General features: G+C 58.0%; 192 protein-coding genes and 1 pseudogene (1 of these 193 cut by a window edge). 104 read left to right on the forward strand and 89 right to left on the reverse strand.

The window, feature by feature from the left end; translation table 11 throughout:
- Positions 1-161: 161 nt before the first annotated feature.
- The 5 genes from HY011_09255 to HY011_09275 all read left to right on the forward strand — a co-directional run bounded on the left by HY011_09255 (position 162) and on the right by HY011_09275 (position 4,852).
- Positions 162-527, forward strand: a complete 366-nt coding sequence (locus HY011_09255) for a hypothetical protein (protein MBI3423113.1) — start codon at positions 162-164, stop codon at positions 525-527.
- A 36-nt stretch (positions 528-563) separates the two neighbouring features.
- A complete protein-coding gene (locus HY011_09260; GenBank protein ID MBI3423114.1) occupies positions 564-1,391 on the forward strand; it encodes an RHS repeat protein in 828 nt (275 codons plus the stop codon).
- A gap of 386 nt (positions 1,392-1,777) precedes the next feature.
- Positions 1,778-2,602 (forward strand): DUF1080 domain-containing protein, encoded by an 825-nt coding sequence (locus tag HY011_09265; GenBank protein ID MBI3423115.1) that lies wholly within the window; start codon positions 1,778-1,780, stop codon positions 2,600-2,602.
- Positions 2,603-2,840: 238 nt separating this feature from the next.
- Complete coding sequence (locus HY011_09270; protein MBI3423116.1) at positions 2,841-4,598, forward strand: amino acid permease; 1,758 nt, start codon at positions 2,841-2,843, stop codon at positions 4,596-4,598.
- Positions 4,599-4,615: 17 nt separating this feature from the next.
- Positions 4,616-4,852 (forward strand): YgiT-type zinc finger protein, encoded by a 237-nt coding sequence (locus tag HY011_09275; GenBank protein MBI3423117.1) that lies wholly within the window; start codon positions 4,616-4,618, stop codon positions 4,850-4,852.
- Positions 4,853-4,856: 4 nt separating this feature from the next.
- On the opposite strand, the gene HY011_09280 is transcribed toward HY011_09275, so the two are convergent.
- The 5 genes from HY011_09280 to HY011_09300 form a co-directional block, all read right to left on the reverse strand.
- On the reverse strand, positions 4,857-5,249 hold the full coding sequence (locus HY011_09280) for a PIN domain-containing protein (protein MBI3423118.1): 393 nt from the start codon (positions 5,247-5,249) through the stop codon (positions 4,857-4,859).
- The gene (locus tag HY011_09285; GenBank protein MBI3423119.1) at positions 5,233-5,451 is read right to left on the reverse strand and encodes a hypothetical protein; all 219 of its coding nucleotides are present in this window, start codon (positions 5,449-5,451) and stop codon (positions 5,233-5,235) included. The genes HY011_09280 and HY011_09285 overlap by 17 nt, the downstream gene beginning before the upstream one ends.
- 75 nt (positions 5,452-5,526) lie before the next feature.
- On the reverse strand, positions 5,527-6,525 hold the full coding sequence (gene egtD, locus HY011_09290) for an L-histidine N(alpha)-methyltransferase (GenBank protein ID MBI3423120.1): 999 nt from the start codon (positions 6,523-6,525) through the stop codon (positions 5,527-5,529).
- Between the two features lie 146 nt (positions 6,526-6,671).
- Positions 6,672-7,166 carry a dihydrofolate reductase gene (locus HY011_09295; protein MBI3423121.1) on the reverse strand — a complete coding sequence of 165 codons (495 nt, stop codon included), beginning with the start codon at positions 7,164-7,166 and terminating at the stop codon, positions 6,672-6,674.
- Positions 7,163-7,960: a thymidylate synthase gene (locus tag HY011_09300; GenBank protein ID MBI3423122.1), complete on the reverse strand. Its 798-nt coding sequence runs from the start codon at positions 7,958-7,960 to the stop codon at positions 7,163-7,165. The genes HY011_09295 and HY011_09300 overlap by 4 nt, the downstream gene beginning before the upstream one ends.
- 593 nt (positions 7,961-8,553) lie before the next feature.
- On the opposite strand from HY011_09300, the gene glgP reads away from it, so the two are divergent.
- Positions 8,554-10,707: an alpha-glucan family phosphorylase gene (glgP, locus tag HY011_09305; protein MBI3423123.1), complete on the forward strand. Its 2,154-nt coding sequence runs from the start codon at positions 8,554-8,556 to the stop codon at positions 10,705-10,707.
- A 72-nt stretch (positions 10,708-10,779) separates the two neighbouring features.
- Here the strand turns inward: glgP and HY011_09310 are convergent, their stop codons facing one another.
- The 3 genes from HY011_09310 to HY011_09320 are packed head-to-tail and all read right to left on the reverse strand — an operon-like array spanning position 10,780 to position 12,234.
- Positions 10,780-11,190 (reverse strand): very short patch repair endonuclease, encoded by a 411-nt coding sequence (locus HY011_09310; protein MBI3423124.1) that lies wholly within the window; start codon positions 11,188-11,190, stop codon positions 10,780-10,782.
- A gap of 5 nt (positions 11,191-11,195) precedes the next feature.
- On the reverse strand, positions 11,196-11,987 hold the full coding sequence (locus HY011_09315; GenBank protein MBI3423125.1) for a hypothetical protein: 792 nt from the start codon (positions 11,985-11,987) through the stop codon (positions 11,196-11,198).
- The gene (locus HY011_09320) at positions 11,959-12,234 is read right to left on the reverse strand and encodes a helix-turn-helix transcriptional regulator (protein ID MBI3423126.1); all 276 of its coding nucleotides are present in this window, start codon (positions 12,232-12,234) and stop codon (positions 11,959-11,961) included. Before HY011_09320 ends, HY011_09315 begins: the two co-directional genes overlap by 29 nt.
- 75 nt (positions 12,235-12,309) lie before the next feature.
- Here HY011_09320 and dcm point away from each other — a divergent pair, with 75 nt between their 5' ends.
- Complete coding sequence (gene dcm / locus HY011_09325; protein MBI3423127.1) at positions 12,310-13,557, forward strand: DNA (cytosine-5-)-methyltransferase; 1,248 nt, start codon at positions 12,310-12,312, stop codon at positions 13,555-13,557.
- Positions 13,558-13,619: 62 nt separating this feature from the next.
- Here dcm and HY011_09330 read toward each other — a convergent pair whose 3' ends face one another.
- The 4 genes from HY011_09330 to HY011_09345 form a co-directional block, all read right to left on the reverse strand.
- Entirely contained in the window at positions 13,620-14,048 is a 429-nt protein-coding gene (locus HY011_09330) for a VOC family protein (GenBank protein ID MBI3423128.1), read from the reverse strand.
- A 75-nt stretch (positions 14,049-14,123) separates the two neighbouring features.
- The gene (locus HY011_09335; protein MBI3423129.1) at positions 14,124-14,570 is read right to left on the reverse strand and encodes a helix-turn-helix transcriptional regulator; all 447 of its coding nucleotides are present in this window, start codon (positions 14,568-14,570) and stop codon (positions 14,124-14,126) included.
- A 230-nt stretch (positions 14,571-14,800) separates the two neighbouring features.
- Positions 14,801-15,175 carry a hypothetical protein gene (locus HY011_09340; protein MBI3423130.1) on the reverse strand — a complete coding sequence of 125 codons (375 nt, stop codon included), beginning with the start codon at positions 15,173-15,175 and terminating at the stop codon, positions 14,801-14,803.
- A 221-nt stretch (positions 15,176-15,396) separates the two neighbouring features.
- Positions 15,397-15,660, reverse strand: coding sequence for a hypothetical protein (locus HY011_09345; protein ID MBI3423131.1), 264 nt, complete (start codon positions 15,658-15,660; stop codon positions 15,397-15,399).
- A 256-nt stretch (positions 15,661-15,916) separates the two neighbouring features.
- Here HY011_09345 and HY011_09350 point away from each other — a divergent pair, with 256 nt between their 5' ends.
- Positions 15,917-16,762: a menaquinone biosynthesis protein gene (locus HY011_09350; GenBank protein MBI3423132.1), complete on the forward strand. Its 846-nt coding sequence runs from the start codon at positions 15,917-15,919 to the stop codon at positions 16,760-16,762.
- 90 nt (positions 16,763-16,852) lie between these two features.
- On the opposite strand, the gene HY011_09355 is transcribed toward HY011_09350, so the two are convergent.
- On the reverse strand, positions 16,853-17,869 hold the full coding sequence (locus tag HY011_09355; protein ID MBI3423133.1) for a metal-dependent hydrolase: 1,017 nt from the start codon (positions 17,867-17,869) through the stop codon (positions 16,853-16,855).
- Positions 17,870-18,973: 1,104 nt separating this feature from the next.
- Here HY011_09355 and HY011_09360 point away from each other — a divergent pair.
- From HY011_09360 to HY011_09420, 13 genes are all read left to right on the forward strand, one after another.
- Positions 18,974-20,200, forward strand: a complete 1,227-nt coding sequence (locus HY011_09360) for a response regulator (GenBank protein MBI3423134.1) — start codon at positions 18,974-18,976, stop codon at positions 20,198-20,200.
- A 132-nt stretch (positions 20,201-20,332) separates the two neighbouring features.
- Complete coding sequence (locus tag HY011_09365) at positions 20,333-20,695, forward strand: response regulator (GenBank protein ID MBI3423135.1); 363 nt, start codon at positions 20,333-20,335, stop codon at positions 20,693-20,695.
- Between the two features lie 78 nt (positions 20,696-20,773).
- Positions 20,774-21,676: a chemotaxis protein CheW gene (locus HY011_09370; GenBank protein ID MBI3423136.1), complete on the forward strand. Its 903-nt coding sequence runs from the start codon at positions 20,774-20,776 to the stop codon at positions 21,674-21,676.
- A 365-nt stretch (positions 21,677-22,041) separates the two neighbouring features.
- A complete protein-coding gene (locus tag HY011_09375) occupies positions 22,042-24,255 on the forward strand; it encodes a HAMP domain-containing protein (GenBank protein MBI3423137.1) in 2,214 nt (737 codons plus the stop codon).
- Between the two features lie 99 nt (positions 24,256-24,354).
- A complete protein-coding gene (locus HY011_09380; GenBank protein ID MBI3423138.1) occupies positions 24,355-26,598 on the forward strand; it encodes a HAMP domain-containing protein in 2,244 nt (747 codons plus the stop codon).
- A 60-nt stretch (positions 26,599-26,658) separates the two neighbouring features.
- Positions 26,659-28,944 (forward strand): methyl-accepting chemotaxis protein, encoded by a 2,286-nt coding sequence (locus tag HY011_09385; GenBank protein ID MBI3423139.1) that lies wholly within the window; start codon positions 26,659-26,661, stop codon positions 28,942-28,944.
- A 252-nt stretch (positions 28,945-29,196) separates the two neighbouring features.
- Entirely contained in the window at positions 29,197-29,925 is a 729-nt protein-coding gene (locus HY011_09390) for a hypothetical protein (GenBank protein MBI3423140.1), read from the forward strand.
- Between the two features lie 87 nt (positions 29,926-30,012).
- The gene (locus tag HY011_09395; protein ID MBI3423141.1) at positions 30,013-33,564 is read left to right on the forward strand and encodes an Hpt domain-containing protein; all 3,552 of its coding nucleotides are present in this window, start codon (positions 30,013-30,015) and stop codon (positions 33,562-33,564) included.
- A 423-nt stretch (positions 33,565-33,987) separates the two neighbouring features.
- Positions 33,988-36,759, forward strand: a complete 2,772-nt coding sequence (gene glnD, locus HY011_09400; protein ID MBI3423142.1) for a [protein-PII] uridylyltransferase — start codon at positions 33,988-33,990, stop codon at positions 36,757-36,759.
- Positions 36,760-36,802: 43 nt separating this feature from the next.
- A complete protein-coding gene (locus HY011_09405; GenBank protein ID MBI3423143.1) occupies positions 36,803-38,293 on the forward strand; it encodes an ammonium transporter in 1,491 nt (496 codons plus the stop codon).
- A 130-nt stretch (positions 38,294-38,423) separates the two neighbouring features.
- Positions 38,424-38,762 (forward strand): P-II family nitrogen regulator, encoded by a 339-nt coding sequence (locus HY011_09410; GenBank protein MBI3423144.1) that lies wholly within the window; start codon positions 38,424-38,426, stop codon positions 38,760-38,762.
- A 247-nt stretch (positions 38,763-39,009) separates the two neighbouring features.
- Positions 39,010-40,623, forward strand: coding sequence for an ammonium transporter (locus HY011_09415; GenBank protein ID MBI3423145.1), 1,614 nt, complete (start codon positions 39,010-39,012; stop codon positions 40,621-40,623).
- A 147-nt stretch (positions 40,624-40,770) separates the two neighbouring features.
- Positions 40,771-41,490 carry a hypothetical protein gene (locus HY011_09420; GenBank protein ID MBI3423146.1) on the forward strand — a complete coding sequence of 240 codons (720 nt, stop codon included), beginning with the start codon at positions 40,771-40,773 and terminating at the stop codon, positions 41,488-41,490.
- Between the two features lie 287 nt (positions 41,491-41,777).
- Here HY011_09420 and HY011_09425 read toward each other — a convergent pair whose 3' ends face one another.
- From HY011_09425 to HY011_09435, 3 genes are all read right to left on the reverse strand, one after another.
- A complete protein-coding gene (locus HY011_09425) occupies positions 41,778-41,921 on the reverse strand; it encodes a hypothetical protein (protein MBI3423147.1) in 144 nt (47 codons plus the stop codon).
- 131 nt (positions 41,922-42,052) lie between these two features.
- Positions 42,053-42,925, reverse strand: a complete 873-nt coding sequence (locus HY011_09430; protein ID MBI3423148.1) for a cyclase family protein — start codon at positions 42,923-42,925, stop codon at positions 42,053-42,055.
- A 13-nt stretch (positions 42,926-42,938) separates the two neighbouring features.
- Positions 42,939-43,562, reverse strand: coding sequence for a class I SAM-dependent methyltransferase (locus HY011_09435; protein ID MBI3423149.1), 624 nt, complete (start codon positions 43,560-43,562; stop codon positions 42,939-42,941).
- A gap of 287 nt (positions 43,563-43,849) precedes the next feature.
- Here HY011_09435 and HY011_09440 point away from each other — a divergent pair, with 287 nt between their 5' ends.
- The 3 genes from HY011_09440 to HY011_09450 all read left to right on the forward strand — a co-directional run bounded on the left by HY011_09440 (position 43,850) and on the right by HY011_09450 (position 48,701).
- On the forward strand, positions 43,850-44,272 hold the full coding sequence (locus tag HY011_09440) for a hypothetical protein (GenBank protein ID MBI3423150.1): 423 nt from the start codon (positions 43,850-43,852) through the stop codon (positions 44,270-44,272).
- A gap of 91 nt (positions 44,273-44,363) precedes the next feature.
- Positions 44,364-48,029, forward strand: a complete 3,666-nt coding sequence (locus HY011_09445; GenBank protein ID MBI3423151.1) for a multifunctional oxoglutarate decarboxylase/oxoglutarate dehydrogenase thiamine pyrophosphate-binding subunit/dihydrolipoyllysine-residue succinyltransferase subunit — start codon at positions 44,364-44,366, stop codon at positions 48,027-48,029.
- 159 nt (positions 48,030-48,188) lie between these two features.
- Entirely contained in the window at positions 48,189-48,701 is a 513-nt protein-coding gene (locus HY011_09450) for a hypothetical protein (protein ID MBI3423152.1), read from the forward strand.
- A gap of 73 nt (positions 48,702-48,774) precedes the next feature.
- On the opposite strand, the gene HY011_09455 is transcribed toward HY011_09450, so the two are convergent.
- Both HY011_09455 and HY011_09460 read right to left on the reverse strand, forming a co-directional pair.
- On the reverse strand, positions 48,775-49,752 hold the full coding sequence (locus HY011_09455; GenBank protein ID MBI3423153.1) for a glycosyltransferase family 2 protein: 978 nt from the start codon (positions 49,750-49,752) through the stop codon (positions 48,775-48,777).
- A 216-nt stretch (positions 49,753-49,968) separates the two neighbouring features.
- A complete protein-coding gene (locus HY011_09460; GenBank protein ID MBI3423154.1) occupies positions 49,969-52,764 on the reverse strand; it encodes an alpha/beta fold hydrolase in 2,796 nt (931 codons plus the stop codon).
- A 594-nt stretch (positions 52,765-53,358) separates the two neighbouring features.
- Between HY011_09460 and HY011_09465 the strand changes: the two genes are divergently transcribed.
- The 5 genes from HY011_09465 (at position 53,359) to HY011_09485 (ending at position 57,800) form a co-directional block, all read left to right on the forward strand.
- The gene (locus tag HY011_09465; protein MBI3423155.1) at positions 53,359-54,066 is read left to right on the forward strand and encodes a tetratricopeptide repeat protein; all 708 of its coding nucleotides are present in this window, start codon (positions 53,359-53,361) and stop codon (positions 54,064-54,066) included.
- A gap of 25 nt (positions 54,067-54,091) precedes the next feature.
- Positions 54,092-55,561 carry a HAMP domain-containing protein gene (locus HY011_09470; GenBank protein MBI3423156.1) on the forward strand — a complete coding sequence of 490 codons (1,470 nt, stop codon included), beginning with the start codon at positions 54,092-54,094 and terminating at the stop codon, positions 55,559-55,561.
- Positions 55,562-55,584: 23 nt separating this feature from the next.
- Positions 55,585-55,842, forward strand: a complete 258-nt coding sequence (locus HY011_09475; protein MBI3423157.1) for a DUF433 domain-containing protein — start codon at positions 55,585-55,587, stop codon at positions 55,840-55,842.
- Positions 55,842-56,222, forward strand: coding sequence for a DUF5615 family PIN-like protein (locus HY011_09480; GenBank protein ID MBI3423158.1), 381 nt, complete (start codon positions 55,842-55,844; stop codon positions 56,220-56,222). The genes HY011_09475 and HY011_09480 overlap by 1 nt, the downstream gene beginning before the upstream one ends.
- Positions 56,223-56,417: 195 nt before the next feature.
- Positions 56,418-57,800 carry a sigma-54-dependent Fis family transcriptional regulator gene (locus tag HY011_09485; GenBank protein MBI3423159.1) on the forward strand — a complete coding sequence of 461 codons (1,383 nt, stop codon included), beginning with the start codon at positions 56,418-56,420 and terminating at the stop codon, positions 57,798-57,800.
- Positions 57,801-57,908: 108 nt separating this feature from the next.
- Here HY011_09485 and HY011_09490 read toward each other — a convergent pair whose 3' ends face one another.
- The 5 genes from HY011_09490 to tatA all read right to left on the reverse strand — a co-directional run bounded on the left by HY011_09490 (position 57,909) and on the right by tatA (position 63,303).
- Entirely contained in the window at positions 57,909-60,965 is a 3,057-nt protein-coding gene (locus HY011_09490; GenBank protein ID MBI3423160.1) for an SMC family ATPase, read from the reverse strand.
- 81 nt (positions 60,966-61,046) lie between these two features.
- On the reverse strand, positions 61,047-61,253 hold the full coding sequence (locus HY011_09495; protein MBI3423161.1) for a hypothetical protein: 207 nt from the start codon (positions 61,251-61,253) through the stop codon (positions 61,047-61,049).
- Between the two features lie 150 nt (positions 61,254-61,403).
- Positions 61,404-61,703: a helix-hairpin-helix domain-containing protein gene (locus HY011_09500; protein MBI3423162.1), complete on the reverse strand. Its 300-nt coding sequence runs from the start codon at positions 61,701-61,703 to the stop codon at positions 61,404-61,406.
- Positions 61,690-62,988, reverse strand: coding sequence for a putative DNA binding domain-containing protein (locus HY011_09505; GenBank protein ID MBI3423163.1), 1,299 nt, complete (start codon positions 62,986-62,988; stop codon positions 61,690-61,692). The genes HY011_09500 and HY011_09505 overlap by 14 nt, the downstream gene beginning before the upstream one ends.
- A gap of 144 nt (positions 62,989-63,132) precedes the next feature.
- Positions 63,133-63,303 carry a twin-arginine translocase TatA/TatE family subunit gene (gene tatA / locus HY011_09510; GenBank protein ID MBI3423164.1) on the reverse strand — a complete coding sequence of 57 codons (171 nt, stop codon included), beginning with the start codon at positions 63,301-63,303 and terminating at the stop codon, positions 63,133-63,135.
- A 277-nt stretch (positions 63,304-63,580) separates the two neighbouring features.
- Here tatA and HY011_09515 point away from each other — a divergent pair, with 277 nt between their 5' ends.
- A complete protein-coding gene (locus HY011_09515) occupies positions 63,581-64,006 on the forward strand; it encodes a YtxH domain-containing protein (GenBank protein ID MBI3423165.1) in 426 nt (141 codons plus the stop codon).
- Positions 64,007-64,648 carry a hypothetical protein gene (locus HY011_09520; protein ID MBI3423166.1) on the forward strand — a complete coding sequence of 214 codons (642 nt, stop codon included), beginning with the start codon at positions 64,007-64,009 and terminating at the stop codon, positions 64,646-64,648.
- A 97-nt stretch (positions 64,649-64,745) separates the two neighbouring features.
- Here the strand turns inward: HY011_09520 and HY011_09525 are convergent, their stop codons facing one another.
- Positions 64,746-65,279, reverse strand: coding sequence for a hypothetical protein (locus tag HY011_09525; protein MBI3423167.1), 534 nt, complete (start codon positions 65,277-65,279; stop codon positions 64,746-64,748).
- Between the two features lie 159 nt (positions 65,280-65,438).
- Here HY011_09525 and recF point away from each other — a divergent pair, with 159 nt between their 5' ends.
- Together recF and gyrB are read left to right on the forward strand one after the other, a co-directional pair.
- Positions 65,439-66,773, forward strand: coding sequence for a DNA replication and repair protein RecF (gene recF, locus HY011_09530; protein MBI3423168.1), 1,335 nt, complete (start codon positions 65,439-65,441; stop codon positions 66,771-66,773).
- Positions 66,774-66,875: 102 nt separating this feature from the next.
- Positions 66,876-69,374 carry a DNA topoisomerase (ATP-hydrolyzing) subunit B gene (gyrB, locus tag HY011_09535; GenBank protein ID MBI3423169.1) on the forward strand — a complete coding sequence of 833 codons (2,499 nt, stop codon included), beginning with the start codon at positions 66,876-66,878 and terminating at the stop codon, positions 69,372-69,374.
- Positions 69,375-69,453: 79 nt separating this feature from the next.
- On the opposite strand, the gene HY011_09540 is transcribed toward gyrB, so the two are convergent.
- Genes HY011_09540 through HY011_09555 form a run of 4 tightly spaced genes read right to left on the reverse strand, consistent with a single transcriptional unit; the run spans position 69,454 to position 73,921 of the window.
- The gene (locus HY011_09540; protein ID MBI3423170.1) at positions 69,454-70,128 is read right to left on the reverse strand and encodes a hypothetical protein; all 675 of its coding nucleotides are present in this window, start codon (positions 70,126-70,128) and stop codon (positions 69,454-69,456) included.
- Positions 70,129-70,188: 60 nt separating this feature from the next.
- The gene (locus HY011_09545) at positions 70,189-73,269 is read right to left on the reverse strand and encodes an N-6 DNA methylase (GenBank protein MBI3423171.1); all 3,081 of its coding nucleotides are present in this window, start codon (positions 73,267-73,269) and stop codon (positions 70,189-70,191) included.
- Positions 73,270-73,310: 41 nt separating this feature from the next.
- Positions 73,311-73,640: a type II toxin-antitoxin system RelE/ParE family toxin gene (locus HY011_09550; protein ID MBI3423172.1), complete on the reverse strand. Its 330-nt coding sequence runs from the start codon at positions 73,638-73,640 to the stop codon at positions 73,311-73,313.
- Positions 73,637-73,921 carry a type II toxin-antitoxin system ParD family antitoxin gene (locus tag HY011_09555; protein MBI3423173.1) on the reverse strand — a complete coding sequence of 95 codons (285 nt, stop codon included), beginning with the start codon at positions 73,919-73,921 and terminating at the stop codon, positions 73,637-73,639. The genes HY011_09550 and HY011_09555 overlap by 4 nt, the downstream gene beginning before the upstream one ends.
- 219 nt (positions 73,922-74,140) lie before the next feature.
- On the opposite strand from HY011_09555, the gene HY011_09560 reads away from it, so the two are divergent.
- Entirely contained in the window at positions 74,141-75,379 is a 1,239-nt protein-coding gene (locus tag HY011_09560) for a Gfo/Idh/MocA family oxidoreductase (protein MBI3423174.1), read from the forward strand.
- Positions 75,380-75,526: 147 nt separating this feature from the next.
- Here the strand turns inward: HY011_09560 and HY011_09565 are convergent, their stop codons facing one another.
- From HY011_09565 to HY011_09585, 5 genes are all read right to left on the reverse strand, one after another.
- The gene (locus HY011_09565) at positions 75,527-76,612 is read right to left on the reverse strand and encodes a DUF2156 domain-containing protein (GenBank protein ID MBI3423175.1); all 1,086 of its coding nucleotides are present in this window, start codon (positions 76,610-76,612) and stop codon (positions 75,527-75,529) included.
- Between the two features lie 75 nt (positions 76,613-76,687).
- A complete protein-coding gene (locus tag HY011_09570) occupies positions 76,688-77,578 on the reverse strand; it encodes an SMP-30/gluconolactonase/LRE family protein (protein ID MBI3423176.1) in 891 nt (296 codons plus the stop codon).
- 124 nt (positions 77,579-77,702) lie between these two features.
- Entirely contained in the window at positions 77,703-80,312 is a 2,610-nt protein-coding gene (locus tag HY011_09575) for a CHAT domain-containing protein (GenBank protein ID MBI3423177.1), read from the reverse strand.
- 141 nt (positions 80,313-80,453) lie between these two features.
- Positions 80,454-81,266 carry a zf-HC2 domain-containing protein gene (locus tag HY011_09580; GenBank protein MBI3423178.1) on the reverse strand — a complete coding sequence of 271 codons (813 nt, stop codon included), beginning with the start codon at positions 81,264-81,266 and terminating at the stop codon, positions 80,454-80,456.
- Between the two features lie 38 nt (positions 81,267-81,304).
- Positions 81,305-81,880, reverse strand: a complete 576-nt coding sequence (locus tag HY011_09585; GenBank protein ID MBI3423179.1) for a sigma-70 family RNA polymerase sigma factor — start codon at positions 81,878-81,880, stop codon at positions 81,305-81,307.
- 296 nt (positions 81,881-82,176) lie between these two features.
- On the opposite strand from HY011_09585, the gene HY011_09590 reads away from it, so the two are divergent.
- From HY011_09590 to HY011_09605, 4 genes are all read left to right on the forward strand, one after another.
- A complete protein-coding gene (locus HY011_09590) occupies positions 82,177-82,419 on the forward strand; it encodes a hypothetical protein (protein ID MBI3423180.1) in 243 nt (80 codons plus the stop codon).
- Between the two features lie 119 nt (positions 82,420-82,538).
- The gene (locus tag HY011_09595; GenBank protein MBI3423181.1) at positions 82,539-82,886 is read left to right on the forward strand and encodes a hypothetical protein; all 348 of its coding nucleotides are present in this window, start codon (positions 82,539-82,541) and stop codon (positions 82,884-82,886) included.
- 450 nt (positions 82,887-83,336) lie between these two features.
- Complete coding sequence (locus tag HY011_09600; protein MBI3423182.1) at positions 83,337-83,660, forward strand: hypothetical protein; 324 nt, start codon at positions 83,337-83,339, stop codon at positions 83,658-83,660.
- Between the two features lie 82 nt (positions 83,661-83,742).
- The gene (locus HY011_09605; protein ID MBI3423183.1) at positions 83,743-84,756 is read left to right on the forward strand and encodes a dienelactone hydrolase family protein; all 1,014 of its coding nucleotides are present in this window, start codon (positions 83,743-83,745) and stop codon (positions 84,754-84,756) included.
- Between the two features lie 6 nt (positions 84,757-84,762).
- On the opposite strand, the gene HY011_09610 is transcribed toward HY011_09605, so the two are convergent.
- The 11 genes from HY011_09610 to HY011_09660 form a co-directional block, all read right to left on the reverse strand.
- On the reverse strand, positions 84,763-85,026 hold the full coding sequence (locus tag HY011_09610; protein MBI3423184.1) for a YkgJ family cysteine cluster protein: 264 nt from the start codon (positions 85,024-85,026) through the stop codon (positions 84,763-84,765).
- A gap of 168 nt (positions 85,027-85,194) precedes the next feature.
- Positions 85,195-86,082: an ROK family protein gene (locus tag HY011_09615; protein MBI3423185.1), complete on the reverse strand. Its 888-nt coding sequence runs from the start codon at positions 86,080-86,082 to the stop codon at positions 85,195-85,197.
- A 54-nt stretch (positions 86,083-86,136) separates the two neighbouring features.
- Complete coding sequence (locus HY011_09620) at positions 86,137-86,952, reverse strand: SDR family oxidoreductase (GenBank protein ID MBI3423186.1); 816 nt, start codon at positions 86,950-86,952, stop codon at positions 86,137-86,139.
- Positions 86,953-86,955: 3 nt separating this feature from the next.
- A complete protein-coding gene (locus tag HY011_09625) occupies positions 86,956-88,212 on the reverse strand; it encodes an imidazolonepropionase (protein MBI3423187.1) in 1,257 nt (418 codons plus the stop codon).
- Positions 88,213-88,227: 15 nt separating this feature from the next.
- Positions 88,228-88,671 carry a CBS domain-containing protein gene (locus HY011_09630; GenBank protein ID MBI3423188.1) on the reverse strand — a complete coding sequence of 148 codons (444 nt, stop codon included), beginning with the start codon at positions 88,669-88,671 and terminating at the stop codon, positions 88,228-88,230.
- 159 nt (positions 88,672-88,830) lie between these two features.
- Positions 88,831-89,763: an agmatinase family protein gene (locus HY011_09635; GenBank protein MBI3423189.1), complete on the reverse strand. Its 933-nt coding sequence runs from the start codon at positions 89,761-89,763 to the stop codon at positions 88,831-88,833.
- A 60-nt stretch (positions 89,764-89,823) separates the two neighbouring features.
- The gene (gene ubiE / locus HY011_09640) at positions 89,824-90,564 is read right to left on the reverse strand and encodes a bifunctional demethylmenaquinone methyltransferase/2-methoxy-6-polyprenyl-1,4-benzoquinol methylase UbiE (protein ID MBI3423190.1); all 741 of its coding nucleotides are present in this window, start codon (positions 90,562-90,564) and stop codon (positions 89,824-89,826) included.
- Positions 90,565-90,579: 15 nt separating this feature from the next.
- Positions 90,580-91,923 carry an insulinase family protein gene (locus tag HY011_09645; protein ID MBI3423191.1) on the reverse strand — a complete coding sequence of 448 codons (1,344 nt, stop codon included), beginning with the start codon at positions 91,921-91,923 and terminating at the stop codon, positions 90,580-90,582.
- A 125-nt stretch (positions 91,924-92,048) separates the two neighbouring features.
- Positions 92,049-92,873 carry an ABC transporter permease gene (locus HY011_09650; GenBank protein MBI3423192.1) on the reverse strand — a complete coding sequence of 275 codons (825 nt, stop codon included), beginning with the start codon at positions 92,871-92,873 and terminating at the stop codon, positions 92,049-92,051.
- Between the two features lie 106 nt (positions 92,874-92,979).
- The gene (locus HY011_09655; protein ID MBI3423193.1) at positions 92,980-93,912 is read right to left on the reverse strand and encodes an ABC transporter permease; all 933 of its coding nucleotides are present in this window, start codon (positions 93,910-93,912) and stop codon (positions 92,980-92,982) included.
- Positions 93,913-94,013: 101 nt separating this feature from the next.
- Entirely contained in the window at positions 94,014-94,517 is a 504-nt protein-coding gene (locus HY011_09660; GenBank protein MBI3423194.1) for an Lrp/AsnC family transcriptional regulator, read from the reverse strand.
- Positions 94,518-94,720: 203 nt separating this feature from the next.
- Between HY011_09660 and HY011_09665 the strand changes: the two genes are divergently transcribed.
- From HY011_09665 to HY011_09725, 13 genes and pseudogenes are all read left to right on the forward strand, one after another.
- Entirely contained in the window at positions 94,721-95,659 is a 939-nt protein-coding gene (locus HY011_09665; GenBank protein MBI3423195.1) for a branched-chain amino acid transaminase, read from the forward strand.
- A gap of 139 nt (positions 95,660-95,798) precedes the next feature.
- The gene (locus HY011_09670; GenBank protein MBI3423196.1) at positions 95,799-97,772 is read left to right on the forward strand and encodes an AMP-binding protein; all 1,974 of its coding nucleotides are present in this window, start codon (positions 95,799-95,801) and stop codon (positions 97,770-97,772) included.
- Between the two features lie 161 nt (positions 97,773-97,933).
- Positions 97,934-98,857 carry a phenylalanine 4-monooxygenase gene (locus HY011_09675; GenBank protein MBI3423197.1) on the forward strand — a complete coding sequence of 308 codons (924 nt, stop codon included), beginning with the start codon at positions 97,934-97,936 and terminating at the stop codon, positions 98,855-98,857.
- Between the two features lie 39 nt (positions 98,858-98,896).
- Positions 98,897-99,217, forward strand: a pseudogene (locus tag HY011_09680) (hypothetical protein).
- A gap of 458 nt (positions 99,218-99,675) precedes the next feature.
- Entirely contained in the window at positions 99,676-100,395 is a 720-nt protein-coding gene (locus HY011_09685) for a hypothetical protein (protein ID MBI3423198.1), read from the forward strand.
- 13 nt (positions 100,396-100,408) lie between these two features.
- Positions 100,409-101,503, forward strand: a complete 1,095-nt coding sequence (gene hppD / locus HY011_09690; protein MBI3423199.1) for a 4-hydroxyphenylpyruvate dioxygenase — start codon at positions 100,409-100,411, stop codon at positions 101,501-101,503.
- A 95-nt stretch (positions 101,504-101,598) separates the two neighbouring features.
- Positions 101,599-101,964, forward strand: coding sequence for a hypothetical protein (locus tag HY011_09695; GenBank protein ID MBI3423200.1), 366 nt, complete (start codon positions 101,599-101,601; stop codon positions 101,962-101,964).
- The gene (locus HY011_09700) at positions 101,961-102,557 is read left to right on the forward strand and encodes a DUF4230 domain-containing protein (protein MBI3423201.1); all 597 of its coding nucleotides are present in this window, start codon (positions 101,961-101,963) and stop codon (positions 102,555-102,557) included. The genes HY011_09695 and HY011_09700 overlap by 4 nt, the downstream gene beginning before the upstream one ends.
- A 108-nt stretch (positions 102,558-102,665) precedes the next feature.
- Positions 102,666-103,982: a homogentisate 1,2-dioxygenase gene (locus tag HY011_09705; GenBank protein ID MBI3423202.1), complete on the forward strand. Its 1,317-nt coding sequence runs from the start codon at positions 102,666-102,668 to the stop codon at positions 103,980-103,982.
- 12 nt (positions 103,983-103,994) lie between these two features.
- On the forward strand, positions 103,995-104,297 hold the full coding sequence (locus tag HY011_09710) for a S24/S26 family peptidase (protein ID MBI3423203.1): 303 nt from the start codon (positions 103,995-103,997) through the stop codon (positions 104,295-104,297).
- Positions 104,298-104,307: 10 nt separating this feature from the next.
- The gene (locus HY011_09715; protein MBI3423204.1) at positions 104,308-105,189 is read left to right on the forward strand and encodes a hypothetical protein; all 882 of its coding nucleotides are present in this window, start codon (positions 104,308-104,310) and stop codon (positions 105,187-105,189) included.
- A 131-nt stretch (positions 105,190-105,320) separates the two neighbouring features.
- Positions 105,321-106,643: a fumarylacetoacetase gene (gene fahA, locus HY011_09720; protein MBI3423205.1), complete on the forward strand. Its 1,323-nt coding sequence runs from the start codon at positions 105,321-105,323 to the stop codon at positions 106,641-106,643.
- Between the two features lie 19 nt (positions 106,644-106,662).
- A complete protein-coding gene (locus tag HY011_09725) occupies positions 106,663-107,238 on the forward strand; it encodes a sigma-70 family RNA polymerase sigma factor (protein MBI3423206.1) in 576 nt (191 codons plus the stop codon).
- Positions 107,239-107,431: 193 nt separating this feature from the next.
- Here HY011_09725 and HY011_09730 read toward each other — a convergent pair whose 3' ends face one another.
- The gene (locus tag HY011_09730; GenBank protein ID MBI3423207.1) at positions 107,432-108,013 is read right to left on the reverse strand and encodes a hypothetical protein; all 582 of its coding nucleotides are present in this window, start codon (positions 108,011-108,013) and stop codon (positions 107,432-107,434) included.
- A 99-nt stretch (positions 108,014-108,112) separates the two neighbouring features.
- Entirely contained in the window at positions 108,113-108,691 is a 579-nt protein-coding gene (locus HY011_09735) for a hypothetical protein (protein ID MBI3423208.1), read from the reverse strand.
- A gap of 229 nt (positions 108,692-108,920) precedes the next feature.
- On the opposite strand from HY011_09735, the gene HY011_09740 reads away from it, so the two are divergent.
- Complete coding sequence (locus HY011_09740) at positions 108,921-112,493, forward strand: CHAT domain-containing protein (protein MBI3423209.1); 3,573 nt, start codon at positions 108,921-108,923, stop codon at positions 112,491-112,493.
- A gap of 106 nt (positions 112,494-112,599) precedes the next feature.
- Here HY011_09740 and HY011_09745 read toward each other — a convergent pair whose 3' ends face one another.
- Positions 112,600-114,258, reverse strand: a complete 1,659-nt coding sequence (locus tag HY011_09745) for a discoidin domain-containing protein (protein MBI3423210.1) — start codon at positions 114,256-114,258, stop codon at positions 112,600-112,602.
- Between the two features lie 218 nt (positions 114,259-114,476).
- On the opposite strand from HY011_09745, the gene HY011_09750 reads away from it, so the two are divergent.
- Positions 114,477-116,234, forward strand: coding sequence for a serine/threonine protein kinase (locus HY011_09750; protein ID MBI3423211.1), 1,758 nt, complete (start codon positions 114,477-114,479; stop codon positions 116,232-116,234).
- Positions 116,235-116,245: 11 nt separating this feature from the next.
- On the opposite strand, the gene HY011_09755 is transcribed toward HY011_09750, so the two are convergent.
- On the reverse strand, positions 116,246-117,001 hold the full coding sequence (locus HY011_09755; protein MBI3423212.1) for a DUF4384 domain-containing protein: 756 nt from the start codon (positions 116,999-117,001) through the stop codon (positions 116,246-116,248).
- The gene (locus HY011_09760; protein ID MBI3423213.1) at positions 116,998-117,738 is read right to left on the reverse strand and encodes a DUF4384 domain-containing protein; all 741 of its coding nucleotides are present in this window, start codon (positions 117,736-117,738) and stop codon (positions 116,998-117,000) included. The genes HY011_09755 and HY011_09760 overlap by 4 nt, the downstream gene beginning before the upstream one ends.
- A gap of 244 nt (positions 117,739-117,982) precedes the next feature.
- On the opposite strand from HY011_09760, the gene HY011_09765 reads away from it, so the two are divergent.
- From HY011_09765 to HY011_09775, 3 genes are all read left to right on the forward strand, one after another.
- On the forward strand, positions 117,983-119,143 hold the full coding sequence (locus tag HY011_09765; protein MBI3423214.1) for a VWA domain-containing protein: 1,161 nt from the start codon (positions 117,983-117,985) through the stop codon (positions 119,141-119,143).
- Between the two features lie 132 nt (positions 119,144-119,275).
- Positions 119,276-119,758 (forward strand): YcxB family protein, encoded by a 483-nt coding sequence (locus HY011_09770; GenBank protein ID MBI3423215.1) that lies wholly within the window; start codon positions 119,276-119,278, stop codon positions 119,756-119,758.
- A 423-nt stretch (positions 119,759-120,181) separates the two neighbouring features.
- Positions 120,182-121,777 carry a hypothetical protein gene (locus tag HY011_09775; protein MBI3423216.1) on the forward strand — a complete coding sequence of 532 codons (1,596 nt, stop codon included), beginning with the start codon at positions 120,182-120,184 and terminating at the stop codon, positions 121,775-121,777.
- A 107-nt stretch (positions 121,778-121,884) separates the two neighbouring features.
- Here the strand turns inward: HY011_09775 and HY011_09780 are convergent, their stop codons facing one another.
- Positions 121,885-122,721 (reverse strand): HAD family phosphatase, encoded by an 837-nt coding sequence (locus HY011_09780; protein MBI3423217.1) that lies wholly within the window; start codon positions 122,719-122,721, stop codon positions 121,885-121,887.
- Between the two features lie 126 nt (positions 122,722-122,847).
- Here HY011_09780 and gmd point away from each other — a divergent pair, with 126 nt between their 5' ends.
- From gmd to HY011_09870, 18 genes are all read left to right on the forward strand, one after another.
- Positions 122,848-123,852, forward strand: coding sequence for a GDP-mannose 4,6-dehydratase (gene gmd, locus HY011_09785; GenBank protein MBI3423218.1), 1,005 nt, complete (start codon positions 122,848-122,850; stop codon positions 123,850-123,852).
- A 285-nt stretch (positions 123,853-124,137) separates the two neighbouring features.
- Positions 124,138-126,960, forward strand: coding sequence for an isoleucine--tRNA ligase (ileS, locus tag HY011_09790; protein ID MBI3423219.1), 2,823 nt, complete (start codon positions 124,138-124,140; stop codon positions 126,958-126,960).
- A gap of 23 nt (positions 126,961-126,983) precedes the next feature.
- Positions 126,984-127,406, forward strand: a complete 423-nt coding sequence (locus tag HY011_09795) for a hypothetical protein (protein ID MBI3423220.1) — start codon at positions 126,984-126,986, stop codon at positions 127,404-127,406.
- A gap of 4 nt (positions 127,407-127,410) precedes the next feature.
- A complete protein-coding gene (locus tag HY011_09800) occupies positions 127,411-127,758 on the forward strand; it encodes a n-acetylglutamate synthase (protein MBI3423221.1) in 348 nt (115 codons plus the stop codon).
- Between the two features lie 16 nt (positions 127,759-127,774).
- Positions 127,775-128,320, forward strand: coding sequence for a signal peptidase II (lspA, locus tag HY011_09805; protein ID MBI3423222.1), 546 nt, complete (start codon positions 127,775-127,777; stop codon positions 128,318-128,320).
- Positions 128,321-128,348: 28 nt separating this feature from the next.
- A complete protein-coding gene (lgt, locus tag HY011_09810; GenBank protein ID MBI3423223.1) occupies positions 128,349-129,224 on the forward strand; it encodes a prolipoprotein diacylglyceryl transferase in 876 nt (291 codons plus the stop codon).
- A gap of 191 nt (positions 129,225-129,415) precedes the next feature.
- A complete protein-coding gene (locus HY011_09815; GenBank protein ID MBI3423224.1) occupies positions 129,416-131,476 on the forward strand; it encodes a glycosyltransferase in 2,061 nt (686 codons plus the stop codon).
- Between the two features lie 14 nt (positions 131,477-131,490).
- On the forward strand, positions 131,491-131,781 hold the full coding sequence (locus HY011_09820; GenBank protein MBI3423225.1) for a hypothetical protein: 291 nt from the start codon (positions 131,491-131,493) through the stop codon (positions 131,779-131,781).
- A 274-nt stretch (positions 131,782-132,055) separates the two neighbouring features.
- Positions 132,056-133,354 (forward strand): ABC transporter ATP-binding protein, encoded by a 1,299-nt coding sequence (locus HY011_09825; protein MBI3423226.1) that lies wholly within the window; start codon positions 132,056-132,058, stop codon positions 133,352-133,354.
- 114 nt (positions 133,355-133,468) lie between these two features.
- On the forward strand, positions 133,469-134,215 hold the full coding sequence (locus HY011_09830; GenBank protein ID MBI3423227.1) for a Uma2 family endonuclease: 747 nt from the start codon (positions 133,469-133,471) through the stop codon (positions 134,213-134,215).
- 103 nt (positions 134,216-134,318) lie between these two features.
- Positions 134,319-136,001 carry a D-aminoacylase gene (locus HY011_09835; protein MBI3423228.1) on the forward strand — a complete coding sequence of 561 codons (1,683 nt, stop codon included), beginning with the start codon at positions 134,319-134,321 and terminating at the stop codon, positions 135,999-136,001.
- A gap of 129 nt (positions 136,002-136,130) precedes the next feature.
- A complete protein-coding gene (locus tag HY011_09840) occupies positions 136,131-136,718 on the forward strand; it encodes a hypothetical protein (GenBank protein ID MBI3423229.1) in 588 nt (195 codons plus the stop codon).
- A gap of 36 nt (positions 136,719-136,754) precedes the next feature.
- Positions 136,755-137,138 (forward strand): hypothetical protein, encoded by a 384-nt coding sequence (locus HY011_09845; GenBank protein ID MBI3423230.1) that lies wholly within the window; start codon positions 136,755-136,757, stop codon positions 137,136-137,138.
- Between the two features lie 111 nt (positions 137,139-137,249).
- Positions 137,250-139,136, forward strand: a complete 1,887-nt coding sequence (locus HY011_09850) for a tail fiber domain-containing protein (GenBank protein ID MBI3423231.1) — start codon at positions 137,250-137,252, stop codon at positions 139,134-139,136.
- 4 nt (positions 139,137-139,140) lie between these two features.
- Complete coding sequence (locus tag HY011_09855) at positions 139,141-140,628, forward strand: hypothetical protein (protein ID MBI3423232.1); 1,488 nt, start codon at positions 139,141-139,143, stop codon at positions 140,626-140,628.
- Between the two features lie 56 nt (positions 140,629-140,684).
- Entirely contained in the window at positions 140,685-141,605 is a 921-nt protein-coding gene (locus HY011_09860) for a tail fiber domain-containing protein (GenBank protein ID MBI3423233.1), read from the forward strand.
- Positions 141,606-141,698: 93 nt separating this feature from the next.
- Complete coding sequence (locus HY011_09865) at positions 141,699-143,819, forward strand: VCBS repeat-containing protein (protein MBI3423234.1); 2,121 nt, start codon at positions 141,699-141,701, stop codon at positions 143,817-143,819.
- A 466-nt stretch (positions 143,820-144,285) separates the two neighbouring features.
- On the forward strand, positions 144,286-146,442 hold the full coding sequence (locus HY011_09870; protein MBI3423235.1) for a putative Ig domain-containing protein: 2,157 nt from the start codon (positions 144,286-144,288) through the stop codon (positions 146,440-146,442).
- A gap of 433 nt (positions 146,443-146,875) precedes the next feature.
- Here the strand turns inward: HY011_09870 and HY011_09875 are convergent, their stop codons facing one another.
- The 3 genes from HY011_09875 to dut all read right to left on the reverse strand — a co-directional run bounded on the left by HY011_09875 (position 146,876) and on the right by dut (position 149,213).
- Entirely contained in the window at positions 146,876-147,439 is a 564-nt protein-coding gene (locus HY011_09875) for a hypothetical protein (GenBank protein MBI3423236.1), read from the reverse strand.
- A gap of 20 nt (positions 147,440-147,459) precedes the next feature.
- Positions 147,460-148,296 (reverse strand): hypothetical protein, encoded by an 837-nt coding sequence (locus HY011_09880; protein MBI3423237.1) that lies wholly within the window; start codon positions 148,294-148,296, stop codon positions 147,460-147,462.
- Positions 148,297-148,772: 476 nt separating this feature from the next.
- The gene (dut, locus tag HY011_09885) at positions 148,773-149,213 is read right to left on the reverse strand and encodes a dUTP diphosphatase (GenBank protein ID MBI3423238.1); all 441 of its coding nucleotides are present in this window, start codon (positions 149,211-149,213) and stop codon (positions 148,773-148,775) included.
- Positions 149,214-149,368: 155 nt separating this feature from the next.
- Here dut and HY011_09890 point away from each other — a divergent pair, with 155 nt between their 5' ends.
- Entirely contained in the window at positions 149,369-149,767 is a 399-nt protein-coding gene (locus HY011_09890; protein MBI3423239.1) for a PPOX class F420-dependent oxidoreductase, read from the forward strand.
- A gap of 115 nt (positions 149,768-149,882) precedes the next feature.
- Here the strand turns inward: HY011_09890 and HY011_09895 are convergent, their stop codons facing one another.
- Positions 149,883-150,683 carry an anti-sigma factor gene (locus HY011_09895; protein ID MBI3423240.1) on the reverse strand — a complete coding sequence of 267 codons (801 nt, stop codon included), beginning with the start codon at positions 150,681-150,683 and terminating at the stop codon, positions 149,883-149,885.
- Complete coding sequence (locus HY011_09900; protein MBI3423241.1) at positions 150,680-151,204, reverse strand: sigma-70 family RNA polymerase sigma factor; 525 nt, start codon at positions 151,202-151,204, stop codon at positions 150,680-150,682. Before HY011_09900 ends, HY011_09895 begins: the two co-directional genes overlap by 4 nt.
- Before the next feature lie 236 nt (positions 151,205-151,440).
- On the opposite strand from HY011_09900, the gene HY011_09905 reads away from it, so the two are divergent.
- From HY011_09905 to HY011_09915, 3 genes are read left to right on the forward strand one after another with little or no spacing between them, the layout of a single operon-like run.
- The gene (locus tag HY011_09905; GenBank protein ID MBI3423242.1) at positions 151,441-152,352 is read left to right on the forward strand and encodes a metallophosphoesterase; all 912 of its coding nucleotides are present in this window, start codon (positions 151,441-151,443) and stop codon (positions 152,350-152,352) included.
- Positions 152,353-152,356: 4 nt separating this feature from the next.
- Positions 152,357-152,710, forward strand: a complete 354-nt coding sequence (locus HY011_09910; GenBank protein MBI3423243.1) for a cupredoxin domain-containing protein — start codon at positions 152,357-152,359, stop codon at positions 152,708-152,710.
- A gap of 30 nt (positions 152,711-152,740) precedes the next feature.
- On the forward strand, positions 152,741-153,217 hold the full coding sequence (locus HY011_09915) for a cytochrome c (protein MBI3423244.1): 477 nt from the start codon (positions 152,741-152,743) through the stop codon (positions 153,215-153,217).
- 43 nt (positions 153,218-153,260) lie between these two features.
- Here the strand turns inward: HY011_09915 and cofC are convergent, their stop codons facing one another.
- A complete protein-coding gene (gene cofC / locus HY011_09920; GenBank protein MBI3423245.1) occupies positions 153,261-153,935 on the reverse strand; it encodes a 2-phospho-L-lactate guanylyltransferase in 675 nt (224 codons plus the stop codon).
- 102 nt (positions 153,936-154,037) lie between these two features.
- Between cofC and HY011_09925 the strand changes: the two genes are divergently transcribed.
- Positions 154,038-154,985, forward strand: coding sequence for a YafY family transcriptional regulator (locus HY011_09925; GenBank protein ID MBI3423246.1), 948 nt, complete (start codon positions 154,038-154,040; stop codon positions 154,983-154,985).
- Between the two features lie 100 nt (positions 154,986-155,085).
- Positions 155,086-155,598: a DinB family protein gene (locus tag HY011_09930; protein MBI3423247.1), complete on the forward strand. Its 513-nt coding sequence runs from the start codon at positions 155,086-155,088 to the stop codon at positions 155,596-155,598.
- 113 nt (positions 155,599-155,711) lie between these two features.
- Here HY011_09930 and HY011_09935 read toward each other — a convergent pair whose 3' ends face one another.
- Together HY011_09935 and cofE are read right to left on the reverse strand one after the other, a co-directional pair.
- Positions 155,712-156,677, reverse strand: a complete 966-nt coding sequence (locus HY011_09935; protein MBI3423248.1) for a 2-phospho-L-lactate transferase — start codon at positions 156,675-156,677, stop codon at positions 155,712-155,714.
- A gap of 44 nt (positions 156,678-156,721) precedes the next feature.
- Entirely contained in the window at positions 156,722-157,483 is a 762-nt protein-coding gene (cofE, locus tag HY011_09940; GenBank protein MBI3423249.1) for a coenzyme F420-0:L-glutamate ligase, read from the reverse strand.
- 224 nt (positions 157,484-157,707) lie between these two features.
- Between cofE and HY011_09945 the strand changes: the two genes are divergently transcribed.
- Entirely contained in the window at positions 157,708-158,565 is an 858-nt protein-coding gene (locus tag HY011_09945; protein ID MBI3423250.1) for a tetratricopeptide repeat protein, read from the forward strand.
- Positions 158,566-158,765: 200 nt separating this feature from the next.
- Here HY011_09945 and HY011_09950 read toward each other — a convergent pair whose 3' ends face one another.
- The 5 genes from HY011_09950 to HY011_09970 form a co-directional block, all read right to left on the reverse strand.
- Positions 158,766-159,689, reverse strand: coding sequence for a 4-hydroxy-tetrahydrodipicolinate synthase (locus HY011_09950; GenBank protein ID MBI3423251.1), 924 nt, complete (start codon positions 159,687-159,689; stop codon positions 158,766-158,768).
- A gap of 181 nt (positions 159,690-159,870) precedes the next feature.
- On the reverse strand, positions 159,871-160,575 hold the full coding sequence (locus HY011_09955) for a dihydrodipicolinate reductase (protein ID MBI3423252.1): 705 nt from the start codon (positions 160,573-160,575) through the stop codon (positions 159,871-159,873).
- A complete protein-coding gene (locus HY011_09960; GenBank protein MBI3423253.1) occupies positions 160,572-161,072 on the reverse strand; it encodes a GNAT family N-acetyltransferase in 501 nt (166 codons plus the stop codon). Before HY011_09960 ends, HY011_09955 begins: the two co-directional genes overlap by 4 nt.
- 4 nt (positions 161,073-161,076) lie before the next feature.
- Positions 161,077-162,477 (reverse strand): lysine-sensitive aspartokinase 3, encoded by a 1,401-nt coding sequence (lysC, locus tag HY011_09965; protein ID MBI3423254.1) that lies wholly within the window; start codon positions 162,475-162,477, stop codon positions 161,077-161,079.
- A gap of 479 nt (positions 162,478-162,956) precedes the next feature.
- Entirely contained in the window at positions 162,957-166,607 is a 3,651-nt protein-coding gene (locus tag HY011_09970) for a protein kinase (GenBank protein MBI3423255.1), read from the reverse strand.
- A gap of 210 nt (positions 166,608-166,817) precedes the next feature.
- Here HY011_09970 and HY011_09975 point away from each other — a divergent pair, with 210 nt between their 5' ends.
- Together HY011_09975 and HY011_09980 are read left to right on the forward strand one after the other, a co-directional pair.
- Positions 166,818-168,032, forward strand: coding sequence for a beta-lactamase family protein (locus HY011_09975; protein MBI3423256.1), 1,215 nt, complete (start codon positions 166,818-166,820; stop codon positions 168,030-168,032).
- 62 nt (positions 168,033-168,094) lie between these two features.
- Positions 168,095-169,561 carry an MFS transporter gene (locus HY011_09980; protein ID MBI3423257.1) on the forward strand — a complete coding sequence of 489 codons (1,467 nt, stop codon included), beginning with the start codon at positions 168,095-168,097 and terminating at the stop codon, positions 169,559-169,561.
- An 11-nt stretch (positions 169,562-169,572) separates the two neighbouring features.
- Here the strand turns inward: HY011_09980 and HY011_09985 are convergent, their stop codons facing one another.
- From HY011_09985 to HY011_09995, 3 genes are read right to left on the reverse strand one after another with little or no spacing between them, the layout of a single operon-like run.
- Positions 169,573-169,992, reverse strand: a complete 420-nt coding sequence (locus HY011_09985) for a type II toxin-antitoxin system VapC family toxin (GenBank protein ID MBI3423258.1) — start codon at positions 169,990-169,992, stop codon at positions 169,573-169,575.
- Complete coding sequence (locus HY011_09990) at positions 169,970-170,197, reverse strand: hypothetical protein (GenBank protein ID MBI3423259.1); 228 nt, start codon at positions 170,195-170,197, stop codon at positions 169,970-169,972. Before HY011_09990 ends, HY011_09985 begins: the two co-directional genes overlap by 23 nt.
- The gene (locus HY011_09995; protein MBI3423260.1) at positions 170,194-171,177 is read right to left on the reverse strand and encodes a YafY family transcriptional regulator; all 984 of its coding nucleotides are present in this window, start codon (positions 171,175-171,177) and stop codon (positions 170,194-170,196) included. Before HY011_09995 ends, HY011_09990 begins: the two co-directional genes overlap by 4 nt.
- Before the next feature lie 109 nt (positions 171,178-171,286).
- Here HY011_09995 and HY011_10000 point away from each other — a divergent pair, with 109 nt between their 5' ends.
- From HY011_10000 to HY011_10010, 3 genes are read left to right on the forward strand one after another with little or no spacing between them, the layout of a single operon-like run.
- Positions 171,287-171,814, forward strand: coding sequence for a pyridoxamine 5'-phosphate oxidase family protein (locus HY011_10000; protein MBI3423261.1), 528 nt, complete (start codon positions 171,287-171,289; stop codon positions 171,812-171,814).
- On the forward strand, positions 171,811-172,398 hold the full coding sequence (locus HY011_10005; protein MBI3423262.1) for a hypothetical protein: 588 nt from the start codon (positions 171,811-171,813) through the stop codon (positions 172,396-172,398). Before HY011_10000 ends, HY011_10005 begins: the two co-directional genes overlap by 4 nt.
- 15 nt (positions 172,399-172,413) lie before the next feature.
- Positions 172,414-172,950, forward strand: a complete 537-nt coding sequence (locus tag HY011_10010) for a pyridoxamine 5'-phosphate oxidase family protein (protein ID MBI3423263.1) — start codon at positions 172,414-172,416, stop codon at positions 172,948-172,950.
- Positions 172,951-172,990: 40 nt separating this feature from the next.
- Here HY011_10010 and HY011_10015 read toward each other — a convergent pair whose 3' ends face one another.
- The 6 genes from HY011_10015 to HY011_10040 form a co-directional block, all read right to left on the reverse strand.
- The gene (locus tag HY011_10015) at positions 172,991-175,264 is read right to left on the reverse strand and encodes a TonB-dependent receptor (GenBank protein MBI3423264.1); all 2,274 of its coding nucleotides are present in this window, start codon (positions 175,262-175,264) and stop codon (positions 172,991-172,993) included.
- Between the two features lie 183 nt (positions 175,265-175,447).
- A complete protein-coding gene (locus tag HY011_10020; protein ID MBI3423265.1) occupies positions 175,448-176,230 on the reverse strand; it encodes a response regulator in 783 nt (260 codons plus the stop codon).
- A gap of 540 nt (positions 176,231-176,770) precedes the next feature.
- The gene (locus HY011_10025) at positions 176,771-179,218 is read right to left on the reverse strand and encodes a cation-transporting P-type ATPase (protein MBI3423266.1); all 2,448 of its coding nucleotides are present in this window, start codon (positions 179,216-179,218) and stop codon (positions 176,771-176,773) included.
- 193 nt (positions 179,219-179,411) lie between these two features.
- Complete coding sequence (locus HY011_10030) at positions 179,412-180,647, reverse strand: cation:proton antiporter (protein MBI3423267.1); 1,236 nt, start codon at positions 180,645-180,647, stop codon at positions 179,412-179,414.
- Entirely contained in the window at positions 180,644-182,005 is a 1,362-nt protein-coding gene (locus tag HY011_10035) for a sigma-54-dependent Fis family transcriptional regulator (protein MBI3423268.1), read from the reverse strand. The genes HY011_10030 and HY011_10035 overlap by 4 nt, the downstream gene beginning before the upstream one ends.
- A 64-nt stretch (positions 182,006-182,069) precedes the next feature.
- Positions 182,070-183,650: a HAMP domain-containing protein gene (locus HY011_10040; protein MBI3423269.1), complete on the reverse strand. Its 1,581-nt coding sequence runs from the start codon at positions 183,648-183,650 to the stop codon at positions 182,070-182,072.
- Between the two features lie 902 nt (positions 183,651-184,552).
- Here HY011_10040 and HY011_10045 point away from each other — a divergent pair.
- The 4 genes from HY011_10045 to glpK all read left to right on the forward strand — a co-directional run bounded on the left by HY011_10045 (position 184,553) and on the right by glpK (position 192,644).
- Positions 184,553-184,744, forward strand: a complete 192-nt coding sequence (locus HY011_10045) for a hypothetical protein (protein ID MBI3423270.1) — start codon at positions 184,553-184,555, stop codon at positions 184,742-184,744.
- Between the two features lie 674 nt (positions 184,745-185,418).
- Positions 185,419-190,245 carry an NAD-glutamate dehydrogenase gene (locus tag HY011_10050; protein MBI3423271.1) on the forward strand — a complete coding sequence of 1,609 codons (4,827 nt, stop codon included), beginning with the start codon at positions 185,419-185,421 and terminating at the stop codon, positions 190,243-190,245.
- A gap of 14 nt (positions 190,246-190,259) precedes the next feature.
- Positions 190,260-191,120, forward strand: a complete 861-nt coding sequence (locus HY011_10055; protein MBI3423272.1) for an Rpn family recombination-promoting nuclease/putative transposase — start codon at positions 190,260-190,262, stop codon at positions 191,118-191,120.
- A 42-nt stretch (positions 191,121-191,162) separates the two neighbouring features.
- On the forward strand, positions 191,163-192,644 hold the full coding sequence (gene glpK / locus HY011_10060) for a glycerol kinase GlpK (protein MBI3423273.1): 1,482 nt from the start codon (positions 191,163-191,165) through the stop codon (positions 192,642-192,644).
- A gap of 258 nt (positions 192,645-192,902) precedes the next feature.
- Here glpK and HY011_10065 read toward each other — a convergent pair whose 3' ends face one another.
- From HY011_10065 to HY011_10095, 7 genes are all read right to left on the reverse strand, one after another.
- Complete coding sequence (locus HY011_10065; protein MBI3423274.1) at positions 192,903-193,331, reverse strand: hypothetical protein; 429 nt, start codon at positions 193,329-193,331, stop codon at positions 192,903-192,905.
- A gap of 127 nt (positions 193,332-193,458) precedes the next feature.
- Positions 193,459-196,416 carry a DUF11 domain-containing protein gene (locus tag HY011_10070; protein ID MBI3423275.1) on the reverse strand — a complete coding sequence of 986 codons (2,958 nt, stop codon included), beginning with the start codon at positions 196,414-196,416 and terminating at the stop codon, positions 193,459-193,461.
- Positions 196,417-196,779: 363 nt separating this feature from the next.
- Entirely contained in the window at positions 196,780-197,103 is a 324-nt protein-coding gene (locus HY011_10075; protein ID MBI3423276.1) for a hypothetical protein, read from the reverse strand.
- Positions 197,104-197,243: 140 nt separating this feature from the next.
- The gene (locus tag HY011_10080; GenBank protein ID MBI3423277.1) at positions 197,244-198,158 is read right to left on the reverse strand and encodes a hypothetical protein; all 915 of its coding nucleotides are present in this window, start codon (positions 198,156-198,158) and stop codon (positions 197,244-197,246) included.
- Positions 198,159-198,219: 61 nt separating this feature from the next.
- Positions 198,220-198,750 carry a hypothetical protein gene (locus tag HY011_10085; protein ID MBI3423278.1) on the reverse strand — a complete coding sequence of 177 codons (531 nt, stop codon included), beginning with the start codon at positions 198,748-198,750 and terminating at the stop codon, positions 198,220-198,222.
- A gap of 118 nt (positions 198,751-198,868) precedes the next feature.
- Positions 198,869-202,027, reverse strand: coding sequence for a CHAT domain-containing protein (locus tag HY011_10090; GenBank protein ID MBI3423279.1), 3,159 nt, complete (start codon positions 202,025-202,027; stop codon positions 198,869-198,871).
- 134 nt (positions 202,028-202,161) lie between these two features.
- Positions 202,162-202,611 carry an RNA 2'-phosphotransferase gene (locus tag HY011_10095; GenBank protein ID MBI3423280.1) on the reverse strand — a complete coding sequence of 150 codons (450 nt, stop codon included), beginning with the start codon at positions 202,609-202,611 and terminating at the stop codon, positions 202,162-202,164.
- A 366-nt stretch (positions 202,612-202,977) separates the two neighbouring features.
- Between HY011_10095 and HY011_10100 the strand changes: the two genes are divergently transcribed.
- The 11 genes from HY011_10100 to HY011_10150 all read left to right on the forward strand — a co-directional run bounded on the left by HY011_10100 (position 202,978) and on the right by HY011_10150 (position 216,137).
- On the forward strand, positions 202,978-204,342 hold the full coding sequence (locus HY011_10100; protein MBI3423281.1) for a hypothetical protein: 1,365 nt from the start codon (positions 202,978-202,980) through the stop codon (positions 204,340-204,342).
- 19 nt (positions 204,343-204,361) lie between these two features.
- Positions 204,362-205,312, forward strand: a complete 951-nt coding sequence (locus tag HY011_10105) for a zinc ABC transporter substrate-binding protein (GenBank protein MBI3423282.1) — start codon at positions 204,362-204,364, stop codon at positions 205,310-205,312.
- 183 nt (positions 205,313-205,495) lie between these two features.
- Complete coding sequence (locus HY011_10110) at positions 205,496-206,383, forward strand: metal ABC transporter permease (GenBank protein ID MBI3423283.1); 888 nt, start codon at positions 205,496-205,498, stop codon at positions 206,381-206,383.
- 14 nt (positions 206,384-206,397) lie between these two features.
- The gene (locus tag HY011_10115; GenBank protein MBI3423284.1) at positions 206,398-206,658 is read left to right on the forward strand and encodes a hypothetical protein; all 261 of its coding nucleotides are present in this window, start codon (positions 206,398-206,400) and stop codon (positions 206,656-206,658) included.
- Positions 206,659-207,341: 683 nt separating this feature from the next.
- Positions 207,342-208,118: a phytanoyl-CoA dioxygenase family protein gene (locus tag HY011_10120; protein ID MBI3423285.1), complete on the forward strand. Its 777-nt coding sequence runs from the start codon at positions 207,342-207,344 to the stop codon at positions 208,116-208,118.
- Between the two features lie 308 nt (positions 208,119-208,426).
- Positions 208,427-209,512, forward strand: a complete 1,086-nt coding sequence (locus HY011_10125; GenBank protein ID MBI3423286.1) for a phosphotransferase family protein — start codon at positions 208,427-208,429, stop codon at positions 209,510-209,512.
- Complete coding sequence (locus HY011_10130) at positions 209,512-209,991, forward strand: hypothetical protein (protein MBI3423287.1); 480 nt, start codon at positions 209,512-209,514, stop codon at positions 209,989-209,991. Before HY011_10125 ends, HY011_10130 begins: the two co-directional genes overlap by 1 nt.
- 186 nt (positions 209,992-210,177) lie before the next feature.
- Positions 210,178-212,769, forward strand: a complete 2,592-nt coding sequence (locus HY011_10135) for a protein kinase (GenBank protein MBI3423288.1) — start codon at positions 210,178-210,180, stop codon at positions 212,767-212,769.
- A 3-nt stretch (positions 212,770-212,772) separates the two neighbouring features.
- On the forward strand, positions 212,773-214,125 hold the full coding sequence (mgtE, locus tag HY011_10140) for a magnesium transporter (GenBank protein MBI3423289.1): 1,353 nt from the start codon (positions 212,773-212,775) through the stop codon (positions 214,123-214,125).
- A gap of 293 nt (positions 214,126-214,418) precedes the next feature.
- A complete protein-coding gene (locus tag HY011_10145; protein MBI3423290.1) occupies positions 214,419-214,952 on the forward strand; it encodes a hypothetical protein in 534 nt (177 codons plus the stop codon).
- A gap of 21 nt (positions 214,953-214,973) precedes the next feature.
- Complete coding sequence (locus HY011_10150) at positions 214,974-216,137, forward strand: cytochrome-c peroxidase (GenBank protein MBI3423291.1); 1,164 nt, start codon at positions 214,974-214,976, stop codon at positions 216,135-216,137.
- Positions 216,138-216,226: 89 nt separating this feature from the next.
- Here the strand turns inward: HY011_10150 and HY011_10155 are convergent, their stop codons facing one another.
- The 8 genes from HY011_10155 to HY011_10190 form a co-directional block, all read right to left on the reverse strand.
- The gene (locus HY011_10155) at positions 216,227-216,727 is read right to left on the reverse strand and encodes a hypothetical protein (protein MBI3423292.1); all 501 of its coding nucleotides are present in this window, start codon (positions 216,725-216,727) and stop codon (positions 216,227-216,229) included.
- A 240-nt stretch (positions 216,728-216,967) separates the two neighbouring features.
- Positions 216,968-218,251 (reverse strand): TldD/PmbA family protein, encoded by a 1,284-nt coding sequence (locus HY011_10160; protein ID MBI3423293.1) that lies wholly within the window; start codon positions 218,249-218,251, stop codon positions 216,968-216,970.
- A gap of 268 nt (positions 218,252-218,519) precedes the next feature.
- Positions 218,520-218,888 carry a DUF433 domain-containing protein gene (locus tag HY011_10165; GenBank protein MBI3423294.1) on the reverse strand — a complete coding sequence of 123 codons (369 nt, stop codon included), beginning with the start codon at positions 218,886-218,888 and terminating at the stop codon, positions 218,520-218,522.
- A 79-nt stretch (positions 218,889-218,967) separates the two neighbouring features.
- Entirely contained in the window at positions 218,968-220,374 is a 1,407-nt protein-coding gene (locus HY011_10170) for a hypothetical protein (GenBank protein MBI3423295.1), read from the reverse strand.
- 60 nt (positions 220,375-220,434) lie between these two features.
- On the reverse strand, positions 220,435-221,871 hold the full coding sequence (tldD, locus tag HY011_10175; protein MBI3423296.1) for a metalloprotease TldD: 1,437 nt from the start codon (positions 221,869-221,871) through the stop codon (positions 220,435-220,437).
- Between the two features lie 2 nt (positions 221,872-221,873).
- Positions 221,874-222,380 (reverse strand): hypothetical protein, encoded by a 507-nt coding sequence (locus HY011_10180; GenBank protein ID MBI3423297.1) that lies wholly within the window; start codon positions 222,378-222,380, stop codon positions 221,874-221,876.
- Between the two features lie 57 nt (positions 222,381-222,437).
- On the reverse strand, positions 222,438-222,653 hold the full coding sequence (locus HY011_10185) for a hypothetical protein (GenBank protein MBI3423298.1): 216 nt from the start codon (positions 222,651-222,653) through the stop codon (positions 222,438-222,440).
- Positions 222,646-223,197: a Uma2 family endonuclease gene (locus tag HY011_10190; protein ID MBI3423299.1), complete on the reverse strand. Its 552-nt coding sequence runs from the start codon at positions 223,195-223,197 to the stop codon at positions 222,646-222,648. Before HY011_10190 ends, HY011_10185 begins: the two co-directional genes overlap by 8 nt.
- Before the next feature lie 590 nt (positions 223,198-223,787).
- Here HY011_10190 and HY011_10195 point away from each other — a divergent pair.
- Positions 223,788-226,880 carry a TonB-dependent receptor gene (locus HY011_10195; GenBank protein ID MBI3423300.1) on the forward strand — a complete coding sequence of 1,031 codons (3,093 nt, stop codon included), beginning with the start codon at positions 223,788-223,790 and terminating at the stop codon, positions 226,878-226,880.
- Positions 226,881-226,984: 104 nt separating this feature from the next.
- Here the strand turns inward: HY011_10195 and HY011_10200 are convergent, their stop codons facing one another.
- A complete protein-coding gene (locus HY011_10200; protein MBI3423301.1) occupies positions 226,985-228,436 on the reverse strand; it encodes a winged helix-turn-helix domain-containing protein in 1,452 nt (483 codons plus the stop codon).
- Positions 228,437-228,635: 199 nt separating this feature from the next.
- Between HY011_10200 and HY011_10205 the strand changes: the two genes are divergently transcribed.
- Positions 228,636-228,878, forward strand: a complete 243-nt coding sequence (locus HY011_10205) for a hypothetical protein (GenBank protein ID MBI3423302.1) — start codon at positions 228,636-228,638, stop codon at positions 228,876-228,878.
- Positions 228,875-230,074, forward strand: coding sequence for a DUF418 domain-containing protein (locus HY011_10210; GenBank protein MBI3423303.1), 1,200 nt, complete (start codon positions 228,875-228,877; stop codon positions 230,072-230,074). The genes HY011_10205 and HY011_10210 overlap by 4 nt, the downstream gene beginning before the upstream one ends.
- On the opposite strand, the gene HY011_10215 is transcribed toward HY011_10210, so the two are convergent.
- Positions 230,066-230,686, reverse strand: the 3' portion of a protein-coding gene (locus HY011_10215; protein MBI3423304.1) for a hypothetical protein. It continues 1,677 nt past the right edge of the window; the window shows 621 of its 2,298 coding nt (coding positions 1,678-2,298); its start codon lies off the right edge, out of view — the gene reads right to left on this strand; its stop codon occupies positions 230,066-230,068. The genes HY011_10210 and HY011_10215 overlap by 9 nt on opposite strands.

Below are 230,686 nucleotides of genomic sequence, written 5' to 3' on the forward strand. Positions count from 1 at the left end.
TGTGCTGGAAAAACTGACCCACCTGATTGCGACCTCATTGCCACAACAGCTTGCCTCGGTAAATACGTCCTAAAGCTAAATTCAACTACCACACTCTCAACACACAATCGGCAAAATCAAAGCGAGCCGCTAATCAAGTACTTCTGCAAGATAAATGGATATTGGATTACAACGTTTCGTTTGCCTTAATAAACTCAGCAACACTCAAAGAAGATAATGTATGTACTGCCTTGCGTACTTACGGCTTGGTTTTGTTAAAGAGAAAAGAGGGCTCGCTAACCAAGGAACTGCCAAGTAGTTCGTCGTATTTCTGGATTGCTGGCTTGAAAACAGCGGAGGGGAAAAGCGAGTTCGCGGGCTTTAGGGTACTTCCGAGCAACTTAACCAAAGATTCAGAAACGATGCTATTCAAGATAGTTAGTTTTCCTGCTGGGTTTTTTAAGTCGAAAGCCATAAAAATTATCGGCGAATTAGAGCTTCGATCAGACGATCCGAGTAAATATAAAGAATGGTTTCGGCAACGATGACCCGATTGATCGCCATCACTCGCTTGGAGGCCACCTGTGCCATTCAGTTTGACGGGCTACGTCTACGACAAACTGTCGAACCTGAAGAAAGTGACCGACCCGCTGGCGCGCACAACCGATCTGGCATACGACAATCTGGATCGTTTGCATCGCGTCAACTATCCGCTGACACCCGGCAATGCGACGCGGCTGTTTGAACGGTACGAATACGACGCGGGCCATCGGCTGATTCGGCGGATTGACACGGCGGGGCGGCTGACACGGTTCTTTTACGACGTGGGCGACCGGCTGACGCGCGAGCTTGACCCGGCGGGCAATGACACGCAGTACAGCTACAACCCGCGTTCGCAGGTGTTGCAGGTGACGGACGCGCGCAATCAACACTACGAGTTCAGCTACGATGCCGTGGGCCGCGTGTTGCAAACGAAGCGGGGCGGGCGCGAGTGGAGCTTCACCTACGACGGCGACGGCAACCGCGCCACGCGCACCGACGCCAAAGGCAACACGACCACGTATGCCTACAACGAATTGAACAACCTGACGACGATCACCTATGCCAACGGCGGGACGCAGAGTTATGCCTACGACGTTTTGGGACGAATGACCGGCGCGACGAATGCGACGGGCACCGTGACGCTGGGTTATGACGCGCGTAGTCGCGTGACCGGCACGACGGACGTGTGGGGCCAGACGCTCGGCTATCAATACGACACGCGCACCTGCACCTATGACGGGTTGAACCGATTGACGGCGGCGACACGCCCGAATCAGCCAGCAAAGAGCTATGCCTGCGATACGGTGGGCAACCGGGCTTCAGCGCATTTGAGCGCGGTGTACGGCAGCCGGGATCAGCCAAAGTTTTGATGCCGCGCGCGCGGTCGGCAGCCGGTGAGGGGGGCCGCTATGAGCGTGAAAGCCTTGCGGCAGACAGCCGCGAAGGGCAATGCGGCTAGCGTCGCGGTGCCTGCCTTGGTTGGTCGGGAAACAATGTGGTTGGAGCGGCAGGCGCTTACAAGCAGCTTGGTGAACTAGCCAGAACTGCGCAGGGCCAATATGCTGTAGCAAAGCAAGCGGCAAAGACCAGGGCGTTCGCCGTGCTTCCATTTCTGTCGCCACGCAAGCTATCATCCGTCGCCACGACAACCGTGGAAGTTCCAAACGCCTCAAACCGGAGAATCAAAATGAAACGAAGCTCGTTCGCGTTACTGTTGTTATTGCTGCTGGCCGTCGCTGTCCATCTTTTCTTCCCAATGCTCGGCGCCGCGCAGGGCAAAGCGAAAAACGATCCGAACCGCGAAGAGTGGTTGCCGCTGTTCAATGGCAAAGACCTCAAGGATTGGCACGTCAAAATCAACGGCTATGCGCTGGATGACAATTTCGGCAACACCTTCCGCGTTGCGAAGGGCGTGATGCAGGTGGGCTACGAAAAATACGATGCGTTCAACAAACGCTACGGGCACATTTTCTATAAAGACAAGTTTTCGTATTACCGGTTAGTGGTTGAATACCGCTTCGTCGGCGAGCAGTGCACGGGCGGCGAGGGCTGGGCCACGCGCAACAGCGGCGCGATGTTGCATTGCCAAGACCCCAAGACGATGGGCAAGGATCAGGACTTTCCGATTTCGATTGAAGCGCAATTGCTCGGCGGCTTAGGCAAAGGGCCACGCCCGACGCTGAACCTGTGCACGCCGGGCACGAACGTCGAGATAGACGGCAAGCTGTTCACGACGCATTGCCTCAATTCAAAATCCAAAACCTACGACGGCGATCAGTGGGTGCGTGTCGAAGTGGAGGTGCGTGGCAGCGAGGGCATCAAGCACATCATTGACGGGCAGGTGGTGTTGTCTTACGAAAAGCCGCAAATCGGCGGCGGCAGCGTCAGCGGCTACGATCCGGCGGTGAAGAAGGATGGGATGTTGCTCAGCGAAGGGTATATTTCGTTGCAGAGCGAGAGCCATCCAGTCGAATTTCGCAAGGTGGAGGTGTTAAACCTGGTCGGCTGTATGGACAAGAAAGCGAAGAACTATAAAAGCTATTACGTGAAGGCGGACAACGCGAAATGTAGCTATAAGTGAGTTGGGCACAGCGCAAAGTAGGTTGAGAATACGGAACAGACGGAAGTAACGGAACATACGGAAAGCAGAACTGTCTTTAGGCTATTCCGTGTGTTCCGTATTTCCGTCTGTTCCGTATTCTCTTTTTGAATGCCCTATGGCAAACTCCGCCCCGCATTTGCGCGGAGTCCAATCAGCAACGTTCAACACGTTCACTACAACTGGCAATTCAATCCCTCTCGACAGGCAAGGACACTCTATGAACCTCGCAGGACTGTTTCGCACAAAATCCATCGAACGTATTCAGGCCGATGCGGCCGCCGGGTTGGCCGATGAAACGCATTCGCCGGGCGGACTCAAACGCGCGCTGGGCGTGACCGACCTGACGCTGCTCGGCATCGCGGCGGTCATCGGCGCGGGCATCTTTTCGACCATCGGCAATGCGGCGGCGAGCGGCGGGCCGGCCGTGGCGGGATTGTTCGTCTTCACCGCGATTGCCTGCGCGTTTGCGGCGTTTTGTTATGCAGAATTCGCTTCGACGATTCCGGTGGCGGGGTCGGCTTACACCTATGCCTACGCCTCGTTCGGCGAATTGATTGCGTGGATCATCGGCTGGGATTTGTTGATGGAATACGCCATCGGCAACATCGCGGTGGCGATTTCGTGGAGCGATTACTTCACCGGCTTGCTCGCCGGGTACGGCATCAATATGCCCGAATACCTGACGATGGATTTTCTGACGGCGCGGCGCGGGTTTACCGAAGTGAGCCAGAAAATGGCCGAGGGGTTATCGCTCGATCAAGTCGGCGCGCTTGACGGCATGGCGAGCAAAGTGGAAGCGTATCAGGCGTGGCTGCACGCGCCGGTCATCGGTGGCTGGCATTTCGTCTGCGACCTGCCGGCGCTGGGAATCGTGTTCATCATCACGGCCCTGGTTTACGTCGGCATCCGCGAATCGAAGACGGCGTCGAATGTGATGGTGGCGCTGAAACTGGCGGTGATCGTGCTGGTGATCGTGCTGGGCGCGTTTTACGTCAAACGCAGCAACTGGTCGCCCTTTGCGCCCAACGGCGTGAGCGGCGTGCTCAAAGGCGTCTCGGCGGTTTTCTTTGCCTACATCGGTTTCGACGCGATCTCGACGACGGCGGAAGAGTGCAAAGACCCGCAACGCGATCTGCCGCGCGGGATGATGAATGCGCTGATTATCTGCACGATTCTCTATGTGCTGATCTCGCTCGTGCTGACCGGCATGGTCAGTTACAAGAACCTTGCTGTGGGCGACCCGATGGCCTACGTGTTTGGCCCCGACGGCGCGAATCTGCCGTGGATCAAGGGCATCATCGCCATCAGCGCGGTGATTGCGATGGCGACGGTCTTGCTGGTGTTTCAATTGGGCCAGCCGCGCATCTGGATGGCGATGAGCCGCGACGGCCTGTTGCCGCCGATCTTTTCGTCAATCCATCCGAAGTTCAAAACGCCGTGGTTCTCGACGATTGTGACGGGGTTTCTGGTGGCGATTCCGGCGCTCTTTATGAACCTGGTCGAGGTGACCGACCTGACCAGCATCGGGACGCTGTTCGCCTTCGTGCTGGTCTGCGGCGGCGTGCTGATCATGGACAAGTCCGAACAGAAGATCGAACGCCGCTTCCGCGTGCCGTATATCAATTCCAAATTCATCGCGCCGTTGTTATTCGCTGTGATCGTAGCGTTGGTGTTCTGGTTCAACCGCGCGGGCGTCAACAGCTTCTTCAACTTCAGCGTGCCGTGGGACGAGTTCAAGCACCGCATCCCGCTGCTGATTTTCTGCGTGCTGATGGTGGTGCTGGTGGTGTATTGCTACCTCAAAGAACTCTCGCTGATCCCGGTGCTGGGGCTAGTGACCTGCGGGTATTTGATGACGGAGTTGGGGTGGACGAACTGGGTGCGGTTTTTGCTGTGGCTGGTGGTGGGGCTGGTGCTCTATTTCTTTTACGGGAATAGCCATAGCAAGCTGGCGCGGAAGGTTGAATCCGCTTAACCGAGATGGATAACAGGATGTACGGTTATCGCTGCGAATACTGCGAAGGCACGGTTCAAGTTCGCACGCTCGAACGCGAAACGTTCAAGCACGAAAAAGGCTTTGTCGTTTTAGAGAACGTCACGATTGGCGTTTGCGATGGTTGCGGGAATCGGTATTACAGCGCCGAGATTCTGCATGCCGTTCACGACATTGCCAGTGGGGCCAGATTGCCAGAGCGAACTGAATTGGTTCCCGTCGCGCATCTGGCGTGAAGGTTCAAAATATCGAAACGGCTTTGTGGTAAGCACGATACAGCGGTTTGGTTGGCTTTTCAGCAGAAACAAGCTCTGCACCCGCAAACGACGCGGCTGCCACGTGCAGCGCATCCAATGCGCCCAGCGCGTGCTGACACGCCAGTTGATAAGCATCATCGTAAATGTCCACCGGATCAACCCAACTTTGCACGCGGCGAAAGAACGCTTCGTAGAACAGTCGTTCTTTTGTCCGCCCGAAGTGAATTGCCAAAGGGATGACTTCCATCCGTAAGAAAAGGCTGGAAACAAACTGCCGGTTGGGATCGGTGATGATGGCTAAGGCGCGCAGTTGAATGGCGCGATTTGCTCCTGTTGCCGCATTCACCAGCACATTGCTGTCAAGATACGTCAGCATGGGTAGAGGCACCCCCGCGCATTAATTCAATCAAGCGGTTAATCTCTTCAGTGGTACGCGTACCTTGTTCCTGCGCAATCTCTTCCGCTAAGCGTACCATTTCCTGACCAAACTCAGTCTCAGTCATATAGCTCAAGTCGGCGGGAATCTGCGCTTGACGAACCACAAAGGTGGGTTTTTGCTCGGCAATTTGAACTGGCATTACAGCCTCCTTTCGCTGCCATCTTAGCATGACGCAGATTGAACGAGCGTTTCGTTTCTGCGCGATCAGTGCGCGCTAAACCGCCACCCACAAATTACTGCTAAACCACTCCCGCTCATCCAACCACACCTGCACGGGCGCAAAGCCTGTTGCCGCTGCCAGCGCCGCCAACTGCGCTACGTTAAATTTGTGGGAATGCTCGGTGTGAATCATCTCGCCTGCTTCAAATTCAACCGTGAGATCAAGCGCCGCCAGCCGGACGGTTTGGGCCACACGGCTGACCGCATACATTTCCATGCGCGATTGTGCTGCGTTAAAGACGGCGCGATGGGCGAATTGGCGCAGGTTGAAATCAGCGCCCAATTGCTGATTGAGGCGCAGCAGTACATTCAGATTGAATGCCGCCGTCACGCCCAGCGCGTCGTCATAGGCCGCTTCCAACACACGCGGGTCTTTCGCCAAATCCGCACCCAGCAACAAACCGTCGCCCGGTTGCATGGTTTGCCGCATGCGTTGCAATAGGGCGCGGGCTTCTTCGGGCGTGTAATTGCCGATGTTCGAGCCTAGGAATAAAACTAAAACACGGCCTCCGTGGCGGCGTTCAAGGGGAGGCATCTGCTGCAAGTAATCGCAAACGTACCCCGTGATGCTCAACCCGGCGTAACTTTCCAGTAACGCTTCGGCGCTTTGCCGCAGGATTTCAGGGGAAATATCGAGCGGCTGGTAATGCACAACATCACGTTGGGCCAGCAGGGCGGCGATCAAGTAACGGCTCTTAACCGCGCTGCCGCTGCCGAATTCAGCGATGCTCGTCAGATTGGGAATGGCCGTGACGATGGCGTTGGCGTGACGCTGGAAAATCGCGGTCTCGGCGCGCGTCAGATAGTATTCCGGCAGTTGGCAGATAGCCTCGAACAGATGCGAGCCGAGCGTGTCGTAAAAGTATTTGGGTGGTAACCGCTTTGGCCTGGCCGTCAAACCAGCGCGCGCATCGGCGGCCAGGGAATCGGCGCTGCGGTTCACGAGCAGATTATGGATTGTCAGCGGCGTGGATAGCTTCTCGACCTCCGGCATAACCTCGTTCTCCAGTGTTCGTCCAGGCAATGGTTTCGAGTCGGCTCGGCTGCCTTGCCTACATCAAAATAGATTACCGATTTGGAACCAAGAGGGAGGGCGTTCCGTGCGGCGCGTTTTATTCCTCACCAAGTACCTGCCCAACCTTAATGGTTTCGGGTCAGCGTGACAAACGTGAACGCGTATTGATGCTTTTCGTCCGCTGCGTGCGTGCTGCGTTCCACTTCCTGCCAATCATCCGCGGCAAATACTGGGAAAAAGGTGTCGGCGGCAACTTCGGCTTCCACGAACGTCAGATACAGCCGGTCAGCTTGCGCGAGGGTTTGCGCGTAAATTTCCGCGCCGCCAATCACAAAGACTTCCTGTTCGCCGCGCGTATTTGCCAGCGCCAGCGCCTCGGCTACGGAGTCCACCACCAAACACCCTTTAACCTGAACGTCGGGCTGCCGCGTCACGATGATCAGCGTGCGGCCCGGCAGCGGCTTGCCAATGGATTCATAGGTCTTGCGCCCAACGATCAGGTGATGGCCCAGCGTCAGTTCACGAAAACGTTTCATGTCCGCCGGTAAACGCCAGGGCAGTTGGTTGTCTTTGCCGATACCACGACGGCGATCCAGCGCCGCGATCAACGAGACGATCATACGGCCACCGCCGCTTTGATGTGTGGATGGAACTGGTAATTGACCAGTTCGAAGTCTTCGTACTTGAACGCAAAGATGTCTTTGATGGCGGGATTGAGTTTCATTTGCGGCAGCGGCAGTGGCGCGCGTGTGAGTTGCAGCCGCGCCTGTTCCAGATGGTTCAGATACAGGTGCGCATCGCCCAGCGTGTGGATGAATTCGCCCGGCTGCAGATCGCAAACCTGCGCGACCATCAGCGTTAGCAGCGCATACGAAGCGATGTTGAACGGCACGCCCAGAAAGATGTCGGCGGAACGTTGATACATCTGGCACGACAGCTTGTCCTCGGCGACATAAAACTGAAAGAAGGAATGACAGGGCGGCAGCGGCGTCGTGTCGGCGAACGAAGGGTTGAAGGCGACAACGAGCAAGCGGCGCGAGTTGGGATTGCGGTTGATTTGGGCGATAACCTGCGTGATTTGATCCAGCGTCGTGCCGTCCGGGTTCGGCCAGGCGCGCCACATTGAACCGTAAATGCCCTGGCCCAATTCGCCATTTGCGTCGGCCCACTCATTCCAAATTGTCACGCCGTGCTCTTTCAAATAGGCGATGTTGGTGTCGCCGCGCAAGAACCAAAGCAATTCGTGCAGGATGGATTTCAGGTGCAGCTTCTTGGTCGTGACCAGCGGGAAACCCTGCTGCAAGTCGAAGCGCATTTGATAGCCGAAGACCGAGCGCGTGCCCGTGCCGGTGCGGTCGTCTTTGGTCACGCCGTGTTCCAAGACGTGACGCATAAGGTCTAAATACTGTTGCATCGTTAATCCTTGCCGCGAAACCAACCGATAAGCTTGAAAGGGGAAACAGAGCAACTATAGCAGAGATGCCATAACCGGTGGAGCCGCGACAAAACTGTCGGTTGACGCGCGCAGACAGCTTTCAGTAGAGTGCCCAAGGTTCACGCGGCTTGGAACCAAATCCAAGCCTCCCTCATCAAAAGACCAAGTAATTGCTCAGCTTTACCAGGAGCGTAGGTGTCCCCGCCGGCGGGCGTCAAACAAGGCGCATTGCAATCGGTAGTTCATCCCCTGAAGCGTGCTGGCGAAAATGCTTGTGCGTAAGGAGCAGCAATTACGATTCAGAAAGTGGTAGCGATAAAAACGTTTGGTCTTGCCTGTCTTTGCCGCATAGCGACAGTTGAATTTAGCCGTGGGGTTCAACCCACGGTGGCGTGCCAGAAGAACCCCGCGTCGCGTCAGCGACGCTTGAATTCAAGCGTCGCTGACGCGACGCCGAAAGGCTCTCCGGCAGCTTTCCCGGCGTTGAAACGCCAGGCTAAATTCAGGTCCTCGCTAGGCGACTGCATTTTCGGCATCACTTCTTTATCGCTGCCCGGAAAGTTAAAAGGACAATGAGTACAACCATAGCGACAGGAATTACCTTGCCGGCGCGCATAAGCCGGTTGGATGAGTTGGCGCACAATTTGTGGTGGAGTTGGCGTATTGATGCCTCCGAATTGTTTCAGAGTCTGGATCGCACACTCTGGGAATTGACGCTGCACAATCCGGTGGCGATGTTGCAGCAAATGCCGCAGGCCAAACTGAATGCGGCGGCGGCTGATCCGCGCTTTTTGCGCCGCTACGACGGCATCGTGATGGCGCTGGATCGCTGCCTGACCGCCAAGGGCGCATGGTTTACCGAAAAACATGCCGATCTGGCCGGGAACACGATTGCCTATTTTTCGGCGGAATTCGGTTTGCACATCTCGCTGCCAATCTATTCGGGCGGCTTGGGCATTCTCGCCGGGGATCATTGTAAAGAAGCCAGCGACTTGGGTTTGCCGCTGGTCGGCATCGGCTTTGTGTACCCGCAAGGTTATTTCAAACAGCGCATCACCGCCGAAGGCCGTCAGGAAGCGTATTACGAGCGCTTCAATTACGACACGGCGCCGATTGAGCCGGTGATTACGCGCGAGAGCGAAGGTGGATTGTTGAAGCTCGCGCTTGATGGCCGTTCGATTCACGTCGCCGTCTGGCGCGTGTACGTAGGCGCGATTTCGCTGTACCTGATGGACACCGATGTCGAAGAAAACACGCCGTGGGATCGCGAGCTTTCCGCGCGGCTTTACGGCGGCGATCAGGAAACGCGCATTTCGCAAGAGATGGTGCTGGGCATCGGCGGCATTCGTATGATGGACCGCCTCGGTATTCGCCCGACGGCCTATCACGCCAACGAAGGCCACGCCGCCTTTATGTTGCTCGAACGCGTGCGCGTTTTTGTGCAAAGCGGCTTGAGCTTCAACGAAGCCGTCGAGCGCGTCAAAGCCACCACGATTTTCACCACGCATACGCCGGTGCCAGCGGGCCACGATGCTTTTCCCTTCTGGCTGGTCGAAAAGCATTTCGCGGAATTCTGGGGCGAGATGGGCCTGGATCGCGAACAGTTCCTGATGCTGGGCGGATATTCGGACGGTTTCGGCGGGATGAATTTCAATATGACCGCGTTGGCCTTGCGATTAAGTGGCAAGCGCAACGGCGTGAGCAAACTGCATGGCGAAGTCTCGCGCCAGATGTGGCAATCGCTGTGGCCGGAAAAGAAAACGAGCGAAGTGCCCATCACGCACGTCACCAATGGCGTGCACACGCCAACCTGGATCGCGCCGCGCCTGGATCGGCTCTTTGCCAAATATCTGGGGCCGGATTGGCTGGAACATCACGACGAACCCGCCCTGTGGGAACGCCTGCACGAGTTGCCCGACGAAGAGTTGTGGAATGTGCATACCCTATTGAAAAGCCGCCTGTTTAACTTCATGCGCGAACGCGCGCGGCGCGGTTGGATGGAAGAAGAAGCCGGGCCGGTCAAAGTGTTGACCTCGGGCACGCTGCTCAATCCGAACGCCTTGACCATCGGCTTTGCGCGGCGCTTTGCGACGTATAAACGCGCGCTACTGATCTTCCGCTCGTTGGAACGGCTCAAACATATCCTGCACGACGACTGGCGGCCCGTGCAGATCATCTTTGCGGGCAAGGCCCACCCGGCGGACAATCCGGGCAAGAACCTGATTCACGAACTGTACAACTTCGCCCGTGACCACAACATCGGCGGGCGCGTCGCCTTTATCGAAAACTACGACATCCACGTCGCCAAATACTTCTATCGTGGCGTAGACGTCTGGCTCAACAACCCGCGCCGCCCCCTGGAAGCCAGCGGCACCAGCGGTCAAAAAGCCGCCCTCAATGGCGTCCCGCACCTCAGCGTGCTGGACGGCTGGTGGTACGAAGGCTACCACGGCACCAACGGCTGGGCGATTGACCCCAAAGTCCCCGAAGGCATCACTGAAGAAGAACAGGACGAAGCCGATGCCGCCGAACTTTACCGCGTGCTCGAACAGGAAGTCGTCCCGCTCTATTTCGACCGCGACTCCGACGGCGTCCCGCGCGGCTGGGTCAAGGTGATGAAAGAAGCGATTCGCAACGCTGCTCCAACGTATAGCGCGCGCCGGATGGTGAAAGAGTATGCGGAGCGGATGTATATTCCGGCGATGAAGGCGGCGGAAGAGAAATAAGGCAGTGTGCTTGTGCGGGGTCTCTGTTACGAGGCAGGAAAGCCGTTGTTGCAAGTTCAATGTGACTGGCTTTTACCCTGGTTGCAGCGCTTTGCGAATGCGTCCGATTACCTTGGTTGAGGAATGTTTGAGTGAATGTTCCCACACGCGTAGAACGACCCATCCGGCTTGGCGCAATGCGCGTGTAATGCGCCTGTCGCGCCTCTGATTGCTGGCGATTTTGCGTTCCCAATACTCTTGGTTGCTAGCCGGAATACGGCAGTGCTTGGAGCAGCCGTGCCAAAAGCAGCCGTCCACGAATAGGGCGAGACGTTGTTTGGGCCAGACAAAATCAGGCTGCCCGTGTAGCTTCCATTTGCGTCGCCAGCCTGTCACACCAGAATCCCTGAGTAGAGTCGCAAGCGCGACTTCCGTTGACTGATTCCCGCTAGAGCGAACCGCTGCCATCACTTTTGACCGGGTTGCTTGGCTTACGTTGTCCATAGACGTCACCCGTTCGCATCATTCTCGCTCGCAGCGCCGCTGATCACAGAGATAAACGGGGCGTGTGAGAAAGAGAATTTCTCTGTGGTGGCAGTCGTGTTGCGCGTGGCGCGCCGGTAATCGGATTTTGACAGGTAAGCGAGGTAAACGTCGTAGGCGCGCCATCGTTCGCCCGCCTGATCGAAGGTCATCGCCAAGTGCAAGCCTTGATGATCGTGGTGACAGTCAACCCGGATTCTTTTCCCGCGCTGAGATTTGATTTCAATACCGTCAGGCACGGAAGTTGGGTGTTCCCTGCGCAAGGCTGGGCCTATGGCATTTCCACTTTGGCGGCGCGGAAGATGGCTGTAGTCGAATGAGGCAAAGTAGAGGTCAGGATAAGTGCTGCGATTGTTCTTATGGAGGCCAGGAAACTCGTGGCATAGGAAGTCTGAAATCAGATTGGAGACCGTTTCTCCCGTGATGACTGTGAGCAAGCTGGCTTCAAGTCCAAGCTCTGCGTCAAGCAAAGAGATGTGCTGTTCGATCTCTTTGGGAATTCGTCCTTGCCGTAGATGTTCTTTGATTTTTGACCATGTCACGCGAGCGTTATCAGGGCTGTTCAAGGTCAATTCGACTTCTTGGCGCAGGTTTGGGGCAAGCTCAGTGAGCCGGGGCACGAAGAGCTTTACGCCGGTTTCGATGCGCTGTTTCCATTTCAACTTCGGCTCAAGCGCAGACAAGTTCGCAGCGTCTCGCTCAATCTGAGCAAGGATATGCGACAGCACTTTATTTTTTAGCTTTGGTATTTTTGGCATTTTTTACCACCGTGGCGGTTGGCTCGTCAATGAATTTCAGTAGCTCATAAGGCGGCGTGGCGAGTGCGCGAGCAAGCGCGCAGATATTGAGCAGCGAAATATTATATTCGCCACGCTCGACACCGCCGACATAGCTACGGTCAAGTTCAGCGGCATAGGCCAGCGCTTCTTGGGACAGTCCCGCGTCTTGGCGAAGCTTGCGCAAACGGTTGCCGAATTGTTTTCTAGGGTCTTGCTTGCTTTTCACGGCGGCGTAGAGTGAAATATCTGCCGGTTATATGTCCACGGGTTTTAACTACCAATTTCGCTAGGTTTAGAATAGATGATGATGGCTGAGAAAACGTTTTTAGAGTTCTTCGCAGGGATTGGTTTAGTGCATCTTGGACTGCGCTCAACTGGTTGGCGCTGTGTGTATGCGAACGACATCTCAGAAAAAAAACAAGCCATGTACCTGGATGAGTTTCCAGATGCTTCCTATTTTCACCTGGAAGACATTTGGCAGACTGAAAACGTTTTAGAACTTATCCGCCAACCGGCTTTATTGGCTACGGCATCTTTCCCTTGTGTTGATTTGTCGCTGGCCGGACACATGAGGGGACTCAAGGGTGAGCACTCTTCATCGCTTTTCGGTTTTCTTGAGGTGCTGCGCCGCCTAAAAGCACAAAACAAAATGCCGCCGTTGGTAATGTTGGAAAATGTTCTCGGTCTGTTGACCGGCCAGCAGGGAAAGGATTTTGAGGAGACTTGCCTTGCGTTAGCTGAGTTAGGTTTCTGGATTGATGCTTTCGTTGTTGATGCCAAACACTTCACCTCGCAAAGCCGCCCGCGTTTGTTCATTGTCGGTGTGTTAAAGGAAGCGATCCCACCAGAGGGAATCACCAGTTTTCATCCATTGTGGAATGAACGTGTCACTGCGCGGAGTCATACTTGTCCCTCACGGCTTTCCACTGCGCTGTTAAAACTCAAACTGCCGACAGGCTGGATAGCTTTTGATTTGCCAGAACTGCCGTCCGTACAGAGAGATTTGGCAACCATGATTGACCTTGATGATAGTCAAGCCTGGTGGTCAGAAGCCGAGGTGGTGAAGCATTTTGACCGAATGAGCGATTTACACCGGCTGCGTGTTGAAAAACTGATGGCTTCAAAACAACTTTGGGTTGGGGCAATGTTCCGCCGCGTTCGTGAAGGGAAAACCAAGTCAGAGGTGCGGTTTGATGGGTTGGCAGGTTGTTTGCGAACGGCAAAAGGCGGCAGCGGCAAACAGATCGTCGTAGTGATAGACGGCGGCAAATTAATGATGCGTTGGATGACACCGGTGGAATACGCCCGCTTGCAGGGCGCGCCAGACTTCAACATTCAGAGGACTCGGAACGAAGCCTTGACCGGATTTGCAGATGCGGTTTGTGTGCCGGTGATTGATTGGGTGGCGCGACACGTGCTTGCCCCGGTGGCGGCCCACTTGGGCTACCAAACGGCGCAGGCGAAACACTCAAGCCGAGAGCAATTCCAACTTCCTTTCGACGGGCTACGACCAGCAATGCCTGTTACCGTGGCGGCTGTGCCTTCGTGAAGCCGCTATTCATTGTCAGCGGAATCAGCCTTCTTCTTGACGCGGCTTTGCCCGCTTGCCTGCTATTGCTGTGTATGCTGAGTCAAGGCAAACCAGTTGCCGGAGTTGTCTTTGAAGACAGCTTCCAAGCCATAAGGCCGCTGGATGGGCGGCGACAGAAACTCTACGCCACGGCTTTTCATTTCTTCGTAGGCGGCTTGGCAATCGTCTGTATCGAAAGCCCCAGCGCCGAGTGCGCCTTTTTCGACGAGCGCGCGGATTTGGCGGGCCGTCTCTTCATCCAGCATGCCACCGCCGCCTGCGCCGCCTTTGGGTTCCATCAAGGCGATTTCAAGATCGGGTTGTTCCTTTGGGCTGACCGTGAGCCAGCGAAAGCCGTTGCCCATCGTGACGTCGGTGCGGACTTCGAAGCCGAGCTTTTCGACGTAAAACTGGTAGGCTTCGTCCTGGTTGGTTACGTAAATCGTCGCGTGCGAGAGTCGTTTGATCATGGTTGTTTCAATGCCTCCTTGGTAGGCGGGAAGATACAACAGACGTGGGGCGATGGGCTTCTTGAAAATTGCGATTCAGCGGGCGGCGGCGGGGAGGCCGCCGAACTTCATCAGGAAGCAGGCGGGGATGGCCGCGAGTTGGGCTGGTGTGGCAAGCGGGCGCGGCTGGTCGAAGCGGGCGCGGTAATGGGCGGGCGAAACGCCCGCGACTTTGCGAAAGAGCGTGCTGAACGAACCGAGGCTGGCAAAGCCGACTTCGAAACAGACTTCGGTCACCGGCAAGCGGCTCGCATCGAGCAATTCTTTGGCGCGCTGGATGCGCTTTTCGGTCAGATATTGATGCGGCGTCTTGCCGAAGTATTGCTGAAAGAGCCGCAGGAAGTGAAAGCGGGAAAAACAGGCTTGGTGGGCGAGGCGGTCTAGGTTGAGCGGCTGTTGATAATGCTGATCCATCAAGCGGCGCGCACGGCAAAGGCGTTGCCAGGTGTCCTGATCCAACCGGTTTTTGACACGCACAACCATTGCCGCCTTTCGGGCATGACTTAGGCAAACACTGAGAAGGATTGCCACAGAGGCACGGAGTCACAGAGGGTTTTCGTCTATTGGAGAAGTTCTTGGCCTTGCTCCGTGACTCCGTGCCTCTGTGGCAATCCTTGTCGGGAAAAGAGAAGGGGCGAGATTGCCTGTTAGCCAGCCTCGCCCCTTGCCGTGATTGTCAGGTTTTGCGCCGCTGCTGGTGCAGGTTCTGACAGTTATTCAACTTCGCTGATGCTCTCGACCATCATTTTGCCATCGTGGACCATGCCCATGACTTTGAACTTCGCGCCATTGGGTTTGCTGGTCTTTTCGAGCGCTTCTTTAGCCTTGGCCGATCCCGCTTCGTCAAAGGCCGTGAATTTGCCATCAGCATAAACGCCGTAGCCGCTCTTGGAACAGCCTGGGGAAAGCGCGCAACCTTTCTTGTGATTGGCCGCTGCTTCATCCGTCGTCGCCTTGGCGGAACAGGCTACGTCGAGAATGTTGCCGGTCAACGTGACCGACTTGTGACTGTCTTGCGCCGCCGCCATGATGCTCAGGCTGAGCACCAGCGCGAACGCAAACAGCATGGTGGTGAATTTCTTGCTCATAGTTTTGCTACCTTTCTTGATCCTACTAGGGTCTGTAAACGTTGATTGTTTGGTCTGCATTGAGAGACGCTCGGGGCGTCCCGGAGGGATCACGGTTTACGGGCTGCATTATCCGAAACCGCATCCATAGAAGCAAATCGGCGAGGCTGTCCCCGGAAAAGAAAAGAGCAGCTACATTTGGTGTAGCTGCTGCCAGAGAAGCGTGAAAATTTGAAAAAAAACTAGAGCGCTCGCGGGCTGCGGTATTGCTCGTAACGGCGCGTCGGCTCGTACTTACTAGGCACAAAACCAAGTTCCTTGGTTGGCGGGCCTTCAAGCCGGATGATTTCAATCGCTTCCTGATAGACACGTTCGAGGTTTTCGGGCTGGAACCCGTTCAAACGACACGCCCGAATGTGAGCGCGTACCATTTGTTCGACCGCTTCGCGGCCAATCTCGTCCAGCTCTTGTAGGGAACGCAGAGCATGTGCGGACAGCTTCAACATAATCCAGTCCAGTCCTTTCGAGAAAGTTGTGTTTGATTCCGTATTGGAACTTTTTTGAGGAGGAAACGGGCGCAATATAACACAGTTTCAAAAGCTGTCTACAACTATTTTCCCCGGACTGCGCCCTTTAGTTGCTAGAATTTACCTCAGTTCCAGACGGCTAACAGCCGCGTGTTACAATACGTTCCACAGTTCACCGAAAGGCTCTCTGGGCCTGTTCCAGGCTGGCTGCTTCGTCGCCGTCACAAAGGACTTTATGCGTATCGCCGCTTCGACTTATCTCAATTCCGCGCCGTTGGTTTACAGCTTCGCGCAAGGCAATTTACGCACGCGTTACTCGTTTATCGGAGATGCCGCCCCGTCACGTTGCTCGGCGTTGCTGGCCGCCGGGCAAGCCGAGATTGCCTTAATCCCGGTCATTGAGTATCAACGCATCCCCGGACTGAAGATTATCCCGAATGTTGCCGTCGGCTCGAAAGGGAAGGTGCGCAGCGTCTTGTTGGCGGCGCGTGGCCCTTTGTCAGAGGTGCAAACCGTCACGCTGGATACGGCCTCGCGTAGTTCGCAAGCGCTGGTCAAAATCCTGCTGGCCAAACGCTACGGTGTGCAGCCGCGCTTTGTGGAGCGCACGCCCGATGCGGCTCTGCGCTGCGAAAACATGCTGGAAGCGAGCGATGCGGCGCTGGTGATTGGCGATCCGGCCTTACGGTTGGCGGCGACGGCCGATCAACTCGGCGTGCAAATTTATGATTTGGCTGAAGAATGGCGCGCGCTGACTGGCTGGCCCTTTATTTTTGCCGTGTGGGCCGTGCGGGCGGATGCTGTAACCGATGCGGCCACACTCGTGCGCGATTTTCAGGCGGCCAAGCAGGAAGGGCTAGGGAAGTTGGAGGAGTTAGCGGCCACGTATGCCGCTGAGTTGCGATTCCCGTATGAGGACTTGCTGGCGTACCTGCGCGAGAACGTCAATTACGATTTGGACGTGGAGAACTGCGCCGGGATGCAGCAGTATTTTGAATTCGCCTATGAAGCTGGATTGTTGACGGAATTGCGTCCGCTTGATTTTTTGGCTGATCCCGGCCTGAGCGTGAGCGCTACCTAGCAACCGAGGCCGATAGCTGGAGAGATGAGTCGTTTGTACGCTGCAATGTGGTTGCGCATAAGGTGCAAAACGTTTTGGCGAAAGCGGTTTTCATCGCTGCTCCTTCAAGGTTGTTTTCCATTCGGATAAGGGGTGATAGCGCTCGTCGCCGTGCAACAACCCGTGCAGCAAACCGCGATAATCGCGCGCTGGTTGAATGTTTTCAGCCGTTGGCACCCAGCGTTGCGCCAGCCCGTCTGCGTCAAATTGCAAGCCCCAAAGAGGCGTGAGGCTTTCTACCGCCGCTGTAATGCGCATGTCTCCAACGGCTGTGGGCTGACCGGGAACAGGCGCCAAATAGCCGCCCGCAAACCAGTCCAGGATTTTGAACTGCCGCCACGTTTCAGGTTGCGCCTGGGCTGATGCCGGCAGGTCAGTGAAGGTTATAGCAGCGGCGGACGCGCCCGGCAAAACCTTTGCCGGGCGAAACCACGGAAGCTGTATGCCGTCGGCATACAGCCGCCCGTCGGCGATATACAGCGAGCGCCAAAACACCAGCCAGCCAGGCGCGGGCAGCACACGCGCTTGAGTGGGCAGGTGTTTGCGCGAGGCCAACAACTCCTGTTGCACTGACCTACCGCGCTGATGTTGCCAGAAGCCAAACCCAACATAGAACAGTGCCAGTGCCAGGCCCCAACGCACACCGCTTAGTTTTCGTGTTTTTGCCGTGTACACCAACCCCGCGACTAGGATCAGCGAATAGATCGGATCAACAATCGGCATTGCATCCCAGGCTATGCGTGTATCAGCGAAAGGCCATAACTGCTGTGTGCCATAGTTCGTCAGGGAGTCGAGTAATGTATGTGTCGCACACCCGATGATCGCTGCCAGTACAACCGCGCCACGGTAATTGGCGTAACGTTTCAGCCATAAGAAAGGTAATGCGGCAAACAATCCGACCAGTGGAATGAGCAACAAGCTATGCGTGAAATGGCGGTGATACAACCATCCCAGGGTCGGATCAGCAGGAGAAAAAATTAAAACATCGAGATCCGGAGCCATTGCGCCGATCGCGCCAATGATTCCCACGCCGTGTGGTATGCGCCGCCACATTGTCGTCTTCGCCACAGTTGCGCCTAACAAACCATGTGTGATGGGGTCCATATTATTCGTGCGAAAGAGAAGTCATAAATCTGTGCTTATTGGTTGAGAAGAGCGAAATCGCCTCCGTCTGTCAGTAACATATCAAATAGGTGCTCAGCATTAAGTTACTTCAGTAAGATGACGAATTTGCTATGCAGATGCAAACCTTACCTTGATCGTGCCAGTAAACAAAATGATGTGCGATGAGGTAAACATAGATAATTTGAAGCGCGCCGAGCGCGCTTCGCATGAAACAAGGGCAATCAAGATTGTAGTCAATGAAGAATAAGTAGACAATTCGCAACAAAAGCAAGTGAAATAATTTGGCAACGCGCCGTGCTCCATTTAAGCGAATATGGAAGTTCATTGTATGGCCAAAAAGATCTTCCTGCCGCGTAGGAGTTAGTCTGAAGTTAGTTGTCTGACAAGCAGCAAAGCTGTTGTGAGTTCGGCAGCAAGGACGGTGTCAGATAGGGCCCGCTACTGGTGGGGCGCATACCGGGAAATTTAATGGTTGCGGCGCTTTTCAGAAATAGCTATACTCCGCGCGCTTTAGCTTTGAGTAGTCCTGCTTGTATGTCCACGCTCGTGAAGTAGGATGAACATCTTCCGCAGTTGGTGGGTTTCGATGGTAGGCGAACCCAGGTGATCTGGTAAATCTGCCCTGAGTGCAGAAAGGAAGTTGGTGTTATGGTTTGGGTCGGTTGTAGCTGAGATTCGTAGCGGACGATTTACGGTGTAGGTGAAGCGGAATTTAGAACAGCCCGCAAAAATACGCGCTTGTTACTGCGTCTCACCGGCAGTTACCCTCTGCAAAATTCAGTTACGCGGAAAGCTTCTTGCCGGTTTGGGTGTTCTGCCCTCCTGTTACCCTTGTAAGCTCCACTCAAATGATAACCCCTACTTGGCTCACTGCCTGTTTAAGCTGCTGGTCAGTGTGGCAGTTGTGCAGGTCGGCTCACTTTTGCGAGTAGAGGTTAAAGCATCTATTGCGCCGCAATTATCCCGCGAATCGTGCCCGCTTAGACCAGACTGGGTGCGTGAGTAACTGTTTATTCTTACTCAAGTAACTCAAGCTGAGGATCGTCAATGATTCAAAGTATAGTCACATTACCGGTAGAACCGGAATTCCCGGAGTTGGCGCTGGCACGCCGGGGATTTCAGATGATGAAGGCGGACGATCCCGGCGATCGGTTATTTTGGCAACAGGTGGCTGAGCGTGAACCTGCCAATGAAATCGCCTGGATGCGACTGGCGATGTTAGCTGAGAACGATCAGCAAGCGATCGGCTATTTGCGCAGGGTGCTTGAAATCAATCCGCAGAATGAGCAGGCGCTGATTCGCTTGCATCAAGCCTTACTCAATGAAGGCGCGACCCTGGCGCGCGAAGGGAATAAATCACGGGCGCGCTGGCTGCTGATGGAAGCTTCGGCGCTGAATCCGCAAAGCGAGGAAGCCTGGTTGCGGCTGGCCGAGGTGGCGGAAAAATCAGCCGACTCAATTCGTTGTTTGCAGCGGGTGCTCAAACTCAACCCGCAAAATGTCGAGGCGATTGCCAAGCTCAATCAGACCTATGCCTTGCAAGCCAACTTTGCACCGGCCGTAAAAACCTGGCAATGCCCGCTCTGCGCGGCGGCTTTTCAAGTGGAGTTGACGACCTGTGCGAGTTGCCGCGCCATTCTCAACTTGAATGATCTTGAGGCCGTGCTGGCCAATAAAGACGTTGACCGGGAAGTGCTGCTCAATGCCATCCGGCATTATCAAAACCTGACGGAAAGCGTGGATGACTTTCACGCTTACTATTATTTGGGCGTGGCTTATCTGCACCTCCAGCAACTTCCGGAAGCGGTGCAAGCGTTACGCAAAGCCAGCCTCTTGCGGGCTGATGAGTTGCACTTAAAAGCGCAACTCATCGTGTTGGAGCAGCGGCAGACCGAGGCGCAAGCCCGTGTCGTGCTGGTGATTGATGACTCGGCGACCATTCGCAAGCTGGTTTCGATAACGTTGCAAAAACAAGGGCATCGGGTGCTGGAAGCGGCCGAGATGATGGAAGCCCTGGCGAAGCTCAACGAAGCGACACCTGACATGATCCTGCTCGACATCTGCCTGCCTGGGATGGATGGTTATCAAATCTGCAAAATTATCAAAGCCTATCCTTCCACCAAAGATGTGCCAGTCGTGATGTTGAGTGGCAAAGACGGTTTTTTTGACAAAGTGCGGGCCCGGCTGGTGGGCGCGCAAGGGTATCTGACCAAACCGGTCGTGCCCAATGATTTGCTTAAAGCGGTTGAGAATTATTGCGGTGTAGAGAAATAAGTTTGAACCAGTTCGCTGGCGCGTTGGCCGGTTCGCTGAGAGGTTTGAATAAGCTGGTCCGACCACGCGGGGAGGCCAAAGAACAAATCAACTGACCACACAACTGGCCACACAACAATTGGAGGAACGTTTATGAAGCGAAAGATTCTCTTAGTGGAAGACAGCCCCACCCAGATGCACAGTGTGATGCGGACGCTCCAAAACAAAGGTTACAGCGTCATCACCGCCGAAAGCGGCGAAGAAGGCTTGGAAAAGGCGCGCCGGGAACATCCTGAATTGGTGGTTCTGGATGTGATTTTACCGGGCCGGAATGGCTTCCAGATTTGCCGTGATCTGAAGACTTCACCGGATACCGAGCAATTGCCGGTCATTCTGCTGACCAGTAAGAATCAGGAAAGCGATAAGTTTTGGGGCATGAAACAAGGGGCGGATGAATACTTAACCAAACCCTGTAAGGAAGAAGACTTGCTCGCCACCATCGCCCGGCATCTGTAACCGCACCAGTCTGGCGTGTGACGCGTCAGCGGGCGGCCTGCCGGATGGCGCCTGCTGCGATAAAGCGAAGAGGGAGTCTTGATCGCGATGATTGATGCCGAAGACATTTTGACGCTGCCCAGCGAGACGCCTTGGGAATTGCTGCCCGATTTGCTGCCGGATTTGTCGCCGGAAAATGCCGCGCCAGTCGAAAACTTGCTACAGTTCACCCCCGCCGATTTTGGCGAGGACGATGTGCTGAGCCTGGCCGATGAGCTGCCGGATTTGCAGCCCTTACCCCCGCTACAGCAAGCGCAGTTTCAGGAGCCCTTGCGGCATACTGAGCCGTTGCAACCTGAGAACTTGCTGGCGAACTTTACCAACCTTGACGAGTCTAACGTCGCGTACCACGGCGAAAGCACCGCCATGCCGGCGAGAGCATACGCCGACCCCTTTGTGTTAGAGCCGCTTGAGCGACACGAGCCGTCTGCGCTCGCCGCTGAGTTGGCCGCCAGATTGGCGGCGGTTGAATTGCCGTCCGAAACGGTGGTCGAAGCTGAAAAGCACGTCGTTTTTGCCCTGGCCGGGGCGAAATATGCTGTGCCGATGGAACAGGTGCTTGAGGTTTGCGATCTCGAACAATTCACCCCGGTGATCAATGTGCCGGACTGGGTGCTGGGGATTGCCAACCTGCGCGGCGATATTGTTTCAGTCGTGGATTTACGTCATTTCCTCGACAGTTCGACGGAGGCTTTGGCCCGGCGCCAGCCGTTGCGGAATTTGGTCGTGGTGCAAACGCAACGCGGGGATCTGACCACCTGTCTGGCGGTCGAAAGCATGCTCGGTCTGGCGCAAGCACCCACGGCGGAAATTCAAACGGTCGAACGCGTTTTCGGCGATGGTTTAACGCCACATACGCGCGGCTTTTTGGCGCAAGGCGACGAATTGTTGAGCATGCTCAATCTGGAAAGCCTGCTGCGCGCGCTCGAAATTACCGGCTAAACCCGCGTCGGCGCGAGGACACATCCCACCTCGTCACCCTCATTGATCAAGAGGCTTCTGACAAGCCTCGTCTGTTCGCGCATCCCGCACTACAAACACAATGACGGGCTTGTCCCTAACGGCCGCTGGTACCGACTGCGAAACGACGGAGTGCGGCAGGCGGCGTTATCCGCGCAGCAATGAGCGGAACGCACCGGCGACCTGAAAGTGCGGGGCGGCCTGGTCAGCCCGGGCCAGTCTGCACAGGGCCTTTCATTGATTTGCGCAAACGCAGTGGCTGGCCAGCAGTGCATTTTGAAAGCCACCAGACGTCTCACGCTCCCGCGGCGCGAGTCTGTTGCAGTGGCCAAACAGGCAGAAAAGTTATGCAACTTAAATCCATTCAATTTCGCTTCGCGCTTTGGGCGGGCATCTGTTTATTGGTGTCCGGGGCCTTGTTCATCGGGTATTCCGCGTATTCCGCCCGCACTGCGGCGGTGGCCAAGGCGCAAGAAGAAGCCGTCGGCATTGTGCAAACCGAAGCCGGCCGCGTCCGCACTGAATTGGAATATGCGCTCAATGTGACCCGGACGGTGGCCCAGACGTTGACCGCGGCCAAAGAACAGAAAGGGCTTGCGCTCACGCGCGAAGGCGTCAACACGATTATCAAAAAAGTGCTGACCGAGAACCCGCAATTTGTCGCCTTCTACTCCGATTGGGAACCGAATGCCTTTGATGGCCGCGATCAAGAGTATGGAGGGAAACCCGGTTATAACCCGGATGGCCGCTTCAACTTCACCTGGAGCCGCGGTGAAGATGGCGTCATTCGCTCGGACGTGACGCCGCCCGGCGATGAAGAGGTTTCCGATTGGTACCAAGCGCCCAAACGGGCCATGAAGGAAGCCATCATCGAACCATACCCCTACAACGTGCAGGGGAAGGAAATCCTCGAAACCACGGTTTCCGTGCCCATCATCGTCAATGGCGAATTCATTGGTATGGTCGGGGCCGACCTCAAAATTGACTTCCTGCAAAAAATGGCCGATGGCATCAGCCTTTATAACGGCACAGGTAAGTTACTGTTATTGAGCCACAAAGGCATTATTGCCGGCGCCACGAGACAGCCTGAGCTAATCAAACAGCCGGTGAACAAAGCGCACCCGGAATTAAGCGAGATGCTGCCTCAGATCCAGGCTGGCCAAGGCCAGATCGCCGTGGCTGGTGACAAGCTTAGAGTGTTAATTCCTTTGCCCGTTGGCCAAACGGGCACTCCCTGGGCGGCGCTGATGCTGATTCCGACCACGGCCGTTACGGCTGAGGCCACGCGGACAATGTGGGGGCAATTGCTCACTGGATTGCTGCTGACGGCGTTGGCGATGTTGTTATTGTGGTATCTGGCGGGCAAAGTCGCCGCGCCCATTAAAGCGGCGGCCCGCTTTGCCGAGAATCTTGCCAACGGTGAAAACGTCACCAAAGTCCCGGTGACCTCTGCCGATGAAACGGGTCGTTTGCTGACCGCGATGAACAGCATGTTGGAGAGCGCAAACTCTCTGGTCCAGACCCGCGAAGAGCGCGACAACCTGCAACGTTCGATTATCAAACTGCTCAATGAGGTCGGTTCGGTCGCCGAAGGCGACCTGACGCGGCGGGCCGAAGTCACCAATGATGCCACCGGCGCCATTGCCGATTCCTTCAACTTTATGACCGGCGAATTGCGGCGCATTGTCGGCGATGTGAAACAAGTGGCGACCGAGGTCGGTTCAACCGCCAATCAGACACAACACGCCACGCGGCAACTGGCGGAAGAAGCCAGGACGCGCGCCGACCAGATCATCCAGGCCTCACAGGATATTGACGCGATGGCCGATTCGATCCAGCGGGTTTCCGAGACCGCCGCCACCTCCAAGGATGTGGCGCATCAATCGCTGGCGACCGCCAAACGCGGAGCCGAAGTCCTGCAACATACGGTGGCCGGGATGAGCCGCTTGCGCGAACAGGTGCAGGAAACGGCGAAGCGCATCAAACGGCTGGGCGAACATTCGCAGGAAATCGGCGAGATCGTGCAATTGATCAACGATATTGCTTATCGCACCAGCGTGCTGGCCTTGAACGCTTCGATTCAAGCGGCCCGCGCGGGTGAAGCCGGGCGCGGTTTCGCCGTGGTGGCCGAAGACGTGGATCGGTTAGCCAAACGCTCCAGCGAAGCGACGAAACGCATTGCCGACCTGGTCAAGACCACGCAGATGGGCGCGAAAGAGGCTATCGCGGCAATGGAAGAAAGCACGCACAGCGTGGTGCAAGGGACGACGTTGATTCACGAGGCTGGCGAAGCCTTAAGCGAAATCGAGAGTGTCTCGGCGCAATTGGCCAAACTTGTGCAAGGCATCTCAGAGTCGGCCCAACAACAGACCCGGGAATCCGCCGCCGTCTCGCAACGCATGGTCTGGATTTCGAAGGCGACGGGCGAAACGGCCAGCGGAATTAAGCAATCGGCGTTGTGGGTGGATCAGTTGGCCGCGCTGGCCGATGACCTGAATGTGTCGGTGGCCTCCTTCAAACTACAAAGTTCTCGTCCTCAAAGCCTGGCCCAAGTTCCGTAACAGGATTTGCCGGCCTCGCTAGCGTAAGTCTAATTCTGACCTGACCCAGGTTTGGCCCAGTAACACGAAAGCCAGTAACACGAAAGAAGGAAGTGCGGAATGAAGCGTGAATCTAGCATCGGAAACTTAAAGCTCTGGCAGAAACAGGCGTTGATCGTGACCCTCCTGAGTCTGTCGGTCGTGGCGCTTCTCTCTTTGACCATCCGCGAAAAGAACGGCGGAATTGAGTTCGCACGGAACGAGGTGAATGGTGTTGTTTACCTGCGTACCTTGCGCACGTTACTGGACCATTCTGCCCAGTTCATTGGCGCCGGGAATAACAGCAAAGCCGAGCGCATAGATGACACCCTGCTGCAACTCGAAAACCTCGACCGGCAGTGGGGCGCGGAGTTGAAAACCAGCGACCAGTTGCGGGCGCTGACCGCGCAGTGGCAAGGCATGAAAAGCAAAGGCGCCGCGGCTGCGCTCAACGCAGCCTTCCTCGCCAGCATCCGTGCGCTGATGATGCAAGTGACAGATACCTCTGGGCTGTTCGTAGACCCTGATCTGGATGCCGTCTACACTATGGAAACGGTCGCCCTGGAGTTGCCGAGGCAACAGGATTTTATCGCCCAAGCCATGTGGCTGGGCACGCGTGCTTTGACGAACAAGCAGTTGCCTCTGGCCGACAGGGTCAAATTGCTGGGGCTAAGCGCGGAAATTCAGACCGTGACGGAGACAGCCAAGAGTAATGTGGAAAAAGCCGTTGGCTACAACACCTCCGGCGTGGTCAAAGCGCTTGAACCAAAGCTCCAGGAAAACCTGGCCGCCGTGCAAACCTTGTTGGAGTGGTTGAACCAAAAAATCCTCGCGCCCGCCTCCCTCGAAACAAGCACGAACAATGAAGCGCAAGAATTTGTCACTGTTAGTAACACAGCCTTGAACACCAGCTTTAATTGCTGGGATGGCGCGACCCAAACGCTGGCGGATTTGATCGGCGCGCGCAGCGCCAGTCTGGCCTGGAATCGCAATGCTTTCCTGCTTGGTGGGGTGTTGATGGCGCTGGTGGTCGGCATGACCCTGTTTATGCTGGCGCGCAAGGTGGGCCGCCAACTCAAGACGCTGACCAAGCTGGTAGATGAAATCAATGCCGGTAATACCGAGGCACGAGCCGAAGTGCTCGCCAAAGATGAACTGGGCTTACTGGCCCAGGCCTTCAATGAAATGCTCGATGCCAATCAGGGTTTGGTGCAAACACGTGGAGAGCGCGACGAAATTCAACGCTCCATTATGAAACTGCTCGATGAAGTGAGCGGCGTGGCGCGCGGCGACCTCTCGCGCGAAGCTGAAGTGACGGACGGGATGACCGGCGCTATTGCCGATGCGTTCAATTACATGATCGAGCAGTTACGCCACATCATCGGCAAGGTGCAAACAGTCGCGCGCGAGGTCAATGTCACCGCCAGCGCCACCCAGCGCAACACCCAGCATTTGGCCGAAGAAGCCAAACAACGCGCGGAACAATTGGTCAGCGCCGCCCACGAAATTGACGCGATGGCCTTCTCAATCCGCAATGTCGCGGAAACTGCCGAAGCCTCGAAACTGGTGGCCCAGAAAACGCTGGAGACGGCGAAACGCGGCTCCAAGATTTTGCAAGGCACCATCAAAGGCGTCAGCCAGGTGCGCGATCAGGTGCTGGAAAGCTCGCAGCACCTCAAACAATTGAGCGCCACCTCGCGCGAGATTGGTGAGGTGGTGCAGGTCATCGAAGAGATCGCCAAACGCACCAGCGTGCTGGCGTTACATGCTTCGATTCAGGCCGCCAGCGCGGGCGAGGCTGGGCGCGGTTTTGCCGTGGTCGTGCGCGAGGTCGAACATCTGGCGTTGCGTTCGACGGAAGCTGCCAAGTTGATTGGCGAGTTGGTCAACCGGACGAGGCAAAACGCGCAAACCGCCGCCAGCGCGATGGAAGAAAGCAGCCGTGGCGTGCACGAAGGCACAACCATGATCTGTGAGGCTGGCGACGCCTTGGTCGAGATTGAACAGGTGATGGCGCAACTCACCGATTTGATTCAATCCATTTCCCGCACCACCGAAGTGCAAACCAAAGAGTCCGCCGCCGTTTCCTCCGCGATGTTGCAGCTTTCCGAGGCGACCCGGCAAACGGCGACGGGCATTTCGCGCTCGGCCACGACAGCGACGCAATTGGCCGCGCTGGCCGATGATCTCAACGGTTCGGTCGCGTCCTTTAAGCTGGCGGCGCATGAGCGCTCGACCGGGCGGCTGGGCCGTCTGACCGGCAGCAGCCTGCGTCCCATTAGCGTTGAGGAATGGGGCAGCGGCCAATACTTCACCCAGAACTGAGCGCTGCGGCGCTGTAGAAAAACCTGCCCTGGCGGGTGTTGGCGCTGATAAGGAGTCACTATGCTGAAAAATTTGCAGTTGTTGCAACGGTTGAAAATCTGGCAGAAGCTGATCTTAATCGCCCTCTTTATGGGGTTGCCGATCCCGGTCATCACCTGGCTCTATGTCACCGAAAAAGGCAATACGATCGGCTTTGCCCAGAAAGAGCTTTACGGCACAGAGCTCCTGTTGCCCTTGCAAAAGCTGGCGAAAGAGATCGCCAATCATCGCGGCCTGGCGAGCGCCCTGTTGCGCGGCGAAACCTCGTTGCAGTCTCAATTGTCTGAAGCGGCGCGCGGTGTTGAACAGCAATTGGCCGCCGCTGAAGAGCAAGACCGCCGGGAAATTGGCCAGACCGGAAATACATACGGCGGGTTACTGCAAACTTCCGGCAAGCTGCGCGCGCTGCGGCAGAAATGGAATCTGCTCAAAAGCAAGACGGCGCAAACCGAGGCGCGCGCGAATTTCGACGAACATACGCAATTGATCGCCGAGGTCAACGACCTCATCATTTACGCGGGCGACACCTCCAACCTGATTCTCGACCCTGACCTCGATACCTATTACCTGATGGATGCGGTCATTATTCAAATCCCGCGCTTGGCCGAAGAGGCCAATCGGTTGCGTGGTTTGGGGGCGGGCCTGGCCGTGGCGAAAAAAGCCACGCCGGAAGAGTTTGCCCAACTGACTACCTTTTTCAGTCAGGTACAGGTGACGTTGCAGAACCTGGAACGCAGCTTTGGCAAGGCCTATGCCGCCAATCCTAGTTTGAAGGACCGGCACGATGGGCAGTTGGAAATTCTGGCCAAAGAGGTAAACGGGTTTATCGTCTGGGCGGATCGTCAACTCACCCGCAGCAGCGATTCCTCCATGCTGGCGACGCAATTCCTGGCCGCCGGAGCGCCCTCCATCGAACGGCTGATGCAATTGCATCAACTGGCGCTCGACGATCTGAAGACGCTCTTGCAAGCGCGTGTGGATAAAGTGAAACGCGAGCGCAACTCGGTTTTGGTGCTAACCGTGCTGGGGTTGTTATTGACGGTGCTGGCGGTGGCCGTGATTACCCGGGGGGTCAATCAACAAACCCAAGCGCTCACGCAACTGATCGCGCACATTGACAACGGCAATTTCGAGGAACGCGCCCCGGTACTTTCAAGCGACGAATTGGGGCGCACCGCGCAGGCCTTCAACAACATGCTCGACAACACGCGCGGCCTGATGCAGTCCCGCACCGAACGTGACGAAATTCAACGTTCGATCATCAAGCTGCTGGATGAAGTCAGCGGTGTGGCGGAAGGCGATCTGACGCGCGAGGCCGAAGTCACCGAAGGCATGACCGGCGCCATCGCCGACGCGTTCAACTACATGATGGACAGCCTGCGCCAACTGATCGGCAAGGTGCAGAACGTTTCCCAACAGGTCAACAGCACCGCCGCCGAAACCCAAACCAGCGCCGAACGCCTGGCCCAAGGCAGTCAGGAACAAGCCGCCCAAATTACCAATACCACCATGGCCCTGGCCGAAATGACGCGCGCCATCCAACAGGTGGCCGAGAGCGCCGAATTGTCAGCGGCCGTGGCCGACCAATCATTGAGCACGACGCACAAAGGCTCCGAGATTGTGCAACACAACATGCACGGCATGCTGCGCGTGCTCGAACAGGTGCAGGAAACGGCGCGCCAGATGCAGCAATTGAGCGAGCGTTCGCAAGAGATCGAAGAGATCGTGCATCTGATTGATGAAATCGCCGACCGTACCGGCGTGCTGGCGCTCAACGCTTCCATCCAGGCCGCCACCGCAGGCGAGGCCGGCGCGGGGTTTGCCGTGGTTGCGCGCGAAGTCGAACAACTCGCCGGGCGCTCTGCCGACGCCACCAAACGCATCAGCACGCTGATTCGCACAATTCAGGGCGGCACCCGTGACGCGCTCAGTGCGATGGAAGAAACCTCGCGCGAAGTGCTGGCGGGTTCCAAACTGGCCAATCAAGCCGGTCAATCGCTGACCGAGATCGAAGGGGTGACCAACCGGCTGGCCGAACTGGTGCGCGCCATTGCCGACGACTGTAAGTTGCAAGCCCGCAGTTCGACACAACTCTCGCAAACCATGGCCCAAATCGCCAAGATCACCAACCAGACCACCAACGGCGTCATTCAATCCGCCGTCACCGTCAAGAGCCTGGCCGAACTGGCCGACGAACTGCGCGCTTCGGTCGTGTCGTTTAAGTTGCCGGGCAACGCGCCGGGCAAGGTTGCCGGGCCGCACTTCCAGGCGGGCAAGGCGGCCTACGGCACGGCGCATTTGAATTAACCCGCTTGGCAAACGCACGCGGCCAAATAGTTGTCCGGCGGGCGCAAGTTTCATCTGGCGGGCGGCCCTGCTGCGCGCGCCGGATGCTGAACAATTTAGCAGGGCAGTGTCATCAAAGGCGCCCGCCCCACGGGCGTGACAAACACCAACAACGATCCACGAAGCCACACGAAGCGGTATCAGAGGTGGCCCACGAACCCCGTCTAAACCCATCGTGAAGCCTCTTGGTTGTATTTCCAAAGAGAGACTTCTATGCAATACAAAACCAGACTCACGCTGAGCGCCGCCGGGCTGCTCCTGACGATGATTCTTTTCAATACTGTGCCGGCGGCGGCGCAATCCTTGATCTTCAACACGCCCTCGACCGATGTGGTCGCCAAGGGCAAAACCTATGTCGAGATGGATTGGTTCGGCCATTTGGAAAGTCTCGACAACGGCGGTTATCACGGCTTTTATCCGCGTGTCGTGGTGGGGGTCGGCAAAGGCGTCGAGGTGGGCGCCAATGTTGCCTGGTCGAAATCGGTCACGCCGAATCAGCCGGTGCAAGTGATCCCCAACGTCAAGTGGCAGGTTTACAGCAATGAGAAAACGGGCGTCACCTCCACCGTCGGCGTGCTGGCTTATCTGACGGTCAAAAACCGGCAGAACGGCGGCGATAACTACGCGCTGCTTTACAGCAACGTCAGCAAAAAGTTCAAAAGCGATTTTGGGCCGCGCTTCACGGGCGGTTATTACCATCTGGTGGGCCGGGCGGCCGGTACTGGCACGACGAAAGGCGCGATGCTGGGGTACGAACAACCGCTGCATCCGAAAGTTTCGTTTGTGATGGATTGGTACAGCGGCAAAAACAGCTTGGGGTATCTCACCCCGGCGCTGGTTTTTTCGTTGCCCAAAAGCCAGTCAATTTCGGCGGGCTGGCTGATCGGCAACCAAGGGCGGAAAAACAATTACCTGTATCTGACCTACGGTTTCACGTTTTAAGGTCTTGGCGGCAGGGTCGGCGAAGAAACAATTTGCAGACCCTGCCGCGCCCTTACGTCAAGCTGGGGTGTGAGCGAGGACAAGGCGATGAATGAAAGCAGCGAGGATTTGAGCGTGAATGATTTGAATGAGACCGCCGGCGCAATGAGTTGGGCCAGCGGCGGGCCGGGTGATCAATTGCTCCCTGAATTGCTCAACGGATTTATCGCTGAAGTGAAGAGCTATCTGCCCAAGCTTCAAACGGCCTTGGACGAATATCAGCGCCGCCCGCAACAAACCGCGTTGCTGGCGGAAGCGCAACGCCACGTCCGCACGATCAAAGGCGCCGCCGCCGTGGTTGGGTTGATGCCGCTGGGTGACCTCGCCAGCAGTTTTGAAGAAGTGTTGGAAAAGCTGATTGCCAGCCAACTGCCGGTGAGCGTTGCGGCCTTAACGGCGTTCACCCGACTACTCCTGCAACTCGATCATTATCTGGATGCGGTTGTCACGGGCGCGCGCGATTTCCCCGCAGAATTAACGCAGACCTTGCGCGAATTGCGCGACCTGACCAGCCCGCCAGCGCTCAATTCATTTGACGCCGTACTCAACACCCCCTTGCGTAACACGGGGCCGCTGCGTCCGATCCTGTCCTTCATTCCGCCTGCGCCCGCAATGCCGCCGCCAGCGGCGCAAAGTGCCGGCGCGCCGCCCGCCGCAGCGGAAGCGGAAATTTCCGGCCTGCCCGATTTGTCGGCTTGGCTGGACTTGAATGACGAAGAGGGCCTGCTGCCATTGGTGGCTGAAAATCCCGCGCCAGTCGTTATGTCGCCTCCGCCGTTACCCGTGCGGCAACCCAGCCTTGCGGAATGGGAAGAAGAAAGGCGGGCGGAGGACGCCGCAGTTTTTGCCGAAGTGGCCTTCACCGCAGCCCCCGCTACAACCGAAGCGCCTGCCTTCGCTGTTGCCGCTCCGCCCGCCGAAACGCTGGCGGGGGCCGAAATCACGGCCAGCGACGCGCCCTTGGCCGCTGAACCATTTGAGGAGTTGCTCGCGCCTTTTCCACCCGCCGACACCAGCGCCAGCGCAATCGAAACACCGGTGCCGGAAACCGAGTTGGACATGCCGGATATTCCGGCGGAATTGCTCGAAGTCTTTTTGCCCGAGGCCGAAGAGCATTTGCGCGTCATGACGCTCTCACTGCCCGCGCTGGCCGCGCAACCCGGCAATAAAGCGTTGTTACAAGAGATTCGGCGCAGCGCCCATTCGCTCAAAGGCTCCGCCGCCGTCGTCGGTTTTCAGGAACTCGCCAATCTCGCCCACCGCGCCGAAGACCTGCTCGATTTGCTTTACGATGACGAGTTGAAGCTGACCTCAGAGCTGCTGCAACTGCTTTTCGCTTCCACCGAAATCCTGGAGAACCTGCTCAATCAACGGGCAGATCAGGATGTCCTGGCGGGCCTGTATGCCGCTTATGCCGAAGTGCTCGCAGCCCCGCACCCAGCGCCGGGAGCGGAATATACGTTTGAAGCACTGGAGGCCTTAGCCGATCCGCTGCCGCTCAAACGCACGACCAAGCCCTTGCCGAACGAGACGGCGGAGCCGGAGTCTGACAGCACGGCGGAAAAAGACGCCCCGGCGGTGGCGGTCGTCAATCGCGGCAAATATGTGCGCGTGCCGATTGATCAATTAGACACGGTGGTCAAATTGGTGACGGAGTTGTTGGTCAATCACGCGGCGTTTGAACAGAACATGACGACCCTCAACCGCCAGCTCGAAGAGGTGCATACCAATTCGACTCGGTTGAACCGCGTGGCCACAAAGATGGAGGTTCAATTCGAGGCCAGCACGCTCGGCGGCGGCCACCCGGCGCCTGCCCGGCCTTTTTCGGCCAATGCCTTACTCAATAGCCTTACTCAACCCCACGGCTTGGCAGCGCCCTTGCTGAACCAGAATACCTACGGCTTCGATGCGCTGGAATTTGACCGATACACCGAATTTCACTTGCTGTTGCGTGAATTGACGGAAGCGGCCAGCGACGTGCACGCGCTCGAAAGCGAACTGGTCGAAATCAAAGACGACTTCCAAAATTGCCTGCAACGGGAAGCGCGGTTGTGCAGCGACATCCAGGAAAAATTGATGCGGCTGCGCATGGTGCCGCTCTCAACCTTGTCCTCGCGCTTGCACCGCACCGTGCATACCGTGGCGGCGCGGCGCGACAAACAGGTCAATCTGGTGATCGAAGGCGACGAGACGCGGTTGGACAAAACCGTCATCGAAGAAATTGCCGACCCCTTGTTGCACATTTTGCGCAATGCCATTGACCACGGCATCGAAACGCCCAGCGCGCGTGCGGCCAATGGCAAGCCGACCAGCGGCACGATCCGCTTGCGCGCGTTTCACGACAATACCCAAACCGTGCTTCAAATCGGGGATGACGGCAGCGGTCTTAATCCCGAACGTATCCGTCAAACCGCGCTGAAAAACGGGTTGTTGAGCGCGGCTGAGGCGGCGCATTTGAGCAACGAAGAGCTTTACTCACTGATTTTTTTGCCGGGCTTCAGCACGGCCGAAGCCGTCAGTGAAATTTCCGGGCGCGGGGTCGGGATGGATGTGGTCAAATCCACCATCCACCGTTTGAAAGGCAGCATTAGCATGGATTCCCAACCCGGCCAGGGCACGCTCTTTACGCTGCGCCTGCCGCTGACCTTGGCGGTCATGCGTTCACTGCTGGTCAAGACGCAACAACAAATTTTCGCCGTGCCCCTTGCGGGCTTGTCACAGGTCGTCAAGCTCACGCCCAATCTATTGGATCGCATCGGTCACGACACGGTGGTGCGCACCGGCGGCAAGGTCTATCCGTTGTTGCAACTCAGCAAACTGCTCAATCTCAAGCGTCACGAAATCAACCATGCCACGCAAATGGCATTGATTATGAACATCGAAGGTCATCAGGTCGCCATTGCCGTGGATGAAACCCTCGAAGGCCGCGAAGTTGTGGTGAAAAACCTGGGCAATCATTTGCGCCGCGTGCACGGCTTGACCGGTGCCACGTTGCTGGGCGACGGCAGCGCCGTTTTGATTCTGAACCTGCCGGAATTATTGCGTGAGGTGTTCCGTCCGCGCGCCGCCTTTGAGCTGCGCGCGGAACCCAGATTGCCAGTGGCGGCACAGTCGGCGGCACCCCGCGCCATTGCATCACCGGTAATAACTACATCGGCGCCGAAAGCAGTGGCCGCGCCCGTGAGTGTGCCCGTGAGCGCGTCCTTGACTGTGCCTTTGACCGTGATGGTAGTGGACGATTCGCTCAGCGTGCGCCGCGTGCTGACCAACCGGCTGACCAGCGCTGGCTGGAATGCGTTGCAAGCCAAGGATGGCCTCGACGCATTGGAGCAATTACAGCAAATGACCATCCCGCCTGATTTGCTGCTGGTGGACATTGAGATGCCGCGCATGGACGGTTACGAATTTATCAACACCTTACGCAAGCAACTTGAGTACGCTGATTTGCCGGTGATCGTATTGACCTCGCGCGCAGGCCAGAAACACCGTGACCGCGCCTTTGAAGTCGGGGCGACCGAATACCTGGTAAAACCTTACCAGGATGACGTGCTGCTCAGCCTGATCCGGCGGCTGGCCAACCGACGTAGCCGCGAGAGCTAATTACTTGCTGACAAAAATGTATACTGAAAGGCACGCTGCGACGAAATTGTCGCAGCGTGCCTTTCAGTTTTTTCGGCCAGTCAACGAGGTATTGGCTTTGTGGGGGCCGCCGTGAATTTCATTATCAGGTTGGCTTGGCATCGGGGTCACCCATGCTACAGGAAGGTCGTATAGAAAGGTATCGCGAGTGAACAAAATTGTCAGACTTCTTTTGATAATAAACAACTTTGTCGGTTAAGGGTCGTCAGCCAACACGCCAGTCAGACGCGTTTATTCGAGCCAAAAGCAATCGCGGCAACCGCTTGCGAGGTTGCGGGCCACCCGCCGCCGCTTTGGCATTGAGCTTGCACTTAGGTCCAACGAATACAAACCACCGCGCTTCGTGAAAGCAAAAGAAGCAAGGGCTTGGATGATGTCACAGGAATGCAAATCAACTTTGAGACAATTCGTCAGCACGCAGGGGAAAAGCTGCGGCGCATCGAAGCCCAACCGACTCCGGCAGAGCGGCTGAGCGCGCTCAAAAAGTTTTTGAAAATCGAAACGCAACGGCTGCAATTGCGGCACCGTTTCGGCATCAGCGGTTCACAAATTGTCGCCGCGCGCAGTTTGATTGTTGATCTGGTGATCCAGCGCATCGCCCGCACCGCCGCCGAAGAGTTGCAGCACGACGCGGCCAAAGTTCCTTTTGCGGTGATTGCGTTGGGCGGTTATGGCCGCGTGGAACTCGCGCCGCATTCGGACATTGACGTGATGTTTTTGCATCAAGGCCGCAAGGAAGCGGCCGCCGCCGCGTTGCTGAGCGAAAAGATGCTCTACCTGCTCTGGGACATGGGGTTCAGCGTGGGTCACAGTAACCGCAGCGTGAGTGAGTGTCTGGCTGAAGCGAAAGACGACAATATCACGCGCAATTCGTTGATTGATGCGCGGCTGCTCTGGGGCAGCGAAACGCTGTTTGAACAATTGACCGAGCGGATCGACGATGAAATTTTCAGCAATTCGCGGGGGCAGCAGCAGGCTTTGCTGGGACAGATTTTGGCCGACCGGACAGGGCGTTATGAGAAATTCGGCAACGTCGCCTGTTTACAAGAGCCAAACGTAAAAGAGACTGCTGGCGGCTTACGTGATTTGCATACGCTGTTGTGGGCCACGCGTGTGGCCCACGGCAAAGCGAACCTGATTGATTTGGTGGCGGAGGGCGTAGTGCCCGAACGGGACGCCAAGGCCATCACGGCGGCTTATGACTTTTTGCTGCGCGTGCGCAACGAAATGCATTTCGCCACGGCACGGCGCACTGATGCCTTGACGCTGGATTTGCAACAGCAGGTTGCGCACAGCTTCGGGTACATCGACAGCGCCGAAGCGCAGGCGTCGGAAAGTTTCATGCGCGACTATTACCTGCACGCACGGCGCTTGCACAGTCTGTGCGAAGCGCATTTGCAGCGGGCGGCGAGCAAGCAGGAAAAGAAACGCTGGTTCAGCCGCGCGCGCACCATGTCGGCCCAAGGCGGGTTCGTGATGCGCGATGGCGTGCTCGATGTCGAAAAGACCGCGACCGAATTGGCCGAGACTGCGTTGGCCGAGCCTACCCTGGATGGCCACCGCATGTTGCTGGCGTTTAGCTATGCCCAAGCGACCGGCGCGCCGTTCAGCGTGAATTTGCAGGAGTTGGTGCAAGCCAACCTGGCCGCCGTCAATAAAACTTTTCGCGCTTCGACGGACGTGGCGCAGACCTTTATGAAGTTGTTGCGCGCCAAAGGCCGTGTCGCGGCGGGCTTGCGGCTGATGCACGAAGTCGGTTTCCTGGCCAAATATCTGCCGGAATTTGGCCGCGTGACCTGTCTGGTGCAACACGATCTTTATCACCGCTTCACCGTGGATGAGCATACGTTGCGCACCATCGAAGTGCTGGATGAACTCGCCAATTCGCGCAACAAACAATTGGAACGCTACCGTGCGCTGTATCAGGAGATCAGCGATCCGGCCATCCTGCACATGGGCTTGTTGATGCACGACATCGGCAAAGGCCTGGGCGGCGGCCACACCGAGAAAGGCATCAAGATTGCCGAGCGTGTCTGCGAACGGTTGCAACTGGATGCACAGGCCAGCGAACAGATCGTCTTTTTGGTGCGGCAGCACTTGCTGATGGCGCACATCGCGCAACGCCGCGATTTGAGCGACGAAAAAATCGTGCGCGATTTTGCCGCCCAGATCGGTACGCTCGACAGCTTGAATATGCTGACACTGCTCACCTATGGCGACATCAATGGCGTCGGGCCGGGCGTTTGGAGCGAGTGGAAAGACACGCTGTTGTGGGAGCTTTACAGCAAAGCGCGCGCGTTGCTGGTGCCTGAACCGGAACACGATGAGACGGCGGAACGCTTGCGCGAGCGCATCGTCAGGATGCTGGCGAGCGAGGTGGATTACGCCGAAGTGCAACAGCATTTCGCGATGTTGCCCGAAGATTACGCGCGCTTCACCGCGCCGCAGGTGATCATCGAACACATTCGGCTGGCGCATGCGCTGAATTCACGGCGCGTCAAAACCAGTTGGCGCGTCAATGCGCAATCCAAGTGCACTGACTTGCACGTGTGCGCGCGCAACCGGCGCGGTCTCTTCGCCAATCTGGCCGGAGCGCTGACGGCGCAAGGCGTCAACATTCTAAGTGTGAGTTTGAACACGCGGACGGACGGTCTGGCGGTGGATTCGTTCAAAGTCAGCGACACCGTCGGCGAACCGTTGGCCGATCCACAGCGCTGGGAACAGATTGACGACTCGATCAAGCGTGTCCTCAGCGGTGAGTTAGACATTGCGGCTGCCGTGGCAAAACGCTTGCACGCGCAAACGGCGTCGCGGTTCAGCAAGCGTAAAACGGCGCTGCCCAAAGCGGTGCAACGCGCCGCCAAGCTGAGTTGGGATAATCAATCGTCGGATAAAAGCACGATTTTGGAAGTCCAAACGGCTGATCGTTTGGGTTTGGCTTACAAGCTTGCGAGCACGCTGGCGAGCCTGTCGCTCGACATTGTGTTTGCGAAAGTGGCCACCGAAAAGCATCTGGCACTGGATGTGTTTTATGTGACCGATGCAGCGGGGCGAAAATTACCTGACAGTGAATTGGCAGAACTTGAGCGCGCGCTTCGCGCGGTGCTTGATGAGCCAATCAAACCATTGCCACAGGTTTCTGCGGGTCGCGGTTAGATCCATCAACACAAAGCAAAATTCAATCGAGGAGATACCAGCTATGAGAAGAGTAGTTCCCCTACAGCGCGTAGTGTGCGCGCTGCTAGGAATCATGGCCTTGCCGCTAATGGCATTGGCCCAAACACCATCATCGTCCCCATCGTTGGAAGAACGCCTGGCGAAGGCCGAGGCCGCCGTGGCCAGCGCCCAAACAGCAGGCGATAACGCCTGGATGCTGGTCTGTTCAGCCCTGGTTTTGCTGATGACCGGGCCGGGGCTGGCGCTGTTTTATGGCGGTCTGGTGCGGCGCAAGAATGTGCTGGGCACGATGATGCAAAGCTTCATTATGATGGCCGTGATTACGGTCGTCTGGGCGCTGTTTGGCTATAGTTTGGCCTTTGCGAAAGGCAGCGCGTTTATTGGCGGATTGGGCCATCTGTTCTTGAAAGGTGTGGGCGCTGAGCCTTCGGTTTACGCCGGGACGATCCCCGCGCAGACCTTCATGGTCTATCAGTTGATGTTTGCCATCATCACGCCCGCGCTGATCACGGGCGCGTTTGCCGAACGCATGAAGTTTTCGGCGATGTTGCTCTTTTGCACGCTGTGGGCTGTGGTCGTGTACTTCCCGCTGGCCCATATGGTTTGGGGCGATGGCGGTTATTTGAACGCCTTTCTGGGCGGCAAAATTCCGGCGCTCGATTTTGCGGGCGGTACGGTGGTGCATATTTCATCGGGTTTTTCGGCGCTGGTTTGTGCGCTCTATTTGGGCAAACGGCTGGGCTATCCGAAAACACCCTTTGCGCCGCATAACCTGGTGCTCAGCGTGATTGGCGCGTGCTTGCTGTGGGTGGGCTGGTTCGGCTTCAACGCGGGCAGTGCGGTGGCGGCGGGCAGTTTGGCTTCGAGCGCGTTTGTGGCGACGCATTTTGGCGCAGCGGCGGCGACACTTGGCTGGCTGTTAGTGGAATGGCTCAAGCAGGGCAAGCCGACGGTCTTGGGCGGCATTTCGGGCGCGGTGGCCGGCTTGGTCGGCATTACGCCGGCGGCGGGCTTCGTGACGCCGATGGGCGCGCTGGCGGTCGGTTTCATCGCCGGTGTGGTTTGCTTTTTTGCCGTGACCGAGTTGAAGAAGAAATTGGGTTATGACGATTCACTCGATGCCTTTGGCGTGCACGGCGTGGGCGGGTTCACGGGCGCGATTCTGACGGGTGTTTTTGCCAACAGCGCGGTCAACACGGTGTTCAAAGATGCGAATGGCAAGCCGCTGCCGAGTGGTTTGCTGGAAGGCAATGGCAAGCAGGTCGTCAATCAATTGGTGGCCTCGCTGATTGCGATTGTGCTGGGGATGGTTGCTTCTTACATCATCCTGAAAATCGTGGACGCAACGGTGGGCGTGCGCGTGACGGGTGAAGATGAAAGCGTCGGTCTCGATCTGTCGCAGCACGGCGAAGAGGGCTACAACTTGGATGCCGATTTGGGCACGACCATAGGGAGTGGCACGGCCTTGAGCGGTCACAGTTTTGCCGCCGCGACGGCAACGGCCAATGAATAACTCAAGTACGGTACCGCGCGCGTCAGCAAGCGGGGTTTGAGCATGCGCACGGTTAGCAGCAGCGTGAGTTTCCGCTGGCTGACGCGCGCGGTACCGTCCCGATCGATAGAAAGATAGAAAGGTTGAAACAATGAAAAAGATAGAAGCGATCATTCGCCCGCACCTGTTGGAAAGCGTGAAAGACTCCTTACAGGCCCTGGGTGTGCAAGGCATGACGATCAGCGAAGTGAAAGGCTTTGGCCGCCAGAAAGGCCACACCGAAGTGTATCGCGGCAGTGAATACAAAGTTGAATTCGTGCCGAAGCTGAAAGTCGAAGTCGTCGTGGATGACGACGTGGTCGAACAGGCCGTCGAGGCGGTCATCAAGACCGCGCGCACCGGCAAATTCGGCGACGGCAAAATCTTTGTCTTCCCAGTGGACGAAGCTGTCCGCATTCGCACCGGCGAGCACGGCATCAATGCGGTATAGGTCGTGAAAGTCTTGAGAAGTCCGGGAAAGTCTCGTGAAGTCTGGGGAAAGTCTGGCCCGGCTTTACGAGACTCTCAGGACTTCACAAGACTTTCCCAAATTTCTCAAGACTGACTGACTTATCCATCAACCAACCACCCATAGCAGGCGGAAGCAGCAAATTGACGATCACCATCAATAGCCCGACAGGGCAAAAGGGAGAAACACAATGCAGCGGATAAAAGCTATTGGGCTGGCAGTCGGCGTCATGCTGGCGCTCTTGTGCTGGGGCGGTTTTAACGCCCGCAGTAACTGGCTGGGAATGACCAACGTTCAGGCGCAGACGGCTGATCCGTCGGGCGCCAACACAGGCGCGGCGGGCGACATCACCGCCAAAGACGCGGGCAAGCCGACGCTCGATGAAGTGGCCGCGACGGTCGGTCATAACAAAATCGCGATCAACTTCATCTGGGTGTTGGTCGCCGGTTTTCTGGTGATGTTCATGCAGGCGGGCTTTGCGCTGGCCGAGACGGGTTTTTGCCGCGCCAAAAATGCCGCGCATACGATGTCTATGAACCTGATGGTTTATGCGGTCGGCATGATCGGCTTCTGGATTTCCGGCTTTGCTTTGATGATGGGTGGGATTGGTTCCATCCCGGCGTTGGGCACGGCGACGTCTGTGCTCAATCATGAATTCACGATTACGCTGGCTGGGAAGACCTTTGGCCTGTTCGGCCTCAAAGGATTTTTCCTGAGCTTCGGCACCTACGACGTGGCGGTTTTCGGGCTGTTCCTTTTCGCCATGGTCTTTATGGATACGGCGGCGACGATTCCGACGGGCGCGATGGCTGAACGCTGGAAATTTTCCGCCTTCATCATCTTCTCGTTTTTTATGGGCGCGCTGGTCTATCCCATCTTCGGCAACTGGGTGTGGGGCGGCGGCTGGCTGGCGACGCTCGGTTCAAATTTCGGCTTGGGCCACGGCTTTGTTGATTACGCCGGGTCATCGGTCGTGCACATGACGGGTGGCGTGACGGCCTTTGTCGGCGCGAAACTGCTGGGGCCGCGCATTGGGAAATTTACGCGCGAAGGCAAACCGGTGGCGTTGCCAGGGCACGATCTGCCGATGGCCTTGCTGGGGGTTTTCATTCTGGCCTTTGGCTGGTTCGGCTTTAACGCGGGCAGCAGCCTGGCGGGCGGCGACTTGCGCATCAGCGTCATTGCTACCAACACCATGCTGGCTTCGGCCACGGGTGCGTTTGCCAGTGCGCTCTATGTTTGGAAGCGGCTGGGCAAGCCCGATCCGAGCATGATCGCCAATGGGATGCTCGCCGGTTTGGTCGCCATCACCGCGCCCTGCGCGTTTGTCACCAGTTGGGCGGCGGCCTTAATCGGCGTTATCGCCGGGGTGCTGGTGGTGGAAAGCATCCTCTTCTTTGAGCAAAAGATGAAGATTGACGATCCGGTCGGCGCGATTTCGGTGCACGGCGTGAACGGCTTTTGGGGCGTGGTGAGTTTGGGGTTGTTCGCCGACGGCACGTATGGCGACGGTTACAACGCGGTGACGGGCGGCGTGAAAGGTTTGTTTTATGGCGATGCCAAGCAATTCATCGCGCAACTCATCGGGCCAGTGGTCAATATCGTTTTCGTCGGCTTGGCCTTCTATCTGATTTACAAATTGGTAGACAAACTCGTCGGTCACCGGGTGGACGCCGAAGTCGAAATCGGCGGTCTCGATCTGCCGGAGATGGGCGCGCTGGCTTATCCCGACTTCCAGGTTTTATCGGGCGGGCCTGGCAGCAGCTTTACGCCGTCATCAAATAGTGCGCTGGCGAGTAGCGAAAACGTCCCGCTCGGCGTTCCACTCACGGAAATCCGCTGAGCGCTGGCGCATGCCAGCCGCCGCGAAACAGCAAAACGCCAGGGCTTCCGCGCTTGGTTGCAGATTTATCACCGCAACCCCAAAGAGGCCCTGCAAGCATACTGAAAAAGGTGCTTAGCATACGAACTCAATTGAGGAGATGACACAATGACTATGAAACACAGTAAATTCGCGCTTCTGCTCGGCCTTTTCGGCCTCTTGCTGGCCGTTAGCCCCTCAGCGTTGGCGCAATCCACGATCTTCAACATTCCTTCGACCGATGTCGTGGCGAAAAAGAAGACTTATTTTGAATTCGATCTGATCACACACCTGGAAGGCCACAAAGACGGCGGCTTTCAAACCTATGTCCCGCGCGTCGTCGTGGGTGTGGGCAAAGGCGTCGAAGTGGGCGTGAACGTCGCCGCGACCGATTCCATCGGCTCCACGCTGCTCTATGTGCAACCCAACATTAAGTGGCAGTTTTACGCCAACGAAGACAAGGGCGTGGCGACAACGATGGGCGCGATTGCCTTCACGCCGCTCAAAGATCGCAAGTCCAATGACAGCTTCGGACTGTTTTATGGCAACGTCAGCAAGAAATTCAAAGGCGATTATGGCCCGCGCTTCACGGTCGGCGGTTATGGCCTGGCCGGTTACGACTACGCGGGGCTGGATAAAGGCGGCGCGATGGTCGGCTATGAGCAACCCGTCGGCAAGAAGGCCAGTTTTGTGGCGGATTGGTTCAGCGGCAAGAACGGCTTTGGCTATGTGACGCCGGGGTTTTCGTTCACCTTGCCGAAGAGCAGCCTGTTCAACATTGGTTACAGCATCGGCAATTATGGCCGGAAGAATAACGGGCTGTTCGTTTATTACGGCATTACGTTCTAAAGAGATTTTTCGAGTTACTTCCGTAGCTGGTGCTTAGTTGATGGACTCCTTGAGCGGCGGGCCGTCAAGGCTCGCCGCGCTTTCTGCGCGCAGGCAGACGCGATTGCACGGTATTCACTGAAATTCGTTGCGTGCGCTTGCGTGTTCCTGCGCGGAACAAGAGTTACTTCCGTAGCTGGTGCTTAGTTGATGGACTCCTTGATGCGGCGAGCCGATTGGCTCGCCGTGTTTTTTTGAGGTAGCGGACGAGTCAAAAGGGGAGTCTCGAAAAGACGGGCTGCAAATGTTTAACGCGGCGGGATGGTCATGATGACTTCTTTGGCGCTCAACGTAAGCAGCGGATGTTTGACCAGCGGTTGAAATTCATAGCGCTGCCCCGGTTCCAAGCCGCCGATTTCCGCCGTGAAGGCGCCCGTCGTTGTGCGCGTCACCAGCGGCGTTGGCTGCCACGGACGCGACGTGAATTCGGTTGCTTCGGTACGGACGCGATATTGAAAGTCGGCTTCGACCGCAGCAGTCTTGCCCAGGTCATCCAGGCGGCCTTCGACGATGACGGCTTTCTTTAGGGCAGCAGCGCCACGATGCGCACGGGGCCGCCCGTGCCGCCTTTGATTTTCATGGGCAAGGCAATAATCGTCGCACCGATGGGCGGCACGCGTTCGATAAAGGCGACGTTTTCCAAGCCATAAATGTTGGCGCCGTTCAGCACCTGATGCGCGATGAAGTCTTTGGTTTGACCGTAATCCAGACTGGCGGTGTCAATGCCGACGCCGTTGACTTTGCGCTCTTGGGCGAGGAATTCGGCGGCTTCTTTGGAGATGCCAGGGAAGTGCAGATTGGCCGTGTCGCCTTTGACAGCGGTGCCCAGATAACGTTTTTTGTCCGGCCAGAATTGGCCCCAACCCGTTTGCACCAGGACGATGTTGCCTGCGGGAAGAGGGCCGTAATCTTTTTCCCAGGCCCGGATGTCGGCCACGGTCAGCCGGTAATCGCGGTCTTGGTCGCAGGCTTTGCGGATGTCAATTTTGCTGACCGGGCCGATCAGCCGTTGCAACGGCAATTCATCCATCGAGGCTTTGCCTTCGCCGAAATGGATCGGCGCGTCCACGTGCGTGCCGCCATGTTCGCTGGCGCTGTAACGCCCCGCCGTGTACCACCAGCCAGCCGCCGATCGGCCCCAGGCTTCTTTTTCCCATTTGAAGGGTTGCGCAGTCGGCCAATAGATCGTTTGATCGTCGAAGTTGTAGGTCAGGTCAACGACTTTGGCGGTATTGAGGGCGGTCGTCGTCGCCGGTGAACTGGTGGGTTGCGCCTGGTCGGAGTCCCGTTTTTCGGGGGCTTTTGTCGGGCGGTTCCATGCAAAGAGCGCCAGACCTGTCACCAGCAGTCCGGCGATGAAGGCGAGCAAGATTTTGTGATGATGATGAATAACCATGCCATTCTCCTGTTTATGTTTGCGGCTTTGCGATTCCGCGATACATCTCGGCCAGCACGCGCGGCGCTTTGGGCAACAGGAAGCGCTCGAGTTCGGCGAGCTTGAAGCCAGCTTGTGTAATCAGCCGGTCAATGGGTCGGTTCATATTGCAACCCACACCGATGATCTTTTGCAATGGATTGAAGCGATCCTGTTTACGCGCCACTTCGGCATCGTCGCTGCGCCCGTGTTCAAAGAAAATGAATTGCCCCGCCGGTTTGAGCACGCGGCGAATTTCGGCCAGGGCGGGCGCGGTGTTGGCGATGGAACAAAGCGTCAAGGTCGAGACGACCGAATCGAATGATTGATCGGCAAACGGCAAACGGCCTTGCGCATCCAGTTGCAGCTTCGTCACGGGAATCGGACACGCGGCGAGGCGGCGCGCCACCCGCCGTTGCAGCATGTTTTCGGAATCGAAGACCGTCAATTCCGTTACGGCGGCGGGGTAGTAAGGCAGATTCAACCCCGTGCCGAAGCCGATTTCGAGCGTCTGGCCACGCGCGGACGCCAGTGCGCGCTGCCGGTATTTGCCGAATTCCGGCGTGCCCAGTGTCCAATCGAGCAGGCAGGGAAAGATGAATTTGGCGTAGATGCCCATAGGCCGCAGCGACGGATTACTTTTCCGGGGTGGAGTTGTTTTTCTTGTCGAGGTACATCTTGATGCCGCCGCCAATCATGATCAGGATTCCCAGCACAAACAGAATTACAAGCATCGGTAAGCTCCTTTTCTGTGGATGTAGCAGTGTGATTGCAGATCGTTGACTGATTGACAGGCTAGCAGAGACGACCATACTTGTCACCGCTTCACCGGATACGGGCGGCAGGGCTGCTGCCTGACGCAGATGATTGTTGAACGAGTTGTTACCCAAGAAGGAGAGCACGCCGATGACGACCGAACCTGAGGGTGGAAAATGTGTATCGTGCGGTTTTGTCACCGCCAATCCGGCTGAACGGTGTCCGCGTTGCAACCGTCCCTGGCAAACAGATCAACAAGTGCGCGGGCGTGGCCTCGCGTTGATCGTGCTGGGCGGTTTGCTGTCGGGTGGCATGACGTTGCTGCTGCTGTGGGTCAGCAGCGCCATGTACCCCGCGCTCAGCCAGACGCGCAGTTCATTCAATGGCACACGCGGCGATGCGGTCTTCATCTTCGGCATTCTCGGCGCTGTCCTGGTGCTCGGCCTCACGGGCTTTATCGCAGGCGTTTGGCAGGTCGTGACCGGGCAGGTCAACCGGGCGCTGCGGATCACGATGCTGGCAGAGGGCTTGCTGGTGTTGCTGTTGGCGCTCAACTTTTATTTCAAAAGCTAACGTTCGACTCCGGTTCGCTCAAACGCGCCAGAGTATTGTAGGATTCGGCTTGCCCTGTTAAACCATCTCCGAAAGGTAACCAGCACCCGCTATGCAGCAGGACGACATACTCCAGATTATCCAAGAAGACTTCGGCGCCAACGCCAGCTATGTCGAAGATATTCTCAGGCAATTTCAAAACAACCCGCGCTCCGTGGACGAAGAGTGGAGCGAGTATTTCAGCGACTTGCTCAATGGCAGCAATGGCGCGAATGGCAGCGGCAGCGGTGTTGTGGCCGCCGCCGCGACGGCGACCGCCGCGCGCCAGGTGATGGCCGCGCCGCAACCGGTGGTCGCCGCGAAACCGGTGAGCGCCCCCGCGCCCGTGGCTGAAACGGACAATGCCGAACGCCTGCAAATTCGCGGCCCGGCGTTGAAGATCGTCGAGAACATGGACGCCAGTTTGAGCGTGCCCATCGCTACCTCAGTGCGCCAGATTCAAATCAAGCTGCTCGATGAAAACCGCCGCTGGGTCAATCGCCATCTCGAAGCGCAAGGCAAAGGCAAAACCTCGTATACGCACCTCATCGCCTGGGCCATGATCAAGGCGCTCGCCAAGTATCCGCAGATGAATGACGGTTACGAAACACAGGCTGGCGCTTCAATGCGCATCAAACGGCCCGACGTGAATTTGGGCGTGGCGGTGGATGTGCAGAAGAAAGACGGTTCGCGCACGTTGTTGGTGCCGAATGTCAAAAGTGCGAACCGCCTGAACTTCATCGAGTTTTTCAACGCCTATCAGGATGTCATCAAACGCGCGCGCGACGGCAAACTGGCCGTGGCCGATTTTCAAGGCACGACGATTTCGCTGACCAATCCCGGCACGCTCGGCACGTCGGCTTCCAGCCCGCGCCTGATGGCGGGGCAGGGCGCGATCATCGCCACGGGCGCGATTGAATACTCGCCTGAATACGCTGCGATGACCGACGCGGCCCTGTCGCAACTGGGCATCAGCAAGGTGGTCACGCTGACTTCGACGTATGACCATCGCATCATCCAGGGCGCAGAGTCGGGTTCGTTCTTGGCCTACGTCCACGAACTGCTGATGGGGCAGCACGGCTTTTACGACGAACTGTTTTTCGACTTGGGCATCACCTACAAACCGTTGCGCTGGTCAAAGGATTACAACCCCATCCTGTTCGGCGTTGACCGCGAACGCGAGATGGTCAAGAAACAGGCGCGCATCTTCGAGTTCATCAACGCCTACCGTGTGCGCGGCCATCTGATCGCCGACATTGATCCGCTGAACCTGATCTCGATGCACGAGCATCTCGAACTGGAAGCCGAAACTTACGGCCTTTCGATTTGGGATTTGGATCGCACGTTTTTCACCGGCGGCTTGGGCGGCAAGGATGAAGCCAGCTTCCGCGAAATCTGGGCGATGCTCGTGCGTTATTATTGCAGCACGGTCGGCGTCGAGAGTCGTCACATCACCAGCCGCGAACAAAAACAGTGGATCATCGGCGCGGTCGAACGCGACCCCGAAGCCATCGCGCCCGAAGTCAAAAAGCAATTGCTGCGCAGCCTGGTCGCCGCCGAACAGTTCGAGAAATTCCTGCACACCAAATTCCTGGGGCAAAAACGCTTCTCGCTCGAAGGCTGCGAAACGATCATCCCGATGCTCGATCAACTGATTGCGGGTGCGGCGGCGCGCGGCATTGATGAAGTCGTCTTTGGTATGGCGCATCGCGGACGGTTGACGGTACTCGCCAACATCATCGGCAATTTCAGCGAACGCCTCTTCACCATCTTTGAAGGCTCCGTCCACCCCAACTTTCCGGCGGATAGCGGCGACGTGAAATACCATCAGGGCGCGGTGGCCGAACGCGAAGTCGGCGGCCAGGCGGTCAAGCTCACGCTCGCGCCCAACCCCAGCCACCTGGAAGCCGTCAACACCGTGGTCGAAGGCATGGTGCGCGCCAAACAGGATGCGCGTATCGTGGACGGCAACAAAGACGCCGCGCGCGCCAGCGTCCTGCCCGTCTTGTTACACGGCGACGCTGCTTTCATCGGGCAAGGCGTCGTGATGGAAACGCTGAATCTGGCCGATCTGAAAGGCTATCGCACGGGCGGCACGATTCACATCATCATCAACAACCAGATCGGTTTCACGACTTCACCCGAGTCGGGCCGCTCTTCGATCTATTCGAGCGATGTGGCGAAGATGACGCAACTGCCGATCTTCCATGTCAATTGCGACGACGTAGAAGCCGCGCACCGCACCATCCAGCTCGCGTTGGAATGGCGGCAAAAATACCGCAAAGACATTGTCATTGACTTGATCGGCTTCCGCCGCCACGGCCACAACGAAGGCGACGAACCCAGCTACACGCAACCGCTGATGTACCAGCGCGTCAAAGAACACCCCGGCGTGCGCGAACTTTATGCCCGCCGGCTCATTCGCGAAGGCGTCGTCACGGCGGACGAAGTGCAGCAGATGATCGAAGAGCGTTGGCGGCGCTATGAAAATGCGCTGCTCGGCGCGAAAGAAATTGTCGCGCGCCTCAAAACCGCTGGGGGCGTTGCCGCGCTGCCCGAACCAGCGGCGGATGAGGACGGTTCCGAAGTATTGGAAACCGGCGTCACGGCGGATGTGCTGACGCACATTTCGCAAACGCTCAGCGTCGTTCCGCAGGGCTTCAACTTGAATCCTAAGATGGTCAGTCAGATGTCGCGCCGCGCCAAGATGGGCAGCGGCGAAGCGCCGATTGATTGGGGCTTTGGCGAAAGCCTGGCCTTTGGCTCACTGGCGTTGGAAGGCACAACCGTCCGGCTCTCCGGCGAAGATTGCGGGCGCGGCACCTTCAGCCAGCGCCACGCGATCCTGTATGACACGCGCACGGGCCAGCCCTGGACGCCGCTGGAATCATTAGGCAAGTTCGAAGTGTTTGACAGTTCGCTCTCCGAATTCGGCGTGCTGGGATTCGATTACGGCTTTGCCGTCGTCGCACACAATGCGCTGACAATGTGGGAAGCGCAATTCGGCGATTTCGCCAACGGCGCGCAAGTCATCATTGACCAATTCATCGCGCCCGGCGAAGACAAATGGAAACAGACCAGCCGCCTGGTCATGCTCTTGCCGCACGGTTACGAAGGGCAAGGCCCCGAACATTCCAGCGCGCGGCTCGAACGCTATTTGCAACTCTGCGCCGAAAACAACATGCAGGTTTGCTATCCGACCACGCCCGCCCAGTACTTTCATTTGCTGCGGCGGCAGGTCAAACAAAGCGCCGAACGCCCGCTGATCGTGATGACGCCCAAGAGTCTGTTGCGTTTGCCGCAAGCAGTTTCTTCGCTCGCTCAATTCACCACAGGCGGATTTTTGCCGGTCATCGGCGACACGGTTGCGCCCGCCGCGGTCGAGCGCGTGCTGGTTTGCAGCGGCAAGGTCTATTACGACCTGCACGCCGAGCGTGAAAAACGCGGCGACAATCGTGTTGCTATTCTGCGGCTCGAACAGTTCTATCCCTTCCCGCAAACACTGTTGCAACGCTGGCTCGCGCATTACGGCCAGGCCCGCCAGCTTTTCTGGGTGCAAGAAGAGCCGCGCAACATGGGCGGCTGGTGGTTCATGCGCTCGCGGCTCGAAGCGTTGACGCGCGCCGGACAGGAACTGCGTTACGTCGGTCGCACGGCCAGCGCGAGTCCGGCGACGGGTTCGTATACTCTGCATCAGTTAGAGCAGCAGGAATTTTTGCGGGAGGCGTTGAGTTTGTAATTGCCTCAAAGAGCCAAACCGATAAATGTTATGGCCGATGACAAGCTCGCTCATCCAGCGTTCGCCTCGAAGCCGCGCCAACCCCGTGTTGAAGCCCTGGGGTTAGGCGCGGCTACGCAAATGTCGTATGCCCAAATTCCTCGCCGGCAGGTAAATCTCATGGATCTCAAAGACATGTTTCGGTTCATTGCGCCCAACGTGCGTGACGCCGCGCTCAACACCGCCGCCCGGTTGAATCATCTGGGCATTCGCTATGCACTGGCCGGGGGATTGGCGGTTGGCGCGCACGGCTACATCCGCGCCACAACGGATGTGGATTTTCTGGTGGGCGAAGAGGCGTTCGAACATCAAGGCGTGCTGGTCGCTTTCAAAGCTGGCGTCCCCATTGAAGTGGCAGGCATCCGCATAGATTATCTATCGCCCACCGCGCTGGGGGCGCAATTAGAAGACGTGCTCAATCACCCGCAGCATAGTGAAGGCTTAGCTGTCGTGCCGATTGAGGCGTTGATTTATATGAAGCTCGTGGCGCGGCGACGTAAAGACCTGGTGGATGTCGTCGAACTGGTTAAAGCGGGTGCGGACGTGACGAGGGTGCGCGATTACCTCAGGCAATACGCTGTTGATCTGGTTCCCTTGTATGAAGAACTGGTCAATGAGTCGCTGGCCGGATAACGCCACACGCGGTTTGTATAAAACGGGTGAGTCTGTCGGTGCTGAAACTAAGGCTGCTGCGATACAGGCTTAGTTACCTTTCCGCGCGCTCTAACGGTTCTGATAACTCATTGCGATACACCTTAGCCACACTATAAATGCTGCGTTGTTCAGGCGCGTAATAGAGCCGCGCGAACAAATCGCCCAACAGGCCCAGCCCTAAAAACTGCACGCCGCCCAAAAACAGCACCGCCGAAAACAGCAGCAGCGGGCCGTTCTGAATAAAAATGTCTTCGTGCCAGAAGAGCTTTTTACAGAGCAGCCATGACGCCAGCAACATTGCCACCGCAATCATCGTCGCGCCAACGCTGCCAAAAAAATGCAGCGGGCGCGCGAGGTAACGCACCAACAGGCGAATCGTCAGCAGGTCGAACATCACGCGGAAGGTGCGCGACAGGCCGTAATGCGATTGGCCGTTGGCGCGCGGTTGGTCTTTGATGGGGACTTCGGCAATGAGCGCGCCTTCGATGCTGGCCAGCGCGGGGATGAAGCGGTGCATTTGGCCATACAGCGGCACGCGTTTGAGCACGTCGCGGCGATAGGCTTTGAACGTGGTGCCGAAATCGTGGATCGGCACGCCGGAGGCTTTGGCCATCAGTTGATTGGCGATGCGCGAGGGCAAGGTGCGCCGCACACCGTCCTGGCGGTTCTGCCGCCAGCCGCTGACGATGTCGTAACCTTCCTTGAGCTTTTCGATGAAGCGCGGGATGTCTTCGGGTGCATGTTGCAGGTCGCCGTCCATGGCGATGATGACTTCGCCAGCGGCGCGGTCGAACCCGGCGGCCAGCGCGGCGGTTTGGCCGAAGTTGCGGCGCAGGCGTAAGCCCGTGACGCGCGGGTCGAGGGCGCAAATGTCTTTGAGGATGACTTGCGTGCGGTCATTGCTGCCGTCGTCTACAAAAACCAGTTCGTATTCGACAGCCAACGTTTCCAGCACGCGGGTGAGGCGGCGATAGAGTTCGGGCAGATTGGCTTCTTCGTTATGAAAGGGGACGACGATGGAATAGTCCAAGCGGGCAGGCTCCTTTGGCGAAATGGCGGAGAGCTTGTCCGGTTAGCGTAGGGGCAACCTAGGTGTCTGCCCCCGTGGCATCAGACGGAATCGAAGGCGTCAAATGCGACCGGGGCAGACACACATGTCTGCCCCTACGCTATCTGGAAACTCTCCGCTGCCCGGCAATGTTCAACCGCCAAGGCGGCAAAAAGTTAGCAGGTTGGTCTGCGTCTTTCAACGCTCGACCGCGCTGAGCCGCCATTCGCCCAACGTGCCCAACGCCGTTGCGCCGCGTTCGCTGAAGCGGATGCCGGAACCCGCGACGAGGTCTTTGACGGTGCTGGTGACGAGGACTTCGCTGATGGCGGCTTGGGTGGCGACTTGAGTGGCGAGTTCGACGGCGGGGCCGCCGACGCGATCTTTCATCACGTCGCATTCGCCCGTGTGCAAGCCGACTTGCAGCTTGATGCCAAGACGCCGCGCCGAATCGCGGATGGCGCAGGCGGCGCGGATGGCGCGGGCGGGGCCGTCAAACGTGGCGATGATCTGGCCGCCGTTGAGTTCGCTGCCGATTTGGGCGGCGTGACCTTTGAACATTTCGATTTCGCGTTTGACGTGCGCCTGGTGGCGGTTGAGCAATTCGTGATAACGCGCGTCATCAAACCGTTCGGGGAGTCGTTCGATATCGGCCGCCGATCCGACCGAATGCGCAACCAGCACGGTCGCCAGCACACGATCCACTTCGGTGGCATAACGCACGCCGGTCAGGAACTCTTCGATCTCGCCGAGGATGGATTCCTGATCGCCGACGAAAGGCAGATGGTCAATGCCGGGCAGTTCGACGAATTTGGCGCCGGGGATGTGTTCGGCCAGATAGCGACCTTCTTCGACGTGCAGCAAGGCGTCGTCGGTGCGGTGCAGCACCAGCGTCGGCACTTGAATCGCGGGCAACACGGGGCGAATGTCAATCGCGGCGCTCATGCGCGTCAACGCCAGAGCAGCGCCGGGGCTGGCGCCCATGCGCAAGTAAGTCGCCCACCATTTGCTGAACTGCGGATCGTTGGCGCGGCTGGGGGCGCGGTCTTCGAGGCCGACAGGGCCGCCCCAATGCTGGCGAATCTCTTCAAAGAAATGCTCGCGGTGCTCTTCGGTCGGCCCCCAGGGGTAATCTTCGGCCCAGAGGCGGCGCGCGTAACTGCCGATCATCACCAGCGCGGTGGTCTTTTCGGGATAGGTGGCGGAAAACAAGCTGCACAGCGGGCCGCCTTCCGAAATGCCGCAGAGCACGGCTTTTTCTGATCCGGCGGCTTCCATCACGGCGCGCACGTCGTCCATGCGCTGTTCCAGCGTGGGCAATTCGTTGAGCGGGACGCGGTCGCTCAGGCCGGTGCCGCGTTTATCGAAAAGGATCACGCGCGCGAATGAAGCCAAGCGATTCAGGAATTGCGCAAAGCCTGGCTCTTTCCAGAACCATTCCAAGTGCGAGACCCAGCCCATTACAAAGACCAGATCGAGCGGGCCTTCGCCGATGACTTGATAAGCGATGTTAACGTCGCCGCTGCGTGTGTAGTGGATTTCGGGGGTGAACTGTGCTTCTTCCTGGCTGGGCTGGCTGGGAATTTCTTTGCCGGAACGCGCTTGGACGAGCGTCGTGCCGGCCAGATTGATTTCGCCCCACGAATCACCCAGCCGTGTTTGCAGCTCCAGTTCCTGCAACAGGTTTTTCAGATCAATCTGGAAGTCCTTGACGGTTTGATAGCGTTCGTCGCGGTCTTTGCGCAGCGCCTTGTTGACGATGCGTTCCAGTTCGGGCGGGGCGCTTTCCAGACTACGCGACAAACGGGGCGGCTCGTGTTCCAGAATCGAGACCATCACGTCGCTGGGCGTTTCGCCTTGAAAGGGCGGACGGCCCGACAGCATTTCGTAAAGCACGATGCCGAGACTGAAAACATCGCTACGCCCGTCTACTTCGAGGCCGCGCGCCTGTTCGGGCGACATGTAATTCACCGTGCCCATCACCGTGCCGGGGTCGGTGTGGTAAAGCGAGGCGGTTGTGAGCGCCGATTGTTTGCTGGTTTTGGCGAGGCCGAAATCGAGCACCTTAATGTAGCCATCGGTGCGCAGCATGACGTTTTCGGGTTTGATGTCGCGGTGGATGATCCCGGCGGCGTGCGCGGCGGCGAGCGCGCTGGCAACCTGGCTGGCGATGTTCAGCGCCTGGGGCAATTTCAAACTGCTGACGGGCTGGCTGCTGGACACGGGGCCGCGTGCCATCTGTTGCCGCAACGTCTGGCCGTCAATGTATTCGGTGGCGATGAAATGGCGGCCCCCCGTCTGGCCGATTTCGTGAATGGTCAGAATGTTGGGGTGGTTGAGCGCCGAAGCGGCTTTGGCCTCGTGGACGAAGCGGCGCAACCATTGCTGGTTGTTGGTGTATTCGGACGAGAGCGTCTTCAACGCCACCCGTCGCTCCAGTTGCGTGTCGTTCGCCAGATAGACTTCGCCCATGCCCCCGACCCCGATGCGCGATTGAATCTCGTAACGGCCAAAACGCGCGCCGGGTTGAATCGTGGACAGAAAAACCTGTGCGCTGGCATGCGCGGGCGGCGTGGTTTCGCGCTGGGCCAATTCGCCGTTTTTCTTTTTGGCCGGAGCGGGGGTGGACGTGGCGGCCACCAGACTGGTGCGGGTGGGTTCGAGTTTGGTTTTTTTGACCGTCGCGACGAAGCGGTAGCCGCGTTTGGGCACGGTTTCGATGAACTGCCCCCCGTCCGGTTTTTCGCCCAGCACCCGGCGCAGCATGGAAACGTGCTGGGCCAGATTGGTTTCTTCGACGTAAGTGTCGGGCCAGATCGTTTCGAGCAATTCTTCCTTGGTCATCACGTGGCGGTTGTTCTCGACCAGGACGACCAGGGTATCAAAGGCTTTGGGAGTGAGCGCCACGGGCAGTTCGCCTTTCCAGAGCAGCCGCTCGACCGGGTCTAGACGGAAGGGGGCGAATTCGTAAATGTGACGAGTTTGTTTAGCCATGACGTTCTCAGGGTTTTGCATGAACCGGGCAGGTTGAATTATTCAACCGTGCCGCCAATTCAGAGAGGCTGCCGCGAGCAAAATCGGGGCACCCATCTCTCAATGTGCGAATTAAGCCATGCGCGCGCGCGAAAAGTCTTGAGTGCGGCAACTTTCGGTTTGAGAGTCAAATTGCTGAAAGGGCAATGGATAACCCCTTTCAAAATTCTTTCAAGAATTTTTCAGCGGCTCTTTAGGACTTCCCGTCGCGCCTTCACTATCGTGGGCCACGTTGCAGTGCTTACCCAAGACAGGCCTACAAAATCTGAGGCCAAGCTGTGGCCAGCCGGGTGGTTGCCGCCTGGGTGTCTCCCGCCACGTGCCCGCACCCCACACCGCACGTGGCGGTTTCTGAAACTTGCTGGGAGACCCTGGGCTGGGTGACAGGCTGTTACGAATTTCGGCAGGGGCACATCCGTGCAGTGCCGAAGCCGGAAGGCCGAATCGTTAGGCGTCAACCGACGTGAGCGATTCAGCCTTCTTTTGCGTTGGACTGCTCGGGCGGCCGCAGCCAATCTTGCGAAACCCGCAGCCAATTGTTAGCTTGTGCCCGCTATGCCACATGTGTTTCGTGCGCTCGTTCTCGTCGCTTTACTCGCTTGCGCCGCGTTGGCGCAAACCTTTCAGGAAGCCGACCGTCTGTTTACTTATGGCGATGATACGGGCCGCGATCAACAGGCGTTGGCCGTGATCGAAAAGGCCCTGGCCAGCGACGGCAACAATTACCAATGGCTTTGGCGTGCCGCCCGGGCGCGGTATTACGTGGGCGATGAGGCCAAGGCCGACAAGCTTAAACATTTCGAGAGTGGCATCGCCTATGCCCAACGCGCTATCGCCCAATCGCCCAACGCCGTCGAAGGGCATTTCTGGCTGGGCGCCAGTTATGGCGGTTACAGCGAGGTCAAAGGCGCGTTCAGCGCGCTGGCGACCGTCAAAAAGATTCGCGCCGAGATGGAAACGGTGTTGCGGTTGAATGCCGGGTACGAAGACGCGCGTGCCTATCTGGCGCTGGGCGAACTCGACCGCCAGTTGCCGCGGTTGTTGGGCGGGAATGTGGAGCGTGCCATCACACGTTTGGAAGCCGGCCTGAAAATCGCGCCACGCAATTTGGAAATGAAATACGCGCTGGCCCAGGCCTATCAGGAAAATGGGCGCAAAGAAGACGCGCGCCGCCAGCTCAATGAATTGACGCAAGCCAGCGCGCGCAATCAGGCCGAACGCAACATACAGGGCAAAGCGCGCGCGTTGCTCACCAAGCTTTAACGCTATCGTCCGTTCGCTGAGGCTTATGCTAACAGGCACGTTGTCCAGGCTGCTTTCCAGCTTTCGCGCGCAATTGGTCGCGTTCATTACGGCCATGCTGTTGTTGACGGCGCTGGTCATCTTTTTCATCAATCAACAATTGGAACGGCGCACGACGCGGCAAGTGGACGAGTATTTTCAATCCATCATTCTGGCGATGGATCTCAGCTATCGTTCGCTGGCCGAGGGCAAGTATCTTTACGAACTGGTCAACACCCGTCAGCCAAACAGCTTGCCGATAGATTCCGAAAGCGTCATCAAGCACATTTTGATTTTGGACGCGAGCACCAAAGAGATTAGCGACAGCACGGATAAAAAAGACATCGGCACCAAATCAGAATATACCGGCATTCCGACGTTCGCGCCCGGCGATGTCAAACTCGATGCCGACTCGCTCAGCGCGAATGAAAGCCGTTCGGTCAAATTCTCCATCGAAACCGACAAAGGCAAAATCCGCGACATCCTGATCGTCATCTCGCTCAAACGGCTGAAGCGCGTCAAGGATGCCGCTGACCGCGACCGCAGCATTGCTTTGACGGTGCTGGGGCTGTTGCTGATTGTTGCTCTGGCGTTGTTCAGCCAGCGCTTCACCCGCCCGGTCACCGAACTGGCGCGCGCGGCCCAACGTGTCACTGCGGGCAAATTGGATTTCGATGTGACCGTCTCTGGCCCGCAAGAAATCAGCACGCTCTCGTCCACCTTCAACGAAATGCTCACCGGCTTGCGCCGCAACCGCGACCTCGAAGAGCAATTACAACGCGCCGAACGCTCCGCCGTCGTGGGCCGTTTGGCCTCCGGCATCGCGCACGAGATTCGCAATCCGCTCAATTTCATGAATCTCTCGATTGATCACCTGCAAGCCGCCTGCGCGCCCACGGATGAGCGCCGCCGCGCCGAATTTCTGCACATCACCACCACGATCAAAGAGGAGATTCAACGCCTGAACCGCCTGGTCAGCGACTTCCTCAGCTATGGCCGCCCGGCGCGTTTGAAACCGCGCGAACTCGACGCCCAAGTACTGATCGAAGAAGTCGGCGCGCTGGTCAGAGCCACTGCCGAACAACAGGGCGTGCAAGTACGCATCGCCAGCGACAACGGCCCCAATAACGTTGACACCAAATTCCAGGCGGACTACGAACAGATCAAGACCTGCTTTTCCAACCTGATGATCAACGCCGTCCAAGCCATGCCCGGTGGCGGCGCGCTCAACGTCACGCTGCATCCCGACAATTCGCATTTGCAGATCGAATTCGCTGACAACGGCCCCGGCATCGCAGCGGAAAACCTGAAACAGATTTTCGAGCCGTACTATTCGACCAAAGAGACGGGTATCGGCCTGGGCTTGCCGCTGACCAAAAAGATTATCGAAGAGCACGGCGGTCAGATCACTGTCACCAGCGAACTTGGCACAGGGACGACGTTCAACGTTACACTCCCACGCGAAGCCGCGTGTTAAACTGCGCGCGAAAGGAGCACGTTATGAGTTTGGCAACCAAAACAACGATTCAACCTAACTACCAACCCGCGCCACCCATTTCGATCAACCCGGAACGCCTGAGCGGCCAAGCGGTCATCGGCCTGAGTCGTGTGCCTGTGGCGGCTTTGCTCGATCACTTGGATGTCGCCACTTTTTTGCGGGATTTTCCCTCCGTGTCACAAACGCAAGTGGAAAGCGCCATTGAATATCTGAAAGAGCTGGCGGAAGACGGCAAGCTGGGTGAGCGCGTTGATGACTAATGAAAATCTTGCTTGATGAAAATGTGCCGGAAGGTGTCCTGCCCGCATTTGACCGTTATGAAACGCGGCACGTTAACCAATTGGGTTGGCAAGGGAAAAAGAACGGCGCGTTGCTACAAGCTGCCAGTGAGCACGGGTTCACAGTATTGGTGACGACTGATGTGAACCTTTATCAGCAGCGCAAAGCCGAAGGGCACTCCTTGAGCGTCATTGTGTTGCGCGTTTTCCAGAACTCGCTGGCCGGCGTACTGCCACTCGTGAATGACGCGCAAGACACTACAGCCAGGATTACGCCAGGCGAAGTCGAATACCTCTACATCGCCAAAACTTTGCAGGAAAGCGATAGGCGCCGAAAACGCGGGCAATTCGCGCCGCCCTGAAATGGTAAACTGTGAATGGCAAGCTTGAAGCAACGAAAACCCGCGTCCCAGCGTGTTCAAGCCATCCTATTCCATATCGTGCACCCAGCAATTGCAGAAACCGCGGCACTTCGCCTATCTTGTACCCTGCATTTGACATCCTCCGATGTACCGTAATCTCCACTTTCAAATCTCGAATTTATAAGGGCGAACGCAATGGCGAAACGAATCCTGGTCGTGGACGACGAAAAGAACCAACGCGACATCCTGCAACTGATCCTCTCAGGCGAGCGCGACGCCGAGGGCCAGCCGCTTTACGACATCAAAACCGCCGCTTCCGGCCAGGAAGCGTTGCGCACCTTCAAACACGAAAACTTCGATCTGGTGCTGACCGACCTGAAGATGTCCGGCATGGACGGCATCGAATTGCTCAATGAGATTTCCCAACTCGACAGCTCGCTCCCCGTCATTCTGATGACCGCGCACGGCTCCATCGAAACGGTCAAAGAAGCTTTGCGTGGAGGCGCGTTCGACTATCTTTCCAAACCGCTCGACCGCGCCAAATTGCTCGAAGTCGTCGCCAAAGCCGTCGCTCAAATGCGTGCCGTGGACGAAGAGATCATCGGCGTTTCGGAAGTGATGGAGCGCGTCAAAAAGATGATTGTCAAAGTTGCGCCCTCGCCTTCGACTGTCTTGATTCGCGGCGAATCGGGCACTGGCAAAGAGCGCATCGCCCGCGCCATACACAAAGCCAGCCCGCGCGCGGGTGAACGCTTCCAGGCCGTCAACTGCGCCGCCATCAACGAAAACCTGCTCGAATCGGAATTGTTCGGCCACGAAAAAGGCTCGTTCACCGGCGCGCACGTCGAGAAAAAAGGCCTCTTTGAGATCGCCGACAAAGGCACGCTCTTTCTGGATGAAATCGGCGAGATCAACGTCAGCATGCAGGCCAAACTGCTGCGCGTCTTGCAGGAAAAAGAAGTCACCCACGTCGGCGGCTCACGCGCGATCAAAGTGGACGTGCGCGTCCTCGCCGCCACCAACCGCGACCTCGAAGCGATGGTCAAAGACGGCCGCTTCCGTGAAGACCTCTATTACCGCCTCAACGTCATCCCGATCACCGTGCCGCCCCTGCGCCAGCGCCGCGACGACACCAAAGTGCTGACCGCTCACTTCCTGCGCAAGCATTCCGCCAACGCCGCGCGTCCCATGAAACTGTCGGATGACGCGCGCCGCCTGATCCTCGATTACGCCTGGCCCGGCAACGTGCGCCAACTCGAATCGGCCATCGAACGCGCCTTGTTATTGGCCGAAGGCGATGAAATCACCGTCGAAGACCTGCCCGTCGAAATCCGCGCCACCGTGCAAGCCGAAACCACGGGCGGTTTCAAACTGCCCGCCGAAGGTATTTCGTTTGAAGAGTTGGAACGTTCGCTGTTGATTCAGGCAATGGAACAGACCGGCTGGAACATCACGCGCGCGGCCAAGCTGCTGGGCTTGTCGTTTCGGACGATGCAATATCGGCTGGATAAATTCGAGATCAAGCGGCCCAATCGGGTGAAGGGTGGCGGGGAAGAGAGTGAAGAGGACGGCCAGTAAACCTGCTTGGGACAGTACCGCGCGCGGTCAGCAAGCGGTGACTCACACAACAAACCCAGTGGGCACAAGTTGATGGTTCCGCTTGCTGACGCGCGCGGTACTGCCCGCTCACACTCCCTCGGCACGCTCACCCAATGAAATCACCTGATCGGTATACCCCTCAAACGTATCGTCATGGCTGATGACGAAAAGCTGCTGAAAATCTTTGATGCGGCCGATTTGCTGCGCCAGGTTGCGGCGCCGCTCCTCATCCATATTCGTGGTCGGCTCGTCGAAGAACGCTATGTTCAGGTCGGACAATTCTTTCAACAACGCCAAGCGCACGGCCAGCGCCGCCGCCATCTGTTCGCCGCCGGACAGGTTGGCGAAGGGGCGTTCGCGGCCTTCTTCTTCCAGCGTGATTTCGTAATCTTTGGCCCAGCGCAGCGTGGCGTCGTGCCGCCCGGTGATTTCGCGGAAAAGTTGATTGGCTTCGAGCGAGATTGAAAACAGGTACGATTCGGTGATGAAGGGCGCGGCCTTTTGCAGAATGTCGCGGATGAAATCGGTCGTTTCGCGCAAGCGCTGCGCCCGCTCCTTTTCGGCCAGTTGGGCACGCATGCGCTCGCGCACTTCTTCGAGTTGGGCCAGCCGTTGTTGCAATTGGCTGAAGCTGGCGCGCACGTGTTCCAGTTGCGCGGCCAGATGTGTAGCGCGTTCGCGCCAGTGCTCGAATTGGCGGAGCGCGGTGCGATGCGCGTCGGCCTGATACTGCGCTTCCAACTGCGTCAATTCTGTTTGTGTGGCGGCCAGCGTCGTTTCAGCCGTAACGATCTCTGCCGCAATGGCCGCGACTTCTGTTTCGTGCGTCGGCAGCGTTTCGGCAATTTTCAAGTTCGACAAATAAGCGTGGTAATCGCGTTCGTTGCTGGCGCGGGCGACGTTCACTTCGGCCAGTTGCACATCCAGCGCGGCGAACTGTTGCAACTCTTCGTTGAGGTGCTGCTGTCCGGCACGAATCTCCGCCACTTTCTGTTCAGCCAGCGCGATACCTTGTTGCCATTCGGCCTCGCGTTCGATCACGCGTTGCAATGCGCCCGCCCGCCCGCGCGGATCGCTCAGCGCTTGCAAACTGCTTTCGGCGGCGGCGAGTTGCGCCTCGATGTTGCCGAGCGCGGTCAGCCGTTGTTGCAAGGTGTCGGCTTCGACTTTGCGCGTCTTGCCGTAGGCGCTCAGTTCGGCCAACTCGCCGCGCATCCCTTCGGCTTGATTGAAAACGCGCTCGGCTTCGCGCGCGGCGCGCAACACTTGTTCAAGCGCGGCGCGCTCAGCTTTGCGTTGTTGCAACTCGGCCTCGCTGATGGTTCCGGCTTGCGCCAATTCGCTTTCCAGCTTGGCGACCTGTTCCTGTTGCGCGGCCAGTTCGCGGGTGAAGCGTTCGGCGGCTTCGCGCAAGCGCGGCAATTGCGCTGTTTCGGCAGCGGCGGCGCGCGCCTGTTTCACTGCGGCGGCCAGTGTTTTCAAACTGCTTTGCAGCGGTTTGATTTGCTCGCGCCGCTCAGTCAGGCCGGTGCGAAAGCGCGCTTCGATGGATTCGCCGGGTTTGAGGTTCAAGCACTTTTCGGTCAGCAGCGGGCAGATACCGCCGCTGGCAAGGCTGGCGATCATCTCTTCATCGCGGCTGACTTCGGCGCGTAATTGCGCCAGTTGTTCGGTCTCTGTTTGCTGCTGCGTTTCGCTTTCGGTCAAGCGCGCCGCTTGGGCCAACAGCGGTTCCAGGTGCGCCAATTCGCGGCCATTCTGTTCTAACTCGCTTTGCAGGCGCGTTTGTTCCTGCCGGGCTTTGTCCAAATAACTGCGTTGCATTTGGCTGCTCTTGAGTGTCAGTTCCAGCCGCGCCAATTCAGCATCGAGTTGCGCGCGTTTTTCGTCGAGCGTGGCGACTTGCTCAGCCTGTGCGCGCAAGCCTTCGGCTTTTTCGATCTCGCGCGAGAGCAGCGAATAGCGCAGCCGCATCTGCTCTAAATCTTTGTCGAGTGCGCGGCGCGCGTGTTCCAGACCCTGCAATTCACCACGGCTTTCGCGTAGGCCCGCCAGCGTGGTTTCAAATTGCGTTTGTTCGGCCACCTTGTCCGCCAGCGCAGCCAATTCAACCCGCGCGTCAGCAATTTCTTGCAAGCGTTCGCGCTGGCGTTCGGCTTGGGCCTGCACTTCAAACTGTTCGCGTTCGGTGGCGGCCAGCTTGTTGCGCAACTCATCACGGCTGAGCCGGTGGCGTTCCAATTCGCTGAGCTTGGCAGTTGCTGCTTGGTAGTTATCGTGTCCGGCTTGCGCGGCGGTGACGATTTGGGCGGCGGCGCGCGCTTGTTCCAGCGCTTCGCGCGCAGTAGCGAGCGAACCGCGCCGCACGTCCAGCTTGATGCGCAAACTTTCGAGCGCGGCGCGGCGCGTTTCGAGCTGCTGTTTTAGCGCGTCGAGTTGCGCGACCGTTTGCGCGGCGACATCGCGTGCGGTTTGTGCGGCGGCGTAATCCGTTTCGTGTTGCTGCAACTGCGCGGCGGTCTGGTCGTGTTGCCGTTTGGTTTCGTCGTAAGCCTTCAACTCGCCTTCGGCAGCGGCCATTTTGCGGTCGGCCTCGTTGATGCGGCCTTCGATGTGTTTGAGCGTGTCGCGCAACTGGTCGGAGGCCTGTTTGTATTCTTCGACTTTGAGGATTTGATCGAAGATGATTTTGCGTTTGGCGGCGGTGAGTGTGAAATCGTAAGTGAAGGTGCCTTGCGGAACGCCGATGGTCGTTTTGAAAAGCGCCGAAAGATCGGTGGCTTCATCCACGCCGAGGTGTTCGCGCAACCATTTGACGACTTGATTTTTTTGTTCGATGAGCCGCGTTTTGGTGTCGGGATCGTAAACGTGATAGCCGCCGCCCGTGTCGCGCGTGACGGTGTATTCGCGCCCATCTTTGTCAGAAATGAAGCTGACGACGACTTGGCCTTTTTTCGCGCCGCGTTTGACGAAATCGTCTTTGTTGTAATCGAGATGATCGAAGAGCGCCCAGGCGATGGCCTCCAGGATCGTGGTTTTGCCCGCGCCGTTGGGGCCGCAAATCGCGATGACTCCGGGCTGAAAGGAGAAATCGGCTTCGGCGTGATTCTTGATGTTTTTGAGTTCGACGCGTGTGATTTGCAAGGCGGGTAAGCGGTAGCGGTAGTCGGCAGTCGGTAGTCTGGGCGTGGGCTGGCCGACTACGGGCTACCGGCTACGGCCTACTTATGAGTGAGCGGCTTCAGCGTGCTGATCCGTATGGCCGAGTAAATGGCGGCCTTCGGCGCTGCGCGGGTCAATGGTGCGCACGTGCTTGCGTCCGCGCATTTCCCAAATCGCCGTGATCTTGCCGCTCTTTTCGACTGCGTGATATGAGATTTCGTCCTGATGCGCCTCTGCTGCTGGCACCGTTTCCGTCGTGTGTTCGCTCATGAATTCTAGTAACTCCTGAATTGATTTGATTGATGTGACAGGTGTCGAAGGAAACCGGATTCTGCCATACGCTGCGGCGGGGTGTCCAGTTACCAGTCCCGACGCAGTTTTGCGGCCATGCCAACAGGCCAATGAATGACGGTGGGCGGGTCAGACGCGCACCAAAGCCGTGAGCAGGCGAAAGCGTTTCGCACTCATGCCGCGCACGATGATCAGGTCTTGCGGGCGTTTGAACAGGCCGTGTTTGCGGCGGTATTCCAGAATACGGGCTGCCAGACCGGGGCCAATGCCGGGCAATGTTTCAAGTTGGGCGGCGGTAGCTGTGTTGAGATCGAGCGGCGTGTTGGGCGTTTGCGCTTGTGCGAAAGAAGAGAGCAGTAGCAAAAGCACAATCCAGCTGAGATTTGAAATTGGAGATTTGAGAGCGGGAAGACAATCAGCGTAGGCCATAGATTTTCAACCGGAATTCGTTGTTGTTGATCGTCGGCCCTTCAGGCGTGCGGCGCGCAAAGTCTGTGCTTTGCGCAAAGAGCAGCGGCAAGCCGCCGGGCGCGAGTGCCGTGCCATAATGCTGGTTGGTGAAGACGGCTTTGAGACGGGCGTTGGGCGCTTGCGCAATACCGTAGCGCAGCGCGATTAACGGCAGTTCAAGCGGATTGGCCGGGTTGCTGAATTCCAGACTGTCGTCATAAATCGTGATGCGCGCTTGGCGGTCGTGTAACTGCCAGGCACGATGGATCAGCATGTTGGCGAGCGCTTCGTGAATAGACGCGCGATGATAATTGGCGCGGCCGGTGAGAAAGCCATCATGGGATTCCAGCGCTTTGCGCGAAGGTTTGGTGTCCCACAGATCAACATAGCGTTTCAGGAAATGCAGCGCGCCGTCGTAAAGCCGCAATAGATTGCCTTGCAATTGCACGCGTTCGACGAGGGGCGCATTGGCAGCGTGGCCGCTGACGCGCATGAGTTGCAGGCTGGCTTGCGGCAGCAATTTGGCAACGCGTTCGTTCTGGCCAAAGAGCAACAACCCGCCCACAGTCGGCAATAACACCTCGCCGAATTTGATTACCAAGCCCATCTCACGCAACACCGCATCGGTCGGAAAGCCTTTGGTGGACTCACCCCAGTAACCGGGATTGACGCCGCGCACATAGCTCCAAAACAGCGATTCATCAATGTCTTTTTCAAGTTCGGCCTGAAAGACCAGCGCATATTCAAAACGTGACGGATGAGTTTCGCCATAAACGCGGGCAAGTTCTTCGCGGGTTGTTTCGCGTTTGATGGCGCCTTCGCGCAGATAGAATTTGTCGTCGAGCGTGCGATGCGGGCGATTGTGGGCGTCTACTTCCAGCACGACGACGCGCCGACCGCTGTCAAAGGCGACTTTATTGATGTACGGAAAGACGGGCGGTCGGATTTGGGTGGCGCAAATCTCACGCAGTTTTTCTTCGACGTCTTCGACATCGTCAACGCCCTCGATGCGCAGTTGGTCATTGACACCGAAGATGATTGCTCCGCCTTCGGTATTAGCCAGCGCAATGATCTCTGCCGTGATCTTTTCGGCGTTGCTGAAGCGGACTTTTAATTCGAGGTAGGTGTCTTCGCCGCCACGAATCAGGCGCACTAACTCCAGGCGCGAGGTCGCTTGCAGAGGCACATCGAATTGATAGGCGTGATAAGAGCGTTCAGAACCAGGGGCGTGGCGATGAGCATTATTGAAGCGTTTGCGGCCCATGGCGGATGGTAAAACAACGCGGGCGGCGTTGCGGGAAACGAGGCGTTAAAACAGTTTGAGCGGAGTACGCATCGCCAATGGATTGTGACGAACGATGGGTCTCCGCTCAGTAAATTCGCGTTACCAGTTGCGTGACTGGAAAAACTACTTGGGCAATTCAGGTTTCTTTTCGTCAGGATCTTCGTGCATGCCCTGCTTGAAGTTGCGGATGCCTTCACCCATGCCTTTCATCAAGCCGGGCAGGCGGCTGCCGCCGAAGAGGATCAGAACGATCACCAGCAGGACAATCATTTCCGTTGGACCTAAGCCAAACATAAGCGTCTCCTTGAATAAAACATACGTGACAAGCTTGCCAGTCGAAAGCGCAGGCATTCTAGCTTTATCTTTCGCGGCTCCGCAAGAGCGTCAATTCGCAAAATCTTGCTGTGCACTAGCGGGGATGCTATAGTCCAAGTGTTCTAATGATGCTTGATTTACAAGCCTATCTGCGCTGGTGCCCCGGTTTCTGAGCCGGTTTTCGGTCGTGTGGCCGGGAAGTTTAGCGAGCACCTTTATCAAGATCATTTTTCGAGGTCATTTAGGAGGAAATACGATGGCAGACGAAAACAATGGCAGTGACAAGCTGGTCTATTTTTTGATTGGCGCGGGGATCGGCGCCGTGACAGCGTTGTTGTTTGCGCCCAAACCGGGGAGCGAGTTACGCGCCGATTTGGCCGACGCGACCAAACGCAGCTTGGATCAGGCGCGTGATACCACCCGCGAATTGAACGAGCGCGCCACCGAGCTATATCAAACGGGCGTTGAACGCGCGAGCGACATCGCCGCCCGCAGTCGCGAAGCCGTCACCGATTTGAATGCGCGTAGCCGGGACACGGTCAATGAATTGACCGAACGCGGCAAAGAACTGGTCAATCGCCAGAAATCGCAAATTCAGGCCGCCTTGGAAGCCGGCAAACAAGGCTACTTGGAAGCGAAGCAGTCTGATCAATCGAAGGCGGCTTTTGAGGATAACGCTTAGTTGAAAAAGCGGTCGGTGGTCGTGGTCAATGGTCAATTACTAAAGCTGACCACTGACCACCGGCCATTGACCACTGAGGTATTCGCAGTGGATAACACGCTGACCATCGTCACCGCCATCGGTGTTGCGGTTTTGTTGCTTGTGCAAGTGGGTGTTTTTGTCGGCTTGTATTTCCTGGCGCGCCGCGTCGTGGCGGTTGTCGAACAGGCTTCCAAGTTGCAAACGCGGGCCGAGTATTTGATGAACAACACCGAGCCGCTCCTGAAGATGGCGCAGGGAATGATGGGCGAATTGAAACAGGCTACCGGCTATTTGACCCAGGGCGTGCAACACATTACTGCAATCACCGAGATGGCCAAAGACGAAGCTGCCGAAGTGCGCCATCTGCTGGGTGATTCCACCGCCTTGGCCAAACGCGAAGTCGAACGCGCCCGCTTGCAAGTGGACAAAGTGCAAACCACCATCTCCACGGCGACGGATCAATTTGAACGCGCGACCGAACTGGTGCAGCACAGCGTGCTCGAACCGGTGCGCGAGTTTTCTTATGTAATGGCCGGCGTGCAGCGCGCGTTGGAAGTGTTAATGGCAGGCCGCCGCTTGCCGGTTGACCGCGTGTATCAGGACGAAGAAATGTTCATTTAGCGCGCCGCATTGCGGCATTGGGCGGCCTTTGGTTTTTGTAACTGGAAGTCAGTCGCTAAACTCAAACCCTTGGCCGGAAGATCAATTCCACGCAATCCTATTTTGCCGCCCATTCCACCTTCGTCAGCGAAAAGCTGAGTTTACGTTCGTCGGTGGATTGTTTGTCCACAAGTTTGGGCACAAAGAATTTGTCGCTTTCCAGCGTCAGTTGCGAATACGCGCCGTTGGTTTGTTTGGCGGCAGGAATGTCGAACTCTTTTTCCAGTTGCGGCTTCTCTTTGGTGGCCGTGAATTGATCGAGCGTTTCGCCGTTGAATTTGATCGTGAGCTTGACGGGGCCGCTGATCACATCGGTTGGGACTTTGCCGGCAATTTTGAGCCGCATCGCGGTGCGCTGATTTTTCAATTCGATGCTGCCGCTTTCCGCCATCCAGCGCCACGTCCCGCTTTCCGGCGTGCCTTCCATCGGCGAGAATCCCGTGCCATAACTGATGTCGGGCTTGGGCGTGGGCGCTGCCGGGGAGCTGGGCGTTGCGGGATTGTTTTCGGCGGGTTTGGGTGTGCTATCGCTGCAAGCGGCGAGACAAAACAGCGAGAAACAGCTTAGGGTTGCTATCATTGTTTTCAGCATAAGGCTACAATTCTCCATTAAGTTGGGGTGGTTGATCGCTGGCCTGATTAGGCGCAGTCGAAACAGACTCTCCACTCATCATTGCGCGTTGTGATAATGCATGCTTGAACAGCTTTTAGCGACGCGCCTTTGCCCTGTCAAGCTGCCGCACCATCACGAATGTTTTTGCAACGCCTCGAATCCTTCCACTTTCGCAACCTCACCGGCGCCATCGAATTCGCCCCCGGTCTCAATGTGATTTACGGCCAGAACGCCCAAGGCAAAAGCTCCTGGCTCGAAGCCGTCTACCTGTTGGCCACGACCAAATCGTTTCGCACGAAGTATCCCAAAGAGGCTATTCAACACGGCCTGACCGAGGCCATCTTGCGTGGCACGGTCGCGCGCGGCAATCTCACCAAAGACCTGCAACTGCTCATTACCGACTCAGTCAAACAATCCTTCATCAACTGCAAGCGCGAGCCGGTGACGCGCTATTTGGGCAATCTGGATGCGATTGCTTTCACCGCCGATGAAGTGGAGATCGTGCGCGGCGCGCCCGAAGCGCGGCGGCGCTTTCTGGATCGCGGGTTGGTGGGGACGCTGCCATCATATCTGGGCACGCTTAGCGAATATGGCCGTGTGCTGAAACAGAAAAATGCGCTGTTACGCGAAGCAGCACAGGCTGATGACCCGACACGCTATTTCGACATGCTGCAACCGTGGAATGATCAGTTGGTCGAATTGGGTACCGAGATTCACGGGCTGCGGCTGGGTTACGTTGAGAAATTGCAGGCGCAGTTAAAACCGGAATTATTTCAGCATGAACAGATCACGATCCGCTATCGCTCATCGCTGGAAGGCAAGGGCGACCTGGGTGCGTATGCCGCTTTGTTCCGCGAACGGCTGCAATTGCGCCTGAAAAATGAGATCGTGATTGGCTATGCGCTGGTGGGGCCGCACCGCGATGATTTGGAGGTACTGTTTGACGGCTATGAGATTGCAAAATATGGCAGTTCGGGGCAACAACGTAGCGCCCTGCTCATTCTTGATCTAGCGCAGATGAGCGTGTACCATACAGTGTTTGAAGAATATCCGCTTTTTCTAGTGGATGACATAGACGCGGAATTGGATCGGGAACGGATCGGGATTTTGCTGGATTACCTGGATGGCAAAGCCCAAACGCTGGTCTCGACCTCGAAGCATTCGATTGCCGAACGTTACCGCGCCCGCGCCCAGACGCATTGGGTAGTCGCCGGGCAAGTGATTGAAGATAAAGAATTAAATCGGGATTTGGGCCAGACCGAAAGGGAACCGGCGCTTGCAGACCCTGCGCCGCTCCTACAAGCGCCTTCCACGCAAGCGCCAGATGCCCAGTTGGTCGGCACGCCTGCCCTCTCAAAAACGGATTCGCCAGATACTGAGACGCTGGATTGGTTGCGACAAGAGGAAACGGCGGTGAACGTTGCGCCACCAAATGATAATGATGCTGAAGACAGACATCGCGCACCGTTCTAATCGCCCTCGGCATGGCCGGACGTATGACGTCCGGCTTACTTAAAACTTGTCCTAACCCTTCGACAATTGAAAGATATGAAAGCAAAAGAGAAAAAAGCAGAAATGACTGAGCAAGAGAAGCAACAACACGGCGAGGACGGCTACGGTGCCGATTCGATTACGGTGCTCGAAGGCCGCGAGGCCGTGCGCAAACGCCCGGCGATGTACATCGGCTCAAACGGCGATCTCGGTTTGCATCACCTGGTTTACGAGATCGTGGACAATTCGGTGGATGAGGCGCTGGCCGGTTATTGCGACACGATCAACGTGACCATCCATCTCGACAACTCGATCACCGTCGAAGACAACGGACGCGGCATCCCCGTGGACATGCACCAGACCGAAAAGAAACCTGCCGCCGAAGTCGTCATGACCGTCTTGCACGCGGGCGGCAAATTCGACAGCAATGCCTACAAGGTCTCCGGCGGATTGCACGGCGTCGGCGCGTCTTGCGTGAATTTCCTGTCCGAATGGCTGCGGATGGAAATTCGCCGGCAAGGCGCGGTGTACGAGATGGAGTTCAGGCAAGGTATCAAATCAGAAGATTTGGTCAAAACCGGCAAGACCACCAAGACCGGCACCAAGATATCCTTCAAACCCGACCCCGAAATTTTCACCACGACCGAGTACAGTTTCGACCGGTTGTCGGAGCGGCTGCGCGAAAAGGCCTTTTTGAACAAAGGCATCCGCATCACGATCACCGACGAACGCACCGAGGAAGAGAAGAAGCACGAGTTCCTTTACGAAGGTGGCATCGCCGAATTCGTCGCGCACCTGAACAAGAACAAGAGCGTGCTGCACGCCAAGCCGCTCTATTTCGAGCGCACGCCCAGCGGCGAAAACGGCGACGACCTGACCGTCGAAGTGGCGATTCAATACAACGACGCCTACGACGAAAAGGTCTTCGCGTTTGCCAACAACATCAACACGGTGGACGGCGGCACGCATCTGTCCGGCTTCCGCTCGGCCTTGTCAAAAGCGATCAGCCGCTACGCCACGACCGCGAACATCCTGAAAGACTTCAAGGGCAGCCTGACCGGCGATGACGTGCGCGAAGGCCTGGTCGCGGTCATCTCCGTCAAAATCCCGCAACCACAGTTTGAGGGGCAGACCAAAGGCAAGCTCAATTCGGATGTCAAAGGCCCGGTGGATTCGTTCATCTACGAAAAGCTGAGCCAGTATTTTGAAGAGCATCCGGCGGTCGCCAAAGCCATCGTCGGCAAAGCGGTCGAAGCCGCCCGTGGACGCGAAGCCGCTCGCAAGGCCCGCGAGATTGTGCGCAAGGGCGCGCTCAGCGGCAGCGGCTTGCCCGGCAAATTGGCCGATTGCGCGGAGAAGGACCCGGCGCAGTGCGAGATTTATATTGTCGAGGGTGATTCGGCAGGCGGTTCGGCCAAACAGGGACGTGACCGCAAGACGCAAGCGATCCTGCCGCTCAAAGGCAAAATCCTGAATGTCGAACGGGCGCGTTTCGACAAGATGCTGGGCCACGGTGAAATCAAAGCACTCATCACCGCGCTCGGCACCGGCATCGGCAAGGATGATTTCAACGTGAATAACCTGCGTTACCACAAGATCATTCTGATGACGGACGCCGACGTGGACGGTTCGCACATCCGCACGCTGCTGTTGACCTTCTTCTACCGCCAGATGCCGCAGTTGCTGGAACACAAGGTTGAGACGGTGGACGAGAACGGCGAGAAGCAGACCGAGACGCGTGGTTACATTTACATCGCGCAGCCGCCGCTCTACAAAATCAAAAAGGGCAAGACCGAGCGTTATATCAAAGACGACCGCGAGATGAACCGCTACCTGATGCGCAAGGCGACCGAAGACGTGCGCGTCACGATCAAACAAACCGGCGAGACCATCGAAGGCCGCGACCTGACGACACTGCTCGAGAAGATGGTCGAGTTCAGTGGTTACTATCACAAACTATCTCGCCGGTTGCATGACCGCCGCATCGTGGAGGCACTGCTTGAGACGATGAGCGGCAAGGATGGCCTGATGCAAGAGCGGCGCAAACTGCACGATGTCTTCGCCTCGGAAGAACTGCTGGGCCGGGTCGAGGCCGCGATTGCCGCCGCCGGGTTTGATACTGAATTGACTTCGGATGAAGAGCACGGGCTGTCGAGTATCGAGATCAGATACGAGAACTCCACCACGACCGCCCAGATCAACTGGGATTTGGCGACGCTGGTCGAATTCCAGCGCTCAGTTGAGTTGTACAAACAACTCGCGCAACTACATCAACCGCCCTTCATCATCAAAGAGGGCGCGACTGAAACCGAAGTCGAGTCGCGCGACGACTTGCTCAATCATGTGCTCGCGGCGGCCAAGAAAGACCTGCACATTCAACGGTACAAAGGGCTGGGCGAAATGAACCCTGAACAGCTTTGGGAAACGACGATGGACCCGGAAAAGCGCACGCTCTTGCAGGTGCGGATTGATGACGCGGTCGAGACCGATCAAATCTTCACCGTCCTGATGGGCGATCAGGTCGAACCGCGCCGCCGCTTTATCGAAGACAATGCACTGGACGTGAAGAACCTCGACGTCTAGGTCGTGATACGACGCAGCCGATGGCAAACCAAGCCAATCGGCTGCGACGCGTGGCATTTAGTGAACCCAACCCAGCGTTTTAACTGCTTGGCTTTCCCTGAATAAACCAACGGCGCAATACATCCAACACTTGCTTCCGCAGCTTTTGCGTACCTGCGCGCACTTCAGCCAATTCCTCCAAGCGGGTTTGCCCCTTCTCCAATCTGGCTTTCAATTCAGTCAACAACCGCTGGCAATCTTTTTCCGACGCGGGGACGACTATCTCACCACGTAAACCCACCTGAGCGATGGCAAAAAGCAATTCGGCTTCGGCGCGGGTGTCGCATACCAGATGCGCTTTGCCTTTCTTGCCGAAGTAAAGCGTCGTGGCTTCAAAGAAGTTGGCAGCGTCTGGCAGTTGAGCGTCGCCTTCTGGTAATTCGCGCGCTTTGGCGGAGCGGCTTTGCGCCACCAGCCATTCGTGCAGCGGCTGTTGCCAGTGGGCTTCGAGTTCTGTCCAGGCGTCTTGCGCCAGTTGATTGGCGGAGACTGCCGTGCGGTTGCTCTGGCGGCGTTGCTCCATCTTTTGCACTTCGACAATGCGAATGGCGCGGAAGTGCAGCGCGACTTCACGGTAAAGCCGGTCAATCAAGGCGGCGCGCTCCTGCGCGTCGGTGACGCCCAGCAATTCAAAGACAGCATCGTCTAACGCGCGGCGGTCGGCTTGCTGCAATTCGCGCGGCAAGCCCAGCGGCAGCTTGGCGGCTTCGCGCACCTCTTCGGCAGTGTGGCATTGCAGAAAGGCTTCTTCGACCAGATGCGTAACTTCGCGTTGCTACAGGGCGGCGAATGCGGTTTCGAGCCGTTGCAGTAGGGCTTCAGTGATGTGGCGTGGGTCGGGGATTTCGATCAGCACGGTATCCACGACTTCGGTCTTGAGATTGCCTTCTGTACCTGCGTAACGCCCAAAGAAACATTTGATCAAAGCGATCAATGTTGAATTGAGCAGTGGCATCAAGGCGCGCGTTGCCAGCGACGAACCAAGCAATGAATGCAAATCGTAGAGATTGCAGTTGCAATTCAGGCTGTAAGTATTTGCTGGAATGATGTGCCGATACTGTTGCGACTTCGGCCAGAAACCAATACCAGTCTCAATTCCGGTTAAGTCGTACCAACGCGGACGGCCAGCGCATGTCGCGCGCTGCGGCACAGGCACGCTTTTGGATTTCTTGGAAGCAAAGGTTTCCTTGCTGCCCCAGATAATGAACTTGTATGCGAGGGTTCCTTTGATCTCCTTCAATTCCTGATTGACCCACAGTACGACGCGATTGAGTTGTTCGGGGGTAACAACCGGACGATCAACCTGCATCAGGCTGTGAACTTCTGGTTTAACGAAGTGGGCTTCGATGGGATGCAACGTATTGTCGCCACATCTGACAATGACCAATTCGCCGCTGGCGACAGCGGCGCGACTACAACGATGCATCAGTGGCAAGATCTTCCATTCCGCTTCGGTCTGATATTTCGCCAACAACTCTGCCGAGACGTTGCGCGGCATAAAGAAAGCATCACAGCCGCTCGTGATGCCGCGTTTGATCGTGGCGACATCGCCCAGTCGCGTGAAGCGCGCGCCAAAGCGCCGCATCACGTCGAAGTAAAAATCCGGCGCGCGCAAATAGCGCCCCCACTTGCCGCCGCCGTATTCGCTTTGGTTCGTAGGCAGCGCCACCTGACCGGTTTCGCGTGCGGGGACGTCATCGGTTTCTTCAAAGTCCTCTTCGTCTTCTGCCCCCGCTGTTGTCTGCTGTGCGGCGACGAGCACCTTTTGCCGGGCGAACATTTGCGCGACTGAAAGCCCTTCTTGCCAGAGTTCGCTTTGCGCGCGCTGCATGATGCGCCAGTCGTCAGTGCTTTGGTCGCTCCTGGCTTTGAGCATCAAATCGCGCAGCCGTTCTGCCGCAGCTTGCCGCAAAGGTTCCGCGCCTTCTTCGCGGCTGCCGCGCGCGCCGAGAATTTCTTTGAGCGGACGTTTGAGCCGCACGAAGCGTGTCAGGTTGGCGTTGCGTGCGGCTTCGTCATCGCAACGTTGCAGGATGACGGCGACGGTTTTGACGCGCGCGTCTTCGAACCACGGCTCGTCTACGCTCTCGATCAAAGCGACCAGCTTGAAGTAGCGCAGAATCCATTCCTGCAATGCAAACCCGTAGCGCGCATCAAGCCAACTCGATGAAACGAGAAAGCCGAACCAACCGTCCGCTTTCAAAAAACGCGCTGCCGCAGGCCAGAAATAAACGTGCAAGTCTGATTGTTTCGACAAGCCGATGCCCGGCCAGGCGCGTGTGACCAGTTCATACAAATGCTCTTTGGTTTGATCGCGGATGACGCCTTTAGCGGCTTTGGGAATTTCTTCGTGCCGCACGTAAGGCGGATTACCGACTACGGCATCGAGTGCGGGCAGCACAACGTCATAACGTTCCAGCTTGCCGCCGAGGGCGTGGCGCGGCAATTCACAAAACATCTTGTTTGGCTCGACAGTGAAGAAGTTGCGCCGGGCGATGCGCGGGTAATTCTCTTCGTTCGAGATGTTGCGCGCCGCCAGATTGAGCGTCGCCAGATGCGCCGGAAAAGGATTAATGTCGCATCCATACAAGCCGCTGAGCAATTCCTGATTGGTCAGCCGTTTGTCGAGTTGATGTTTGCGGTAATAAGCGCGGACCAGAAAGCTGCCCGATCCGCAGGCCGGATCGAGTACGGCAGCGTCGGCGCGGCGAATGCAAAAGGCGTTGATAACATCCACCAAATCTTCGTCGGTGTAATGCTGGCCGAACTTATGGCGTTCTTCGGGGCTAATGAGCTTTTGAAAGACGCCGCCCAAAATATCGGTCGGGACTTCCTTGAAGTTGAACTTGTCTATCGCGACGATGAACTTGCCCCAGGCTTCGAGCGAACCCGCACACGACAACGCCATCAGCGCCGATTCCTCTTTGCTTTCTGGAAAGAACACCGGTTCGTAATCGCCCGTGCGGTCAACGGCTTCCTCAAAGCGCGCCCGCAAGTAATCAAGCGCCAGTTGCGGCGTATCGGCATTACGCGGCAGTTTCAATTCGGGCAGCCGGTTGCGCGCCCGCACGGCTTGATAAAACAGGATGCGATTGCTGAGCACGTAACACATGCTGCGCGCGGTGCGGTCAATCATGTCGCGCCACGATTCCGGGTCGCTGCGGTCGAAGTTCCATTGCTGTTCGATCATCCATTTGATTAACAGCGCGTCGAACTCTTTGTTGCGGCTGGCTTCGACTTCCAAGTAATCGCGCAACTCACGCACTGGCCCCAGCGGGCCTGAGAGATGCGTTTCGAGTACGGCGATGTAAAACTCGGCAGGCGGTTGGCCGAGATTGGGTTTGACGCCCTGATAAATTTCGCTGAAGTCCGCGAAGAATTTGGGCAGAAACTCATCACGCAATTTCTGGCTGACCAATTCGCGCGCCACATCGGTCGGCTTGTTCAGTTCGAGGCCGAGCCGCCATTGCCCAATGCACCGCTCGTGCATGGATTCGGCGTCCCACAACGAACGATCAAAGAGCGCCAGATGCTCGACGTTCCAGGTGAAAAAGTAGCGGCAGTTTTCGGCGGTGGCTTTGTTGAAAGCGTCCTGCATCAGCGCCAGATCGAAGGGTGAGCGGCCTTGCGGTGTGCCGGGCAGTTTGACTTCGCCACACAAGGCCAGCTTGCCTTGCCCGCCCGATTGTCGCGCGTAAAAGCGCAGGTCTTGGCGCTTCTGGCTGCCGCGACCAAAGCTCTCGATGTCGGATGACCCCAAAGACAGACGCGGGTCTTCGTCAAAAAGCTTTTCCGCCCATTTCGCCACCTCGGCGCAAAAGGCGACTTCGTGTTTGCGAGCTGATTCTTTTGCCATTCGAGATTGTTACAGATTGCAGAGGTGCGTCATTGATAGGATTAGTCTTCGTCTCCAAAAATCGCGTCCACGTCTCTGGCCGCGTGCAGGATGCGCAGAATCTCGATGCGATTGCCGAGTGGGCGGTAGAAGATACGGTACTTATCGAAGCCTTTGATAGGCCACATGCGCACGTTGACGAGCATTGCATTGTTGAAGCGGCGGCGGTTGCCGATCTCCGGCATTTCACAGATACGGTCAAAGGCCGCCAGCGTCGCGGTAAAGAAGCGGTCAGCGACTTCCCAGTCAGCAGCCTCGCAGAAGTAGGCAAACTGTTCGGCGAAATCGCTGCCCGCGTCTGCTGAAAGAAAGTAGCGCCGTTTCAGCTTCATTGCTTGGTCTGTGGTTGGTATTGCGCGACGAGTTCGGCTTTCTTTTGCGCCCAATACTCCGGCGTGCCCTCAATCCAGGTATCGTTTTCGATGGCATTGACGAGCAATTGTTCCAACTCCGCTTGGGCTTGGCGTTGTTGGTCGGCACGAATCAGTTGGCGCAGATAATCGCCTGGCTCGGCCAAGCCTTCCAGCGCTGCCCGCTGTTCGAGGTAGCTTTTCTGCGAGGTCAGCACGGGAATCTTTAAGCTGGTAAGTGTGTCTTGCGTTTCAGTCTTCATCTTAATTCTCCCTCAGTAATTCTCAGTAGTCTCTGTAAGCACAAACGCAATTTGATTATGCCGAAGTCATGTCAAGGCGACAAGCATTGTGCCGCTGTTCCAACTGAGCAGCGGCACTTGTCTTTAGTGCTGCGCGACACAGCGGCGATTGCCATTTCGCGGCCTGCCTCGTAAACTGCGCCCGCATTCGCATTCAAATCCACCTCTAACAGGAAGACTATGAGCAAGAACATTACTCGTCGCACATTTGTCACTACGTCCACGGCATCTGTCATTGCGACTGCCGCTAGCGCCCGCCGCGTGCCGGGCGCGAATGGCCGGTTGCGCGTCGGCGTTATCGGCTGTGGCGGTCAGTCGCAGGGCTCGCACATTCCGCCCTTACTGAAGATGAAAGACAGCGACAACGTAGACATCGTTGCCGTTTGCGATGTTTACCAAAAACGGCTGGATCAGGTCGTCGAAAAGACCGGCGCGAAACCGTTCAAAGAATACCGCCAGTTGCTCGAGCAGAAAGATATTGATTACGTCACCATCGTCACGCCCGAACACTGGCACGCGCGCATGACGCTGGATGCCGCCGATGCGGGCAAGCACATCTATTGCGAAAAGCCGATGACGTGGTCTATCGAAGAGGCTAAGAAAGTCGTCGCCAAAATCAAACAGACCGGCGTCAAAATGCAGGTCGGTGTGCAAGGCATGTCCGATGACTCATACGAAGTGGCGCAAAAGATGATCAAAGAGGGCAAGATCGGCACACCCATCCAGGCGCAGATTGATTATTCGCGCAACCACAAGCGCGATTTCTGGGTGGACGATAATCCAGACCAGGACGTCAAACCCGGCGTCAATCTGGACTGGAACGCTTTTCTGGGCCAAGCGCCGAAACGTCCGTTTGATCTCGACCGCTTTCTGCACTGGCGGCGCTATTGGGATTATTCCGGCGGCATCGCGACCGACCTGTTCGTACACCGCATCACGCGCATGATTCGCGCGCTCGATTTGAAATTCCCGGATAAGGTTTGCGCCGTGGGCGGCAAGTGGGAGTTTCGTCAGAGTCCGGCGGAGATTCCCGATACGTTCAACATGATGCTGGATTATCCGCAAGGCCTGTCGGTGGTGGTGCTGTCTTCGATGGCGAATGCCGAGCCAATTCCGCACGTCATTCGCGGCCACGAGGCGACGCTCGAATTCACGCGCAGCGGCTTCGTGATTCGCCCCGAAGGCCGCCTGAACAGAGAAGGTGGCAAGGAAGTCATCACGCACCAAAAGACGGGCGGCGAAGACACCTTGCTGCACCATCGCAACCTGCAAGACGCGATTCGCAATGGCGCGGCGATCAAGACCGATGTGATGACGGGCTATTACGGCATCGTGGCCGTGCGCATGGCAATTGATTCGTATCGGAAGCGGAAATATATGCGCTGGGACCCGGTCAGGGAGCGTTCGGTCGAAGCATAAGGCCGGTACGGTACCGCGCGCGTGAGCAAGCGGAGACTGCACCGTTGCGCCAGTTCGCCTGACTTGACGCGCCGCTTGCTCACGCGCGCGGTACCGGCTCGGCGTGGCTGGTCGTTTGTATTCTTAGCTTGGCTTCAGAGACTTAATTCAAGCCGCCTTGCCCGCCAGCCACTCCAATTCCGTCTGCGCTGCCTTCAGCGTTGCCCGCAACATTGCCCCGAACGGCGAGCTTTGCGTGAAGGCCGCCGCGACCGCATACAACGTCAGCGGCGAAAAATGCGCCTCGTTGGCGATGGCGAAGATCGGTTCCCAGCGTTCCGGTTGAAATTTAGATTTGAAAGCATCCAAACCGTCAAAGTTATAAAACCGCCGCCCGTGCGCACGCACCCAAGCCAGCACCAGGCGCAGCCAAAGCGGGTTGGGATTCGCGCCAGCCAACGCGCGGTGTGAGAGCGGCGATAGGCCCAGCGTGACGAATTCGCTGCCGTCAGAGGCCAGCGTGCGAATCGCCGTATCAATCATCAATTCACTGGTGCCGTTGACGGCACCGCGCCCGCGTATGATCTGTTCGATCAACCAGCCCTGCCGGCGTGGTACGGGCGAAGCGACGACAAATCCGACGATCTCATTACGCCGTTCGGCCACAAAGATGCGCCGGTCATAGAGCCGTTCCAACGTCATCGGTTCAATCAAAAAATGCAACGTCGGAAAGCTGCGCGTTGCCAGCCATTCGCGCAAACAGCGCAACAATTCAGGCGCGCGGCGGGCGCGTTCGACCGGCCATTCGCTGACCGTCACGGCTTTGTTGCGAGCGCGGTTCAGTTGCGCTTTTAAGGAAGAGCGCTGTTCAAAGGCGCGTGACCATTGCTGCGGTTGCCACGCCGGTTGCGCACCCAGCACGACCATCGAGTGCTTGGCCGATTCACGCAGCACGTTTTCTAACCGCGATTCGGCGCAGAAATAACAAACGCGCTGTCCGGCAGCCGTGCTGGCGCTTTCAAATTCGCCGACGACTTCGGCCAGTCGCGCTTGTTCGCACACAGGCGCGCCCGCGACGATGCGCACGCCGTGGTGTTCGACAAAACCGAGCACCGCGTCACCCGCGGATGAAAACCAATGTGATATGCCGGGATTGAGAATCTGGTAGGCTGTCGAGTTCCAGCCGTGGCGCAACACCAGTGCGCGCACGCGCTGCAACTCCGGCGGGATCGTGTTGAACTGCTGCCACTCCATCTAGCCGGAGTATTGGAGACGGCAGCAATGATTGCAAAAGGGATTGCAAAAGGGATTGCAAAAGGGGCCGTCGCCTCAACCCGCGTATTCGTTCATTGGCAAGCCGCACACGCCGGGACGACATTTGAAAATACTCCCCGCCAATGGCTGTCCGGCCAGCTTCTCCGCGCTCAGCCGCGTGCGCGCCGACGTGATGTAAAGCGTCCCAAAATCCGCGCCGCCAAACACACACGACGTTGGGCGCGACACCGGCACTTTGATCTCGGCCAACTCTTCGCCCGTTTGCGGATTCCAGCGGCAAATGTGCCCGCCATCCCAATGCGCGACCCAGAGCATGCCCTCTTCATCAATCGTCATCCCGTCGGGATAGCCGTGCGCGCTGCCGTCCACGCGAATCACCTCGCGCCGGTTGGCAAGCGCGCCGCTTACCTTATCGTAGTCATACGCGACCACGCACTGCTGCGGCGAATCAATGTAGTACATCGTCCGTTCGTCGCGCGTCCACGCCAGGCCATTCGAAATCCACACGCCCGGTTCTTTCAACACAACGTTGTGGTTGGCATTCAGGCACCAGAGATTGCCTTGGCCTTCGCCGTGGTCTTCGTCCAGCGCCAGCGAACCGGCCCAGAACCGGCCCGCCGGATCGCACTTGCCATCGTTAAACCGATTGCCCGGCAGATGTGATTCGGCATCCGCGATGGGTGTGAGGGCGCCGGTTGCCAAGTCCAGCGCCGCAAAGCCGCTTTTCAAGGCCAGCACCAAACCGCCTGCTGCTTTGACCGCTGCCGAACCGACGAACTCGCCCACGTTGATGACGCGATGCGCCCGCGTGGCCGGGTTGTAAATGTGAACGCGGTAGCCCTCAATGTCTACCCAATAGAGTTGCTGTGTGCGCCAGTCCCAAACCGGCCCTTCGCCCAACAGTGAGTCGTGCTGGAATTCCAATTCTGCTGTAAGTGCTGACATGAAGTTGATCCTTGGTTAGTGATGTCCGGCAAGCTGCCAGCTTGCCGGACGCTTAGCAGTAAAACCCATTGTTCGCCAGCCGCGACCCCGGCAAGCTGGCAGCTTGCCGGACATCCTGGCGGCTTCAGCGCGCCGCGCCCACCAACACAAACGGCGCCCAGTAATACGGATGCCGCCACGCCGGTTGTTGTCCGCGCAATAATTCCAGCTTGGCTTGGCGCAAGGCGTCGTCCTTGTTTTGTCCTTGCCGCAGATTTTTATAAAACGCCTTCATCAGCGAGGCCGTGGCGATGTCGTTGACGTTCCAGAGGCTAACGACGACGCTTTCGGCCCCGGCGTAAAGAAACGCGCGCGTTAAACCGATGATGCCTTCGCCGTAAAGCATGTGGCCCAGACCCGTGCGGCAGGCCGAGAGCGTGACCAGCTCGGCGTTCAGTTTCAGCCGCATCACTTCGGCCATTTGCAACGCGCCGTCTTCTCTTTTGTCATTCGCTTGATCGTCAACCGGAGCCGACAACACGATGGCCGAGCGCGCCGGGAATTCTTCGTCCACCAGCGCGTGCGTGGCGAAATGTACGTAGCGGTATTGGCCGAGCGCTGCGGCCTTGACGCTCCCCTCGGTTGCTTCCGCGCCGAGCAGCACGCGACGTTCGTTGGCGGGGAACAGCGCGGCGATTTCGTTGACCTCGTTGCGCGTGTACGGCAATGGCCGTAAGTCGGGGCCGCGCTCATTGTGTTGGATCGTCGGTACGCTTTCGGTTTCGGTTTTGGCATAGACCGGATCGCCGAACGCGATGAGACCCTTTGCCTCAGCCACGTTGGTTTTGAGCGCACGCAACGCGGCCAGGGCCGAAGCCGAGGGTGCATAACTGATGGCGAAACGTTCGAGCAGGAAGGCGGACGCGCCACGTTGCGTTTTGCCTGCCAGCGTCTCAAACGGCAAATAGGCCAGTACGCCATCGGGCACGATGATCAGTTTGCGCGCGGCGGTCAGGCGCGCTTCCAGCGGTTGAAAGAGCTTTTCATACAGCAACTGGCTTTGCGCTTTGAGCTTCGCTATGGCCTGCGCCGCCGTGGTCGAGTTGACCTTGGCGGAAGAGGCCGCGCGAAAGGCCGTGACCAGCGGCTCCAATTCTTTGCGCGGCGGCAGCGTAACCGCAGCCAGCCTGCCGGCTTGCAATACCCAAGCGAAAGAGCGCTCTTCGCCCAAGACGAATTCGACGAGCGCTGTTTCTTGATCCGGCAATTCTGCCGCGACACGCGCAAAGCCAAGCGAGGGCGGCGCTTTGACGCTGGCATAACGCGGGTCGGCGCGGCGCAATTCCAAGCGGTACAGTTCCAGCGCGCTCTCGGCTTCGGCGAGTTGGCGTTTCAACTGTGCTTCCTGTTCAGGCGCGAGTTCCGGCTGCCACAACTCGCGTTGAATCGCGGAGACTTGCTCAAAAAGCAGGTCTTCACGTTCCTGCTGCGCCGGGGTCAGTTCTTCTTCTGCTTCCAACCCGGTTTCGGCCAGCACATCCAGAAAGGCGCGCGCGTGATATGACTCGGCGACCTCAAAAGCTTCTTCGTGGCGCGCTTGATTGAGCAGCAGGGCAATCGCGCCGGCAAAGACCTGCTGGCGCGAGGCGACGATGCCAGCGCGCGAAATTTCAGTCGGGATCGAATGCGCGCGGGCCTCTTCGATGGCGGCGAGCGCCGCGCGGTAACTGGCGAGCGCATCAGCGGGCTGCCCCAGCTTGCGTTGTGCTTCGGCCAAGGTGGCGTGGTAGCGGGCTTCCAGATGTTTGTTCCCGCCCGTGCGCTGCAAAATGCTCAGGGCTTGTTTCGCCGCCTCGCGCGCGCCCGGTGCATTGCCGGATTTGAGTTGCGTTGCGGCGTAATCACCCAGCACCAGCGCTTCGGGTTGCGGCAGGCGCAACGTGCGCACGATGCGCAGCGCCTGCTCAAAAAGCGCTGCGGCTTTGGCGGGCTGCTCGAGCGCGGCGTGCACGGTGGCGAGTTGATAGTACAGTTCGGCGTGCGGGAAGGCGGCGGGCACGCGCGCCAGCAACGCTTGCGCCTGTTGGCCGTATTGCAACGCGGTTTGCCAATTGCCGCGCCCTTTCTCGACGGCGACCAACCGGCGCAAGACGGTGGCTTCGGTTTCCTGGTCGGCCACCGTGCGGGCGATAGGCAAGGCGCGTTGCAGGTGCGACATGGCCTGGGCAAAGTCGCCGGTCTCGGCAAAGACTGCGCCCAGGCGGGCGAGGGCGCGCGCTTCGCCCGCTTGATCCTGGCGCTGGCGATAGAGTTGCAGGGTTTGCTGAAAGCAAAACAGCGCATCGGCATAGCGGCCTGACTGCAACAACAGCCCGCCCGCGCGCGATAGCGCATTGGTTTGCAAGGGGCCGATACCCGCTTCATCGGCGTTGAGCGAAGCTTGTTTGAACAAGCGAATGGCTTCGTTCATGCGGCCCGTGTGAAAGGCCGCGAGGGCCAGCAAATTGGTGGCACGCGCCTGTCGCGCTTTGTCGCCTTGTTCTTGGCTCAACCTAAGGGCCTGATTGGCGGCTTGATAAGCGGGCAAAAAGTTTTTGTTCTGTAAGTGCCGGGCGGCGGTTTTGAGCAGTTGTTCAGCGTTGGCGGATTGGGCCGGTGTTTGCGGATTGGAGCGGCGGGCTTGCAGATGGGCAGAGCACGGCAACGACAGGCAAATCAACGCCAGCAGACCCAGCAAAAACGCCATTCGCTTCATCGTTGCAACTCCCGCCTGGGTACGCACCGCTTCCAGCGTGCGGGCTTGGCAGAGAACGAATGAATGCCAGGGGGAAACCCTATCGGCATCAATGCGTCCGCTGCCAAGCCCGCACGCTGGAAGCGGTGCGTACCCAGGTTGTCACGGCTTCTGAACTTGTAATTTATATTCGCCGACCAACTCGCGCTGGCCGTCGTGTAAGCCGTAACACTTCACCACATATTTGCCGGTCTGTAAAAGGTTGGCGGGCACACTGGCTGAAATGGCCCCGCGTGGGCTGGCTTTGCCGCTGTTGACGGTCGTGACCAGCCGTTTGGAGTTGTCGAAGAGTTGAAACTGAAAGCCGGAATACGAACTGTTGGGCTCGACTTCAATACGCAGCGCGGCGCTGGCCGCGTTCGCGGGAATGGTCAGTTGATTGCCGCCGCCGCTGCCATCGCGTTCGGAATCCAAAAAGACGACGGGCGCTTTGCCGGGCGCAAGGTCGGGCGTTTGGGGCGGGCGGTTTTGCGCCAGCAGGTCGGGTTGATTTTGCAGCTTCGGGCGCGCACCGGGCGTAGGTGTGGAGGTTGTTCCTGGCGTGACTGCCGGGTGGGGTGTTGGCGTCGGCGTTTGCTGAATGGCCAGTTCCTGACGCGGCGCAGAGTTTTGTTTGAACAACAGCCAGCCAAACGCCACGGCCAGCGCCAGCCCGGTGGCGACGGCAAAACCGAGCGCGGGTTTGAACAGTACCACTCGCCAGGGCCACCAGCGCTCCGCCACGCTTTCGGCCAGTAAGCCTTGGCGAGACGCTTGCCGGACACCGGCCACAAAACGCGCGGTCATTTCCACCTGCTCAAAGCATTCCTCACAGCCAAAATAATGTTCCTGGAACGCGCGCCGCTCGTCAGGCGTGAGTTGGCGCCGCACGAAGCGTTCGACGATCTCGCCCTGTTGTACCTCTTGGTGCGTCATGGTTTCTGTTGCTTAGTGCAGCGAGTTGCCCGTTTGTATCACTTTATTTTTCGAGCACGCGTCATTTTCTGATAAAGCTCCCGAAAGCTCTGCAACGCGCGCGATTTGATCAGCCGCAAGCGTTCTTCTTTGATGCCCAGCTTTTGTGCAATCTCCGGGTTCGGCAGCTCTTCGTAATAATACATGCGCAAAAACTGTTGCTCGCGCGGCTTCAACTGGCGGGCGAGTTCCTTCAACGCGCGGCCCGTCTCGGCATCCAGCAGCGCCTGTTCCAGCGAGCCGTCGCCCGCGCTGTCGTATTCATAATCTTCCAGCGAATCCACGCGATACTTTTGCCGCACAAGCTCGCGCACGACGTTGAGCGTGATGCCGACGATAAATGAAGGCAGTGAATCAGCCGAACGCAACTTGTCTTGCCGCAGCGCCTGAATCACACGCAAGAAAGTTTCGGCCCGCGCATCCTCGGCGTCTTCTTTTGAGTGGGTTTCGCTAAGCGCGGTGAAGTAAACGCGCGTCGAGAACTTTTGATAGAGCACGGCTTCCGCCTCGGCCTCGCCTTGGCGGATGCGGGTGACGATTTCCTGATTGGTGAGGATTTCCGCGCGGGTGTGCATACGGGCGGGGATTCTACTCAAAGCCCGCCAAGAGCGATAGGGTGAGACAGTACGGGGAGCGTGAGCGACCTGAGTCCCGGTAATCGAAGCATTGAAGGAAAGCCAAACCGCCTGACACCAAGACTCAGGTCGCTCACGCTCCCCGTACTGTTTGGGGGCTTCCCAAGAAAAAATAAAAAGCCCAAAAAAGTTTGATACACCTTGCGGCCCCGCCGCACTACTTACCGAACAAGCAAGCCGGAGCTGAGGCCGGTTGAAAGATTGAAACAGTTGAAACGAAGCAAAGGAGCTATGAAATGAAAAGGACGACGTTCGCCAGCGCAGTGTTGAGTTTGATGATGGCCTGTTCGACCGTGGGCTTGGGCCAGAGCAAGGCCAAAGCACGCGTCAAACCGCCAGTCAAAGGCGGCGGGCAGATTTGCACCGGTTGCTGCGATCCCTGCTATTCCGATGACTGGTGGAAAATCCGGCAGCCGCAATCAAACGCCCCCAATGCAAAGGCAACCAAGTCCACCCGCGCCAGGAAAGGCAATCGCTAGTCCCGGCGCGGGCACCTAACGCAACTGTTTAACCGCGCGGCCACGGGCCGTTGTAACCGTTGATCACTGAGAAACAACAAAACGACCGGGCCACGCCCGGTCACAAGGAGATTACAGCTATGAAAACACTATCCACCATTCTTTTCGCCTTCACGCTTTCATTGGGCTTGACCGTCATCGCTGCGGCGCAAACCCCTACGCCGACGCCTGGGAAAAAGACGCCGGTCGCTACTGCGCGGCAGGGCAATCAGCAAAAACGCATTGGCCGCGGCGTCGCTTCAGGCGAATTGAAGGCCGGCGAAGCGCGCAAGCTGGAAAAGGAACAGCAAGAGATTCAGCAAGAGAAGAAAGAAGCGCGCGCCGATGGCACCGTGACGGGCGAGGAACGCAAAGACATTCAGAAAGATCAGAACAAAGCGAGCCGCCACGTGTACCGCGCCAAGCACAACAACAAAACGCGGAAGTAAGCGGCGGCTGACGGTGCGATTGAGAGCACCGGTGGCAGAGCAGCCCGCGCTTGACTGGCACAGGGCAGCCCTTGCTGACGCTTTGTCATCACCCAAATTTTTTGTGCGCTTTCAGCCCGCGAAAGCGGGCGGCAACATAAAGCCTGGGGTGCAGGCGGAGCCGGAACCCCAGGAAAGCGTTAAATTGAATCACCTAGCCCACGGAGTGGGCGACAGACATTGATTGGCTAGTCGTGACGCTCTGCCGCCCGCCTTCGCGGGCTAGGTGGATTTTCGCCAATGTTCCCAGGGTTCCGCGCGCAACGCGCTGCACCCTGGGCTGTATGCTGCCGCCCGCCTTCGCGGGCCAAAAAACCAAGCGCACGTTTCGAGCGAAAGTTTGGGTAATAACAAGGCTCACGCGCGGGCTACTGTCACGGGCAATTTCTCTGGCAAAGAAAGGAAGACGCTATGTTCAAAAGCAAAATCATTATCGCTGGTTTGAGTTTCGTCCTGCTGCTTTACACTGCCGCGCTTGCGCAAGGCAAAGGCCAGCGCAGCGGCGCGAACCACCAGCGCAAAGCCGGGAAATACGCCAATCAGGAAGTGAGCTATCGCCAGTCCAACACCGCCCGCAAATTCGACCAGAGCACGTTGCCTCCCGCTGGGAATACCCAGACCCAATTGTTGCCTTACGTCGAACAGGGCAATCTGAAAACGGCCAGGCCGAAACCGCAAAATCTGTTGCCGTACATCGAACAATCCAACCTGCGCCGCCACCCGCGCAAACGATAAGCGCCACCGCGCCATCGCGGAAGCCACCGTCCGCTCCCGCCCAAACAATCATCATCATCATCCAGAGTAGAAGGAGACGAATATGAAAGGTCTAGTGTACCTGTTGACGATCAGTGTCTTTATTGGCGCCTTGTCCGGCGCAACGTTGGGGCAAACCGTTCCCACCCGCTTCGGCTTTCCAAAAGAAGACGCCGGCAAACGCACGGTGAATCTGCAAGTGGAAGGCGTGGCGCGCGAAGTCGTTTTTTATCGCCCGCCCAATTTGCCGGCGAATCAGGCCGTACCGGTGGTGTTTGTTTTTCACGGCACGGGCGGTTCAGGCGAAGGCGCTTATGACGACATGGGCTGGAAAGAAAAGGCCGAGCAGGAAGGTTTCATGGCCGTTTTCCCCTCGGCCTTGCGCTATCACATCTTTGACGAAACGCTGGTCAAGAACGGGCAGGTCTTGCACGACATGCAACGCAACACGACCAAGTTCAATTTCTTTGGCTTCGAGAAACTGCTTGATCCGGCCTACCCCGATCAGCATGTGTACGATGACGTGAAATTCGTGCAGGTGATCGTCGAGTTGTTGACCAAGCACTATGCCGTAGACGCCGACCGGTTTTATGTGACGGGCTTTTCCAACGGTGGGCAATTCGCGCAACGCTTGCTGGTACAGATGTCGGATGTGTTTGCGGCCTTCGCGCTGTGTTCCATCGGACGCGGCTTTAATGCCGAAGATTTCACGCACGCCAACGATTACACCAGCGCACCGTTCCAACCACGCACTGTCATGCACATGATCGGCGAACTCGATCCGAAGCTGAATTACGCGGCGCAGGTCGCAGGCTTTCCGCTCGACGAATCCGCCGCCGCGCCGGGCACGTGGACGAATGCCGTGATGCAGGGCTTCGTCCAATTGTTAGGTTTGTCGGCTGATTACGGCTACAAACGCACCCCCCGCGCGTCGGTGTTTCACTACGGCGGAACCGGCGCGACGACTTATGATTTCGTGCTTGTCGAAGGCATGCGCCACATCTATCCGAACGGCGAGAACTTCAGCTTCCAAGCGGTGGATGTCTTCTGGCTGTTTCTGAAACAGCATCACCGCTAAGCCACGTCACGGTTGAACCGGTTTGGTCAAGACCTCCAACCGGTTCAACCGTTGCAACGCCTCTGCCGCATCAGTTCCGCACATCTCTTCACTTGGCCGCAAGCCCACACAAAACGCCGGACGCTCTGGCAAGCCAAACAACCGGCAACGATTGTCCGCCGTTAATTGCACACAGCGCTCACCCGCCGGTTTGCCGTTTGGCATTCCTGGAATCGGTGAATTGATTGAAGGCGCGATGCAGCAGGCACCGCAGCCAATGCGGCATTCCATAGATAGAGGCTCCATTCAAAGGTCGAAACGACGGGCAGCCGTGAACAGTAGGCCCGCACTGAAGCCTGATTCCCGAATCCTGACGACTGTTAGCTAAAAGCCGTCAGGATTCGGGAATCAGGCTTCAGTTGTTTGCGTGTGCAAAATAAGTAAACAGCTTGCCGCCTTTCAACCGATGGACTTGTTTTCAGCTTCCATCGCCAGCGCGATTGCCCCCAGCACGCCCGCGCGGTCGCCCAAGCCCGGCGGCACAATGTATTCGTCAATGCGCGCGGTGATCTGTGGCATTTGCAAATAGCCGTTCAGTAAATGCTGCACCGCAGGCCGCAAGGCCGCGAAGACTTGCGGCTGATGCATCACGCCGCCGCCCAGGATGATGCGTTGGGGCGAGAGGATGCAGATCAGATTGACGATGGCTTGGGCCAGGTAGTGCGCTTCCAATCCCCACGCCGTGTGATCAACTGGCAAGGTCTCGGCTCGCACGCCCCAACGTTTTTCGAGCGCTGGGCCGGTTGCCAACGCTTCCAAACAATCTTCGTGAAAGGGGCATGCGCCGGCGAAGGGATCGCGCGCGACGTCGCGTCGCATCAGCATGTGGCCCATCTCAGGATGCAAGAGGCCGTGCAAGAGCTTGCCGTTAACCAGCGCGCCGCCGCCGATGCCGGTGCCGATGGTCAGGTAAACAAAGGTGTCCAACCCCTGCGCCGCGCCCCAACGCCATTCGCCCAACGCCGCCGCGTTGACGTCGGTGTCGAAACCGACCGGCACGCCAAACGCCGCGCGCAACGGCCCGACGACATCGGTGAATTGCCAGCCCGCTTTCGGCGTCGTCGTGATGTAGCCATACGTGGGCGAATCCGCGTGCAAATCAAGCGGGCCGAAAGAACCTACGCCAATGGCTTGCAGGGCGGGGAATTGCCCCAGGAAATCAATGGCGCGCGCGATGGTTTCCGCTGGGGTGGTGGTGGAAAAGCGTTCGAGCGCGGTGATGTCATCCGGCCCGCTGCCAACGGCGCACACCCATTTGGTGCCGCCTGCTTCGATGCCTGCGTACATAGTTTCCCCTGAAGCCGGTACCGCGCGTGAGCCAGCGGCGGCCTGCGCTAAAAGTCAGAATGGCATTCGCCGGGCCGCCCACGCGCCACCCGCTTGTGCCAGCGCGGGCGAGAGCCGCGTCAGCCAGTCAATCGCCGCGTAATCCAGACTGAGCCGGACGCGCGCGGCATTGCGTTGAATTCCCCGTGCGACTTGCCGGGCGACGCGTGTGGCGGGGATGGCGCGGCTGGATAAGAACTCGGTTTCGGCTTGCCGTTGCGCTTCGCTGGCCGTGCGTCCATCGCGCAGGATATTGGTTTGCACCGGCCCCGGATAAACGACCGTCAGCCCCGTGCTAGTGCCCGCCAATTCCATCCGCAGTGCTTCGCTGAAGCCACGCACGGCAAATTTCGAGGCGGAGTACGCCGATTTGCCCGCAAAGCCCAGCAGCCCGAACGAACTGCACATGGTCACGACGTGCGCTTCGGGTTCGTTGAGCAAGCGCGGCAAAAACGCTTTGCAGCAATATACCGTGCCCCAAAAATTCACGCGCATGAGCCAGTCGAAATCGGCCAGACTGGTTTCCAAGAAAGGGCCAGCCACAGAAACGCCCGCGTTGTTGATCAATAAGTGGACGTGGCCATGCGCTTGGCTGACCGCTTCGCACAACGCCTCGACTTGCGCGAAATCACCGATGTCACATTCGTGAGTAGTGACGTGACGACCGCTCGTCACCAGTTGCCGTTGTGCCTCCTGCAAGCGGTCGGCGCGGCAATCCACCAGCGCCACATTGCAACCGCGCTGGCTTAATTCTGCGGCAAGCGCCAACCCGATGCCGCTTGCTCCGCCTGTGACGACAGCGGTTTTTTGCGTGAAGTCTTTGAGGGGCATGGATCAGGGCCTTTCCCAAATAAGTTGTCCAGCAACGTAAACCGTTGCTGGATGCTCAAGCCCGGCGAAGTACGCCAGTTCGCGGTAATCAGCGCAATCGTGAATGACGAAATCCGCGCGTTTGCCCGCTTCCAACGAACCGCTTTCAGCGCCGCGCCCCAAACTGTATGCCGCATTGATCGTCGCCGCAGTGAGGGCTTCGGCGGGCGTCAGTTTCATCTGCGTGCAAGCCAGCGTCAGCACCAACAACATCGAAACGACTGGCGACGAACCGGGATTGAAATCGGTCGCGAGGACGATGGCCAGCCCGGCCTCAATCATTGCGCGGGCATTGGGATAACGCGCCGCGCCGATCATTAGCACCGAAGCGGGCAACAAGACGGGTTGTACCTGAGCTGCCTGCAGCGCCGCGATCCCCGCTGCATCGGCGTGTTCAAGATGATCGGCAGTCACTGCGCCTAACTCCGCCGCCAAGGCTGCGCCGCCATTCAGCGAAAGTTGGTCGGCATGCACGCGCAGCTTCAACCCGAGTTGTTGTGCCGCCGTCAGAATGCGGCGCGACTCTTCGACGCTGAACGCGCCCGCTTCGCAAAACACATCGCAATACTCGGCCAATTGTTCTTGCGCGACGCGGGGCAGCATCTCTTCGATCACCAACGCCACGTATTCGTCGCCACGCCCGACAAACTCGGCGGGTACCGTGTGCGCGCCCAGAAAGGTCGGCACGTAACGCAATGGCGTCTCGGCGTTCAAGCGTCGTATCGCGCGCAGCATTTTCAATTCGTCTGCGGTCGTCAGCCCATACCCCGATTTTGCTTCGACCGTGGTCGTGCCGCAGCGTAGGAACCATTGCGCGTAACGCTGGCCCACTTCAACCAATTTATCTTCGCTGGCCGCCCGTGTCTGGCGCACGGTGGATTTGATGCCGCCGCCCGCCGCCGCGATTTGCTGATAGGTTGCGCCCGAAGCGCGCTGCTCAAATTCGTCGGCGCGACTGCCGGCGAAAACCGGATGCGTGTGGGCGTCCACAAAGCCCGGCAACACAACCCGACCACCCGCCTCGACAACTTGGCAAGCGGTGTCAATGAGCGGTTCAATTTCAGCGCGTGTACCAACCCGTTCGATCCGCCCCGCACGCACGAACAGTGCCCCTTGAGGAATGATGCCAAGCTCGCGCATAGACACACCGGTACGTGGGGCGGCAGGGCCTGCCAAGGTGACGAGTTGTGAGCAGCCAACGAGCGCCAGGGTATCCGGCATGAACAAGCAGTTGATTTATTTCCCCGCTGCTGCGGGGATAGAGTGGATGTATTCGTTCAAAAACCTGTTTTCTTCATCCTTCTCTTCAAGCTCGACTTGCAACAGGTCACGCAGCGAGATGAAGCCTAGCAGATGGCTGTCTTGCACGACCGGCAGGTGACGGCATTTGGCCTGTTGCATTTTACGCAGCCCTTCTTCTAACGAGTCCTGCGGAGCGCTCACCACAATGTCTCGGGTCATGACGTCAGCCAGGCGCGTCCGGTCGGCAGGCACGCCAGATACGACGATACGAGTCATCAGATCACGTTCAGAAAAGACGCCCACTACGCGCTCGCCATCAAGCACGGCTGCCGCACCGACCCGCTTGTCCGCCATATAGCGCGCTGCTTCGAGCACCGTCATTTCTTGGTTGAGCGAATAAACCTCCCGTCCACGGATGATGGAATTCAAAGTGTTCACGATGTCCTCCTTTGTTGGTGGCTTAGTTGTGCGCCAGGGCGCTTACGAGTTTGGAAGTGAAAAACTGGCCGGATTCTAGGACGAGTAAAGGATAAGCACAATCACCGCTGAGCTTTTTGCCGCGCGGAAAATCAAGCGGATGGGAGCGGCGGCCCTTTTTCACACAGGCTTGGACAGACGGCGCACCAATCCGGCGGCAAACGACAAGAGACTTTGTGCGGTCACCATCACAGTCACATTGGCCACATCCCGGGTCGGATCTACTTCGACCAAATCCATTGCTTTGACTTTGGGATGCCGCCCGCACAACCACGCGGCGCGCCGCAATTCCCAGGGCTGCAAACCGCCGGGCCGCGCGCCCGGACAGGCCGGGGCAAAGGCGCGGTCGAGCACGTCAACATCCAGGTCAAAGTAGATCACGCTGACGCGCGCCGACAGATAGTCGAGCGCGGCGCTGATGGCGGGTTCAATGCCTTGTGCGCGCAGCTTATCCATCGTGACGACGTTGATGCCAGCGTCGCGGGCGACTTGGGCATAGGCTTGCGAATTGGCGAAACCGAGGATGCCGAGTTGTACGATGTGCGCGCCGGGCAAACCGTCTTCGAGCAACGCACGCACTGGGTTGCCGTTCGATAAGCCATGCGCGGTGTCGCGCAGATCGAAATGCGCATCCAGCGTCAGCAAGCCGACTTCACTCAATGACTCGCCAATGCCATGCACGCCGGGCCGCGTGACGCCGTTGTCGCCGCCAAGCAGGATGACCGCGTCTGCCTGTTGCGCAGCTTGGTTGACCGCCGCGCGCAATGGGGCAAAGGCGTCTTCGAGTTTCGTTTCGACCAGCGGCAAATCACCGTGGTCATTCACCGCCAAGGCCCGCACGTCTACGTCAGTTTCGATGTCATAGGTGCTGAACCGGCGCAAGCTGTCGCGCACGGCTTGTGGGGCCAAGTCGCCGCGCCCCGGTGTGACTGAACCTAAACGCACGGGCGCGCCTAAGACGGCCAGGTTACCGAGCGTGTGTTCGAATTTGTCACCCGCCAACCACGCGCTGGCACGTGGCCAGAATGGATCGTCTGAAATGGGAGTTTGCATGATTACACCGGTGCAACTATGCGAGATGTCCGGCGGGCAATTCAAGCGCGGGCGGGTTTTTCAGGTACGCTCGCCCAAATGCAGTGCCGCGATGCCGCCCGACAGGTTGTGATAGCGCACGTTCGTGAAGCCGGTCTGGCGCATCAATTCGGCCAGCCGTTTTTGATCGGGGAAATTACTGACCGATTGCGGCAGGTAGGTGTATGCGCCGTTCGACCCGGACAGCAGTGCGCCGATGCGCGGCAGGATGTGATGGAAATAAAACGCAAAGGCTTCGCGGAAGCCAGGCAGAATCGGGCGTGAGAATTCCAGAATGGCGGCGCGTCCGCCCGGTTTGAGCACGCGATAGATTTCAGTCAAACCGGCGGGCACGTCTTCGAGATTGCGCAACCCGAACGCCACCGTGACCGCATCTGCGCAACAGTCGGCAAAGGGCAGGTGCAAGGCATCGGCTTCGGAAAGGGAAGCGCGGTGGACTTGTTGTTGCGCCAGTTTGCCGTTGCCGATGACCAGCATCGGGTGGCAGAAATCGGAGCCGATGACGCGGGCGTATTGGGCGAGTTCGAGCGTCAAATCCGCCGTGCCGCAGCACAGATCAAGCGCGAGCGCATTAGGCCGCGCCAGTACATCGGCCAGTTGGTTGACGGTGAACCGCCGCCAGCGTTTATCAATGTTGAGCGAGAGCAGATGATTGAGCCGGTCGTAACTGGGCGCAATTTGCGCAAACATCGCCTGCACGGCGACGCCTTTGGCTGTGTTGAATTGCGGGTTGGGAAGATCAGCGCCGATCAGTTTGGCCATGTGCAAAAGCTAAGTTTACAACTGAGATTTCAATTCGTTGACACGGCCCAGCGCGACGACGGTGAGCGCGTTGGCTTCGAGCAGGCGTTTGGCCACACGCTGTAATTCGGCGGCGGTCAGCTCCTTGATGTTAGTGTTCAACGTCAACGGCCAGGGTTTCGGCAGATTGAACGCCTCGATGTCGCGCAAGGAAAGTTCGATGGGATATGCGGCATATTCGGCATTCAGCGCCGCCTTGGCGTTGGCCAATTCTTCCGCCGTCAGCTCCGTCGTGGCCAGCGCCGCGAAGGCCTCGGTGATCTGGCGCGAAACGGCTTGGGCCTGATCGGCGGTGACGGTCGCCGCGAAATAGAAGGGCGCCGCCAGCACGCGCTCGGGGTGGTGAATGGTGACCCCTTCGACCCCAGCGCGTTTGAGCCGGACAGCCAGTATCCGCGCCAGCAGTTCGACCGCCAGATAATCGCCTTCGGTCAAACGCGCGCCCAGCACTCCGCCGCGTAATTCCACGGTGGCCGCCTCGGCGACTTCGACTTTGACGAAGTTGAGTTGTTCGACGCGGGCCGGAGCGCGGAAGGTCGGTTGCACGATTGCGCCTTTGATCCAGCCACCAAAGAATGTCTTGAACGTCCGCATAATGCGTTCGTGTTTGACCGGGCCGGTCACCACGGCAAAGGCGTCGTTGCCCATATAAAAGCGTTTATGGAAATCGTAAAGATCCCCCAGTTTCATACTGGCGATGGTTTGTAAGTTGCCGAGCAAGTTGTGGCCATACGGATGTGTGCCGTAAAGGGCGCGCAGAAACGCTTCATCAGCGCGTTCGGCCAGCGTTGGTTGGGTTGTTTTGAGTTTGTCGAGGGTGTCTTGCTGCGCGCGTTTGAACGCATCCGCACGGATGTTTTCGACGATCAACAAGCGCGACAGGATTTCCATCACGGCGTCAAAGCTACCGGGCGGGCTTTCAATATGAAACCAGGTCAGATCCCAATTGACGCCCCACTCGAGCTTGGCATTGAGTGATTCAAACTCTTCTTTGACACGCGGGTTGACGGCCATCAGGGTTGCTTGGGTGAGCGTGGCGAGGCCGGTTTTATCCGCCAGATCGAACATCGCGCCCGCGCGCAAGACGACATCGCATTTCAGGACAGGCTCACTCACGCGTTCGAGCGTGATAATTTGAAAGCCATTCAGCAGGTTGTCGCGGCGCACATCGCTGAACGGCGTGCTGGGCGCGGGCGTGACGGGCGCGAGCGGCGTCTTATTGTCTTTTTGGGCGGGCTTTTGGGCACGCGCACTGGACGCGCAGAGGCCCGTCAACAATGCAGCAAACAAGGCAGATGAAAGCAACTTCGAGAATGACATAGCGGTAAACTCGGTTCGATTGATGATGCCAAAAAAGGGAAGCAAGAGTGTACCGGTCGCATCGCAACAGCGTCAACCAGCGCAAATTTGTCGGCAGTAGAACGAAGTTGGCAGAGGCTCTTGCGTTAGCGTTGCTGTTTGGGATCAAGCCATTCGCGCAATCCATCGCCCACAAAATTAAACGCCAACACCGTCAGCATTACCGCCAACCCTGGAAAGATCAACAGGTGCGGCGCGATGGTCAGGAAGGTGCGCGCGTCGTTCAACATCGCGCCCCAACTCGCCGCCGGTGGCGGCACCCCCAGGCCGAGGAAGCTCAGCGAGGCTTCAGAAAGCACTGCGCCCGCCATGCCCAAGCTGGCCTGCACGATCAGCGGTTGAATCGCATTAGGCAAAATGTGGCGCACAATCAGCCGCAGATCGTTCGCGCCCAAGGCGCGCGCGGCAGTGACGAAATCGTATTCGCGCACTTTCAGCACCTGCCCGCGCATCAGCCGCGCGTAACCGACCCAGCCGATTACCGACAGCGCCAAAATCAAATTGCTCAAGCTCGGCCCCAGAAACGCCACCATCGCAATCGCCAGCAAAATGCTAGGGAAGGACATAAACACATTGAAGAGGAAGCCGGAAAGAAGCCGGTCTACCCAGCCGCCATAAAAGCCGGAAACCGCGCCGATCAGCACGCCGATCAAGGCCGAGATCAACACGACCGTCACGCCCACACGCATCGAAATCCGCGCGCCGTAAAGAATGCGCGACAGTACATCGCGCCCCAGATCATCGCTGCCCAACCAATGCGCACGGCTTGGTTTCAAGCGCTCCTCGGTCGGCAGATCGCGGCTCAGCGGCAACTGCGCCGCCGGGTCATACGGCGCAATCACGGGTGCCAGCAACGCCGCCAGAAAGAAGAGCGTGATGATCACCAGCCCAATTTTTCCCAGACGATTCATAAGCCTCAAAGTTCTACGTTCCAGGTTCTACGTTCTACGTTTTAGGCTCGGCAGGCAACAACGTCGCACCTAGAACTCAGAACCTAGAACTCAGAACCTAGAACTCTTATTCAACCTTGATACGTGGATCAAGCAGCCGATAGGCCAAGTCGGTCAGCAGATTGGCGGCGATATACGTCACCGCGATCATCAGAATGCAGCCCTGCACCAACGGATAATCGCGCGCATTGATGGCGTCCACCGTCAAACGCCCCAGGCCCGGCCAACTGAAAATCGTTTCGGTGATAATCGCGCCCGCCAACAAAACGCCGAATTGCAGGCCCAAAACCGTGACGACCGGGATCAGTCCGTTTTTCAGCACGTGTTTGTAAATGACCCAATTCTCGCTCAAGCCTTTGGCGCGCGCCGTGCGGACGTAATCTTCGCCCAACTCTTCGATCACGCTGGAACGCACCATCCGCGTCAGAATCGCCGAGAGCGCCGCGCCCATCGTGACCGCCGGCAAGATCAGATACTCAAGGCCGCCGCGCCCCGATACCGGCAACAAATCCAGCTTCAACGCGAATAGATAAATCATCAGCGGCCCCAGCACGAAGCCCGGCGTGCTGATGCCCAAGAGCGCCATGACCGACGCGACATTATCAATCCATTTGCCCTGATGCCGCCCCGCCGTCACACCCAAGGGAATAGCGATGAACAAGGCGACGACCAGGCCGGCCAGCGTCAATTCCAGCGTCGCCGGATAGCGCGCCAGAATGCGTTCTAGCACTTTTTCGGAAGGGTTGTTCAGACTGACGCCCAAATCGCCTTGCAACACGCCGCGCCAGTAATTGACGTATTGCCGCCCCAAGGGCAGATCGAGTCCGAGTTTATGCTTGAGTTCGGCGACCTGCGCCTGCGTCGCGTTATCGCCCAAGGTATTGCGCACCGGATCGCCCGGTACGAGGTGGATCAGCAAAAAGACGAGCGACACGACCGCCCAGACAACCGGCAGGATGAAGAATAGGCGTTTGAAAAGGGCCAGCAGGAAGTTGCGCATCGAACGGGATGATAACAAGCAAACCGTGGCTTGCGAAGCACGCTGTCAGTAAAATCTCGCCGCTTGCAGGCCATATCAACTTAAACAGTCAGCTTAAACAGTCAACGTTTGCGCGCTTTGCGTGGAGCTTCGGCTTTTTGCTCAGCCGGTTGCCGCTCAATCAACCGCTTCGCCACCGGCGATGACAGCACAATCGAAGTCGTCGTCGTCCCAAATGGCAACAGCCGGTCAATCAATCGCTCCAGGTGATGCACCGAGGCCACATTCACTTTCATAATGAACGAATCACCGCCTGTGCCGCGATGGCATTCGCTGATTTCGGGCAGCTCTTTCAGCAATACCGTCAAGCGTGGCGTCATATCCCCGACGATGTTCATGCGAATGAAGGCCGTGATGGGCAAGTCGATTTTTTCGGCATCCACCTCGGCGTGATAGCCGGTGATGATACCTGCGTCTTCCAAGCGCCTTACACGCTCGGTCACCGCCGGGATGGATAGATTGACGCGGCGGCCCAGTTCGGCAAACGAGATGCGGGCGTTCTCTTGCAGTTCGCGCAAAATCTTCCAGCCGATTTCGTCGAGTATTTTTCCTGATCCTGAAGCCATTTTATTTAATCGCCTTAGAAACTAAAGTGAATTCCTGGTTTTTCCAGCGAGAGTTTATTCAATTGATCGCTTAACCACCATATCATGCGGTCAACAAGCGGTGCGGTACGGGGAGCGGTAGCGATCTGGTCATTTTGCAAGGTACAGATGACGAAGCACCAAGTCGCTTGTACCGCATCAAACTTCATCTTGGAGGAGACGCAATGGCATTCGAGAAAACGAAATGGGTTTGGCACAACGGACAGAACGTCCCGTTTGATCAGGCGACGATTCATTCGACAGCCTTTGGGCTGCATTACGGCACGGGCGTGTTTGAAGGCATCCGCGCCTATGACACACAAACTGGCCCGGCTATCTTTCGCCTGAAAGAACATCTCGACCGGCTTTACGCCTCGGCGCAGGTTTATGACCTGGACATCCCCTACACGCCGGAACAACTCACCCAGGCCATTTGCGACAACATCACGGCCAACGGATTCACGAACTGTTACATTCGCCCGACGGTCTTTTTTGATGCGGGAGGATTGGGCATACGCGTGCGCACGCCGGTCAGCGTCAACATTCTGACCTGGGAATGGCCGAGCGATTTTGCCGCCAAACAGCGCGACGGCATGCGGCTGACGCTTTCGCCCTGGCGCAAGTTTCATCAGACGATGATGCCGACGACGGCCAAGGCCACCGGGCAATATCTGAACTCGATCCTGGCCGTGCGCGAGGCCGAACAGCGCGGTTATGACGAAGCCCTGTTGCTCAACGCCGATGGTAATGTCGCCGAAGGCGCAGTCGAGAATGTCTTCGTCATCAAGGACGGCAAGCTCAAAACGAATGACGAGCGTTCTTCGATCCTGCTGGGCATCACGCGGCTCTCGGCCATCCAACTCGCGCAGCACTTCGGCATTGAGGTCGAAGTCGGCACGCTCACACTGGACGAAGTGTTGAACGCCGATGAAATGTTCCTGACCGGCACCGCCATCGAACTCATGCCCGTGCGCGAGATTGACGGCAGACAGATTGGTAACGGCGGACGTGGGCCGCTGACGGAAAAGATTCAACAGGCCTATTTCGACAGCGTGCGTGGACGCAAGTCAGAGTTTTTGCATTGGCTGACGCCAGTGCAACAAACGGCCCGCGCAAAGGCTTGAAACGTACAGCAGGCTGCCAGCCTGCTGTGGTCTCTGCGGCGCACCCCCCGCGAGGCAATTGCAGGCTGGCAGCCAATCGTTGCCCGCAAGCCGTTTGATGCGGAGACCGCAGCAGGCTGGCAGCCTGCTGTACATTAAGATGAAACACATCCACGACGACAACGCGATTGCCTGGACGCCAGATGCGGCGACGATTGAGCGCGCCCAACTCACGCGCTTTCTGCGTTTCTGCGGCTTCGATTCGTGGGATGCGCTCTATCAGCGTTCAATCACCGACATCGCCTGGTTTCACGAACAATTGCTGCGCTTCCTCGCCATCCCCTTCGACAAACCCTACACCAATATCGTAGACCTGAGTCGCGGCATTCAATGGCCGCACTGGTGCGTCGGCGCGCAACTCAACATCACCAAAGCCTGTCTGGATCGCTGGCTCGATGACGAAGCCACCGCCAACCAACCCGCCGTCATTTGGGAAGGCGAAGAGGGCGTGGTGCGCACGCTCACATATCAGGAACTGCGGGACGAGGTCGGACTATGCGCCGCTGGTTTGCGCGCGTGCGGCATGGGCAAAGGCGATGCCGTAGGGTTGCACTTACCAATGTGCCCTGAAACGGTGATTGCCTTGTTAGCGATCAATCGCATCGGGGCGATTGCAGTGCCGCTCTTTTCCGGCTACGGCCCAGCGGCGATTGAGGCGCGGTTGCAGGATGTTGGGGCAAAAGCGCTGTTCACTTGTGACGGCTTCCCGCGCCGGGGCAAGAACGTCAACGCCAAAGCCATCGCTGATGAAGCCGTCGCCAATCTCACGACTGTCGTCCGCGTTATCGTCGTGCGCCGCACGTTGGAAACGGTGCCGCTGAAAACCGGGCGCGACATTTACTTCGATCAATTGCTGGAGACCGGCGCGCAGCAAGCGCGCTTGCGTTACGCCGAAAGCACCGAGGCCGAAGACCCGTTGATCGCCATTTACACGTCAGGCACAACCGGCAAACCCAAAGGCATTTTGCATACGCACGGCGGTTTTCCTATCAAAGCCGCGCAGGATATGTGCTTCGGCACCGATGTTGGCGCGGGCACGCGCATCGCTTGGGTGACCGACATCGGGTGGATGATGGGGCCGTGGCTGATTTACGGCGCGTTGCTGCTAGGCGGAACGATGGTGCTGTATGACGGCGCACCCGATTTCCCGGCGGCGGATCGCTTGTGGGACTTCGCCGCCAAACACCGCGTCGAAGTGCTGGGTATCTCGCCCACGCTAGTGCGCGCGCTGCTCACGCACGGCGACGAATTGCCCGCGCGGCATGATCTATCCAGCGTCCGCATCTTGGCCTCGACCGGCGAGCCGTGGAATCCCGCGCCGTGGTGGTGGCTGTTTGAAACGGTCGGCCAGTCGCGCGTCCCGATCATCAACTACTCCGGCGGCACAGAGATTTCGGGCGGCATCCTGATGGGCAATCCGCTGCTGCCAATCAAACCGTGCAGCTTTCCCGCGCCGTGCCCCGGCATCGCGGCGGACGTGCTAGACGAAAACGGCAACTCGGTGCGCGGTGCAGTCGGCGAACTCGCCATCCGCCAGCCGTGGATTGGGCAGGCGCGCGGTTTCTGGCGCGACAACGATCGCTATTTGCAAACGTACTGGGCGCGCTTTGAAAACATCTGGGTGCATGGCGATTGGGCGCGGGTGGACGCAGACGGCCATTGGTACATCCTGGGCCGCAGCGATGACACCATAAAGGTCGCGGGCAAACGCGTCGGCCCTGCCGAAGTCGAATCCATCCTGGTCGCGCACTCCGCCGTTGCCGAGGCCGGCGTCATTGGTGTGCCCGATGAGATGAAAGGCAGCGAGTTGGTGGCGTTTTGCGTCTTAAAGCCCGGCGCGGAGGCGAGCGATTTGCTGGCACACGAATTGAAACAACGTGTTGGGGAGGCCCTAGGCAAACCATTGCGACCCGCGCGCGTGCATTTCGTCGCCGCGTTGCCGAAAACGCGCAATGCCAAAGTGATGCGCCGCGTGATACGCGCGGCATACTTGGGCGAAAATCCCGGCGATGTGACAGCGCTGGAAAACCCGGCGGCAGTCGTGAGGATTGCGGAATTGAAAGAGGGCGGCTAACCCTGGGTACGCAGGCGTCTCGCCTGCTGTAGAAAAAGCCGCGAAGCTTTCCTTGTTCCAACGCTGTCTTTGGCGAACACAGGCAAAGGAGGCTGCGCGACTTCTTTTACCGCAGGCGAGACGCCTGCGCTCCCAGGCTTAGCTTGAGAAAGCGAGTGATTATGTTGAGCAATGCAGTAGCAACAGCGAGTAACACCGGGCAACCGATTCCCGATTTGGCTTTCGCCGAGATCAGCACGTTGCCGCTCGATCATCCGGGCGCGCACGACCTGGAATACCGCGCGCGCCGTGATTACATCGCCCGGCTGGCGCGCCAATACCGCCAAGACCCGCAACACCGCTTGCCCGATGTTGATTACACGCCCGAAGAGCGCGCCGTCTGGCAGCACGTCTGTTGCCAGTTGGAGAAAGTCCACACCCGGCACGCCTGTTCGTTTTATCTCGCAGCCAAGCGCCAACTCGGCATCAGTTGTTTGCAGGTGCCGCAACTGAGTTGGCTGAGCGCCGAACTGTTCCGCCGCACGGGCTTTCGCCTGGCGCCGATTGAAGGCCTGGTCGAGACGCGCGGCTTTCTGAGTTGGCTGAGCAAACGGACGATGCTCTGCACGCAGTACGTGCGCCATCATTCGCGGCCCGATTACACGCCCGAACCCGACGTGGTGCACGAGTTCATCGGCCACGTCCCGGCGTTTAGCAATCCCGACTTCGCTGACTTCTCGCAATACATCGGCGCGGGCGCGGTGCGCGCGAGCGAAGAGCAGTTGGAACAACTGGGCCGCTTGTACTGGTTCACCGTCGAGTTCGGGTTGATTGCGGAAGGCAGCGAGACAAAAGCCTTTGGCGCGGGATTGCTGTCGTCGTACAGCGAACTGGAACACGCCTTCACCAGCGAGGTCGAGCGCCGTCCGTTTGATCTGCGCGAAGTGATTGCGATGCCGTTTGACTATTCGGACATGCAGCCGCTGCTGTTCGTGATTCCGTCGTATGCATATTTGAAAGAGGTGACGCGCGAATTTATCGAAAGCTTCGGCAGGGCGCGGGATCAAGAGATGAGGCCAGTGGGGGCGGCGCAGGCGGTTTGGTAGTTGGCGCTCGTATTGAACCTGGATGAAACACGTCTTGCAATGAAGACCTTTACCGTCGAAGTACCGGATGAGTTGGCCGAACAGTTACGGCGTGAGCAGGCGCGATTGCCTGAGCTGCTGGCGCTGAGTTTGCGGCAACCGCCGCTGTCGGCGCAGGCCTAACGTTATGTGCTGATGTTTCTGGCCGGTTCGCCCACGCCCGCAGAGCTTGCCGCTTTCGGCCCCACGCCCGAAATGATTGAACGGCACAGAACGCTGGTTGGGCGCGAACATACTAGCGAGATTACACCAACGGAAAAGGCTGAGCTTGACGAGTATGCGCATATCGAACACCTGATGGTAATGATCAAGACTCAGTAGTTCCAAAGTTCAAGAGAGCGTTGAAATGTAGGAACCAAGCTGACTCCTGATTCCTGGCTCCTGACTCCTGTCAGCATGAAAAATGCGGATGATTTGCATGATTTCAGGAATCAGGAATCAGGAATCAGGAGTCAGCAAGCAAGCGTGACACGCCTCTCACCTTGAACTTTGGAACTACTGAGACTGGCAATCTCCATTACCTTGGATACGCGCGGTAAATACGCCCAGTATTTCAGTGACGTCATTGCACATTTTGGTGGTGAAGCTTAGCGCCGCAGCCTTTACATTAACTCAACCGTGAACGGCTGGGCGGTGGATTCGTTAAAGGTTCAGTCCGCTTCAGCGGGCTTATCCAAAGTCTTTAGCTGAAGCTGGGCGAGGAAGCCCGCTGAAGCGGACTAAATTTCAATTGGCTTCGTTTCCCCAGCCGTGAACGGCTGGGCTAGTGGAAAAGCAGTATGAAACGCAGTCTCACAACCATCGTCGTAATCATCGGAGTTCTACACAGTGCACTTCACCTCAGCTTGGCTGATGAAAGAAAAGCCGGGCACCCGCTCAAGCTGGCGGGTGAAGTAGTTGAAGTTAAAGAAAACATGGAGTTCACAGACAAAGACTACCTTGCATTTGATGTCAAACTCCGGTTGCATTTTATCAATATCAGTTCCAAACCAATAATCCTTTTGCTGGGGATGTACGACAAAAACGAATGGTGGATTGGCGGGAACAGAGTTGCTCGCTCCGCTGACGAGTTGGTTGCTCGCAATTTTCTTTTGAACGATAGCTATTGGCCTTCGAATAGCAGCACTTCTCAAAAATGGATAGGCTTGCGAAGCAGGCTTTCTCAAAAAGTCCCACCGTCAGAGTTAACCCGCGTCATTGCCCCTAACAAAGAATTTGCCCAAGTGGCGTATACGTTCCTCAAGTTTCGGAGAATCGCATCAAGTAATGATTTTGATAAAAATCAGCCTTGGACCGTCATCAAAGAAATATCGCCATTGTTTCTTTCAGTGACACTTGAAATTTGGCCGATCAATCTCGAAACCACTTTCCCGCAACATGATTACCGACTAGGCAAGAAACTACAGAAGCAATGGCGAGATGTCGGCGATCTCCAACTCGATTACTTAGCATCTGAACCCATAAAATTTGAGCTCCCAACAAGCAAGCGGACGCTGTAAGGAGAACTTTGCTATGAGCGAAAAAAATCCACTCAAAATCCGACAAGTCCACCACATCGAAATGTACGTCGGCAACGCCAAGCAAGCCGATTACTACTACCGCAACGCCTTTGGTTTCGACCGCGTCGCTTACACCGGCCTCGAAACCGGCAACCGGGAGCAGTGTTCGTATGCGTTGCAACAGGGCACCTTCCGGTTGTTGCTGACGACGCCGTATACGCCGCGTGATGCTTCGAGTTTGCATATCCTGAAACACGGTGACGGAGTGCGCGACATCGCCTTTGAGGTGGACGATGCCGATTTCGCCTTTGAACAGGCCGTCGCGCGCGGGGCCGAACCGGCGGTCGCGCCCTATTCGATCAAGAGCGAACGCGGCGAAGCGCGGCGCGCGGCGGTCAAGATTTACGGCGACACGATCCATTCGTTTTTCGCGAAGCGCAATTACGACGGGCCGTTTATGCCCGACTTCGTTCCCTCGCAAGCGCCGGGTCGCAACGCCGGCTTGCTGCGGTTGGATCATTACGTCGCCAACGTGCAGATGGGCCAGATGACGGTGTGGGAGGAGTGGTATAAGCGCGTGCTTGGGCTGGAACGATTTATGACCTTTGACGACAAGGATATTGCGACCGATTACACGGCGCTCCAAAGCATCGTGATGGCGAATGAGTCGCGCAGCATCAAGTTCCCCATCAACGAACCCGCGCCCGGCAAACGCAAGAGCCAGGTCGAAGAGTACAACGACTTTTACCAGGCGGCGGGCGTGCAACACATCGCGCTGCTGACGACCGACATCATTGCGACGATTCGTCAACTGCGTGCCAACGGCGTCGAGTTTCTGGAAGTGCCCGACACTTACTACGAACTACTGAAAGACCGCATCGGCGCGATTGATGAGGACATCAGCGTATTGCGCGAATTGAAAATTTTGGTGGACAGGGATGACCAGGGTTACTTGCTGCAACTGTTCACCAAGCCGGTCGAAGATCGCCCGACGCTGTTTTTTGAAATCATCCAGCGCAAGGGCGCGCAGGGTTTTGGCAAGGGCAATTTCAAGGCGTTGTTCGAGGCCATCGAGCGCGAACAGGCCTTGCGCGGGAATCTGATATGATGTCTCAAAACACATCCTGCCGCAGATGAACGCAGAGAAACGCAGATCGGCGTTGGCCCGCGTTTATCTGCGGCTGACCCCTGAGGAGATTCCCGATGAAAGTTCGCATTGCGTTGATCGCGCTGGCTGTGCTGTTGCTGATTGGCGGAGGCTGTGCCGCCTATGTCTGGGCTACGTTGAAAATCAGTTATTCGACCGGCGAGCGTTCCGGTTATGTGCAAAAGCTGTCGAAAAAAGGCTGGGTCTGCAAGACCTGGGAAGGCGAGATGGCGATGGTCTCGATGCCGGGCACCGCGCCGGAGATTTTCTATTTCAGCGTGCGCTCTGATGCCGTCGCCGAGAAGATCAATCGCACGTTGGGCAAGCGCGTGGCTGTTAGCTACGAACAACACAAGGGCGTGCCGTCGCGCTGTTTCGGCGAGACGCAGTATTTCATCACCGACGTGAAAGCGGTGGAATGATGCAACAGACAACACCAAACCGCTTGCCGCTGTTGTGGCTGGGCTTGGCGGCAGCGTTGATCGCGTTGCTGACCGGAGTCGTGCTGTGGCAGCGCGTTGCCGCATTTCCTTTTCGCAACCAAACCAATATCACGCATTCGCTGGTGCTGGAAAAAGTGCAAGCGGTCGCCAAGCTGGTGTCGAGCGAATCCACCATGCGCGATGTGGTGATTTACGAAGATACCTGGCTCGGTTCAACCAAGCGCTCGCTGGTGGTGGTGACGGCGCGGGTGCTGGCTGGCATCAATTTGCAAACCGGCGCGGACGTGCGGATTGACGAAGCGGCGCGCAAGATCAGCATCACGCTGCCGCCTGCCACGTTGTTGGCGACTGACGTCAGCGAGATGAAAACCTATGACGAACAGCGCGGCCTGTGGAATCCCTTCGAGCCTGCCGACCGCGACAAGATTTATCAGCAGGCGCGTCAGCAGTTTCAGGACGCGGCGCAACAGGCCAAGCTGACTGAACACGCGAACCAGAGCGCGAAGCAGATGCTGGAGGCAATGTTCAGCCGCGATGGTTTCACGGCTGAAGTGCTATTCAAGGCGCAGTAGCTGTACCGCAGGCTGCCAGCCTGCTGGGAACTCGCGCCGAGGCTCGCCGGGTTACAACTACGTCATTTATCAAACACGCAACAGGCTGGCAGCCTGCTGTACAAGGTTATGGGCACTCTCACTTATCAATCCGGCTTCGGCAACGAATTCGCCACCGAAGCCATTGCGGGCGCGCTGCCCCAAGGCCAGAACTCGCCGCAACGCGCGCCGCTGGGGCTTTATGCCGAACAACTCAGCGGCACGGCGTTCACCGCGCCGCGCGCACAAAACCGCCGCACGTGGACGTATCGCATTCGCCCATCGGTGCTGCACAAACCCTTTCGCCAAATCGGCCACGGCTTGCTCAGCAGCGGGCCGTTCAACGAAGTGCCGCCTACACCTCAACAACTCCGCTGGGATCCGTTGCCGGTGCCGGATGAGCCGCGCGATTTCATTGACGGACTGGTTACGCTGGCGGGCAACGGCGATGTAGGCGCTAATGTGGGCATCGCCGTGCACCTTTACGCCTGCAACCGTTCGATGCAGGGGCGTTACTTTTACAACGCCGATGGCGAGTTGCTAGTCGTGCCGCAACTGGGGGCATTGCGCTTGCACACCGAACTGGGCGTACTGGATTGCGCGCCGGGCGAAATCGCCGTGTTGCCGCGCGGCGTCAAGTTCCGCGTCGAACTGTTGGAGGCACGGGCGCATGGTTACGTTTGCGAAAATTACGGCGCGTTGTTGCGGCTGCCTGAACTGGGGCCAATTGGCGCGAATGGCTTGGCGAATGCGCGCGACTTTCTGACGCCCGTTGCCGCGTATGAAGAGTTGGAAGGCGACTTCCGCGTGGTCGCCAAGTTTCAAGGCAATTTGTGGGAAGCCGAGAGCGGCCATTCGCCGCTGGATGTCGTCGCGTGGCACGGCAACTATGCGCCGTACAAATACGACCTGGCGCGCTTCAATACGCTCAACACGGTCAGTTACGATCATCCCGATCCTTCGATTTTCACGGTGCTGACTGCGCCGGCCTCTTTAGGAGTGGGCACGCCGGGCACGGCCAACGTGGATTTCGTGATCTTCCCGCCGCGTTGGATGGTGGCTGAAAATACTTTCAGGCCACCCTGGTTTCATCGCAACGTGATGAACGAATTCATGGGTTTGATCTTTGGGCAATACGACGCCAAACCGGCCACGGGCGCGGGCAGCTTCGTGCCGGGCGGGTCGAGTTTGCACAATTGCATGGCGGGTCACGGGCCGGATGCCGAAGCCTTTGCCCACGCGAGCAGCGTCGAGTTGAAGCCGGTGAAGTACGAACGCACGCTGGCCTTTATGTTCGAGTCGAATTGCGTGCTGCGTCCGACGCGCTTTGCAATGGAAACGACTACGTTGCAAGCGGAGTATTGGCAGTGTTGGCAGGGCTTGCAGAAGCATTTTGAAAAACCATAACGAGGCTGAGATATGGGTTGGGCGCTGGGGCACATTGCAAGATTGAAAGCGGGCGAAACGGTCGCGTTCCGCCCGCGCGGCAATTCGATGACGGGCAAGATCGAATCGGGACAGCTTTGCACGGTCGAACCGGTTGCCGCTGAAACGCTCAAGGCCGGCGACATCGTGCTGTGCAAAGTGCATGGGCACGAATACTTGCATTTGGTCAAAGCGATTCAAGGGAAGCGGTTTTTGATCGGCAACAATCGCGGCGGGATCAATGGCTGGATCACGGCCAATGCTATCTACGGGCGCTGCATCAAAATCGGAGATTGAAGAAGCACTTATGGATTACGCCATTCGCGCACTGCTCACCGAATTGATTGATTACGCCGGGTTGTTTCCACCCGCCGCGTTGAACATGAACACGGCAGTGCGCAACTACGCCGCTTATCGCCAGAGCAATCACCGCTGGCTGCTGGCACACTTCGTTGTGCCAATGGCGCGCTTGGGCGAATTTGAAACAGCGGCAGCGGAGTTGTTGCCGACAGAAAGCCCGTGGCAATTGAGCGCGTTGCTCGGCAGCGATTGGCAAAATGATTTGGCGCAGATAGCGGCGTTCAATGAACGCCATGCCGGGCGCGCCGTGATTGACACTGTCGAAGGCAAAGCCGAAACCAGCGCGCAACTTGAATCGTTGCGCCAAACCTTGCCCGCTGGATTGACAGCTTATTTTGAAATCCCGCTCAAAGACGACCCGGCAGAATTGATCACCACGCTCGCGCAAACCGGCGGACTAGCAAAAGCGCGCACAGGTGGTGTCACAGCAGAGGCGGTTCCATCCGCGCTTGAACTGGCACGTTTCATTGCGGCCTGTGCCAAAGCGGAAGTGCCGTTCAAAGCCACCGCCGGATTGCATCATCCCTTGCGTGGCGCATACCGGTTGACCTACGCGCCGGACAGCCCGACCGCGACGATGCATGGCTTCTTGAATGTGTTTTTGGCGGCGGCCTTCGCGCAAAGCGGCATGGACGTTGCGCAATTGATCGAGGTGTTGGAGGAGCGTTCGCCCACGGCCTTCACCTTTGAAAGCGGTCGCGTCGTCTGGCGCGACGAAGAGTTGGTGCGGGCGCATTTGATTAACGCGCGGCATTTGGCGGCGCTAGCGTTCGGCTCGTGCTCCTTCACCGAACCGGTTGAAGACCTGCAAAAACTCGGACTGTTGTGAGGAAGAAGTAAGCCGTAGTCAGGATTGACTGAATGCCGGGACGGATTGACAGGATTCAAACGCCACCCTGTTAATCCTGTTGGCAATCCTGTTCATCCTGTCTAAACCTGCCCGACTTCAGCGGTGAACTTATGAGCGATTCGATCAACGAAACCCACGATCCCAATTTGCAAAGCTGGGTCGAATCGGCCAACGACCCGGCCACCGATTTCCCCATCCAAAACCTGCCGCTCGGCGTGTTTGTCGAAGACAGCGAAGACCTGCCGCGCCTGGGCGTTGCCATCGGCGATCAGGTGCTGGATTTATCCGCCGTGGCCGAGACGCTCTGGGATGATGCGGATGATGTCATCGCGGATGCCTGCGGCTATGAATCACTGAATTACTTGATGCTGTGGGAACCGCAGCATTGGTCTGAACTGCGGCGGCGTGTGAGTGAATTGCTGCGCGCGGACAAGCGCAACACCAAACGTTTCTTGATCGAAGGCTGCCTGCTTCTGCAAACCGAAGTCGAAATGCTGTTGCCGGCGGAGATCAAGAATTACACCGATTTTTACGCCTCGCTTTACCACGCAACCAATATCGGCAAGCTATTCCGGCCCGATCAACCGCTGCTGCCCAATTACAAATGGGTGCCCATCGGCTATCACGGGCGCGCGTCCTCGGTGGTCGTCAGCGGCGCGCCGGTGCGCCGTCCATCAGGACAAACTATGGCCGACAATGCTGACAAACCCGAGTTCGGGCCGAGCAAGGTGCTCGATTACGAACTGGAGGTCGGCCTTTTCGTCGGGCAAGGCAATGCGCTGGGCACACCTGTCACCATTGACCAAGCTGAAGAACACATCTTTGGCCTGTGCCTGGTCAACGACTGGTCGGCGCGCGACATACAGCGGTGGGAATACCAGCCGCTGGGGCCGTTCCTGTCAAAAAGCTTTGCGACTTCGATTTCGCCATGGATCGTGACGGCAGAGGCGCTCGCGCCGTTCCGCGTGCCGGCCTTTCAACGCACAGCGGGTGATCCCGTACCGCTGCCTTACTTGGATTCACCCTACAATCGCCAGCAAGGCGGCTTCGACATCAACCTGGAAGTCTGGCTGCAAACGCCGCAAATGCGCGAACACAATTTGCCGCCGCACCGCCTGAGCCAGAGCAACACGCGCGATCTTTACTGGACGCTGGCGCAACTGTTGACGCACCACACCAGCAATGGTTGCAACCTGCAACCCGGCGATCTGTTGGCGAGCGGGACGGTGTCGGGCGCGACGCCGGATGCGTTTGGTTGTTTGCTGGAACTGACAAAGCGCGGGGCCGAACCAATTGCCTTGCCCAACGGCGAGACGCGGCGCTTTTTGCAGGATGGTGATGAAGTGATTTTGCGCGGCTGGTGCGAAGGTACAGGCTTCCGGCGCATTGGGTTTGGCGAGTGCCGTGGTGTGGTGATGCCCCCCGCCAACTGACCATTTCAATGGGATAACAATGCCAATAACCGACAGCGAAACCCTGACCTTACTTTTGCAACGCGCCAGCTCCGGTGAACAAGCCGCCGTGGACCAACTTCTTTCGATCGTGTATCCCGAGTTGCGCCGCATGGCAAGCAAACGATTGCGGCTGGAACGATCCGACCACACCTTGCAACCCACAGCACTGGTCAACGAAGTCTACCTGCGCCTGTTTGGCGCGCTGCCCATTAACTGGCAGAACCGGGCGCATTTTTTTGCCCTCGCCGCCAAACACATGCGCTTCATTCTGGTGGAACACGCGCGCAACCGGCGCGGCGGTGCGCAGTTCACTATTTCGCTGGAAGGCGGTGAAGACGGCGAGCCGCTGCAAATTCCCGTTAGCTCCAAGCAGGATTTGCTCGAACTGGACGAAGTCTTGGGGCAACTGGAAGCGATTGACCCGCGCGCCGCACACGGCGTGGAGTTGCGCTATTTCGTTGGCCTGACGCAACAGGAGATTGCCGAGATACAAAAGATTGACGTCGCCACGGTCAAACGCGATTGGGTCTTTGCCAAAGCGTGGTTGCATAGCCGCCTCAAATCTTCTGCCTGATGTACAGCAAGCTTTCCAGCTTGCTGTTGGTCGCCTGCTGATGACTGGCGTGACTTCCGTATGTTCACGCGGCAAGTTCGCAGCAACCTGGAAAGGTTGCTGTACACGCAAACCGAAACGCTGGCGGTGGCAGCCACAGCGCGCCATGACTGCCGCCACTCAGAAATACCCTGGGCTGCGGACACTCGAAGATTCACTTTCTGGGTTTGCTCTCAGCCGCCACGAGTTCCAATTCCCGCTCCAATGTGTCGAACTGCTCCTGCAACTCGGCCAGTTTGGCCTGCTCCGTGCGCCACGCGACTTCGAGTTGTTGCTGCCGTTCGCGGCTGCGGTCAGCCTCTTGCCGGGCGTATTCGCGCTGGCGTTCCAACGCGCGTTTCAGGCTGTTGTACGACTGCGCTAGCGCGGCGCGCTGTTGCGGGTCGGCGGTTTCATTGATCGTGGCGAGCAAATCTTTCAACTCGTCTTCGTCACGCGTGTCCTGCGCGTGCTGGATGACGGATTTGAGCTGCGCGATTTCTTCGCCCAGGCTGTCCACGCGCGCCTGTTGCCGCGCCAGCCGCTCGGTCAACGTCTGCGCGCGGTAGGCGTTGACATAGGTGCGCTGCAAGACGGTGCGTTGCAGGCGTAACTCTTCGAGGATGGCGCGCAGCAATTGCACGTCGGGCGTGGCGGCAACAGGCGATGTGGCGGGGGATTGTGTTTGCGCCTGTGCCGCCAACGTCAACACCAGGCAAATACCAATGAACGACAGAATCAATTTCATTTTTGACATCGCAAGATTCTCCTGGAAGGGCCGGGAGCTTCGACAGACATGCGCCAGACGAGGCTCCCGGCAATTTGAGGTTATGGGCAACGGCACGCTGCGCGCTGCTTAGCGCAACGTGTAGCTCACGCGATAAGGCGACACGGGACGGCAATCACAAATACCGCCCAGAATCGGCCGCGGCGGTGTGTACGGGCCGGCGAAATACAAATGCCGGTAGTCCGTGACGACGACCCGCCCGGCCCCGCCGTTGACAAACGTGATTTCCAGCGTCGCCACCCCGTGAGATTGCGGCGTGTAGCCGTTGATCCGCTCAAAGGCCGTCAAATTGGTAATGACCAGCTTCTTGCCATTGGTCACCGTGTACCAGCGCGCACTGCTCTGGCTAACCCCATCCACACCCAGCCTGAACTCGGTCAGTCGGCCCGTGCCGCCATCATTCACCGGGTCGAGGTAGAAGCTGAGTTGCGTCAAAGCTCCGCCGCGAATGCGCCCGAAGAATCCGCCGCGCACCGTCCCTTGCAACGCGCCGCCAGCCGAAACGTATGAGATCGTGCTGCTGCTGCTGCCGAAGTCCATGTCGGGCGGCAACCCTTGCGCCACCGCCGTATTGGCCGCCAGACCCAATAGCAGCGCGCAAACCAGCGCTTGGCTCAGCCGTAGGAAGAAGTTGTAATTGAGTGTCATGCGATTTGCCTCCGTGAGAGTTCGATACGTTGAAGTGGAAAAGAACCGGACGGCTGCCCTGTTCTTTCGCTGTTTGCCGAAGCGGCGCGTTGCCGCCTTCACTCCCTTAAGCGCAGGTTTTTTGGAAAGTAGCGCACGGGCGCTTATATTTTTTGTGCGGGCGGGCTAAGCTCACAGCCGTTCGCCGTTTTCGATCCTTAGCGGAACCATCATCACAAGGAGTTTGCTTATGTTCGCTCGTGCTTTTCGTGCTTCAGCTTCTGCGGCCAAGCCGTTGTCGGGTTCGTTGCGTGTGTTTTGGCTGCTGGCGTTTTTCAGTGTTGCGCTGAGTGCGGGTTGGCGGGTGAACAGCAACGCGCAGACCGGGGCGGCAAACCAGTCGCAAACGAATGCCGCACCTTTGGTTACATTGGAACTGGGAAAGCCGATTGAGCGTGAGTTGGCGGGCGGGCAAAGACATGGTTATCAAGTCAAGCTCGAAGCCGGACAATACTTGCGCGTGGTAGCCGAGCAGCGTGGAGTTGATGTAGTGCTGTCAATGTTCAAGCCTGATGGCACAAAATCTTTTGAGATTGATAGCCCTAATGGAACCGAGGGAGAGGAAAGTATTGCGACTGCCGCTGATATTGCAGGTATTTATCTTATTGAAGTAACAGCGCCTGACACAAAGGTTAAGCCGGGCAAATATCAAATACAGGTTGGCGAATTACGAAAGTTGACTGAAGAGGAATTGAAACTTCCCAGCCTGCTTCAGTCAATCAAGCGTGAAATGGCAGGAGGGCAATCGCACGACTACAGTCTGGCATTAGGCGCTGATGAATATCTTTATTTCTTCGCGAAACAAAACAATTTAGATGTCATGTTGACAATCTTCGACCCGTACGGAAATCGGCTTGCCCGCTTTGATAACACCTACGGTGCAAGGCTTTCACAAGACCTCATGTTTGTAACTACTGTGGCGGGCGTTTATCGGCTTGAAGTGAAAGCAGTCGAGAAAGAGGCAAAAGCTGGTAGCTATGAACTGAGGATTGTTGACTGGCATTTTGCGACACCAAGAGATCGCGATCTAGCGGAAGCAGAAAAATGTTTCAACGAAGAAGGCTTTTTGCGTGAAGAAATAAAGTTCAATGAGGCGATGCTGGCAGCAGAAAAAGCCTTGGCGTTATACGAGAAAATTTACGGCTCGGAACATGTCATGGTTGCGAATGCGCTTCAGTCGCTGGCATTTATTCATCACGAGCGTGGGGAGTTGGCAAAGTCCGAACAATGCTTTCTGCGTGAGATCAAAATACGCGAGAAAATAGACGGTCCAAAATCCATTTGGATTGTGAGGCTCTCTTATCACTTGGCAAACTTATATCTCGACATGGGGGAATACACACGGGCCGAGCAGTTTTATCAGCGTGCGTTAGACTTGCGGAAAAACTTCTCTTATGAGCGGCTTTATCCGGCACGGGCGGCAATTCTGAATGGCCTGGCCTTGGCTTACCGCAACATGGGTAGTTATGAAAAAGCCGAGCCGCTATTTCAAAGTTCTCAGGAGACCTTTGCCAAACTCGGTGGCCCAGAAAACTCGGAGAACCTTGATAGAGCTTATGTGTTCAACAACCTTGGAGTTCTGTATCACTGGAAAGGCGACGTTGAAAAAGCTGTGGCCGCTTACGAGCGTTCTCTCGGGATGATGGAGAAGGTTGAAAGCATTGATGTCGTTGCCCCGCTCAGCGGCCTCGCCCGCATCTACACCGACAAACAAAATTACGATCGGGCTGAGCCTCTTTATCAACGTGCCTTGGCGATTCGAACTAAGTCTCACGGTGCTGATGGGTATAGCACGGCTTTCGTCTTGAGAGACTTTGCGCAAATGTACGGCGCGCAGGGAAACTACGACCAAGCCAGTTCGTTCTATCAGCGCTCCATCGAAATCTTTGAGCGACTGCTCGGCCCCGAACACCCGGACTTGGCTGGAAGTTTACTCGGACTTGCCAAGGTGGAGCGAGACCATGGAAACCTGCGCGAAGCTTTGGCGTTGTTCGAGCAGGGTGTTGAGATCACCGAGAAAAACTTTAGGAAGAATCTGGGTGCCGGATCAGAACAGCAGAAATTGAACTATCTGGCGCGCTTCAATCCCCTCATCAATGACGCCATCACGCTCCACGCCCGCTATGCTCCCGGCGACACACAAGCGCGCCGTATGGCGTTGACCAGTCTACTTCGTTTCAAAGGACGCGGGCTGGACGAGATGACCGACACCATCGCCTTCTTGCGTCGTAGCACGCGGCAGGAAGATCAGACATTGCTGGAGCAACTCGCTTCCGCCCGCTCCCGGCTGGCCGTGCTAACCTTGCGCGGGCCGGAAGAGCGTACAATGACGATCTATCGTGCATTGCTCATTCAATTGGGAGAAGAAATTGATCGATTGGAAAGCGAGTTGAGTTCCAAAAGCGACGAAATTCGCGCACGGCTACAACCAGTTACACTGGCGGCTGTGCAAGCCGCCCTACCCGCTGAGTCGGCTGTTGTCGAGTTCGCGCTTTATTCGCCAATGAAAAGGCTGACACGGCAGCAGGACGCGCATTACTTGGCATACGTTCTTTCATCTCGAGACGAACCACGCTGGGTCGAACTCGGCGAAGCAGCGGTTATTGACCAAGCGGTAGACCAACTCCGGCAATCGCTTTGCCGCCAACAACCCGGCGAATCACGCTGCCGTCCGTTAAGTCTGAGCGAAACCCGTGCTAGTGCTCGCAAACTGGATGAGTTAGTAATGCGCCCGATCCGCAGATTGTTGGGCGCGGCCAGACATGTGCTCATCTCTCCTGACGGGGCGCTCAACCTTGTCCCATTCGCCGCGTTAGTTGATGAGCACAATAGCTACCTGACGGAGCATTATTCATTTACCTATTTGACCAGCGGGCGCGATTTACTGCGTTTGCAAATTCAGCAACCAGATAGCAACTCCGCCGCTGTGTTGGTTGCTGCGCCGGCTTTCGATAGCGCGACAGGCGGGACTGTCATGGCGCAAGTGAAAGCCGAGCAGGCGCGCGACATCATCAAACATCCCGCGAGCGGTCAACAACCGAACGTCATCAGTCAAAGCGTCAGCATGGCGCAACTCAGTTTTCCGCCATTGCCTGGTACTGCGGCGGAAGTTGAAACCTTGAAAAAGCTCCTACCACAAGCTGACCTGCTACTCGGTCCGCAAGCTACCGAAGCGGCGTTGAAACAATTGCACCGTCCGCGCATTCTGCATATCGCCACACATGGTTTCTTCCTGAAAGACCTTGCGCTGCCAGATGCGCCGCACGGCCCGAACGGTTCGTTTAGCGAGGCATTGGCGAGTGCGCCAAGTGCGCCAACGAATGGCGAGAAGATTGAAAATCCGTTGCTGCGCTCTGGGCTGGCGCTGGCCGGTGCCAACCGGCATCAAGGCGACGAAGACGGTATCTTGACGGCACTCGAAGCTGTCGGACTTGACCTCTGGGGCACGAAGCTCGTCGCCCTCTCAGCCTGCAACACGGGCGTCGGCGAAATCAAAAACGGCGATGGCGTCTACGGCCTGCGCCGCGCCTTTGTGCTCGCAGGGTCTGAAACGCAAGTGATGAGCTTGTGGTCAGTCTCCGATCAAGGCACGAAAGAATTGATGGTGGCGTATTACAAACGCCTGTTGCATGGTGAAGGGCGCGGCGAAGCGTTGCGCCAGGTGCAATTGCAATTGCTGAAACAGCCCAAGCGTCGTCATCCTTACTACTGGGCCAGCTTCATTCAATCTGGTGAGTGGGCGAATCTGGACGGGCGGCGTTAGCACGTGAAAGATGCCGGTGGCGGCAAATAACAGAGCGGCAGCCACTGCACAGGTGGCTGCCGCTCTGTGGGCGGCTGCGGACGCGCGGGGTGGAATTCAACACGCTTTATTCGACCGAGATTTCATGCCAGGCGACCCACGAAGGGCTCAAGGTCGTGCGGACGCACAGGAAGCGAAACGTTCGCGCAATAGGCAAGGCATAGGAAAGCTGCTGACCGTTTTGCGTAAACGAGGTCAGCGTGGTGATGTTTGTCCAGACGGTAGCGCCCGCCAGCCGGCCTTCCAAGACGTGCGAAGTCTGCCCAGCCGGATTTTGCGCCACTGTCAGATTGATGCGCGATACGAGACGGTTGCGCCCCAAATCCAATTGAATCCATTGCGGCGCGAACCCGCCAGCGTTCCAGGCCGTTGCAGCATTCCCATCCGCCGCCAGAAAGGGATAGGTTGGCGCAATTGAACTGGATGCCGTCACCCGTGAGAGCGGTGCCAACGCGCCATTAATTGCCCCACCGGCTTCGCTCGCCGGATAAATCCGATTGTCGGCGCCGCGCGCCGCGTCCCACGTCCACAGCAAACTGCCGGCAAAGCTCCACAAATCATAGGCTTTGTTGCGGTGATTCTGTAACGCACCCGCAGCCGTATAAACCGTCGAATAGACTTGGTCGGAGGCGCCAAATTCACCCATCACCAGCGGCTGGTTTTTTGTCTTGGAATCCACCGCACTGCTTTTCAGGTCGGCATCAATGCTATAGGAACTGCTCGTTGGATAGAGATGCACATCCTGGAAAGAAAGCCCGCGCGCCCATACATTGAACACCTTTGGCCGCGCGGGAAACCGGGGCCAAGGGCTGCCCGATCGCATCCGCACACCATCCAGCATTTGGTTGCCTGCGGCTGCATACGTAAAGACGCTGGCCGAAACCATTGCTTGGGCATCGTTTTCACGAATCGCGGCGGCGACCGCGTTGGCCCAATACACCAGGTTGGCGTCCATACACTGCTGGCGCGAGGCGTCATTCGCCATGTCATAGGTCAACCCATTCGCCGTTTTCACCAATCCGCTGGTCAGGCTAAACGGCGGTTCGTTGGCCATCACCACCACCTCATTTTCAAGCTCATAAGCAAAGATCGTGGAGCGCAGTTCGGGGCGGATGGCGCTGACGAATTTGCGCACGTATTGCTTCTTCGCTTCGATGGCGCCTGAACCAAGATAGAAGCGATTGAAGCCGCCGATGTTCGGTTCAGGCCGGTTGACGATGGCTGAGTAATACGCCGTGTAGGGCGTGTAGGTCAGCACCGGTAGCACGTAAATGCGATGCCGGTTGGCGCGAATCAGAAAATCGGTGAGATTCGCCATGTATTCTGGCGACAGATCGGCGGATTGTGTCTGCGATGACCCGCCAACGCCCCAGTAAGGCCCGGCGTCAGCATTGGGTCGCGCGGCAAACTGAACGAAGATGCGCACGATGTTGTAACCATCGTGTTGCATCTGGGCCAGTATGGCTTCTGCCTTTGCGCTATCGTAGGCGTAGAGGTTGAACTCGCAGGCCACGCCACAGAGCGATTGAGAGATGTAGTTATTGCCCTCGGGAAAGAAGGCTTTGCGCGTAACGGTGTCAATGAATTCCGAGGGCCGCATGGGGTTGACGCCGATCCTATTCAACGGAGTTACCCACTGCCCAACAGCCCCAGACGCCAACACCATGGTTAGGGCCAGGGCGGAACAGAGAATGAAAAATCTGTGCTTGGTGAAATTGCGAGTCATGCGATTGCCTCCAAAGAGAGTTCGATGCATTGATGCAGGAAAGAACCGATTGCTGTCCGGTTCATCTGCTGACTGTCGAAGCGGCGCGTTGCCGCCTTCACCCGCATAAGCGAGCCATTGCGGCAAAAGAGCGCACGTCGGGCCAGAAAAATTTATGGCTCAATGATTCAGCCGAAACTTTGGCAAACCGGGCTGGATGCCGGATACTTGCGCGCGCTATGCAACTTGACTGGGCCAAAGCCAAGACTATTCTGAATGCCGCGCTGCAATGCGACCCAAGCCAGCGCCAAGCCTTCTTACGCGAAGCCTGCGACGCAGATGACGCGTTGCGGGCTGAAGTCGAAAAGCTCCTGCGCGCCCATGCCAACGCCAATCCTTCATTTCTCGAAAATCCGGTTTTGGCCGACACGGCCAGCTTCGTGGATGAGTTAGACAAGCTGCCGCAACAGCGGTTCGGGCCGTACCGTATCGTGCGCGAGTTGGGGCGGGGCGGTATGGGCGCGGTGTTCCTGGCCGAACGCGCGGATGGCGAATTCAACAAACAGGTCGCCATCAAAGTCATGCAGGGCGGTCTTAGCCGCGCCGAGGTCGCGCGCTTCAAACAAGAACGGCAGATACTGGCCGATCTGGATCATCCGAACATTGCGCGATTGCTGGATGGCGGCACGCAGGACGGGCTGCCTTACGTCGTGATGGAATTGGTCGAAGGCCGCAGCTTGCGCGCGTTGCTCAAAGAACAAGGCGCTTTGCCGCTGGCGCAAGCCATCGCGCTGACACAACAGGTTTGCGCGGGTTTGGCTGCGGCGCACCGGTTGGGCGTAGTGCATCGCGACATCAAACCGGAAAACCTGATGGTGATCGAAGGCGCGGGGCAACCGGCGGTCAAAATTCTGGATTTCGGCATTGCGCGCGCTAGCGCGGCAATTAGCGAATTAAGCCAGACCAAGACTGGTGTGGTGATGGGCACGGCGGCCTACATGTCGCCAGAGCAGGCGCTGGGCGTGACACACGACCAGATTGACGCGCGGTCAGATATTTATTCGCTGGGCATGGTGCTTTATGAAATGTTGACCGGACAAGTCGCCTTCACGGGCGCTTCGCAACAGGCCGTCATCGTCAAACGGTTGCAAGAACGTCCCACGCCGCCCAACCAGTTGCGCGTGGTCCCGCCTATCCCACGCGCGGTCGAAGCCGTCGTGCTCAAGGCCTTGGAAAAAGAGCGTGCCGACCGCCCGCAAACGGTCGAGGAATTGGCGCAGGCGTTGACGACGGCGAGTGAAGCGCACCCGCGACCGGCTTGGTTGAATTGGAAGTGGGCAGCCTTGTTGGTTGTTGTTTGTGCGGCGCTGGCCTTCGGCTATCGGGGCTGGCCGCGTGGACAAACGAAAATCGAGACGACAGCGCCACCAGCCAATCTGCCGGTAGCTGCGGCGCAACGTCTGACCTATCGCGTCTTCAAACGCGGCCCAAATGGCGCGACGCAGGCGTTGGGGTTGGAAGATGCCGTACGCACGGACGATGAGGTTTATCTGGAGATCACGCCGCCGTTTCAATGCGCCGTTTATCTGCTTTACGAAGACCGCCAAGAAACGCTGGTTTGGGCCAATCCGAAACCCAATCGCGCGCCGCAAATCGGACTGGCTGGTCAATTGTTGCGGGTGCCGGAGCGGGCCGGAGTCAAGCTCGACGCTCCACCACGCAAACAAAACTTCCTGGTTGTTTACGTGCCGGACAGCGTGAACTGGTCGCTGGAAGACGCTGTGCTGCCGGAACGGTTCGTGGTCAAAACGGAAGATGTGTTTATCCCGTATGCATTGATCAGTGTGGCGGCGGCGCGGCGGTTGCGCGCTCATTTGCTGAACACGGCGGAACAGCTTGAACTGACCGCGCCACCCGTCAAGGCAGCGTATGCGCTTGAACTCAAGCCAGAGGCGCGGACGCTTTATCACCGCGTGACGGTCAGGCAGACGGAGTGAGCAATGATTTACTACCTCGGAGCACCGATACTTTTAAGTTCCATCCCGAACAAGGCCACGTCATTGATCCCAAGTTTTCCCGGCTTGTTACGACGAAGAACTGTTATTAGAGAGGCACGTTTCTTAACATCCCAAATTGGATCGTAGGTAGGAAGGACGACTGGTTCCCAAGTTGCCCAACTTGGTGCGAATTGCTGTTTAGCGGTGTGGGGCAGCACTCTCTCTTTTAGTTTAATGGGGGTCTTCTTGCGCTTACTTTCTTGCCATAGCTTTTCAATCAATTCCCACTCGGAAGGGGCGAGTTCTCCCTTTCTCTTTCGACCTGCTTCTTCAAGGAATGGGATAGAAGATCTTGAAATCAAAATGCGAAGCGACTCTACTCCTGGCGGACCGGCGAACGCCATAAAAGAGTTCGATTCTACAGGCACAAGGTAACGTTGATGTGGCTTAATCAGATATTCCTTCTCTCGAGAGTTAGGAAAGAGAATTCCTGCTCCCCCAGATGCAACACCGCTAACAACATAAAGGTAACCACCAAAATTGTTGGATAACAACAGCTTGACTCTATCACCAGAGTGAAAGACATGGTTTGGCCGGACGGGCAATAATAAATCACTTTGGTCAGCTTGCAGCAATTCCAAGTAAATTCCGTCCACTGAGGCCTGCGCATATTTTTTGATGATCTCGCTCTCTGCCTTACTCGTTTGTGCCACACAGGAAAACGGAATCAGGCAAACACAAAACAAAGCTATCAATGATTTGCTCATTGTTGTGTCGTTCCTTTCGTTCCGCCATTTTTCATATTGATCCTGAACATCGCAACCTTGTTTCGCACTAACTTGCCGCCTGCACCTTTTTGCTGGCGCAACGTCACGAGCGCGGTCTTTTTCTTCGCATCCCAAACCGGATCACGGCTTTCCATGGCGCGCGAAGATTCCATTTTTATCGTACTGCCACTGATGCCCGGCGATTGCGCGTTGCCGTCCTGCCACCAGCGTTCGAGCGCTGCCACTTCGCGCGCGTTGAGCGTGCCGTCAGCGCGTTTGGCCGCCGTCGCGAGAAAGGCGATGGGTTGGCGCGAGGTGAAGACTTTCAGCACTTCGGTGCCGGTGTTTTCGTCGAACGCAAACGCGCAGCGATTGGGGAGCAGATATTTTTGGCGAGGTTTGATCTGATTGTCTTCGCCGCTGCACGGGAAGATGACGCGCTGGGCGCCGCTCGAACCATAGTTGACGATATACAGATAGCCGCCGAAATTGCTTTCGAGCGCAAGTTTGATTTGCTCGCCGGTCTTGAATTCGCGTTGCGGTTCGACGGGCAGCAACGCGCCGTTCGCCTGCACGAGCAGAATGGCCAACTCGACGCCATTCACTTTGCCGCTCTGATAATTATTGACGATGTCGCGCGCAGCCCGGTCGTCTGGCGCGGCGGCTTGGGCGAAAGCCAGCAGCGGCAGGATGCAAAGGAAAGAGAGCACGGCCATCAAGCGGGCCTGGGGTTTCATCGGTTGATCCTCCTCTTGTTCATTATCGCCGGTGCAAGACAGCGGCGATAGCGGTGTTTCGCTTACCCTACTTCATAAAGCGAGCGGCGCGGGGAAAAGGGCGCAGCCGGAAATTTTTATTTTTTGTGCTATCAGTCATAGCCCCGATTAAGCGGCGGTTGTTTGCCAGCGCAAACGCTTGTGGCAAAATACGTCGCACCCCTGGGATCAACAACGCATCATTATTCAGTTGGCACGAGTTCCCATGTACAACAAAGCAATTTCCAAAATCTCTATCACGGTCCTCTTCCTGCTATTGGCGAGTTGGCGCGTGGCCAGTCATCCGGCTTACCAGAATATGTACGCCAATGACCCGCGCTCCAAACCGGAGTTGCGCACTGATTGCACGATCTGCCATGCGATTGAGGGCAAGGCGAGCCAGCCGAATTTTCTGAGCGAATTCGGCAAGGCGTTCAAAACCAATCGCAACCGGTTGAGCGATGAATTGCGCACACGGTTTCCCCGGCTGTTCAATCAGTCTGACAATCCGGTGTCGGGCGTGCCGGTTGAGACGCTCAAAATGGCGACTGCCCAAGTGGTGATTAACATCTCTGTCACCGATGCCAAGGGCAAGTTCGTCACCGGCCTGGACAAAGACGCCTTCAAGTTAAGCGAAGATCAGCAGCAGCAGGAAATGGTCGAATTCTTGGGCGAGGATGCGCCGCTGGCCGTGGCCGTGTTAGTTGATACGTCGGGCAGTGCGCTTGAGGCTGATTTGCAAAAGGCGCGCAATGCCGTGCTTGACCTGGCGAATCGCTTGCGGCCAAACGATGTGCTGGCCGTTTACACCTTTGGCGAAGGCGGCGTGCAAATGGTGCGCGATTACTCGCAAGGCGTGAAGGATTTGAAGCCCTTGCTGAAAAAGCTGCAAGGGCAAGGCAACACGCCGCTGTTTGACGCCGTGTTGAATGCGACCGAGGATTTACGCAAACGGCCTGAACGGCGGCGCGCGTTGGTGTTGATTTCAGACGGCGCCGATAGCGAGAGTCAGGCGACCTTACGCGAGACCGAGAAGCAGACCTTTCTGGCGGGTGTTTCGATCTACGCAATTGATCTGATCAATACGCAAAAGAGCGCCAGGCGCTCCGCCGAACGGCAGGCCGCCGCCCAGGTCTTACAGCAATTGACCGAGGTCACGGGAGGCCGTTACATCACCACCGACGGCGGCTTTTTCCTGCTGACGAGCCGGGCCAAGTTGAAGCGCATTTTTACCGACCTGATTGACGAATGGCATAGTCAATACACGATCACTTATGAGCCGAACAACGTGCGCCAGCAGGGCCGTTGGCGCACGTTGCGCGTGCAATTGGAGCAGGCCGATCTGACAGCGCGCACGCGGCTGGGGTATCGTGAGGCTGTCCAATAACGCTTGAGCCTGGGTACGCACCGCTTCCAGCGTGCGGTCTTGGCAGCGGGCGTATTCCTTCCGGTAGGAATTCGTCACTTGCCGAGACTGCACGCTGGAAGCGGTGCGTACCCAGGTGGCTTCATGACAATTATGAGCATTGAATTGAACTTCTTTTTGCAACGCGACGAGTATTACGCCGCGCTGGAATTCTTCCGCAACCGGCGGCCCAACGCCTCTGCCGACAAACTGGTTGGGGCACTGCTGATTTTGTTGGGCGGCGCGCTGTGGCTGGTAACAGGGAAGGGCGCGCTTTTTGCCATCTTTTTGATCGTCGGTCTGGCCGTCGCGCTTTTGTCGGCTCCGCTGCGGCGGGTGCTATTCAATCAAAAGTGGGCGCGCGAGCCGTTGTTTAGCACCGAGCACACCATTGCGGCGGATGAGCAGGGCGTCTTCTTTCGTATGGGGCAGATCGAATCGAACCTGCCGTGGAATTACTACGAAAGCTTTCTGGAAAGCAGAGACGGGTTCTTGCTGGTTTATGGCGACTCGTTCAACTTCCTGCCGAAGCGCGTGTTTGCCGGGGAAACGGCGCAACAGCAGTTTCGGGAATTGATGGCGAAAAAGCTAACGTAAGCGGTCTTCCTCAGTTTTTCTCCTACACTGCCTTCCAATCAGCCTGACACTAGAGGATTAATCATCACTATCGTCAGGCACTGCTGGCCTATAGCGCGGGTAATATTTCAGTGCCAAATCGTCTTAATTAGCCATCCTTTCCTATCTCTATTTCTGCAAAATGGTCAGCTTGCACGATGCCGGACTTTGAAAAATTATGTATTCATACATCCGCGTCACCGAGGACGGCTGACGCAGTTAGTTTTGGGGGGGAGTAACGGCTCGGTTGGCAAAGGCGGCCAACAGCATCCCAGGTCAAGTTTGAAAGCCGGGTCGTTACCAGAAAACAAACTCAAAACATTCCCAAAAATTTTCCCACGAAGAAGCTGCCAAGCAAAGCGTCTCTTTCGTTGGGGAGCAATTGATCTGGTGTTGGAGGGTGGCATGGAAAAGCAGGAGATCATCAGGACTCCCGAAGCGAAAGGGATGCGCACGCAAATTTCCGACAAATCAGCGGTCATCACGGCCAAAGAGTTGCCAGTGCGCCTTGGGTTTCAACTCAATGAACGCCGCACGGCTGCGGTCGGACATTACGATTCCGAATCAGAATATTGCCAGGCAAAACAAGCAGCGGTAGCGCGTCCGCCCGCCACGCGGCGCACACGCAACCAGCAGGCTGACGCGCAACCCGCCGATCCGGCGTTGATTTTGCAAAGCTTGCGCCTGCCCACTGATTTTGCTGGGACAGAGACTGCGGGTTGGGCGCCGCCAGATGGGGCGATGGCGGTTGGGCCAGGGCATTTGCTGGTGGCTGTAAATGATACTTGCGTCGTGTTTGATAAGTCAGGCCGGCAGTTGCTTTTCGTTGAGTTGAGCGATTGGTTTGCGCCTGTCACGAACTCGGTCGGCGAGCAAATCGAGATTTTCAATCCGAAGGTCGTTTTTGATCATCAGCGGGGTTGCTGGTTGCTGGCCGCCTGCGCGCGCAACGCCGATCACACGCAAACGCGGTTTTTACTGGCGGTGTCACAGAGCAGCGATCCGCAAGATACGTGGTGGATTTGGTCGCTCGACGCCAGCTTTGATGGTTCCTTGAAAACCAGCCATTGGGCCGATGGCTTGGGGCTGGCCGTAGACAACACGGCGGTCTATCTGACCGCGAACATGTTCGACCCGCAGGCCCGCTTTGTTTACGCCAAGATTCGCACCCTGTTCAAACGCGAGGTTTATACCGGCAGCGCCTTGCACGGCTGGGATTATTGGGATTTGCGCAATCCGAACGGCACGCCTGCCTTTGGTGTGACACCCGCGCTGAATTTGGGCGGAACGGACGTGCAACATTTTCTGAACACGTTGCCCGACGGCAAAGGCCTGGCGCACTGGAGCATTCAGCACGCCGCCCAACGTTCGCCCCAACTGAGCCGCCGCCATCTGGCGACGCTGGAATACCGGCTGGCCCCGAACGGCAAGCTCTTCAATTCCGACACCGAAGTCGAAACGGGCGACACGCGTTTGAGCAACGTGGTTTTTAGAAATGGCTCGTTGTGGGCCGCGCATACCGTGTCGGCCAATTGGGGCGGCGATACAAATGTGGCGGCGATCCAATGGTTTCAAATCAATCCGATCACCGGTTCGGTCACGCAACAGGGCGTGTATGGCACACCGCACGCGCATTACTTTTGCCCGTCAGTGATGGTAGACCGGCACAACCGGATGATGCTGGTTTTCAATCGCACGGGGGAAACCGAATTCCCCGCGATCCGTTTCACCGGTCGCCGCGCCAGCGACCGCCCGAACACGCTGCAAGCGAGCGCTCTGCTCAAACAAAGCCCTGTGCCCGGCGGCAAAGTGTGGAGCGCTTGCAGCGGCGCGTCGCTTGATCCGAGCGGTTCCGATTTCTGGATCATCGGGCAGTACTCCATCGGTCGCAACGAATGGGCGACCTGGATCGGCGAAACGGCTTACGCCCCGCGCGCCACGGATTACAACACTCCTTCCGTCAGAAGCAGAAGCAGGGGTAGACGCGCTGTCTACGCCTGAGGCTGCGAATTGTGGGTCTAACTTGAAGCGGGTTCACACCTGTGTTTCGGACGATTGGCACCCTGTCCGGCACGCAGATGTGGCCCGCTAATTTTTTTGTTCAGCGCCTACGCAGCCAATACATGTTTTTCAATCGCTTTGGCGACGCCGTCGGCTTCATTGGTGTCAGTCACTTCAAAGCCCATCTGCTTCAATTCATCTTCCGCATTCCCCATCACAATGCCCGTGCCGGCATAACGCAGCATCGTCAGATCATTAAAATTGTCGCCGATGGCGAGGACTTCTTCGCGGGCGATGCCATGCTGGCTGGCGATTTCGGCCAGGCTGTCGCCTTTGGAAGCGGTGTGGCTGAGCGCGTCCAAAATCGTCAAATCAATCGCACGATAGCGCGTTTTGAAAAGCTGAATCCGGTCGCTCAGCACCGTTTGCAACTGTTCGGCAAACGCATCCATCGGATCGCACGCGCCCGAAAACATCATCTGAATCGGATCGTGGTCGAGGTAAGTGAGCAAGTCTTCGACCTCGCGCACGGCGTGCCAGTACTTTTCCAGGTAACGCTGCAAGGCACGGTTGCTGGCCGAAATGCCTTCCAACACCATCACGCCGTGACCGTGCGGGTCGTCGCAACAAATCACATCCGCGCCGAATGCGCGGCCCGCGTGCACGACCTGCTGCGCCAACCCCACCTTGAGTGGGTGATAGCCCAGCGTCGCCAGTGTCGTCACGTCTTTAGTCAACGCGCCATTGTGCGAAACCAGCAGCACGTCCAATTGCAATTCCTGAATCAGTTGATGCGCTGAACCAAAGCGGCGACCGGTGACCAGCGCGACCTTGACACCTTGGGCTTGCGCAGCGGTGATAGCGGCGCGCGTGCGCGGCGTGAGTTCGCTACGATAGGTGAGTAATGTCCCGTCAATGTCGAGCGCGATGAGTTTGATTGGCATAGCGCGAAGCTACCATCCCACCTAAGACAATTTCAAATTCGGGATTTGAAATTTGAAATTGAAATGCCGTCGGCCCGCGTGTAGGCTCTCCGCGCATCCCAAACACAAGGAAACACCACGAACGTTATGACAAAAAAAGCATTGATTACCGGTATCACCGGCCAGGACGGCAGTTATTTGACCGAGCTGCTGCTCGGCAAAGATTACGAAGTCTACGGCATCATGCGCCGTTCCAGTTCGTTCAACACCGGGCGCATTGACCACCTTTACCAAGACCCGCACCTGCAGGGACGGCGGTTGCATCTGGTTTACGGCGACCTGAATGACGCCAGTTCGCTCAATAAGATTTTGCGCGACGTGCAGCCGGATGAGATTTATAACCTGGGTGCGCAATCACACGTGCGCGTTAGCTTCGATATTCCCGAATACACGGCGGAAGTCGGCGCGATGGGCACGTTACGCTTGCTCGAAGCCATCCGCGAAACGGGCTTGAAACACACACGCTTCTATCAGGCCTCTTCGTCTGAACTGTACGGCAAAGTGCAGGAAGTGCCGCAGACCGAACGCACGCCGTTTTATCCGCGCAGTCCCTACGCCGTCGCCAAACTGTATTCATACTGGATCACGGTCAATTACCGCGAGAGCTATGGCCTGTATGCCTGCAACGGCATTCTCTTCAACCACGAATCGCCCCGGCGCGGCGAAACCTTTGTCACGCGCAAAGTCACCCGCGCGGCAGCGGCCATCAAACTGGGCTTGCAAGACAAACTTTATCTCGGCAACCTCGACGCCAAGCGCGACTGGGGCTACGCACCGGAGTTTGTCGAGGCGATGTGGCGGATGTTGCAACAGGACGAGCCGGACGATTTTGTGATTGCCACGGGCGAGACGCACACGGTGCGTGAACTTTGCGAAACTGCCTTTGGTCATTTGGGGCTGGATTACCAACAGCACGTCGAGATTGACCCGCGCTACTTTCGCCCGGCCGAAGTGGATTTGCTGATTGGCGATCCATCCAAAGCCAAACAGAAACTGGGCTGGCAATCGCAGGTTACGTTCAAGGAATTGGTGCGGATTATGACCGAGGCTGATCTGATGGATTTGCAGGGCAAACAACGGCCTGTTGGCTAAATCAGGTTGCTGAAGTAAGCAAGGTTTCAGTTCACCGCAAGACGGCGAAGCCTTTGGAGTGCGGCGGCCTGGTGCCGCTTTCCGTTTGAGGCTAACTGCTTTAGGTTCTACTGCGTTCGTCAGGGGCAAACAAAAAGCGGCGTCAGGCCGCCGCACTCCAAAGATAAAGCACACGCGGCTGATTACAGCAAAAAAGCGCGTGCTTTTTTCTTTGGGGTGATTACGTTATCATCGCCGCTCTTTTTGACCGTAAACAATAACCCACAGGTGAGAACGCAGAGGATTATGGCGACTGAAGCAACAACGCTCGATCTAAAAACGACTGTCAACCTACCCAAGACCGACTTCCCGCTCAAAGGCAATCTGGCGCAAAACGAACCGCTGCGTTTGCAAAAGTGGGAGGCTCTCGGCCTTTACGAGAAATTGCGTGAAGCGCGCGCGGGCCAGCCCTTGTTCGTTTTGCACGATGGGCCGCCGTATGCCAACGGCAATATTCACATCGGCACTGCGCTCAACAAGATTCTCAAGGATTTCGTCGTCAAATCGCGTTCGATGATGGGGTATTGGGCGCCCTACATTCCCGGCTGGGATTGTCACGGCCTGCCCATTGAGATCAAGGTCGAAGAGGAACTCAAAAAGAACAAGCAGGAACTCGACCGCCTGACCATTCGCAAGGCGGCGCGTGTTTACGCCGACAAGTATGTCGGCTTGCAGCGCGAAGATTTCAAACGGCTGGGCGTGTTTGGCGAATGGGAAGACCCTTACATCACGATGGCCCCGCGCTATCAGGCCAACATCGTGCGCGCCTTCGGCAAATTCGTAGAGCGCGGCGCGGTTTATAAAGGCTCGCGCCCGGTGCATTGGTGCATCAGTTGTGTCACCTCACTGGCCGAGGCCGAAGTTGAATATGCCGATCACACGAGCTATTCGGTCTATGTGAAATTCGCCTTCCCAGATGCGGCGAAAGTTGATCAGGCGTTGGCGGGCAAGAATGTCAGCATCATCATCTGGACGACAACGCCGTGGACGCTGCCCGCGAACCTGGGCATCAGTCTCAATCCGAAATACGAGTACAACGCCGTTGCTGTCGGTGATGACGTCTTCATCGTTGCCAACGGTTTGTTGGAAGCGGTCGCGCAGAAACTTGGCTGGGAGAGCTACGAAATCATTGGCACCTACAGCGGCGAGGCATTCGACCGGCTGAAAGCGCGCCATCCCTTCGTTGACCGCGACAGCTTGTTGATGCTGGGCGATCACGTCACGCTTGATGCGGGCACGGGCGCTGTGCACACCGCGCCGGGGCATGGGTACGAAGACTTTCTGATTGGCCGCGAGTACGGGCTGGAAATCTATAACCCGGTGGATTCGCGCGGCTATTTCATGAAAGACGTCGAGCATTTTGCCGGACAACGCGTGGTTGCTTTGAACAAGAACGATGCCGATGCCAACAAAGCCGTTATCGCGCATCTCGAAGCCATCGGCGTGTTGCTCAAATCCGAAAAGTTCAACCACTCCTATCCGCATTGTTGGCGCTGCCGCAACCCGGTGATCTTCCGCGCGACGCCGCAATGGTTCATCTCGATGGAAAAGAGTGGCCTGAATGCTGAAGCAGTCGCGGCCTGCGACAAGGTCGAATGGCATCCGTCGTGGGGCAACGAGCGGATGAAGAACATGTTCAAGGATCGCCCCGATTGGAACATCTCGCGCCAGCGCGCCTGGGGTGTCCCGATCACGGTCTTTTATTGCGAAGATTGCGGCGAAACGCTGCTTGATCCCAAGGTCATCAACCACGTCGCCGATCTGTTTGAGCAAGATTCCGCCGACGCCTGGTACGAACGCAGCGAAGCAGAATTGCTGCCACCCGGCACCAAATGCGCCGCCTGCGGTTCCGGCAAGCTCAGCAAAGAGCACGACATTCTGGACGTATGGTTCGATTCGGGCTGTAGCTGGATTTCGACGCTCGAACCGCGCGGCTTGCCTTATCCGGCGGATGTGTATCTGGAAGGTGGCGATCAGTTCCGCGGCTGGTTCAATTCGTCGCTGGTCATCGGCCTCGCCGTCAAAGGCACGCCGCCCTATCACCAGATCATCACGTATGGGTGGGCGGTGGATGGCGAAGGCAAGAAGATGTCGAAATCGCTCGGCAACACGGTCGAGCCGGAAAAGGTGATCAAACAGAGCGGTGCCGAAATCATCCGCCTCTGGTGCGCCGCACTCGATTACCACGAAGACATGCGCATCTCGAATGAAATCCTGACGCGCATCTCGGACGCCTATCGCAAGCTGCGCAACACGGCGAAGTATTGCCTGGGCAATCTCGCTGGCTTCGATCCAGCCACAGAACGCGTGCCTTTCGCGGAATTGCAGGAGCTTGACCGTTGGGCGTTGGGCGCCTTCAACGAAGTCGTCAAGAAGGTGCTCACCGGCTATGAGCAATACGATTTTATGACGGTCTATCAAACGCTCTATTCGTTTGCGACGGTCGAGTTGTCCTCGCTCTACTTCGACATCATCAAGGATCGTCTTTATACCTACGCGCCCAAATCGCTCGCGCGGCGTTCGGCGCAAACAGCACTCTATGAGATTGTGCATCGGATGGCGCGCTTGCTTGCACCAATCCTTGCGTTCACTGCTGACGAAATTTGGGAAAACATCCCTGGTGCAACAGCAACAGAAGAATCTGTTCACCTAGCACTTTTCCCTGAATATGAAAGCGATTGGTACGACAAAAAGTTATTAAGTGGTTACGAATCGTTATTTAAGTCTCGCAGTGTGGTAACTCCTTGGATAGAAAAGCGTCGTGCAAATAAGGAGATCGGTGCAAGCTTAAGGGCGAAATTACTTATTGATACGAACGATAACGAGTTACTCAATATTTTGTACTCGTTAAGCGAGGAGCAACGCAATGCCTTCTACATAGTTTCACAAGTGGTTCTGACGAAAATTGAGGCAGATACGTTAAAAACGGTGTATCGAATAGATTTAGCCGATGGGGTGAAATGCGAACGCTGCTGGCATTACACCACGGATGTTGGGGCGGACACGAGGTATCCGGGCGCGTGCGGCCGTTGCGTAAAGAACCTGGAGGAAATGTTGGGTACAGCCTAGTCTGGCAAACAAATGGAGGCCATATGTCAGAAGAACAAACGAAAGAATTGAATGGTAATTCGACCAACCCTTTGCCGATTGAAGAATTGGTGACACGGCACTTTAACGTCCTGATGACGCGGTTCGATCAAGTCGAGACGCGCCTTGGTCAAGTCGAGACGCGGCTCGGTCAGGTTGAAACGCAATTCAATGCCCGCTTCGATCATCTCGAAATTCGGATGGATCAAGCCGAACAGGATGTGCGCGAGGTGAAAACAGAAGTGCGCGAGTTGAGAACCGAGGTGCACGAAGTAAAAACCGAAGTGCAAGGAGTCAATGCGCATCTTTTCAAAATCGAAGAGCGCATCCGTGACCTGGATGACAAAGTGGATGCTTTTGTCCGCGAATCGCTTTTTCTCAAACGTGAGTTGCGTGATTTCCAGGCCTCGCTTAGTCCAAGGGCCTAGAACTATGCCGCTCAACTATGACAACCGCCGCTTCACCTCTGTCCGCAACTCCGCGAATGGCGAAGTCAGCGCCGCGACCGTGTTTGAATATCACCAGAGCGGCGCGCTGGTATGGGCGACCTACAGCGGTGGTTCGATTGTTTACGGGACGCTGATCGCCAAGATAGACGAACGGGATTACTTGGATATGCGCTATCAGCATCTGAATACGGCGGGCGAGTTGAGGACAGGCCGTTGTCATTCGAGGCCCGAAGTTTTACCCGATGGCCGCTTGCAGTTGCACGAGCAATGGCAATGGACGTCAGGTGACGGTTCGGCAGGCACGTCAGTGATAGAAGAAATACGGGATTGAGGTACCACGCAGTACGATGAACAGAAAGTATGCTTTTTGGCTGCTGTCCTTTCTCACCCTGATCGCCGATCAGGCGACCAAGTTTTGGGCGACAGCGCGGCTTAAGCCGGTCGGCATGATTGAGGTCATTCCGGGTTACGTTCGCTTTAGTTACGCGCTCAATCGCGGCGTGGCCTTTAGTCTATTTGCCGATGTGCAATTCAATATCAAATGGGTGTTGGCCGCAATTTCGGGGTTGGCGGCCATGATGGTCGTGCATTATCTGGCGCGCACGCCGTTCGCCCAGCGCCTGATGTGTTGGTCATTGTCGTTGTTGCTGGCGGGCATCTTGGGCAATCTGATTGATCGCATCCGGCTGGGCGAAGTGGTGGATTTCATCGAATTGCACTGGCGCGATCAATTCACCTGGCCGACCTTTAATATCGCGGATTCGGCGATTTGCATTGGCGCGGTTTTGCTGGCCTTGGAATTGTTGAAAGAAGAGCGCGCGGGCCACGCAAAGCCCGTTGCTGCGGCTGCCAATCCAAACCCCGCACCTGAAGAGGCCAGCTCGGCGGAATAGCCGCACCTTTTCGCAGGATAAAACACGCATGTTTCCAGACCTCTTCAAACTTCCATTTACCAATTTCACGCTCAACAGCTATGGCTTGTTGCTGGCGATTGCCTTCATCACCGGCCTGTTCGTCATGTCGCGGCTGGCCAAACGCGACGGTTTGCCGCAAGAGCGCGTGTACGATCTGGGCCTGTGGGTGCTGGCTTCGTCGCTGATCGGCTCGAAGCTGCTGATGATCATCACCGAATGGGATGTTTATTATCGTGATCATCCAGGCCAGATTTTCTCGCTGGATTTCTTCCGTTCGGGCGGTGTGTTTTATGGCGGTTTTATCGCCGCGATCATCGCGTCGGTGGTGGCGATGCGGCTTTACAAACTGCCCTGGTGGCGCACGGCGGACGCCTTTGCGCCGGGCATCGCCATCGGCCAGGCGATTGGGCGCCTGGGTTGTTACAGCGCGGGCTGTTGCTGGGGTGTGCCGACGACTTCGGCGCTGGGCGTGCAATTCAAAGAGCGCGGCCACGAGATCACCGGCGTGCCGACCATCGTGGCGCACCTGACCGATCCGGTGCAGCGCGAACTCTGGTCGAACAAGCTGGGCGGGTTGCTCGCGCCGCTCAAACTGCATCCGGTGCAGCTTTACGAAACGGGCGCGACCTTTGTGATCTTTCTGGTGTTACTGGCAGTCACGGGCCGCCGCCGCTTTCACGGGCAGGTGATGCTGGCGTATGCAATGCTGTACGCCGTGGTGCGCTTCACCATCGAACACTGGCGCGACGATCCGCGCGGCGAAGTCTGGAACCTTTCGACCTCGCAATTCATCGCGATTATTTTGTTTGTCGCCTCGCTCATTGCCTACATCTGGCGCGTGCGCAAGGTGACAACTACAGAACTGGCCGAGAATGCTGTCTGAACAAATGAAGCAGTGGTTGAAACCCTAGGCCTCGGCGCGCGGGTGTTTAGAGTTCCGCCTTTAGGCGGCGGCGCGTAGCGCCGGAATTACGCGCCTGCGGCGCGCCACCGCCTAAAGGCGGAACTCTAAACACCCGCGCGCGACGCGGTCTGGTTGAAGCTGAGTGTAGCCAATCCGCAATCCGCAATCTCATGCGTCTCGCTTACTTTAGTCCGCTCCCCCCCAGCAAATCCGGCATCGCCGATTACAGCGCCGAGTTGTTGCCGGCGCTGGCGCGGGGCGCGGACTTGTCCGTCTTTGTCGAAAAGCCGGATGAGTTGCGCGTGAATAAAAACAGCCAGCCGTATCAGGTCTTCGACGCGACGCACTTCGACGAATTGCACGGCCAGCAGCCTTTCGATCTGTGCCTCTATCATCAGGGCAACAACCCGCATCACGAATACATTTACGAACGCGCGCTGGCGACGCCGGGCTTGCTGGTCTTGCACGAACACTGTTTGCACCACCTGATCGCGTGGAAGACGCTGGGCCGCAAGGATGAGGCGGGGTATTGGAATGAGATGTTTTACGCCTATGGGCGGCGCGGCGCGCGTGTGGCCGTGGCGCGCGAAAACGATGCGGCCAGCGAATATCAACAGTTCCTCTTGCCGATGAATCGCCGCGTCGTCAGCCGCAGCCTGGGCATCGTGGTGCATAACGAATACGCCGCCGCGCAGCTTGAATTCGCGCCGGGCCAGGCGCTGCCGGTCGAGATCATCCCGCATCACCTGTCACCGCGCGTTTATGAACTGGATCAACTGGACAAGCTGGAATGCCGCCGCGCCTTTGGCTTGCCCGAAGACGCCTGGATCATCGCGTCGTTCGGCTTCGTCACCCAGTCAAAGCGCATTCCGACGTTGCTGAAAGCCTTCAAACGGCTGCAAGCGGTCGTGCCCAACGCGATGTGTCTGATCGTCGGCGAGGATCATTGGAAGTGGAGCGCCGCGCCTTTGATTGCCGAGATGGGTTTGCAACGCCATGTGCGACTGACCGGCTACACGGTCGAACGCGATTTCTTCCGCTATCTGAAAGCCGTGGATGTCGTCGTGAATCTGCGCTATCCGACGGCGGGCGAAACGTCGGGCACGTTGATTCGCGCGCTAGGCGCAGGCAAACCGGTCATCGTGTCTGACCACGGCCAGTTCGGCGATTTGCCCGATGATGTTTGTCTGAAAGTCACCGCTGGGCCGGAAGAAGAGCGCGAACTGGCGGCGCGATTGCGCGCGCTGGCTTGCCGTCCGAACCTGCGCGAAGGCTTGGGCGAACGGGCGTCGGCCTGGATTCGGGAAAACAACGAGGTGCAACGCTCGGCGGCGCGCTACCTGCAATTCGCCGAGCAGTTGATCGAAGGGCGCAAGCGCGGCAAAGCCCGGCAGCCGCAGCCCGTCGAATACAAACTCGATTTCAAAGAGGCCGCAACGATCAAGTTCGAGCACGCCGAGGCGCTGGATTACCTGCGCAACTTTTTCACCGACGATCCGAACGCCAGCGATTACATCCGCGTGCATGCGCGCCGCCTGTTGCGCACCGTTGAGTTGGTACCCAAAGGTTCCGCGTCGCAGCGTGCGCTCGAATTGAGCAGCTATCTGCATCTGCCGCTGCTGCTGCGGCATTACGGCGGGTATGGCGAATTGGCGGTGACCAACTGGTGGAAGGGCGAAACGCGTGAGCAGCAGCAAACCGTGCGGCACGCCGAAACGGGCGAGACGCTGAGCCTGCCGATGCACAACGTCAATGTCGAACGCGACCGGCTGCCGTTCCCCGACAATCATTTCGATGTCGCGCTCTGTTGCGAACTGATCGAGCATTTGCAGGAAGACCCCGTGCATATGCTGGCCGAGTTGCACCGTGTGGTGAAATGGGGCGGCCTGGTCATTGTCACGACGCCCAACATTGCCAGCGCCTTCAGCGTGCGCGAAGCGTTGGCCGGACGCACGCCCAACATCTATTCGCTTTACAACCGCCAAAGCGTGGGCGACCGCCACGCCCGCGAATACACGCCCGGCGACGTGCAGGCGGCGCTCGAAGCCGCCGGGTTCAAGGCCGTCCGGCTGTTCACCGAAAACGTCTGGCACGAGACGGAAGAAGATTTCTTGCGCTGGCTGGACGCGACCACCGAAGTGCAACGCGAACTGCGCGGCGATAACATTTACGCGGTGGGAAGGAAGCAGAGCGCGCAGATCGAGCGGTTTCCTGAGAATTTGTATGACTGAGCGGTAAAAGTGCCATGAGAATTTCAGATGGAAAAATTGAATTTGCAGAGAGTGATCTGAAAGAAGTTTTCGGGTTATTTACAAGCTGTTCAAAACAAGAACTAGATTGGAATTACGATCCCGCCCGGCAAGATTTTTTCGAGCAAATAGTTTTGTTGGAAGAGTACGAACTGACTCAAGAAAGGCGCGAGTTTGCTTTGGACGCTTTGCGAGCAACTCTGTTCTTTCTCTACCACGCAGGTTATCAATTGGAAAAAGATGGCAGAGTTGTGAGTCTGGTAGGGATTACAGATTATTTTGTTTAGCTAAGTTTTGGGCCTGTTTTCGCCGCGTTAGCGGCGGCTGAATTTAGCCGTGGGTTTTCAACCCACGGTGTTTGTCGAGCGAGCAACCCGCGTCGCGTTAGCGACGCTTGAATGAATAATTCCCGAATTTTCAATCGTCGCTGACGCGACGAAACTGCTTCGTTTTGCTACCGTGGGTTGAAAACCCACGGCTAAATTCAGCCGCCGCTAACGCGGCAAAGACAGGTTTCCGAATATCAGAAAACTTGGTTCTCTTACGTATTAGGCGGCTGCTTTGATCCTCGTTAATAACGTCTCCAAACTCTATCGCATCTACGACAACCCCGCCGGGCGGTTGAAAGAAATCCTGCTGCGCGGGCGGCGCAAATATCACCGCGATTTTTGGGCGTTGCAGGATGTCAGTTTGGAGGTCAATCAGGGCGAGACCGTCGGCATCATCGGGCGCAACGGCGCGGGCAAGACGACGCTGCTGCAAATCATCGCGGGCGTCTTGCAGCCTACGCACGGCGAAGTGACGGTCGAAGGCCGTGTGACCGCGTTGCTGGAATTGGGCAGCGGCTTCAACCCCGAATACACTGGGCGCGAGAACATTTTGCTGAGCGGCCAGATTCTGGGGTTTTCGGAAGCCGAGATGCTGCAACGTCTGGATGTGATCGTGCAATTCGCTGAGTTGGAAAATTTCGTAGACCAACCGGTCAAGACGTATTCGACCGGGATGCTGATGCGGCTGGCCTTTGCGGCGGCGATTCACGTTGACCCCGATGTGTTAATCGTGGACGAGGCGCTATCAGTCGGCGATGTTTACTTCCAACGCAAATCGCTCGACCGCATGGAATACTTCCGCAAGTCGGGCAAGACCGTGCTGCTGGTTTCGCACGATCCGTCCATGATCCAACGCTTTTGCACGCGCGCCGTCTGGATCGAAGGCGGCCGCGTCGCACTGACCGGCGATGCGCGCAAGGTCGTTACGGCCTATCAAGCCTTTTGCGCGCGGCTGGAAGAAGAGCATCTGCGCAACATGGCGGCGAACAGCGGCATTCGTTCGCAGGAACACGAACAGATTTTGCGCGAACTGGAATTGACCGGCTCGCGCTGGGGCAACGGCAAGATTCGCTTCACCAACGTAGAGATGCTCAACGCGGCGGGCGAGGCGCGCTGGGTCTTTCGCACCGGCGAAGCGGTGACGATCCGGTTGCATTACAAAGCCGACAGTGATTATCCGCAGCCGATCTTTGCCGTGGATGTGCATCGTTACGACGGCATTTTCGTCGCCAGCGTCAACAACCACGACACGCACCCGCAAGCCCTGCCGATCAGCAAAGGCGAGGGCTTCGTTGATTTGCACATTGCCCGGCTCGAATTGCCGTTCAATGCTTATTTCCTTTCGCTCAAGGTTTATACCGAGAATGGCGCGCCCGATTGGCGTGATCCGGCGGACATTCACAACCAGATGTATCAATTTGATGTCATCACTGACCGCGTGATTCACGGGTTAGTGCAACTTGAGGCGAAATGGTCTGCACCTGACTTGTTGCCTGCGCCCGCTCGCAGCCTTTCCAACGTCGCAGGTTGACGCTGTGTTGCGGGCCGCCCAATAATCGCTGCCGTTGCTCGCCTTCCTGAATGAAGCTGAGGGGGAGAATTTGCTATGAGTGAACCGATTGCCGTGCCGATTAGCCAGCCGCCAATGCCCGCAGGCACCGGGCGTTTTGTCGAACTCACAGAGCCGCCAGTGTCGCATTGGCTGGAACGACCGCCGACGCAGGACGAATTGCCATACGAAGATGGAGAGCCGATGGAGACTGATCGCCACCTGCTGCAAATTTATCTGTTGCGCGAAATCTTGACGTTACACTGGGCCGAGCGCCGCGACTTTTTCGTGGGCGGCAATATGTTCGTTTACTTCAGCCCCGATCAGGACAAGACGGAGCATTATCGCGGGCCGGATTTTTTTGTCGTGCTCGGCGTTGATGGTCTGAGAGAGCGTAAAAGCTGGGTGGTCTGGGAAGAGAAAAAGGGGCCGGATGTGGTGGTCGAGTTTTTATCCGACCGCACCGCAAAATTTGACCGCACCGAGAAGAAGCGGATTTATGAAACGATGCTGCGCGTGCCGGAATACTTCTGGTTCGACCCGTTCAGCGGCGAATTGGCCGGCTTCACCTTGCGCGACGGCAAGTATTTTCCGCTCGAGCCGGACGAGCGCGGGCGGCTCGTCAGCCAACAATTGGGGCTGGCATTGACTTATTGGACGGGCGAATACCTGCGCGTAACCGCCACCTGGCTGCGTTGGGAAACGCTTGACGGAACGCTGTTGCCAACAGATCGCGAGGCCAAGCAAGCGGCCCAGCAACAAGCGCAAGCGGCTCAGCAACGCGCTGAATTGCTGGCCGCCAAATTGCGCGAGTTAGGCATTGACCCTGATGCGCTGACCTAATGGTTGGTCGCGCGCACAACCATGCGAGCCGACCTGCTGCCGAGCGCACACAAGATAACGGATGAAACCTGTTGGGTTCATCTCGACCCGGAACCACACCACTATGCCGCTACGGAATTTGCTCGCTTCTCTCTTTTTGTTGGCGCTGGCAGTTACTGTCTCAGCCCAAACCGCTCAATACGATGTGCTAATCAAAAACGGCACCGTGTATGACGGCTCAGGCCGCGCGCCGCGCCGCGCTGATGTCGGATTGCGCGATGGCAAGATCGTTATCATCGGCAATTTGAAAACCGCCAAGGCCAAGACTGTGCTTGATGCGCGCGGGCTGGCCGTCGCGCCCGGCTTCATCAACATGCTCTCGTGGGCGGTGGATGATCTGGTGATTGACGGGCGCAGCCTGGGCGACATCAAGCAAGGTGTGACGACCGAGATTTTTGGCGAAGGCGATTCGATGGGGCCGCTCAACGCCGCGATGAAACAACGGCGGCAGGCCGATCAGGGCGATCTGAAATACCCGATCGAATGGACGACGCTGGCCGAATACCTGCAAACACTCGAACGCAAGGGTGTCGCCTGCAATGTCGCTTCGTTTATTGGCGCGACGACCATCCGTGAATACGTCATCGGGTTGGAAGATAAAAAAGCGACGCCGGAACAGCTTCAGCAAATGCGCGAACTGGTGCGCCAAGAAATGGAAGCGGGCGCGCTCGGCATCGGTTCGTCGCTGATTTACGCGCCAGCCTTTTACGCGCCGACTGAAGAGTTGATCGAATTGTGCAAAGTCGCCGCGCAATACCAGGGCAAATACATCTCGCACATGCGCAGCGAAGGCGCGCGCCTGCTCGAAGGCCTTGACGAACTCATCCGCATCGCGCGCGCGGCCCACATCCCCGCCGAGATTTATCACCTCAAAGCCGCGGGCCGCGCCAACTGGCCAAAGCTGGAACAGGCCATCGCGCGCATCGAGCAGGCGCGCAAAGCCGGTCTGAAAATCACCGCCGATATGTACACCTATCCGGCAGGCTCGACCGGTCTGGACGCCGCGATGCCGCCCTGGGTGTTGGATGGCGGATATGACGCGCTCTTCAAACGGCTGCGCGATCCTGAAACGCGCCAGAAAATCGCCGCCGAGATGCGCACGCCGACTGACAAGTGGGAAAACCTGTATCACGCCGCCGGTTCGGGCGAACGTGTGTTGCTGGTCGGGTTCAAATCAGAGCAACTCAAACCGCTGACGGGCAAGACGCTGGCCGAGGTGGCGAAACTGCGCGGCAAAGATGATTTCGAGACGATCATGGATTTGGTGCTGGAAGATCAATCGCGCGTTGATACGGTCTATTTCATGATGTCCGAAGAGAACATCAAACGGCAGCTCAAATTGCCCTGGGTCTCGTTCGGTTCCGACGCCGGTTCGCTGGCGACCGAAGGCGTGTTTTTGAAATCATCCACGCACCCGCGCGCTTACGGCAATTTCGCCCGGCTGTTGGGCAAATATGTGCGCGATGAAAAGGTCATCCCGCTGCCCGAAGCGATTCGCCGCCTAACCAGTTTGCCCGCCACGAATCTGGGCCTGGACAAACGCGGCTTGCTCAAAGCGGGCTATTTCGCCGATGTTGTCGTTTTCGATCCCAAAACAATTGCCGACAAAGCGACGTTTGAACAGCCGCATCAATACGCCGTCGGGATGCGGCATGTTTTTGTGAATGGCGTGCTGGTGTTGAAAGACGGCGCACACACCAACGCCAAACCGGGCCGCGCGTTGTGGGGGCCGGGCAAGGTGAAGTAGCTCAGGTTCATAGAAAACGAACTATTCAGCCGCTGATCAACGCCGATAGCCGCCGATAGCCGCCGATTGATTCTGATCCGCGTCACTTCTGCGTCAATCCGCGGCTGAGTTCAGAAAGAAGTAAAAGTCATGCGCATCGCCAAAATCGTCCGCTCAAATTCACACGTAGATTATGTCGCCCGCGTCTTCGGCCAACGTGAAATTGCCGAAGATGTCACGCCGAACGATTACCGCTTCGGCCAATTCGTCAAGATCGCCGGGCACGCGGGTGCGGTCGTCGGGGTGATCTACAATTCATTCCTGCTGAATTCGGCCTATGGCGACTTCGGGCCGCGCTTGTCCACGTCGCAGGAGCAGAACGCCATCTTCAGCCCGGACTATTTGAACGAACAGGGCGTGCTGATCGGCCTGTTGCTGGTTGGCTGGCACGACGGCCAACGCTATCAGCAGGGACTCTCACGCGAAGTGCTGCCGATCAATGCCGATGTCGAAACGCTCAGCGACGAAGAGGTGCGCGCCTTTCATCACACGGCGGCAAACGGGTTGGAATTGAAGTATTACAACCACGTCACGACGCACGCGGGCTATTTCACCTTTCAACTGCTCTCGACCATCGTGGATCAATTGGAAGGACTGTGCGAAGAGCGCGACCGTGCGCGCTTGCAAGTCTTGCGCAAGTCGCTCGCGTGGCAGCAAACGATGGCGACAATGCGCTGAACAATTCCTCGAAGGGCCCTCCAATGGCGAAGCCGCGTGGCAAGCATTTCGCAAGCAGAACGTGAAAGCGGCGCTGGGGAATTGACCCAAGCCGCTTTCGTGCGGTTGCCGCAAGGGTTGGATGAAGGCCGCGATTCCGACGTTCAGCGTTATCTTGCGATGCACCGCCGAATGCAATCCTGGCTCGACCGCAAACGCGTTGCTGCGACCTACAACGAACGCGGCAAAGTCGAAGGCGTCAAATCCCCGCAACTGACCGTCGTGCTCACCAACCCCAGCAACGAACAACAAGCCTTGCTCGAATGCCAGCAACCGGTGTATGAATTGCGCGCACAAAAGCTGGAAGCCAAAAACGCCGCCCCGCACGCACGGCTGCGCGCGTTGGAGCGGCGGGTGGGTAGCCGTCACCACAAGCAATAACACCCGCATCGCTAGATCCGCATAGATGTTGGCAGGGGAGAAAGCTGGCGCGTATCGTGCCTGCGCTATTATCCCACGTCAGCCCTCGATTAACTTTACCCGGAGGGAACCATGCGAAACGCCGCAAGCATACTTTTCACTTTCGCCATCATAGTCGCTTGGGTTACCTGCTACACGCGCAGCGCGCAGGCGCAAACCACGGCCTTTACTTATCAAGGCAAACTGACCGACGCGGGCCAGCCTGCTAATGGCAATTTCGATTTGCAATTCAAACTCTTTGACACCGCCACCGTTGGCACGGGCGTGCAACAGGGCGGCACGCTGACCAACGCGACCGTCACCGTCAGCAATGGCGTGTTTACCGTCACGCTCGATTTCGGCGCGAATGTGTTTAGCGGGGCGGCGCGCTGGCTGGAAATCAGTGTGCGTCCGGCAGGTAGCGTGAATGCTTACACGGTGCTCACGCCGCGCCAGCCGATCAATTCAACGCCCTACGCGATTCAAACTTTGCACGCGGCGAGTGCCGATGTGTTGACAAGCGCGTGCGTCGCGTGTGTGCAAGGCGCGCAAATCGCCGGTTTGCCCACGGGCAGCACGAATTACATTCAAAACAGCACAGCCCAACAGGCATCCAGCAATTTCAATATCAGCGGCAACGGTTTGATCAACGGCAATTTGGGCATCGGCACCGCCACGCCGAACGACAAGCTGACGGTGCAAACTCCAACCAGTAGTTTTGGGATCACGCACACGGACGGCATTGCGAGCGTCGGGACATACATCGGCGCGGGCAGCAGCGGATACGGCGGGTGGTTCGGCACGAAATCGAATCACCCGTTGTTTTTCTATACCAACGGTGGCAGCGCACAAATGGCTTTGACGACTGCCGGCAATCTGGGAATCGGCACGTCGAACCCGCTCAGCAAGTTCACAATCAGCGGTGCCGGCGGCACGTTCAATACAGCGGGACTACCGCGCTTCGACCTTTTCAACACAGGCTGCAATTGTGGTATGTCGCAATTCGTGACCACTTCCGGTTACTGGGGACTGGCGACCTCGGCGGGACAAGGCTGGATGGCAGTGGGACCGACCGGTGACGTTCAAATTGGCGGGACTGCGGCTTACAACAACACCAGGGTGACCGTCTCTTCTCCAACCAACAGCTACGGCGTCTTGCAGTCAGACGGCAATATCGCCGTCGGTACGTATGCCGGCGGATTGGGCGGATGGTACGGAACGCAAAGCAATCACCCGCTTTTTTTCTTCACCAACAACGGCAATGCCCAGATGACCTTGTCAACGGCGGGCAACGTCGGCATCAATGCCATCACGCCGCTGGCGCGTTTGCACGTCAACGGCGGCACAAGCTGGTTTCAAGGCGATTCGACGCCGCTTACCGCCGCCGCTGGTCGCGGCGTCGCCGTCGGAATGAACAATGCGGGAGGCTACGTCTTTGCTTATGACTATGCTTTGGGTGCTCCCGTGCAACTCAACATGAATTTGCCCGGTGGCAGTATCAACCTCAATGGTTTCGTCACCCTTAACAGTATTGATACTTCTTTTGGAGGAGGCGTTCCGCTGTGTTGGAATCTAAGCTTGAACAACAGAATCGCGTCCTGCTCTTCTTCCTCAATACGTTATAAAACCAATCTGGCCGCTTTCCCCTCTGGAATGGCGTTGGTTCGGCAACTGCGCCCGGTGACCTTTGATTGGAAAGCGAATGGCCAACACGATGTCGGCTTCGTCGCCGAGGAAGTGGCTGAAGTCAATCCGTTATTCGTGACCTACAACCAAGACGGCCAGGTCGAGGGCGTGAAATATGATCGGCTGGGCACAGCCTTCGTCAACGCGTTCAAAGAACAGCAGGCGCAGATCGAATCGCAAACACAACACCTTCACACGCTGCAAAACCAACTCAAACAACAACAGCAACAGCTCGACACCTTGCGCAAGCTCGTTTGCCAAACCAACCCGCAAGCCACGGCTTGCCAGGAGTAATCCGATGCAACAAAAAATCGTTGCTGCTTTGGTTGTCATTTTGCTTTCGGCTGGCGCGCTCTATGCGCAGACGACTGCGTTCACCTATCAAGGCAAGCTGACCGACGCGGGTCAGCCTGCTAATGGCAATTTCGATTTGCAATTCAAACTCTTCGACACCGCCACCGTTGGCACGGGCGTGCAGCAAGGCGGCACGCTGACTAACGCGACCGTCGCCGTCAGCAATGGCGTGTTTACCGTCACGCTCGATTTCGGCGCGAATGTGTTTAGCGGGGCGGTGCGCTTTCTGGAAATCGGCGTGCGTCCGGCAGGCAGTGTGAATCCGTACACGGTGCTCGCGCCGCGCCAGCCGGTGCTGTCCACGCCTTACGCGATTCAAACGCTGAATGCCACGACGGCGGTCAATTTCAGCGGCGCGCTGGCGGGCGATGTGACGGGCACGCAAAGCGCCACCTCGATCAGCAACAACGCTGTTACGACGGCGAAGCTGGCTGATGGCAGCGTCACCAATGCGAAGATCACGGATGTCGCAGGCAGCAAGCTCACCGGCACAATCAGCAGCAGCAACCTGCCCGTGCCTTTGTCGCTGAGCGGCAACACCGCTACGCCTACGCCCATCTTCGCTGCCACGAACGCCGGCACGGGCGACGCGGTGCAAGCCACGAACAGCAACACTGGCGCCAACATCGCAGCCGTGCGCGGCATCATCAGTTCGACTACGCCAGGCGGATTTTCCGCCGGGGTGCGTGGCCTCAACAATGGGGCTGGCGGTCTTGGCGTCGGGGTTTATGGGTCACATGCTGGTTCCGGCTGGGGCGTCTATGGTACGGCCGCCAACGGCATTGGGGTCAACGGCACTGTCAGTGGCACTAGCGGCGTTGGGGTCTATGGCTCTGCCCAATTCACCGGGCTGGCTGGTAGCTTCGACGGAAATGTCCAAGTCTGCGACCGATTGAATATTGACCAAGGCAACAGCAATAACGGCAGCCTCAGCAACAGTGCCGCTGGGGGGAATGGCCTCGTTTTTGGCGCCGCGAATGGCGAGGGTATCGCTTCGCAACGCACGGCGGGCGGCAACCAGTTTGGCCTCGACTTTTACACCGCCGCGGCCAATCGCATGTCCATCAGCAATAGCGGCAACGTCGGCATCGGCACGACCGCGCCCGGCGCGAAGCTGGATGTAGTAGGTGCGATCAACGCGACGACACAATACAACCTCGGCGCTCAGCGGGTGTTGAGCAATGCAGGAGTGGACAACCTTTTGCGGGCGTCACTGCCGGCCAAGGCAATACGACTGGCTCAGGCAATTCCTTCTTTGGAAAGGCATCCGGTTCTCTCAACCAAACGGGCTTCGGCAATTCCTTCTTCGGTGCGTACTCAGGCCCTGCCAACATCGGCGGCATTCAAAACTCTTTCTTTGGCGCGAACGCCGGCCAAAGCAATACGACTGGCTCAGCCAATTCCTTCTTCGGTTTCGGCGCAGGCAGCCTGAACACCACTGGCACAAGCAACACTTATCTGGGATTCAATGCGGGCGGAACCGCAGCCTTGAACAACGCGACCGCCCTAGGGACGCAAGCGTTGGTGGAAGCCGACAACAGCCTCGTGTTGGGCAGCATCGCCGGTAAGAACGGTGCAACAACCAGCGTCAATGTCGGCATCGGCACGACGACGCCCGGCGAGCGACTGCACGTAGCGGGCAACGGACGGTTCATCGGCAATTTGAGCGCCAGTGGCTCCGTCGTCGTGGATCGCAACGCCACGAATGACGGCACGAACAACGGCGGCCTCTTTCCGGGTTTGGTCTTTGGCGCGGATCCCGTTTCCAGCGGCGAAGGCATCGCCAGCAAGCGCACGGCGGGTGGGAATCAATTCGGCCTGGATTTGTATACCGGCTATGCGGCGCGCCTGTCGGTCACCAGCGGCGGCAACATCGGCATCGGCACGACCGCGCCCGCCGACAAATTGCACGTCGCGGGCGAAGCGCGCGTCAACAGTTGCGTCAAAAATTCCGGCGGCACGGCCATCGCGGGCACCTGCGCCTCTGACCGGCGCTTCAAATGCGACATCACGGCCTTTCCCAACATGCTCGATCAAGTCGCGCGCTTGCGGCCCGTCCATTTTTATTGGCGCAGTCAGGACTTTCCGCAGGAACATTTTGGCGCGGAACAGAGCTACGGCCTGATTGCGCAGGAGGCCGAAGCCGTCCTGCCCGAACTGGTCGAAACGCGCGCCGATGGTTACAAGGCGGTCAATTACAGCAAGCTGCCGCTACTGATGTTGCAGGCAGTCAAGGAACTCAAAGCAGAAAACGATGCGCTCAAACAACGGAACGCACAGCAGCAACAATTGCTCAACGCTATGCAAGAACGGCTGCAAGCGATCGAACGGGCGCTCGCGCCCAAACACAGTGCGCCACGGCGGACGGCCAGGACACGGCAACCGCTACGACACACGCCGCAGCATTGATTTGGCAGGAGCCGGAGGGCGTATCTCCGGCAATGTAGCTTCATTGAGGGCGCGCGGCGCGTACCTCTCTCAGTTAACCGGGAGAACCGTGTTATGAAATACCCCGCTAATCGCAGCTATGTACTCTGGCTGTGTCTGTTGCTTACGTTGGGCGCGCTGACAATCCAGGCGCGGTATGGTGTGCCGTTGCGGTGGGTGCAGCAGCCTGCCCCGCCGGTTCCCGCGTCTGCCCCTGTGGCGCAACCCACGCACCCGGCCCGCAGCGCCAAACCCGTGCTGGCGGCAGCGCCCGTGCAATCTGGCGGCACGTACAACATCACACCCTCCGTCATCGCGGGCGGCGGCGCACGCAGCAGCGGCGGTTCAAATGTGGCTGAAGGCACTCTTGGACAAGGGCTGACCGGGCAATCGAGCGGCGGCACGTATGCCCTTGAAGGAGGCTTCTGGCCGGGCGCGGGGGTGCAGGGGCAAGCGCCAACCTTCATACCGGCAGCAGCCCTTTCGCGGCAACAAGGCTCCCCCGCAGGCGCGGCAGTGACGGTTGGCACGGTGAGCGATCAGCAAGTTCCGGCGGGCAATCTGACCGTCACACAAATCGCAGGCGGCACCGCCACCGGCATCAATGTCACGAACATCGTCAACACCAACGGCACGATCACCGCACAGATCAGTGCTGCGTGCGGCGCGACGGCTGGCACCATACGTTTTCAAGTGTCGAATGGCAGTCTGACTGGCACAGGCGATCTGCCAATCAACGTCACTGCCAACACGCCGCCGACACTGACATACGCGAATGCCAGTGTGAACACCGGCGGCGTGACGACGGTTAACCCGGCCACGGGGCCTAGCGACAACGGCACCCTCAACAGCATCGCACTGCAATCGCAAGGCACTTATACCGGCACGATCAGCGTCAATAATGCGACTGGTGTCGTGAGCATCAGTAACGCCGCGCCTGTGGGCACGCATACGATCACTACCCGCGCGACCGACAATTGTGGCGCGCTCACGGACACGAGCTTCATGCTGACCATCAATGCAGGCTGTCCGGCGATCACCGTCAATCCGGTCACGCTGTCCAGCGGGACGGCGGGCGTCGTGTATCAACAGATGCTTACGCAAACCGGCGGCGTGGGGCAAATCAACTGGAGCATCAGCGCGGGCAACTTGCCGCCGGGCTGGTCACTGAACGCGGCGACCGGGCAATTAGGAGGCTTGGCGGTTATCATTGGCGTGTACAACTTCACCGCACGCGCAACCGACACAAATAGCTGTCAGGGCACGCGCACATACACGGTGCAGATTAAGCCCAAAGCCAAAGCCGACTTCGACGGCGATGGCAAAACCGATCTGAGCATCTTCAGTCCCACTGCCGCGCCGCCCTTCCCGAACTGGAGCGTCATCAACAGCGGCAACAACGCGACCGTCACCCAGCAATGGGGCGCGGGCTATGCGCCATATTTCGATGACATCGTGCCCGGTGATTACGACGGTGATGGCAAAGCCGATCACGCCATCTGGCGCGGGGCGGATTCGCTCTGGTACATCCGCAGGAGCAGCGATGGGCAGCCTTTCGTGCAACTCTGGGGTGCGAACTACGCGCCGTATTTCGACATCCCGACGCCGGGTGATTACGATGGCGATGGCAAGACCGACATCGGCGTCTTCCGGCGCAGCGGCACCTGGTTCGTGCGGCGCAGCAGCGATGGGCAGAACATGATCGTCACGCACGGGCAGCAGGACGACATTCCGGTGCCAGCGGATTACGACGGTGATGGCAAGACCGACCTGGCCATCTTCCGACCCGGTGCGATTGCGCCCGCGCCGAATTGGATCATCCTGAATAGTTCGACCAACACCATCACGAGCATTCAGTGGGGTGCAGGCTACGCGCCATATTTCGACACGCCGGTGCCCGCCGATTATGATGGCGACGGCAAAGCGGACTTGGCGATTTGGCGCGGGGCGGATTCCATCTGGTACATCCGCAAGAGCAGCGATGGGCAAGCCATCCTGCAATTCTGGGGCGCGAACTATGCGCCATACTTCGATATTCCGACGCCGGGTGATTATGACGGCGACGGCAAGGCGGACATTGCGGTGTGGCGGCGCTCCGGGACGTGGTTCGTCAAGCGCAGCACAGACGGTTCGTTCCTGATCCAAAACCAGGGACAAAGCGGCGATGTGCCGGTGCCGGCGTTTGGCGTGCGTTGAGATCGTCTGGAAAGTTCGAGGAAGCTTGCGAGGTTAGCAAAAGCTGGGGAAGACGATCCTTGGCAGCCTGGTTGGCTTTGCCAGACAAATCAGAATTTTTCCGGACTCTTTACGACTACGAGCGGGGCAGTGTATTGCGTAACGGGTTGAAGCACTGCCTCTGGCCGCCCTGTTTACGGGCGAATTGCGCGCATGAGGTGGAATTGCTGGTTGAGTATCGTTTCAGATGGCGCGCGACGGCAGGTATAACTCCTTTCTTAATCATTGCCTCACCAAAGCATCACCAAAGCATCACCAAAAGCTCATGCCGCGCTGCGGCGCGCCTTGTAGACTGCGTGGCGTCAGAGATAAGCAGAGATTTTAACGGTTGTGACGACGCAGACTCCATTCGCTGGAGCTTGCTCGGCATAAGCTAACCCAGTCAACCGAAACCAGGTCTAATACAAGCAAGAGAAAAGGAGACGCTTTGACGAGAAACAAACGCCATTCACATCCATATTTTTTTGGCACCACGTTGCTGCGCGGCGGATTATTGGCCGCGCTGCTGGTTAGTCTGTTGGCAGGCATCGGCCAAACGCCCTGGCACGCGGCGGCGCAACAAAACGAGCGGCAGGCAATGGCTGAAATGGGCGGGCCTGTCCTGCGCCTGGAACAGCCGCAAAATCTGGCCGAAACGACCGAAGAGCAAAAACCAGCGAACGGGCTGCAAAACTTAATGATGGCTGGGAGCTTTTTGGTGGATCGGCTGACCGACAACAATCCGGGTGGCGGCGGCGAAGGTGCCGGGTTTGTGGGAGATTTGCGGTTCTGTCTCACGCAATCCAATGCGTTGGGCGGTAACAATACGATTGATTTTAGCGTGGCGGGCACTATCAATTTGGCGGGTGAATTGCCCTTGCTTAATAACAACGTGACGATCAACGGGCCGGGCGCGAGTGTCTTGACGGTGCGGCGGAATAGCGGCGGCGATTACCGCATCTTTACGATCAATTTCAACCGCGTGGTTACGATCTCCGGGCTGACCATCACCAAAGGGCGCGTTTTGCCAAACGGCTTTACCGGCGGCGGCGGTTTCTTCGTGAATTCGGGGGCGACGCTGAATCTGTCAAACAGCGTTGTGACCGACAACGAAGGCTATTCATTTGGCGGCGGCATCCTGTCGTTTGGCGCGTTGAACATCAACAACTGCACCATCTCTTTTAACAAGGCGGGCAACGGCGGTGGGTTTTATATTCTCTTCACGACCGCGAACATCACGAACAGCACGGTCAATAACAATATGACCGACTTTCAGGCGGGCGTCGGCATTCAGGATTCGATTGTCACGCTGACCAATTGCACCATCAGCAACAACAGCGCGACGACGGGCGGCAACGGCGTGGTGAGCCGCGCGACTTCCACAACGGCTGCCACAACGCTGACCAATTGCACGGTGGCCAACAACAGCGGGCCTGGCGCGGCGCTGTGGGCCATCAAATTCGCGGCGGCCACGGCGGCCAGCCTGAGCGTCAAAAATACACTGGCCTCTGCCAATAGCCCGGCGAATTTCGCCAACAGCGGCGGCATACTGGCCTCGCTCGGCCACAACTTGGATACGGATGGGACAAGCGGATTTGCGAACGGTCTCAACGGCAATATCGTTGGTTCTATGGGCGCGCCGATCAATGCGCAACTCGCTCCGCTCGCCAACAACGGCGGCCCGGCGCAAACGCGCGCGTTATTGTGCGGCAGCCCCGCCATTGACGCGGGTGACAACAACGGCGCACCCGCCACCGATCAACGCGGCAGCGCGCGCCCGGTGGGCGGCGCCGTGGACATCGGCGCTTACGAATCCACGCAAATCTGTTTGGGGCCGCTGACCGATGGGCAAGCGGGCGTGCCTTACAATCAAACCATTACGGTCAACGGTTGCAGTGCGCCTTACAACTTCGCTGTGGTGCAGGGCAATCTGCCTCCCGGCCTGGTGCTCAACCCCGCGACCGGCGTCGTCAGCGGCGTAGCCACCGTCGTCGGCACTTACAGCTTTACTGTTCAAGTGACGGGCAGTCTCGGTTGCACAGGCGTGCGCAGCTACACCCTGACGATCACGTGCCCGACCGTCACAGTCAATCCGGCGAGTTTGGTCAGCGGCACGCTTGGCGCGGCTTATAACCAAACGGTCGCCGCCGCTCCGGCTGGTGGCAACTATGTCTACGCGGTGTTCGCGGGCGCGCTGCCGCCGGGCTTGTCGCTGAATAGCGGGACGGGCGTAATCAGTGGCACGCCCGCAATGACGGGGCAATTCGGTTTCGTGATTCAGGCGGCAGGGTTTGGCGCTTGCCCCGGCACGGCCAGCTATACGCTGACCATCGCCGGTCAGGCTTGTCAGCCGATCACGCTGTCAGCCTTGGCGAATGGAACAGCGGGACAGTTCTATTACGGGAATGTGATGGCCCAGCCCGCCGGCAGTTATACCTATGCGGTGACAAACGGCGCGTTGCCGCTGGGCCTGGTGTTACAGAGTATGACGGGGGCCGTGTATGGAACGCCCGCGCCAGCCGGCGCCTATAACTTCACGATCAGCGCCACCAACGCGAGCGGCTGCACCGGCAGCAAGGTTTACAGCCTGACCATCGCGCCGTAAACCGCGCCCAGCGTGCGCCTCAACCAAGAACCCCAGCGAGAATGACCGCTCTTCTCGCTGGGGTTCTTGGTTTATAGAAGAGACACGCCCGGCGCGACTGACTTGGCGGGGGTGTTTAAGGCTTGTCATTACCCAAATCTTTGCGCGATTTCAGCCCGCGAAGGCGGGCGGCAGCATAAAGCCTGGGGTGAAGGCGCAGCCGGAACCCCAGGAAAGCGTCAAGTTGAATAACAAGCCCGCGAACGCGGGCGGCAGACGTTCGCTGGCGACCCCTAATCTGCCGCCCGCGTTCGCGGGCTTGGCGCATAATCGCCAATGTTCCCAGGGTTCCGCGCGCCACGCGCTGCACCCTGGGCTTTATGCTGCCGCCCGCCTTCGCGGGCTAAAAACCAAGCCCGCGTTTGGTGCAAAGATTTGGGTAATGACAAGGTGTTTATGGCCGGGGCAGAGCATTGCGCGGGGCATTGAAGCTCTGCCATTGGCCCTTTTGTTTGAACTCGAAGCGCGCGCGCGTGAGTTGGAATTGCTGGCTGAAGGCCGGATTTTGGTTGAGGAAGACGGCGCGTGTGCGTTCATCGGCGGTGACGATTTTCCATTGGCCGTTTTCTTTGCGCAGGTATTGCTGGGCAGTGGCGCGCCCGGCGCTAAGCACCTGCTCGTTGATGGTCAGGGGCTTTTTCAGCTTGCCGTAAATGGTCGTATCCACGACGGCAAATTCGCCGTGTTCCTGTACGCGACCGAGTTGCAGTTTCTCGATGATCAAAAATTCGTCCAGCCGTTTGAGACTGGCGCTGAGTTGTTCGCGCGTAGTTTCCTGTTGCATCTGGCTGGGCAGCAATTCGTAAAGCTTGTCGTACTGTTGCGCTTTGAGCAGCGTGAAAAACTGTTGCACGGCGGCGCGGGGCGTGCGCCCACCTGCGTTGTTTTGTGACAGGCTGGCAACGCAAAGCAATAAAAGGATTGGCGCGGCAAACGTGAGGCGGTTGTGTCGAAGCATGGCTCCTCTTGATGAAGTGCTCAGGCCGCAGCTTGCGGCAGTTGCCATTTGATGCGGGTATAGGCGATGCGAAAGCCTTGCCGTTCGGCGTTGCGTTGCGAACTGCTGCCAGGGGCGGCGCACATCATCGCTAAATCACAGCCCTGTTCGGCGGCGAACCGCAAACGGGCTTCTAACAACGCCAGTTGCGCGCCCTGCTTGCGGCCGCTGGGAATGGTGCTGGCCCCAGCCAACAGCGCCACGCCGTCGCAGAGGCATAAAGCTCCGGTGGCGATGGGTTGGCCCGCCAGTTCGGCAATGAATGAAACGCCGCCGGTACGGTTGGCCGTGACCAGCGAAAGCCCGTGCATCATGTCGGCAAACTCTGTGTATTCGCTCCAGCCTGCGGTGGCGATGCGCGCCCACAGATCATGCTCGTCCTCAGTGATCGGCCGCACCGCAATGTTTTCATTCAGCGCCGCATTCAATTGCGCGCCGCGTTCCAGCGCACGAAACATCACGCTGGTGAATTCAAACGGCTGATAGCCGCGCTCGTTCAGCAACGTGAAGGTGGTCGCCTCGGCCAAGGGACTGACTTCGTGGTGAACGGGCGCTTGGCGCGTGCAAAAGAAGGCTTCGATTTCATCCAGGGCGGCAGGCGTCACCGGTTCAAAAATGCCCAGGCCGAACGTTTGCGTGCATGGCGATTGCACGCCGTCGAACATTGCATAAGTCCCGGCGACCTTGATCCAGGTGGCGCCGCTGTCGGGAAAGACGCGCGCGCGGGCTTCGACAAAATCGGCATTGCTTTGCCCTTCGGTTTTTTCCAAACGGCGCGCCAGCAACAAATCGGCAAACAGCGCGGGTGATTCAATCATTGCTTTGCTCTCTTCTTATGCGGGAATTGGGCCGTCATCTTGTAGCAGCAAATTGAAGCGCGGCGCAACCGGACAAATCAATTCATAACGACGGGCAAAAAGCGAAGACGGCGCTTTAGCTCAAATTTTTACTACGGCATAGGAGAAAACCGCGCAGCCAGACAGTACCGCGCGCGTGAGCCAGCGGCGCGTCAATCTTGCGCATTGGTTGAACTGCCAAAGCTCCGCTGGCGCACGCGCGCGGTACTGTCCCAACGTCAACTGACTTTCGTAAACGCAACTGCAAACCGCTCTAGCGCCGCGTTGTCGGCGTCAGTGGCCGTCTCGATAATAAATTGCTCCATACGCTCTCCGCTGATACGCGCGGCAGTGGCGGGCTGCGCCGCTGCCGCGCAAGTTTTGTATTCTGCTGGGAAAGCGCGAAACCCCGGTCGAAATGCTCATGCGCGAACGGTGGCCGCGAAAAATCTCTGCGCTCAACACCCCGTCGAACCGAAGCCGCCCGCCCCGCGCGTAGTTTCATCCAACTCATTCGCCCATTCATAAGCACAGGGCGCGGCGCGTTCGATGATGAGTTGGGCGATGCGTTCGCCCGCCGCCGCCGTGAACGGCTGGTCGCCAAGGTTGATCAGCAAGACCAGCACTTCGCCGCGATAATCGGCGTCAATGATGCCGGCCAGCGTGTCAATGCCGTGCTTCGCCGCCCAGCCCGAACGCGGCGCGACGCGTCCGTAATACCCCGGCGGAATGGCCAGCGCGAGGCCGGTCGGCACGGCTTTGCGCGCGCCTGGTTGCAGCGTGAAGGCTTCGACGCAGTGCAAATCCGCGCCCGCCGCGAAAGCGGAACCACGCCGCGGCAATTGTGCGGCGGGATGAAGTTGTTTGACCCGAAGTGTGAAGTTGTCTTGTGCAGTCATAGCATTTGCCAAAATAACGTGGCGGCGAAGGTCCACGGAGTCACAGAGAGAACAGGTAACTGGCTCTGTGTCTCGGCGCCTCTATGGTAAGCTTCCTCGCCTATGTATGGGCCTAGGTTGATTGAAATTGCGCTAAACAACAAGGAGAGAAATGTATGTCGAATGTAATTCCGGAAAACTATGCAGATTTGTTTGCGAAGAAAGTCTTCGCCGGGCTGGCGACCTTGATGCCCAACGGCGCGCCGCAAGTCACGCCGGTCTGGATTGATTACGATGGCGCGCATGTGCTGTTCAACACGGCGATTGGCCGGCAAAAAGACAAGAACCTGCAAGCGGATGGCCGCGTGTCGGTGATGCTGGTTGATCCGGATAATCAGTATCGCTATCTGGAAGTGCGCGGCAAGGTGGTCGAACGCACGACCGAGGGCGCCGACGAACACATCAACAAAATGGCGAAGAAGTATTTGGACAAGGATGTCTATCCGTTCCGGCAGCCGGGCGAGCAGCGCGTGATCTTCAAGATCAAGCCGGAACGTGTCAGTTCGATGAACTGAGGCACGTTGAACAAATCCAGTGAAACGCGGCTGAGGCCTTGGTTGCGAGACCAGTGCCGCAGCCTCTTTCAACTCTTTGTACGTGACTGAAACAGATCAATATCTTGGCAGCGCTTTAACGGTCTGGCGTAGCTGCTGCGGCTGCCGGGAGAGGGGAAGTTTGAGTGCGCGCGAGTTGGACAAATTCCGCCAGTTCTTTCTCGTTCAGATCAGAGATCGCCAGAAAAATCAGCCCCGCTGACACCCAGCGAAACAGATGATAGCCCTGCCGCGTCACCGGGTTCAGTGCGATGTTTGGCGAAGTTTGGGTAGACGGCCAAACAAACAGATTGATGATGTGTTGCTGGCGCCGGTAAACCAGGGCCGCGACCGGCCGGTTGTTCAGGTAATCAAGCCGCCCTCCAATCAAAGGAAATCCGCGCTCCGTCAAGTCTGTGACCGGCGGCGAAAAATCCAAGCGGCCATTGAACCACGGTTTGACGGTGTGCCGGTCTGACGACGCGACATCGGTCAGATGTTCGGCCATCAGCGAACGCACGTGTGCCGAAATGATTTCCTGGGTGACGAGGTCAGCCGCGGCAGGACGAGTCAGCCATGGCCTGAAGGTCAGGATCAATACCGCGATAGCCGCCAGCGAAGCTCCCACGCCAAGCCAACGCCACCACACGGGCCACGAGTTGGGTTCGGTCTGATTGGTTTCGCGTGCCGCTGATTGCACGCGCCGTTGCAGCTTGGCCGGAGTCTGATAGTAAAGTCCTCCCGTCGTGATGGCAGAGCGCAACGCCTGTTGCGTTTGATAACGTTGCGCGCACGTCTGACAGGTTTGCAGATGCCGTTCGAACGCAAGGCTTCTCACCAGATCCAATTCACCATCGTGATAAGCGTGCAGCAGGTCTTGTGCTTCCGGGCAAATCATAGCGTTGTCTCCTTTCTGGTCAGGGCTTGTTGCAACCGCTGGCGCGCGCGCGCCAACCGTGACATCACGGTGCCCATCGGCAAATCGGCGATGTCGGCGATCTGTTTATAAGACAGCCCCTCCAGCTCGCGCAGGATCAGGATTTCCCGAAATTCCACCGGCAACTCTTCGAGCGCATGGCTGAGCAACTGATTGTCCGCCGCAGTTAACAACAACGCTTCCGCGTTGGGAGCAGCGCTTTCGAGGTGACGAATTTCTTCCTCGAAATCTGTCAGCGGTTCGTAGCGCCGCCGTTGTTGCAACCAGGTGTAACAAGTATTCCGCACAACCCTGAGCAGCCAGGCGCGTCCGTCTCCGCCATGAAATCCGCTAAAAAATTTCAGGGCGCGCAGATAAGATTCCTGCACTACGTCCTGCGCGTCGTGATCGTTGCGCGTCAGCCAGCGCGCCAGATTGTAGGCAGCGGCCAGATGCGGCAGCACGGTCTGCTCAAAGCGCGCGCGTTGGTTCGGGTTTTGCAAATGCTTGTCTTCCACTTTGGCCGCTTTGGCCTCTCCGCTTTGCTGGTCTCGTTCTGAGAGAAGACCGGTTGACCGGCGATTTTATTCCCGCCGCCGAATTTGCGCCCACGCGGGAATTTCCTGCTTGATAACTGAGTCTGTATCGCTGACGGCGAATTTACCATCAGGCGCGGCAAGCACTGACAAAACGATGGCAGATGAATCGCCACAATCCAAGCCGGAAAAAGGAGACAGACATGAGCAAGGTTGATAGACGCGATTTTATGAAGCTCGCGGGGCTGGGCGGCGTCGTGTTCGCTGCAGGGCTGGGCTTTGATGCAGTTGGGATGACGCAAAAACGGGGCAAGCAAAAATCTTTGCCGCAGGATTTCTACTTCGTGCAACTCTCTGACACGCACTGGGGCTTTGACGGGCCGAAAGCCAACCCGGACGCGCAAGGCACGTTGAAGAAAGCGGTGGCTGCGGTCAACAGCCTCGATGAACAACCGGATTTCGTCGTCTTCACCGGCGACCTGACGCACACCACGGACGATCCCAAAGTGCGGCGCGCACGAATGGCTGAGTTCAAGGAGATCGTCAGTCAGCTCAAGGTCAAGACCGTGCGCTTTATGCCCGGTGAGCACGACGCCTCGCTTGATCGCGGCGAAGCCTACCAGGAATTCTTCGGCGACCTGCATTACACCTTCGACCACAAGGGTGTGCATTTCATCGTGCTGGATAATGTCTCTGACCCCGAAGCCGTCGTGGGCGAAGCGCAGTTCGCCTGGTTGCAGGCAGACCTCAAACAACATCAGCCTGACACGCCCATCGTTGTGCTCACACATCGGCCCTTGTTTGATCTCTACCCGCAATGGGATTGGGCGACGCGTGACGCCGCGGCTGTGATTGATGCGCTGATGCCTTACAAAAACGTCACGGTCTTTTACGGACACATTCATCAGGAACATCATCATCTGACCGGCCACATTGCGCATCACGCGGCGAAATCACTGATCTTCCCCTTGCCACCGCCTGGCTCCGTGCCCAAACGTGCTCCGGTACTTTGGGATCCGGCAACACCATACAAAGGGCTGGGCTTCCGCAATGTCGAGGCCGCCGTCAAACGGGCCAAATATGAAATAACCGAACACGCCATCACGAAAGGATAAGAGGATGAATCGCACTATCGTTTTATTGCTCGCGCTGACCGCTGTGACCTGGGCTGCCGCTGTCAGAACTGGTTCTTCCACCGAGAACGTCATCCGTGTGACCGCGAAAAAGTTTGCGTTCACGCCCAGCGAGATCAGGGTCAAAAGGGGAGAGCCGCTCGTGTTGGAGCTAACTTCGACAGATCGGGGACATGGTTTCTCGCTGCCTGATTTAGGCGTGGACGCGAAGATGAAGCCGGGTGAAATCACGCGCGTCAGTTTCACGCCGAACAAAGCCGGTAAATTCAGTTTTGTCTGTGACGTGTTTTGCGGCAGCGGCCACGATGAGATGTCCGGTACGTTGGTGGTCACAGAATAGCTTGCGCCGAACAGAACAAGGAGTTCACAGATGAAGAAGCAGTTTATCAAAGGCGCGTTGATCGGCATCGCGGCGTTCTTGCTGGGCGCAGTCGTGATCGCGCTCTTGGTGATGAAGCTTGGCTCCGTACCTGTCAACGCCGACCAGCAACCGACTGCTTTGGAGGCACGGTTGCTGGGCTTGGCGGTGCATGCGTCAGTTGCGCGGCGTGCGCAGCAACAGCCCAATCCGGTGCTCTCCACGGAAGGAGGCTTAACCACCGGAGCGGAGATCTACACGCATATGTGCGCGAAGTGCCACGGCCAGCCGAACGCCGGGCCGAGCATCTACGGCGCATCGTTCTATCCCCCGGCCCCCCAGCTTACCAGTCACCCGCCTCAGTACACCGAGGCGGAAATTTTCTGGATCGTTAAGCATGGGATTCGCAATACCGCCATGCCAGCCTGGGGCAGACAGCTTTCCGATGAGGACATCTGGCAGGTGGTCGCCTTCCTGAAGCGGCTTTGATGAGAGAAGGCCGGCTGACCGGCGATTCCAACTGGGCACCACTTCAATGGCTTTGTCGTTCTTGCGCTTGCGCCAGCCGCTGGCGAATACCGTGTTCGATCAGCCACTGTAGCACGGGCGAATCGTGCCCGGCCGTCAACAACGCCAGCACGTCTGCCGGTTCATCAATGTCGAGCGCAATGCGCGGGAGTTCCACGACCTGGCATTGCGCTCCTGCTTTTTCGGCCTCGGCCAAATGTTTCGGCAGACTGTTGGCGCCGAAGTGCGAAGGGAAGAGCGTGGGCGGGCAGCGCAGGATTGCATTCGTGCCCGTGCCGTCGCGCGAAGGCACGATGATGGCAGAGGGCGCGGGCGCAGCGTGCGCGAGGACGGTTTCAATGTCTTCGGCTGTAATCAATGGCAGGTCAATCGGCAAGCGCAGCACGGCCTCAGCGCCGCGTTTGCGCAATTCCCGCGCACCAAAATCCACCGAGGCGCTTTCCGAAATCTGCTCGCGTTCGAGGATCACTTCCATCCCATATTTTTCAGCTAATTCAATTGCGGGCGGATAAAGCGTGACGACGGCGATACGGTCAATCGTGCGCGTTTGTGCGGCGGCGGCGAAGGTGTTTTCGAGCATGGCCCAGGCGAGTTGCGTGCGTTCGGCTTGGGTCAGCAGGGCGGCCAGGCGCTGTTTGGCGCGCGTCAGGTCTTTGACTGGGATTAAGATGTAGCGCATACACAAACTGTCCGGCAAGCTGCCAGCTTGCCGAAGGGCTGCGAATTAGAAACAACCCGAAGTCATTGACAAGCTGGCAGCTTGTCAAACAAGAGAACTGTTATGAATCGAATGGATAGGCTACTCGGCATCGTGCTGGAGTTGCAACGGCGCGGCACCATGCGCGCTGAAGACCTGGCGGCCAAATTCGAGACCAGCAAACGCACGATTTATCGCGACGTGCAGGCGCTGTGCGAAACCGGCGTGCCCGTGATGTCGCAGGCGGGCGTGGGCTATGCGCTGGTTGCGGGTTACTTTCTGCCGCCGCTCAGTTTCACGTCGGATGAAGCGGCGATGCTGTTGCTGGGCGGCGAATTCATGGCGCAGAACTTCGACGCGCAGTACCGCGAGCGTGCCCGGCATGCCGTCAACAAGATCGAAACGGTCATCCCTGAGCGCGTGCGCGCCGAGGTGGCCGAGTTGCGCGCAAGCATTCACTTCGTCACGCCCGAAACCTTGAGCGGCGAGACGACGGCGGAGCTGTTGCTGCCGCTGCGGCGCGCGATCATCGAACGGCGGGCAGTGCGCTTTCGCTATCACACCAAATTCGCGGGCGACGACATGAGCGCCGAACGGGTGCGCGAGGCCGACCCTTACGCGCTGCTGCGTTATGGCGAATCGTGGTACCTGATCGCCTATTGCCACTGGCGGCAGGACATCCGCAATTTCAGGATGGAGCGCGTCAGCGAGTTGGAGGTGCTGGAACAGCGGTTTGAGAAACAGCCGGGTTTCAAAATGGAGCCGCCCGTCGAAGACCAACGCCGCATCGTCGTGCGCGTCTGGTTCGACGCTGAGGTCGCGCCTTGGGTTAAAGAATCGCGGTCTTATTACATCGAGAGCGTCGAAGAGTTCCCCGACGGTTTGCTGGTGACTTCGCGGGTGCGCTACGAGCGCGAGGCGGTGCAGTGGATTTTGGGTTGGGGCGCCAATGCCCGTGTGCTGGAGCCGGAATCGTTGAAACGACGGGTGGCGGAAGAGGCCCGCAAGATTTTTGAAATAAATTCGGCCTAGCCAAAGCCTGCTGACATACTGTTGTCACTCGGCCCGTGTACTCTCCAATCCGTCGGAATCAAGCAGGAACTCGAAACTACTTTCACCCAGAGGAGAGGCTATGAACAAAGCGGCACTACAAGGACAACGGTTTTATTTCAACATGGTGCACGGCGTGACATTGCGCCTGATCGGCACGTTCAGCGACGCCGATTTGGACTTTCGCCCGAAAGAGGGCCTGCGCAGCGTGCGCGAACTCATCATGCACATGTACACGATGGAACGGTCGCTGGCCGCTAACATCCGCAGCGGCAAACTGACCGAGGAATCCGAAAGTATGGCGGTGCCGGAAAAACCAGCGGGCCAGGCGGTTTTGGCCGAATTGAAGACAGTGGCCGATTTGCTGGCCTATGCGCGCCGCTATCATCAGGCGCTGGATGAGACGGCAGAAGCAATGACTGACGAAGATTTGCAAAAGCCGGTCGAAGCCTGGTACGGCAGCTTCCCGGCCTGGCAGTTTTTCGCGTTTGCCTATGACGAGCATTGGCACCATCGCGGCCAGCTTTACACTTACGCGCGGCTGCTGGGGAAAGAGCCGCCGATGCTTTACGACTACGAAAACTCGCCGGTGTAACTTGAATATACGTCTTTGCCACAGAGGCACGGAGACACTGAGAAGAAGACTTGTTGATCTCTGTCCGCAGTTTTCCTCTGTGTCTCCGTGCCTCTGTGGCAAATGGTTTTGATTTAACTCTGCAACTCGACTCGACCGTTTGAGGAAGTGACCTCCTCAACTACTTGAACCGTGATTTGAGCGAGGGCCAGCTTCTCGTTGGCCCCGCTCATCACGGTATTTGTCACGAGAACGGGCACGCCGAGCGCTTCAATCTCTACCTTGGCCTCAGCATCCTGGTTATCAATGATGAACGCATCGAGGAAATCGGCATAAAGCCGTGCGATCTGCGTGGCTGAAACCGCGTGGCCCAGTTGCGCCAGCATCCGGTCGGTCGGGCCTTTGAGTGAAGCGCCGCCAACGACGGGGCTGACGGCGATGACTTTGGCTGCCGTTTGTTGCAAGCATTCGCGCACGCCGGGGACGGCCAGAATCGGGCCGATGCTGATGAGCGGATTGCTGGGGCAGACGATGACGGCCTGGCTTTGTTGAATAGCCGCGAGCACGCCGGGCGCGGGTTGCGACGCTGCGATGTTTTCAAAACGTATGCCTTGCACAATGGGTTGCGCACGATGCTTGACCAGATATTCCTGAAAGTGCATTTCGCCCGCGTCGGTGATGATCGTGGTCGGCGTGTGTGTATCGGTCATCGGCAGGATGCGCGCACGCACGCCGAGCGTCGTGCGAATGCGGCCGGCAATTTCTGACAGCGGCACGCCCTGTTTCAATAAGTTTGTGCGGAAGATGTGTGTCGCCAGATCGCGGTCGCCCAGATTGAACCAGCGTTCGCCATCGTAAAACCGCAGCAGCGAATCCAGGCAATGAAAGCTGTCATCTTTGACGCCCCAGCCCATTGCCGGATTGACCAACCCCGCCAGCGTGTAGGTGACGATGTCCAGATCGGGCGCGATGTAGAGGCCGAACATTTCGATGTCGTCGCCCGTGTTGACGATGATGGTGAGTTCTTCGGGCGGCAGCGCGCGGGCCAGGCCATCCAGCAATTTCGACGCGCCGACGCCGCCTGCGAGTGCGGTAATCATCGGATTTCAGATTTGAGATTGCAGCTTGAAGATTTGAAATTGCGTTAGCGAAACAGATCGCGTTCGCGCGCTCTGATCAAAGGTTGCGCGCTGCCTTCGCCACGGTCATAGGGGACGCCGCGCGCAATGACGACGGGAATGCGGGCGGTTTTGCGCATCAGCAAACCCGATGCGGCGGCGATTTCATCGGCGACGGCCAGCACCGTGGCGGCGAGCGGTTTGCCGAAATCATCGGTCTCGCCGCGAAAGTCGTGCACCGGATTCAAGCCCGCGACGCCGATGGCCACGTTCGTCAGCCCCTCGCGCCAAGCCCGTCCAAACGTATCGGTGATGAGCACAGCGACTTCGATCTTGAGCAACTCGGCCAGTCGCGCGCGCAAGAGCAGCGCTGAATCGTCCGGTGCAAGCGGCAGCAACGCCACCCAGTCTTTGCCTTTGACATTCGATTTATCCACGCCCGCGTTGGCGCACACGAAACCGTGTTTGGTCTCCGTGATCAACACGTGTTCGTCCATGCGGACAATGCGCGCGGCTTCGCGCAGGACGATCTCGATTAGCCGGGCGTCGCGCTGTTGGCGGGCGGCAACCTCTTCGGCAAATGGCGACGGTTTGATTGCGGCCAGATTGACCAGCCGACCTTCGGCTTTTGAGACGATCTTTTGCGCCACAACCAGCACATCGCCATCGCACAATTGCACCTCGGCCTTGCGCGCGGCGCGGGCGATCAGTTGCGCCAAATCGTCGTTCGGCTTGACCTCAGGCAGGCTGGGCAAGGGGATGAACTGGATGGTTTGCGGACTTTCCATGATGTTCAGATGATGCGTGAAAAGAGCGCGTATGCTAAGCGCAGCCGCTTTGACAAGCAAGTAAGCTTGTGGCGCAATGCGCGCGTCAATTCAACTCAAATCAATTGGTACCGTAGGCTGCCAGCCTGTTGTTGCCTGGGGCAAAAAATCGCTGGCAGTCAATCCGTTCTTGCTGCCAAGTCGCAGCAGGCTGGCAGCCTGCTGTACATCTAGGAGATTCCGCTATGCGCACCCAACGTCTGTTGGCCGGTGCGGTGTTCTGTTGGTTTTCGGCGTGCCTTTCAGTCGCGGCGCAAACCGCGCCACCGGAAACCACTTCGCTGCTCGGCGTCAAACATTACGCCCAGGCTGACGAGAAAGGCGAGGTCGCCGCTGCCGAAAAGAAGCTCGCGGCCGATCCAGGCAACCTCGAATTGCTGATCGCCTTGGGCCGCGCGCAAGCCAGCGTGTGGCGCTACAACGATGCGATTGCGACCTATACGCGGGGGATCGTTGCTGCGCCGACGAACGCCATGCTCTATCGTCAGCGCGGCCATCGCTACATCTCGACGCGGCAATTTGATAAGGCGATTGCCGACCTGGAAAAAGCCACGCAACTCAAGACCGACGATTTCGACATCTGGTATCACCTGGGCTTGGCCTATTACCTGAAAGGCAAATTCGACAAAGCCGCGCGCGCCTATCAAAGCTGCCTGGCTGTGGCGGAAAAAAGCGGTAAGGATGATTCGATCATCGCCGTTTCGGATTGGCTTTATATGTCGTATCGCCGCCTGGGCAAGGCTGCCGACGCTGCTAAAGTGCTCGCACGCATCACGCCGCGTATGCAGGTCGTAGAGAACAAGTCGTATTACGACCGGCTGCTGTTTTACAAAGGGCTGAAGCCGGAAGCTGAGTTGGTCAATTTGGAAAAGGCGAGCGATCTGGAAATCGCGACGGTCGGCTATGGCCTGGGCAATTGGCACTTGTACAACGGCAACAAGGCCAAAGCCGCAGAGTTTTTTCGCCGCATCGTGAGTGGCAAGTATTGGCCCGCGTTTGGCTTCATCGCGGCAGAGGCCGAGCTGGCGCGTGGGAAAAAGTGAGTTTGGTTGATTGCGCAGCCAGCGGCTCAGTGCAAGCCTGAGCCGCTGGCAACTCGTGATGGTCTTATTCAGGGCTTACGCAGAACCATTGCCACAGAGGCACCGAGTCACAGAGGAAAGGCCTGCCTGACCGGTAAACTCTCTCTCGCTCTGTGGCTCGGTGCCTCTGTGGTAAATTTCCGGCTTTTGCGTAAGCCCTATTATTGACTTCCCGCCTGGGTGATCGCTTTGCCCAGAATGCCAAGCTCGCTCAGTACCTGTGCCAGCTTGGCGCGATTGCCCTGTGTCATCGGCACCATTGGCAGCCGGTAGACCTCTTCGATCAGCCCCGCCATTGCCAGCGCCGCTTTCACCGGCATCGGATTGCTTTCGATAAACAGCGTTTTGAACAGTGGCGTGAGCCGGTTGTAAAGCTTACGCGCTTCGACGTAATTGCCAGCCAAACACAAATGCGCGAGGTCGCTCGTCAGTTTGGGCGCGATGTTCGAGGCGACCGAAACGACGCCGATGCCGCCCAGCGCCGCCACCGGCAGCACCACGCTGTCATCACCCGCGAAAAGTTTGAAATCCAGCCCGGCGGTCAGCGCGGCGACTTCGCCGATTTGCGAGATGTTGCCGGAGGCCTCTTTGATGCTGTGGATGCGCGGCAAGGAGGCCAGGCGCGCGGTCGTCGCCGGTTCCATATTCACACTCGTGCGGCCCGGCACGTTGTAGAGCATGATCGGCAGGCTCGTCGCGTCGTGGATCGCGCGGAAGTGCTGATACAAACCTTCTTGAGTAGGTTTGTTGTAATACGGTGTCACCGAAAGAATCGCGTCCGCGCCGAGCTTTTCATAACGATGCGTCTTTTCGATGTTCTCGCGCGTGTTGTATCCGCCCGCGCCGCCCAGCACGGGCACGCGACCCGCGGCGGCTTCGATGGTGATTTGCACGACGCGCGCTTGTTCTTCTTCGCTCAGCGTCACGCTCTCGCCGGTCGTGCCGCAGGCGATCAGGAAGTCCACGCCGTTGGCGATTTGGAATTCGACGAACCGGCGCAACGCCGCCTCGTCAATGGATTCATCCTGCTTGAAGGGCGTCACGATGGCCGTGCCGCAGCCTTTGATTTGGTTGATGGTTGCCATAAGTTCCTCTTTACGGTACCGCGCGCGTGAGCAAGCGGTGACTTGGCGATTGCCAAATAGGGTGACTTGGCGATTGCCAAATAGGGTGATTTGGCGATTGCCAAATAGGGTGACTTGGCAATTACCAAATCATATTGATGCGTCAGGCCCCGCTTGCTCACGCGCGCGGTACCGTTTTTGACTACTCTGCAAATAACAATTCGGGAAATTCGTAAAAGCCTGTCTTGCCCGCCAGCAATTCCGCCGCCAGCACCGCACCGGTGGCGAAGCCCGCGCGCGAGCGCGCAACGTGCGTGAGCGTGACCGTATCGGCTTCGCTGTCGAACCCGACTTCGTGCGTGCCGGGAATGTGTCCGGCCCGCAGGACACTGATGCCAGTGGGAAAGTCGGGCGTGCGCTCGCCGTAACTGGCGCGCATCTCTTTGGCGAGCGACAGCGCCGTGCCCGATGGTGCATCCTTTTTGAATTTGTGGTGCGCCTCAAACAAGAACGGGTCATATTCGGTGTAGCGCGCAAACAGCACCGACGCATCGCGCACGAGCTTAAAGAATAAATTCATGCCGATGGAAAAGTTGCTGCCATAAACCAACGCGGCGTTGTGCGCGGCGACGAGTTGTTTGACTTCGTCGAGATGCGCGAGCCAGCCCGTCGTGCCGACGACCGTGGGAACCCGCAACGCAACGAGGCGGCGAATGTTGATGAGCGCCGTGGCGGGCATGGTGAATTCGATGGCGGCGTCAACGCCCGCGAGCGCCTCGGCGGTGAGGCCCGCGCCGTCCACGTTGTTATCAATGTCGAAGCGCGCGACGACCGTGTGGCCGCGCTGTTGCGCAATGCCTTCGATCATTTTGCCCATCTTGCCGTAACCGACGAGTGCGATATTCATGAGAGATTCAGTTCGTATTCGTGATTGGTGCGCCAACCGCCGCGCAGCGGAAAATCCATTTCGGCAGCGCCGGTGAAAATGAACCCGGCTTTTTCCAGGATGCGGGCCGACGCTTTGTTTTCGGGGAAAACACCCGCCAACAATTTTCGCGCCTTCAGCGAACGCGCCAGCGCGATCACCAATTGCACGGCGGCGGAAGCATAGCCGTTGCCCGCGTATTTGCGCCCCACCCAATAACCGATTTCAAACGTTTGCCTGACTTGTTCGACCAACCCGATGGCGCCGACAAATTCATCCTCGGGCTGGCGCAAGATGGCGAACATGTGCGGGTGCCAGTCCAGCCGTTGCGCAAGCCATTCGCGCGCCGCCGCTTCGGTGCAGGGGTAGGGGATGCTCCCCGTGGTTTTGATACTCTCCCAATCAGCACCGAGCAAGCGCGCGTAATGCGCAGCGTCTGCCAAGCTGAGCGGGCGTAATCTGACGAGTGTTGCTTGCATACTTTCAGCCTGCCGCTTGCGCGCGCGCCGGGGCTTCAAACGTCGCTTCATCGAGCGTGCTGAAAAACTCCCGGTGCAAGACCTTGACGGCTTTCTCGACTTCGTTGTCGGCGACGATGAAGCTGACGTTGATGGCCGACGCGCCGTGCGAAATCATCGAAACGTTGACTTCGGCAATGCTTGAAAAAATCCGCGCGGCCACGCCCGGTGTGTATTTCAACTGTTCGCCGACCACGCAAATCAACGCCTGATTGCGTTCGACCTCGACTTCGCCAAATTCATTTAAGTCAGCAATCACAGCATCCAGATGGCGCGTGTCGTCGAGCGTCATCGAAACGCTGACCTCTGACGTCGCCACCATATCCACGGGCGTCTCGTGGTTGTCGAAGATGGCGAACAGCCGCGCCAGAAAGCCGTGCGCCATCAGCATACGGTCGGAAGTCACGTTGACAATGGTGATGCCACGCTTGAACGCAATCGCTTTGACCAAGGCGCTGGCCGCCGCCGCCTTGCGCACAATGGCCGTGCCCGCAGCTTCGGGACGGCGCGAGTTGCAGACGAAGACCGGAATGTCCTCGGCCATCGCCGGCAACAGCGTCGAAGGGTGCAAGACCTTCGCGCCGAAGTAGGCCAATTCGGAAGCCTCGGCAAACGAGATGGTTTTGACTTTGGCGGCCTCGGCGACAATGCGCGGGTCGGTCGTCATAATGCCATCCACATCCGTCCAGATTTGAATCTCTTCGGCAGCGAGCGCCGCGCCGATGATCGAAGCCGAAAAATCCGATCCGCCGCGCCCGATGGTCGTCGTGACACCTTGCGCTGTCGAACCGATGAAACCTTGCGTCACGGGCACACCGCCCTCGGCCAGCACGGGCACAAAGCCGCTTTTCAAACGCGGATTGGCCGCGTCGAATTGTACGGCGGCGCGCGTGAAATCGTCGTTGGTGCGCATCAATGGGCGCACGTCCACGCGCTGTCCGTTGACGCCCGCCGCGCGAAACGCCGCCGCCACGATGTGCGACGACAGCAATTCACCGCTGGCCGACACCGCGTCAGACAAGCGCGGTGTAATTGCGCCAGCCCCTTGAATCTCAGCCAGCGCGGCTTTGACTTCGTCGAATTGGCGGATGAGCGCAGCGCGCAATTCTTCGCGTTCGTCGGGCAGCGCCAACTCATCGGCGGTTTTGAAATGATGCGCAGCCAACGGCTCGACGCGCGCATACGCAGCCGTCAAATCGTTCGCCGCCGCTAGCCGTGCGGCTTCGAGCAAGCCATTCGTCGTCTTGCCCATCGCCGAGACGACCACGATGGGCTGGCGTCGCAAACGCGGGGTAACGATGGAAACAAGGCGGCGCATGGCGGTCGCGTCTTCGACCGAAGTGCCACCAAACTTCATCACGATCATAAAAGCTGTTGAACTCCAATCCTGGGAGCGCAGGCGTCCCCGCCTGCGCTCCCAGGGGAAAATGAAAAAGGGTTAGCTCGCGCGTGGGCGCTGGCTAACCCTCTGTCTTTGCCTCTGCTGCAATGTGCAGTGAGGCCGAAACCGTCGGATTGCCGAGAGCGCGCCAGCGCGATGCTGCTGACAGTCTCAGGGATTTAGCCCTGACAACCAGCCGGTGTGGGCGGCGAAGATGCCACACCTGCTTCGGCGGCTTGCCCCTTTCGCTCATCGTCCCGGAACCTTCGCGTTCTCGGATGAGTTACTCTTGAAAGCCGCGCCTCTACTCGTTTGCAAATCAAAAGATCAGTGCGTAAAAACGGGCGCATTGTGCCGGATGCGTTCTGAACGTGTCAAGCAAGTGGTTCAAGCTAGGCGCCCGTTGTCGTTTTGCGTGCGGGCTTACGCACGCGTAGCGCAACCTGCTCCGCATCCCACCCGCTTTACCCGCTACCAGCCGGGTATTGCAGTTCCGCCAACAACGTCTTTGCCTCCCGCAAATCCGCCGTGGCAAAGCCTTCGGTGAACCAGCCGTAAATCTCCGCGAGCATCTGCCGCGCTTCAGCAATCTTGCCTTGTCGCTGCCACAAGTGCGCGAGGCTCGTGGCGGCGCGCAGTTCCCACGCTTTCGCGCTTTGTCGCCGAGCGATTTCGAGGGCCTGGTGATAACAGCCTTCCGCCTCCGCCTGGCTTGCCTCTGCATGGTCGGCGGTGGCCTGCCGCAGCAACTCGCCTTTGATGCGCCAGAGTTCTGCTTCAACAACACGCTCTCCGGTGCGCTCGACTAGCGCCAATGCTTCTGCGATGGTCGCAAGCCCTTCCGCGCAGTGGCCTGCCAGCCCGAACACTTCGCCCAGTCTTGCGAGTAACCCGGTCATCCCCAGCATTACGCCTTTGGCACGCAGGGATGCAAACGCCTGTTTCACCTGCTCAAGCGCTGTTTCGGTCGGTTCCTGATACGCCAGATTCAGGGCATTAAAGGCAGCGGCATAATTGAGCAAGTCTCCCAGGGCGTATTCCTTGGCGAGCGTCAACACTTTCTCATACTCTTTCTGACTGGATTGCCAATCCCGAAGAAAGGCAAGAATTTGTCCTGTCGCAAAATGAGCGCCCCCCAGACTGAAGGGATGAGAGGTTTGCTCGGCCAGCGTGACAGCTTCCCGCGCCAGCGCCAAGGCTCTGTCCGCATAGCCAAGCGTCCACAGACAGTAGCTATGATGACGGCGTGTTGTAATTCCCACGTTCTCGTTAGAGATGGAAAGATAAGCCTCGTGGTATTCCCGGCGATCCAGGGCGAGCGCGCGTTCAAATTGTTGTTGGGCAGAGACAAGGTCTCCTTGATAAAAGCGGGCAACCCAGGACGCAGCGGCTCTAACCAGCAGCATCGGGTCCTGGGCTTGCTCGGCCAGTTGCAGCATTTGCTCACCCAGCCCCTGTGCCGTTTCATATTCGGCTCGGATAAAGTGATAGCTCGCCACGCCACCCAGAGCAGCGAAGAGCCGGGGATCATTACCCATCTGCTCACACAGTTGCCGTGCCCGATTGAAGGCTGCGCCGGCCTCCGGCGCAGCCCAACTCAGGGCGGACTGCAACGAGAAGCCCAGCATCAATTGCAGGCCCAGTTCTCGCCCGTCGCGCTCCGGCGTTTCCGGCAATTTGCACACCGCTGCCAGCCCGCGCCCGGCAAGCTGCACCGCTTCCCGATGCGCATTGATCTGCGCCGCATTGCGCGCCGCCTGCAAAAAGGCATCCGCCGCCCGCGCCGAGTCCCGCGCCGCTTCCCACAGCAGCGCCAGTTCATTCGCCACGCTCGCGCTGCGCGCGCCGTAACAAGCTTCTAGGGCCAGGGCCACGTCGCGGCTGAGCGTGGCCCTGCGCGTGGCCCGCAAACTGGCATAGAGCGCGTTCTGATACAGCACGTGCACGAAGCGATACTTGAGCGTCAGCGTGCCATTCGGAAACTCCGCTTCACTCACCAGCTTCACAAACGCAAACACCCGTTCCAGCTTTTCCAGTTGTTCTTCGATTTCGTCCGCGTCGAGGTTCAGCACCTGCGCCAAGATTGCCGAATCGAACTCGTAGCCCTGCACGCTCGCGGCAGTCAGCAGCTTGCGGTCGTCTTCACTGAGCTGCGCGAGCTTGCGTTCGATCATCCCGCGCACCGATTCCGGCAACGCGCGTTCGATGTCGGGCAAGGCTTCCGCCAGCGTCCACGTCGCGGGGGCTTCCGTCAACGACACCGTAGCAAAGGCTTCCGTCTGTTCGGTCTCAGGCGGCAACAGACTGAAGTCCGTTCTACGAATCACGTTGCGGTCGCGCAGGTAACGCACCAGGTCCGCCATAAACAATGGACTACCTTCCGTCTTCGCGTGAATCAGTTGGGGAAACTCTGGCGGGAAGCGATGACCGGGGAATTCCAACGCCAGGTATTCGGCAATCTCCGCTGCGTTCAAAAACTCCAGCAACAATTCCCGGCACACGCCGCGCGCCTGCAAATCCGGCTTGATCTGCAAGAAAGGATGTTTCGCCAACAGCATGTCCGAAGGCCGATAGGTCACGACGATCAGCACGCGCAGCGCCTCGAACTTACCCGCCAAAAAGCTGAGCAGATCAATCGTCGAAACGTCCGCCCAATGCAGATCGTCAAAGAACAAGACCAGCGGGCGCCGTTCGGCGACGGCTTGCAGGAAGTTGGCAAGCTCGCGCTTCATCCGTTCCTGCGAAGCGGCTTTGACTTCGGCCAGCAGCTTCGCATCGGACAAATCCTCCGCAGACAGCGGCGCAACCTGTGCGTACCACGTGGCCGCAATACGCCTCATCAGTTGAGCGGCGCTGCCCAGCACTTCGTCACCCGGTTTCATGGTGCGCGCCAGTGAGTGCGTGTCATCCAGGCGTAGCAGGGCTTCGAGCGCTTCCAGCAGCGGCAGGTAAGCCTCCGTGCCAGCCAGCCGTTCCGAACAACGTCCGCGCGCAATCGTGCCTTGCTCTGCGGCGGCCAGTTCAGCGAGGAAATCTTCGACCAGCGTCGTCTTGCCGATGCCCGGTTCGCCCGCCACACACAACAGCGCGCCGCGCCCGGCCTGCGCTGCGTTGAAAGCCGCGCGCAGTTCCGCCCGTTCCGGTTCGCGCCCGACGGTGTGACGGAGCGCGCGCGTGGCAGGAATCGCCGGGGGCAGCGTAGAGGCGGCGCCATGTCGCTCCATTGCCTGCAACGCCTGCGCGATTTCGCTGGCCGCCGGGCGCGCCTCGGCCTGTTTCGCCAGCATCCGCAAAATCAAAGCATTGAGCGCAGCGGGCAGTTCCGGATTCAACTGTGTGGGCGCGACCGGCGTTGCGGTCGTGATTTGTTGCAGTGTGCTGAGCAGTGTTGCCGCATGGAACGGATGGCTGCCCGTTGCCAGTTCATAAAACAAAATGCCGAGCGCGAAGATGTCGGTGGCGCTGGTGACGCGCTCGCCGCGCGCCTGTTCCGGCGACATGTATTTCACCGTGCCGAGCAGCATGCCGGGCTGCGTGCCCGCCAGCGGTTCGGCTGCGCGGCTGGCGTCTAGGCGCGCCAAGCCGAAATCGAGCACTTTCACGTAACCGTCAGCGCGCACCATGATGTTTTCGGGTTTGATGTCGCGGTGCGTGACGCCCGCCGCGTGGGCTACGTGCAAGGCTTTGGCAAGCTGGCTGCCCCAGGCGAGCAACGAATCGAGTGCGATACGTTCTGCCGCCATCGCTCTCAGCGTGCGCCCGGCGACCAGTTCCATGACGATGAAGCGTCCGGCCTCGCTCTCGCCGATTTCGTGAATGGTGATGATGTTCGGATGATTGAGCGCGGAAATCGCCAGTGCCTCCTGCTCGAAACGGCGCAAACGTTCGGCGTCGTTGGTGAATTCGGCGGGCAGTAGTTTGAGCGCGACCTGGCGTTTCAAGCGCGTATCTTCGGCCAGCCAAACCTCGCCCATCCCGCCTTTGCCCAGCAGGGAAATGATGCGGTACTGATTGATCGCACGTGGTTGCGCATTCGCCAATGGGTTGGTCAGCATAGCCGTGGGCTGCTCTTCACTGGCCTGATCTTTGACTTGTCGCAAGCGTTCCGCGTTCATGCTCGTTCAGTCGCGTGATGTTTGATGGCGGGCAGTGTCTATCGAACTTAGCGCCGCCCGGTCTGGCGTGTAAAACGGTGCGCACTTTAGCACAGCACGCCAACCGCAGACAGCGCCGGCAAGCCCCTGCTGCTTCCGCACTGCCGCGTTTCGGCTTATCATCCGCAGCGTTTTCATTGCCGGACAACACCACTAGAAAAAGGAAAGACTATGCGTCACATCACGCGCGCCGCTGGCACATTGTTTTTGCTGGGAACAATGGTTATGGCTCAAACACCCAAAGGCTTCGATCAGATCAACCAGGAATTCAAAACCTTCTACGAACAGCAACTCAAACAGCACGGCATCGTCGGCAGCAGCTTCATGCTGATTCACGACAACCAGGTCGTCGCGCAAAACTTTTACGGCCTGGCACACGCCGAACAAAAGCGTGCGGTGGATGAGAACACCATTTACCACTGGGCTTCGATCACGAAGACCTTCACCGGCATTGCGATCATGCAATTGCGCGATCGTGGCTTGCTCAAGCTGGATGATCCGATCATCAAATACGTGCCCGAATTGAAAGAGGTGCACAATCCGTTCGGCCCAATGGAAAGCATCACGATTCGCCATTTGATGTCGCATAGCGCGGGCTTTCGTGGCGGGACGTGGCCTTGGGGTGGCGACAAAGACTGGCAGCCGCACGAACCGCAGTATTGGTCGCAATTGGTGGCGATGCTGCCCTATACCGAAATCCTCTTTCCGCCCGGCAGCAAGTTCAGTTATTCAAACCCCGGCATCATCTTTCTGGGTCGCGTGATCGAGTCGCTGACGCACGATGATTACGAGGTTTACATTGACAAGAACATCTTCAAGCCGCTCGAAATGTATCGCAGCTATTTCGATACGACGCCGTATCATCTGTTGAAATACCGCTCGCACAGCTATTACTTACAAGACGGCAAGCTGACCCCCGCGCGCTTTGACGTAGACACCGGCATCACTGTCTCGAACGGCGGATTGAATGCGCCGCTGCCGGATATGGTCAAGTATCTGAACTTCCTGTTGGGCGATCCGAAAAGGCAAGACGTTTATGACCAGGTGTTGAAACGCAGTTCGCTGGAAGAGATGTGGCAGCCGCAAGTCGCCATCACGCCCGATGCCATCGTCACGCCGGAAGGGAAGCAGCGCAAGGATGCGTTGGGCCTGTGTTATTTCATCGAAGACAACTTCGGCCAGCATTTCATCGGTCACAGCGGCGGGCAAAACGGCTTCATCTCGCATTTCTATGTGCGGCCTGACAATCGCACGGCTTACCTTGTGGCATTTAACACGCACGCCATCCCGACCGAGAAGAACAAAAGCCAGGACACGCGGCTGTTAGATCACGAGTTGAAGGAGTGGCTGTTTGCGCGGGTGTTTCCGTTATTTGGAAACCCATAGTAGTATGCGCGCCACCAATCGCTTTACCCGTAACAATCCAATCAACAAGGAGACCTTCCTAAATGGCGGTCAACGAAGCTGGCTCGCTGTCTGTCGCCGAGCGCGCGCACAAACGTATCACCTGGCGGCTGATGCCCTTTCTGCTGCTGCTTTATTTCCTCGCCTACATTGATCGCACCAACGTGGGTGTGGCGGCGCTTGATATGAAAAAGTCGCTGGGCGAAGGCGGTCTGGGGTTTGACGATGCGATCATCGGCATCGGCGCGGGCATCTTTTTCATCGGCTACTTTTTGCTGGAAATCCCCGGCACGCTGATCGTCGAGAAATGGAGCGCCAGCAAATGGATCGCGCGCATCATGATTACGTGGGGCCTCGTCGCTTCGCTGATGGGTTTGGTGGGCACGCCTTATCTCAATTTTTTATGCATCGTGGATTGGTGCGCGGTCTTTCACCCGGTCACGGCGGCGCTCGGCTCAATCACATCGCTGATGGGCGTCAATCCGCCGCAGATGCAAAACTGTTCCTGCGAAGTGAAGCAGTTTTATTTCCTGCGCTTCCTGCTGGGCATTGCCGAAGCCGGCTTCTTCCCCGGCATCATTGTTTATCTTTCGCACTGGTTCCGCTATGCCGACCGCGCCAAGGCCAAATCGCAATTTATGATCGGCTTGCCCGTCGCGACGATCCTGGGCTTGCCCGTCTCGCAATGGATCATGCACAAGGTGCAATGGGGCGGCACGGCGGGTTGGCGCTGGGTTTACATTATCGAAGGCATCCCGTCGGTCATCCTCGGCATTGTGACGCTGTTCTATCTGACCGACTGGCCCGCGCAGGCCAAGTGGCTGCCCGCAGATGAAAAGAAGTGGATTATGGAAGAGTTGGAACGCGAACGCCGCGAAAAACAATCCGGGCCGCAACTCTCGTTCTGGCAGGAAGTCTGGCACGCGCTCAAAAAGAAAGAGACGCTCTTGTTGTCGGCGATTTATCTAAGCGTGGTGATCGGCTATTACGGCCTGACGTTTTTTATCCCGGCGATCACCGCGCGTATGCAAGGGCGCTCCACCGTCGAACAAACGATCATCGCCATGCTGCCGTACATTTGCGGCTTGATCACCATGCTCTGGAATGCCAGGCATTCTGACCAAACCGGCGAACGACGCATTCACACTGTCTGGCCGCTGTTGCTGGGTGCGGTCGCGCTGGGCGTGGCAAGCTTCACGACCGAAAACCTGCCGGTGACGATCATCTGTCTCTGCTTGATTGGCGTCGGTGTGCACGCCTATCTGCCCGTGTTCTGGACCTGGCCGAGCGCGTTTATGACTTCGGCAATGGCGGCGACGGCGGTTGGCGTGATCAACTCGGTCGGCAACCTCGGCGGCTATTTCGGCCCGCAAGTCGTAGGCCAGATGAAAAAGCAAAGCGGGTCGTATGTGCGGGGCTTGCAGTTTTTGGCAGTGTGCGTGTTGGTATCGGGGCTGTTGGCGTTGTTGTTGAAATTACCGGAAAAGAAAGCGGCGGCAGGCGGGCAATGATTCGGCATGCATCAATTGCCTGAATCGTCGCGCATCAACGCCTTAAACCCAGCTTGTACGAAATGCTGATCGAAGGTCAGGGCTTCGGTCATACCTGCTTGGCGCATGACGATAAAAGAAAGGCAGTCCACCAGACCCCATTCCTTGTCTCGATACCCTTTGTAAAGCTCGAATCCTTGTTCAAACAGGGAAGGGTTGAGCGGCACAATTTCAACTTCGGCCGAGAGCCGAAATCCTTCAATTACCTCGACCGCTTGCGTTTTGAAATTACGAGCCAAGGCATTGCCGATTTCCAGCAAGACAGCCTCGGTTACGACGAGCGGATGACCATCGTAAAAGTCTGCCAACTCGGTTGCACGTTGGTGATATTGATCGCGCTTGTTGATCAGCGCCAAGACAAAGACCGTATCAATCAGAATGCGATTGGTCATCTTCCGCCCCAGTCAGGTAAAGCTCGAAGTTCACTGAAAAATCTGCTGGCGCATCAATTTCAATCTGCTTTAAGCGGGCCATCAGCGTTGCGTTAGGCATGGCAGCAACTGGTTCCGCCAGCTTTTTGACGATGGCATATAGCTTAGTCAGTTGCGTTGGGCTTAGCTTTTCGATTTCACCGTGAAGCATTTCTTTGGTGGTCATTTGGCCTCCTCAATTAAAGTATAAAATGCCAGCACGCTCCGCGCCAACGCCACCAGCATCTCCCGCAATTCCACCGGCTCCACAATCTCGACCTGTGCGCCCAAGCCAATCAAATTCCCGCAAGCATTCTCTGCCACCTGATAATTCATCTGCACCGTGATCCGTCCATCCGCCTCCGGTTTACCCACGTGCTCGACGCTGGCAAAGCGCCCGGCGAATTGCAGTCGCCAGAGGGCGTCAGGATGCACGCGCAGCGTGACCGGATAGCGCGGGAACTTCGCTTTGAATTCCACATTGGATTGCTGCCACGTCGCGGCCAGATCGAAATCGGCAGGACGCACAAAACCCTCATCCAACAACTCTGCTATCCGCACACGCGAGACTCGATAGTTGCGAATAGCGTCGTCAATCGCGGCGAGCAAGTACCACACGCTGCCTTTGGCAACCAGGCCGAGCGGTTCGACGATGCGTTCGACGCCGCATTCATCACCGCCCCCGCCACGCTGATAACTGATGCGCAACTTGCGCTCTTGCCAGACGGCTTCCTGAATCACCGGCAAGCAGGGCACGGCTTCGTCGGCGCGCTGCCAGCCCGCCACGTCCACATAAATGCGTTGGCTAACCTGTTCGGCGTTGTGGCGGGCGTTGGCCGGAATCGCGGCCAGCAGCTTGATCTGCGCGCCGTCCGCAGCCTTCGCCAAACCCAGATCGGCCAGCAAGCGTGCGGGGCGCGTCAGAAAGAGCGCCTGCACTTCGGCTTCGTTCAGCCCAGTCAGATTGGTGCGGTAATTTTCGGTCAACGACCAGCCGCCGCCCGTGCCGCGTTCGGCAAAGACGGGAATGCCCGCGATGCTCAAGGCTTCCATATCGCGCAGGATCGTGCGTTCGGAAACTTCCAGCCGTTCGGCCAGCGCGCGCGCGGTGATGCGCGTGTGGATTTGCAGCAACAGCAGAATCGAGATCAGTCGGTCGGCTCGCATCGCCATGTACCTTTCTTTGAGGATGTGCAATTTTACTGCGGCAATATGACAGATGATGTCAGGAATGGGCGCGTATTTTTCTGCCACACCCTAACCGGAGGCGACAAACATGAACTGGGCTGCATTCAAATCCGCCGCGCCCGCGTTGGCCGAGGCGGCCGAGGCGCTCTTTGACAAAAGCGGCGTTGTGCTGGTTGGCACGCTGCGCAAAGATGGTTCGCCGCGCATCTCGCCAGTTGAGCCGCTGTTGCTGGCGGGCGAATTGTATCTGGGCATGATGCCGCAATCGTTCAAAGTGGCTGATTTGCTGCGCGACCCGCGCTGCACAGTGCACAGCACAATCAGCGACCGGCACGCCACCGAAGGCGAATTCAAGCTGCACGGGTGCGCGCGCAATGTGCTGGACGCCGCAGAACGTCAGCGTTACTGCGAGGGACTGAACGCAAAAATTGGCTGGAGCCCTGAAGGCATGCCCTTTGAACTGTTTGCCGTGGAAGTGCAGAGCGCGGGCCATTTCAAAACCGAAGCGGCGGCGCGGGTGATGCAAAAATGGCGCGCGGGCGAAGCGGTGCACACCTTCCGCCAGGGAATTGATGGCAAGGCGGTAGAAGTGACGGAGGGAGGCGCGGATCAATGAAAGTGGCCTTTGGTTTAAAAGCGCATTCAGGCTGGGCGGCGCTGATCGTTCTCGGCGAGGACGCTGACGGTTGCGTAATCGTTGAGCGGCGGCGCATTGAGTTAGTTGATGACGAATGGGCCAAGCAGCCCTATCACGCTGCCGAAAACTTGCCGCTAGCGGACGCGCGCGACTTGGTCACACGCGGTGTTGCCGCTGCGCAGCGGATTGCGTTGCGCGAGCTGCGCGCCATGCTCAAGCGCGAACACGCACGAAAAAACGAGGTGTGCGGCTGCGCGGTGCTCACGGCCAATCCCATGCCTGATTGGAACATTGCTGAAATCCTCGCCGTGCACTTCCGCATGCACAAAGCCGAAGGAGTTTTGTTTCGGGAGGCGCTGGCGCACGCCGCTGAAAGCTGCGGGCTAAAGCTGGTCGCCATCCCGGAAAAGTCGCTGACGCAATACGCCGAGCAGTCGTTTGGAGCTTCGGCGGACAGCTTGTTAAGGCAAATTGCAGCACTTGGCAAAGCCGCTGGCCCACCGTGGGGCAAAGACCAGAAGGATGCCGCCCTGGCCGCACTCGTGGCCTTGTATAGGCGCTAACCGTGAGTTGAAAACATGAAAACCACCAAACGTGCTGTGCCGAAAAAACAAGCCGCGTCACCCAGCGGCCCAATTGCTGACCGCCCGCACATGCCCGGTTACGGTGTGCCTACAGACAAGAAAGGCCTGCTGCCCTGGCCGCACGTCGTCGAACGCATGAACGAAGCGCAGAACTATTGGGTCTGTACCGTCGGCCCCAATTACGAGCCGCACGCGACGCCGGTCTGGGGCTTGTGGTTGGATGACCGGCTCTACTTTGGCGGTCGCGCGACTTCGCGCCGCCAACGCAATCTAGCCGCGAATTCGGCGGTGTGCATTCATCTCGAAAGCGGTTCCGATGTCGTCATTCTGCACGGCGCGGCGCATAAGCTGGCCGCGCCAGAGCGCCCGTTGACGTTGCGCCTGCTTGAAATCTCGCGCCGGAAATACGGCTATGCGCCGACGCCGGAGGAATACGAAGCGGGCGAAAACGTGTGGGTTTTTCGCCCGCAGAAGGTGTTAGCCTGGATGCAATTTCCCAAAGACGCGACACGTTTCTGGCTGCAATCATGAGCTTCTCCCGCCGGTTAAAAGACAGTTGTCTGATGATGGATCAGAAGAATCGAATCGTATAAACCACCCGCACGCCGCGCCCAATTTCCGGCGCAAAATCTTTGATGAACGAGAGGTGGTTGCGATAGAGCTTGTTGTTCAGGTTGAACGCATTGACCGAGACGATCTGCGCCCGATGCTGGCTGGCCAGCGTGTAGGAAGCCGTCACATTCACCGTCGCGTAACCGGCGGTCTTCTCTTCGGTCGTGAAGACGCGGTTCTGATCGCGTGCCATCACCACTTCCGGGTTGAAGCGGAATTCTTTATAAAGCCATTCGAACCCGGCGTGTGCGCGCAACGGCGGGATGCGCGGCAGTGGCGTTTTGAGTTCAGTCAGTTTGGCGTTGACGTAATCGAGGCTTGAAAGCAGCCAAAAGCTGCGCGTCAACCCGGCCTCGAAGCGCGCTTCCGTGCCGACGAACCGGCTCTTGCCCTGGTCGTAGTCGGCCTCGATCAAACCGTCTTCGATATTGCCGGTCGGCGCGAGAAAGATGAAGTCGCGGATGTGATAGTAAAAGACATTCCACTCGGTGCGCAGCCGCTCGGAAGAGTGCCGCAAGCCCACATCGAGTCCATCAGTGCTCTCGCGGTTGAGATTCACGTTGCCGATTTCGAAGGTCGCGTTGCCCGGATGCGGGCCGTGGTTGTATAGCTCTTCGAGCGCGGGCGCGCGGTACGAATGCGTGTAATTGGCGACGAAGGCCGTGCTCTGGGGCAGCGGAACACGAAAGCCCACCGCGCCCGAAAAGCCGGTGAACGAACGGTCGCGCAAGCCCTGTGGGTCGTAACCGTTGTGCTCGACACGTCCGCCGAATTGAAAGCCGATGTGCTCGAAGTCAACCCGTTGGAGAGTAAACGCCGCGAAAGAATTCTGTGTCGTGGGCGGCGCCAGCGCCTCTGCGCCAGCGGAAGTGTAATCGCGGTAATAACCTGAGAAGCCGAAGCTCCCTGACAATTTGCCCGTGCGCCGCTCATCGAAGACGCCGCGATAGACCAGCGTCTTGTTCTTAAACGCAGTGTTGATTGCGCCCGTGTCGGCGGCGACTTCATCGTGCCGGTAATTATTGTATTGCAGCGAGAACTGCATGCTGTTGACGAATGAATCCAAATCGCGCAGCCCAAAGCGCCCTTGCACACTCTGGCGGCGCGGCGTCAGGTAAACGATCTCCGGCGCTGCCTCGTTCGGGTCATAGGGGATGCCATAGCGGCGATTGTCATACGCGTAGTCGGCGCTAAACCAGCCCTTGCCAGAGAAGTAGCCCAAGCCGCCCGCGCCGTTGGCGTTGCGCGCGTAAGAATTGCGCACGCGGCCAAGTGGCGTGTCGTACTCGCCCGCGCGCTGCGCTCCGCCATTGCCCCACACCAGCCAATTCTTGGTGCCGTACTCGATCCCGCCGCTGCCGCCACCTTGCCAATTGTTGCTACTACCCAAAGCGGTGAAGAAACCGCGTATACCCGGATGCGCTTCATCGTGACCGGCGATGGCGTTGACCACGCCGCCGATGGCGCTGGAGCCATAGAGCAAGGTCGCGGGGCCCTTGACCACTTCGACGCGATCCACGCTCAGGATGTCAACCGGCTCAGCATGGTCGCCTGATTGGAAGCCGAGCGCGCCGATGCGCTCACCGTCCTTCAAAACCAGCACGCGGTCTCCATCAAAGCCGCGAATCACCGGGCGCGCCGAACCAGGGCCGAAGCTGCGTTTGGCTACGCCCAACTCGTTGTCGAGCGCTTCGCCTAAGCTAATCGGATTCTTCTTCGCCAAATCCAGCGAGCCGATGATGGTCACCGATTGAATGGAGTTGAAGGTCGTCTCTTCGCTGCCGGTCGCCGTGACTGTGACCTGCTCACGCAAGGCGCCGAGCTTGATCTTGAAATCAGCGGTTGCCCCGCTGTTGCCGACATCCACCTGTTGCACGACATCAGGCGTTCCTTCCAGATGCGCCGTCACGTCATACTTGCCGGGCGGGATGTTCTGAAACTCATACTTTCCGTCATCATCCGTTTCGGTCGAACGTTTCAGTTGCAGAATCATGACGTGCACGCCGTGGACAGCTTTTTCGTTGTCGCCGAGTGTCACTTTGCCTTTGAGCGTGCCGTTCGACTGGGGTAAGCCAGGGCTATGAATTGGCCAGCTTGTTGGCACAGTCGCCGTGCTGTTGAGCGTGCTTTCCGCTTGGGCTGCATTGGCCGCTTGCGCAAAGACGCCGACGGTCAGCAGCAGCAGACCGCATATGAGCCACGCAAAGTTGGCGTTAGGTTTTTTGATAAGCATTAAGAATCCTCCTCCTTCGGCTGCGCAGGCCGCAGCATTGGAAATGTGGGACATTAAGTTTGCCAAGTCGTGATTGAACCACCGGATGCTAGGCGAAAGGCGGATAAACAGCATCCGGTTTTCAATGAAGCGCTGGTTGGCGTGGACAAATGGTCGGATGGCTCGGACGAGCAGCAACTGCGGTCAAAGCCGTAAAAGCTGCTCGCGCAAAATACGGGATTGAATGCGGCTGACATTGAGTTGCTGCCCGGTGCTCAAGGTCACGAGATACGTGCCGCCCGGCAGCGCATTCACGCGGCGGATCAAGGTGAGATTGGCGAGCGCCCCGCGTCCCAGCCGCACGAAACGCGCCGCGTCGAGCCGCGCCTCCAAATCTTTCAAGCGATAAATAATCGTGTAATTCTCGTTGTGAATCGTCGTTAGATGCAGTATCTCGGCTTCGGCCACGATGGACGCAATTTCGTCAACCGGGATGATGACAATCGCGTCTTTCTGGCGCACGGGAATGCGTTCGAGTCGTGCCGGGCGAGTCGCGGCATCGTATGCATCAGCCGCCGCGCGTACATTGGCGACCGCTTCCCGCTTGAGTTCCGCGCGCTCCAGGCGCTCTTGCGCGCGATTGAGCGTGTCGCGCAAACGCTTGGCCTCGACCGGCTTGAGCAGATAGTCCACGGCATTCAAATCGAACGCGCGCACGGCGTATGCGTCGTAGGCTGTGACGAAGACGATCAGCGGCAGCCGTTTTTTTTTGAGCAACCGCACCACACCCAGGCCGTCCAGTTCCGGCATCTGTAAATCGAGCAGCGCGAGGTCAGGGCGGCGTTTTTCAATCAATTCGAGCGCCTCCGTACCCGTGGCGGCTTCGCCGATCAACTCGACATCTTCAAATCCGCGCAGCAACGCGGCGAGGAACGAACGCGCGGGGCGTTCGTCGTCCGCAATTACGACGCGTAATTTCTGGTTCATGCGCAACTCCTGTAAGCTGGTTCCCGACGAAACCGGTCACTGTGGTGTGCGTTCGCGCTTGCCATTGGTAACAGTACTTTCCAAAGTGAGCACCTCCATCCAAGTTGCGCATCGCAGACCCAGTTGTTCGTGTGTGAGAAACGAACGCTGCCATGATCAAGATGCCGCTCCTGTAATGAGCCTCGGCAAAGTGGGCTAAGCCGCTACCGGCATCCTCATACTTCATCTGTTTCTAACTATGCTTGAGAGCGAAATCGTAGGCGGGCTTAGGCAAGGGCAGCAATCAGTAATTAATGATCTGTCGCTGATTGCAGGTGAATGGCGAGTTTCTCCTGCTCAGCGGCTGCTAGCTTTTGCTCACGACGCTTAACGTTCGTGTTGACTGGAGTGTTGATGGATTGGAAGGGCCACCACAGGCGCTAGGTCAGCCCGAGGCAGGTGAAGAGCCGTTAAAGCAACCGGCCATGAAGGCAGCTTCAGTCTGGCGCACAATTCTCACGTTTGTGTGGCGGCGACCTTTTCGCTCGTACACCTGCTAACTTAAGCCAGGCGAAGCACCCGGCTGGTCAGTTCCGCCACAAACCAACCCAAGGCCACGGTCAAGGCGATCCATCCCAGCATTTCGACATTCGGCAGCGTCAACCCCAACACCCTGCGCAAAGTCGGCCAAAGCACGACCAACGCCTGCAAGCCCGCGCCCAGCAGCACCGCGAAGTGCAAGGCCGCGTTTGGCAGCGGCTCGACCTTGACGCGGCGCGCCGGGTAAGCAAACAGCAATTGTGCGCTGCACGCATACAAAAATAACGCGCTGCGCACCGCGACATCGTCATAGCCGTAATGCGGCAGGCGCAACAGCAACAGACCGCCGATGATGGCTTGGGCCGCGCCCGCAAGGACGACGAACCGCAGCGAGGCCCGATCCAGCAACGGCGCGCGCGGGTCGCGTGGGCCGCGTGCCATCACACCGTGGTTGCGATCCAGGCCCAGCGCAATGGCGGGCGGCCCGTTGGTGATGACGTTGAGCCAGAGCAATTGAATCGCCGTGAGCGGCAGCAACAATCCGCCGCCCGCTTCTTGCAAGCCCCGCACGAACGAGCCGAGCGCGCCGCCGATGACCAGCAAAACCAGCGCCAGATTGGCGGCAGACAGGAAACGGATGAATGTCTGGATGTTCTCGTAAATGCTGCGGCCTTCTTCAATCGCGGCGACGATGGTGGCGAAGTTGTCGTCGAGCAATACCAGATCGGCGACTTCGCGCGACACGTCGCTGCCGCGCTGGCCCATCGCCACGCCCACATCGGCGCGTTTCAAGGCGGGCGCATCATTCACGCCGTCGCCAGTCATGGCGACGATCTCGCCATTGGCTTTCAGCGCTTCAACTAAACGCAGTTTGTGTTCGGGGGCGACGCGGGCAAAGACGTTGGTTTCTTTGACGGCTGCGCGCAAGACTTCATCCGAGAAGGTTTCCAGTTCCCAGCCCGTCAGCACGCGGCCAGGCGGGATACCGACTTCGTTGGCGATGGCCAGCGCGGTGGCGGGATGATCGCCCGTGATCATCACGACGCGAACGCCTGCGTCCTGCGCGTGGCGGATAGCTGGCGGGACTTCCGCACGCGGCGGATCCCAGAGCAGCACCAAACCCAGAAAGGACAATTCGTCTTCGCCTTCGCCGGCGCGCCACGCCAGCGCGATGACGCGGAAGCCCTCGTGTGCGTAAGCGTCGGCTTTCTCCACCCAGTTCAGGCGTTGCGCCTCGGTCAACACGCTGCGTTGCAACAGCACCTCGGGCGCGCCTTTAACGTAGCTGGTCAACTGGCCCGCTTCTTTCACGGTGGCGCGCATGAACTTGGCGGCGCTGTCAAAGGGCACGCTGCTATGGCGCACGTGCCGGGCGTGCAATTGCGCGGCTTCGAGTTGGTGCGTGCGGGCGAATTCAAACAGCGCCAGTTCCAGCGGGTCGCCCGCGCCGGTCTCAGTTTCGGCATCATTGGCGAGCACCAGCGCGTGCAGCGCGCGCGCCGTATCGGGCGTGTCCAAATGTTTTACGGTCATGCGGTTTTCGGTCAGCGTGCCGGTTTTGTCGGTGGCGATGACGGTGACCGAGCCGAGCGCTTCGACGGCGCTCAAGCGGCGCACGACGGCCTGGCGTTTGGCCATGCGTTCGACGCCCAAGGCCAGCGTCAGCGTCAGCACGGCAGGCAAACCCTCGGGCACGGCGGCGACGGCCAGCGCGACGGCGAAAAAGAGTACGTGACCGGCGCGCGCCCAACCTTCGACCAAAAGGCCGCCGATGACGATTAAGACTGACAGCGCCAGGATCGCGCGCGCGATTTGGTTGCCAAATAGCTCCAAGCGTTTTTCGAGCGGCGTCTTTTCGGTTTCAAGCTGGCCGAGCAGCGCGGCCAGCTTGCCCATCGTGCTGGCCGCGCCGGTGCGCGTGATTTCCAAATATCCCTTGCCCCGCACGAGCAGCGTGCCGCTGAACGTCTCGCTGGCGACGGCTTTATCCACCGGTGCCGATTCGCCTGTCAGCACGGCTTCATCCACCAGCAAGCCTTGGCCCTCGCGCCAGGCGCCATCCGCTGGGATGCGGTCGCCCGCTTCCAACCGAATCACATCCCCAGGCACCAGCGCGGTGCTGGACAATTGCACCAGCCTGCCATCACGCAACCCCCAAACTTGTGCGGCGGTCAGTGCTTTCAAACGCGCCAGGGCCGTTTCGGCCTTGCTCTCCTGGTAAACACCTAAGCCGGCGTTGAGCAGCAGGATCAAGGCAATCGCCAGTGACTCAAGGGGCAAGCCGGGCGCGCCCGCGCCAACCCAGATGACCAGATCAACGGCAAGCGCGCACAGCAGAATGTAAATCAACGGGCTTTGAAACTGGCGCAGGGAACGTTGCCAGAGTGACTTGGGCGGTTGTTCGGAAAGTGCGTTGGGGCCGTGTTGCGCGAGGCGTTGTTGCGCTTCGGTGGTGGATAGTCCGGGCATCGCATTCATGGGGCAATCTCCAGTTGAACGTGCCCAAGCTTGTCCCAGGCTCGAGGGGATTGCAAATGCGATGGATTTCAAGCAACTGCTTGCCCCCGAAGACGTTACGGTGTTCGACAAGCTGGCAGCTTGTCGAACATACAAGCCTCACGAAGCGGCACAAAGAAGCGCGCCAAGGCCGGGGGCAGACCTGTTAGGAAATCTGCGATAGCGGAAAGACGGTTTCTTCGTTGGTGCGCACTTCGTCCTTAAACAACCGCACCAAGAAGGGCGGCGCAATCAGCGTCGTCGCAATAGACATAAACAGCACGACGCCGTATGTCGCTGGCGTGACGGCGGCCAAGCTCAGGCCGATTTGCGCGACGACGATGCCGACTTCGCCGCGCGGCACCATGCCCATGCCGACTTGCGCGGCCTTCTTTTTGCCCAGCGGCCAGGCGGCGAGGCCGCAACCGATCAATTTCGAGATGACGGCCAGCAGCGTCACGATCAGGGCCAGCCCAATCGTCGCGCGATTCAAAAAGGCGTCCAGCTTGAGCTGCATCCCGATGTTGACCAAAAAGAAGGGCAGCAGGAATTCGGTGACGGCTTCGGCTTGCTGCGGCATGTCTGTGCCTTCGGCGGATTCCGAAAGCGCCATGCCCGCGAGGAACGCGCCGATGATCGCGGCCACGCCGATGTAGTTGGCGACGACCGCCAAACCCAGACAGAGCGACAGGCCGAAGACCAAATAGGACTGGCCGGTTTTCAAGCGTTCAATGCGCGGGCGGATGCGGTTGACCGTGCGCGCGCCGACCAGCAGCACCAAAAGCGTGAAGCCGATGGCCAGCGCCGCCGTTGTGGCGATGTGGGTGTAATTGACGCCGCCTTTGGCCATGCTGCTGACGACGGCCAGAATCAACAGGCCCAGGATGTCGTCAATCACCGCCGCGCCCAGAATGATGCGGCTGACGTCCAGGCTGAGCAGACCCATCTGGCCCAGCACGCGCGCCGTGATGCCGACCGAAGTGGCGACCATTGCCGCGCCGACAAAGACGGCTTCAATCGTAGGTTTGCCCCAGAGGCGCATCACCGCATACCCGAAGATAAACGGCACAATCACCCCTGACACAGCGACCAGCAAGGCCCGTGCGCCAACGCGGAAGATGTCCGCCGGTTTGGTTTCAAGGCCGACCAGAAAAAGCAAAAAGATGACGCCGATTTCAGCGAGCACGCTGGTCAAATCGGTCGGGGCGACCCAATGCAGCACGCTCGGCCCGATCAAGACGCCCGCGAGGATTTCGCCCGCGACGGCAGGTTGTTTCAGCCGCTCGAAGAGTTCCGCCGCCAGTTTGGCCGCGACGAACATCACGAAGATGGTGAAAAGAAAATCCCCGTGACCGCCGCTGTCAGGCGCGGCCGTTGTCGCCGTGGTGAGAAATTCAGTCATGCGCTTTCCGCCCGGTATTCATCCAGCTTGCGATAGAGCGTTTTGCGATCCAGGCCGAGCATTTCTGCCGCGCGCGATTTATTGCCGCCCGTCTTGCGCAGCACTTCCAGGATGTAATCGCGTTCCAGTTCGCGCAGGGTGAGATTCTGTGCGCTGGATTGCGCGATGAGCCGGGCCGCCGCGCCGCCCGCCCGGATGCGGTCGGGCAAATCATTGGGGGTCAGTTGCGCGCCGCGCGTCAGGGCGGCGGCGCGCTCAATGGCGTTTTCCAATTCCCGCACATTGCCGGGCCATGAATACGCCGTCAGCAAGGCCAGCGTTTCGGGTGACACATCCAGCGGCGGCTGGCCGGAGGCGTTGGCGCTGCGGCTGATGAAATGTTCAACCAGCAGCGGAATGTCATAGGCGCGTTCGCGCAACGGCGGCACGCGCAGGTGGATGACATTCAAACGCCAATACAAATCCTGGCGGAAACGCCGGGTGTGCACATCCTCTTCCAACTCGCGGTTGGTGGCGGCGATGACGCGCACCTCAATCGCGCGTTCGTGCTCGGAACCCACACGCCGCACTGCTCCGGCTTGCAAGGCGCGCAACAATTTGGGTTGGACTGACAACGGCAGTTCGCCGATTTCGTCCAGGAAAAGCGTACCGTGATCGGCGGCTTCAAACAGGCCCGTGCGCGCTTGGCGTGCGCCGGTGAAGGCCTGACCGGTGTGGCCGAAGAGTTCTGACTCGATCAGGTCGGCGGGGATGGCGGCGCAATTGACCGGGACAAAATTTCCTTTGCGTCCCGAAGCTTCGTGCACGGCGCGCGCCACCAACTCTTTGCCAGTGCCGGATTCGCCGGTGATGAGCACGGTGCTATTGCTTTGCGCGGCACGCGCAATCAGATCAAAGAGTTCGCGCATCGGACGCGAGGCTCCGATGATGAGTGTGGGCGTGGTGGGAATTTCGCGGCGCAGGCGTGCTTGAGCGCGTTGCGGCGCGCTGCGTTCGAGGGCTTGTTCGATGGTGGAGAGCAGTTCAGCGGTCTTGAAGGGTTTGGTGACGTATTGAAACGCGCCTGCCTTGACCAATTCGACGGCCTGCTCCACCGAACCGAACGCGGTGATGACGATGACGGGAACTTCGGCGCGCCGGGCGCGGGCGGTGCGCAACAATTCATCGCCTTTCAGCAATGGCATTTGCACATCGGTGATGAGCAGGTCGAGCGGTTCGTGGTCGCGTTGCAACAGGGCCAGGGCCGCCCGGCCATCCGCCGCCAGCACGGGTTCGTGGCCCGCCTCTTCCAACACTTCCTGCAACAGGTCGCGCATATCGGCGTCGTCTTCGGCAATTAACAAACGTGCTTTGTTCATCATATTTTCACGGCACGACCCGCGTCGTCAGGTGAAACCGCCAGGACGAATGCACGCCGCCCCCTCAAACCGGTTGCGGAGCTTGCGCGGCCTGTTCCCGGGGTTTTCTTTGTTTTATCCCCGCGCTGGGTTGAAGTTCCTTGGTACCCGGCACCTCAGCGACTGTTGCTGCTTCGGCGACAGCCTCCTTGGCGACTGGCAGATAAAGGGTGAATTGCGCACCCCGGGTTGCGTTATTGGTGGCGGTGATCCACCCACCGTGCTCTTCGACAATGCGGCGCGAGACAGCCAGTCCCAGTCCGGTGCCGTTGCCGATGTCCTTGGTTGTAAAGAAGGGATCAAAAAGGTGCATGAGATGTTCGGGGGCAATGCCAGTGCCGGTGTCGCGCACGCTGATGCTGGCGAAGCGTTGCCCGTTGCGCAGCAGCAATGGCCCCGCGCATGCGATCAACAAACGGCCACCGTCGGGCATGGCGTGCAATCCGTTTTGACAAACATTGAGCAAGACCTGATGGATCAATTCGCTGTCTATGTCAAAAAGAACATTTTCAACCTTGTGAATGACCAACTCGATTTGCTGGCGGGCCGCATCGGCTTCGAGCAATTCAACGACCCCGGCGACTAGCGGGCCTGCGGCGGTCGGGGTGCGGTGCAATTGATAGGGCCGCGCCAGATTGAGCAATTGCCGCACAATGCGCGTGATGCGTTCGATTTGTCCGCGAATGATCGTCAGGTTGCGTTGGCGAATCGGCAAAGGCGCGTCAACGCGTTCCAGCAATTGCTCGGCGCGCGCGTCAATGACGTTGAGCGGCGTGCCGATTTCATGCGCGACACCGGCGGCCAGCCGGCCCACGGCGGCCAAACGTTCGGTGTCGCGCAGTTCGCGTTCCAGTTTCAAGCGGCGCTCGGCCTCGCGCTCAGCGGTTTGGCGCTGTTCCGCCAAACTGTCGGCCATGCGGTTAAATTCGCGCGCGAGTTGGGCCAGTTCACTGCCTTGGCGCGGTTCGGGCACGCGGTAATTCAGATCGCCCCGCCCGAGCGCCGCCGCCCCGCGCACCAGCGCGCGGATCGGTTGCACCAGGCTATAACGCATCACCGCCAGGACGGCGAGCAGAATGGCCGCAAAGACTAGTAAGGTGACAACCGTAATGTCGCGGCGCGCCAGCGCGAGTTCCGTTTTGATGAAACTGGTGGGTTGCGCCAACTCAAACGCGCCGCGCCGCGCCGCGCCCAGCGAAAGCGGCGTGAGCAGGGAAGCGACTTCCTCATTGTTGAAGCGGCGCGTGCGTTCCGTGGGGATACCGGTCGTGGCAACGCTGCGCGCGGCTTCATTCTGTTGCCGGTTTTCAGCCGTCATTGAACTGGAGGCCAACACGGCGGTTCCCGTTTCATCAAAGACCAGCACGCCAAAAACCTTCGGATTTTGGCTCAGGCTGTCAATCAACAGTTGCGCTTCTTGTGGGCGTCCCGCGCGAAAAACATTTTCCAGGGCGATTTGCAGCGTCAAGGCTTGGGCATGCATTTCATTTTGCAACATCCGTTGCAGAAACGTTTCACGTTGGCGCAACCGGTAATAGCCGCCCGCCGCCATAATCAGGCCCACCAAAACAGTCAGAATCAAAATGAGTCGAGTACTGGTTCGCATTTCATTTCAGCCGTTGACAGATCTCAGCTTGGGTGTGCCTTGCAAGATACGACACACGAGAGGGTGAACTCAAAAGCAGACCTGCCCACGCGGTTGCCAAGCAAGTTGTCGGCCACGCACAGCGCCCGGCCTGGCTTGCTGCTGGAACCCCGCTCAATGGACGACCCGTTGGCGCGCAGGCCTTTCTTACGAACTCCGTTAGCTTGAAATCCATAACCGTGGCCGTCTGCTTCCCTCACCAGGCTTGGCGCTGGCCCGCAGGCGCGGCGCTGACAGTCCGGCGTAACTTAGCCGGTGCGCAGGTGTAGCGAAGGGCAACAGGGCTGTCCCAAAAATCAGCACTGCGCGGCGTTCGTTCCAATTCCGCCTGAAACTCAAACGGTGCGATCCAACGGGCCTGCTATGTTTTATCTCGCCGCGCCTGGCTCGAGCTGGCGTGGCACACAGTTTGAGTTGGCTTGGTCGGTTCAGAGTAGCGGACAAACTATTGACGCCAAGCGGCAAGCACAGACCCGTAGCAATCAATCGCAGACGCCACAATGACGAAACTGCAACTGCGGCGATTTGGCCGTTGCACTTGGCGCTGGCTGCCGTGTGAAAAGTTTTTGCCGCAGCTCTTGCGGTATGGCGAATGGCCTGTGTCGTGGCCGCCTGAATTTCTTTACCTGGGGCGCATGGCAGTTAGCCCTGGGGGCTGACTGAAATTACCTCCATTTTGCCTGTCGCGGGCCGCACCCCGCTCAGGCTCTGCTCATCGCTGCGATGTGTGCGCCGGGTGGACGCCATGCTATGAAGCGGCGTTGGCGATTGCCGCCGTTTCCTCCGTTTGCCGGTTCAGGTCACCGCAGCGATGAGATTTTTTCTGCTGCTCCATGCAACGCGAACCTGTAAAAAGCGCTGTTTTGCCGGGGTTGCAACAGTTATGTGCAGTGGCCGGCGCCATTTGCCTGGTGGTGGGCGCGCTGGCCGTGGTGGGCTGGCTGCTGCGCGACATCCTGGGGTTCGAGTTGCGCTTTCACGGAAGCTTTTTTCCGTTTGCCATGCTCATGGTCGTCGGCGCCGGGTTTGTCATTGGCAGTTGGCGTGAACCTTAGTTTCAAACGTATTTTCAGCGAAGTTGCTACAGGCCCCGTGCCGCAACTTCGACACTTTGCCGCGAAAAGGCGTCAAGAACACAAATAGGCTGGCTAGCTTTGGAATCCTAACGCAACGTGTGATGCGCGTCCCTTAAACGCAGCATACTTGCGGAGGAGGTGTAATGCCTATTGGTTCGTTTGCGCCTAACGCCTTTTTGCGGCAAGCAATCGCTCGGATGTTTTACCGGGACGCGATGTGAAACACATGGCGTCCCGTTTTTTTGCCTGTGAAAATTGAGGATAACTTGCCACCTACAGACACTGACAGGACTTACGCAAAACGCGAGGTAGTCACAGCGGCACAGAGGCACAGAGCTTTGTTTAGTTCTGCCAGTGATCGCGGTCTTTCTCTGTGTCTCCGTGCCTCTGTGGCAAATCTTTGCGTCAGCCCTGACTGAAATACCTACGCCAGTTAACGTCTAAGCCTAAGTCCCTGCCTCTCGCTGTACACATCTGCATGCCGTAAACGCCGCCTGCCCGGGTTTCAATGGATAAGGTTTGCGCGAACCTTGTGCGAAGCGGCGGATTCGCTTGTCATTTCTCCGGCACACAGGTTTAATCTGCGCGCGGTTCGACCGGCCTGAAGGCGAATAGAAATACATAACATAAATGATTGATACGGGGAGTCCACCATGATTGATAAAACCGAGAGAATGGAAGAAGTCCTGGCGCTTGTCCGCGCCAAAGCGCCTGCCGAACAACGCGCCACACTCGAACGTTTCGTCAATGCGTACTATGACCAGGTGGCGCCGGAAGATTTGATCGAACGGCGGGCCGATGATCTGTATGGCGCGGCCCTTTCGCTCTGGAATTTTGCGCGCAAACGCATGCCAGGGCAGCCCAAAGTGCGCGCCTTCAACCCGACCGTCGAAGAACACGGCTGGCAATCCACCCACACGGTGATCGAAGTCGTCAACAACGATATGCCTTTTCTGGTGGATTCGGTGACGATGGAAATCAACCGCCACAGCCAGATGCTGCATTTGATCATTCACCCGATTTTGCGCGTGCGCCGTCAGGCCGAGGGCGAACTGACCGCGCTGGTCAACGCAGATGAAAAAGAGGCACGGGCCGAATCGTTCATGCACGTCGAAGTTGACCGGCTAGTCGCGCCGCAGCAATTGGCGCAGTTGGCCGAGGATGTCTTGAAAGTGCTGGGCGATGTGCGCGTCGCGGTCGAAGACTGGCCGAAGATGATGGCGCAGGTCAACGCCGTGCTCGAAGAGATAGAGCAGCGCAACCCGCCGGTCGCGCCGGACGAAAGCGCCGAGGGCAAAGCCTTTTTGCGCTGGCTGGCCGACGATCATTTCACCTTTCTGGGCTACCGCTGCTACGACCTGACCCAGGTCAACGGCGAAGATGCCTTGAGCATTGTGCCTGAATCCGGGTTGGGCATTTTGCGCGAACGCGAAGGGCATGAGGTTTCCGGCCAACCTTCCATTTTGCCCGCCAATCAACGCGCGTTCGCCCGTTTGCCGCGTCTGGTGTTTGTGACCAAAGCCAATTCCAAGGCCACGGTGCATCGTTCGGCCTATCTTGATTACATCGGCGTCAAACGCTTCAACGAACGGGGCGAGGTGTGTGGCGAGCATCGGTTCTTGGGGCTGTTCACCTCGACAGCCTATAGCGCCGAGCCGGAATTTATTCCGTACTTGCGCCGCAAAACGGCCAACGTCATCGCGCGTTCAGGCATTGCGCCCGGCAGTCACGCCGGCAAGACCTTGCTCGACATCATCGAAAATTATCCGCGCGATGAGTTGTTCCAGATCGGCGAAATGGAGTTGCTCAAAACCGTCACGGCCATCGTGCATCTGGGCGAACGCCAGCGCTTGCGTCTGTTTGTGCGGCGCGATCCGTTCGACCGGTTTATTTCCTGCCTGATCTATGCGCCGCGCGAAAATTACAACACCGATTTGCGCCAGCATTGGCAGCGCATTTTGCAGCAGGCCTTCAATGGCACGGGCACCGATTACAACGCCTTGCTCTCGCAGCAATCCGTGCTGGTGCGCACGCTGATCACGGTGCGCACGACGCCGGGGCTGATTCCCGACTACGACATCGCCGATCTCGAACGGCGCTTGATTTTGGCGGCACGCCGTTGGGAAGACGATTTGCAGGATGCCTTGCGCGAGGCGCTGGGTGAAGCGCGCGGCGGCGCCTTGTTCCAGCGGTATCAACATGCTTTTCCGGCGGCGTATAGCGAAGATTTCGCCGCGCGCAGCGCCGTGCCCGACATTCAACGCGTCGAACGTTTGCTGGCGGGCGAACCGTTCAGTCTCTCGCTTTACCGTCCGCTCGAAGCCGCGCCCAACACGCTGCGCTTCAAACTCGTGCACAAAGGCAAACCGGTCGCGCTCTCTGACAGCTTGCCGATGCTCGAATGCATGGGCTTGCGCGTGCTGGATGAGCGGCCCTACCACCTGTCGTTGGCAGGCGAAGAGACCGTCTGGATTCACGATTTCGGCCTGATGAGCCAGCGCGCCGATTTCGATTTGGAAATCGAGCAATTGCACGAAATCTTTGAGGACGCCTTTAGCCGCATCTTTCGCGGCGAGATCGAGCGCGATGATTTCAACCGCCTGGTCATCGCCGCGCGCCTGCCGGCAGAAGAGATCGTGATCCTGCGTGCTTATGCCAAATACATGCGCCAGATCGGCTTCCCGCTCTCGCAAAGCTTTATCGAAGCCACGCTCGCCAACAACGCCGCGTTGGCTCAGCATTTGATTGCGCTCTTCAAACTACGCTTCGATCCGGCGCAAGCCGGCGCGTTCAGCGAAACAGCCGAGGGCGAATTGATCAAAGAGATTCGCGCGGCGCTCGAACATGTGCAAAACCTGAACGAAGACCGTGTGCTGCGCCAATACCTCAACCTGATTCGCGCCACCACGCGCACCAATTTCTGGCGCGTGGATGGTCTGCACGGGCCAGCGGGCAAACGCCGCAGCTTCCTCTCGTTCAAATTCGATCCGTCAAAAGTGCCGGGCCTGCCCGAACCGAAACCGATGTTCGAGATTTTCGTTTACTCGCCGCGTTTCGAGGGCGTGCATTTGCGCGGCGGCAAGGTGGCGCGCGGCGGTTTGCGCTGGTCGGATCGCCCCGAGGATTTCCGCACCGAAATTCTGGGCCTGGTCAAAGCGCAGATGGTCAAGAACACCGTCATCGTGCCCGTCGGTTCGAAAGGCGGCTTCGTGCTCAAACGTCCCATCTCGCCCGCTGATCGTGAAGCGTGGCTGAAAGAAGGCGTCGAGTGTTACAAAGATTATCTACGCGCCCTGCTCGATCTGACCGACAATCGCGTGCAAACCCAGATCGTGCCGCCCCCGCAGGTGCGCCGCCACGACCCCGATGACCCTTACCTGGTCGTCGCGGCGGACAAGGGCACCGCGACGTTTTCGGATTACGCCAACGCCATGAGCCGTGAGTATGGCTTCTGGCTGGACGATGCTTTTGCGTCGGGCGGCTCAGCTGGTTACGACCACAAAGGCATGGGCATCACCGCGCGCGGCGCTTGGGAATCGGTCAAACGCCACTTCCGCGAATTGGGCGTGAACACGCAAACGACCGCTTTTACCGTCACCGGCATCGGTGATATGTCGGGCGACGTCTTCGGCAACGGCATGCTCTTGTCGAAACACATTCGTTTGCTGGCGGCTTTCGATCATCGCCACATCTTCCTCGACCCCAATCCTGACGCAGCCCTGAGTTATGTCGAACGCGAACGGCTCTTCAATCTGCCGCGCTCGTCGTGGGCCGATTACAACGCTGACTTGATTTCAGCAGGCGGTGGCATCTACCCGCGCACCGCCAAATCCATCCCCCTTTCGCCTGAAGTCAAACAGGCGCTCGGCATTGAAGCAGATGAATTGACGCCGACCGAACTGGTCAACGCCATTCTCAAAGCGCCGGTGGATTTGCTCTACAACGGCGGCATCGGCACCTACGTCAAGTCTACGCGCGAAACGCACGCGCAGGCAGGCGACCGCGCCAACGATGCCGTGCGCGTCAACGGCAACGAATTGCGCTGCAAAGTCGTGGCCGAAGGCGGCAATCTCGGTTGCACGCAGTTGGGCCGCATCGAATACGCCTTGAATGGCGGGCGCATCAATACCGATGCGATTGATAACTCGGCGGGTGTCAGCACGTCCGACCACGAGGTCAACATCAAGATTCTGTTGGCGCTGGTCATGGCCGCAGGCGAGTTGACCGAAAAGCAACGCAACGCTTTGCTGGCCGAGATGACTGACGAAGTTGCCGTGCACGTGTTGCGCGACAACTATTCGCAAACGCAATGGCTCTCGATTTCGGGCCGCCAGGCGTTCGCGCAACTCGACGCGCAACAGCGTTTCATCAGCTTTCTGGGCAAACAGGGCAGGCTTAATCGCAAGATCGAATTTCTGCCCAGCGACGAAGAACTGGCCGAACGCCGCGCCAAACAGCTTGGCCTGACCAGTCCCGAACGCGCGGTCTTGTTGGCCTACAGCAAGATTTGGTTGTTCGATGAATTGCTGGCCTCGCCGCTGCCCGATGATCCCTGGGTGGCGACGGCGTTGGAGCGTTACTTCCCGAAAGCCTTGCGCGAGCGTTATGCGGATTACATGCCCAAACATCCGCTGCGGCGCGAAATCATCGCCACGCACGTTACCAACAGTATGCTCAACCGCGTCGGCGGCACCTTTGTGCATCAGTTGATGGAAACGACCGGTTTCAGCCCGGCGGAAATCGTGCGCGCCTATTTGCTGGCGCGCGAAGTCTTTCGCGTGGTGCCGCTCTGGCTGGAAATTCAGGAACTCGACAATCAAGTCGCCGATGAAGTGCAAGCCGAACTCGTGACCGAAGTGGGCCGTGTGCTGATGCGCGCGACCGCCTGGTTCCTGCGTTCACGCCGCCTGGGCGAAGACATGGCCGCCAACATCGCTCACTTCGGCTTGGGCATCGAAGCCCTCGCCGATGTCTTGCTGAACGTGATTGACCCGGCGGAACGGGCGCAAATTGATGCGTTGGTCGCACGTTACAAAGAGTGCGGTGTGCCAGAAGCGCTGGCCATGCGCGTCGCTTGCCGTGCGCCGCTCTTTGCCACGCTCGACATCGTCGAAGTCGTGGGCAGCAGCCAGCAACCAGTCGAACGCGTCGCGCGGGTCTATTTCGATCTGGCGACAAAACTCGAATTGCCCGCCTTACGCGAACAGATTGCGGCCCTGCCCGGCGATCAGCATTGGCAGGCGCTGGCGCGCGGCGCGATGCTGGAAGACCTGACCAGTTTGCAACGCACCATCACCGGCGAAGTGCTCAGTGGTTACGGCGCCGCCGCCGATCCTGCCGCCTTGGTGAATGCCTGGCAAACCAGCAATCAACGCGCGCTCGAACGCACCCAACAGTTGCTGGCGGAACTCAAGAACGCCTCGGCGATGGATGTTTCCATGCTGTCGGTGGCGTTGCGCGAGTTGCGGCATCTGGCCTGACAAGGGGCAACAAGATGGCGCAAGCGCGCGAATACGACAACCTGCTCAAATATCTGGCCGAGCGCTATCCGGCTCCGCTGGCTTCGTGGTTGCTGGGCAAGCCCGTCACCAAGGTGCGGTTGCTCAAAAGCGAATTGTCGTTGCAACCCATCCGCGCCGATGCCGTGCATCTGCTCGAAATTGACGACGAGATTCTGCATCTCGAATTCGAGACTGATCCGAGCGATAGCGAGCCGCCATTGCCGTTGCGCCAGCTTGATTACTTCGTGCGCATTTATCGCCGCGAACGCAAACCCGTGCAGCAAGTCGTTATTGTGCTGGCTGAAACCAACGCGACGATCCCCGCTGAGTTTCGCGTTGGCGACACCTGGCACCGCTACCGCGTGGTGCGCATGTGGGAACAGGACGCCGCGCCGTTGCTGGCGCATCCGGGCTTGTGGCCGTTGGCGGTGCTGGCGCGCTCCGTTGAACGCGAAAGGTTGCTGGTAGAGATCGCTGACAAAGTGAGTACAATAGCGGACGAGAGCCAGCGCAATGAATTAACGGCGGCGGCTGGCATTCTGGCGGGCTTGCGGTTCGACCGGGAATTGGTTCATCACATTTTTCGGAGGGACATCATGATGCAATCTGTGATTTATCGCGAAATTTTGGAAGAAGGACAGCAGATTGGCGAACAACGCGGCCTGCAAATTGGCGAACAGCATGGCCGTGTGGCCATCATCCAGCGGCAATTGACGCGCCGGTTCGGCCCCCTGCCGACAGAAGTGGCAGCGCGATTATCAACGTTGTCATTGGCCGTACTCGACCAACTCGCGGATGCTTTGCTTGATTTCAAATCCGTAGACGATCTCAGGCACTGGCTGACACAACACTAAGCACGACCTATCAACCAGCAATCCAAAGGACAAGCACCACACATGCCCAACTACATTCTCGCCCTCGATCAAGGCACTACTTCGTCGCGCGCCATCCTGTTCGATCACGCGGGCAGCATCGTGAGCGTCGCGCAACAGGAATTTCCGCAAATTTTCCCCCGCGCCGGCTGGGTCGAGCACAACCCCGAAGACATCTGGCACTCGCAAATCAATTGCGCACGCCAGGTGTTGAAACAGGCTGACGCCAACGCCGAAGACGTCGCCGCCATCGGCATCACCAACCAACGCGAAACAACAGTCGTCTGGAACCGCCAAACCGATCGAGCCATTCACAACGCCATCGTCTGGCAATGCCGCCGCACCGCCCCGATGTGCGACAAACTTAAACAGGAAAAATTCGACCGCGTCATTCGCCGCAAAACCGGCTTGGTGACGGATGCTTACTTTTCCGGCACCAAGGTCGCGTGGCTGCTCGACAACGTCAAAGGCGCGCGCCAACAGGCCAGCAAAGGTAACCTCGCCTTTGGCACGATTGATACTTGGCTGATCAATCGGCTGAGCAAAGGCCAAGCGCATGTCACCGATGTCAGCAACGCCTCGCGCACACTGCTCTACGACATTCGCAAACAAGGCTGGGACAAAGAGATTCTAGACAAACTCAACATCCCCGCCTCGCTGCTGCCCACGGTGAAATCTTCGTCTGAAGTCTATGCCCAGACCGACCCCGAATTGCTCGGCGCTCCCATCCCGATTGCCGGTATCGCGGGCGACCAACAAGCCGCCCTCTTCGGCCAAGCCTGTTTCAAGCCGGGCATGATGAAAAACACTTATGGCACCGGCTGCTTCCTGCTGATGAATACCGGCACGAGCGCGAACGCCTCGAAAAACGGCCTGCTCACGACCATCGCCTGGCGCACGGGCGGCGCAACGCAATACGCGCTCGAAGGTTCGGTGTTTGTTGCGGGCGCGGCGGTGCAATGGCTGCGCGATGGCCTGGGGATCATCACCAATGCCGCTGACACCGAAGCGCTGGCGACGTCGGTCAGCGACAACCACGGCGTCTATTTCGTCCCAGCCTTTGTCGGCCTCGGCGCGCCGTATTGGGATCAGGACGCGCGCGGCGCGATTGTTGGTCTCACGCGCGGGGCTACGCGAGCGCACATCGCCCGCGCGGCGCTCGAAGCGATGGCCTACCAAACCCGCGATGTCGTCGAATGCATGCAAAAAGATTCCGGCATCAAGGCCAAAGAACTGCGCGTGGATGGCGGCGCAACCCGCAACGACTTCCTCTGCCAATTCCAAGCCGACATCCTCGGCATTCCGGTCGTGCGTCCATTTGTAACCGAAACGACGGCGCTGGGCGCGGCCTATCTGGCAGGCTTGGCCGTTGGTTTCTGGAAGAACGAAAAGGAAATCGCCCAGCAATGGCAGGTCGAAAAACGCTTCGAGCCAAAGATGAAGAAGAGCGAGCGCGACCGCTTATACACAGGCTGGCAGGCGGCGGTGGCGCGTGCGCGCAGTTGATGCGATTGGCGGCAGTCTGTCGCGCCTGACAGACTGCCGCCGGCTTGAAGTTCAGAAGAAATACTTCAACGCCAAATGCAGGCGGCGACCGGGCGCTTCGAGCAAACGCACCGGCAGACCGAAGTTAGCGCGATCGTGGTGCACCTCGATGGAAGCGCATCGGTCAACGGCTCGTTGTGCAGCGAGACCTGATCGGTCGCGCGCCCGGTCGGGAATGTGCGAGCCGGTCGCGGTGTTCCGGGCTGGTGGTGCTTCGATTTAGTTTGTCAGCGCAGTCAGTTGGACTCGCATGAGGCCGCGCTCTTTGGTTGTCGCCCGCATGACCAACACGATTCGGCCATTGTCGAGCTTGACTCTGTACTGGAATTTGTATTCATCCCCACGGCTGCCGCAACTGTCCACACAGCGCCATTGAACTTTAGCGACGCGACCCTTAGGCTGCCACTGGATCGTGTGCTGCACCCAGCCCTGATCGTAGGCGGCGTTGTATTCCCAGTCCTGACTGCCTGCCGCGCCATTTGCGGAGAGGATGATGTCCTGAGTCTCCAAGTCCTGAGCCGCCGCTGAAACCGTCCCGGCAAGGACTGCGGTCATCTTTGCAACGTGACCGACAGTCGTGGGGTTTGCGGACGACAGCGTGACCACGAGAACGAATCCGATGGCAATTACCGAGATTCCTTTTGTCATAAGTTTGCTCCTTTAGCGTTAGTGGGGGCGATTGCATTGGCGGTCGCCGTGCCCCCGTGCCGGTGACCGCTGCCTGAGAACGGCAGCTTGCCGCCTGTTCCCGTGAAACTGCCGAACCACGTGCCGCTCAAGTGCGCGGGCGCGGCACCTTGACGCGGACTTTCTGCACGGAGGTCGCGCCGACGTTGTCACGACAGGTGATGGCAATGTCGTAAAAGCGCGGGCAATCGTGATCCGGTTCGGCGCGCAACAGCACCGTATGCCGATCCAGCACCACGGCATCATCGCCCGGCGGCCGCATGACTGCCGGATTGAGTTCTTCGCCGATGGTGACGGACAGGGAACACGCGGGCGGTGGCGGCTCGCAGTTGTCCGTGGCGACGTAATTCACCGTCACGCGCTTCAATTGGTCGTCGGGCGAGAGCAAGGGCTTGTCCACGGCGGCATTGCTGATGACGGGCGGCGGATTTGAAGCTTTTGTGCTGACTGTGGCGGAGTTGTTACTCGGATCGGGGTCTCCGACTGTCAATGACTCGACATGCGCTGTGTTACGAATGGTCGCCCCATCCACCAAAGAGCAATTGGCATTCACTAACAGCGTTACCGTAGCCGTCGTGCCGACGGGCAGCGAGGCGAAAGTTACCCTGCTATTATTGCCCGCGCCCTCACAGACGCCACCATTTGTAGCCTGGCAAGAGACGAAGTTAGTCGTTGTCTGCAGCACATCCGTCAGCACGACGTATGTTGCATCGGCTGGGCCTTGATTGGTTACGCGAATCGTGTAGGTCAGTCTGGTTGCCGGCCCTGTCACTACTGGATCAGGCATGCCTGCTTTCGTCAAAGTCAGGTCGGCGCCGACGATTTCAAAGTTATTATTCGAAATATCGAAGAAGATGTTGCCCACAGCTTCGACTTTGATGCGCGCTTGTGTGGTCAATCTGTTCGGGACGGTGATGGCCTGACTGCCGTCGTTCGGCGTGTTTTCAGCCAGCACGAAGGGAAAGGTTTGGCCACCGTCGGTCGAAAGCAGGATGTTGACGTTGCGGCAATTGACCGGCGCGTTGTTGGTGTTGGCGACACCCCAGGTCACGGTTTGCGTCGAGCCAACCGGCCAGAAGGCGGGAGTATTAGGTTCAGTGACAACAAAAGGCCCGCTCGTAGTCGTGATGTTCACCCGCATTTCATCAGTTGCAATGCCGCCTTGGTTGTCACGCGCTGTTACACGGAAACGCGCGTTGTCGCCGCTTCTGGCCCTGGTGGGTAGGGATTCGCCAACGAGAAAACCGGCAGCGTTTCTTACGGGCGGGACATTGAAGTCGTTGCCCTCCGGATCGTTCAGAATGTATTGCGGATCGGGAAAAGTGCGCGAGAGGCTATTAACCGGCGGACGCGAGCGAAAGATCGGGCGGGCACCGTCGTCATCATCCGGTGGCGAGGCCGCGCCCAGACTGTATTGCTCCCAGCAAAAACTGGGTGTAACAACTACATCGCTGCCACCAGTATCAGGATCGCGATACTCCGCCACCGTCAGCGTGAAAGGCGTTTGCTGCGGAATCGTTTTGTCCAGTCCGGCATTGACAGTAGGCGGATGATTGCCACTCCGCATGATCGTGTGCGTGCAGGTGGTTCCAATGAAATCAATGATCTGCTCCAGACTTCTGGTATGGAAATAATCATCTGAGTGTGGTTGCAAGTCGGCGCTGTTACAGATTCCCGCATAACTCATAATCGTTGAGCCACTGCCCGGCTCATAGGCTGCCCTTCCCCTGGCTGGCCTATCCGCTCCGGCGCGCCCGCCAACTGAGCAAGAGCCTGTTGTTGCTGCGCTGCCAGCCGCATTCCAAGTGTGATTGGCCCCAAATTGATGCCCCATCTCATGCGCGACAAAATCCACATCAAATGGATCACCGGTTGGGTCGCGGCGCGCGGTGAAAGCCGCGCCTTTCACCGCGCCACAAACTGTTCCTATGTCACCGGCATTCCCGCCAGAGCCTGTGCCGAAGACATGCCCAATGTCGTAATTCTCGCTGCGGATAACACGGTCGAGAGTAGTCTGATTTTGTCGGCCCATAACGGTGAGGTCGTCAGGATCGCTAGGCGCGTTAGTATCGGTGTCGTTGACGAGATTGCCATTGCCGTCCCGTCTATCGGGATATGGATCCGTCAGCGGGTCGGTGAAGATGATCGCATCGTTTCTCGTCAGCGTCAGGCTCACGCTGATTTCGTGTTCGAAAATGCCGTTCACGCGCGTCATCGTTCTCATCATCATCGCAAAGACCCGATTGCGCGCTTGCGCATCAGTATCCCCGCTCTGGCGGAACACGTTCGTGTATTGCCCGGTTGCAGCCAACGCCAACCTGTAAATGTGCAGCGTGTCACCACTCACGACCTCGGCAGCGTTAATTCTGGTCGGCGCGGTGCGCTCAGCCAGGCTTCCGTTCGGCGTTCCGCAGCGAAATCCATCGTCGGCGGACGCATAATCCTGTTTGTTGTAGCTGATGTAATACTCACGCTCACCCGGCAGATAGGTGTCAACGTAGATCGCGCCGTGTGCGGAGAGTACCTGCGCGTGGAAACCTTCGGATGATATTCCGAACCGAGCAGTTGCTGTTGGATCGTCAAGCCCGCGCCCCCGGTAAGACTTGATCTCCGGATGCAGCGCCGCCAAATCCGGCTCCATCATCGGCGCTTCCTCAATCCGAAAGCGCGCGAACGTCCCATCCGGCAGCGGCAACGTCATGATCGTCGCCGCCGTTTTGGCCGCGTCGGTGAATTCCATTGGCGCTTGCCGGAGCAGTTCTCCCAGCCGCTCCTGATTCAAACGCACGGTGCGGTAGGCGCGCAGCCTGCTTTGCTGCTCCGCTTGTGCAACGCGCCGTCCGGGTTGCGCGTTGACAATAGCGGCCTCCGCAACATCTTGCCAGAGGGCGTCCGGAGAACCGTCTTGCTCGGCGGCGGCCCGTGCGCTGGTGAACAGACCGAACCTTGAACCCGCCAGCAGGACAACGACAGCCAGACCGCACAGCAGCGCGGCCGTCCAGGTGGACTTGAGCAACTTCACGAGGTGTCTTCTTTGTTTGAGCATGATCTTCTCCGCATTGGATGGGCGCGGTTTGTGCGGCGGCCAACCGGTGTCGTCGCGCCCGGTTCACGACCCCGGTCTTGCAAGTGGACATAGCTCCGCCCACCCGAGGCGCGCGGCCATACCGGTTGCGAATTTTGGTGAAAAACGAGCTGGGCCTGCCGTACCGTCCGGCCCCTGGCGGGCACGCGGCCCGTGTTCCGCCGCTTGCAATTCAGAGTGTCGGCTGGCGGCGGGTAATTTCAGGGGCGGGAGAATTTTTTGCGGCGGCGAAAAAGAAAAGAGGGGGGCGATTGTGCCTCCCTCAAAAGCTTGTTGTTTGTGCCCAATGAAAATGAAGGCCAGTAACCCAGGCCTTCGCGCCTGTCACGAAATCCCGAAATGTTTTTTCAGTGCGTTGATTACGTCATCACTGGTGAAGTCAACTCCTGAACTTTGCTTCATGTCTTCGGCAATTTGCTGAATAGCCCAGGGGCAGACTTTACCCTTATGTTCCGGATCACATTCGTTCAGAAGAAAGACGGAGCGCGCTTGCGCCACGTCTAATTGGCCGACCGTGGCGATGGCGTGGTAGAAGCCTCTGAAATGCTCGCGATCAGCAGGAATGCGTTGCATGGCGGTGCCAAATGTCGCGCCGTTTTTATACAGCGCGATTATTTTTTCTTCTTGCTCTTGCGTTGCCTGTGGCATAGACGATCTCCTTGTGTTGTTACTGCAAGGTTGATATTGGCGCAGACGTTCGACCAAGCCGAATGCCCAGCACCCGAATGAGTAGCAGGCGCGTACCTGCCATTTGCGATTACGCATCTCCCAGGATCGAAACCGTAGTTTCACTTGAATATCGCTCTAAATGAATAGCCAGCCACTGGCGAACTTGCGCTTTGACCACCTTGGCTTTCGCCAAACAGCAGCAATAAATAATCCGCGCGCTTTAGCCGCCGTGCCGGAATGCGCACACGCACTTCCGTCACGCCGGTGGCAGCGGCGCGCGCTTTCAAGCCACGCGTTGTCAAAACTGTCACGCCCTCCGTTTGCAGCACTGCGCGGTAGCTTTGTGAATCGGCGCTGACCAGTTGCAACGTCAATTCCGCCGCCGTGGCCGCCGTCGGCAATTGCAACGTCGGCAGCGCTTGACCACCGCCGCGCGGCAAGCCGGGCGCGAGCGTGATGGTGGCGAGCAGCGCCGGACGCGGCGATGGCACGACACGCGGCGGCGCGGTCGGCGTGACGCTTGGCAACAACAGTGCGGGCGTGGGGCTCCGCGTCAGTTGGGGCGTGGGGCTGGCGCGGTGCGCGAATTGATCCGGCGCGGGCGCGCGGTTGCGCCACAGCCACCATAGGCCCGCCGACAGCACGCACAACAACAGCAGCGCCCAAGCCAGACGCGGCGTCAAAAAGAGCGTTTGCCACCAAGCGGTGGTTTGGCGCGGCACCTCGGCAACGCGCGCCATAGGCGGTGCGGCCAGTTGGCGTTCAAACGCGGCGGCCAGTTCAACGCGTTCGTGGCGCACCGCTGTGGTCAGGTAATGTTGCTCGAAGCGGGCGCGCCGTGCGGTTGACAGGCCTTGCTGCAAATACAACTCGATCAATTCGTCTTCCAGGGCGAAGACTTGCTCGGCGAGGTCTTCGTCTTGAAAGACCTGTGCTTCGAACTGCTCGCTTTCCGCCGCCGTCAGTTCGCCGAGAAAGTACGCGAAGACGCGCTCAGAGTCGGGTGGCGGGATTGGATCGGTTGTGCGATTCATTCGTTGATAAGTGACGCCCGGGGGGGCGAAATTTCATGAAAATCTAGTGAAGCCTGCGTCGTTACTCCGCCGGGCAGGTGCGCACACAGTGCCGCAGCTTTTTGCGCAGCCGGTGCGCGCGCAACCGCAGCGTGTTGAGCGTGGCCTGCAACTCCAGCGCTAGCAATTCGCGCAGCCGCGCCCGTTCGTCCACGTTCGCGCCCGCGTAATAACGCAGCAGAAAGCTGCGCTCCGTTTCCGGCAGGCGTGCAAAGCACAGTTTCAGCAAACGGTCTTTGCTGTCGTCCGGCGGCAGCGGCGGGGTGAACGCGCGCCGGAATTTGTCCAGGCGAAACTGCGCGCGCTGGTCTTCTTTGCCGAGCAAGCGCGCGACGCCAAAGGCATAGCTGGCGACATCCTGCACCACTGCGCCGTCCGCCAGTTTGGCGGCGGTGATGTCCAGCGCGCGGTCGGCGGCCTCATCCGGCGCGGAATGCCCGATCAGGCGAAAATGATTGAGCAGTTTGCGGCGCAGCCGGTTGTATTCAGCGCCCGCCGTTTCGCGGTCGCCGCCCAGGCGGTCGAGCAATTGATTGAGTTCTTCTTGCTTCAAGTCTTGTCCGTACAGTACCGCGCGCGTGAGCAAGCGGAGACTCCGCCGTTGAATCAGCAAGCCGCAGTTGACGCGCCGCTTGCTCACGCGCGCGGTACTGTATCAGCACGGCGCGCATTTAGCGCCACTCGCCATAGAGCGCAAAGGCGCTCCAATAATAAGGGGATTGCGCCGGACGTTGCCGCCAGAGCGCCAGTTGCGCCTGGCGCAAGGCCGCCGCCGGGGACAGTTTCTGTTGCAACATGCCGCGATAAAACTGCTCCATCAATTGGCGCGTCGCCGTGTCGTCCACGGCCCAAAGGCTCGCCACCACGCGCTGCGCGCCGCTGTAAAGAAAGCCGCGCGTCAGGCCGATGACGCCTTCGCCCTTAACGGTTTGGCCGCGCGCGGTCTGGCAGGCGCTCAAGACCACCAACTCAGCGGCGAGGTCGAGGTTGTAAACATCGTGCAATTGCAGAAAGCCCGCGCGCGGCGAACCGTCCGGGTTGACCAGCGAGAGCACGATGCCCGATAGCACCGGATGTTCGTCATTCACCAGTGCGTGCGTGGCGAAGTGGATGATGCGGTACTGCTTGAGTTTGGGATCGAGGGCGGCGGCACGGTTGGCTGCGAAATCGCGGGCGATCAACGCCCTGCCGCGCGGGACAAGGGCTGCAATCGCCTCCAACTCGCCGCGCGAATTTTGCAGCCGGGGCAGGGCGATCTCTTCGCGCAACCAACTGGCGGCGGGCACGGAGCGCGTGAGTTGCGCGGCGAGGTCGAGTTTGGCCGTGGGGCGAATCGTTTTTGGCGTGTTGCCACGCGAGGCCACGCGGAAATCATCCGCTGCAAAAACCGGGTCGGCAAAGACCGCGACCGTTTGGGGGGCGGGTGCACGTCGTTCCCGCCGCTGCACAGCCAGCACCGAAGCGGAAGGCAGGTAGGCGATTTCATGCTGCGCGATCAATGGTTGCGGCGTGGCGGTTGGCGTTGTCACAGGTTGCGGCAACGCGCTGAAAGAAACGGCGTGCAACGCGCCGTCGGGCACGATCACGAGCCGTTGCCCGTTGAGCGTGGCGGCCAGTGGGCCTAACAACATTTGGCTCAGGCGCGCCGCCGCCGGCCAATAAAGGGTTTCCGCTGCTTTGATCCGTGCGGCACGTTGGGCAAAGGTTTCGCCGGGGCGTGGCTGGGGCGCGGTCAACAGTTCGTGAACCTCGTCCGCCGCCGTCTCGATTTCGGCGCGTCCGGGCAAGACGTGGCTTTGCAAACCGTCGCGCGAAACCACCCACAGATAGCTGCGTTCGGGGCCGAGCGCGTATTGCAACAGCAGCGTTTGCGGATCGAGCAACGTTTGCATCTCGGCCAGTTGCAAGGGCTGTGGTTGAGTCAACGCGGCATAACGCGGATGCTGGCGCAATTGCGCTTGCGCGTCCTCGTATTCCACTGTCACTTGCCGAATCTCTGTTTCCAGACTGGTCAGTTGTTCGGCTGGGGCTTGATTACCCTTAAGCCGCAGCAAACGATCCGTCTTGCCCACGATCAGCGCGCGCAAGGCTTGCAGGCGGGCGAGCAGTTCCGGTGGCGCGCCGCGTTGCACCTCGGCGCGCGCTTCGGTCAGCAATTCCAGCAGCGAACGGGCGCGGGCGCGCTCGTTCGTCTGCAAGGCCAGCCGGTCGTCGCCAGCGTCGGGACGCAGCGCGTGTTCTTGCATCAACAGGTCAATGTAAGTCGTGAAGTAATCCTGCTTGCGGGCAAAGAACAGCGCGCGCTCGTTCAGACTGCCCACCTTCGTGCGCAAGCCTTCGGTGAGCTTGAGCGATTCTTCCAGATGCGCACGGGCCGCTGCCGTGTCGCCCAGCGCGCGCTCAACGCGGGCCAAAAAGTGCAAGACCTCCGCTTCGGCATCCCGCTCTGCGGCGGCGTGAAAGAGCGCGAGCGAGGCGCGCAACGATTCGCGCGCCTTGGGCGGATCGGTCTGCGCAAACAACTCGCCGAGCTTTTTGAGAATGGTCGCTTCGACAAAGCGGTAACTGGTTTCGCGCGCCAATTGCAACGCTGCTTCATAACTCGCCAGCGCTTCCGCGCGGCGGCCCGCGAAGTTGTGCACATAGCCGAGATTGGTCAGCGTCATCGCCTGGCTTTGCTTGTCGGCAAGCTGGCGGCGTAGCGTCAGCGCTTCGTTTAGATAGCGCAACGCCTGCGTTTCCTCGCGCCGCGCGATGAAAACCTCGCCGATGTTGTTGAGCACGCGCGCTTCCAGGCCGGCCAGTTGGGTGGTTTTGGGCGTGGCGGCGCGGACGCGCGTCAGGGCTTGTTGCTGATACTCCAAGGCCTGCGCCGGATCGCCCAATTCAAAAAAGAGCAGGCCCAGCGTGTTGAGTGCAAACGGCTCGCTGCTGCGGTCGCCCGCCGTGCGCCAGAGATCGAGCGCCTGTTGCGAGAGATCGAGTCCCGCCTGCCATTCGCCCAGCAAAAAATGAATCGCGCTGAGATTGTTGAGCGTGCGTGCCTGGCCGTTCAGGTCGCCGAGCGCACGCCAGAGCGGCAGAGCTTGCTGGTAATACTCCCGGCTTTCGGGCAACTCGCCCAAATCCGCGTGCGAAACGCCCAGGTTGTTGACCGCGCGCGCTTCGCCGTATTGATCGTTGAAAGAACGCCAGACCGGCACGGCTTGCCGGTACCAGTCAATGGATTGCCGCCGCGCGCCCAGAAAATAAGTCACCAGCCCCAATTCCGTCAGGGTCATCGCCTCGCCTTCGGGGTCGCCCGCCGCGCGATAAAGCTGCAACGCGGCCAGATACTTTTCCGGCGCCTGCGCGCGCGTCTCGACTGTTTGCGCCAGCGCGAAGGCCGTGGAGAACACTGTCTGGGCTTCGACCAGCTGGCGCGCGCGCGGGCTGGCGGGCCGGGCGGTGGTGAGTTGCGCGGTATAACGGCCCTGCGGCGCGCCTTCGATGGCTTCGATTTGCAGGATGTATTCGGTGTCAGCATCGCTGACAAGGTGGATGGATTTCGGGCCGTACATCCAGTTGGCGCGGTCGCCGCTGGCTACGTGCGCACCTGTTTGCGTCAGAACCGCCGCCGTCAGCCGCACGCCTTTTTGCAGTACCACGACGTGCAGGTATTGCCCCGCCAACCCCACGAACGCGTACCGATGCGTTTCGCCGGCCTGCAACTCGCGTTCGACCGCTTGGCCGACGACAAGGGGCGCGGGCGTTTGCGCCGGTGCGCGCAGGCCAACCAACGCCGACAAAATGATGAGGGATGGAAGAACGAACAGCCGCATGGGGGACATATTTGATTGCGTGAAAATAAGCTTAGCGTAAGTAAAACGAAAGCCCTGGCGCGCTGGTTGGTTGAATAGCACGCGCCAACTTCGGCTGTAAAGTGCTGGGAGAAATAGGCTGCGAAAACGCCAGCCGGCTTGACTCAAACGTTCGCCAAGCCGGGCGCTAGATGTGCGGGTGGTACGTGTTCTGTCAGCCAAACCCCATTCGCCGAAAGATAAAACGCATAACCGGCTTGGTGCATGAGCGCCGTCTTGACGGTCAGCGCTGCGGGCTGGCCGCGGCGTTGGCCGACGCGCCAGGCTGTTTCGACATCGGCGGAAAGGTGAACGTTATGGCGCGCGCTTTCAAGCAAGCCTTGCTTGTAGATGGGCGCGAGGAAGCGCGTGGCGGTGCCGTGATAGAGCAGTTCCGGCGGCATGGCAGGCGCATGGCCCAATTCGATTTCGACTGAATGGCCCTGATTGACGCGGATGCGTGTATCGTCTTCGCTGAAGCTCCTCCAGCGCCACATGCAACGCCGGGCATGCGCGCTCTGCACTACTTCCTGCCCCTCCTTGCCGGGCGATTTGCGGGTGAACTGGTCGCACATCGTGACGATTTAGAAGTAACACTTGCGCGAATACTTGACCGCCAACCAGCCCGGAGCGCAATTCCCAAAGCGTTCCGGGCTGGTTGGCGTTAGACCGCGCTGCTACGAATTCCCACTCATTGACCGAATCAGCCATTGAACTGCCGCTTTCGACCATTCATTTAAATCCTAACGCCGCCAGCAGCCCACGTCGCTATAGTGCCAAATTGGGGCAGTCTGGCGGTGCGAATAAGCGCTTAACCATCCCCAAGGAATCAAGCAGGATTTGAATTCGGTCTGTGAGGAGGGATTTTCATAAGGCGAGACCGAGTTGTGATGTCGTTAAGTTACGTCAAGTCGGCTGCTCAAAGGCTGAGGAGTTGTCTCATGAAAAAGATTGCTTTGCTGTTTGCGCTCGTTCTCTTTGCTGTTACTGCCTATGCTCAGGATGCATCCACTGCACAAGACAAGAAGGACGTACCTGTAGCCGCTAGTTCCGCCCAAAGCGATCGCGATGCACGTGTCGAGGCGCTTGAGAAGCAGTTACGCTCCCTCGTCGAAGAAGTGACGGTTTTGCGTGGTGAGTTGCGGGAACTACGGAAGGCGAACTTGTCTGCGCCGACGGCAGTTGCGGGCAAGCCTGTAACCGTTTCGAACCCGGAGCCAGCCGTGCCACCGGTAGCCGCAGCGTCACCAAGTCCTGAGGTCGCTGCGCCAGCTCCACAGGCTACGCAAACACCAACAACCTTCGGCGGCGCTAGTTCCAACGCTAAGCTCCTCAATCCTGACATCAGTCTGATCGGTGACTTTATCGGCACGGCGGGCCGCAACAGGGTCGCTCACTCGCGTTCGCTCGAACTTCACGAGTCCGAATTGGGCATCCAGGCCATCATTGATCCTTATGCTCGTGCTGATGTGTTCATCTCGTTCGGTGAGGAGGGCGTGGAAGTGGAAGAAGGTTACCTGACATTTACCTCTCTTCCGGCTGGTCTGCTGCTGAAAGTCGGCAAGATGCGCGCCGAGTTCGGAAAGGTGAACGCCATCCACAACCATGCGCTCTCATTCATTGACCGGCCTCTGGTGACCAACAATCTCGTGGGTGGCGAGGATGGCATTGACGATGCGGGGTTCTCTCTGTCGCGCTTCCTGAAGGGGCCGAAGGACTGGTTTCTGCAAGGCACCGCCCAGGTCTTTCGCGGCGATTCTTCCAATGTCTTCACGGCCAACCGCCGTCAGGATGTCAGCGTTGTCGGCCACGTGCGGGCCTACAAAGACTTGACTGATTCGACGAACCTCGATCTGGGCGCATCGTATTCGCGCGGCCATAATGAACTCGGCTCGGGCTTCCTGACCAATCTCTACGGTGCGGACGCTACGCTTCGCTGGAAACCTCTGAGCCGCGCCATCTACAATTCAGTTCTTTTCCGAAACGAGTTGGTCTGGAGTGTGCGCGATCAACTCTCTCTCAGCAATAGTTTTCAAACACAGCATGCCTTCGGCTTGTATTCTTCCGTTGACTATCGGGTGAACCGCCGCTGGACCGTGGGGGGCCGCTATGACCGCAGTGGCCACGCTACGGATGCACGGCTAACCGATACCGGCTTTTCGACGATCCTGACTTACTGGCCGAGCGAGTTCAGCCAGATTCGCAGCCAGTACCGCTTCAGTCGTTATGGCCAAGGCGGCAATGCGAATGAACTGCTTTTCCAATTCTTGTTCGTACTGGGCGCGCACGGCGCGCATCCATTCTAAGATGTCTCAAGGAGATCATATGTACACTCATAAGCTACAAACTCGAATGGCCGCTCTGGTTGCGGCGTGCGCGCTTTTTGCTGCGCTCATCCTGCCGGCGCCCTCGCGTGCCGCTGGCCCATTGCAAGTCATGACTGCCACCACTGACCTCGCCGCGCTGGCGCAAGAGATCGGCGGCGACAAGATCGCGGTCGAATCTATCGCCCGCGGCTACCAGGATCCGCACTTCGTCGAAGCCAAGCCCAGCTTTCTGCTGAAACTTCGCAAGACCGATCTGCTGATGGTCGTTGGCCTCGAACTTGAGATCGGCTGGCTGCCGCCGCTTATCACGCAATCCACCAACCCGAAAATCCAGGTCGGCGCGCCCGGCTATTTCGATGCCTCACGCTTCGCCCAGATTTTAGAGATGCCCGCTGGCCAGGTGAGCCGCGCCGAAGGCGATGTTCACCCGCAAGGCAACCCTCATTATTGGCTCGATCCGCAAAACGGTCTGCGCGTTGCCAAGGGGATTCAGGCCAAACTCAGCGAGATGCGCCCTGCTGATGCCGCCTATTTTGCACAGCGCTACGCGGCCTTCGAGCAGCATCTCAAGCAAGCCGATCAGAAATGGCTTGAGATGATGAAGCCCTATGCCGGCCGCAAGATCGTCACGTACCATCGCTCGTGGCCCAATTTCGTGAAGCATTTCAATCTCAACGTCATCGGCTATGTCGAGCCGCGCCCTGGCATACCGCCGAGTCCGCAGCACACCGTCGAACTCATTAAGCAGATGAAGAACGAGAATGTGAAAGTCATCGCCGTCGAGCCTTACTTTGACCTGAAAACACCGAACGCGATCGCGCGCGACACCGGCGGCCAGGTCGTGGTATTGATTCCTTCGGTCGGCGGCGAAAAAGAAATCACCGATTACTTCAAGCTGTTCGACAACGACATCGCCAAATTGAAGCAGGCGCTTGATGCGACGCGCTAAATCGAAACCCAAAACATTTAGACAGGATTGACCGGATTTTTCAGGATTGACAGAATTGATTTGAGAAAGCTACAGCGTATCCTCAACGGCCAATCCTGTTCATCCTGAAAAAATCATGTTGATCCTGTCGATTTCTTCTGTCCCAATGTTGCTTGTACTGATTTAGAAGCCGAGAACAACCGAATGGACATTTTACTCTTTTTACTCGCCCCTTTCGTCGCGAGCCTAATCCTGACTGGCATTCATGCCTACCTCGGCGTTCACGTCGTCGAGCGTGGTGTCATTTTCGTTGACCTCGCGCTCGCACAGATCGCCGCGCTGGGCGCCACCGTTGCCATCGTTGTTGGCATGGATCCGCATGGTGCCGGTGCCTACTGGGTCAGCCTCGCCTTCACTTTTCTAGGCGCCGCCATTTTCGCTTTTGCCCGCACCCATCGCGGTCGTATTCCACCGGAAGCCTTCATCGGCATTGCCTATGCTGTGGCCTCTGCCACTGCAATTTTATTGATGAGCAAAGCCACGCATGAAACCGAGCATCTCAAAGACATGCTCGTCGGGAATATTCTCGCGGTCTCCTGGCCCGAGGTTACCAAAACCGCCATCCTTTACGGTGCGGTTGGCATTTTTCATTTCATCTTCCGCAAGAAATTCCTCCTGATTTCCCTGAATCATGACAAAGCGGAAGGGCTTGGCCTCAACGTCCGTTTCTGGGACTTCTTGTTCTATGCCTCCTTCGGCTTCGTCGTCACTTCTTCGGTGGCCATCGCCGGCGTGCTGCTCGTTTTCTGCTACCTCATCGTGCCGTCGGTCGGCGCGATGCTCTTTGCGGACCGCATCGGCCCGCGCCTGGCAATCGGCTGGACGATGGGCACGCTGGTTTCGGCGCTCGGTTGTTATCTCAGCGTGCAGATTGATACGCCCACCGGAGCCACAATCGTGGTGACGTTTGGCGCCGTTCTCGTGGTCATGTTCCTGGTCCACCTCATCGTTCATCATGGCCGAAATGGCAATTCGCTGACGGTATCTCACACTGCCCAAGAAGAGGTTCTTTCGACGAAACTGGAATTGTAATTGCCAGCTAACTCATTTCGGGCACCCGCAACGACTTCCTCTGCCAACTTCAAGCCGACATTCTCGGCATCCCGGTCGTGCGACCCTTCGTAACCGAAACGACGGCGCTCGGCGCGGCTTATCTGGCGGGCTTGGCGGTCGGGTTCTGGAAGAACGAAAAGGAAATCGCCCAGCAATGGCAGGTTGAAAAACGCTTTGAGCCAAAGATGAAGAAGAATGAGCGCGAGCGGCTGTACGAAGGTTGGCAGGTGGCAGTGGCGCGGGCACGGAGTTGAGAGCCCATCAACTGAATAAACAGAAGAACCCCGCTGAAGGCAGAGCTTTCAGCGGGGTTCGATTTATGGCTGGGACCCTGCGAATCCTGGCCATGCCAAATTGCCAAATTGCCAGATTAGCCAGAGCAGGGAAAGCCGAAACTGATTTAACGAAACGCTGCCTCCCGCGTATCGCTCCCAGCCACAAAGATCATCGCCGTAAAAATCAGATTATGTCCCAGTGTCAGTTGCTCTGCGATAAGGGAAGCGCTGTTGGTAGTGGCGCAAAGAGGAGAGGTCTGGCCGCAGATGAACGCTGGAAAACGCGGATCAGTCCTGTTAGCCAATTGAATTGCTCGGCGTCGGTCGGCGTTGATCTGCGGCGTGGCTCTCTCCCCATTGACCCACTACCATGTCAGCCACAGCCACCGCTGCCGCCAGACTAGACAAACTCGAGCTAAGTTTTGCTGCTCTGCGCTACACATACCAACGAAACAGTTCCGCCGCCAAAGCAAGGCCAGCGCAGCTTGAAGCGCTTTCGGCATTTTGCCGGTCTCCGGGATGAATGGTTTGTGCTGTTGGGATAGCTTTGCGAACGCGGCGGATTATACCTGAGCAAAACGCTGCGAAGTAGTTTGCCGTTGCCGCGTCGTTGTTTCAGAATACGCGGCGTTATCGTCACCCCAAATTGGATTTCAACGAAGATGTTAAGTGAATTTGAAAAGCAGCAACTCGATGAAGCGGGCTTGCTGGTGCTCAACAATTTTATGTCAGCGGAACGTTGTGCGGCTTTGCACCAGCGCCTGGCGGAAATCTTTGCCGCGCTCGGCGCACGCGCCGGAGCGGAGTTCAAACAGGAGCCGCAAACCGACCGGTTGGCCAATCTGGTCGAGCACGGCGAACTGTTTGAGCGCGCGATTGCCGAACCGAAAGTGCTGGCCGCCGTCGCGCACGTGCTGGGGCCGGACTTTAAGCTCAGCAGCCTGAATGCGCGTTCGCCGCGTCCGCAATCCGACTGGGTGCAGCCGTTGCATTGCGACACCGGCGCGTTGCCGGACGAGCGCGGCAACAAGGTTTGCAATGTGATCTGGTTCCTCGACGATTTCACCGGCGAAAACGGCGCGCCGCGTTTCGTCCCCGGTTCGCACCGTGCCGGGCGGTTGCCGCAAGACGTGCTGGCCGATGCCAGCGCGCCGCATCCTGATGAAGTGTTGGTTTTGGGCAAGGCGGGCACGCTGGCGGTGATGAACGCCCACATCTGGCACGGCGGCACGGCGAATCGCACGGCCCAACCACGCCTGGCCATGCACAGCTTTTATTGCCGCCGCGATCAACCGCAACAGCAGTATCAGAAACGGTTGCTGAGCGGCGCCGCGCAGCAGCGGCTGACGCCGGAGTTGCGCCAATTGCTGGCGCTGGACGATCCCTTGAATGACGAGTTGAGTTCGCAAAGCAGCGGACGCAGCGGGTTTCTGCGCTAGCGTTCTGACTGCACTTGCGGTTCGTTGGCGGCGCGAACCAAGTGCCTGGAGTTCATCAGGCTGGCTGCGCGCGCTGTTGCGCGCCACACAAGCTGAAGCTTGAACTCCATGCATTTGTGTATTTGTGTATTCGTGCCGCCGCCCTTTTATTTCCCCAGGCGGGTCTAATACCCCGCAGCTTGCTGCGTAAAACCATCAAGTTCGTTGGCGGATGGGAATTCGCCAGCGAATTAAGGTTTCTGATCCGCCTGATACCCCGCAGCTTGCTGCGGGGAAAATTCATTTCCGGTCAACCAAACAGCGAAGACATGCCGACAACCGACACCGCACCCATTCGACCCGGCGAACAACTCAACTGGCAAGCGCTGGAAAGTTACCTGCGCGTCCATCTGCCGCGGCAATTGGCGGGCGTAGCGTTTGCGCCGGATGCCGCGCTAATCGTTGAGCAATTTCCCGGCGGCCATTCCAATCTGACCTATTGCGTGCAATTCGGCAATCACGAATTCGTCATGCGCCGTCCGCCGTTCGGCCCCGTCGCGCCGACGGCGCACGATATGCCGCGCGAGTTTCGGTTGCTGGCAGCGATTCATCCGGTTTTCAATTTAGCGCCGCGACCGTATCTGCTGTGCGAAGACACCAGCGTGATCGGCGCGCCGTTTTATCTAATGGAGCGGCGGCGCGGGCTGATTGTGCGGCACAGCATTCCGCCGGAAATTGGCGCTGATCTGACCTTGCGGCGGCAGATCAGCGAGGGGCTGGTGGATACGCTGGCGGCGCTGCACGCGGTAGACATCGCCGCGCATGGCTTAGACAAATTGGGCAAGCCGGCTGGCTTCGTCAAACGCCAGGTCGAAGGCTGGGCCGCACGTTGGGAGCGTTCCAAAACGACCGACTTGCCGGAAATGACCGCGCTGGCCGAATGGTTGCGCGAACACTTACCGGCGGAACCGGCGCGGCACACGCTGGTGCACAACGATTTCAAACTCGACAACGTGATGCTCGATCCGCGTGAACCGGCGCGCGTCATCGCCGTGCTCGATTGGGAAATGTGCACCGTGGGCGATCCGCTGGTAGATTTGGGTTTGCTGCTGTGTTACTGGCCGCAACCGGGCGATCCGCCGGTGTTGACCGGTTCGCTCAGCCCGGTGACCATGCAACCCGGCTGGTATTTGCGCGATGAACTCGTGGCGCGTTATGCCGCCAAGACCGGCTGCGCGCTCGCGGGAATTGATTACTATTACATTCTGGCGCTCTTCAAACTGGCGGTCGTGTTACAGCAGATTTACTACCGCTATCACGTCGGCCAGACGCAGGACGAACGCTTCCAGGATTTCGATCAGCGCGTGGCGGCGCTGGTCATGACCGGTTACGAACGGATGCGGAAACAGACGTGATGCAGCGGGACGCAGCAGAACAAGCACAGCCAAATGCCGAGACGACGGTCGCCACGAAATTGCTGCGCGCGGTCATCGCCAAAGCCTTTCTCGAAATTCTCTTTATCTGCGTCATCGCCACACTGGCGGCCTTCAAAAACTACAGCCCGCTGCTGCGCGGCGCGATTGACGCCGCCGACCAAACACGCATAAGCGGCTGGGCGCACGATCCGCTAACACCCGACCAGTCGTTGGATGTCCAGCTTTTCATTGACGACCAATTCATCGCGACGCAACGCGCTCATCAACGCCGCGACGATTTGGTGCGCGCTGGCGCGACGACGCTGCCAAATCACGGCTTCCGGTTTGAATTGACGTCCGTCAAGCTGGCTGAAGGGCGGCACGCGGCGCAGGTCTATGCCGTGCGGATGGCCGCTGGGGTGAACAAAATGCTGTTGCCGTTGGCAAAACAGCCAGTTGTATTTGAAGTTCAGCGCTAAGGTGGACTTTTCCCGCTTTTCCCCGGAAATAATCAGCCCGCCTGCTTGCCGCCATCCGTAGCCGGTAGTAGCATACCGGCGGTTTTCAACGGCCAGCTTTCAGTGGAAGCGCCGCGCGGTTTAACAGACAAGCTCGACGATCAACCAATGTAAAAACAACGTTCAATTCGGACTGAGGGAAACGGCATGCTGCGGCTCGAACCAGGCCAGATTTTTTCGCACTATCGGATCATCGAACAGCTTGGGCAGGGCGGGCAGGCCACGGCATATAAGGCCGAAGACTTGCGCTTGCAACGCCTGGTCGTCATCAAAACCCTCTTGCCCGAGTTGGCCGCCACCGACACCGCGCGCCGCCGCTTTGAACGCGAAGCCCGCCTCGCCTCGGCCTTAGACCATCCGAACATCTGCGCGATTTTCGACATCGGTGAAACTGATGGGCTGTATTACATCGTGATGCCTTTCATCGCGGGGCCGACGCTGAAACAGGTCATTCACCAGAATGGCACTCAAGCCGGCGGACAGGCACACGCGGGGCAACCTCTCGCCATCAATTCCGCGCTCTCGATTGCATTGCAAATTGCCGATGCGCTCAGCGCGGCCCACGCGCGCGGCATCGTCCACCGCGACATCAAACCGTCGAACATCATCGTCAACGAACAGGGCCAGGTGAAAGTGCTCGATTTCGGCCTGGCGAAAATGATTGACGGCGACGAAGCCGGCAGCAACTCGCTGCACGACAAATCCATGACTGAGATGGGCGTGCCTTACGGGACGATGGGTTACGGCTCGCCCGAACAGGCAACGGGTGAGCGCGTAGACCATCGCACCGATGTGTTCAGCCTGGGCGTCCTGCTTTACGAGATGATCACCGGCCAGCAACCCTTCACGGGCCGCAACCGCATCGAGATTTTTCACGCTGTCATCAATGCCGTGCCGTGCCCCATGCGCGAATTGCAGCCCGGTGCACCGCCTGTGTTGCAGGCGCAGATGCAGGCCATGCTTGACCGCGCGCTGGCCAAAGAACCGGCTGAGCGTTACGCGACAATGGTCGAGTTGCGGGAAGAATTGAAAACCTTGCTGCGCGAACTCGCCCCCAATGCCAGCATTAGTCCGACACCGGTTCCGTTGCCGCCGCAACGCGCGCGCGGTAGCGCCTGGCGTTTGAGTGATGCTGTGGGCCGGGTGTTCAGCGGCGGTTTGTTCAATCGCCCAGGGCGCGGACGCGGCGCTGACAGCAAAGCGCCGCAGCGCGCGCAGCGGTCCGACACCGGCCAACCCAGCAAAGATCCCAGCGGCAGCGCGAGCGCCGCCATCACGCTCCCCATGCCTGCCCGCCCAGCGGCGGCGCGCCCGGTCAATTGGGGCACCGAGACGAAACCGACCGTGGCGGTGTTGCCGTTCAAAAACCTGTCGGGCAATCCTGAGGATAGCTTTTATGAATTCGCGCTGGCTGACGGCCTCATCACCGAACTCGCGCATGTGCATTCGCTGGTCGTGCGCCCGTCGTCTTACATCGCGCAATACGTCGGCCACACAGTTGATCCGCGCCAGGTCGGTGAAGAGTTGGCGGCCAGCGTCGTGCTGACGGGCAGCTTTTTGCGCACGCCCGACCGCTTCCGCTTCAATGCGCAACTGATCGCCACCGCGAACGGCGAATTGCGGTGGAGTGACAAGATTGACATCCCCGTGCGCGACATGTTGACGATGCAGGACGAACTGGCCGAACGCGTGATCGCCGGGCTGAAATTGAAACTGACCGAGGAAGAGCAGGAGAAGATTGACCGCCCGCTGACCAACAATCCACAGGCCTATGAATACTACTTGCGCGGGCGCGATCTGCTCTTCAAATACACGGCGCGCACTTTTGACGACAGCGAACTCGACTTGGCGATTGGGATGTTCGAGCAGGCCGTCAAACTCGATCCGCACTTCGCGCGCGCGCACGCCGCGTTGGGGCGCTGTTACGTTCATCACGCGCAAGGTTACGGCGGCGAACATTACTACGATCTGGCCGAACGCAGTTTGCAGCGCGCGCTGGCGCTCGAACCCGAATTGCCGAGCGCGTCGTTGCAGATGGTTTATGTGCTGTTGCATCGCGGCGAAAAAGAAAAAGCCCTGTCCTTGTTGGCCGATGTGCGGCGCGACAAACCGAACGATCCGGCGGTCTTCATCATCGCGGGCATGCTCTACCGGCTGAATGGGCAATACGACAAAGCGCTCAAACAATACGACCGGCTGCTTGAACTCAATCCCAAAGACATCGTTTGGGCCAGTTACAATCGCGGGCGCATTTACAGCTATCAGGGCCGTTATGAAGAGGCGCTGGCCGAATTGGAGCGCGGGCGTAAGGTCGAACCCGAACATCCGCTGATCAAAACCTTCAGCGCCAGCGTGCTGCTGAACCAGGGCCGCGTGGACGAGGCACGAGCCCTGGCCGAAGAAACCTTGCACCAGCATCCGCACTTCGAGGCCTTGCACGTTTTCATCGCGCGCTGTTTGAGCGTCAAAGGGCACCACGCCGAGGCACGCGCGTTGATTACCGAACAAGTCAAGGCGACCGCCGCCGCCGATCACGACATCGCCTTTTGGCTGGCGTCGTTTTATGCACTGGAAGATTTGCGCGACGAGGCGATTGAATGGCTGCAACGCGCGATCAAGCTGGGCAACGAAAACTATCCGTACTTTGCGCAGAACAAAAAGCTCGACAGGTTGCGCGATGATCCACGCTTCATTGCACTGATGAACGAATTGAAAGCACGCTGGGAAGAGAGGAACTAAACAGTGGCATTGCTGGAAGAATTGCGCGAGCGCATCAACCTGCGCCTCGACGAAAGCTACGTCGGGATCAGCGAAGTGGTGGGCGAACTCGCGCCGGAAGATTTGGTCGAATTGCTCAATCAACTCACGCTGATCGAAGCCGCCAGCGTCGTGATGATGCTGCCTGTGCCGCGCATCATCGAATTACTCGATCAACCGACGATGACGCGCCGCGCCGCCATCCTCGAACGCCTCGACCCCAAACGCGCCGCCCAGGTCATCGAAGGTCTCGCCGCCGACGAAAGCACCGACATCGTCAAACAGATGGGCTTGCACGAGCGCCGCCGTGTGCTGAGCCAGGTCAAAAGCGCCACACGCACCGAACTGGAACACCTGCTGCAATACCCCGACCATACGGCGGGCGGCATCATGACGACCGAGTTTGTGCATCTGGCACCCGACATGACTGTGGGCGAGGCGCTCAAACACATTCGTTCGGTCGCGCGCGAAAAAGAATCCATCTATGCCTGTTATGTGCTGGATGACAATGCGCGGCTGCTCGGCGCGGTCTCGCTGCGCGATCTGGTGATGGGCGAGATTGACCAGCGCATCACGACTGTGATGCGCCGCAAACCTGTCACGGTTGAGGCGCTGGAAGATCAAGAATCGGTCGCCAAGAAAATCGCCAAATACAATCTGCTGGCCGTGCCCGTGCTCGAAAGCGACGGCCACGTCGTTGGCTTCGTCACCGTGGACGATGTGGTGGACGTGCTGATCGAGGAGCAGACTGAAGACGTCTTGCGCATGGCCGGTATCGAACCGGGGGCGCTCGACAAACCCTATTTCGACAATCCCGTCTGGCGCGTGGTGCGCAAACGCATCGGCTGGCTATTACTGCTGTTTGTGGCGGAAACCTTCACCGGCACAGTGTTACGCCATTACGAAGGCCAATTAGCAGCACAGGTGGCACTCTCGTTTTTCATCCCGCTGCTGATTGGCACCGGCGGCAATACCGGGGCACAGACTGTGACGACGATCATTCGCAGTTTGGCGTTAGGCGAAATTCGTTTGAAAGACGCGCTGCGTGTTTTTACGCGCGAATTGAGTACAGGAACCATCATTGGCGTTTTGCTCGGCATAATTGCATTTGGCCGTGCGTTGCTGTGGGGCACGACAATGCCGCTGGCTTTGACGGTGGCTATCACTGTGCTGGTTATTTGTGCTTGGTCAACGACGGTTGGATCGCTGATTCCGATTGTGGCTGAACGCCTCGGGATTGACCCGGCGGTGCTCTCGGCACCGTTGATCACCACGCTGGTGGATGCGACCGGCCTGATTATCTATTTCACCATTGCCAAATTTATTTTGAACCTGTGAGCGTTATGAAACGGCTGTAATTTGCTTCGATTGCCGCGCATCATTTTGGCGTAGACTAGGCGGTGCTTTCGGCGCCCATGATCTCGACGCTGGTGGATGCGACGGGGCTGTTGATTTATTTGACCATTGCGAAATTGATACTGGATCAGATTTGAACGCCGCCTTTGTGACACTTGCCACTGCAAATGATGAATGCGTGGAAGTGCCACAAGTGAAATGGCAGGCGCGCCGCTGTCGGCGTAAGTTCGCATCTCCCGCAAACCGCTCAACGGGTATCACCGAGGAGGTACGGAATGAAAAGTCTGAGAATATGTCTGGCACTGGCCTTATGGTTCCATTCGATTGCCCCTGGCTTTGCGCAGGCCGCGCGCGAGGTTGATGTCTTCGCCGCCGAAATCTATCTGCCGCGCGGCGAAAAGATCGAAAAGCAAAAAGTCCGGCTGCATTTTTTGCCGGAGCGGCTGCTGATCAAGAACGAGCACGGCGAAGACCTCAAAAGCCTGGCTTACGCCGACCTTAAAGCGGCGGATTATGCTTACGGCAAGCAGCCACGTTGGAAGGAAGGTATGGCTTTGACGGCGACAGGCTTGTTACTGGGTTCGAGTTTAGCTGTACTTGCCGTGACGCCGCTCCTGCCGTTGGTGGCGATTATTGGCGGCATCAAACTGGCAAAGTCCAAGGGCCGCAGCCATTGGCTGACCGTCCGGACAGCGGATGATTACGCGGTCTTGCGGCTGAACAAGCAAAGCCAACGACTGGTCATTGCGGCGTTTGAAATGCACAGTCAGGTGAAGGTTGAAATTCTGCCGGACAAAGAGCAGAAATGACGGTTTCTTGAACGGAGGGCTATGCAAACAACATCTTCTCGGTTGATTCAGGTTTTGTTCGTGGCTGTTTTTTTAGCGGCTGCGAGTTGGTTGTTTGGCATGAGCCTCACGCAACAGGCCGCCGCCCAGGAACGCCTCGTGCAAACCACTGTCCCATTAGGTTTGCCCACCGACACTTGGGAATACTATGTCCCGCGCCACAACCCGCTGACGCCCGAAAAGATCGAACTGGGCCGCCAACTCTTTTTTGACCAGCGTCTGTCAGCCGACGGCACCGTCGCCTGCGCCAGTTGCCACAAACCCGAACTCGCCTTCGCCGATGGCAAGGCCGTGGCCGAAGGCATCGCGGGCCGCCGTGGGCCGCGCAATTCGCCCAGCGTGCTCAACGTGATTTATAACAACAGCAATTTCTGGGATGGCCGCAGCGAGACGCTGGAAGAGCAGGCAATTCAACCGCTCATTAATCCGCTGGAGATGGGCGAGCAGACCCACGCGGCCATCGTGGCGCGCTTGCAGCGGCTGCCCGAATACGTCAGCGCCTTTCAAACCGTCTTTCGCGGCGCCCTCACCATCGAACGTATCGGCCAGGCGCTCGCTGCTTATGAACGCACGCTGGTTTCAGGCGCGGCGCCGATTGATCATTATTTGGCGGGCGACACCAATGCCCTGGATGAGGCTGCCAAACGCGGCCTTGCGCTCTTTCGCGGCAAGGCGCGCTGTTCGCGTTGCCACGCATTTAGTGAGCAACGGGCGTTCTTTTCCAACTTTGATTACGTGAATACGGGCGTGGCCACCAACCATTCCAACTTTGAAAAGATGACGCGTGCGCTTTACGAAGCGGCGGAAGGGCCGGAGATGAAAACGCTGGTGGATAAGCTCAGCCAGGAAGAGGGCGGCCACGAATTGGGCCGTATCACGATCACCTATAACATTCTCGACCTCGGCGCGTTCCGCATACCTAGCCTGCGCAATGTAGCTTTGACTGCGCCCTACTTTCACGATGGCAGCGCCGCGACGCTGGCTGATGTTGTGCGCTTTTACAACGCGGGCGGCAAAGACAATCTCAACCGCGAGTGGGACCTGCATCCGTTGGGGCTGACCGAAGAAGAGCAAATTGATCTGATTGCTTTTCTACATTCCCTCACAGGCAAAATCCCGGATGCTGGCAAGCTGGCCGCAAAATAAAAACCGCGGGGGAAGAATGGAACGGGGGAAAGCCTTAAAGATTTTCCCCGTGTCTCCTGCTCTCCCGTGGCCCTGTGTTTGGTTAAAGGCTAAAACTGCAACCCGCGCAATTCGACTAGCAAATCCTTCACTTGACCCTCCGACACATTGCCAGGCCCGTCAATTTTGACGCTGACCTTGATGGATTCGCCGGGTTTCAACGGCTCCGTGCGCACGCGCGGAATCGGTACGCTAATGCTTTCTTTAATGACCTTATCGTCCAGACCAATCATCCGTCCGATCAACTCAAGGCCGGTCAGTGTGCGGTCGCCGCGATTGGTGACGCGTGTTCTAATTTCGTATTGCATCATCCCGATCATATTGGGGTGAACGATCTTATCAATCACTTCGATCTCGATCTTGCTTTTGTAGTGCTCGAATTCGGCTGACCCGGCCCACACTCCGTTCGGCAAAGGCGGTTTCATGTCGCCCTTGGACCCGGCGATGTAAAAGACTCCCACAATCAACGTAATCGCCACCAGCCCCAGCGCGCCGACGATCAAATTGCCGCGCTTGTTGTCTTCCGCATCCACAGGTTTCGCTTCAAACATAAACTGTTCCTTTCGTTTTCAACCTTGACGGGAGAAAACAGAGATGACGGAACAGACGGAAATAACGGAACAAACAGAAACCAGCCTTGTCAGAACGCTTCCGTCTGTCCGGTAATCTCTCCTGGGCTTTGCACAAAAAGTCCCGTTTGCACAAAAAGTCGAGTGATTGCGTAGAAGCGCGCGCAAATCCAAATGACTTATCGCCGCTTTTTTTCAACCTGCACAAAAAGTCCGTCATTTTTAGAGGTTTTTGTGCAAAGCCTTCAACATCTCGCGGAAGTTGCCTGCAATCGTTACCTCTTCGACGGGGAAGGTCAACTGGCCGCCTTCGATCCACTGGCCCGAAGCGCCGCGCGAATAATCGCCGTTGACGGGGTTGAACCCGAAGCCGATCAGCTCCGTCACATAAAACCCTTGCTTGACCGACGCGATAATCTCGTTCGGCGCATAGACCCCCGGCACGATGTAAAAGTTCCCCGTGCCCACGCTCGGCGCGCCCGACAAACCGCGCGCCGCATTGCCCGTAGATTTCAGGTTTAGTTTGCGCGCCGTGTAACTGTTCAGCAAATAGCTTTGCAACACGCCGTTTTCGACCACCACGGTCTTGCGTGTCGCCAGCCCTTCGCCATCGAAAGGCCGCGAACCCAGCGCGCCCGGTAGCGTCCCGTCATCAATGATCGTCAAGCCGCTGGCGGCAATCTCTTCGCCCAGCTTGCCGACGAAAAGCGATGAGCGCCGGAAGATCGCCTCGCCCGTAATCGTCTGGAAGAACTCGCCCAGCAACTCTTCGGCGGCGTCGGCGGAAAAAATAATCGGGACTTCCTGTGTAGCCACCTTGCGCCCACCCAGCTTGCGCAACGCGCGCCGCGCCGCTTCCTGACCGATGGTCTCGGCGTCATCCAATTTGGCAAAGCTACGCGCGCGGTCGCCCCAATAGCCGATTTGCATTTGGTCGCCGTCCTTGGCAATCGGCGCGACCGACACGCCGCACAGCGTGCCCTGATATTCGCCCGCAAAGCCGCCGCTTGTCGCCAGCAGCATGCGCGCCACCGTCGTCCCGCAACTCGCGCCTTGCGAATTGGCGATGCGCGCGTCGTACCCGCGCGCCGCCGCCTCCGCCGCCTTCGCCAATTCGATCTTGCGTTCGGTCTGCAGCGCGACGATGGCCTCGTCGTAAAGGCCCAAATCCGGCAACGCGCCGCTCGCCAATTCATCACGCGCGGGCAACACCGCCGCCTCGTCCACCGAAGTCAGCCGCGCCATTGCCACCGCCGTGTCAATCAATTCGTCCAACGCCGCCGCGCTCACATCCGAAGTCGAGCACGACGCCTGCCGCCCTTCGTAAAGCACGCGCAAGCCCAAGCCGCGCGACGCAGCCTCTTCCAGCTTTTCGACTTCGCCCAGGCGGACTTCGACCGAAAAGTCGGTGGTTTCGCTGGCGATAACTTCGGCCTCGGTCGCGCCGCGCTTTAGAGCTTTGGCGATGAGGTCGGAGAGCAGGTCTATGGTGATTTGTGTAGCCATTCGGAAAGGTAAAAGGTGAAAAGAGAACCGTGAACATTCCGATGCCAGCCTGCGGATGCAGGCGACAGCATAAAGCCCAGTGCGTGAGCGCTGGGTTAGCTCGTCATTGAGAACCGCAAGCCCACGAAGGTGGGCGGCAGACATTGCGCGCGATGGTCTGTCGCTCGCTCCGCGAGCTTGCGTAAATTTTGGGGCGCTCACCCAGGGTTTCGCGCTGCGCGCTGCACCCTGGGCTTTACGCTGCCGCCCGCATTCGCGGGCTGAGAGTTCAAGCGAACTTGGCGATGCCATTCGTTTGCCGTTCTGCCCAGCGCCGCATCAACCGTTCGCGGAACGCCACGCGGTCAGCCTGGTATTGCGGATCAGCCTCAAGCTGTTTTTGAAACGCGGCATCGGCTTCCTCCTGCTTTTGCAGGTACGCATCCAACTCGGCCCGATGGCTCAAGTAATACGCCAGTACAGCATGAACCTGGCACAACGAAACCGCCGGGAAGCGATTGGTAATCTCTTCCGCCGAGGCACCTTGTTTGTAGTGATGCAGGATCGTGTCGAGCGGGACGCGCGTGCCGGTAACGCGGATCACGCCTTCGGGCGTTTGGGTGAGCGGTACTGTTTGAACTGCTTCGATTGCTGTCATAGCTTTTTACCTCTTCGCTTTCTCTTGGGGCAATGCGCTCGTTTAGTCTGCTGCTCTGCTGCTTAATGTAGGTAGGTCACTACAAGATATTACCCTCGCTATTCAACCTGGACTTCTCCAGTTTTTTCTTTTTCCACTCTTTCAAAACATGAAATAGCTCTTTGGGGTCAAGGGAGAGGAATTTTCCTTTGATGAGGCTTTGCAATAAGTAGGTAAGCAAAAACCAGCCAAATGTAAGCTTGAAAGCAAGTGGCTCCATCCGATTCCATCCTTCAGGTTGAGCAATAGACCAGCAGACCCACGCAAATACAGGAAGACTTATCAAGAAATAGGCTAATAACACCAATTGAGCAAAATTAGTTGCGAGCTTGTCTTCAAGCTGAGTGTGACTTCTCTCTAGTAAATTGAAAGTAGTAACTAGGCGATTATAGTTGCTCTCTGAAATGACAGAGGTTTCGCTTACAACGATTTTATTATTGGTGTAAGAGCTTTCTGCTAAGCAAGCATAGTCATAAGTTTTGTTGTATGTCAGGTTATGAATCAATTCCTTATGGTCAAATGTACGCTCATTTGATAACTCAAAAGAGTAAATCGTGCTTACGTTCTTAAATCTCAAAATAGTATAGACGTCAACCAGATAGCTTTTAAGAAAAGCCGTCACGTCGAAGATATAAGCGAATGAGTCAATATCGTTTAGCAGGATAGATGTTTCTTTTTCTAGATCTTCGTACACGATAACTTTTGTGTCAGGAATGATTCTCTGTAAGTTTTTATATCTCAGACAATGTATAGGCTGAATTTCAATATCTAGCTCTTCCCACTGGCTGCCTTTTTTCTTCAGGTATTTACCGCTTACCAAGCTGCTTAATTGTTTGCTGATTAGTTCTTTTAACCTGCTTAGATCATCTTCTTTTGATTCAATTTTCCCTCGATCTTCTGTTATGTTTATCAGAACAACCTGGGTCAGGTTTTCATAGTATGCTATGCAATGAGCAATCACATTGATGTAGGGATCAGGGAGGTCGGAGGTGGCAAAAATAAACAACTTGGTTTGCTTTGGACGAACGACCTGTGTCTCTTCTTTACTAGAAGACTTGATTGATCCCTTGCTTTGCTGCTTTGCATTCATGAGATTGTTGATTGCTTGTGGTACGTTATCGCCGACTCCGCAACTCATGGATAGCCCAGTATGTTTTGTAAAGATACTGGCTATATTTTCTAGGAAATTATAGTCGTGCTTGTCAAAGTCATATTTAATTAAAACATCGTCCCCGCCGGCGATTATTAACTCGGCACCCGTGGTAGAGTTAATAAGCGACTCTATTTGAAAAATCGCCAGTTTAATACTCTCTGACAAGTGTGTAGCTTCTTTAACTCTGCCATTGTTAAGCAAATTTTCTATTGAATTGCCTATGTTATCTCCGTCAAAGAAAGCATATTTCACTGTCCCAACTTGTGTCTCAATATTTTGATTGGTAAATGACATGTCATGCTACACGTAACATTTTGTCCTTTCCATACCACAAATAGCCTGTTTGGTGATAGCTCAACTACCCTTCGTCCCGCCCACCGTCATCTCTTCAATCTTAATCGTCGGCATCCCCACGCCCACCGGCACCGATTGCCCGTCTTTGCCGCACGTCCCGATGCCTTCGTCCAGCGCCAGATCGTTGCCGACCGCCGAGACTTTGGTCAGCGCGACGGGGCCGTTGCCGATCAGCGTAGCGCCTTTGACCGGCGCGGTGACTTTGCCGTCTTCGATCAAGTAAGCCTCGCTCGCGCTGAACACGAATTTGCCGTTGGTGATGTCTACTTGGCCGCCGCCGAATTGCACGGCGTAAAGGCCGCGTTTGACCGATTTGATGATGTCGGCGGGGTCGCTCTGGCCCGCGAGCATGTACGTGTTGGTCATACGCGGCATCGGCAGGTGGCGGTAACTTTCGCGGCGGCCATTGCCGGTGAGCGCCGCACCCGTTAGCCGCGCGCTGAGCTTGTCCTGCAAATACCCGCGCAGGATGCCGTTTTCGATCAGCACGGTTTGCGCGGTCGGATTGCCTTCGTCATCCACGTTGAGCGAGCCGCGCCGCCCCGGAACGCAGCCCTCATCCACGACAGTGCAGAGCGGGCTGGCGACCTTTTGGCCGATCAGGCCGGAAAAGGCCGAGGTGCCTTTGCGGTTGAAATCGGCTTCCAGGCCGTGGCCGACGGCTTCGTGCAAGAGGATGCCGGGCCAGCCCGCGCCGAGCACGACTTCCATCGCCCCGGCGGGCGCTTCGACGGCTTCGAGCTGGACGATGGCCTGGCGCGCGGCTTCGGCGGCGAAATGTTCGGGCGTGAGTTGGTCGTGGAAGAACTCCAAGCCGTTGCGCCCGCCGCCGCCCGCGTAACCCGATTGCAAGTTCCCGTCGTCATCCGCGATGCACAGCACATTCATACGCGTCAGCGGCTGCACGTCGCCGATCAGCGCGCCTTCGGACGTAGCGATCAGCATGACCTTGTACTTGTCCATAAACATCGCCTGCACCTCGCGCACACGCGGATCGTGCGCGCGCGCCGCCTTGTCCGCGCGGTGCAACAATTCGATTTTGCGTTCGAGCGGCTCTTCGTTGGCCGGATGCGCGACGGGATAAAGATCGTGCTGCGGCTGGCTGGCCGATATGTTGACGGGGCCAACCTGCACGCCGCTCTCGGCGATATGCGCGGCGGTCAGCGCGGCCTTGCGGATGGCAGCGACTTCGATCTCGTCGCAGTAGGCAAAGCCGGTGCGCTCGCCACTGATAACGCGCACGCCGACGCCCTGTTCGACCGTGCGATTGGCAGTCTTGATGATCTGCTCTTCGAGATTGAGCGCGTGGTTGATCGTGTATTCGAAATACAGATCGGCGTAATCACCACCTTTCGACATGGCCGTGGCGAGCAAGCTTTCGATGTCGGCGGTGGTGAGATTGAATCGGGAAGTGAAAAATTCAATTGGATTGGTCATAGCTAAATCAACTCTCCAAACACTGGGAAAGCATAGGACGTAAACCAGGCAAATAAGAGCCAATGAAAACCAAGGCTCAGTGGAAACGCAGGTTTGCGCCAGGCTTTCAGCCCAATCAAAGCAAGCGTTGCTATCAAACTAAAATTCAGGATTATCACAGCAACAGTGTGCACCCCGCCTTGATATTTCATCCCGTAAGACCAGTAAATTATGTTATGCAAAATGGAAAGCAAAGCGAGTAAGAAAAAGAGCATGAAACTGCGAGCCGGTATTTCAGGCTTTCCCAGAAAAGCATACGGATTCCATATCCACATCGCTAAAGCAGGAATGGACAGGATAAAGAGTTTGGTTCCCAAGAAGCTGGGAATCAGCATTCCGACCAAGAAGAGCCAAAAGGGAAATGGGGCCCAGATGCGTGGCACGTTGGCATTGATTGACTGCCAAGCGACAAGGCTGAGCGAAATACCAGCAAGCAAAGTTGTGAGAGTGAAAAAGTGTTTTTGAGACATCCCACCTCCAGAACAACTGTCGCAATACTTGTCTTGTTAGTTAGCTTTGGGCGGCAATCAGGCCACTGCCAACAAGGCTTTTTCAACGTCCTTCGACAGTTCAAGGGCAACGAAGCATTCCGCCGGATACAAATAATCTTCGCCCGATTCGTCAACGATTCTGAGCAAGCCGTCCGCTGCTACCGCTGTGTCTGGCAAGACCTGATAGAGCTTGCGCAGTTCCAAGTCTTCGCAACCATTCTTTTGCACACAAACGACAAAGTGTTTAGACATAAGCTGGTTGTTGAAACAATTCGCTAATGCGCAACCGGAAGCCGGGCAATAACGCCTCGCTCACCAACTCATCCTCTTCCCCCAACACCGTAATCGCTTTTGGCGAATCGTAAATGTGCACTTCGCGCAAGTCAGGTGACACTAACCAAGTTTGCCGCACGCCAGCGGTAAAACACTCGCGCAGCTTGCGGTTGACCTTCCCCCAGCTTTCGTTGGACGCGACAACTTCGACAGAGAGGTCAGGGGCGAGATGCCATTTCTCTTCGGTTTCGCCTTCGGGCGGCATGCGCGCGGCGGAAAGGAAAGAAACATCGGGCAAGCGTTCGTTCTGTCCGATTTGAAAGGTGGCGTCTGGGCCGTAGACACCGCCAAGCTGGTGCGCTTCGACATATCCACCCAAACGAATAATCAGGCGTGTGCCCACGCCGCTGTGTCTGGAACTACCCATGTCTTTGGCCTCCCATTGTCCATCCACAAGTTCATAGATTTTGTCGGCGTCGTCGGCGAGTGCGATACCAGTGGCGATTTGCGTTGTCGGAGCCATTGCATTTCCTCCTGCTGAAAATTGATGCCGGTGGATTGTAGTTTTACCAGGGTGATGCGGCAAGCAGGCAATCTATCCGGGCTTGCTGTCAATGAGTTGGAACTGACTGGCCTTTGCGGCTGCCAAGCAACGCCTGCTTTTGTCATTTTGGCCAAGCCGCATCCGAAAACTCCAATGGCATCTGAGAAATTGGAAACCTGGGTTTAACAAAGCCGTTGGTTTTAAGGCGCGTCTTCTTTTGACGAGTGCGGCCAGCGTGCTATCTACGTTGTGATTCGAGGTTGATACAGAAAAGAAACCCGCCAATTGTTACTGCCGAAAAGCCATAACGAAACAATTCAGAATTTGTTTGTTACAGCGCTGTTACGAAGTTACAACGTGGCATAACGGTTGCACCTTTGTAACTCCGCATACGTACCAGAATATTTGAATTACCGTCACGTATGTTGATAACCGCGGCAACCATTGCCTCGTTTTCAATCGTTTCAGAAAACACAATCGCGAACCAAAACACTGGATGTGAACAACGGCCTTCACGGGCCGGCAGGTTGTCGTGTGTTCAATGACGCCCGCTAAAGGAGAAATGGAATATGAAATCAATTAAACCCTGCTTGTTATTTGTTTGTTTGTTGTGCGCCACGCTCGCGGCTTTCGGCCAGGCGGTTTCGGTCAGCAATGTCGAGGGCACCGTGACCGATCAGACCGGCGCGGTCGTGCCCAACGCCGTCGTGACCGTCACCAACGCCGGTACGGGCGCTAAACGCGAAGCCGCTGCCGATAGCAATGGCTATTACCGCGTCGCCGGATTGGCGCCGGGCCTGTATACGATCAGGATCGAGAGCAAAGGCTTTGCCACGCAGCTTTCCGAAAACGTGACGCTCAACGTGGGCACGACGCTCACGCTGAACGCGCAACTCAAACCGGCGGGCGCGACGGAAACCGTCATCGTCAACGCGGGTGATGTGGCGCTGGTCGAAACGACGCGCACCGAATTGGGCGGCGTCGTCAGCAACCGCGAAATCGAAAACCTGCCGCTCAACGGGCGCAGTCTGGCGGGCCTGGCGATTCTGGTGCCGGGCGCGCGGCCCGCGCAATCCTTCGACCCGACCAAGAACCGCAGCGCGGCCTTTTCGGTCAATGGCGGCGGTGGACGCAACATCAACACCACCGTGGATGGCGGCGACAACAAAGACAACACCGTTGGCGGCATCGTCATGAATTTCTCGCTCGAAGGCGTGCAGGAATACAAGCTCGAAACGCAGCGTTTCTCCGCCGCCGCGGGCCGCAGCGAAGGCGCGGCGCTCAACGTCATCACCAAGAGCGGCACCAACGCCTTGCGCGGTTCGGCGTTTCTCTTTGCGCGCGACAAAGCCTTCAACGCGAACGATCACATCTCCGTCGTCAGCAAACGCGCGAAGCCCGATTACAGCCGCCAACAATTCGGCGGCAGCCTGGGCGGGCCGGTCAAACAAGATCGTTTGTTCTTTTTCGGCGTCTACGAACGGACGCGCGAAGAGGCGGCCTTCAACGTCAGCCAGACCGTGGTGGACGAATTGACCATCGCCAAGGTCGCCGGGGCCAAACCGATTCAGACCGTGCCGACGCCCTTCCGCGACAACCTCTGGCAGGTGCGCCTCGACGGCAAACTCAACGACAAACACACGGCCTTTTTGAAATGGGCGCAACAGACCAACAGTGCGCTCAACGACCAGGCCAACATCACCGACGAATCGAGCGGCAACTTCACGCGGAATCATTTGTACCAGAGCACGCTCGGCTTCAATTCGACGCTGACGCCGGCGCTGGTCAATCAATTCGTCTTCGCCTATCAGTATTGGAACAACATCATTGACTCAAACACCTTCGCGCCGTATCTGATCTTCCCCGGCGCGGGCGTGACCTTCGGCACCAATCCCAACATTCCGCAAGGCTCGGTGCAACGCAAGTTCCAATTCAAGGACGACCTGTTCTGGACGCGCGGCCAACACGGATTCAAATTCGGCGGTGATTACACGGCCATTCCCAAACTGGGCGGCTTCTTCCGCACACCGCCGACGCCCAACCTGACCTTCCTCGACAATCCGTCGGTGATCACGACCGACAAGACGAAATATCCGCAAGGCTTCGCCACGCCCGGCGCGGTCTCGACACTGGTTTACACGTCGGGCGATCCGGCCTTTGATTATCACGACACCGCGATGATCTCGGCGTATGTGCAGGATGATTGGAAAGTCCGGCCCCGACTGACGCTGAATCTGGGTGTGCGCTACGACCTCGATCACAACTTCATTCCAGCGCTGCCGAACAACCGCACCTACCTGTTGCTGAAACAGATCAATCACGTGGCGGCGAGCCGCTTGCCCGGCGATGACACCAACAATTTCTCGCCGCGTTTCGGGTTTGCCTGGGACATCGGCGGCGATGCCAAAAATGTCGTGCGCGGCGGCTATGGCATTTACTACGGGCAAGTCTTCCAGAACATCCCGCTCTTCGCCCAGCAACAGGCCAACGCGACGGTGTTCGCTTCGACCACGCTGACCAGTTCCGGCACCACGCCGCAAACCAACACCGATCCGTTCCTGAAGACCTTCCGTTATGGCGTAGACACGATCGCCATTCCACCCGCCGCCACGACGCTGGCGAACGGTGCGTCGGGCCGCCTCATCAGCCCCGATGCGGTGATGCCCTATACTCAGCAATTCAACGTCGGCTACAGCCGCCAACTCAGCCGCGATTACGCGGTCGAAGTGGATTACGTCCACATCCTCGGCTTGCACGAATACATGCGGCGGCGCTTGAACCCGCGCGTGCCGGGCAACACGGTCAAGGACATCAACGGCGCGAATGTGGCGAACGCGCGGTTGCTGGCGGCGAATTTCGTGAGCGCCGGTTTGCCCGCCGCGCGGTTGGGCGACATCATTTACGAAGATTCCATCGGGCGTTCGCACTACGACGGCTTGAACGTTCAACTGCGCAAACGCTTCACGAACCATCTCACTTTCCAAACGTCATACGTGCTTTCGCGCGGCATCGCCTATGGCGGCGCGAACAACACGGGCGCGGCGGCGGGCTTCGGCGGTCTGGTGCAGGATCAGAACGACATCTTCAACAAGGACGAACTGGGGCCGACCTCGACCGATGAACGGCACCGTTTTGTCTTTTCGGGTGTACTGGATTTGCCGTGGGGGTTGCAGGTTTCGCCGATTTTGCAGGCCGCTTCGCCGCGCGCCTACACGATCATTCAGGGCACTGACCGCAACGGCGACGGCGTCACCAACGACCGTTGGCTCGATCCGGCGACCAACCAGATCACCAAACGCGGCGCGTTCCGTGGCGGTTTCGACATCCAACAGGTCACTGACCCGGCGACGGGCAAGACGGAAATCGTAGCGGGTGACGCAGTCTCGGCGCGCACTTTCACGCTGGATATGCGCGTCTCGAAATACGTCAAGTTTAGCGACCGGATGAAACTTGGTTTGTTCTTCGAGGCCTTCAACCTGACCAATCACGTCAATTTCGGCGACGGCTTCCAGGGCAACGCGCGCACGGTCAGCACGAGCGGCAAACCGCTGGTGCGCACTGTCACCGGCTATCTGGGCAACCGCACGGCCAGCATTCCGCCCGCACAAGGGGGCGCGGGCAGTCCGTTCCAGGCGCAGTTTGGGGCGCGCTTCACGTTCTAAAGAAGGTCAGCACAAACGCAAAACCCAAAGGCGGCACTTGTTTCAAACAGACAGGCGCCGCCTTTGGGTTTGTTTCGAGAGAGATTGGTTGTTGACGCCTGTGCTCAAGGCGTATGCCCGACGCGGCGCAACAAATCGTTAAAGCTGTGCTCGGCCCGCAATCCATCAAATTTCGGCTCAACTTTCAACCACAACGCCAGCCAGCCGCTGCGGTCTTCATACGCTTTTTCGAGCCAGGCCAGCGCCTGCTCATGCTCTCCAAGTCCAGCGTAAATCGTCGCGACATCGTAGGGCGAGACGTATTTGTGCTTGGCAATCTCCTGCAATTCGGCCAGCACCTTTTGCGCTTCGGCGCGCTGACCCGCTGCGGCGTAAGCGTGTCCGAGCGAGGCCAGGATTTGCGGGCTGTCGTTCAAGCGCTGAGCCTGCTGCAACTCGACCAGGGCTTCGGCAAATTTGCCCTGTTGCTCATAAGCCCAGCCGAGCAGCAAGTGTGGCCAGTATGATCTTGGCTCCACGCCCAACGCGCGCCGGTATTGTTCGATGGCCTGTTCCGGCTGGCGCGCAAAGTAAAACGCCAGCCCCAGTTGCCACAGGCTGAATTCATCCAGCGGATTGGCGTCCGCCGCGTGTTTCATCTCGGCTTGCGCTTCGGCCAGGCGGCCCACCGCGATCAAATGCCAGCCGTAAAGTTGATGCGCGGGCTGATAGTCGGGAGCGAGTGCAATCGCGCGCTTGAATTCACGTTCGGCACCCACCCAATCCCATTCGTACTGCGTCTTGATGACGCCCAGGGTAACGTGCGCCGGGGCGAACGCCTCGTCACATTGCAAGGCCTGCGCGTTAGCCGCCTGCGCTTTGGGCATGGCTGCGCGCGGGGCAAGGTGCAGGTCTGAAAGGAACAGCCAGCCGACCGCGAGGCCGTCATAAGCGGACGCCGAGCGCGGGGCCAGGGCGATGGCGCGCTGATAGTATTCGAGGCCTTGTCTGATCTCGGCTTCCGTCCAGCGGCTGATGTAGAAATTGCCTTTGAACTCAAGCTGTTCGACATCGGCGCGCGGCGCCGGTTTGTAGCGCCAATAAATGCCAGCGCTGAGGAGCGTCAGCGCCAGAAAACCGAAGACGACCAAGAAGAGCTCGGGACGTTGGCGCAACCTGAGTCGGGCGGGGGCCAATGCAGCCGCAGGCGCGGTAGGCACAAGCGGCTGAACGGCGGCATCCGCGTTATGCAGGACTTTCACCACAGCGACAAAGCGATAGCCGCGCTTCGGGATGGTTTCGATGAACTTCTGCCCTTGTTCGCCTTCACCGAGCGTCTTACGCAGCCGCGAGATGTTGTCGGCCAGATTGTTCTCTTCGACAAAGCTGTCGGGCCAGACAGTTTTCAGCAATGTTTCTTTTTCCAGCAAATGGCCGGGCTGGGCGACCAGCGCCAGCAACAGGTCGAATGTTTTTGGCGCGAGCGGGATGGCCTCGCCCGCGCGCAGCAGCAAGCGTTCGGCTGCGTCCAGCCGGAAAGAGCCGAATTCGTATAACTGCTTGTGTTGCGTTTCCATCAGACGTTCCGAGAAGTTTCCTAGAATTTTCCGAGCGAAAAACCAGACGTGGCTGAAGACAGATTGCCCCCGCGCGCCTATCATCCGCCGTGCCATGCGCCGCTGAACGCATTCTATGGTTGGGTGGCGGCGCGCGGCAATGCGGGCAACTCGTAGCGAAGGGCCGCGTGAGCCTGCGCCACCTTCATGGAGAACCTTGATGAACATCGAACAAATACGCGACGCGCTTCTTTATTGCACGGTCATGAACTTCGCGCTGCTGGCGCTGTGGGGGCTGCTCTGCCTGCTGCCGCGCGAGTGGATGTATCGGGCGGCGGGCCGCATTTTCCGCTGCACCGCTGCACAGTTCGACACCGTCAACTATGCAGGCATTGTCTTCTACAAAATCGGCGTCCTGCTCTTCAATCTGATTCCCTATCTGGCCTTGCGCTTCGTGCGATGAAAAGCGGCGACCTGTCAGATCAAATGAAGCCGGTGGCGGAACGCCTCGTGGCGCTCGACGCGTTGCGCGGCGCAGCTTTGTTCGGCGTCTTGCTGGTCAATCTGGAAGTCGGCTTCCGCGTCTCGCTCTTTCAACAAATGCTGACGCCGCACACGCACGCGGGCTGGGCCAATCGCGCGACTGACATCCTCATCGCCGGGGTCTTCGAGTTCAAAGCCTTCACGCTCTTTGCGTTTTTGTTCGGTGTGGGCGTCGGCGTGCAAACCGAGCGCACTGCAACGCGCCAACATTCGCCCACACGCTTTCTAGCGCGGCGCTTTGGCGTATTGCTCGTCATCGGGCTTAGTCACATGCTGCTGCTTTGGAATGGCGACATCCTGACGCTGTATGCCGTTTGCGACCTGTTGTTGATTCCCGTTATCGCGTTGTCAGCGCGCGGGCTGGCGATGTTGGGGCTGGTGCTTATCGTGCTCGCGCCGTATTTGCCGTTTTTCAGCGCGCACTTTCCGGCGCAGGAAGCATTGCGCGCGCACGCTGCCGTTGCCACGCGGGTTTACGCGACGGGCAGCTTCACCGAAATCATGGCGTTGCGCTGGCACGAGGCGGGGCGTTTCATCGCGCCGTTGCTGCTCGGTTCGTTGCCGCGCACCGTTGGGTTGATGATGTGCGGCCTTGCCGCCTGGCGCGGGGGCGTCTTGCCACAACCACTGCAACACCGCACATTGCTCAAACGCACTCTCTGGCTCGCAGGTACCCTCGGCGCATTGATGACGACTTTGCAGCTTTGGGCAAACGAAACGGGCCGCGCACTGCCTGCCGCATTCAGTTGGCTTTATCCGTATGATTTCGTCTTGCTGGCCGCAGCTTACGGGGCGGGCCTGTGGCTGTGGTTGAATCGCACCCCTTCAACTGCCGCGCGCTGGCTGGCGGCGGGGGGACGAATGGCGCTGAGCAATTACCTGGCGCAATCGGTGCTGTTCAGCCTGTTGTTTTACGGCTTCGGCCTGGGCTGGTTCGGCAAACTGGGTTCGACAGTGACGGCGCTGCTGGGCGTGACCGTCTTCATCCTTCAACTCGCAGCCAGCGTGTGGTGGTTGCGGCGTTATCAGTTTGGCCCGGCGGAATGGCTCTGGCGTTCGTTGACGTATGGACAACGGCAACCATTCCACCGAGTTCCGTCATTCAACTCACTTTGAATTCGTGGTCATTGAAGAGCGGCGTCCAGTCGTCGTCGCCCAGTAATCCATCCACTGCTCACGAATCGCATTGGTGCGCTCGATCAGTTCCTTGCTCGGCGTCGCGCCGTGCTCAACGATGACGACCATGCCGGTGTTGAATTTCTTTTGCGCATTTTCGACAGCGGGCAAACGCGGCCCTTCCGCCGCAATCACGTCTTGTATGGTCAGTTTCGTCCGGTCAGCTTTGAAGATCGGATGACCATTAGCATCGCGGCCTGCCGTCACCAGGTTTCGCAGGATGAAAAAGTCAGGCACTTCCGCTGGCGCGGCGAGACCCATCAAGTAAAGTTCGAGATACGACCAGCCCGTCGCGGGCACATAGTAATCGTCATCGAGTTGCGTATATGTGCCGTCAAAGTTGTCTTGCCACACGCCGCCGCCCATCGCCGAGGCTTCGGTCGGGCGCTGATAAGGGAAGGCCACCGGCGCGTGCAGTCCGCGCGCCCAATGCGTCGGGCCAAGCGGGATGGTCTCGCCATTCACTTTGGCCGAAACAAAGGCAGACCAGCGATGGCCCATCTCGTGCCCGATCTGCGACATCGCGTAGTTATAGGGCGGCATCCTGCCATC

Source organism: Acidobacteriota bacterium (assembly GCA_016196035.1).
Lineage (GTDB): Bacteria > Acidobacteriota > Blastocatellia > RBC074 > RBC074 > JACPYM01.

Bases quoted from the DNA above. Each gene is read 5' to 3' on its own strand.
- HY011_09265 (MBI3423115.1), top strand. From the start codon at position 1,778: ATGCTCGGCGCCGCGCAGGGCAAAGCGAAAAACGATCCGAACCGCGAA.
- HY011_09270 (MBI3423116.1), top strand. From the start codon at position 2,841: ATGAACCTCGCAGGACTGTTTCGCACAAAATCCATCGAACGTATTCAG.
- HY011_09275 (MBI3423117.1), top strand. From the start codon at position 4,616: ATGTACGGTTATCGCTGCGAATACTGCGAAGGCACGGTTCAAGTTCGC.
- HY011_09280 (MBI3423118.1), bottom strand. From the start codon at position 5,249: ATGCTGACGTATCTTGACAGCAATGTGCTGGTGAATGCGGCAACAGGA.
- HY011_09285 (MBI3423119.1), bottom strand. From the start codon at position 5,451: ATGCCAGTTCAAATTGCCGAGCAAAAACCCACCTTTGTGGTTCGTCAA.
- egtD (MBI3423120.1), bottom strand. From the start codon at position 6,525: ATGCCGGAGGTCGAGAAGCTATCCACGCCGCTGACAATCCATAATCTG.
- HY011_09295 (MBI3423121.1), bottom strand. From the start codon at position 7,166: ATGATCGTCTCGTTGATCGCGGCGCTGGATCGCCGTCGTGGTATCGGC.
- HY011_09300 (MBI3423122.1), bottom strand. From the start codon at position 7,960: ATGCAACAGTATTTAGACCTTATGCGTCACGTCTTGGAACACGGCGTG.
- glgP (MBI3423123.1), top strand. From the start codon at position 8,554: ATGAGTACAACCATAGCGACAGGAATTACCTTGCCGGCGCGCATAAGC.
- HY011_09310 (MBI3423124.1), bottom strand. From the start codon at position 11,190: ATGGACAACGTAAGCCAAGCAACCCGGTCAAAAGTGATGGCAGCGGTT.
- HY011_09315 (MBI3423125.1), bottom strand. From the start codon at position 11,987: ATGCCAAAAATACCAAAGCTAAAAAATAAAGTGCTGTCGCATATCCTT.
- dcm (MBI3423127.1), top strand. From the start codon at position 12,310: ATGATGATGGCTGAGAAAACGTTTTTAGAGTTCTTCGCAGGGATTGGT.
- HY011_09330 (MBI3423128.1), bottom strand. From the start codon at position 14,048: ATGATCAAACGACTCTCGCACGCGACGATTTACGTAACCAACCAGGAC.
- HY011_09335 (MBI3423129.1), bottom strand. From the start codon at position 14,570: ATGGTTGTGCGTGTCAAAAACCGGTTGGATCAGGACACCTGGCAACGC.
- HY011_09340 (MBI3423130.1), bottom strand. From the start codon at position 15,175: ATGAGCAAGAAATTCACCACCATGCTGTTTGCGTTCGCGCTGGTGCTC.
- HY011_09345 (MBI3423131.1), bottom strand. From the start codon at position 15,660: ATGTTGAAGCTGTCCGCACATGCTCTGCGTTCCCTACAAGAGCTGGAC.
- HY011_09350 (MBI3423132.1), top strand. From the start codon at position 15,917: ATGCGTATCGCCGCTTCGACTTATCTCAATTCCGCGCCGTTGGTTTAC.
- HY011_09360 (MBI3423134.1), top strand. From the start codon at position 18,974: ATGATTCAAAGTATAGTCACATTACCGGTAGAACCGGAATTCCCGGAG.
- HY011_09365 (MBI3423135.1), top strand. From the start codon at position 20,333: ATGAAGCGAAAGATTCTCTTAGTGGAAGACAGCCCCACCCAGATGCAC.
- HY011_09375 (MBI3423137.1), top strand. From the start codon at position 22,042: ATGCAACTTAAATCCATTCAATTTCGCTTCGCGCTTTGGGCGGGCATC.
- HY011_09380 (MBI3423138.1), top strand. From the start codon at position 24,355: ATGAAGCGTGAATCTAGCATCGGAAACTTAAAGCTCTGGCAGAAACAG.
- HY011_09385 (MBI3423139.1), top strand. From the start codon at position 26,659: ATGCTGAAAAATTTGCAGTTGTTGCAACGGTTGAAAATCTGGCAGAAG.
- HY011_09390 (MBI3423140.1), top strand. From the start codon at position 29,197: ATGCAATACAAAACCAGACTCACGCTGAGCGCCGCCGGGCTGCTCCTG.
- HY011_09395 (MBI3423141.1), top strand. From the start codon at position 30,013: ATGAATGAAAGCAGCGAGGATTTGAGCGTGAATGATTTGAATGAGACC.
- glnD (MBI3423142.1), top strand. From the start codon at position 33,988: ATGCAAATCAACTTTGAGACAATTCGTCAGCACGCAGGGGAAAAGCTG.
- HY011_09405 (MBI3423143.1), top strand. From the start codon at position 36,803: ATGAGAAGAGTAGTTCCCCTACAGCGCGTAGTGTGCGCGCTGCTAGGA.
- HY011_09410 (MBI3423144.1), top strand. From the start codon at position 38,424: ATGAAAAAGATAGAAGCGATCATTCGCCCGCACCTGTTGGAAAGCGTG.
- HY011_09415 (MBI3423145.1), top strand. From the start codon at position 39,010: ATGCTGGCGCTCTTGTGCTGGGGCGGTTTTAACGCCCGCAGTAACTGG.
- HY011_09420 (MBI3423146.1), top strand. From the start codon at position 40,771: ATGACTATGAAACACAGTAAATTCGCGCTTCTGCTCGGCCTTTTCGGC.
- HY011_09430 (MBI3423148.1), bottom strand. From the start codon at position 42,925: ATGGTTATTCATCATCATCACAAAATCTTGCTCGCCTTCATCGCCGGA.
- HY011_09435 (MBI3423149.1), bottom strand. From the start codon at position 43,562: ATGGGCATCTACGCCAAATTCATCTTTCCCTGCCTGCTCGATTGGACA.
- HY011_09440 (MBI3423150.1), top strand. From the start codon at position 43,850: ATGACGACCGAACCTGAGGGTGGAAAATGTGTATCGTGCGGTTTTGTC.
- HY011_09445 (MBI3423151.1), top strand. From the start codon at position 44,364: ATGCAGCAGGACGACATACTCCAGATTATCCAAGAAGACTTCGGCGCC.
- HY011_09450 (MBI3423152.1), top strand. From the start codon at position 48,189: ATGGATCTCAAAGACATGTTTCGGTTCATTGCGCCCAACGTGCGTGAC.
- HY011_09460 (MBI3423154.1), bottom strand. From the start codon at position 52,764: ATGGCTAAACAAACTCGTCACATTTACGAATTCGCCCCCTTCCGTCTA.
- HY011_09465 (MBI3423155.1), top strand. From the start codon at position 53,359: ATGCCACATGTGTTTCGTGCGCTCGTTCTCGTCGCTTTACTCGCTTGC.
- HY011_09470 (MBI3423156.1), top strand. From the start codon at position 54,092: ATGCTAACAGGCACGTTGTCCAGGCTGCTTTCCAGCTTTCGCGCGCAA.
- HY011_09475 (MBI3423157.1), top strand. From the start codon at position 55,585: ATGAGTTTGGCAACCAAAACAACGATTCAACCTAACTACCAACCCGCG.
- HY011_09480 (MBI3423158.1), top strand. From the start codon at position 55,842: ATGAAAATCTTGCTTGATGAAAATGTGCCGGAAGGTGTCCTGCCCGCA.
- HY011_09485 (MBI3423159.1), top strand. From the start codon at position 56,418: ATGGCGAAACGAATCCTGGTCGTGGACGACGAAAAGAACCAACGCGAC.
- HY011_09495 (MBI3423161.1), bottom strand. From the start codon at position 61,253: ATGAGCGAACACACGACGGAAACGGTGCCAGCAGCAGAGGCGCATCAG.
- HY011_09500 (MBI3423162.1), bottom strand. From the start codon at position 61,703: ATGGCCTACGCTGATTGTCTTCCCGCTCTCAAATCTCCAATTTCAAAT.
- HY011_09505 (MBI3423163.1), bottom strand. From the start codon at position 62,988: ATGGGCCGCAAACGCTTCAATAATGCTCATCGCCACGCCCCTGGTTCT.
- tatA (MBI3423164.1), bottom strand. From the start codon at position 63,303: ATGTTTGGCTTAGGTCCAACGGAAATGATTGTCCTGCTGGTGATCGTT.
- HY011_09515 (MBI3423165.1), top strand. From the start codon at position 63,581: ATGGCAGACGAAAACAATGGCAGTGACAAGCTGGTCTATTTTTTGATT.
- HY011_09525 (MBI3423167.1), bottom strand. From the start codon at position 65,279: ATGCTGAAAACAATGATAGCAACCCTAAGCTGTTTCTCGCTGTTTTGT.
- recF (MBI3423168.1), top strand. From the start codon at position 65,439: ATGTTTTTGCAACGCCTCGAATCCTTCCACTTTCGCAACCTCACCGGC.
- gyrB (MBI3423169.1), top strand. From the start codon at position 66,876: ATGACTGAGCAAGAGAAGCAACAACACGGCGAGGACGGCTACGGTGCC.
- HY011_09545 (MBI3423171.1), bottom strand. From the start codon at position 73,269: ATGGCAAAAGAATCAGCTCGCAAACACGAAGTCGCCTTTTGCGCCGAG.
- HY011_09550 (MBI3423172.1), bottom strand. From the start codon at position 73,640: ATGAAGCTGAAACGGCGCTACTTTCTTTCAGCAGACGCGGGCAGCGAT.
- HY011_09555 (MBI3423173.1), bottom strand. From the start codon at position 73,921: ATGAAGACTGAAACGCAAGACACACTTACCAGCTTAAAGATTCCCGTG.
- HY011_09560 (MBI3423174.1), top strand. From the start codon at position 74,141: ATGAGCAAGAACATTACTCGTCGCACATTTGTCACTACGTCCACGGCA.
- HY011_09565 (MBI3423175.1), bottom strand. From the start codon at position 76,612: ATGGAGTGGCAGCAGTTCAACACGATCCCGCCGGAGTTGCAGCGCGTG.
- HY011_09570 (MBI3423176.1), bottom strand. From the start codon at position 77,578: ATGTCAGCACTTACAGCAGAATTGGAATTCCAGCACGACTCACTGTTG.
- HY011_09575 (MBI3423177.1), bottom strand. From the start codon at position 80,312: ATGAAGCGAATGGCGTTTTTGCTGGGTCTGCTGGCGTTGATTTGCCTG.
- HY011_09580 (MBI3423178.1), bottom strand. From the start codon at position 81,266: ATGACGCACCAAGAGGTACAACAGGGCGAGATCGTCGAACGCTTCGTG.
- HY011_09585 (MBI3423179.1), bottom strand. From the start codon at position 81,880: ATGCACACCCGCGCGGAAATCCTCACCAATCAGGAAATCGTCACCCGC.
- HY011_09590 (MBI3423180.1), top strand. From the start codon at position 82,177: ATGAAAAGGACGACGTTCGCCAGCGCAGTGTTGAGTTTGATGATGGCC.
- HY011_09595 (MBI3423181.1), top strand. From the start codon at position 82,539: ATGAAAACACTATCCACCATTCTTTTCGCCTTCACGCTTTCATTGGGC.
- HY011_09600 (MBI3423182.1), top strand. From the start codon at position 83,337: ATGTTCAAAAGCAAAATCATTATCGCTGGTTTGAGTTTCGTCCTGCTG.
- HY011_09605 (MBI3423183.1), top strand. From the start codon at position 83,743: ATGAAAGGTCTAGTGTACCTGTTGACGATCAGTGTCTTTATTGGCGCC.
- HY011_09610 (MBI3423184.1), bottom strand. From the start codon at position 85,026: ATGGAATGCCGCATTGGCTGCGGTGCCTGCTGCATCGCGCCTTCAATC.
- HY011_09615 (MBI3423185.1), bottom strand. From the start codon at position 86,082: ATGTACGCAGGCATCGAAGCAGGCGGCACCAAATGGGTGTGCGCCGTT.
- HY011_09620 (MBI3423186.1), bottom strand. From the start codon at position 86,952: ATGCCCCTCAAAGACTTCACGCAAAAAACCGCTGTCGTCACAGGCGGA.
- HY011_09625 (MBI3423187.1), bottom strand. From the start codon at position 88,212: ATGCCGGATACCCTGGCGCTCGTTGGCTGCTCACAACTCGTCACCTTG.
- HY011_09635 (MBI3423189.1), bottom strand. From the start codon at position 89,763: ATGCAAACTCCCATTTCAGACGATCCATTCTGGCCACGTGCCAGCGCG.
- ubiE (MBI3423190.1), bottom strand. From the start codon at position 90,564: ATGGCCAAACTGATCGGCGCTGATCTTCCCAACCCGCAATTCAACACA.
- HY011_09645 (MBI3423191.1), bottom strand. From the start codon at position 91,923: ATGTCATTCTCGAAGTTGCTTTCATCTGCCTTGTTTGCTGCATTGTTG.
- HY011_09650 (MBI3423192.1), bottom strand. From the start codon at position 92,873: ATGAATCGTCTGGGAAAAATTGGGCTGGTGATCATCACGCTCTTCTTT.
- HY011_09655 (MBI3423193.1), bottom strand. From the start codon at position 93,912: ATGCGCAACTTCCTGCTGGCCCTTTTCAAACGCCTATTCTTCATCCTG.
- HY011_09660 (MBI3423194.1), bottom strand. From the start codon at position 94,517: ATGGCTTCAGGATCAGGAAAAATACTCGACGAAATCGGCTGGAAGATT.
- HY011_09665 (MBI3423195.1), top strand. From the start codon at position 94,721: ATGGCATTCGAGAAAACGAAATGGGTTTGGCACAACGGACAGAACGTC.
- HY011_09670 (MBI3423196.1), top strand. From the start codon at position 95,799: ATGAAACACATCCACGACGACAACGCGATTGCCTGGACGCCAGATGCG.
- HY011_09675 (MBI3423197.1), top strand. From the start codon at position 97,934: ATGTTGAGCAATGCAGTAGCAACAGCGAGTAACACCGGGCAACCGATT.
- HY011_09685 (MBI3423198.1), top strand. From the start codon at position 99,676: ATGAAACGCAGTCTCACAACCATCGTCGTAATCATCGGAGTTCTACAC.
- hppD (MBI3423199.1), top strand. From the start codon at position 100,409: ATGAGCGAAAAAAATCCACTCAAAATCCGACAAGTCCACCACATCGAA.
- HY011_09695 (MBI3423200.1), top strand. From the start codon at position 101,599: ATGAAAGTTCGCATTGCGTTGATCGCGCTGGCTGTGCTGTTGCTGATT.
- HY011_09700 (MBI3423201.1), top strand. From the start codon at position 101,961: ATGATGCAACAGACAACACCAAACCGCTTGCCGCTGTTGTGGCTGGGC.
- HY011_09705 (MBI3423202.1), top strand. From the start codon at position 102,666: ATGGGCACTCTCACTTATCAATCCGGCTTCGGCAACGAATTCGCCACC.
- HY011_09710 (MBI3423203.1), top strand. From the start codon at position 103,995: ATGGGTTGGGCGCTGGGGCACATTGCAAGATTGAAAGCGGGCGAAACG.
- HY011_09715 (MBI3423204.1), top strand. From the start codon at position 104,308: ATGGATTACGCCATTCGCGCACTGCTCACCGAATTGATTGATTACGCC.
- fahA (MBI3423205.1), top strand. From the start codon at position 105,321: ATGAGCGATTCGATCAACGAAACCCACGATCCCAATTTGCAAAGCTGG.
- HY011_09725 (MBI3423206.1), top strand. From the start codon at position 106,663: ATGCCAATAACCGACAGCGAAACCCTGACCTTACTTTTGCAACGCGCC.
- HY011_09730 (MBI3423207.1), bottom strand. From the start codon at position 108,013: ATGTCAAAAATGAAATTGATTCTGTCGTTCATTGGTATTTGCCTGGTG.
- HY011_09735 (MBI3423208.1), bottom strand. From the start codon at position 108,691: ATGACACTCAATTACAACTTCTTCCTACGGCTGAGCCAAGCGCTGGTT.
- HY011_09740 (MBI3423209.1), top strand. From the start codon at position 108,921: ATGTTCGCTCGTGCTTTTCGTGCTTCAGCTTCTGCGGCCAAGCCGTTG.
- HY011_09745 (MBI3423210.1), bottom strand. From the start codon at position 114,258: ATGACTCGCAATTTCACCAAGCACAGATTTTTCATTCTCTGTTCCGCC.
- HY011_09750 (MBI3423211.1), top strand. From the start codon at position 114,477: ATGCAACTTGACTGGGCCAAAGCCAAGACTATTCTGAATGCCGCGCTG.
- HY011_09755 (MBI3423212.1), bottom strand. From the start codon at position 117,001: ATGAGCAAATCATTGATAGCTTTGTTTTGTGTTTGCCTGATTCCGTTT.
- HY011_09760 (MBI3423213.1), bottom strand. From the start codon at position 117,738: ATGAAACCCCAGGCCCGCTTGATGGCCGTGCTCTCTTTCCTTTGCATC.
- HY011_09765 (MBI3423214.1), top strand. From the start codon at position 117,983: ATGTACAACAAAGCAATTTCCAAAATCTCTATCACGGTCCTCTTCCTG.
- HY011_09770 (MBI3423215.1), top strand. From the start codon at position 119,276: ATGAGCATTGAATTGAACTTCTTTTTGCAACGCGACGAGTATTACGCC.
- HY011_09775 (MBI3423216.1), top strand. From the start codon at position 120,182: ATGGAAAAGCAGGAGATCATCAGGACTCCCGAAGCGAAAGGGATGCGC.
- HY011_09780 (MBI3423217.1), bottom strand. From the start codon at position 122,721: ATGCCAATCAAACTCATCGCGCTCGACATTGACGGGACATTACTCACC.
- gmd (MBI3423218.1), top strand. From the start codon at position 122,848: ATGACAAAAAAAGCATTGATTACCGGTATCACCGGCCAGGACGGCAGT.
- ileS (MBI3423219.1), top strand. From the start codon at position 124,138: ATGGCGACTGAAGCAACAACGCTCGATCTAAAAACGACTGTCAACCTA.
- HY011_09795 (MBI3423220.1), top strand. From the start codon at position 126,984: ATGTCAGAAGAACAAACGAAAGAATTGAATGGTAATTCGACCAACCCT.
- HY011_09800 (MBI3423221.1), top strand. From the start codon at position 127,411: ATGCCGCTCAACTATGACAACCGCCGCTTCACCTCTGTCCGCAACTCC.
- lspA (MBI3423222.1), top strand. From the start codon at position 127,775: ATGAACAGAAAGTATGCTTTTTGGCTGCTGTCCTTTCTCACCCTGATC.
- lgt (MBI3423223.1), top strand. From the start codon at position 128,349: ATGTTTCCAGACCTCTTCAAACTTCCATTTACCAATTTCACGCTCAAC.
- HY011_09815 (MBI3423224.1), top strand. From the start codon at position 129,416: ATGCGTCTCGCTTACTTTAGTCCGCTCCCCCCCAGCAAATCCGGCATC.
- HY011_09820 (MBI3423225.1), top strand. From the start codon at position 131,491: ATGAGAATTTCAGATGGAAAAATTGAATTTGCAGAGAGTGATCTGAAA.
- HY011_09830 (MBI3423227.1), top strand. From the start codon at position 133,469: ATGCCCGCAGGCACCGGGCGTTTTGTCGAACTCACAGAGCCGCCAGTG.
- HY011_09835 (MBI3423228.1), top strand. From the start codon at position 134,319: ATGCCGCTACGGAATTTGCTCGCTTCTCTCTTTTTGTTGGCGCTGGCA.
- HY011_09840 (MBI3423229.1), top strand. From the start codon at position 136,131: ATGCGCATCGCCAAAATCGTCCGCTCAAATTCACACGTAGATTATGTC.
- HY011_09850 (MBI3423231.1), top strand. From the start codon at position 137,250: ATGCGAAACGCCGCAAGCATACTTTTCACTTTCGCCATCATAGTCGCT.
- HY011_09855 (MBI3423232.1), top strand. From the start codon at position 139,141: ATGCAACAAAAAATCGTTGCTGCTTTGGTTGTCATTTTGCTTTCGGCT.
- HY011_09865 (MBI3423234.1), top strand. From the start codon at position 141,699: ATGAAATACCCCGCTAATCGCAGCTATGTACTCTGGCTGTGTCTGTTG.
- HY011_09875 (MBI3423236.1), bottom strand. From the start codon at position 147,439: ATGCTTCGACACAACCGCCTCACGTTTGCCGCGCCAATCCTTTTATTG.
- HY011_09880 (MBI3423237.1), bottom strand. From the start codon at position 148,296: ATGATTGAATCACCCGCGCTGTTTGCCGATTTGTTGCTGGCGCGCCGT.
- dut (MBI3423238.1), bottom strand. From the start codon at position 149,213: ATGACTGCACAAGACAACTTCACACTTCGGGTCAAACAACTTCATCCC.
- HY011_09890 (MBI3423239.1), top strand. From the start codon at position 149,369: ATGTCGAATGTAATTCCGGAAAACTATGCAGATTTGTTTGCGAAGAAA.
- HY011_09895 (MBI3423240.1), bottom strand. From the start codon at position 150,683: ATGATTTGCCCGGAAGCACAAGACCTGCTGCACGCTTATCACGATGGT.
- HY011_09905 (MBI3423242.1), top strand. From the start codon at position 151,441: ATGAGCAAGGTTGATAGACGCGATTTTATGAAGCTCGCGGGGCTGGGC.
- HY011_09910 (MBI3423243.1), top strand. From the start codon at position 152,357: ATGAATCGCACTATCGTTTTATTGCTCGCGCTGACCGCTGTGACCTGG.
- HY011_09915 (MBI3423244.1), top strand. From the start codon at position 152,741: ATGAAGAAGCAGTTTATCAAAGGCGCGTTGATCGGCATCGCGGCGTTC.
- cofC (MBI3423245.1), bottom strand. From the start codon at position 153,935: ATGCGCTACATCTTAATCCCAGTCAAAGACCTGACGCGCGCCAAACAG.
- HY011_09925 (MBI3423246.1), top strand. From the start codon at position 154,038: ATGAATCGAATGGATAGGCTACTCGGCATCGTGCTGGAGTTGCAACGG.
- HY011_09930 (MBI3423247.1), top strand. From the start codon at position 155,086: ATGAACAAAGCGGCACTACAAGGACAACGGTTTTATTTCAACATGGTG.
- HY011_09935 (MBI3423248.1), bottom strand. From the start codon at position 156,677: ATGATTACCGCACTCGCAGGCGGCGTCGGCGCGTCGAAATTGCTGGAT.
- cofE (MBI3423249.1), bottom strand. From the start codon at position 157,483: ATGGAAAGTCCGCAAACCATCCAGTTCATCCCCTTGCCCAGCCTGCCT.
- HY011_09945 (MBI3423250.1), top strand. From the start codon at position 157,708: ATGCGCACCCAACGTCTGTTGGCCGGTGCGGTGTTCTGTTGGTTTTCG.
- HY011_09950 (MBI3423251.1), bottom strand. From the start codon at position 159,689: ATGGCAACCATCAACCAAATCAAAGGCTGCGGCACGGCCATCGTGACG.
- HY011_09955 (MBI3423252.1), bottom strand. From the start codon at position 160,575: ATGAATATCGCACTCGTCGGTTACGGCAAGATGGGCAAAATGATCGAA.
- HY011_09960 (MBI3423253.1), bottom strand. From the start codon at position 161,072: ATGCAAGCAACACTCGTCAGATTACGCCCGCTCAGCTTGGCAGACGCT.
- lysC (MBI3423254.1), bottom strand. From the start codon at position 162,477: ATGATCGTGATGAAGTTTGGTGGCACTTCGGTCGAAGACGCGACCGCC.
- HY011_09970 (MBI3423255.1), bottom strand. From the start codon at position 166,607: ATGAACGCGGAACGCTTGCGACAAGTCAAAGATCAGGCCAGTGAAGAG.
- HY011_09975 (MBI3423256.1), top strand. From the start codon at position 166,818: ATGCGTCACATCACGCGCGCCGCTGGCACATTGTTTTTGCTGGGAACA.
- HY011_09980 (MBI3423257.1), top strand. From the start codon at position 168,095: ATGGCGGTCAACGAAGCTGGCTCGCTGTCTGTCGCCGAGCGCGCGCAC.
- HY011_09985 (MBI3423258.1), bottom strand. From the start codon at position 169,992: ATGACCAATCGCATTCTGATTGATACGGTCTTTGTCTTGGCGCTGATC.
- HY011_09990 (MBI3423259.1), bottom strand. From the start codon at position 170,197: ATGACCACCAAAGAAATGCTTCACGGTGAAATCGAAAAGCTAAGCCCA.
- HY011_09995 (MBI3423260.1), bottom strand. From the start codon at position 171,177: ATGCGAGCCGACCGACTGATCTCGATTCTGCTGTTGCTGCAAATCCAC.
- HY011_10000 (MBI3423261.1), top strand. From the start codon at position 171,287: ATGAACTGGGCTGCATTCAAATCCGCCGCGCCCGCGTTGGCCGAGGCG.
- HY011_10005 (MBI3423262.1), top strand. From the start codon at position 171,811: ATGAAAGTGGCCTTTGGTTTAAAAGCGCATTCAGGCTGGGCGGCGCTG.
- HY011_10010 (MBI3423263.1), top strand. From the start codon at position 172,414: ATGAAAACCACCAAACGTGCTGTGCCGAAAAAACAAGCCGCGTCACCC.
- HY011_10015 (MBI3423264.1), bottom strand. From the start codon at position 175,264: ATGCTTATCAAAAAACCTAACGCCAACTTTGCGTGGCTCATATGCGGT.
- HY011_10020 (MBI3423265.1), bottom strand. From the start codon at position 176,230: ATGAACCAGAAATTACGCGTCGTAATTGCGGACGACGAACGCCCCGCG.
- HY011_10025 (MBI3423266.1), bottom strand. From the start codon at position 179,218: ATGCCCGGACTATCCACCACCGAAGCGCAACAACGCCTCGCGCAACAC.
- HY011_10030 (MBI3423267.1), bottom strand. From the start codon at position 180,647: ATGACTGAATTTCTCACCACGGCGACAACGGCCGCGCCTGACAGCGGC.
- HY011_10035 (MBI3423268.1), bottom strand. From the start codon at position 182,005: ATGAACAAAGCACGTTTGTTAATTGCCGAAGACGACGCCGATATGCGC.
- HY011_10040 (MBI3423269.1), bottom strand. From the start codon at position 183,650: ATGCGAACCAGTACTCGACTCATTTTGATTCTGACTGTTTTGGTGGGC.
- HY011_10050 (MBI3423271.1), top strand. From the start codon at position 185,419: ATGATTGATAAAACCGAGAGAATGGAAGAAGTCCTGGCGCTTGTCCGC.
- HY011_10055 (MBI3423272.1), top strand. From the start codon at position 190,260: ATGGCGCAAGCGCGCGAATACGACAACCTGCTCAAATATCTGGCCGAG.
- glpK (MBI3423273.1), top strand. From the start codon at position 191,163: ATGCCCAACTACATTCTCGCCCTCGATCAAGGCACTACTTCGTCGCGC.
- HY011_10065 (MBI3423274.1), bottom strand. From the start codon at position 193,331: ATGACAAAAGGAATCTCGGTAATTGCCATCGGATTCGTTCTCGTGGTC.
- HY011_10070 (MBI3423275.1), bottom strand. From the start codon at position 196,416: ATGCTCAAACAAAGAAGACACCTCGTGAAGTTGCTCAAGTCCACCTGG.
- HY011_10075 (MBI3423276.1), bottom strand. From the start codon at position 197,103: ATGCCACAGGCAACGCAAGAGCAAGAAGAAAAAATAATCGCGCTGTAT.
- HY011_10080 (MBI3423277.1), bottom strand. From the start codon at position 198,158: ATGAATCGCACAACCGATCCAATCCCGCCACCCGACTCTGAGCGCGTC.
- HY011_10090 (MBI3423279.1), bottom strand. From the start codon at position 202,027: ATGTCCCCCATGCGGCTGTTCGTTCTTCCATCCCTCATCATTTTGTCG.
- HY011_10095 (MBI3423280.1), bottom strand. From the start codon at position 202,611: ATGTGCGACCAGTTCACCCGCAAATCGCCCGGCAAGGAGGGGCAGGAA.
- HY011_10100 (MBI3423281.1), top strand. From the start codon at position 202,978: ATGAAAAAGATTGCTTTGCTGTTTGCGCTCGTTCTCTTTGCTGTTACT.
- HY011_10105 (MBI3423282.1), top strand. From the start codon at position 204,362: ATGTACACTCATAAGCTACAAACTCGAATGGCCGCTCTGGTTGCGGCG.
- HY011_10110 (MBI3423283.1), top strand. From the start codon at position 205,496: ATGGACATTTTACTCTTTTTACTCGCCCCTTTCGTCGCGAGCCTAATC.
- HY011_10120 (MBI3423285.1), top strand. From the start codon at position 207,342: ATGTTAAGTGAATTTGAAAAGCAGCAACTCGATGAAGCGGGCTTGCTG.
- HY011_10125 (MBI3423286.1), top strand. From the start codon at position 208,427: ATGCCGACAACCGACACCGCACCCATTCGACCCGGCGAACAACTCAAC.
- HY011_10130 (MBI3423287.1), top strand. From the start codon at position 209,512: ATGCAGCGGGACGCAGCAGAACAAGCACAGCCAAATGCCGAGACGACG.
- HY011_10135 (MBI3423288.1), top strand. From the start codon at position 210,178: ATGCTGCGGCTCGAACCAGGCCAGATTTTTTCGCACTATCGGATCATC.
- HY011_10145 (MBI3423290.1), top strand. From the start codon at position 214,419: ATGAAAAGTCTGAGAATATGTCTGGCACTGGCCTTATGGTTCCATTCG.
- HY011_10150 (MBI3423291.1), top strand. From the start codon at position 214,974: ATGCAAACAACATCTTCTCGGTTGATTCAGGTTTTGTTCGTGGCTGTT.
- HY011_10155 (MBI3423292.1), bottom strand. From the start codon at position 216,727: ATGTTTGAAGCGAAACCTGTGGATGCGGAAGACAACAAGCGCGGCAAT.
- HY011_10160 (MBI3423293.1), bottom strand. From the start codon at position 218,251: ATGGCTACACAAATCACCATAGACCTGCTCTCCGACCTCATCGCCAAA.
- HY011_10165 (MBI3423294.1), bottom strand. From the start codon at position 218,888: ATGACAGCAATCGAAGCAGTTCAAACAGTACCGCTCACCCAAACGCCC.
- HY011_10170 (MBI3423295.1), bottom strand. From the start codon at position 220,374: ATGTCATTTACCAATCAAAATATTGAGACACAAGTTGGGACAGTGAAA.
- tldD (MBI3423296.1), bottom strand. From the start codon at position 221,871: ATGACCAATCCAATTGAATTTTTCACTTCCCGATTCAATCTCACCACC.
- HY011_10180 (MBI3423297.1), bottom strand. From the start codon at position 222,380: ATGTCTCAAAAACACTTTTTCACTCTCACAACTTTGCTTGCTGGTATT.
- HY011_10185 (MBI3423298.1), bottom strand. From the start codon at position 222,653: ATGTCTAAACACTTTGTCGTTTGTGTGCAAAAGAATGGTTGCGAAGAC.
- HY011_10190 (MBI3423299.1), bottom strand. From the start codon at position 223,197: ATGGCTCCGACAACGCAAATCGCCACTGGTATCGCACTCGCCGACGAC.
- HY011_10195 (MBI3423300.1), top strand. From the start codon at position 223,788: ATGAAATCAATTAAACCCTGCTTGTTATTTGTTTGTTTGTTGTGCGCC.
- HY011_10200 (MBI3423301.1), bottom strand. From the start codon at position 228,436: ATGGAAACGCAACACAAGCAGTTATACGAATTCGGCTCTTTCCGGCTG.
- HY011_10205 (MBI3423302.1), top strand. From the start codon at position 228,636: ATGAACATCGAACAAATACGCGACGCGCTTCTTTATTGCACGGTCATG.
- HY011_10210 (MBI3423303.1), top strand. From the start codon at position 228,875: ATGAAAAGCGGCGACCTGTCAGATCAAATGAAGCCGGTGGCGGAACGC.